This is a genomic window from Pseudoalteromonas sp. DL2-H2.2, from assembly GCF_021532535.1.
Lineage (GTDB): Bacteria > Pseudomonadota > Gammaproteobacteria > Enterobacterales > Alteromonadaceae > Pseudoalteromonas > Pseudoalteromonas rubra_A.
In genome coordinates this window covers 1-230,686 of the sequence record NZ_JAKGBD010000003.1, presented here as the reverse complement: position 1 = coordinate 230,686, position 230,686 = coordinate 1, and the positions used below count along the sequence as shown (strand labels likewise).

Genomic DNA, 230,686 nt, shown 5'->3' with positions numbered 1-230,686 from the left:
TACCAGAGCGGCATATTTCTGGTAGTCCTCATACTTGCCCGAGCGCACCGCAACTTGCAGGGACTGCACCACATCCGGGTTATAAGCATGATACTCTCCGCCATGGACAAACTTCAGTAAACCGCCGTGAGACAGCAATTTACGCTTGCTGTACGCCAGCTTATGTAACTGCGCACCATCAGCCTCGAATTCAGCAAATCCAGCTCCCTGAATACGGCTGCTAACGCCTTTAAAACACAGTTCAACAATTTCGTCTGACAGACCCACGGCCTCAAACAACATAGAGCAACGATAAGAGGCAATCGTACTGATCCCCATCTTAGACATGATTTTGTAAAGACCTTTGTTGATGGCATTGCGATAGGCCAGCGTCACCTCTCGATAAGTTTTGTCGATGACTTTGCTGTCGCACAACGCAACCAGAGTCTCATAGGCCAGATAGGGGTAAATCGCGGTAGCGCCAAAGCCAAGTAGCACGGCGAACTGATGCGGATCCCGCGCACTGCCGGTTTCGACTATGATATTAGAATCGCAGCGTAAATTGGTATTAACCAGCCGTTGCTGCACGGCACCAACCGCCATTGCAGCTGGCACTGGCATGGTGTCCTGGCTGATATATCGGTCACTTAACAGTAGCATGACACAACCAGACGCTGCTTTTTCCTGTGCTTCGTCACAGATCCGCTCAATCGCCGCTTTGAGGCTTTCCGTATTCGGATCGTAGTTCAATGAAATACGACATACGCTGTAGTGGTCATCGTCTGCCGCTAACAGCTGCTGAATATCGGAATAAGTCAGGACTGGCGAATCAAACTGCAAGCGCTTAGCATGACCGGTCGTTTCGTTAAACACGTTTTGCTCGCGACCAATACAGGTGGCAAGTGACATCACGTGATTCTCACGCAGTGGGTCGATGGGCGGGTTGGTTACCTGAGCAAATTTTTGTCTAAAGTAATCGTAGAGTGAGCGGGCCCCCTCTGATAACACAGCAAACGGAGTGTCATCACCCATAGAACCTGTGGCCTCCTGGCCATTCTGGCCCATCACCCGGATCACTTGCTCAATTTCTTCGTTGCTGTACGCAAATAACTTTTGATAAGTCAGCAAAGTGTCGCTGTCAAAATCACGCTGCCCGGCATCGGCTTCATCCAACGCTTCGAAGGGTGTTAAGCGCTTAACATTTTGTTCCAGCCAGGTTTTGTATGGATGACGAGCTTTTAAGTCCTCGTCAATCTCATCGGATTGCCAGATTTTGCCATGCAATGTATCCACCACCAGCAATTCACCAGGTCCGACACGTCCCTTTTCAATAACTTCATCAGGCTCATAGTCCCAGATCCCCACCTCGGAAGCCAGGGTAATAAAACCATCCTGCGTGATCACGTAACGTGCCGGGCGCAGGCCATTTCGATCTAGATTACAAGCCGCAAACCGGCCATCAGACATTACTATGCCCGCCGGACCATCCCAGGGCTCCATATGCATAGAGTTAAAATCGTAAAACGCTCTGAGTTCATCATCCATAGCGCGGTTTTTCTGCCACGCAGGCGGCACCAGCATACGCATCGCCCGGAAGATATCCATGCCACCTGCCAGAAATAACTCCAGCATGTTGTCGAGGCTGGATGAATCCGACCCACTTTCATTTACAAACGGGGCTGCACTTTGTAAGTCAGGCAGCAAAGGCGAGGCAAACTTATAAGCCCGTGCCTTAGCCCACTGCCGGTTGCCGGTGATGGTGTTTATCTCGCCGTTGTGCGCCAGATAACGAAACGGCTGCGCTAATGGCCAGCGAGGTTGCGTATTGGTAGAAAAGCGCTGGTGAAAAACGCAAATCGCACTGGTCATGCGGATATCCGCCAGATCCAGATAAAAATTTGGCAGATCGGCCGGCATCATCAGGCCTTTGTAAATAGTAACCAGACCCGACAAACTGGCAATGTAAAAGTCAGGGTCTGTGCTCAGACGTTTTTCGATACGACGGCGCGCAATGTACAACCGACGTTCAAGATCTTTTGGTCGCCATCCTTCCGGTGCAGATACAAAGACCTGTTCAAACTGGGGTAATTGCTCTGTTGCTATAGGACCAAGCATGCTCGGATCGGTAGGTACACTGCGCCAGCCCACTAAGCTTAGTGTTTCTTTTTCTAATTCTTCGTTGATGATGTCACGGGCTTGCGTGGCAAGTGCCGAGTCCTGGTTAAGAAAAACCATACCAACTGCATAGTTTTTACCAAGATGCCAATCGTTTTCGGCCGCCACCGCCCTGAAAAAGCTGTCTGGCTTTTGCAGCAATAAGCCACAGCCATCTCCGGTTTTTCCATCCGCAGCAATGCCCCCGCGGTGCTGCATTCTGTCCAGGCCAGTAATTGCCGTGCGGATCAGCTTGTGACTTGCTTGACCTTGCGTATGTGCTATCAAGCCAAAGCCACAGTTTTCTTTTTCTAATGCCGAGTCATATAACATGGACTCCTCCCCTTGCTACAACTGCCAGCAGGTAATGTCAGACGAATTACTGGCAGATAATCAAAGCTAGCCTTGATTAGTATTCGAGTCAATACAATAAAGAATAGTTATTCATACACATGAATATTTCTCATAAAAAAGGTACTTAGAACACGTCTTCTCATTTCTAAGAATATCAATTAAAGGTAGAAAACCACAAAATGACACCGGTATCAAATCAAAATATCACGAGTAAAAAACATAAAAAGAGGAAGCTTACGTAAACGTAACGATCGGGAAAACAATGAATAAATATTCATTATTCACCTCATGAATTTGGCAATTCCTTATTTTCTGCCGCACACGCGCTTGACGTACGCGTAAACTCGGTGTTGCAAAACTAAAAATATGGCGTGAAACGATAGAGAGATATCAATGGTAAAAAACGTCTGAAGGCTATAAAGGCAGGCTGTCTGGTAAATTCTATAGATACAAAAAAAGGCATGTGATGCAATGATCACATGCCTCGAATATGTGCGATATCAGGTTTACTCCGCTTTTTCAGCGTCGTCTTCTTTATATTTCGCGGCAGTTTCAGCAATTAGTGGCTGCAACTCACCCTTTTGGAACATCTCGATGATAATGTCACATCCACCGATCAGCTCACCCTCAACCCACAACTGCGGAAAAGTCGGCCAGTTAGCATAATGAGGCAGCTCAGCACGAATGTCCGGGTTAAGCAAAATATCGACGTAAGCAAACTGCTCGCCACACGCCATGAGCGCTTGAGATGCCTGCGAAGAAAAACCGCAGTTAGGTAGCTTGGGCGATCCCTTCATGTATAGGATGATCGGATTCTCTGCGATTTGCTGTTTAATCTTTTCAATGGTTTCCATTATTTACCTCAAAATGACGATAGCATAACTCATCATATCACTCACTTTGCTACGCAGCCGTTGTCAATAGATCAGCCTGGCGGTACAAAATGAATGCAATCTGAGCCATTCATTCTACAAGTCTTGGCTATTGCCATTGCTGTTTGCCAAAACTTGAGTAAAATACTCAGGAATTATAGTATCACTATATGCCGTCAAATCGTATAGAAATGTAAGCTAAGATAGAGATTGCTTCTATTGTTTTGGCAATTTAACAACGAAATGGAGATTAACATGGCTTTTGAACTACCGTCACTTCCTTATGCTATCAACGCGCTTGAGCCGCATATTTCTCAGGAAACACTTGAGTTCCACCACGGTAAACACCACAACACATACGTTGTAAAACTGAACGGCCTTATCCAGGGCACAGACCTTGAGAACAAATCTTTAGAAGAAATCGTATGTAACTCTGAAGGCGGCGTATTCAACAACGCAGCCCAGATCTGGAACCACACTTTCTACTGGCACAGCCTGGCACCAAATGGTGGTGGCGAGCCTACTGGCAAAGTAGCAGAGCTGATCAACGCAAAATGGGGCTCATTTGCTGCATTCCAGGAAGCGTTCAACGATAAAGCAGTAAACAACTTCGGTTCTAGCTGGACTTGGTTGGTACAGCTTGCAGACGGCTCTTTAGACATCGTAAACACGTCTAACGCAGCGACTCCGCTTACTGAAGAAGGCGTAACGCCAATCATCACTGTAGACCTGTGGGAACACGCTTACTACATCGATTACCGCAATGTTCGTCCAGATTACCTGAAAGGTTTCTGGGCACTGGTTAACTGGGATTTTGCAAACGAAAACCTTGCTTAATATCAGATAATCCAAAAAGGCGCTCTTTTGTAGCGCCTTTTTTGTTGCCTTTTTACCCTAGCTGACTTCCTTCCGCTGACATGCCTGATATCAACTCAGCTTTTCCTGTGTTTCTAGAAGGTGAACTGCGAACACCACAGTAAAACATACATATGTGACCATCATTTTTTTGGCAATTTTTATCAATCTGCAAACGCCAAAATCTCCCCTGTAAAGCACCTATTTGGCACTAAGTTCACCGCTTTAGTAGCCTAGTTTAGCCATTTCTACCCAAGTATTAGAATAAAGTGCCGTAACTCTCATTCGGTATCTAATTCTTACACCATTGCACTGTGTTCAACAGACATTAAATTACTGGAATTTTTAGGCAATTTTTGAATATCCCGACTAAGCTTTAAGTAGCCTTGCATTAAGAGACCGCATCATCAACAGGTTATTGGAGTTCATTATGAGTATATTTGAGCATTACCAGTCCAGGTACGAAGCGTCCCAAGAAGAAGAGTTCACCATCGCGGAATATTTGGATATATGTAAAGAAGACAAAGCTGCCTATGCGAGCGCGCCGGAGCGCCTGCTAATGGCAATTGGTGAACCCGAAATGGTCGATACTTCCACAGATGCACGACTCAGCCGTCTTTTTTCGAACCGGGTGATCGCACGTTATCCGGCATTTCATGAGTTTTACGGCATGGAAGACGCCATAGAGCAAATCGTGTCCTATCTGAAACATGCAGCACAAGGCCTCGAAGAGTACAAACAAGTGCTCTATTTGTTGGGTCCTGTAGGTGGTGGTAAGTCATCGATTGCAGAAAAACTCAAATACCTGATGCAACAGGTCCCTATATATGCCATCAAAGACTCGCCAGTGAACGACCACCCGCTCAGCCTGTTTAATCCGCTCGAAGATGGAGAGTTGCTGGATAAAGAATACGGCATTAATAGCCGTTACCTGAAAACGGTGATGTCGCCTTGGGCAACCAAGCGCCTGCACGAATATAATGGCGACATTTCTAAATTCAGAGTGGTCAAACGCTACCCGTCTATCCTGGATCAAACGGCCATAGCCAAGACAGAGCCAGGCGACGAAAACAACCAGGATATCTCGGCGCTGGTTGGTAAAGTTGACATTCGCAAGCTTGAGCATTACGCCCAGAACGATCCGGATGCCTACTCTTATTCGGGTGCGCTGTGCCTGGCTAACCAGGGGTTAATGGAGTTCGTTGAAATGTTCAAGGCACCCATCAAGGTGCTGCACCCACTGTTAACTGCCACACAGGAAGGGAATTACAACGGTACCGAGGGTATCTCGGCATTGCCCTTCAATGGCATTATTCTGGCCCACTCTAACGAGTCGGAATGGCAGTCGTTTAAAAACAACAAAAACAATGAAGCATTTTTGGATCGGGTCTTTATCGTCAAGGTACCCTACTGTTTGCGCGTGTCTGAAGAAGTGAAAATCTACAAAAAACTTATTGAAAACAGCGAGCTTAGATCGGCACCCTGTGCGCCGGGTACGCTCGAGACACTAGCGAAATTCTCAACCCTCTCACGTATTAAGGAGCCGGAAAACTCCAGCATTTATTCGAAAATGCGTGTCTATGATGGTGAAAGTCTCAAAGACACAGATCCAAAAGCTAAGTCGTATCAGGAGTATCGAGATTACGCAGGTGTCGATGAGGGCATGACAGGTCTGTCGACCCGGTTTGCCTTTAAGATCCTCTCACGCGTGTTCAACTTTGACCATGCCGAAGTTGCAGCAAACCCGGTTCATTTATTCTACGTACTGGAGCAGCAAATTGAACGCGAGCAATTCAGTGCCGAGGTTCAGGAGCGCTACCTGAGCCACCTCAAGGGCTACTTGATCCCGCAGTATGTTGAGTTTATCGGTAAAGAACTGCAAACCGCATACCTGGAGTCCTATTCAGAGTATGGCCAAAACATCTTCGACCGCTATGTCACTTATGCCGATTTTTGGATCCAGGATCAGGAATACCGAGATCCGGATACAGGTCAGCTATTCGACAGAGCAGCGCTCAATGCGGAACTCGAAAAGATAGAAAAGCCTGCGGGCATTTCGAACCCCAAAGATTTTCGTAATGAAATCGTCAACTTTGTATTGAGAGCCCGTGCTCATCATAATGGTGCAAACCCAGTCTGGACCAGCTATGAAAAGCTCAGAACCGTGATCGAGAAAAAAATGTTCTCTAACACTGAGGAGCTACTGCCCGTTATTTCTTTCAATGCGAAGACTTCGGCTGAAGATCAGAAAAAACACGAAGACTTTGTTAATCGAATGATGGAAAAAGGCTACACCCAAAAACAAGTCCGCTTACTGTCTGAATGGTATCTGCGGGTGAGAAAATCTCAATAACATTAGCGGTTGGAGGGTGTTTCTATGGCACATTTCATCGATCGTCGACTGAATGGCAAGAATAAAAGTACGCTGAATCGTCAGCGCTTTATCAGACGCTACAAGAAACAGATCAAGGAAGCCGTTTCTGACGCCATTAACAAAAGAAGCGTCACTGATATATCCAGCGGTGAGAGTATATCGATACCGCAACGGGATATCAGTGAGCCGATTTTTCATCAAGGCAAAGGCGGAAATCGCGAACATATTCACCCGGGTAACGATCAGTTCACGACGGGTGATAAAATACAACGCCCGCCTTCTGGCCAGGGCGGTGGTGCCGGAGAAGGCAACGCAAGTGACCAAGGTGAAGGTCAGGATGATTTTGTCTTCTCTATTTCAAAAGATGAATACCTTGATCTCTTATTTGAGGATCTTGAGCTACCAAACCTGCAAAAGAGCCAACTCGATAAGCTGGTACAAATGAAAACGCATCGCGCCGGCTTTTGTAATGACGGTATGCCCAGTAACCTGGACATAGTGCGCTCTTTAAAAGGCTCAGTTGCGCGGCGAATTGCCATGACAGCCAGTAAACGAAAGCAACTTAAAGAGTTGGAAGAAAGCCTGGCACTCCTGTTACAAGAACCAGTCCCCAAGCAAACGCAAATACAGCAACTTGAACAGGAAATAGCTGATCTCAAGCGTAAGATAGATGCAGTGCCCTTTATAGATAATTACGACTTGCGCTTCAGAAATTACGAAAAACGTCCGCATCCCACCAGCAAGGCAGTCATGTTCTGCCTGATGGATGTGTCTGGCTCTATGGATCAGGCAACTAAAGATATGGCAAAGCGCTTCTATATTTTGCTGTATCAGTTCTTAACACGCACCTACAAAGACATTGAGGTTGTTTATATACGACACCACACCCAGGCCAAAGAGGTCGACGAGCAGGAGTTTTTCTACTCTCAGGAAACGGGTGGCACCATAGTGTCGAGTGCATTGAAATTAATGGATGAGATCATTGCTGACCGTTATGCTCAGGGAGACTGGAATATCTATGCTGCGCAAGCGTCAGATGGTGATAACTGGGCGGATGATTCACCACACTGCACAGACATATTAACGAACAAACTATTGAAAGTGGTGCGTTACTACGCCTATATCGAGATCACCACTCGTGCGCATCAGAGCTTGTGGCGCGAATACCAAGGTATTGCAGACACCTTTGATAACTTCGCCATGCAGCATATTCGGTCGGTCGAAGATATCTATCCGATATTCAGAGAGTTGTTTAAGAAAAACCGACAACAAAACGCAGCTTAACAGGGGGAGTGCCTATGACATATAACCCGCTTAATGATGGCCCGGATTGGACATTCGACCTGCTTGAAGAGTATCAGGCTGAAATTGCCCGCGTTGCGGCCCATTACAGACTGGATACCTATCCGAATCAGATTGAAGTGATCACCGCCGAGCAAATGATGGATGCATACTCCAGCGTAGGTATGCCCATTGGCTATGCGCACTGGTCTTATGGCAAAAAGTTCATTCAGACTGAGCAAACCTACAAACGTGGTCAAATGGGGCTGGCGTATGAAATTGTGATTAACTCAGATCCCTGTATTGCCTATTTAATGGAAGAAAATACCATGCCTATGCAGGCGTTGGTGATGGCGCACGCATGTTATGGCCATAATTCGTTTTTTAAAGGCAATTACCTGTTCAAAGCCTGGACCGATGCCTCTTCGATTATCGATTACCTGGTCTTTGCTAAGAACTATGTCGCTAAATGTGAGCAAAAGTATGGCATAGACGAGGTTGAGAACCTGCTGGATTCTTGCCATGCGCTGATGAACTATGGTGTTGATCGTTACAAACGTCCGCAGCAGATCTCCATGTATGAAGAACAAAAGCGCCAGAAAGAACGCGAGGACTACTTGCAATCTCAGGTTAACGAACTTTGGCGGACCATTCCAAAGGGCAAACAACAGGACGAACGTGAAGACATTAAGTTCCCGTCTGAACCTCAGGAAAATATTCTCTATTTTATAGAGAAAAACGCCCCCCTTCTGGAGTCCTGGCAACGTGAAATCATCCGTATTGTGCGCAAAGTATCTCAATATTTTTACCCCCAGCGACAAACCCAGGTGATGAACGAGGGATGGGCAACATTTTGGCACTATACAATTCTGAATCACCTCTATGACGAAGGTAAGGTAAGCGATGCGTTTATGCTGGAGTTTTTACAAAGCCATACTAATGTCGTTTACCAACCCCCTTACAACAGCAAGTTCTATTCAGGCATCAATCCCTATGCGCTAGGCTTTAATATGATGGTGGATATTCGCCGCATCTGTGAAAACCCCACCGAAGAAGACAAATACTGGTTTCCTGAATTTGCTGGTAAAGACTGGCTGGATACCCTGCACTTTGCCATGGAGAACTTTAAAGATGAGAGTTTTGTAAGCCAGTTTTTATCGCCGAAGATCATGCGTGATTTTAAGCTCTTTACAATCATTGATGAGGAAAAGTCTCCGCACCTGGAAGTCGGTGCGATCCACGACGAATCCGGCTATCAGAAAGTCAGGAATAGTTTGTCGGCACATTATAACCTGAGTAATCATGAGCCCAATATTCAGGTCTACAACGTAGATATCAGAGGTGATCGCTCACTTACCCTGAGATATGTACCGCACAACAAGGTCCCCCTTGCCGATTCAAAAAAAGAGGTGCTCAAACACTTGTATCGATTATGGGGTTTTCCGGTTAAGCTGGAGGAGCTGCAGGACGATGGAACAGTTGCAACGCTGGGACAGTGCCCTCAGGAGAATAAAGAAGACTCGCTATAGAAAAAAGCCCTTGTAACAAGGGCTTTTTAGCATCTGCAAGTGATGTATCAGTTAAGACTAATGCGCCATGGACGGGTCGTATACTGTGACGACATTACGGCCATTTTCCTTTGAATGATAAAGTGCAATATCCGCAGCCTCTATCCATTGCTCGTACTTTTCGAAATTGTCATCGCAACAAGCAATCCCCAGGCTCACGGTGAGCTTGATCTCTTTGTCATCATAATAAATAACTGAGTTTTCGATCAGGCTGCGCAGTCTTTCTGCAAACACTTTTGCGCCCTCAGCATCCGTGTCGACCAAGGTGACCGCAAATTCTTCACCACCATAGCGCCCTGCCACGTCTGTCTCACGGAGTGTCTTTTGTAGTAAATCTGAGATATGGCGAATGGCTTCATCGCCGCCACTATGGCCATAAGCATCATTGATGCGCTTGAAGAAGTCTATGTCAAACATCAGCAAACTACTGCTTCCATGACTGCGCTGTAAGCGTTTAAACTCCGTTCTTAAGCTTTGCTCCCAGTATCCCCGATTGGCCAGCTTAGTCAGGCTGTCTGTACGGCTCATTTTCTCAAGCGTTTTATTGACCTTTTCAAGCTCGAGCTTGTTCATGGCTTCGTCGGTAACGTCGTATATGATCACACAGATGTGCGCCACTTCACCGGTCACCGTTGTCAGTGGAATAAAAGTCGCGTTCTGATACATATAATCCGCTTTACCCGTTATCGGCCGATAATTCTTAAAGCGGAAAATGTAGGGCTGTTGCTCCCAGATAGTAAACGAGCGATTCTTCAGCACAAAAACAGGCTCAGATTTACTTTTAAACCAGGCTTCATCAATGCTGGGGAATAAATCAAAGACATCTTTGTCTTTTACGGCGCTTGGTAATAACCCTGAATGGTTCTCCATAAACCCATTCCAAACACACACTCGATAGTTCCTGTCCAGCACGACCAGGCCAACATCCACTGTGTTAAACATATCCATTAACCAATGGATCTCATTCATGTCAAAATCAGATGCAGGCATAATTCTAATCTTCTAACAGGTACTCAACTTTATATTTGAGTGTTTTAAGTGAGTCTTCGGTAAACAACAACATTAAATCGCAGTTGATGTCGTGATTTTCGATTCCGTAACTAATTTCAATGGCTAAGGTACGTTGCCAACGCGCTTTGTTTGCTTTTACCAGTTCAGAGACTTCGCAGTGCTGACCCAGTACCACCGGATGGCCCTGACTAAATGGCATATCCAGCTGTTTTGACAGACCTGTCAGTATGGCACCTATCAAAATGTTGCTAATGTCCATTAGCAGCTCAAGCTCAACTTTTTGGTTCAGCTCGCCCTGATAGCTCATCAAAGAGGCAATTTCTTTAAAACTCGAGTCGTTGAGCAACAGCAGCGCCTCGCCCGAAACTCCTCCACCAATAAAGCCCTGGCATACGCCCGATGTGGTTGCGCTGGCATCGATGGCTTGCAGTGCCATATGTAGTTCATTGACTTCCAGTACGTTTACATTGGGGATGGGTAATTCTACGAAAACATTCAGCAACCGGGCAAGCAAGTCGCCCGCCTGCCCCATAGCGACATTGGTGATTTCCTGATAAATATCACGGATCTCAGGCTCAAGCTGCTCGCCAAGTTTATGTACCAGGTTAGCCCGAATGGCTTTGTCTTTGATGCCATGATGCGTGATTATCTCTTCGAGTTTCGCCGCATCACATGGCTTTCGAATAAAATCAATTGCACCCAGCTCTATGACTCTTTGGTGCGCATTTGGCTGGATATCTCCAGAGACGACGACTGTCAAAACATTCAATCCTTGTTCGTTTATTGCTTGCAAAACCTCATATCCATCCATGTGAGGCATGTTTAGGTCTAAAAACAGAATCTCGGGAGAGACCGCTTTTATCTTTTCAATGCAATCCAGGCCATGCTCAGCAAATTCCACTTTAATATCCCAGTCGTCCGGCAATGACCGCGCCAGTTGCCGGCGAGCCAATTTAGAATCATCGCATATCAGGACAGGTGTTGACATAAAAGCTCTCTTCGCTTATCGACTAACTTGTTGTAAGGAGTCGAAAAATTTCTAATTATAGTTATGACATAGCAGCATTTACAGGAACTACATGTTAATCAAAGCGTGGCCGATTTACAATCCAATTTACTGCAAAGGTTGGTTATATAATTCCAGTATAATACACTGACGGGAATTGCAAAAAATTAAAAAGGGAATACGTTATGCGAATCATATCCTTGCTTGCAGCCTCGTTATTGACGCTGGCTAATCCAATGCAGGCCAGCGAACTGCCAGAAAACCAGGTTGACGCTGGCAAAGTCAGTGCTCAGGGTAAGCCTGTAACCCTGCTGGGTCAGGGCATTCGAGTAGGTGACACGGCCCCTGATTTCAAAGTGGTCGATGGCAATTTTGTACCTGTTACTTTAGCGAACTATCAGGGTAAGCCGGTCATGATCAGCGTGGTACCAAGCCTGGATACCGGGATCTGCAGCTTGCAAACTAAGTACTTTAACGAAAAAGTGGCCAAAGAGTTTGCCGGTGTTGCGATGCTGACAATCAGCGCCGACCTGCCATTTGCCCAAAAGCGCTTTTGTAAAACAGAAAACATTGACCAGATTGATACGCTATCAGATTCAGTATGGCGCGATTTCGGTGCTAAATATGGACTGTATATCAAAGATATGGGGCTGTTAAGCAGAGCGGTTCTGATCTTAGATAAAGATCACAAAGTGGTATACAAGCAACTTGTTAGCAACCTGGCCAGCGAGCCAGACTACCAGGGTGCCATCGACGCACTTAAACAGCTCTAATGAACATAAGAGGTGCAAAGCCACTGCGTGCGCCTTTGCACCAACTCACTAAGGCAAGATCATGTCTATGTGTTCTATGCCATCTTCCAGATAGGCCTCACCACATGGCTCGAAGCCAAAAGACTGATAAAACTGAGTAAGATAAGTTTGCGCGGCAATCCTGATTGGCAGCTGTCCGTAGTGGCTACGACAGGTTTCTATCGCACGGGCCATCAGGGTTTGCGCAACCCCTTTCCCCCGACTCTCAGCTGACACCAGTACCCGTCCAATAGCACAGTAAGCAGCATCAGGTTGGTAACAGCGGGCGTAGGCCTGAAGCGCACCTTCGTACATTGAAAAAACATGGAGGGTGTCTGGCGCTTTATCGACTTCATCCACTTCCTGGTAAGCACAGGCTTGTTCAACCACAAACACAGCAATCCGGGTCTGAAAAATAGCGAAGAGCTCGTCATGTGACAACTGATAAAAAGTTTTAACTTGCATGGGGTTTATCACTGTGGGTAAGGTACGCCTCTGACGAGGCGTAGTAATAAATCAGGCGAATAGCCTTTCAAGCTGGTCGCACAACTGAGACAGGTTGACGTGGTCATGCTCAATAGTCAGGTCGACATAACCATCGCCACGAAAAGCTCTGTCGAGCTCAATCAGCACATGGGTACGGTGTGCTTCCGGGACAAATGACAATTCAACTTCCTGTAGACCAAACAAAGATGTACTGGCAGGACGATACTCAATTTCCTGATAACAGCCAGAGACTGACTGAAAATTCGACGCTTTCAAATAACCACGCTCAACGTCTGCTTTAACCATCCTAAAGCCAAGTTTCTCCATGGCCAGTAAGCAATTCTTAACCGCTTCATTGGGATATATGTGGAGCAGATCCTTATCGCTTGGATCTAACGCCAGGTCAATATCTAAGCCGGTTTCCAGCCACACATAGCTGTGGTTATAAGGCGCATTAATTTCCGTGATCGGTGTTTCAGAATGCAACCGGGCTTCAAATGGGATCACTTTTTTCTCGCCGGGTGCTATGGTGAACTGACTGCCAACACGCCACTTTTCAATGACCTGACTTGCGTAGTATTCGCCATTTTCGCCCTCGACTTTCACTTTCGTCATCAGTGCTAACTCTAAGCCACTGATCTCTTGCTCTACATCGCCACCCAGAACCACTACTTGCGCCTGGAATTTCTGGCCAGGGTGCAGGTGTTCTGTTTCTAAAATTGTATCTACTTTCGCGGCACCAATACCTACGGATGCCAAGAGCTTTTTAAACATCTTATCTCCTCTCGAGGATGTCCCCTTATCCGCATCTTAACCACATTTTTTCAGCTTTGTCAGCGAAAATTTATGGTAATCAGTTAAATAGTTGACGATAAACTACAAAACATCCACTTTATGACACTTGTTAGTCACTCAGGTTGCTAATTTTTCATTTATAAATCAGTTTGTTTTGTTACACTGCTAACACCTTCGACTTGACTGAATCACTATGGAATTACTGTACTTTGCCGTTGCCTTCGCCTGTGGCTTTTCTGTTTATCAACTCAAACTCCCGCCACTGATTGGCTTTTTATTGGCGGGCTTTGTGCTCAACCTGTTGGGGCACAGCAGTACCGACTTGCTCACTCAGCTGGCTGACTTAGGTGTGACGCTGCTGTTATTCAGTATTGGTTTAAAACTAAAAGTATCCAACCTGATTAAACCCCAGGTGTGGGCTCCTGCAAGCCTGCATTTAGTCACCAGTATTGCCTTTTTTGCCTCTTTATTACTGATGTTAGGCGCATTTGGTTTGCCTTTGTTTGTCGACCTGTCGTGGCAAAGTGCCTGTCTGGTTGGCTTTGCATTTAGTTTTTCCAGCACCGTATTTGCGGTCAAAGTATTGGAAGAACGCGGTGAAATGGCCAGCCTGCATGGTAAAATTTCCATCGGGATCCTGGTTATGCAGGATATTTTTGCAGTCATTTTCCTGGCTATCAGTACAGGTAAGTCACCGAACGTGTGGGCACTTGCCTTGCTGGTCGGCTTGCCCTTATTGCGGCCACTTTTATTCTGGGTATTGAACCGCTCCAAGCACGGTGAACTGTTGCCGTTATTTGGCTTTTTCTTTGCACTGGTGCTCGGCTATCACGGGTTCGAATTCGCGGGCCTGAAAGGCGATCTGGGCGCGCTGATCATCGGAATGATATTTGCGCCGCATAAAAAAGCGGGCGAGCTGTCGAAGGCTTTACTCAACGTCAAAGATATTCTATTGGTTGGCTTTTTCCTGAATATCGGTCTTAATGCCAATATCTCTCTTGAAGCCGTGCTGATTGCGGTACTGCTGGCCGTCGTGTTGCCCGTCAAAGTGTTTATTTATTATCTATATACCAACATGTTCAGATTGCGTGCCCGGACCTCCCTGCTCAGTGCCTTTACACTGTCAAACTACAGTGAGTTTGGTCTGATTGTCTGTGCGGTTGCCGCCAGCAGTGGCATGATCACGGCCGACTGGCTGGCTGTGGTTGCACTGGCAGTCTCAGTCACATTTGTTTTGGCCACTCCGCTCAATAAAAGGGCGAATGAAATCTATGTCAAACTGGAACCATTACTGATCAAGTTCGAAAGCGATAAGCGACTCGAAGAAGAGCTGCCGGTTAACCTAACCGACACGCGGATAGTGATCTTTGGCATGGGTCGCATTGGTACCGGTGCTTACGAGACGATACACGCCACCCACCCAGGCTCCGTTGCAGGTGTCGACATCAAGCCTGAGGTCGTTGAAAAGCATATCAGCCTGGAGCGCCGAGTGCTGCTCGCTGATGCGACTGACCCCGACTTCTGGCAACGGGTTAACCACTCCAATGTTGATATGGTCATGCTGGCTATGCCCAAGCATATGCAGAATATTTACGCGCTTGAGCAGTTAAAGGCATCCGGATTCTCCGGCCAGGTCACCGCCATTGCAAACTATCCGGACCAACAAAAAGAACTTGAAGATTTGGGTGTACATTCAACCTATAACTTCTATCTTGAAGCTGGTAGCGGCTTCGCAGAACACGTAAAAGAAAAATTATTTTCATAGTCGAAAAAATAATTCTCAGTATCAATAGCGGTACTGAGAATTATTTCTAATTCCGCATCATATAGTTACATCTAGACGTCTAAAAATCAGGCACATAACTTTGACTGTTTTGTAACTACACGATTTACAAAGCTTTACATCATCGTTGGTAATTACCCCTCAATTCGAAGTACACTGGCCCCAGTAGGTTAGTTGCACTAATCTATTTTCTCAATTTAAATCTGATACTTATACCCCTCAATCAGGAACATTGAGTGGGGACGATATTATTCGGGAGGGCACGCATGTTAAAAAATAAATCGGCTTCTTACTTTCCAGCAGCGGTGGATGATGTAAACGCAGGCCCGCTCGCAAAATTGCAAGCGCAGCTGGACGCTATTCAAGATTCAGGAATGACAGCGTTGACAATTAGGGACATACTTTTTCATAAGATGCTGGACATGCATGCAGTACCTAAAGAACACTTTTTACGCGATCAGGCAACGCCTGAGAGATTAGACGACCCAACCATTATTGAGCAATTAAACAAGCTGGGTTTCTACCGCACCTCACCCAATCAGGTGCACTAAGTTTCAATTTACGGGAGCCTACTCTCCCTTATAGGCTGGCAATGCCCGTCGCCAGCCTATTTCTCTCTCTTCACTTCTCCGCTTGCGTTTTTTGGCAATAAAGTTAACCACGCTTCTCGCAGCGGCTTCAGATAGATTGCGCTCAGGCTATCATGACCCGCATCGTAACGCCCGACACCAATTTCAATGTCTTTGACTTGCGAGGCACGGATCAGTGAACGCCCCAGCCGGTCCCAGATAGCCAGTGCTGATCCTAAGTTGGTATCAAAATGCGCCGGATCGGCACTGTGGTGGATCTGATGTTGTGCCGGGCTGATAAACCAGTTTTCTACCTTGTCTCCCCAGCTTAGCCAAATATGTGAATGCCGCAGATTCGAGCCACAGATGTTAAACAAAAAGACAAATGCATTCGCCCCCAAAATATCAAACATACTCAGTGCGGTGCCAAAGACAAAATAGCCCAGCCCAACCACAATCCCCTGGGTCAGCGCCATCCGGCATGCATACAGGTAACTTTCAACCGGGTGAGAGCGGTAGATGGTAAACGGCGTCAGTACTTTTGCTGAATGGTGTACTTTATGAAACTCCCATAAAAACGGGATTTTATGTAGCGCCAGATGCAACAGATAGCGGGTAAAATCATCGACCAGAAACAGCATCAGTGTAAACAAAAAAATGACCACAGACTCATCCCAGGCCAAATGTAACGGGGCGCCAAATAACCATTCCAGCGCGTCTGAAACAGCAATCGCCACTGGTACCATAGTCAGGACGATAGGCGCAAAGGTCAGTGCTTTAATCAGCTTGTTAACCACAAACAAACCGTAATCCAGTTTGGCACTGTCTGAAAGCCAGACATCGCGAGGAAACAAAAAGCCCATAAACCCTTTCAATGAACGAGGGCCGTGCAACTTGCTGTACACCAGGCCTGCCATTACCACGGCACTGAGTAAATACAGCCAGTAAATGCGTTTATTTGCATCCAGTAAGTAACCGGGCAAAGAAGATATGCTTTGCCAGAGCGTTTCTACCATAAAGTGGACTGACTCCTGTAAAAAGGGCCACTGATTAGCGGCCCTGTAAGTATACTCAATTATGCCAGATACACAGCTGAATGTGCATCCGGCATGGATTCATTCAAGTTAGAATGAATACTTATAACCCAGCGTAAACTGGCGAGGTTTGCCAGGCCTTGCTCCGTAAGGACGACGACTGACGATCTTAGTCTCGTCCAGCAGGTTATCAACCTTGGCGTATACCTGGCCGTATTTACCCAGCTCATAAACCGCAGACAGATCGACGGTTGTAATCGCCGACACTTCTTTGCCCTCAAGTACCAGGTTGTAGCTACCATTTGGCGCATTGGCGTCTGTGCTGCTATCCCAGCTGCGCCCCGCCGCTTCCGACATAGAGCCCACATACTTTACCGCCAGCGATACACGCCAGTCAGGTGCCGACACACCAATGTTAAAGCTGGCCTGGTGCTCTGGCAGGTAAGGCAGCTCATCGCCGCTTTTCACATGGCCCCATTGTGCAAAGTTCGTATACCGGTCGTTTTTGAATTCACCTTTGGTATAGGTGTAAACAAAACCGTAAGGGATATCGATCTGCAGGTTCAGTGGGTAACGCTGACTGAACTGAGCCTCCAGTCCGTACACATGTGCTTCACCGCCGTTAAACTCTCTGCCCACTTCCAGGGCACCACAGTTAGACTGACCGCAGCTCTCTTTCAGGTTGCTGTAATCATTAAAGAAGCTAACAACTTCAAGCTGGGTCACCCCATCATTAAAGCGCCCACCGAATTCATAGTTGGTGCTTTTCTCGATTTCAATATCCACGGACTGCTGCGGCGATGCCGGAGAGAATCCCTGATGAACACCGAATAAAATGCCTGAATCTTCCGATAACTGATAAAAACCACTCATGCCAGGCAACCAGATACGCGTGGTTTTATTCTGCCAGTCATCCGCATTCGCATTGTTCTGATAGGCCATGTCCATCAGCTCGCCACGCACCCCCAGGCCCAGCGTCAGGGCATCGATTGTCACCTTGTCTTCAAGATAGACAGACCAGGCTTGGGTGTTTTCGGTATTCTGAGAGGTATAGACCTTATCTAATCCAAGGTTAAAGGCACCGCCGTCTCTCATCCCGTAGGTTTCTTTAAAGTGCTTGCGCTCAATCTCATCTTCATGGAAGCGTACACCGAAGGATAACGTATTGTCGAAGCCTGCCAGCTTAAACTTAGCAGAGCCATCTACCTGGATCCCTTGCGAGAAGTATTCACGGTCATTCGTGCCCATCGACAGATAGTTAGGACGGCCACTATCAGCAATGGAGTCTGCCGTGCCACTGATCACCTGATACAGACGTTGATATTGCTCATCTTCAGGATTGGCCAGGATCTCAGATAAAGTCGCATCTGTGTTGGTTAAGCCATCAAGCTTGAGCCAGGCACGTTCATAATCATTGCGGTACACTCGGGAAGTCAGGCTTACATCCTGAAACTTGAGATGATGAGAAAACATCACCTGGGTGTGCTTGGTGTCCATGTTGTCGGGCTGAGACGCGGCATAACGACGATAAGGTGTGGCATCGAAGTCCGCATCAGTCAGGCCCAGATAAGTTTCGTTGGACAGTTCATCCGCATAACTGAGCTTAAGTCCAAAGGTGTGCTCAAACTCACCTTGCTGTAGTTTATAGTTAAACTTAGCCAGTAAGTCATTTTTCTCAAACCCGGTATCTGCACCGCCATCCAAGTCTTTAAACCCGTCCGCTTGCAGATTCACCCCTTCAAGCAGGAAGCCCACGTTATTAACTACTGAACCGAAGTAAGCATGTGCTTTGCTGTAGCCATCACTGCCCGTTGCCAGATCAATGGCACCTTCAGAAAACTCAGGTACAGCACGCGTAACCAGGTTCAGCGCCCCGGCAACAGACTGAGGGCCATGTTTAATAGCCGCCGGACCCTTGAAAACTTCAACGGCCGTCATACGGGTTGTTACCGGAAAATAATAGGCTGCGGGTGCTGAATAAGGCGCCGGGCCAATCAGTACCCCATCTTCCATAATGGTGATTTTCTTACTCCGCTCTGGAGTGACACCACGAAAGCCAATATTAGGACGCAAGCCATAGCCATCTTCCTCACGGATATTGACGCCCGGCACAGAAGATAAAATACGGTGAATATCGTCGTACTCAAATTCAGCCAGCTGCTCTTCGCTAAGCAGTGTTGCAGAACCTGCCTCGGTACGTAGTTTGTCGTAATGACTCAGGATCTGAATGTGCTCCATGTCGTCATTTTTTGCATCATCATTTGCCAGTACCTGAGGCGCTGCAAGCGCCACAGCGATGGCCAACACAGATCGTTTCATCATGAACCCTTTAGTCATTGTCACCTGCCGATGTTGTTGGAAGTTCCAGAGCCAGTTTTTGGATAAAGTCATTCTTAAGCTGATCGGTCACATCTTTGACCTTAGCATGGGTGTTTGTCACCCCGGCAGTGTCTTCTTCCAAGGCTTGCTGCAAGCTGCCATTGAGTGCCGCTGTCGCAGCTTTGGCATCAGCAATCCCCTGCAACATGATTTCTTTGGTCTGGCTGGCATCCTGTTCATCAAGGAAATCATCAAAGCCGGTGGTGTCTTCACTGTCTGTGCCCTGGCCCAGGAAAATTTGCTCAAAGGCAGCAATGTTAGCCTGAATATTCTCTAACGAATGTTTGGCAAAGCGTGATTCGACCGCCTGCGGACACACGTCAGTGCCGCACTGGTTAGGAAACTCACCACCTAAAGGAGTAGCCAGTTTGTAATCTTTCAGCTCTTCCGTCATATAAAATAAGGCATCGGAGATCAGGTTAATGGCCTCGGTGACCGTGCTAAATTCACTGCCTGCCTCACCGGCATTTTTAAGCTTAGCCGCATAGCCTTGGTCACCTGCCCACTCGAACATCAAACGCTCTGAGGTCTCTTTCAGATCAGTCGACACCGCAACCGCATACTGACAACGCATTGTGCGTCGTTGCTGCTCATCAAGCGTATTCCACTGTGCCAGGAGGTCGCCACTGGCCGCAGCTGAGCAGCTATGGTTTAACTCATTGTTGAACAACAGGTACTCAAGGGCATCCAAACCACGGCGTTTATCGCTGCGTTTGCTGATGTCGTAAGGCACGCCATTGATGTCACCCTGTGCAAAATACGCCACATCCTGATCGACATTGCAGTAGTTGGTATCCGGCCAGGAATAAATGTCTTTGCGCAGTGCTTTGTCATCGGCCAGCAATGGACCGACAATCATCAGCTCAGCATGTTGCCAGCTCACCATCGCCTCTTTCCAACCATTTTGCGCAGCAAGCTTGGCTTCATCTCGTGCCGCTTTGGCCGCTTCGTCCTGCAAGGTTGGATCAAATGCACTTTCCAGGTCGCAATAGGCTTTCACTATCGCCGGCTGTGCGCTGGCTTTGTCTGCAAACTGCTGGAATGTGGGGGTAAATACATTGTCGGTCAGGTTAGCGACCAGCTTTTTCTGATCGAACGTCGTGGGCTCCACCACCGGGGTCCCCTGATTATATCCCGGGCCCGCTGAGCTGGAGGTACTTTCGCCACATCCGCTTAATGCCAAACCAATGGCCGTTGCCAGTAAAATAGGTCTGGGGTGTATTCTCATTATTTGCCTCAAATGAATAGTCTAGATACGCAAAAGGCTAGCAAAACTTGCTAACCTTTTGACAGTTTAGTGAATCGTTATAACTTACCAGCCAGCAACATTCTTTTCATCAAACTTGTAGACAGCCTTTAGGATGTTACGTGCTTCTAGCAGATCCTTATTGTAATCCTCAATACCTTTAACATCATCAATGACAGGTTTATTGCCCATTAGCGTATGAAGTCTTGCAAACTCTCCTTCATGCTCTGGCGCGTAGAAAGGTGAGTTCGGATTAAACTGGAAGTTCAATGCAAAGCCTTTCATTTCAGACCAGTGTTTGGCTAAATCGGTAAAATGAGAAGCACCATATTCTTCTCCTTCATACTTTTCTTCGTGTTTTCCTTCCAATTCAAAGGCCAGACGTTCGAGGTCTTTGTGTGTGTCGTTGATATAGTGAACAACGGTAGCAGCAATGGCTTTTTCCCACGCAAGCAGCGCTTTGTTGGCATGTACCTCAAGCTCTTCTACCTTTACTGCACCTTCGGTTGTACTAATGAGCTTACGCCCCGCGTAAAATGCTTCAAATGCTTCTTTGGTTAAGTCGGTCGGATTGGTTTTGTCTGCAGTACCCAAATCACGCTTAGCAGCATTGGTCGAGTTACCAAAGTTGTATTCTGAATTGAAGTTAATCTTTCCATCGGCATTGGCATCGTTATAGCCCTTGCTGAAACCATCACGACCACCTTTACCGGCAATTTCGATATCTTCGTAATTCATATAGTTACGTGCCGCACCAAAGTAACCGAAACCCTCGTCCCACTGGTGTTCAAGGTTCGTGTAAGGTTTTACGCTGCCATCTTTCTCAACTGGTTTTGTATTGTCAGCTAAAAGTCCTTTGTCTGCGTCCAGATAGTCATCTGCTGCCTGAGAAAACGCAACCGCGCCATACAAGAACTTTTGGATCAACTGATTCAGATCTACACCATCAGCAGTCACATAAATATTTTCAATTTCAATATTCTTTGGACCGATCGCCTGCTCAAATGCACGCTCAGCAAGTTGCTCGAATAACTGCTGAACAACCAAGTCAGGAATCGGTGTTTTTTCTTCATCATCCAAGCCTGCATTTTGAGTCGTATCGACTGGCCAGCCAACAAAATCACCTTCGTCTGTCCATCCTTCTTTATCCTGACCACCGCGGTCATTCCCTGCAATTTTATCTTGCAGGTTTTTGTGAGACGAAATATCCGTTAATCTAGTTTGTGCCGCGGGCTCAGTTACCACGGTAAGTTCACGGTCTTCCCAAAAACTGTTGTAGTCTTGTTCAGACACAGCATAAAATTTGTTTAGCTCGGTTATAAGAGCTTCTTTTGTGGCATTGGTGTTTTCTGCATCAGCTTCAAACTGGCCACCGCCGATATAGTTAAACAACTCTTTGATCAATACGTGGCGGGCAATCTGGCCTGAGTAGGCAACGCTTGATTTACCTTCCTCAAAACGGCTGATGAAGTCGTAGTCCATTTCATCTTCAACATTGAGAGTGAATGAGAGCGTTACAGGATCATTCTGGCCGTCTTCTACTGAAACAGTCATCGTCACTTGTGGCTCAAGCTCGTAGTTAAGGTACTGCCCAGCTTTAAGCGCCAGAATGTCACCGTCTTTGATTTCAAATCGATCATCCGATGGTGCCGAAAACTTGTGAGTTGTATCGTCACTGTCTGTGGCGACTAGCTTACCAATCTCCACCGCAACCATGTTTTCTTTAACCGTTGTTACCTTTTCACCATTCGAATTTTGCGGTTCAACACTTGTTGGTTTTGCATTTGTTGTTTGGTCAGGGGTTTGACCGTTGTTGTTATTGTTATTGTTATTGTTGTCATTTGAGCTTGAACCGCCACAGGCAGTCAGACCTAAAGTGGCAACTAAAATAGAAGTAGCTAGCAGAGATTTTTTGAAAATCATTGAGCATTCCTTAATAAAGCAATGTTAAAAATTATTCTTAGTCGCGTTAAGTATACACCGCTTTAAATAGCAATCAATTCTATTTACGTTGTCAAATGCACGATTTAGATCAAGGAATACGCAGAAATATCCGCTTCGTGATACGCCAGGATATAGCTTACAGGAGGAAATGATTCACATAACACAATGATATACATGAATTATATTGTATTTCAAAGGGTGAGTATAAGCGGCTAGGAATAGACTATGTACAATCGAGAGCGAATGGATAGTTCGAATAATTGGAACTATCCATTGTGGAAATTTCGCCAATTTTTGGCTTTACTGAGGAGTTAACCAGGCATCTTTTACAAACAGATAACCTTTGCGCCAAACCGTTTTAATTTTTTCTGCGCCCACTGCCGTATCTCCCAGCTTTCTGCGCAGGCACGAAACACGCACATCCACGGTACGACTATTAGCCTGATAATGCTGTCCGACGACCTTTTTGTAGATTTCTTCACGACTGACGACCTCAGGCGCACGTGAAGCCAGCAACCACAACAACTCAAATTCGTGGCTGGTTAAACTAACCGGTTGCTGTGCCAGTGATACGCTGCGCTCGTTCAGATTCAAATATAGCTGGCCAAAATGCAGTTCGGTTGGGCTGTCAGACCTGACCGTCAAAAGCGATGGACGCTTGCGCACTAAAGCGTCAAGCCGGGCTCGCCATAACCGGGGTTTGGCCATACTCGGAATAACATCATCGGCGCCCAGCTCCAGCATGAGACTTTGCAGGTCTTCATTGTCCTCGTCCAGAGAAACCATCAAAGGCGCGTCGAAGCAGCTTTTGAGTGTGTTGATGGTGTCGTACTGAGCACTGGTTGCCAGCGCCTGACCAATGATTATACTATCTACCTGCTGAGCCGGATACCCTTTGCTGGTTGCCTCATGAATATTGATAAAGCGCATGGTAAAGCCATGCTGTTGCAGTGCCTCAAAAGGTGCGATGCTGTGTCCTTTTTCATCTTGTGCGATTAATACCGTTGACACGAAAAAGCCTCGTTCGAACTATTTATGCGGCTAGTCTAGTGGACTTAGCTGAACAAACGCTTTACGCAGCAAACAAACGCGCGGCAACCCGAAATAAAGCACTGACCACCGGGTCTTGCAGGCGCTTTTTCTTACATACCAGACCAATTTCTATTTCTTCGCTTTGTAATCCCAGTGTTTGTACCTGGTTTCTAAAAGGGCTTTGCTCTAACACCACTTCAGGAACATAGGCAACACCAAAACCCAAACTGGTCAGCGCCACCATGGCTTCATGACCCGACACATGCGCATAGATTTTAGGTTGCAGCGCTTTTTTCTTGAAAAATACATCCAGACGCTCTTTCAGAACACCATGTTCTGGCACAATAAAAGGCACCTGGTGCCAGGGCAGCTCACCACGATGCTGCGCCAGTAAGTCACTCAACGGGCATTTCATCGTCGGGGCAATAAACAGCAGCCTTGAGCGGCCAATGCTGAGATACTCCAGACCCTGTGGCAGGTTGCGAGGTCGAACGGCCACCGCCACATCAACCACTTCTCCTTGCACCTGGGCAATAGAGTTGGCCGGATCGCCGGTCAATAGATTCAATTCAACCTGCGGAAAGTCCTGCCGGTAACGTGCAAACAGGTCGTAAATAAAGCTATAGGAAGCCGTGACAGAGCAAAACAGGCTCAGCTCGCCGCTCAGTGGCTTGTCTTCATCCAGGCACTCGCTTTTAAATTGACGCCAGCTTGCCAGTGTCGCCTGCGCATACTGAATAAACGCCTGGCCTTGTGGTGTCAGAGCAACACTGCGATTATCACGGATAAATAGCGGCGCCCCGACCTCTTCTTCCAGCTGCTTGATCTGGCGGCTTAGCGTCGGCGGGCTGATGTAGCAGCGCTCACTGGCTCGAGAAAAATGCAGCGTGTCTGCCAGCGCCAGAAAGTACTTCAGTTGTTTGTGGTCCATCGTGTTAGTTACTCAGCGTATTTCATAATGTGAAATACAATAGTTTAAATATATCATTTTACGCAACTTAAACTTACTACTAGTCTAGAACCTATCTTTTATTCAGACCAATCAGACAGGATAAATCATGGCGAACTATTTCAACTCACTGCCGCTGCGCGAGCAACTGGCCCAGCTGGCTCAGTGCCACTTCATGGACCCTAAAGAATTTGCGGACGGTGTTAACGTCCTGCTTGGCAAAAAGCTGGTGATCATCGGTTGTGGCGCTCAGGGTCTGAACCAGGGTCTGAACTTACGTGATTCTGGCCTGGATGTGAGCTATGCGCTACGTCAGTCTGCCATTGATGAGAAGCGTCAATCATTTGTGAATGCCAGCGACAATGGCTTTGCCGTGGGCACCTACGAAACCCTGATCCCACAGGCTGATCTGGTGCTAAACCTGACCCCGGATAAACAGCACTCGGCGGTGGTTGAAGCGGTGATGCCGCTAATGAAACAAGGCGCGACACTGGCTTATTCACACGGTTTCAATATTGTTGAAGAAGGCATGCAGGTACGTGAGGACATCACCGTCATCATGGTTGCTCCTAAGTGCCCGGGCACTGAGGTGCGTGAAGAGTACAAACGCGGTTTTGGCGTGCCAACCCTGATTGCAGTGCACCCCGAAAATGATCCGCAAGGTCATGGTCTGGCACAGGCAAAAGCCTATGCCGCAGGCACGGGTGGGCACCGAGCCGGAGTACTTCATTCATCGTTCATCGCCGAAGTTAAATCCGACCTTATGGGTGAGCAGACCATACTGTGTGGCATGTTACAAACTGGCTCATTACTGTGCTTCGATAAAATGGTCGAGCAAGGCGTAGAGCCGGGTTATGCCTCAAAGCTTATCCAATATGGCTGGGAAGTGATCACCGAAGCGCTCAAACACGGTGGTATCACCAATATGATGGACCGCCTGTCTAACCCGGCAAAAATCAAAGCATTTGAATTGAGCGAAGAGCTCAAGACCATTATGCGTCCGCTCTACAACAAGCATATGGACGACATCATCAGTGGCGAGTTTTCACAGGGCATGATGGCCGACTGGCATGAAGACGATGCTAAGCTGCTAAGCTGGCGCGGCGAAACCGCTGAAACCGCATTTGAAAAACAGCCCAACTGTGAGCAAGAGATTGCCGAGCAGGAATTTTTTGACAACGGCATTTTGATGGTTGCCATGGTCAAAGCGGGTGTAGAGTTGGCGTTTGAAACCATGACCGCTGCGGGCATCATCGAGGAATCCGCCTACTATGAGTCTTTGCATGAAACCCCTTTGATTGCCAATACCATAGCACGTAAAAAGCTGTTTGAAATGAACCGCACCATTTCAGACACGGCGGAATACGGTTGCTACTTGTACAACCATGCCTGTTTGCCGTTACTGAAGCCCTTTATGGAAAAAATCGGTACAGATGTCATTGGTAAAGGGTTGCCAGACAGCTCTAACGAAGTAGATAATCAGGCACTGATCAACGTCAATGCCGCTATCCGTAATCATCCGGTTGAAGTGGTTGGCAATACCCTGCGCGGCTATATGTCTGCCATGAAGAAAATCATCTAAGCAATTGAAAATTAGCAGGATAGCCTAAGTTCTTACTCGCTATCCTCGATCCTTTGCCATTTTAGTTCGCTTGTTAGAAACCAAGGCCCACCTGCTATGCAGTGGGCTTTTTTACTATTAAAAACATGACACTATTATGACAGTGACTTTATACCTATAGGTGTTAATTATTGACCATGCTAAAATTATGACACACGGGATTTAGAAGTAGTAAGTTTAATGCATAACACTGGTTTAACAATTACACAACGAATTACTCTACTGGGCAGCCTAATCGCTGTAGTTGTCGCTTGTCTGATCGGCTTTATTTCAACCTATCAGGCTAAGTCCATGATCGAAACCCGCATGCTGGGCTCTGAATTGCCCAGCAAGGTTGAGAGCATCAACAAATCGATTAGTCAGCAAATTGGCCAGTTAAAGAGTGCTGCAAAACAGCTTTCGAGCAACCAATTTCTGCTTGATGCGGTCAACAAAGGTCAGCTGGATGAGCAGGTATTGCTTAGCGAGCTGGCACGCGTGCAAAATCAGTACGCCCTGGTTACCGCCTCCTGGGCAAACAGAGAGACACGACAATACTGGAACCAAAACGGGTTCCTGCGCGTGCTCAATCAACAACAGGATGGCTGGTTTTTCCAGTTCACGCAAAGCCCTGAGGAATACTCAATCAGCATCTACCAGGAAGCACCTGGCGATGTGAAAATGTTCGTCAACCATCAACAAACGAACGGCATTGGCTTAGCGGGTCTGGCGAAAAGTATTGATGCCATGCAAACCATGCTGGCCAATATGACCATTGAGCAAAGCGGCTTTGTATTTGTCGTTGAGAAGGCACAAGGGGTTGTTCAGCTTCACCCTGATGCAAATAAAGTGGCGAAAACAAAACTGCTTGATTTATATGGCACACAAGCGGCCGGCCAGCTGCGCAATAGCCGCGATTTCGTTGTGCTGGACCTTGAAGCCGACGGCACCCCTTCTTTGGTGGCCGCCAGCCCAATTGCAGGCACCGATCTGCTGGTCATTGCACAGGTTCCTAAGGCGGAAGTATTCGCCCAGGTTTCTGCTTTGCAATGGCAAATCGTGATCTGGTCATTGGCTGTCGTTGCGGTTGTGTGTATTGCCAGTATGATTATGGCACGCAGCCTCAGTGCACCTTTGCTAAAAATGGCTGATGTGTTCCGCCAGCTGGGCAGTGGCGACGCAAAACTGAATTACCGGGTGCCCGATGCGGAGCAACCTGAGTTGCAGGCGCTGGGTCAGGGCTTTAATCAGTTCATCGAAAAGATTGAAGCCGCTATTTGTAATGTTGCCAAAGAAAGTAGCGACATACGTGTTGCCAGCGAGCATGTCTTTGCACAGGCGAAAAAGAACTCATCGTCACTGGATGAGCAGAAGTCTCAGACGCTCTCTGTGGCCGCAGCGATAAACCAAATGGCTGCGACGGTACAGGAAATTGCCGGCAGTGCTAATAATACCGCCAAGCTCACCGACGAGAGCCGCGAGCACACCAAACACAGCCACAGCTGCGTGCAGCAAAGCCAGTCAACGCTACATCAACTGGCATTAGATATTCAGCAAATGGCAGATCAGGTTGCCACTTTAGCCAGTAAAACTCAGTCCATCGCCAGTATTTTAGATGTGATCCGAGGGATTTCTGAACAAACCAATCTGCTGGCACTCAACGCTGCCATTGAATCAGCTCGCGCAGGTGAACATGGTCGCGGCTTTGCTGTGGTTGCCGATGAGGTCAGAGCACTGGCAAGCAGGACTTCTCAGTCTACGGATGAAATTCAGGCGACCATTCAGGAGCTTACCGCAGCATCGGATTCCATTGTGACGCAGATTGCACAGTCATCCGATCAAGCGCAACAGAGTGTCACTAATATGCAAACGTCTGTGGAGCTGATGAACACCATCACAGAAACCGCCGATCAAATCAATGATATGACGACCTTGATTGCCACAGCCACAGAACAGCAAAGTAACGTGGTGGCCGATGTAGGACGTAGCATTGAACAGATCAGTGTGATCAGTGACGCCGTTATGAGTGAACAACTTGACACTGAGCAGGCAATTCAGCAGCTGGCTAATTCAGCCAAAGCGCTCGACAAACTGGTTGCCAGCTTCTAGATTACACGGGCGGCCACCTGTATGTGGCCGCTTACTTTTATAAGTAAATCATACTTATACCTTGCTACTTCCACCTTGTTCACAAAGCCCTCAGCCATCCCCAGGCCCCCATTTACTGCAACGGATTGTAACAATTTTTGCTTCCTTAACTGGCCAAAATAGCTACACTGAAAGAAAGCTGTAAGATTTAGGAACGCCCTATGTTGCCCTATGCTCGTTTTGCCCGCCGCTACCTCTGCCCTTTACTGGCTATCTCAACCTTGTTACTCAGTGGCTGTGAATCAACCAAAACAGAACCACAAGTCGACATGTTGCTGCTGGACAATGCGCCATTCAGGCAACACAGCGTCGAGACACAAAAAGACATTTTTGCGCTGGACGCCAATATTCGAGCCACACTTGACCACTATCTGGACCGCCACAATGGCTCCAACATTAAAGTGGCGGAACAGTTACTCCTGTTTCTCGTCAAAAATGGTGACTCAAGCCTGTCCTATATGCGCGGTGCCAATCTCAGCGCCGCTGAGGCATTTTATGATCTCAATGCCAATTGTCTGTCACTGTCGATCCTTGCGTATAGCTTATCGGACTACCTCGGCCTTAAAGGTCAGTTTCAGCGCGTACATATCCCGGAATACTGGGCACAAACTAAGGGCTATAGCCTGCTGACCGGGCATGTGAATTTGGTGGTCACTCAGACCAATTCCGGGGCCCGCAGGAGCAGCGATAGTCGCGAGGTGTTATATACACGCCCGATCAGTGTTGTAATTGACTTTGACCCTAACAGTCGACAACAAAAATTTGCCACATCAAAGATCAGTAAAGAACGCATCACCGCGATGTTTTACAGTAACAAAGGTGCGATGCATATGATCAATCAGGAAATGGATATGGCCTACAGCTACTTCCGGGCAGCCATAGACATTGACCCGCTCTACTCCGCAGCCTGGGGCAACCTTGCAGTTCTCTACCGGATTAACGATCACACCAGGCAGGCCGAGTCTCTGTATCAGCAAGCACTATTGATAAACGATGAAAACAAAACCGCGCTCGGTAATCTGGCGCTGCTTTATGAATTAACGGACCGACCTGATAAAGCTGAGGAAATAAGAACGCAACTTCATGCCCTGCGCAAAGACAATCCGTATTATCAGATTGCACTGGGGGATGAAGCCTTTGCCAATGAAAACTATGACAAGGCACTGAAACATTATCGCACTGCGAACAAGTTATCAGCGAAGATCCACGAAGGCTATTTTGGCCTCGCTAAAGTCTACTATGTGCAGGGTGACCTGGAGTTGAGCAGAACATTTCTTAACCGGGCGCTAAACCTCGCCAGCTTTGGCCATGATAAACAACGTTACCGCAGCAAACTGGAGTGGCTCAGTGCTGTGGCTAAAAATTAGTCTGCTGTGGCTGTGTTTTATAATAACCGCCACACAAGCCAGCACACAACTGGCAACCGATCTTAAAATTCTGACTAGCCCCGAACATGCAGGCAGAGGCTCCGGTGATAGCGAAGTCAACGCGAGTGCACGTTATATTTACACGCGCTTCGCTGAGGCTGGCCTCGAGACTTATTATCAGTCTTTTCGCTTTCGTCAGGGCCTGGGCAAGCTGGGATATGGCCATAATGTTGTTGCCACTTTGCCCTGTAACGTGCAAGTCTGTGAAAAATCGCTGGTGATCAGTGCCCATTACGACCACCTCGGCAGCAGAGGCTCTCGTTACTACCCCGGCGCCAATGACAATGCCTCAGGCGTGGTGGTCATGCTGGATATTGCAAAGCGTTTGGTATCACATCAGCGACATCGTAAAATCATTTTTGTCGCCACCGATGCAGAAGAAAAAGGCCTGTATGGCGCTCACTTTTTCGCAGCCACACTAAACCCGCAGCAGGTTGCGCTGAACATCAATCTGGATATGCTCGCGGTGAACAGAAAAAACCGTCTCTATGTACTTGCCTCTAAGCAGGCAAGTGCCTTTACTCAGGCCATCGAACCGGCATTTGACAACCAGATCCGTGCACTCGTCTATACATCTGCGGCTCATATGGCCCGCCGTTTAGACACACCCAGAGTAGACTGGCTCAGGGCAAGCGACCATTATGCTTTTCACAAAGTCGGGATCCCGTTTGCCTATTTTGGCATTGGTACTGATCCCTACCATCACACCCATAAAGATAAGTTTGATAAAATCGACCTGCCTAAGCTCGCTCAGGTTTCAGAGCATATTAATGCCTTTATATCCGCATTATCAGTATCCGCAGCGCCCTGAACCAGGGCGACTTTACGAGACTTAGATAAGCGCTTGAAACGCCACTCTAACCGGGCGGCCGTGCGCTTATCTCCCACAGCAAAACTATAAACGAGCTTGAGCGGACCTTTGCCGCGCAAGTTTTTGGCCCCTTTGCCAGCGGTGTGGTCCGCGAAACGACGCGTGACATCATTGGTGATCCCGGTATACCAATGACCAAACCGGTTTTCTATTATGTACAGGTGCCAGGGTTGCTCAGTTTTACTCATCGCTTTGACTACTCACTACAATGGATGGAACTATTTTAACGGCTAACTGTCGAAACTTACCAATAATTCTACTTTACCTTCTTTATCCATTCTGTATCATTCATACAACCAAAAATAAGGATACACATACATGCAGTTAAAAAAGCGCCTTTTTGTTTGGCTTAGTATTATTCTTGCAACGACATTACTGTCTGCCTGTTCCAGCTGGGTATACCGGATAAATGTGCCTCAGGGTAATTTCCTGGAGCAGTCCGATGTCGATAAGCTCAGAATTGCTATGACAAAAGAGCAAGTTTTATATGTATTGGGCACGCCTGTAGCTAAAGACGCGTTTAACAGCGAAATCTGGCATTACTCTTATGTGTTCAATCTGGGCCGAGACTCAGAGCAACGCCGGGAGTTGGTGGTTTATTTCAAAGAAGATACACTGAATGATATTTCAGGGGACTTTGATAAGCCGGCAGAATTCAACACCCCGCTTAGTGAATAAAGAAGCCACACCCGGCTCATAAAAGCAGAGCCTAAGCTCTGCTTTTTTAGCTTCCCACCACCGCAATCAAGACAACAATACTAAACAAAAATTGCAGTGACATACTTAGCCATGCAAGTACATTGACACCGATCAGACTCCAGGGAGATGCGTCCTGAGGGTAAAGCGGACTGCGCTTTTGCCAGCGTGCCAGGGCAAAAAATAACAGCGTCAGGCTTGATATCATAATAGTCGCAGACAACTTATTACTGTGTGCTTCATTAAAAAAGAAGCTCAGTTGTACGGGCATCAAAAGCGCCACTAAGGCGTACAAACTATATACCCGCGCTACTTTTTCGTACTTGGCAGCAAACGATAGTTCAATGATCCCTCGCGCTTCCAGAAACTTCTTTGCCGCAACCGCCTGTGCCTGATTTGCCAGCCGATAGGGCGTCATTCCATTCACATCCGCAAGCCTTGGATCAACTTCCATCGATTCGACCAACTCAAGCATCGCAGTAGAATTGGAGCGCACGGCATAATGCATCAGGTTACGCCCTAAATCATCCAGAGACTGTTGTTGCGCATGGTGTTTTTTTATTGCCTGGACTGCACTGACAAAACCTTGTTCGACCAGCCACATCATAGCCGACTTTCCGTCAATGTCTTTGCTTTGCCCACTCGCACCTTGCTCAATAAGCTTCAGGGCCACAGATTGCTTGGCTGTCTTGGACATCACATGGGCCAACAAGGCCTGATCCAGCAAACGCTCAACTTCATCACCATCGCACAAAAGCTGCAATAGCCCAACATAAGCTTCGTCACTTTGCAGGCGTTCTACCGCCAGATGTAAGGTTGCTACGCTATCTTGCAAAGCCGTTTTAAGTACACCACTGATGTGTTGCTGGGTGTCTTCATCCGCCGCACACCACAAATCACAGGCTTCTTGTGCTGTGAGTGTTAAACCATGCTGCAAAAGTACCTGTAAGGCACATGTGTAGGATTTATTGAGTAGTAGTGTCGCGGGGGATACCTCACTGTGATAAGCCAGCTGCGCCTTTATATCCGCGTACTGGGCAAACACCCCAAGTAACTTTGCGATCAGCTCATCCTGGCTCACACCTGCAGCGGCAATATGTGCCAGCAATTCGTCACAGTAACTCTGATGTGCCTCATCGTAGTCGTCAATATGCTGATAACAGCAAGACTCAAATGGCTCAAGTGGTTTAAGCCACAAAATATACATCAGGGGCGGAAGTACCGACGAGCGCACACCCTGTTGATCTGTGACCGTTTCGCACTCTGGCCAGGCCTCGAGTGCATCCAGGATAAACGCCCCATTATGTTCAACCAACCCTTTGAGTAACAGAGGATATTGGGCCGGCCAAATTAAAACATGCTCCATTAAAGAATTAACCACCTTTTTGTCGTATCACGTGCTGAGTGCCATTGATAGTGTCGCAGCGCTATTAGCGGAATGATACCAATTGCATCTTAAAAAAGCTGCTGCTGATCTCAAGAATTCAACCCATTTACCCAATACAGTTACACACAACGGTGATAGACAACCGTTATACACAAGCGTGCCAGGGTATAACTATGGCTTGGTTTACTCATCTAGAGTCCTATAATTTCCTGTTCTTAACCAGAAACTGAGTACTCTGTGTATTGACTGACTTGTCTGTACTACAACTCGCTGAGCGCTATACTTGAGATAATTAAGGCTTAAGATATACAATAGAGGTGAACGTCCAATGAAGGCCCTGTGATAGGGAGCAAGTCAAAATGGAAAATACCTTACCAACCTGGCACGTGATACTGATTATTGTGATGGTGCTTGGTTTCATCATCAGTAATATTATGCTGTTAAAGTATATGACGCGCTTTGATGTGAAGGGCAAACTCGATAAACAAACCAAGCCTGAGTCAAAGACCGAACAAGAAGAAAAAGAAGACAAGTAGGGCTGGCTGCAAACCTGCCCTACTCCATTTGGTTAGCCCACCAACCAGTGTGCCATCAGCGCAATCACTGGCAGTGTCACCAGCGTACGTAAGATAAAGATACAGAACAGCTCAAACAAGTTAACTGGGATCTTACTCCCCAAAAGCAATGCTCCCACTTCTGACATATAGATCAGCTGCGTCACACTCAGCGCTGCAACAATAAAGCGCGTAACATCACTTTCAATGTTTGAGGCCGCCAGAATAGACGGGATAAACATATCCGCGAACCCGACCATAATGGTTTCGGCCGCTTTGGCCGCTTCTGGCACCTGCAGCAACTCAAGGTAAGGGACAAACGGCTTACCCAGGAACTGGAACACCGGCGTATGTTCAGCGATGATCAGTGCAAACGTACCGACCGCCATAACCACAGGCAAAACCGCAAACACCATATCCAGCGCATTGTGCACACCTTCTTTCAGTGTCCCTTTAACGCCTGGCGCTTTATCTGCTTTTGCCAGTGCAACGTCCAGTGCATGACCAAACAGTGTTTTTCCCTCAGGCACCAGCTCAGCACCAGGGTTGGCATCACTGCCATCAACATAGCAGTCTTTTTTCCAGCGAAGCGGAGGCAAGCGTGGCACGATAATGGCGGCGGCAATCCCCGCGGCGCACACAGTCAAATAAAATGGGGCAAACAAGTGCTCGAGTTTCACCTGGCCAATCACCACCAGACAGAAAGTGATCGACACAGCCGAGAAGGTCGTGCCAATGATGGCCGCTTCTCTTTGTGTGTAGTGTTTGTCTTCGTACTGGCGAGAGGTCATCAGAATCCCCACGCTTCCGTCTCCAAGCCATGACGCAACGCAATTCACGGCACTTCGACCAGGTACACCAAACAAAGGCCGCATCACTTTGGTCAGCAAAGTGCCAACCAGCTCCAGCAAACCGAAGTTAAGCAGCAAAGGCAGTAACAGACCTGCCAGGACGAACACAGAAAACAACACAGGTAGCAGATCATGCAGCACCAGCGTGCCCGTATTCGCAGAATGGATCATTTCGGGCCCGACTTTAAAGTAAGTCATCAGAATAAACAGCATACCTGCCAGGCGAGTCACCAGCCAGATGGGACTCACGGCAAATAAGTGCCGGAACAGGTGATTCTTCAGTAATTGTCTGGGTTTAGTCAGCGCGACAAACGCACTCATCACCCCGGTGATGCACACAATGCTTACTATCATGCCGTGTGCATAGGGGGCTATCCAGCTCTGTAGTGTTTTGGCCATTACTGCAATAGGAATGGTCATTGCTTCACCGATTGCCACAGGCGTCATAAATAAAAACACCCCGATCAGGGAAGGCACGAGAAACGCAAATAGCGTGCGCCAGTTTGGCGACGCTGAACCCGTAGATTCTGACATCATATGATTACCCACTAAAAAGAAAAAGAGCGTAAGGCTCTTTTTCATGTTACTTCAACTCATTGTTTTTATTTTAATATTTTGATTTATTTAAAATATTATATTTGCAGACCTCGACTGCGAAGCACCTCTAACAGAGATTGCAACAACAGCTCCATAGTCTGTGCATCCAGCACCTGTTCCTCACTGTCCAACCAGGTCAATGCCGTTTGACCATCGTCCGTTGTAGATACTTTGACGATATAATCACCGTCTGCTACTGGCAACACTGTGGCTTCCTCGCCCCAGATAGAATCCCAGACACTTTGATCCGGTGCTTCATAACGTATTTTCACTTGGTCGAGCTCTCTGTCCAGGCGAATAACGGTAAAGTTGACCCGCTCCAAAAAGTTCGACAGACGATCCATCACTGCGCTCTTTTCGACCAGCGTCAGCATGGCAGCATTACCATCCTGATCAAAGCCACCTTGCAAAGACAATAGTCCCTGCTGCTTACGCAGCTCAACGGCCAGCAATCTGTAGCGATAGTCAAATTCTGCGATCACTTCATTCAGCGCACGTACTTCTAACTGCTGTTTCAGTGTGTCGGTCAGTGGTTGTTCGTCGCTTTGATAGTCTAGCAGCTTGGCACTCAAAGACGCGGTACGTTGGTGTTCTTTTTGCTCCACCGTAAAGGCGAAACGTTGACGTGAAACCTCAACGATATCTTCCCATAGCCAGCCCTCATCTTTTCTGATCAATGAGTACCAGTCGGTTTCTATGGTCCCTTGCTGACGGGCATCCTTAACAACCCCCGTGTTGTGATTAACCAGCACGCCATCCAGAGAGTCCCAGATAAAGGCTGATAAATCTTCGATGCCATCGTTTTTATCAAAATAAACTTTGGCGATTTTGTCTTTGCTTTCAGCCCAGCTGCCCTGTGCCAGGGTCAGTACTTGCTGAGGTGGTCGGTACAGCTTAGCATCACTATCCGAGTTGTTGTCATAAACAGCAACCGTCATCTTATACTGCGGATCCTGATATGGCTGCTCAAGTCCGTCAGGCACGTTAATACCTTCATTAACGCGGTAGTTTTTGCTGTTATGTGCATCATTTGGAAATACACTACATCCCGTTAAACCAAGTAAAACACCTAAAGTCAGTGCTTTTGGAACCCAATACTGCACGAATAAAACTCCTTAGCAAACCCTGTTATATTTATTTACGGTAAACGAATATCGTCATTATATGAGTGGGGATTGCCGATTTGGTTCACTGCCGGAACAACTTTTTATCTTCGTCCGGCGAGCCTAAACAACTTGCAAAATTTGCCCTATGTTACTTGCCTCGCCCTGTAAACACAAGATGTGAGCCTGCGCGACGCAATATCTGAGCCAGCAAAACCCTCTGCCAGTATCCCAAGTTACTAAGTTATGTTAGTATTTACGGCTATACATCTAAAATTTGCCGTCAGGCATTACCCTATTCTCAGCGTATAAGGTGTTCTTAAATGACCACATTTGCCAACCAACAATTGGTTTTGACCGCAATCGGAGAAGATCGCTCGGGGATCGTCAGTGAACTGACTAAGCTGGTCAGTGAATGTAATTGCAACATTATTGATAGCCGTATTGCGATACTCGGTAACGAATTCACTTTCATTATGTTGTTGTCGGGCGACATGGCGGCAATCAGCCGTGTTGAGCATACCTTGCCGACCAAAGGCATGGAGCTGGGCTTACTGACCATGATGAAACGTACCGCCAGCCATCAACAAAATGAGTTTAGTGCCGGTTATACCCTGGAGTACAATGGACTCGATGCGCCTGGTACTTTGAGTAAAGTGACACGCTTTTTTGCAGAGCAAAATATCAGTATTAGTTCTTTGAAATCTGACACCTATGAAGAAAATGACGCATTACATATGCGCTGTGAAATCGAAGTTAACATTCCCATTGAAGTAGATGCCGACGCATTTAAAATACAGTTCGAGCATCTCTCAAACTCACTAAATCTGGATTATATTTTTCGACGCATTCGTTAAGGAGCATCCTATGAATACGCTACAAGCAGGCGCTCAGGCCCCGCAATTTACTTTACAAAATCAAGATGGTGAAAGCATTTCACTCAGCACACTGCTGGAATCAAACCAGGTGCTGGTGTATTTCTACCCAAAAGCGCTGACACCAGGTTGTACGGTTCAGGCTGAACAACTCAGAGACCACAAAGAACAATTGGCCCAGTTTAATACTGTGGCGGTTGGGATAAGCCCGGATCCGGTGAAAAAGTTGAAAAACTTCGAAACCAAAAAGGAGCTGAACTTTGACTTGTTGTCGGATGAAGATCACGCCATTGCCGATGCTTTTGGTGTCTGGGGACTGAAAAAATTCATGGGTAAAGAATATGACGGGATCCACCGCATCAGCTTTCTGATTGGTCAGGATGGGACGGTTAAACACGTATTCAATAAGTTTAAAACCAAAGAGCATCACCAGGTCGTGATTGACTATCTGGCAACCCAGTAACAAAAAAGGGGCTGTATTGAGCCCCTTTTTTACATTCTTCGCGCCTAAAGGTTAGCTGCGAGCATCCAGCATTAAGCGTTTCATGTCTCTTACTGCTTTCTCAAGCCCATCAATGGCCGCTCTAGCAATGATCGCATGGCCAATGTTCAGTTCATAAATTTCCGGCATTTCAGCAATGGGTTTGACGTTGTGATAATGCAAACCATGGCCTGCGTTAACAACAATACCCAGACTATGCGCATATTTAACACCGCTACGGATCCGCTCCAGCTCAGCATGCATGTCTGCGTCTGACTCGGCATCAGCATAGGCACCGGTATGGATCTCGATATACGGCGCGCCCGTGTCTTTCGCAGCGTCAATTTGCTTGGGATCCGCGTCGATGAACAAAGATACCTTGATACCCGCATCAGCCAAACGCGTCACTGCTTGTGTGATCTTATCTTTATTCGCAATCACGTCCAGACCACCTTCTGTGGTCAGCTCTTCACGCTTCTCCGGTACCAGGCAAACATATTCAGGCTTAACCTCACAGGCGATATCCAGCATTTCATCTGTGACAGCAATTTCCAGGTTCATGCGTGTCTGGATGGTCTTGGCCATCACATACACATCCCGGTCCTGGATATGACGACGATCTTCACGCAAATGGATAGTGATGCCATCGGCTCCGGCATGTTCAGCCACTGCCGCAGCATGGGCCGGATCTGGATAGCTGGTGCCTCTTGCCTGGCGCAATGTAGCAATATGGTCGACGTTTACGCCCAATAATATCTCTTTCATTGTTATTACCTTGGTTGAAATAGCTCTCTGCTTTTCAGCGGTTTATGGCCAAGTAATGGCCTGAGTAAATATCTGCTTAAGCCTTTCGCCTGACGCCTGACCTGATCGTCAGAAAAATCGTGCTGAGCAATCTGGTGCAGTACCCGTCCCGAAAAACCTATATGCCTGTCATCCGTGCGGACAAACCCCAGCTCTCGGGTATATTGATAATACGCATTTTCTACAATCATCTCACCATCGGCGTCACAGTCAAATTCGACCCCAAACCCCAGCTGCTCTAACAGCTGAAACTCAAAGCTGCGCAAGGTCAGCTCAAACTGCTGCTTACTGGTACTGTCGCTAAGGGCATGGAGCTGAGACAAATGTTGGTGGTAAAGCGAGAACATTGATTCGAGTGGCTCGTTAACGGGAATAACCCGCGCACTCAGTTCATTGAGGTAAAAGCCACAATACAGCACTTGCCCTTTTAGCGCCAAAGGCTGGGTATGTAATTCGATGTCGTTCAGGTATTTTAAATCGTGACGGCCACTGTAGCGTACTAACAGCAGGCTGAAGGGTTGCAGGTGTGCGTTATGCCTGAGCGCCTGGCGCCCTTTGATGCGGGCCAGCATCATCAACTGGCCCACTCCTTCGACCAGCATATTGAGCATCACCTGTGAGTCGCTGTATGCGCGGCGATGCAACAAATACGCTTGTCGAAAGTCATTGTTCAATTAGTCTTCCCCGTAGCCAAGACTACGCAGTGCCCTCTCATCGTCTGCCCAGCCGGACTTCACTTTTACCCAGCATTCGAGGAACACTTTGTTATCCAGCATCTCTTCGAGATCGCGGCGTGCTTCACGGCCAATGACTTTGAGTTTTTCACCCTTATTGCCGATCACCATGCGTTTTTGTGACTCGCGTTCTACCAGGATCAATGCATTGATCTGCCACACCCCGTTGTCGAGCCACTTAAATTGCTCAATTTCAACGGTCACGGAATAGGGCAACTCGTCGCCCATAAAACGCATCAGTTTCTCGCGCACGATCTCAGCAGCCAAAAAGCGCATTGAGCGGTCTGTGACATAGTCATCCGGGAAGAAGAATTCACACGCAGGCAGATGCTTGTGCACTTCGGCTTTAACCATGTCCACATTGCGGTTTTGTTTGGCCGAAATAGGAATGATCCCGACAAAGTCGCCCTGCTCCGACAACCATTGCAGGTGCGGCATCAGCGCTTCGCTCTTGTCTTTTACCTGATCGCTTTTATTGATCACCACTAAAACCGGACGACCGCTGTCTTTGACCTTGTTCAGTACCATTTCATCGTCTTTGGTCCACAAGGTGCCCTCAACAACGAAAATCACCAACTCAACATCACCGATAGAGCTGGAGGCAGCCCGGTTCATCAAACGGTTAATCGCGCGTTTTTCTTCGCTATGCAACCCGGGTGTATCCACGTACACCGCCTGATAGTTATCCTCGGTATGGATCCCCATGATACGGTGTCGGGTTGTTTGCGGTTTGCGAGACGTAATGCTGACCTTTTGTTCAACCAGCTTGTTCAGTAACGTTGATTTACCAACGTTGGGTCGCCCGACAATCGCGACCATGCCACAATGGGTATTAGGAGTCATTCTTTAAAATCTTTAGTGCTTTTTCAGCGGCCTTTTGCTCCGCCTTACGACGTGAGCTGCCTACTGAGATAATACTTTCCATCCCTTCCACAATACATTCAACCGTGAAGGTCTGATTGTGCGCCTGTCCCTTAGTATCAATTACAGTATAACCGGGTAGAGGTAACTTGCGTGCCTGCAAGTACTCTTGTAGCAAGGTTTTCGGGTCTTTTTGGTTGTGGCCCGGAGAAATTGCCGCCAAACGCGTGTCATACCATTTTAAAACCAACGTCTTACAGGTCTCGATGTCTGAATCTAAAAACACCGCGCCAATAATCGCTTCAACCGCGTCTGCCAAAGTTGATTCGCGACGATAACCGCCACTTTTCAACTCACCAGGACCTAATCTCAGGTAATCACCCAAACCAAACTCAACGCCAAACTCGGCCAGTGTCTGACCACGTACCAGGGTTGAGCGCATGCGGCTAAGATCGCCTTCACGCGCTTTAGGAAACTGTTTGTACAGGGCATTTGCAATAACAAAGCTCAGGATCGAATCGCCCAAAAACTCCAGGCGTTCGTTGTGCTGCCCCTTATGGCTACGATGCGTCATTGCCTGCTCAAGCAGGCTTTGATCTGAGAACTCGTAACCGATTTTTTTATATAATTCTGTGACGTTTTTTTTCATGCTACTGAATATTACCTAGGCGTTCAAAACGAACTCCTGTTGGAACCCAGGAAGGCAAAATGCTGTCCGGGCCATTTTCAAAATCAAAACTCATCCAAATAAATACGGCTTTACCAACCAGGTTTTCTTTCGGTACGAAGCCCCACATACGGCTGTCCTGGCTGTTATTACGGTTGTCACCCATGGCAAAATAACTGCCCTCAGGCACCACCCACTCATCACGACGAGTGCCAGGTTGCTGGTAATAACGCTCGGTCAGTTCGGGCAACTGAGGTGTCACCAGTACATCATGCGTCACACCCGGCAGGCTTTCGGTCAGCCGAACCATTTGCATCGCACCTTGTTTAAATTCATCGCGGTTGACGATATCGAGGTTAATCTTATTAAACTCACCACATGCCAACCCATCGCGTTGCTGTTCACCTTCATTGCAATACGGCTTTATATATAGCTGACGATCACGATACACGATACGATCGCCAGGCAAACCGATAATGCGCTTGATGAAGTCAATGCGCTCATCCAGCGGGAACTTAAATACCGCGATGTCGCCTCGCTGTGGATCGTCCACTTCAACCAGCTGACTGCGCCAGACTGGGTCCTTGATGCCATACGCGTACTTTTGTACCAGGATAAAATCGCCGTCCAGCAGCGTTGGCATCATTGAACCAGATGGTATCTGGAAGGGTTCAAAAATAAATGAGCGGAACACTGTGATCGCAGCAATCATCGGAAAGATGGATTTTGCGCTTTCAGTGATGGCAGGCACAGGTGCTATCTGCTCAATGGTTTCCTCATCAAGCGGCTGCTCAGACGCGCCTTGTGCTAATGCGATACGCTCCTTACGCTTAGGCGCGTAAAGCAAATGATCGATTAGCCATATCAAGCCCGAGCCGAGCGTCAATAACACCAAAAATACTGAAAAATAACCTGCCATAATAATTCCTGTTACTTACCTACTTTAAGAATCGCAAGGAAAGCATCCTGTGGCACTTCAACGTTGCCCAGCTGCTTCATACGCTTCTTACCTTCTTTTTGCTTTTGCAGTAGTTTCTTCTTACGACTGACGTCACCACCATAACACTTCGCGATGACGTTTTTACGTAACTGTTTCACAGTGCTTCGCGCAATCACGTGGTTACCGATCGCCGCCTGAATCGCGATATCAAACATCTGGCGCGGGATCAGTTCACGCAATGCTTCAGCCAGCTGACGTCCGCGGCTTTGCGAGTTGTCACGGTGGGCAATAATGGCCAACGCATCGACACGATCGCCATTGATCAGGATATCGACACGAACCATATCAGACACCTGGAAACGCTTGAAGTTGTAATCCAGTGACGCAAATCCACGGCTGGTCGACTTCAATTTATCAAAGAAGTCCATCACTACTTCGGCCATAGGCAACTCATAAGTCACCGCAACCTGTTTACCGTGATAGCTCATTTTGGTCTGCACGCCGCGTTTTTCAACACACAATGTGATGACATTGCCCAGGTATTCCTGAGGCACCAGAATATTGGCTTCTACAATCGGCTCACGAATTTCAATGATGTCATTAACCGGAGGCAGATCAGACGGGTTATCAATCTGGATAACGCCATCTTTGGTTTCCACTTCGTACACTACCGTCGGTGCCGTCGTGATCAGATCCATATCGTATTCACGCTCAAGACGCTCCTGAATGATCTCCATGTGGAGCATACCCAGGAAGCCACAACGGAAACCAAAGCCCAGTGCTGTCGAGTTCTCCGGCTCGAAGAATAAAGACGCATCATTGAGGCTCAGCTTGTTCAGTGCATCACGGAAGTTCTCGTAATCATCTGATGAAATCGGGAACATACCTGCATAAACCTGAGGTTTAACACGCTTAAAGCCTGGCAGACGCTCTTTCGCCGGCTCTTTGGTCAGGGTGATCGTATCACCCACCGGCGCGCCATGAATGTCTTTGATACCGGCAATCACGAAGCCAACTTCACCGGTTTTCAATACCCCGGTTTCTGTTTGCTTCGGGGTGAAAATACCGACTTTATCAGCGATGTGCGTCTGATCTGTCGACATAATCTTAATTTTGTCACCACGACGCAGCTCACCGTGCTTGATACGCACCAAAGACACAACGCCCTGGTACGGGTCAAACCAAGAATCGATGATCAGGGCCTGCAGTGGCTGCTCCGGCTCACCTACTGGTGGCGGCACGTCGCGCACGATCATTTCCAGTACGTCGTCAATACCGATACCTGTTTTGGCACTACACTGCACCGCTTCAAGTGCTTCGATGCCGACGATTTCTTCAATCTCTTCTGCAACGCGCAAAGGATCGGCCTGCGGCAAATCGATTTTGTTCAACACCGGCAAAACTTCAAGGTCCATTTCAATCGCGGTGTAGCAGTTTGCCAGGGTCTGGGCTTCTACGCCCTGACCGGCATCAACAACCAGCAAAGCACCTTCACAGGCAGCCAGTGAACGTGATACTTCGTAGCTGAAGTCAACGTGTCCCGGTGTGTCGATAAAGTTAAGCTGATACGTTTCGCCATCATTGGCTTTATAGTTCAGTGTCACGCTCTGCGCTTTGATGGTGATCCCACGCTCTCGCTCAAGGTCCATCGAATCCAGCACCTGCTGCTGCATCTCGCGATCTGTTAAGCCGCCGCATACCTGGATTAAGCGGTCCGAAAGGGTCGATTTCCCGTGGTCTATATGGGCAATAATTGAAAAGTTACGGATGTGCTTCATATACTGGATTCTAAACTTCTGTTTTTCACAAATAGAGATTAAACGCCGATTTTACAATTTATTTGGCGCAATCACCATCTATTTGCGTTAGGGGAAGGCTAATTGGATAAATTTTTATCACTTTGATGTCATGACGCAGCGCTTTTGTGCGTTGTTTTGCGATTTGAAAGCCTGTCAGGCCACCCAATGCAGCGGCCAGGATCTGCCAGGGTTCAGACACCCCCAGCATCAGGTGAGCAACAAACATGGCTAAAAACGCCATTACCAGCGGTAACAAATAGACCCAAAGCGCATTTTCGACGACTTTACTGTCATCCAGTGCCAGAGTCATTTTTTGTCCAACCTGTACGGATTCCTCACACACTATGGGCAAGGCCTTTTTGTTGCTGCCAAACAGCTTGCTGAAGATCTGTGACCCGCACTTGCCGTTGCAGCCGGCACAAGCCGGCTTGTCTTCGGCAACGAGCCAGACAGTATCGCGTTCAACCCGCGAGACGGTAAGCGTTTGTTCTATCATAGTAGCCGTGTCACCGACTCAGCGATTGCCTTGGCCGTCATTGTTGGGATCTTGCCAACCACAGAAACGTCAAATGCACCGGAGTTGTGGACATACACTGTGGTTGCGCCAGAACTGAGCGCGCCGCTGGCTCTTTGCCCCGACAAGGGTCTTTGTACAAATACGGAGAACTCCACCAGGCCATCGGAAAACAAAAAGTAATCCGCCAGTTCATTGTTCAAGTCAAGCTTGTGACGGTCCGACTTGAGTAGTTTAAAACCTTCTGGCAACCAGCCAATACGCCAGTTGTTTTGCAATTTTTGCGTGCTTTCTGCCGGCGCAAGAGACGCTAAAGGCATAGGAAAGTCTTTACTGCTCAACTCTATCAGCGGTGGCGCCGGTTGCTCGGTCACACTGATGTGGGTGAGCTGCAGCTGCTCTAACACTTCACCTTGCTGGGTGACATAGGCGGCTTTAAGCAGCAGCGCAGATTGAATATCAATCCACAGCCAGTAATTGTATTTATGTTCATCTTTAGATACTAAGCGAACAAGCTGCGCGGCTCTGTCAGCAATGCGCTCTTTGCCACCGAGCACAAAATCGTAACTGTCCGACAGGCTGCCCACTTCGCCAAACAAAATTTCCGGAATGGGGCCGGCTATGGCATCGGTTTCGATAGAGTAAGGTTGGGTTTGTGGCTCGAAGTAGGTGACTTTATTATCGACGCGCACCACTTCCAGGCCAGCACCGTTTTGTCGGCTGAGAATTTCCAGTTCACTGTTATCCACTTTGCCGTGGATCCAGCGGTACGGTTCCATCCCCTTGCCTTTCACCACCACAAATGATGCATCAAAGTTACGCTCCTGAATGGCAGAAGACATATCAGTGAGCAGCTGTTTTGCATTAATGATTTCGCTGGCAACAACCTGGGCACTCAGGCCCACTCCCAGTAGTAACGCAAGCCACTTCATCTACTTTGCTTGTTCCTCTTTTTCTTGCTGTGCCTGTTGAGCCAGGGCATGTGCCATTCTGGACTGGCGCTGATGCTCAAGTACCAGTGCACCAATACGTTGCTGTTGCAACTCTCTTAAACCTTTTTCAGCACTTTCCAGCGCAGGCTCTGATGACAGGCTCACTGGCGACACCGAACCGGTTACCGGGGTCGATTGTAACACAGGAAAGTCGCCATTGGCTTGTTCCTGCGGGCTATAATTGCTCACTCCCAGCACCGCCACCAAAGACACACTGGCTGCAATAGCAACCTGAGCCAAAGGCTTGCGCCAGTTCGACAAGGTAACAACGTTGTCTTCCTGAGGGGCTTTTTGTGGTTGCTGTTGTGGTACCTGTTCGCCATAAGTAGCTTCATCGGCGAGTGCATCCGCTATACTGGCGGTAATATCTATGCAAGGAGCCTGATTTTGCTGGCTACGCATTGCATCACCTATCAGCGCATAGCGAGCAAACTTATCTGCATCGAACTGTGCCTGACTGGCGTTATCCAGAGCCTGCTCGGCATCGAGAATACTGGATGTAACTTGCCCGTCTTTGACATTAAAGTTTGATTGCGTCATCTACTATTACCTATGAGTGGGTTAATATTATTGTCAATGGCTTCACGCGCTCTGAAGATCCGCGATCTGACGGTGCCCACCGGACAATCCATCACAACAGCGATTTCTTCATAGCTCATGCCTTCAATCTCACGCAGCGTAATTGCCGTTTTAAGATCATCTGGTAGCGATTCAATGGTCCTGAAAATCACTGCCTTGATCTCATCGCTAAGCAACAAGCTTTCCGGAGACGCGTTTGACCTGAGCTGCTCTGCGCCATCATAAAATTCGGCTTCCTCTGCATCTACGTCGTTTGCCGGCGGTTTACGCCCTTGTGCCACCAGATAATTCTTCGAGCAATTAACGGCAATCCGGTACAGCCAGGTATAAAATGCACTGTCACCCCGAAAATTGGGTAAAGCCCGGTACGCCTTAATAAACGCTTCTTGTGCCACATCGGCCACGTCGCCCGAATTGGACACGTAACGCGAGATCAATGCTGCAACTTTGTTCTGATATTTGGCAACCAACAAATTGAACGCATTTTTATCTCCTTGCTGAACACGCCGAACTATCTCTAAATCTAAATCCTGCTCGCTCATTCGAGCCGGTACTCCTCTTTGTTATTACTTGTTTTTCACACACATTGTCGCGCATTGTTGCCATCTTTTACAGCTACTCTGACTTAGTGCTGAATAAAAAGTTCTGTTTTTTTGATATTTTTTTTAAAATACCCCGTATTGTCACGTCATAAACGTATTCGGTGTCGGATAAAACAACGCGCGGCAACATTGCGCTAAGCATAGCAGATTTATCACAACACACAGAATATCAGGTTTAATTAGCTAAGACCCACTAACATGAAAGAACAAGTTCAGCACCAAACAGATGTCATTATCGTCGGCAGCGGCGCAGCCGGGCTAAGCCTGGCCCTGTCGCTGGCCAACACCTGTCGCGTCACGGTACTCAGTAAGGGCGACCTGCGTGAAGGCTCAACCTTGTACGCACAAGGCGGCATTGCTGCGGTGTTTGATAAGAAAAATGACAGCATAGAATCCCATGTGGAAGATACTCTGGCAGCAGGTGCAGGACTGTGCGACAGAGAAGCCGTACATTATACCGCGTCTAACGCTAAGCAGTGCCTGAAATGGTTAATTGAGCAGGGCGTGCCATTCGATATGGAATTCGACAGCAAAGGAAAGGAGCGTTTTCACCTGACGCGTGAAGGCGGCCACAGCCATCGCCGTATTCTGCATGCGGCCGATGCCACAGGTAAAGCGGTCCAGTCGACTTTGATTGAACGCGTTCAGGAACACCCCAACATTTTGCTACTGGAACAATATAACGCCATTGATCTCATTACTCATGGCGCTTCAGGGCAAAAGGTGGTGCATGGCCTGTACGTTTACAACCGTCGTGCTAATCAGGTTGAAACTGTCACCGCTAAGTTTGTTGCGCTGGCAACCGGTGGCGCCAGTAAAGTGTACCTTTACACGTCTAACCCGGACGTATCCAGTGGCGACGGGATTGCAATGGCGTGGCGCGCAGGCTGTCGCGTTGCCAATATGGAATTTAATCAATTTCACCCTACCAGCCTGTACCACCCTGAGCTGCAAAACTTTTTGATCACCGAAGCCATGCGTGGCGAAGGCGCTTTATTAAGACGCCCCGACGGCACCCGGTTTATGCCGGATTTTGATGATCGGGAAGAATTAGCGCCCCGTGATGTGGTGGCCCGCGCCATCGACTACGAGATGAAACGCCTGGGCGCCAACTGTGTGTATCTGGACATTTCTCATAAAGACAAAGACTTCATTATTGAGCACTTCCCGACCATTTACGCCAAGTGTTTGAGTGTGGGCCTGGATATCACCAAAGAGCCTATCCCGGTGGTGCCTGCCGCACATTATACCTGCGGCGGTGTGATGACGGACTTCAATGGCCTGACCGATATCAGCAATCTGTACGCCATCGGCGAAGTCGCCTATACCGGGCTTCATGGCGCCAATCGTATGGCCAGTAACTCTTTACTTGAATGTATTGTGTTTGCTCACGCCGCTGCCAAGGACATTCTCGCCAAACTGGATACCCAGCCGTTGCCGCCGCAGCTGCCGGAATGGGACGAAAGCCAGGTCAGTGACTCAGATGAGGAGGTGGTGATCACCCACAACTGGCATGAACTCAGGCTGTTTATGTGGGACTATGTTGGCATTGTACGCTCGACCAAACGCCTGGAGCGGGCACTGCGTCGGGTTGAGTTATTACAACAGGAAATCCAGGAGTACTACTCACACTTCAGAGTCAGCAATAACCTGCTGGAGCTGCGTAACCTGGTGCAAGTCGCAGAGCTGATCATTCGCAGCGCGCTGGCCAGAAAAGAAAGTCGTGGACTGCATTATACGCTCGACTACCCAGACAGTGCCCAGACCACCGCACCAACGGTGCTCACGCCCAGCAAAATCAAACGTTAATGCCATTTGGGCTCATATCATCTGCAATACCTGGCGGCATAATTGTCGCCAGTATTGTTCATCCATTGCGTGGCGCATCACGCCAATATGCCGGGTGCCCTGTTCGGTCTTAACGCTCAGCAGTAAAGCGCTGTGAAAATACAGGTGCGCTGCCTTTAACTGCCCCTGCCAGTGCTGCTGCGAAGCCGATACAAGCACCAAGCCTTGCTCCGGCAAGACGCCGAGCTGCCCTGAAGGTATAAAGTATTGGCGCGCCTTGTATCTGGCAAAGTAATAACCCAACAAGCAGGTGCCACTATGCCACCACCAAAGAGTTGGCGCTGCGATAATCAGGGCCAAAGCCAGGCAGCAAAAAAAGACCACAATGAATTTGTGGTCTGGTGTGTTCTGTGTGAAGTAAAAGCTAAGCGCGGACCCGGTCAAGAACGAACTTTACCATCGCATCCAGCTCGGGATAAGGACACGCCTCATGACCCATAAACCAGGCAAACAAATCGGGATCTTCAACTTCCAGTAAACGTTGAAACACTAGTTTATCCTGCTCAGATAACTGGTCATACGCTTCGTCAACGAAAGGCTCCAGTAAAATATCCAGCTCCAGCATGCCACGGCGACATGCCCACTTTGTGCGGGCTTTTGAATACAACTCAGCCATAATTTCCACATACCCCTAAAATTTGTCGTGTCGAAGCGATTATAACGTATCCTGCGGTGCACGTTAACTGGGTGAATAAACAATAATCCTGCCTTTGGCGCCTATCTCAGCTGCGAGAATTACGGTAATATTAGGTAAATTCTTCAACAAGGATCAATAAGATGGCACAAGCAAATGCATATCCTCTTAGTTTACAATTGATCTCTGTAAGCGGCGCCGATAAGTTGAGTTACCTGCATGGCCAGGTCACCCAGGATCTCAATCTGCTGACGGATGATAACTACCTGTGGGCCGGGCATTGCAGCCCCAAAGGCAAATTATGGGCAACGCTCAGGCTGAGTAAGTTAAACGACTCCTATCTGCTAATTGGCTCCCAGGCCGAAACCGACGCATCCTGCCGTGAGTTAAAAAAATATGGCGTGTTCGCCAAAGTTGATATTGAGATCACCCACCATCAGGTTATTGGTATTCTGACCGATGACATGACACACACTTGCGAGCAGCTCGGACTCACCTTCGCTCAGGAGGCCAATGCCTGTACATTTGCTGGCAATAATAAGGCACTGCAACTGGACAGCCAACGACTTCTGCTGATTGTAGAGCACGGCTACACCTTGCCACAAGGCATAGCGTTACACACAGATCCGACCCCGTTTGAGACCGCTTCGATTCTGGCCGGCGAGCCACAGCTGGGCGAGTCCAGCATTGACGAATATGTTCCTCAAATGGTGAACCTGCAGGCACTCGGCGCGATCAGCTTTAAAAAAGGCTGCTATACTGGTCAGGAAACGGTGGCCCGAATGCGTTACCTGGGTAAGAACAAACGTGCCTTGTATATCGTCAAAGGTCAGGCTGCAGCGCATCCGCGGGAATCCGAACTTGAAATACAACTGGATGGTGATAACTGGCGCCGGGCCGGTAAAGTGATCCACCAGGCCTACGACAGCACAAGTCAGGACTATTATGCGCTGGCTGTAATGGCCAACGATTTAACCGACGCATCCGTTTTGCGCGGCAAAACACACCCGGACGTAGCGCTGGCTATCCAGCCACTACCCTACTCTTTAGAAGACAATTAAGCGGAAATATTATGAAGATTGCCCCGAATACCGTTGTAAAAATGCACTACGCTGTACTGGACAACGATGACAACAGCATAGACAACACCTTTGATGATGAACCTCTGGAGTTTATCGTTGGTACGGGTTATTTGATTTCGGGCCTGGAAGATGCCTTGATGAGCAAACAAGCGGGTGACAAGTTCAGCGTCAGTGTCGAGCCGCAAAATGGCTATGGTGAGCGTCATGATAACCTGATGCAGGCTGTACCAAAAAGCATGTTCGAGGAAATGGAAGTTGAAGTCGGTATGCAATTTCGTGCAACCACAGACGAAGGTGAGCAAACCGTGATTGTGATCGGCATCGAAGGTGACGATGTTATCGTTGATGGCAACCACCCGCTGGCGGGCATCACGTTAAACTTTGATGTTGAAATTCTCGAAGTGCGCGAAGCCACATCCGAAGAGCTGGAGCATGGCCATGTACACAGTGAAGGCGGCTGTGGCCACCATCACTAATCCACAAATAAACACTAGAAAGCGCCTATTGGGCGCTTTTTTTTATTTCCTCAAGGGCGGCAAGTACACCCGCCTGATCGTTCGTACCAATGCGATATTGTGTGCCATCTTCAAGCACAAACTCAATGGCTTTAAAACCATGTGCCGCGTACACCCAGCCATCATGTGTGATCTTCACCCCTATACCATGACGAAATGAGTTAGTCACTGCTGTGAACGATTGCAACTCATTTACATTGACCGTTTTCTTCAGGACACCCGGGCCAAACCACCAGCTCACGGTCTGCTGTTTCTGGTCAACTTCCAGTGTCAGCCCATAGAACAAATAACCTATCAACGCCAGAATACCAATAAATCCGTATAACAGCGCATTGTGGCCTAACAAATAGATTGCCATAGCAACAAAAGTGGCAAACCAACCCAGAAACGCCCAAATTATCCAGGACCATTGCGTGTTTTTATACATGCACTTCACTACCTAATTAAAACTATAAACAAGTGTGACACCCACTTCGCTGTCCACCTTCTCTTTTCCTTCTTCTGGCTGAGAATGATAGCGATAGGTGTAAGCGACTTTCATTGAAACCCCGCCCATTACCTGACTGATCAATGCCGTTTCAGAAAACATCCGAGCGCCGAGACCCGACATTGATTTTTCATAACTGATGTCCTGATTAAAACGGGTTCGCTTTGATACGGTGCGCTCCCACTGTAATGCCGCACGTAACAAGTGACCTCGTTCAACCCTTTGCTCCCCGGGCGCCAGTTCTACCTCATCCTCGCGCCGATACATAGACAAGCCCGGACCGAGATCAACGTCGACGGTATTCTTGCGTCCTTCGAAAATCCGCTTGCCATAGCCCACAACAAACGTGGTGGTGTACTCGCGACCATTGAACTCATCCCGCTCATAGTCGCCATATAAAAACAACGAGGTATTCTTCTCGCCTATTTTATAGTTGCCCTGCGCGGAGATGAAGTAGCGAGACGCGGTTTCATCTTCAATCTTAGTATCCGGGTCGACTTCCCGCCGGTATGCCCCGTCGAGCTTGAACTGATTACGCCAGTACTTAAAATCTTGATACAAGTTACTTTTAAGTTTAAATGCTGTATTGCTGGTATTGCCCCGATTAAGCAATACCCCCAGCTCAACGTCACCATACAAAAACTCTCCCTCATGCAACGCGTGGATCTCTTCGTCTGACAACTCCCCATACTCATGAAAATCTTCGAATGGATCGACGGCAAAAGCCCGGGCGCTGAGCAAGAGCCCAGCGGAATAAAGGAAAAAAATGGCGTACTTCACTACAGTGATTTCTCTTACTGCTTCCAGACAATGTGGCAAAAAGGCGCATCCAGGTCGCGGCTTATCAGGATCTTGGCAAAAACGGTATCGCCCTGATCGAGCTCCAGACCCACGATCACCTGAACAAAGTGCTCCGCCTCTGCTTCTTGTTCATAAGCGACCAGTGACTGCCAGCTGTCATCGGGGACACTGTCTTCGATAAATCCAAATTCCTCGCTGTGGCTGTCGAACAGCTCAACGTCTTCGGCCGTCAGGTTGTCAGCGGCGAGCTCAAGGAAAATATCATAGGCTTGTTGCGATACTTCTTCGATGGAACTTAAACGTGCAGACATTACATTACCTCGTCTGTCAAAATTGAGTTGTATAGTAGCAAATTGCAAATTTACAAGGCTATGGCTTTTAGTTAGTTTGAGCAAAAATATCGTCCAAATACATGAAAAACGGTATTTGACCTGCCCGGTGTGCCATCAGCAGTACTGGCACCGTTAAAGTAAATACTCTATGCTAGCCCTGCAAACCGACAAGAATAATAATGATGCGCGAAAGAAGGAAACAGATATGGTCCAGTTAGAGACAACTGACGGCATCGCCTGGGTCACCCTGGCCCGGCCCGAAAAGCAAAATGCACTGTCTTACGAGATGTTCAGACAGTTAGATAAGATCATCCGTACACTCAGGCGCGATCGCCAGTTACGCGCTGTGGTGATCCAGGGCCAGGGAGCGCATTTTTGCGCTGGCCTGGATGTCGGCGCCGTCATGAAAAACCCCCGCAATATCTTCTCGCTAATTAGCAAATGGCTACCCGGTAATGCCAATCTGGTACAGCGGGTTGCGTTGGGTTGGCGCGCTCTGCCCGTGCCTGTGTTTGCCCTGGTACGGGGTAACTGTCTGGGTGGCGGTTTACACATCGCTTTGGGCGCTGACTATCGTATTGTTTCACCTGACGCTCAGTTCGCCATTATGGAAGCCCGCTGGGGGCTGTGTCCGGATATGAGTACCAGTTTGATGCTGCCTGGCATTGTAAATCATGATCAGGCGCTCTGGCTGGCTTCTAATCCGACTCGTATTGATGCCGGGCAGGCCAAAGCGCTTGGGCTGGTGACAGAGGTCTGCATTGATCCGCTGGCCAATGTCCAGCAACGATTAAGCCAGCTTGCGCGGGTGTCACCGGATGCGCTGGCTGCCATAAAGAGCCTGTACAATACGGCTTACCACCCGCCACAGCGTAAGTTGTTATGGCAGGAAACCTGGTTGCAGATAAAGCTGCTGCTGTCTAAAAATACCCGTACGGCTATGCACAATGGCCGTCAGCCTGACACGCCCAAACCATATCGTCCGCGCGGAAAATGGTAATAAGGTCGCATTGTGAGGCGCACGGATTGCGCTCAGAATACCCACAGTCTTAATCGAAAACGTGTCTACTATGATGATTGCTCTGCGATTTATTGCATCCCTTGCGATTTTGATTGGCTGCCTGTGGACGGCCAGACTGGCCACGGCCGCCTTTGCCCTGAGTTTGCCAGCCCCGTTACTGGGGCTCGTGCTGCTGTTTATCTTACTCCAGACCGGCACCTTAAAAAGCGAGTACTTACTTCCATCTTGCGCACCAATTTTAAAGTATATGGCCGTGTTTTTTATTCCTGCCGGCGTCGGGTTGATTAGCTATCTGGACACACTTGGTGAAAATGCCTGGCTGCTGGTGAGTGTGCTCATCCTAGTACCGGCACTCGGTCTGCTCCTGACAGGAAAACTGGCGAGCAAAGGCAGATACTATGATTAATATGTTGCTGGGCTGCTCAGTCACTCTGGTGTTATTTTTTGTCATGCGACGCCTAAATCAGCGCTGGCGCTCACCTTTACTGAACCCCGTATTGCTATGCATTGTGATCATCAGCGCCTGTTTACTCATAAGCGACGTTGATTATCTTGACTATCGCAATGCCACAACTCCAATCAGCTTTTTCCTTGAGATTGCTGTCGTGGCCCTTGCCCTGCCGCTGTACCAGCAGCTCCATGCAATCAGACCTTATCTTGTCTTGATCTGTGCCTGCAGCTTTGTCGGGATCTCCAGTGCAACCCTGCTGGCCTTTTTGCTCTGTCAGTTGTTTAGCGCATCCACAGCACTGAGCGCTTCACTTATGGCTTTGTCTGTCACCACCCCCATTGCATTGATTGTCACGGATTCGCTAAATGGCTTGCCCGGGGTTGCCGCCATTATGGTGATTCTCATTGGCGTACTGGGCGGCGTCTTTGGCTTGTCACTGCTGAGTTTAGCTGGCGTAACTCAGCCTCAGGCCAAAGGGATTGCGCTGGGCGTGGCCTGTCACGCAATTGGCACAGCGGCCGCGATGGAACACCACCCAGCCGCCGGCGCTTTTGCCTCCGCAGCGATGATAATCAGTGCCGTGATCACCGCAAGCTGGGTGCCGGTGCTTTTTACTCTGTTACAGGGCATAATCAGCTAAACTGATAGAAATCACTTTATCATCAACCAATAAGCTGTCACGAATTGCCGTGACAGCCACGCAGGAGCACACTGTGATAGAACAAGAAATCGCACAAATTGAACATTACTACGTGCTGATCCGAGATTACCTGGTCACTTACAGCATGCAATTATTGGGTGCGCTGGTGATCCTGATCCTCGGCTTATGGCTGGCGAAAAAGCTCGCCAAAGCCACCGAAACCCTCATGCTCAAGCATAATATTGACGTCACCCTGACAAACTTCATCAGTAATGTGGTCAAAGTCCTGATCATCATTATGTTTACCATCATAGCGCTCGGCAAAATAGGGATCAGTGTCACTCCCTTTGTGGCGGCAATTGGTGCGGCCTCACTGGGTGCAGGTTTAGCGGTGCAGGGCATGTTATCTAACTACGGCTCTGGGTTGGCCATCATTGCCACCCGGCCATTTGTGGTGGGCGACACCATAGCCGTTAAAGGGGTGTGCGGTCAGGTAAAGAGTATTGAACTGGGTCATACCATCCTGATCAATGAGGAAAAGGTCGAGATAACCATTCCCAACAAGCATATCATTGGTGAAATTATGCAAAATTCCTTCGCCCACTCATTGGTGAAAGGAGAAATTGGTATTGCTTACAGTGCCAGCGCCGAGCAGGCTATTGCGATTATTAGTCGAATTCTGGCCGATTATGACGCCGTCGCAGACACGCCACAAGCCCAGGTTGGGATAGAAGCATTTGGCGACAGTGCCGTACTGATCAGCTATCGTTACTGGGTACCGACCACACAGATCATCGAGCATAAATTGACTATCAATGGTGCCATTTATGCCGCAATTCAGGCTGCCAATATAGAAATCCCATTCCCGCAGCGGGTTGTCACTATCAAAGAGAAGCATACGTCCGCAGATTGATCCAGGCTATTTTTCACTCTATGCTGTCAATGTTTTGTCTACAAAACATACAACATGTAAAACGGAGTGATCTATGAACACAAGAAAGTTAATGAAGATATGCTGTGCTGCGGGCCTGCAAATGATTGCAGTGCACAGCTGGGCTCAGGCCGATACCGCCAACTATGACTGTAGCGCTCTCGCCGAGTGGTCCAGCTCAACGGTGTACCGCAGAGGGGACCAAGTACGTGCTCAGACGCAAGCCTATGAAGCCAAATGGTTCAATCAAAATGAACTGCCGGCAAATAATTCAGGTACCTTTGACGTATGGCGACAACTTGGCCAGTGTATCAGCGGCAGCGCCCCTTTGGTTACTTTGCTAAGCCCGTCAGACGGTGCTGTGCTGAACAAAAATGACAACGCTGTTTTTTCTGCAAATGCTAGCGATCAGGATGGCGACCTTGCTCAGGTTGAGTTTTTTGTCGATGACATTAGCGTCGGTATACTCAGCCTGCCTCCTTACCAACTTACCTGGTCAGCACAGCTGGGCCTGCACACCGTGAGCGCAGTGGCAGTAGACGCCAAAGGGAATCTGAGTAAACCCGCAACGGCTGGCATCACAGTGCGCGATGACAGCGGCAATGTCCCCCCGGCTCTCACCATTGAAACACCGACAAACAACCAGGCATTTAAAGTTGGCGATTCCGTTAGCCTTGCTGTGCAAGCCACTGACACCGATGGCCAGGTTGTACAGGTCGAAATGTGGCGAGATGCTCAGCGGCTGAAAACACTCAACACCCCGCCTTTTCGTCATGATTTTGTGACCGTGAGCCCGGGCAGCAAACAGCTCAGAGTCATTGCACAAGACGACAAAGGCGCAACCGCTGAAGCCAGTGTGACCATTCAGGTAAGCGCTGCAAGTTCCGGCGGCTGTGCAGGTCTGAGCACTTATCACGCGGGGCAAAGCTATCAAAATGGTGAACTGGTCGCCCATAATAATCGCAAATACCGCTGCGACATTGCGGGCTGGTGCAGCTCCAGTGCTGCGTGGGCCTATGAGCCCGGTGTGGGCCAGCACTGGCAGGACGCCTGGAGCGATTTAGGGATCTGTGCAATCGCGCCCGAAATTAGTTTTAGTCAGCCTAACGACAATGCCACTTTGCTGCTTAACCAGCCGACACAAATCGCGGTCAGTGCCTCCGATGCTGACGGGACTATTTCGCAGCTAGAGTTGTTTGCTGATCAAACCTTACTTGGCAGCACCGCGCAAAATGCACTGACTGTTGAGTGGACGCCAGGCAACACCGGACCAGTTACACTCAGTGCCGTTGCAACCGACAACGAGAGCAATCAGAGCCAGCAAACCATCCAGGTTACAGTGACAGATCAGCCTTTGGTGGTTGATTTAACCGCTCCGACTTCAGGCACACGCTATGTACTGGGTAATTCAGTCACTATCAAAGCTAATGCTCAGGCGCTCAGCGGTCAGATCTCTATGGTCGATTTTTATGCCAATGGGGTAAAAGTTGCTAGCGATACTCAGGCACCTTATGAGTTTAATTACACTCCCGCAACACTTGGACAGCTCAGCATCTATGCAACTGCGACCAGCACATCGGGAGATACCACAAACAGCCCGGCCGCCACTGTCACTGTGATTGCCCCACCGGTTGGCAAAACCCATAAACTCATAGGCTACTGGCATAACTTTGTTAATCCGGCTGGCTGTCCTATTCCATTGGATCAGATCTCCGATGCCTGGGACATCATTGACATTGCCTTTGCTGAGAACGACCGCTCGTCTAATGGCACGGTTCACTTCAAACCGTTTGAGAAGGACATTCGTTCTAACTGCCCACCCATTGACCCCGCTAAATTCAAAACCGATATGCAGGCACTGCAGGCCCAGGGCAAAGTTTTTGTACTCAGCCTGGGTGGCGCCGAAGGCACCATCACCTTAAATACCGATGCCGATGAAGCGAATTTTGTCAGCAGTCTCACGGCCATTATTCAGGAGTGGGGATTTGACGGCCTGGATATCGACCTTGAAAGTGGCTCAAACCTGTTACACGGTTCTCAGATACAAGCCCGCCTGCCCAGAGCAATTAAGCAGATAGAGCAGAATATCGGTGGTGATATGGTGCTCACCATGGCGCCGGAACATCCTTACGTTCATGGCGGTATGATAGCCTACTCCGGCATTTGGGGCGCATACATACCACTTATCAACGAGCTCAGAGACACGCTGGACTTACTGCATGTGCAGCTCTATAACAATGGTGGACTGCCCAATCCTTACGAGCCGGGCAGCGCACCGGAAGGCTCAGTCAATATGATGGTCGCACACGCCAAAATGCTGATTGAAGGATTTGATCTTGCCGATGGCAGTCGCTTTATGCCGCTCAGAGACTCCCAGGTCGCCATTGGCCTGCCATCCGGCCCGCAATCCGCCAATTCAGGTCAGGCACCCATTGCCAATATCATTGCAGCGCTGGACTGCCTGACTAAAGGCACACAGTGCGGCACCATTGCGCCCAGCCAGCCTTACCCGGCTTTTGCCGGTGTGATGACCTGGTCCATCAACTGGGATAAATTCGATGGCTACAACTTTTCAGTACCCGTTGGTAATAAGCTCACTGAAATGAATCAGGGGCAATAAACACCCAGCTACGGGGTAACGGCACTCTGCTGACCGTTACCCTATTTAGGGCTTGTTCTTACCATTTGCCTCTGGCAGATCGGCATAATTAACGCTAAGGTGAGGTTTATCCGGTCAGTGCCAATGATATTCAAGGAGATCTCATGAGTAATACCCCCTATACGCCGCCCAAAGTGTGGACACATCAGTCCAGTAGCGATAATAAATGGGCCAATATTAATAGCCCGAAATCCGGTGCCAGATATGAACAGGCACTCCCTGTCGGTGCCCACCCTTTGCAACTGTACTCGCTTGGAACACCAAACGGCCAAAAGGTCACCATTATGCTGGAAGAGCTGCTGGCACTTGGAGTAAGCGAGGCTGAATACGATGCATACTTAATCAATATTGGTGAGGGTGAGCAATTTTCTTCTGGCTTTGTTGACGTTAACCCAAACTCAAAGATTCCCGCTCTGGTTGATAAATCAGGCGAAACAGAGGTCAAAGTCTTCGAATCCGCTTCTATCCTGGTTTATTTAGCGGAAAAGTTTGGCCACTTATTACCCTCATCTGGCTCACCAAGAACAAACACTTTTAACTGGTTATTCTGGGCACAAGGTTCAGCGCCGTTTGTCGGTGGCGGATTTGGTCACTTCTATGCTTATGCGGATGAAAAACAGGAGTACCCTATCAATCGCTTTGCCATGGAGGCCAAGCGGCAGCTGGATGTGCTGAATAAGCACCTGGCAGACAACACCTATGTTGCAGGCGAACAGTACACCATTGCCGATATCGCCATCTGGCCCTGGTATGGCAACCTGGCACTGGGCAAGCTATACGATGCCGGCGAGTTTTTGCAGGTGCACGAGTATGAGCACCTGGTGCGCTGGGCTAAGCAAGTTGGCGCACGTCCTGCGGTACAACGTGGCCGGGTAGTTAACCGCACCTTTGGTGAGTCCTGGGAGCAGCTGCCCGAGCGCCACAGCGCAGCCGATATTGACGCCGTGCTGGCACTAAAAGCCTAACTATCCAGCGCGTGTCCCGCACGCGCTGATTTACCTACCCTTACAGAGGGTAAGCCATTGTGCTCCCCTCTCCCTTTAGTCCATCAGGTGGCCAGCGATTAACTGCAAGATAGAAAAATCATAAATATAAATGACAATTATTTGCATTTGTGTTTTTATATTTATAATAAGCCGATTATATGGTGTTGAACCACTGCCCATCAACAGGAGGAGCTATCTATGCTGCAATCCGAAACTGCGCCAAATTGCACTGCCGATCAATACGAACATGCACTCGCCCCCTGGCAAAAAGCAATCACCGCGGGTAACTGTGCGTTTGAAAATCAGTCATTCTATCGTGCCAGAGATCACTATCAAAGTGCCCTGTATCTGGTGAGCAATTTAATCGCGCACTTTACGCATCAGTATGATCGGCAACTTCAGGAAGAGGCGCTGATGCATTGCTGCCCGGCCCTCGTCGTTGCCGCTCATAACCTGGCCGACTGCTACCTGGCCATGGCATTGCCACACAAAGCCTGTGAGCAGCTCATTGCAGTACACCAGCAGCTGGCCCAGCTCGGCGATCATGCCAACCCTCAGGTTGGACTCATTGCAATGCGCCACGGTATGAGAACGCGTACAGAGTTAATGCACTTTATTGCCAACCACCAGGCACACAAAAATCTGGTCAGCTGGGCGACTCAAACACTCAACACCCCACATTCAGCACACCCTTATCATTAATCCAAAGGAGAGAAGTATGGCATTTACACTGCCCGAATTACCCTACGCCTATGACGCGTTAGAGCCGCATATTGACAGTAAAACCATGGAGATCCACCACACCCTGCACCACCAGACCTATGTGAATAAAGCCAATGCCGCGCTTGAGGGCAGTGAATTTGCAGACCAATCCAGTATCGAATTGCTGACCAATATTCAGGATCTACCCGACGCCTTACGCGGTGCGGTGCGCGACCACGTCGGCGGTCACAACAACCACTCCCTATTTTGGCAGATCATGTCGCCACAAGGCGGGCAATTGCATCCCGGTGTACTCAGTGACGCCATTGACAAACACTTTGGCGATTTTAACTCCTTTAAAGGCCAGTTTACCCTGGCAGCTGTCAGTCGCTTTGGCAGTGGCTGGGCATGGTTAGTCATTGATGCTCAAAAGCGTCTGCAGGTTACCAGCTCGCTGAATCAGGACAGCCCATTGATGGACGGCCTGACACCCATTTTGGGCCTTGATGTATGGGAGCACGCCTATTATCTGAAATACCAAAATCGCCGGCCTGAGTACATTGAAGCCTTTTACAAAGTGATTAACTGGCAGGAAGTGGAACGCCGTTTTATCGCCGCCGTTGATTAATACCAATTTCACTTAATACTTGTTCCATTTGACGGATCAAATATGGCGCTAACTGTGTTAAAAATTTCTTATTTAGAACGACTAAACATCAAAATTTTTGCCTGGTTATCGACCCTATTTTCTCGCCTCAAAATAGAACACTTAATTAAGCAAATTGGGATAAACCATACAGACAAAAAAGCCAGCGTAAAAACGCTGGCTTTTTTCCCGGCGGCGCTGTTAAGGTCTTTGCGCCGCAATTGGGCCATGTTGCAAGTCAACATGCGGGTTTTGCCCACGTTGTCTGAGCAAATGATCCATCAGGGTAATGGCCATCATGGCTTCGGCAATCGGGATAGCCCGGATCCCCACACACGGGTCGTGACGGCCTTTGGTGATCATCTCTACCGATTCATTCTGGGTGTTAATGCTCTGACCTGGGATAGTAATGCTCGACGTCGGTTTAAGCGCTATCGAGGCAATGATATCCTGACCAGTCGAAATCCCGGCCAGCACGCCACCGGCATGATTGCTGGTAAAGCCTTCGGGTGTCAGTTCATCCCGGTGTTCTGAGCCTTTTTGCTCTACCACCTCAAAACCGTCGCCAATCTCAACGCCTTTTACGGCATTAATGCTCATCAGAGAGTGCGCCAGTTCGGCATCCAGTCTGTCAAACACCGGCTCGCCCAGACCAACAGGTACGCCTTTGGCCACCACTTTTACCTTTGCACCGACCGAGTCACCTTGTTTTTTCAGGTCGCGCATATATTCATCCAGCGCATCCAGTTTAGTGGCATCGGGAAAGAAAAAGGGGTTCTGCTCGACCTGTTGCCAGTCGAACTGCTCGGCTTTAATTGGCCCAAGCTGCGACAGACAGGCATGGATCTCAATGCCATGCACTTGCTTGAGATATTTTTTCGCTATGCCACCGGCTGCAACACGAATGGCGGTTTCCCGGGCTGACGAGCGTCCGCCGCCGCGATAGTCGCGGTGTCCGTATTTGTGCCAGTAGCTGTAATCACCGTGGCCGGGACGGAATACGTCCTGGATTTTACTGTAATCTTTAGAGCGCTGATCGGTATTCTCGATTAATAAGCCAATACTGGTGCCAGTGGTTTTGCCCTCGAACACGCCAGAGAGTATTTTAATTTCATCCCCCTCGCGACGCTGCGTCGTGTACCGGCTTTGTCCGGGTTTACGTCTGTCCAGGTCGACCTGGAGATCCGCTTCGTCCAGTTCCAGTCCCGCCGGGACACCATCCACCACACCACCCAGTGCAACGCCATGACTTTCGCCAAAGGTCGATACCCTGAATAACTGGCCTATGCTATTGCCTGCCATTGATTTTCCTCATTCCAAAAAAACACTTTTGCGCTTCCCTGACCACAGGAAAACGCTTAGTCGTTAAAGTAATCCAGTAATTGTTTTTTACTGATCACAAAGACACCCAGCCCGCCGCGTGCAAATTCCAGCCAGGTAAATGGCGCACCGGGATAAAGCGCTTCCATATGTACCATAGAATTACCCACCTCGACAAATAGCAGCCCCTCTTCGGTGAGGTGTGCTGCGGCTTCTTGTAGCAAAGTGCGTGTTACATCCAGCCCATCTTCTCCCGACGCCAGACCCAGTTCAGGTTCATGATGGAACTCCTCTGGCAAGTCCGCCATATCTTCCGCATCCACATAGGGAGGATTGGCCACGATCAGATCATATTGCTGTCCGGGCACCCCGCTGAACACGTCCGACTGGATAGCAAAAACCTGCTCCTGGACCTGATGGTCATGGATGTTCATCTCGGCCACTGCCAGCGCATCAAACGAAATATCAACCGCATCAACCTGAGCCTGCTCAAACGCTTTGGCCAGCGCAATGGCAATACAACCAGAGCCCGTACACATATCCAGGATCCGGGTCACTTTTTCCGGCGACTTTAACCAGGGCTTGAACTGGGTTTCGATCAGCTCAGCAAAGGGCGAGCGTGGTACCAGTACGCGCTCATCCACATAAAAGGGCAGCCCTGCGAACCAAGCCTGGTTGGTCAGATAGGCTACCGGAATGCGCTCATCGATACGCAATCGCAGGTATTCTACCAGCCTGACTTTTTCGCTGTGTGTCAGGCGTGCGCTAATCAGTTCTTTTGGCGCATCAACAGGCAGATTAAGCAATGGCAAAACCAGACTGACCGCCTCGTCCCACGGGTTATCTGTGCCGTGTCCAAAGAACACGCCATTGCCTGCAAACTGGCTGGCAGTCCAGCGTAACCAGTCCTGAATGGTGATTAAATCCTGATAGGCTTCTTCAGCCATCGCCTGAGAAATAACAGAGTCGCTCATGAGTTGCTCTCACTACTATAAGTATGGCGGCATTGTAACGGTTTTTACGCTAGGTTTTTACGCTTTTTTTCTTTAAAATGACGCTATGAACACAGATAAATCAAACTCACAATTGCCAGCCGACGATTTCGCCCTGTTCCGCGAGGCCGTCTCGGGCACCAGTCAGTTCAAGCAAGATACCGTGCAGCAGCCGAGGCGCCAGACGCGCTTTAAGGGTGAAGTGATCGCCGAGCAAAAGAAACAGCATCAGGCTGAATTTTACTTCTCGGACGAGTATGTACCAGATATAGATACGCATGGCACCGTCAATTATGTCCGCCCGGGTGCCGACAAGTACCTGGCCAAACAGTTGCGCCGTGGTGATTATGCGCCTGAGCTGATTCTGGATATGCACGGCATGAACAAAGAAACCGCGAAAGACGAGCTGGCAGCTTTGATCCACGCCTGTAAAAAACAGCACGTGGCCTGTGCCTGCGTGGTCCATGGCATTGGCGAGCGCGTGTTAAAGCACAAAGTACCGCAATATCTGGTGCAGCATCCTGATATCCTGGCTATCCACCAGGCACCGCTGGAATATGGCGGCAAAGGCGCCGTGCTGATCCTGGTAGACTTACCTCAAAGCATGGAGTTTCGTCGCTAAGTTTAATGTTGGGCCATCGTCGATATGCGTATTGCCCTTCACCCCAGCCCTATCAAATCCCTCTCAAAACACCCGCTGACTGAGTTTTTGCTTTTACCTTGTGCGCCTTCTCACGCCACATGTAAATTAGCGCCGAGATCCCGTTTTAACACCCTGCTCACTAAGCTAGCGACACGGTAACAAATACGTTATATTGCCAGTTAATCTGACTATTTTTTATTGTAACCTGACTCTCAAACCATGAATGAACTTTTAAGCTCAGACTTGAGCATCTTACTCCTGGAGCCGTCCCAGACCCAAAGACGGATCATCAGTAACGAACTTCAGGAAGAAGGGATCCAGAATATCGAGTGTGTGGACACACTTGCGGCCGCCATAGAGAGCCTAAATAGCAGCAAACCCGACTTAGTGATCAGTGCACTCTACCTGCCAGATGGTGACGCACTCACGTTATTGCAGCATATCCATACGGCTTTAGCAGACCATCAGCTGCCCTTTATGCTGATCTCTAGTGAAACCCGCAGGCCGCAACTGGAAGCCTTTAAACAGTCCGGCGTCGTAGCCATTCTGCCTAAACCCTTTAACAAAACCCACCTGGGCAAAGCCCTCAATGCGACCCTGGATATTTTGTCCCCGGAAGAGTTAGAGCTGGACTTGTATGATATTCAGGAACTCAGGATCCTGGTCGTGGACGACTCCCGCCTGGCACGTAATCATATCCGCCGGGTACTCAACAACCTGGGCGCATCCCGAGTCAGCGAAGCCGAACATGGCGCACAAGCGCTGACTATTTTGCAAGACACCATGTTTGATTTGATCATCACCGACTACAACATGCCAGAAGTGAACGGTCAGGAGCTGGCTGAGGCCATTCGTAACTCCAATGAGCATAATCATGTCCCTATCATGATGGTGTCTTCTGAGGCCAATGAAACACATCTGGCCAACATCGCACAATCTGGCGTCAATGCCTTATGTGACAAACCATTTGAGCCTCAGGTTGTAAAACAGTTGATCTACCAACTGCTTGAACAAAACTAACCAATAGTTGGTGAAAACCGCTAATTAGGCTGGTCAAAATCCTCACCATGGGTTTTAACCAGTCTAAAACAAAAAGTAAAACCCCATATATTTCAACACATTAAAAATTTTCTTTAAGCTGGCACAACCTTTGTAATAGTTAGAACGACTAACACATTAACGTCATCGTGACTAACCCAAAAGGAACCAGACAATGAAAACTGCAACCCAACTTAGCATTCTTATCCTGACTCTTGGCCTTAGCACCAGCGCTGTCGCCGCAGGCAATACCAGCGTCGCAGCCAGTGTCAATGCCAGCACCATTACCAGCAATGCGACCGCAGCCGTAACGCAAGAAGTGCTCAGCGAGATTAAGTCTCATGTCAGTCAGACCATCAAAGCGAACCTGATTGAGCTGAAAAGAAGCACCAAAGCGGCGCTTATCCAATCTTTAACACCGCAACAAAAAACAGCCCAGCAAGCGCAAGATAAAGGACAATAACATGCTGAATGAAATAACACTGTTGAGCTTATTGGCCACACCCGTTATCAGTCTGATACTGGCATATGGCTCAATTGAATTGATTAAGCTTCTCAATCAGAAATGGTCAATGGGACGTACATCATGACAGGGCAAAACCGGGGTATAAAAAAACCCGCACAAGGCGGGTTTTTTTCAGAACAACTCAGTCGAACTTACAGGTCGCCTTCGTTTTCTGACAGGAACTTAGCAACGCCTTCAGGGCTTGCGTCCATACCTTTTTTGCCTTCAGTCCAACCAGCTGGACATACTTCACCGTGCTCTTCGTGGAAAGCCAGTGCGTCAACCATGCGCAGCATTTCGTCGATGTTACGGCCAAGAGGTAGATCGTTTACTACCTGGTGACGTACGTTGCCTTCAGAATCGATTAGGAAAGAACCACGGAAAGCAACACCTGCTTCTGGGTGCTCAACGTCATACGCCTGACAGATTTCGTGCTTCACGTCAGCAACCAGGTCATATTTAACCGGACCGATACCGCCTTCGTTTACAGGCGTGTTACGCCATGCGTTGTGAGAGAACTGAGAATCGATAGATACACCGATCACTTCAACACCACGCTTTTGGAATTCTTCGTAACGCTTGTCAAATGCGATTAGCTCAGAAGGACAAACGAAAGTGAAGTCTAGTGGGTAGAAGAAAATAACCGCTTTCTTACCTTTGATACGCTCATGTAGATTGTAACCATCTACGATTTCACCGTTACCTAAAACTGCAGCTGCTGTAAAGTCAGGTGCCTTGCGGCCTACTAATACACCCATTGTTATCTCCAAATAGTTAGTTTGAGTTCCAAAGTCTCACAATCACACAGAGCAACATGCCATGTCAGGCAACGCTTTTCTGTATCACTGCGAATTGTCACTTATTATTGAGGCGTTTTATAAAAAAACAACCCCTATACCAGATGGTATTATTTGGCGCTCAGTGTATGCTGTTCCTTCAAAAGGATACAATCGAATTATCCGATAGCAGCCATCTAATAAATTGATGGCGCAGTGAATAACCAATATCACCGGTGTTTGCAGGCACAAAAAAAGCACCCTGAGGTGCTTTTTATCATAAAACCATCAAACTTAGTCCATGATGTCGTCAGGCATGTCGCCACGCAACTGCTGCCAAATCTCACCAGAACGATGACCGTAACGACGCATCAGTGTAATGGCTCCGTCATGATCACCTTTTTCTGCCAGCGCTGTCAGATCGGCGTAAAATTCGCGAGCCAGCTCACGAGTGCGCGGATCTGAGAAATAATGACAACCGATTTTTGAGTACAGGCCTTTAAAACCGTTGAGGATCAGTACATAGATTTTGTTGTTACCGGCACTGGCCAGCTGATGGTGCACCCGGTAGTCGTACTCAGCAAAGGCTTCTGCTGTGTCGGCTACTTCTGCATGCTTAGACAGAATATCAATTACAGATTGTGGATTAAACTTAATCGCAGCACGGGTATAAATGGCGCTGATATTAGTGCGTGCAGACAATAGCTGATCGGTCAGCTCAGGCACTTTATCTTCATCCAAACGAGCCAGCGTCTCAAGAATATTCAGACCAGAGGTTTCCCAGAAATTGTTTACCCGCGTTGGTTTGCCATGCTGGATAGTCAACCACCCGTCACGTGCCAGACGCTGTAGTACTTCACGCAGCGTGGTGCGAGTCACACCAATAAGCTCGGACAGCTCGCGCTCGGCTGGTAAAATCGAGCCTGGAGGGAATTCGCCATTCCAAATTGACTCAACTATATACTCCTCAGCAAAACCTGCTGGGCTCTTGGCTTTAAAGATTCTCATTTAGCACCACTTTTGACAACATAAGGTACGTCGACAAGCCTGTGCTTCAGTGTGTAGCACACCAACAGGCTTCTGCAACTCAATAATCCACTGATTGTACCAGATGATTTGCAACTAACAAGGCATATCTGTTCCACCTTATAACAGCATTCAACAAAGGCCGAGAAAAGCCCCATTAAAGGGACGTTCCCTCCAACTAAATCGTCCTTTTTTACGGCTTTATGAGCGGTTTTATGGCAACGCCCTGGACCACGGCGGCGAGGCCTGTGTGATACTGGCCTTCGACCACCTGACGCTCCAGCTGTTGCAGATGTTTCCATTCCAGCGGGCTTAATTCTTCAGCGAGTTGAGTCGCACTCAGCATGGTACTCACATCGCTGCCGCCGCCGGTGCCAAAATGTATTTGTTCTGGTGCGTAGGCCTCCGTTAAAAAAACGCCGCCTGGCTTGAGTGCCCGCACCACGCCTTGATGCAATTTTTCACGTAACGGACGGGGAAATGGCGCAAAAATAGCGATAATGTTATCCCAACACTGACTGCTGAGCTCAAACTCGCTCAGATCGGCATGAATAAATTGCACTTCTACACCCACTGCCTGAGCTAACTGTTGCGCTTTTTCTATGCCTTTAATTGAAGCATCTACCGCTGTCACCTCAAAGCCCAACTTTGCCAGGTAAACGGCATTGCGCCCTTCACCTTCTGCCAGGCTCAGCACACGTTTACCTTTCAGCTGTTTAACCTGAGCCTTTAAAAAATCATTTGGTTCAGTGCCATACGCGTAATCAGGCCCAGCAAAGCGTACATCCCACATTGGATCAAAATTCATCACGGTCTCCTCTCGTCAAGTGATATAAAGCATGCTACAACTTAAAGTCGACTTTAGGTCAAGCCCTGACAGGCACACTTAGTCTTCACTTTCACATAAAAGAGAAACACATGGATATTGCAGATGTCGCCAAAGCCTCCGGGCTCAAGCCTTCCACCCTCAGGTATTATGAACAAAAAGGGCTGATCCGCAGTGCAGGACGCCATGGTCTGCGCCGCTATTATGAGCCCTCAGTGCTGGAGAAACTGGCATTGATTAACCTGGGCCGTTACGTTGGCCTGTCTCTGGATGAAATTGGCCGGATGCTGCTACCTCAGGGCGTTGATATTGATCGCGCCCTGCTCAAAGCAAAAACCGCCGAACTGGACAAGCAGATTGCCTCCATGCAGGCGATCCGAGATGGTCTGCATCATGCAGCCCACTGCCCGGCCCCCAATCACCTCGCCTGCCCGACTTTTCAGCGCCTGATGAAACTGGCCGGGAAACGCCTCAAACCACTTACGCATAAAATCTAGCCTGATAATATTTATAACCATTATTATCAATTAGTTAGTTGATATAGCTGCGTGTTGTAAGCGTGTTGCCATGTCAATTCCGGTCAGATTAGCCAATGACGCAGGCTCAGTATGTTAGCGTCTGGCTTCTCTTACCTTTAACCGAGACCTGACGTGAACCAACCCCGACATATTTTACTGGACGTCATCAGAGGCACCGCCGTACTGGGCATTTTGCTGATGAACATTCGCCTTTTCTCAGAGCCTTATGCCGCTTATTTTTCACCGCTGATGCTATCGGCTCAGTCGTCGCTGGGATATCTCTGGTGGCAGCTCCAGCACCTGCTTGCCGATCAGAAGTTTATGGCGATTTTTTCTATGCTGTTTGGTGCCAGTACCGCGCTTACCTGCGATAAACGATTACAGGCAGGCCAATCTCCCTATGGTTATTACATCAAGCGATTACTCATTCTGCTCGCCTTTGGCCTCGTTCATGCGTACCTGATCTGGCATGGGGATATTCTGGTGTATTACGCCATGTGTGGTGTCATCCCTTTATTGTTTGTCCGCGCCCCGGCTGGGCTGACGCTATTTTGTGGCCTGGCGATATTGGCTGTGGGCTCCATCAACAGCCTGACGACTTTTGCCGCCCTGAAACAGCTTCCCGAGCACATACTCTTTGACGTGATTACACAGCACTTTGCCCACAGCGCCCTTATCAGCCAGGCGGAGCTGGACGCTTTCTCCGGCAGCTGGTTTGAACAATTGGCGATGCGCGCCCAGCTGGCCAGAGAGTTTCACCTGTCAACCTTTCCCGCCTGGGGCGTATTCAGGGTATCCGGTCTGATGCTGATTGGTCTGGCGTTATACCGGTTTGGTTTTATCAGTGGTCATCTTTCACGGCGCTTTTATGGCTATTTTGCGCTCTGCGTAATCCCCGCTGGGATCACTATGTCGCTGGCCGGGTTATGGTTTAATCATCAGCAACAGTGGCTGTTCCCGGACTACTTTTTTAGGCATGCACTGTGGAATTACTGGGGATCTGTACTTACCGCCTGTGGTTACATGGCTTTGCTGGCATACATCAGTCTGCGAGGCTGGTTGAGTCGCTTGCGGGGTTACCTGAGCCTGGTTGGACGCATGGCGCTGAGCAACTATTTGCTGCAAAGCCTGGTATGCTCTGTGTGGTTTTACGGGCTGGGGTTTTACGCCAATACCGGGGCGGCAGGGGCCATTTTAACTATCGCCACGGTCTGGATGATACAACTGGGCCTCTCAAAATGGTGGCTGATGCACTATTCATCGGGCCCGGCTGAGTTACTCTGGCGCACGCTGTCAGGCCGTTGAAACTGAATACGCCATTTAGCGGGCGTGAGCTGGTGGTGTTTTTTAAATGCCGTGTAGAAAGCGGCCCGGGTACCAAACCCGCAGTCATAGGCAATCTCTTCGACCGAGCGGCTGGTATTCTTCAGCAGCTCAGTCGCATGTTTGACCCGCCAGTGGTTTATATAATCATGATAATTGGTTTGCAGATGTTCATTGAGTAACTGCGACAGATTATGCGGGTTCAGCCCGACTTGCCCCGCCAATGTCGACAAGGTCAGCTCACTGTCCAGATAAGGCTGCTTGTCGCGGATCAGGGTATCCAGTTTGCGCCCATAATAGTCTGACAGCGCGGGGGTCAGCCCAGACTTTTGATATTTCTGACGCGCAGCCTGGCGCTGCTGCTCAGTAAAAATAACCTGGGGTGCGTGAGCCGCACGCCAGGCAATCAGGAGTAAAAACAGCTGCAATACCGTATTGAGCAATGCCCTGCTATTCATTGCTGGCAACACATCGAATTGACGCACAATATAGTAGCTACTCTCCAGCAACAGTATGATCAGGTTGAGATAGCATAAGTAATTCAGCCAGCTCAGCTTTACAGGCACCGACCCATCCGCAGTCTGACTGAGCACATGCGAGGTATGCCGTAATTGCGATATAGTAGCCAGCACATATATCAGCTCCATGGGGGCAATTGAGTGCAAGACCGTATTGTGACTGAACACAGGCGTGGCAATCACCTGCCCCTTAAACAGCAGCCAATGCAACGTCACCAGGGCGGCCGGAGAAAAAAGCAACACTCGCAGCCACGGGCTGGCTTTTGAACAAGGGGTCTGTGACGTCACATACAGATAAAAGAGCGGACCCAGCATCAGCGCCAGTGGCCCGATCAACAGGTGTAAGGTGTCACCCGGCTTGCTGGCAATGTCCACCAGCTGCACCGTGCCGATTAATAACAAGTAGCCCAGCAAGTAGCGGCTGTTAGTGCGCTGCTGGTGCGACAAAGACAGCAGTAAAAACACAAACAGCAGACACGTTGTGGCACTGCTTACCAGGATAAGATCTTGAAATGACACTGGAGGACTCAGTTTTTCAGTCAAGTCCGCTTGGGTCTTGCGCCAATAAATTGTGCAACGACAAAAACAATGGTGCTGGCAGGGCATTGGGTGAAAACCAGCGCCACTGCACGCATTTATTGGGTTCCAGCAGCTGTGGCTCTCCTTGTTCGCACTCCCCCTGCATAAACAAGGTGATGTAGTGCTTGCCTTCGGACTCAAAAACATCATTGGTATAGCCCATTGGAGTGACCCGCGTTAGTTCCAGACCAGTTTCTTCCAACACTTCGCGACGTGCGCACTGCTCAATGCTCTCGCCCACCTCAAGATGCCCTCCAGGCGTTGCCCAGGTATGCGCCCCGTGAGCACCAATGCGCTCGCCCAGTAACAGTTTACCCTGACGTTTTATGACTACGGCCACGCCAACACGCACAACTGATTGCATTGCTTATTTTCCCTTTACTGTTAAGTTGCCCAGAAGATAGCACATTTAACCTCTGAAATAAGTCTGTCCCGGAAACTAATATTGCATTCAGCAGTCAAACCGCACGACTAGTCTGAAACCAGTTGCCCGGATGCAATGACAGCGCCATAATAACGGGCAAAAAAAGGAACACTTATGTTGAATAAACTCGCTGAATTTTCTCGTACCCGACTTGCCTGGGGCGTTTTGTTTTTGTCTGCTTTCACGCTGGAAGCCATCGCCTTGTATTTTCAGTATGCCATGGGCCTTGAGCCCTGCATTATGTGTATTTATCAGCGTACTGCGGTGCTTGGCATTGTGGCCGCAGGCTTGATTGGCCTGGCCTCACCGACCAGTTTGCCTGTCAGGTTCATCGCCATGAGTTGCTGGGGTATTTCAGCAATTTGGGGCTGGTTGCTGGCAAAAGAGCATATTGCGATGCAAACCACCACAGATCCGTTCGCCTTTACCTGTGACTTTGTGCCTAACTTCCCAAGCTTTATGCCTTTACATGAATGGCTGCCGGCTTTCTTCGCGGCGACCGGAGATTGTGGTAATATTGACTGGTATTTTGCGGGTCTGTCGATGCCAGGCTGGATGGAAGTGATTTTCGCACTTTACAGCGTCTGCTTTATCGCCTTTGCCGCCGTATTTATTGTTAAAAGATGAGACGTAAATGGTTTTCAGACTGAGTAAACTCGCCGAACTGGATGACTTTGCACTGCGTGATAAACAACGTATTAAAGCGCAGGCTTTGGCGCAGCTACCTGCATCACAAAAAATTATGCTTAATATCGCCAAGCTAATGCTGTTAACTCCGCTATTCATGGCGCTGGCATTTATCGAAGGCTGGATATTGCTGCCCGTGTTACTCGTATGCGGGCTGGCTTACCCCTTGCTCACTGTGCCGCTTGAGATCCAGTTTGCCCGGCCTTATTTGCAGCAGGCCATCACTGAGTTTCGCAAAACCAATCAATAAAAAAGTGGTGCACTGCACCACTTATCTACTCGCCAGCTTTAAGCTCGGCAATCCGGGCCTTTACTGAGCTCCTCACACCAAACAGTCCAGGGCTTAGTGGTATAGCCGCCGCCTACCTGAGGGGTATTGGCCCGCGCCAATTGTTGGTGTTGTTCATTAAGACGCTTTAGTTTGCTGGTTTTTAATTGTAGTTTCATTACTTCGCTTCCTTCTTGGTTATTGTTTCAACACCATAAAGTCACAAAGGCTCTGCCATTCTCAAGTTCAAAAAACAAACAAATATTACAAGGTGATGCTATCGACATACCCTTTCACATTGTTGTTATTAACTGAATGCACCTTTGGCGATTGAAATCAGGTAAGCTGTCCGACGAGTCGTATTATAACTGCTATAATCAAGCTCAATGACCCACAAGTTTGCGGTCATCCGCGTTGCTTGTTCCTCCAGGGAGTTGGAATAATCATTATCATTGAGGTACTCAATGAAAAATAGACTCCCTCGTATCGCAAGCTTCTGTGCAAGCTGTATGGTGTTTAGCGCAGGTTCGGTTGCCCACAAGACCCCCGGCAATGACACCGATGTGTTCGCCTTATCTATTGATGAGCTGCTGGAAGTAACGGTTGAGGCCCGCAAAGTCAAAGAAAACGCGCTTGCCATACCCGTTTCTATTTCGGTCATGTCAGATCAGTTTCTGCACGAGCGTAATGTCAATACCTTGCTGGAGGCCGCCTATTTTATTCCCAATATTGATGTAACCACAGTCGGTGAAAATTCTGGCTGTACACACTGTGCAAACATCACCATTCGTGGCATAGGCCAGGTTGACCCGCTGCCCACGGTCGACCCCAGCGTAGGGCTCTACCTGGACGGTGTTTACTACGCCCGCTCCCCCGGTGGTATTTTTGACTTATATGATGTGCGCCAGGTTGAAGTATTACGAGGCCCGCAAGGGGCTATATTTGGTAAAAATACCATAGGGGGTGCTGTCACAATCTACACGCACGACCCCATCTCAGAAACGTTTGCCGATGGTGAAATCACACTGGGTGCGTTCGAGCGCAGAGATGTCCGGATGCGCGCAAACCTTGCACTCAGCGACGCCCTCAGCAGCCGCTTTACCTTTACTCACCTCTACCGCGATGGCTTTGTTATACGTGACAACGGCGAATTTGAAGGTGGCCAGGATGAATGGGCAGCAAGCGCCAAGTTCCGCTATCAGGCCAGTCCGCAACTCACCGCTCAGCTGTCTTTGGACCAGCGTCGCATTAACTCGGGATCGGCACCGTCTATTCTCGCAGCAAAAAACGATCAGGCTGATCTGCTGGTGCTATATAACGACCTGGTTGCACAAAGTGGTGTTGCCGAGCCCTACCCGCCGCTGCAGATCTTTGCCAATGCGCATCGCAGTGCCTCGCTGGGCACTAACTTTAACACGCTGGATCAATCCGGCGTTTTGCTCTCGCTCGAATGGCAAACGCCCCAGCAATGGCAGTTAAAATCACTTACCGCCTATCGGGAGTTTTATGCCACTTATGGCCGCGACTTTGATAATAACCCGGCCATCATTGGCGATACCCAGGACTTTCAGCGCCAGTTTCAGTTCAGCCAGGAGCTGCACATCAGCGGCAGTGCGCTGGACGAGCAGCTCGATTGGCTGGTGGGTTTATTCCATTTTGATGAGCACATCAATCACCTCACCGACTTGGTTTTTATTGGCGGACTGTATCAGGCACTGGAAAGTGTTCCGGGTCCGCTCGACGGCTCTCCTCTGGATAATCCAACCAGCATCGGCGGGCCAGGCAACCCGCTGAACATTGGACTGGATATCGACAGTGGCTTTGACAATCAAGTTGATATTAAGAGTACCGCTGTGTTTACCCACATGAAATATGCACTAACACAACACTGGGCTGTGCACCTGGGCGGACGACTGACCTTCGAGGATAAAATGCAGCAGGTACAAAGTGATGCCGATAATGCCGGGGTCATTTTGATCGACAGAACACGCCACACGCAGGGGCAAAAAAATGGCGGCCCTATCGAGCGCAGCTGGCGGGTGTTTTCTCCTCAGGGAGGCATTGAATACCACTTCAGTGATAAACAATTCGTCTACTTAAGTGCATCCCGGGGCTTTAAATCCGGTGGATTTAACGGCATACCTAATTCACCGACATCCGCTCAGCCCTTTGACCCTGAATACCTCACTGCATATGAGCTGGGCTATAAGACCAAATTACTGGAAGATACTTTGCAACTCAGCTTAGCCGCCTTTGATATGCAGCATAAGGACATGCAATTACGAGGCGGTCAGTCTACCGAAGCTGGCCTTGAGATTTTTATCGACAATGTCGGAGAAACCCGTATTCGAGGTATTGAAGCCAGCTTTGAGGCACTGCCAGCACCAGACTGGCGCTTGTCTGGCAACCTGTCATACACAGATGCCCGGTTTGATTCTGTGGGTACTGCCACTCAGGTTACCACGGACAGCAAACTGATGCGCTCGCCGCGCTGGACGGCCGCCCTGGGGCTCAGGTATCACTGGCATACCGCCATGCAACACCCAATCAAGATTGGGCTCGACTGGGGGTTTCGCAGCAAAACGTATAACGATGTGTTTAATACTGAGCTGGGTGCACAAGGGAGTTTTGCCTTGGTGAATGCGCGTATCAGTCATGCCATCACAGATAAGCTGGAGCTTGCCTTGTTTGTTCGCAACCTCACTGATAAGCGCTTGCTTATCGGTGGCAATGACTTTACCGAAGTATTTGGTGTGGCCGAGCATTACCTGGCACCACCCAGAGAGTGGGGGTTATCCCTGTCGTACCAGTTTTAAAGAAGTACTAATATGACCTTAGTAAGCACTTTTTTACTTTTTAGCACAGTCGTCTTGTCTGCCTGTGTGCCGTTTATCGCAAGCGCTCAGCTGTTGCTACTCAGTGATGATCCACTGGACATTAAGATGGTATTTTCAGATCAGACACTGGATATATCGACCGACTCCAATAATCTGGTATTTGAGTATATAGCGCAAACCACACCGGCATTGACCCGCCCACAGCTACTGCTGGCACCCGGAAACCGTATTGACCAGTTGCTGAGAAGCAACCAGCCCTACTGCGCCCTGAATCGGATCAAAACACAAAAACGCGCTAAACAGTACTTATTCAGCTTACCAGTACACCTGTACCCCAGCCACAGGTTATACTTTTTACCGCTAAATATTGAATTATCCTCCTTTGCGAATGCACAAGGCCAGCTGACGGACCTCAATGCACTGCTGCGGGCCCACCCTAAAACCACTTTACTTACCGAAGCGCAACGCTCTTATGGCGATTACCTGGATGCTCAGCTCGCCACTGTCAATAAAGACCAGCTTATCAGGCGCCCCGGTGGTGACAGCTACAAGTCGACAATCGCTATGTTCGAGCGCGGCCGGGCCAGTTTTATTCTCACTTATCCGACGACAATACAGCGTTATGCAAGCGCACTGACGCTGCAGCAAGTTCAGAGCCTTGAAATCGCGCACAATCCACCTTTTGTTCTTGGTCACATTGCCTGCTCTGATACCCCAGAGTCGCGGCAATTTTTGCAAACCGTCAACGACGCTTTGCGCCAGCTATATCAAACCGAGGGATTTTATGACTTGCACCTGCGCTACCTGCCTGAGTCTGAACGGGCTTATTTCAAAAAGCAGCTGGAACAACAGACCGCCAGGGCACTCGAAACAACACAATGAAATGAAGTAAAAAGAGCAGCCTGAGCTGCTCCTGGAGATGACCAGACGACTCTGGAACAACGCTAAAAAGTGACTCTGCCTTTGAGTTTGGCAAGAATGTTGACGCCTATCCCTTTCACCCGCAATAAGGCATCCATATCCTGAAACTCGCCAGTTTCCTGCCGATAGTGAACAATGGCCTGTGCTTTTTTCATGCCGATGCCAGGTAAACGGGTTAGCTCTTCGGCACTGGCACGGTTAACATTAATGACCGCATCCGCGACTTGCGCAGCAGCTACGGGCGTTTGTTCTGGCTGAGCAATAACCGGAAGTGCGGCGGACAACGCCAATGTCGCTAACAGTGTTTTGATATTCATAGTAAGATCCCTCATATAATAAAGTGTCCATGTATAAGTGCATGCGTTGCGATGTATATGCACAGTTAAAATAAAGTAAACATCGGTGAATATGTCAAAATGATGTCAGCGTTTTTTAGTTGCTTATTTTTCATCTTGCCCTGTTATGCTAATTTCTGTGTCTTATGCTAAGGCCAAACCAGCGGTCTCATTGCAGTGTCGAGAAACCAAACTAGCTGTTTGTTTTTATTTGAAATTAAGACCTAGTCGAGTGTGACCTGGCGGGTGCGAGCTGAGCTGCATGGATTAAATTTGGCGGTATAAACGCATAACAACACTTTATCGGTTGTAATTATTGACAAGACAAGTTACTGTATATAAAAACAGTGTTCGTGGAGAGTGATCATGGCAGTTATCGTAAAGTATGTGGTAGAAAGAAATGGAGTAGAGCGTATGACGTTTACCAGCAAAAAAGAGGCGGATGCTTATGATAAAATGCTGGATGTTGCAGAAGCGCTTGAAGGCATGTTAGAGAAAGTAGACGTCCCACTCAGTGAGCAACAGGTTGAGTCGCTTGCACTGGAAATTGCCAAACAAAAAGATGACTTTATGGCCATCCTGAAAGGCGGCAAAGTGTCAACAAAGAAAGACACAGAAGAAAAGCCTGCCAGTAAGAAAGGGAATGACGATAAGGTCACAGCCATCAAACAGGCCTAATCTTGCAGACCAGAAACAAAAAAGCCAGCTCCCGACGGAAGCTGGCTTTTTTCATATTAATGCACTTATTTCAAAACAGTCGCAACGGCATCTGCAAAGTAAGCAATATTGTCTTTGCTTACTCCCGCTACGTTTACGCGGCTGGAGCCTACAATATAAATTGAGTACTCTTCACGCAGTCTGTCAATTTGCACTTTGTCTATGCCAAGGAAAGAGAACATCCCGTTCTGACGCTCAATGAAAGAGAAGTCCTGAGATGTGCCTTTCGCATTCAGGCTGTCTTTTAGCAAGCTACGCAGACCATTGATACGGTCACGCATCTCTGCCAGCTCCTGATGCCACTCTTGAGTAAGTTCTTCACTACCCAAAATCGTGTTCACAATGTCCGCACCGTGTGCAGGAGGCATTGAGTAGATGCTGCGTACAACGCTAAGCAGTACTGAATTAGCAACATCCGCCACGGCTGCATCTTTAGCAATGAATGAACATGCACCAATGCGCTCACGGTACAGGCCGAAGTTTTTCGAGCACGAAGAACAGATCAGCATTTCGTCCACGGTTGCAGCCAGCAGACGCAGACCTTGTGCATCTTCTTCAAGGCCACTACCAAAACCCTGATAGGCAATGTCAACAAGCGGTGTAAAGCCCACATCTTTCGCTAACTCTGCCACGACTTGCCATTGCTCTGCGTTTAAATCCATACCGCTTGGGTTATGACAACAAGCGTGCAGTAACACGATATCGCCTTTTGGTACCTGCTTAAGTGCTTCGATCATTTCATCGAATAGCAGGCCTTTGTTCTCATAGTCATAATAAGGGTATTCTTTAACTGTCAGACCAGCCGCTTCGAACAAGCTGATATGGTTTGCCCAGGTCGGGGTCGTTACCCAAACAGTCGCATCGGTATTGCAACGCTTAATAAATTCAGCCGCAACGCGCAGAGCCCCTGTGCCACCTGGTGCCTGAGCCGTTCTGGTGCGATTGGCCAGCAACGCCGGATGGTCATTACCTAGTAACAGTTTTTCCATCTTATCGCAGTAATCCAGATTACCCGCCAGACCAATGTAAGATTTGGTTGTTTCATTTTCCAGGCGAAACGCTTCTGCCTTTTTTACCGCCTTCAGAACCGGGGTATGACCCTGCTCGTCTTTATACACCCCAACCCCCAGGTCAATCTTATTCGGGTTAGTATCTTTTTTATAGGCAGCCATCAGGCCAAGAATTGGATCCGTCGGAAGTGGTTTTAGTTCTGAAAACATGGTTCTCTCTTTCCTAATTAACGTTAACGAGGTTTTCTGACTCGTTTGTCGAGGGGTTAACTTTCAGCTCATATTAACATAAGTTGTCGCGAAGACGAGTCCGCTTAACCGGGAAGATTTTCAATTGCGCGGATGCAAGCGGCAACTAAAACTGCCAGCTTGTATTCATCAAAGCACTCTTGCTCAAACGCTTCTGCATCTATGATCCCCAGGCACTTGCCTTGTGGATCTAAAAGCGGCAGGCAAACCTCTGACTGCACCTTAGGATCGCAGGTATAATACTCGCCACCTTTGGCTACATAATCCGGAATGTTATTGATAACCCGGGCCTGCTCAGACAAAAAAGTCTGGATATTGTTTGACGTCGCAGCAAATGCGTCGGTAATTGGGAACAAGGGTCGACTTGGCGCGCCGTAATAGGCCAGCTTCAACAACTGCCGTATGCCATCGGCCTCACGCGCCTGATAAATACCAAACCAGTCTACGCCAGTGGCGGATTTAACGTATTGCGCAATGGTCTGTAAACGCGACAGCTGTTGCTCAGTATCATTAGTTTTGGAAACATACTCAGCCAGTAAAAAAGGGGCTTCCTGTAAGTGACCAAACAGGCTGCAACTGCCCCCTTCTCCAAGCTCCGGAATTTGGTATGACCATATGGCATCCAGGTGATGTGTTTCAAGATACGCATCCAGCTCACTAAGCTGGCCAGCCACCGCGGTTTCGCTGATAGATAAATTACAATGAGAAAGATAGGTAGAAATCATTTGGCCATCCAAACATCTAAATATCCATCAAATCTATCACGGACGCACGGGGGATGCCAGAGTGTCATTAGAATATTTTATTTTTTACAAGAAAAATTGCCTGCGGCCCTGGCTCATCTGAGCGAGTACACCAGTTCAACCTCATTGCCCACCTGGTTATAGGTCACACTTCGTGCAATTTCAGAGAGTAGCTCAACCCCTCTGCCATGCTCTTGTTGCGACTGATACTGTGCTGTTGAGCTTTGGTCAAATCCATTACCTGAATCACAAATATTGAACACGAGACAATATTCTTCCGGGCAAAAACGGACATTAATAATGATCAACGCATCCTTAAGGCTTTCCAGTGCACGAGCCCGCTGATGGTAATACTCAATAAACCCATCATCCTGATTTTTTAAATCTGACTTTAACCCCAAAACGCCGTGGTCCAACGAGTTGTTATATGCCTCTGACAGTAACAAAAAGACATTAGATCTGTGGGCGTGCAGGCCCTCTACTTTAGACAAAATGTCCACCAGCTCGAGTACTGGATCGGTAAAGCGCATCTGCTGAGCATTCAGCGAAATACTAATATTAAAAGGTAAAGTAGAGTATTCGGGCGGCAGGGCTTCACTTGAGTTATCAGGTAAGCAGTTAATGATCGCGATGCTTAAATCGTCCTGTTGCTCTTTGTGACCACTGTATTCTCGTACCTGCTGAATAATATCTCTGGTCGAAATATCAGCCTTGCAGCGTAGCACATCGATCAACCTTCGCTCACCGAACAGCTCACCATCGGGCGCTTCGCTTTCAATAATGCCATCCGTTGCCATCACGAGGCGTGTGCCTACCTCAACTTCAAAGTGCAAGGTATTACGCTCGAATTCATCTTCATCGAGGATCCCAAGCGACATATGCTGAGATTCTATGGTTTTAAGTACCTGCCCCTGGCTGTCTATCAGATAGATGTCGGGAAAGCCCCCCAGCCAGGCTGACAGATTTCGCCCGGAGCCACTGATCTCGATAATCGCTGCGGCACAAAACATGTGCCCGGGCAATAAGGTATTCAATGAACTGTTCAGCTCGGCAGCAATGTCATTCACCGCCATGCCTTTTTGCACCATGGTATAAAAAATCTTCGATGCCGGGAGCGCGCCGACCGCAGCAGCCAGGCCGTGACCTGTGAAATCCCCCAACAGGCAATAAAACCCACCAATCGGACTTTTTGCCATCAGAAACATATCACCGTTGAACATCGAGGCCGGAGACAGGTGGTAGTCACACAAGTCGGCAAAGTCCTGCTGACCGGACAAGGCATTACGAAAGATATGCTCTACAATTTCGTGTTCGCGCTCAATCTGGTTGTAGTGATATTCAAGCTGCTTTTTTTGTTCGTGGGCTTCTTTACTGAGTTTTCGCGTGCGGGCATGGGCACGGATCTTTGCAGAAAGTACGATCCGATCAAAGGGTTTGTGGATAAAGTCATCGCCACCAACATGCAGGCACTTTTCAAAACTAGCGTGGTCTTCCAGGGCCGTGATAAATATCACGGGTAAATACACATCACCGGCATGCTCTTTGATTTTGGGGGCGGTCTCAAAGCCATCCATCACTGGCATCATGACATCCAGCAAGACAATGTCTATATCGTGCTCATAAAGCACCTCCAGGGCTTCCTGGCCATTGTTTGCCACCAGCACATCATAGTGTTGGTGCTCAAGCATGGTTTGTAGCAATCGACAGTTGAGCGGCTGATCATCCACAACCAAAATTAACATGCACGAGTCCCTCGTGGATTAGTCGATATCAAATTTCTTATCGAAGCGTGAAATCTGTAAAATCTTCTTCAGTTGAGGTCTGCAATTACTGATCTGGATGCTAGATACCGAGTCGCCTAAGGTTTTTTTCATATTAAGCAACATACCTAATGCGGAACTATCCATATAATCAGTGTCACGCAGATCAACAACCACTTTCTCCGTTTGGCTGCCTACTTCGGCATAGGCCTGACGAAAAGACTGGACCAGGTTAAAATCAAACTTTCCTTTGATTTGAATCGTTAAAGTTTTTCCGTCCGCTGAAGCATTTTTGCTCAGGCTCATTGCAAGCTCCTACTTTGGTTGAATTTTGGTATCCATGATGTTGTTTTAAATATAAACCGATAAGTGGAATTAGCCAAAAAATTATCTCGCTTCAAAACGCTTTTTGTTACCATGACGAACATTAGTTATAAACAGGAGAGTCAAAATGTCAGAGAGTCGTTTGGTGTATTCCACCGAGTCTGGCCGGATCAAACACACCGAAACCCCGGCTGAGCCAGAAGTAAAATTATTTAAAGACGGCGCAGTGCGTATTGAGCGACAAACGAAAGGTCGTAAGGGCAAAGGTGTTATGTTGGTTGTTGGCATAGACCCGGCTGAACACGATTTGAAGAAACTGGCAAAAACGCTGAAAAGCAAGATGGGTCAGGGTGGCGCGCTCAAAGACGGCGTGATTGAGATCCAGGGCGACGACCGTAATAAACTTAAAGCGCTGCTCGAAGCACAGGGTTTTAAAGTTAAAATCGCCGGTGGCTGATCCCGGTATCGTGCAAAGTCAGCTATCAGTGCACCACAGCAGGCCTACTTGGCCTGGCCAATGTCCGGATGCTGGCTTTGCAGCAAAATCTCATGTTCTGTCAGGGGCGCACTGTAATAGTAGCCCTGTACAATAAAGCAGTTATTTCTTTGTAAGAATGCTACCTGCTCCTCAGTCTCCACCCCTTCTGCAATGACCTTCATACTCAGTTTTTGTGCCATCGCGATGATTGCCGCAGTGATCTCCATATCATTGGAATCCTCGGGGATATCTTTGACAAAGGAGCGATCGACTTTCAGCACATCGACCGGGAAACGCTTGAGGTAACTCAATGACGAGTAGCCCGTACCAAAGTCGTCGATCGACAAGGACACGCCAAGCTTCTTCATTTCCAGTAGTTGCTCTATGGCGGCTTCAACATCGCCCATTAACATGCTCTCTGTCAGCTCTAAATGCAGCATCTGGGGAGACAGGCCGGTTTCTTTTAGCGTCGTGGCAATGTGTTCGATTAATTCGACGTCTTTAAACTGGCGTGCCGACAAGTTGACAGAAATATCCGCAGCCCGTCCACTGCGGCGCAAGCGGGCTGAGAACTGGCAGGCTTCACGCAGTACCCACGCACCCAGCTCAACTATCATGCCGGTCGCCTCAGCGATAGGAATAAACTTCGTTGGCGCAATAAAGCCTTTTTCAGGGTGATACCAGCGCACCAGCGCCTCATAGCCGACAACCTGCTCTGTGGTGCTGTCTATCTGAGGCTGATAGCGCAGGCTAAACTGCCCTTCTTTGATGGCCTGACGCAGCTCGTTTTCAATATATAAACGCTCGTTAGCTGCCGCATCCAACTCCTGCGAGTAGAAGTGGAAGGTATTTCGCCCTTTTGCTTTGGCTTCGTACATGGCCAGGTCGGCATGCTTCAGGAGTTGCTCTTCTTCTTTGCTATCAAACGGGGCCAGGGTAATACCAATACTGGCGCTGACAATCACTTCGTTATTACCAAGACGAATGGGCTTTGCCAGTGTGCGCTGGATTGTGTAGGCCACATCCATGGCGTTTTCCCGACTCTCGATACCACTAAGCAGCACAGCAAATTCATCGCCGCCCAGGCGCGCTATGGTGTCTTCTGCACGCAGTCGCTGTTTGAGTCTGTCTGCCACTTCAACCAGTAAACGGTCACCTGCATCATGGCCCAAGGTGTCATTGATCCGCTTGAATTCATCGAGATCAAAATAAAACAGGGCAAAAGCGTAGTGCCCGCGCTCGGCCAGCGCCATCGACTTGCGTAGCTGCATGCGGAAAAAGGTGCGATTAGCCAGTCCAGTCAGGGTGTCAAAATAGGCCAGTTCTTCCATTTTGCGCTGGCTTTCTTTCACAAAGGAAATATCCTGAGCCGACGCAACATAACTGGATATCCGCCCGCCATCTTCGCGAATGGGAGAAATACTAAGACTGACCCAGATCTGTTCATTCGACACGCCCTGCAGCAGCGTATCACCCCGCCAGTAATTGCGACTGCGCAGATCAAAATCAATGTCGTCTATGATGATGGCCATTTCTTTTGACACGATAGCCAGCAAAGGTGAGCCAATAAAATGTGCTTCGTTGTAGCCAGTCATCTCCAACATTTTGGGGTTTACATACTCTATCTTAAACCTGTCGTTGGTAATTATGACTCCAGTACCAGAGAACTCTACCGCCTTGCCAAGTCGGTTGGCCTGCTTTTGCGCCGATTCTTTTTCAGATACCCGGGTATTCAAACCCTGGATCAGTTTGCGAGTTTCACCACTCATATCATTGATTGACGCGTTCAGTACACCTAACTCATCATGTGCATCAGGCAGTGCGGGATGATCAAGCTGACCTTTGCCAAAAGAATTCAAAGCATCGGCGGCGTAATTAAGGCGCTTAAGGATCAGGTGATAAATTATCTGATGCAGCAGCAAAGACACAAACAAGCCATAAAGGATAAATAGACCCGAGAACTTCCATTTTAAATCGTTGAGTGCAAACAGCGCGGTATCTCGTTGTTTGTAATATCCTATGTACCAATCCAGCTCCGTCAGATGAACAACATTCGCCAAATAGGCCGCCTCGTTATAACCGAATTCACTTTGTAAACTGGGCAGATTGACCTGCAAGGTACGCTCAATCATTTGTTTAAAAGCCTGAGGCAACGATGATTTATCTGCCAGCTCGTTGTTATGCGCCAGGATCCCCATGTTAGGTGCAGATAGCACGCGCCCCTGCTTATCAAAGACGATATACGCCAGATCCTCACTGGCTTCAGGCAAGTGTCTCAGCAGCACATCTAACTCCAGATCACTGCCAGTAAACCCTTGATAGGTGTCGTCTACGTATACGGGAACCAGCACACTGACGACCCATTTGCTCCAGACTTCATCGAAGTGGATCCCGGACCATAGCGCCTGACGCGTCGGGTTAAGTTCTTCACGCAGTAAAGGCAGTGCATGGGTGCTGAAATGATTGCCTCCTTTGCCCTCTACCAGCAAAGAGTTTGGCGGCGATATACGTACAAAATCGTCTGTGGTATACAGGTAAAAATTGAAAAAATCCTGCAATAACAAAGGAGACAGAGAGTTCCACACATATTCAGATTCAGTGAGCAGAGTTTGAGTTTGCTCATTCAGGTTCTTGGCGGGCAGGTAAGCGGCTGAAATGCCATTCGCTGCAATGCTATTAATACGCTCGTCGGTATGGTTAAGCTGTACCTGATGCTGTGTCGCCGCGTCTCCAGATTGCTCTGTAAACAAAGCGCGACTCACCACCATATTGGCCTGCTGAGCCAACTTTTTCTTTGAGGTCAGAAATTCAGAGAAATGCATCAAGGTTTGTTCACTTTGCACTCTCAGCTTATGAAACTCTTCATAAACTAGCTGCCTTTCTTCGGTTTTCAGCAGCAAAGCGGCTGCGATGGCGCCGGCCATCAAACACACAACGGCAGTGAGCAGCGGGAGCTTGACACTGAGCGAGTTAAAACCAAAGCGAGACACAGGTCGTCGATAGCCCACGATAAACCTTTTAGCTAGTTACAGTTTTTTTATATTGAGTGCGCAGAATATACCAGATCATGGGGAACCTCGCCAAACACTTTGCCAGATATGTCAACATTCGGGCTTGTATAGTTAAAATGATCTGTGCTAATAATAGCGTTAATTAGATTAAGCACCACAAATTAGACAGATTTATGACTTTAAACACACGCAACTATTTTTTCTTTTTTAGCTTCTTTAGGTGAAGAGGCTTAACTGTTTGCGTGTAAAAGTTCAGATAGCTAAGCCTCCCACACTGGGAGGTTTTTTTTTGGCAAAATGGGAGTGAGGACCTATGACACAAGATACTTTGGATGCCCTGCGCAAGGACATCAATGAAATTGATTCAGAACTGCTGATCCTGCTGGCAAAGCGCCGCAGACTGAGCCACAGCGTTTTAGAGTATAAGATCACCAATAACAAACCGATCCGAGATGAAGCGCGCGAACTGGCGCTGCTGGAAAAACTGATCAGCTACGGGAAATCTCTGGGTCTGGACCCTTTCTATATCAATAACGTTTTTCAGGTGATCCTCGAAGACTCGGTATTAAATCAACAAGCAATGCTACAAAAGAGCCTGAACCAGGAGTCGTTGAGTGATACCCATAAAGTCGCGTATCTCGGCGGGCAAGGCTCTTATAGCCAGCTTGCGTGTCATAAGTATTTTAGCCGCCGTCCGGGCACCTTAGTTGAGCTTGGCTGTCAGACGTTTTCCGACATTACTCAGTCGGTTGAAAAAGGCCAGGCAGACTATGGTATTTTGCCAATTGAGAATACCAGCTCGGGCAGTATTAACGAAGTGTTTGACTTACTACAGCACGCTCAGGTCTCCATTATTGGTGAGGTGACACACAGTGTTGAGCACTGTTTGCTGGCACAAGAAGGCACAACACTTAAAGACATCAATAAGATTTTTGCTCACCACCAGCCTTTTGCACAGTGCAGCCGCTTCTTAGAAGGGCTTGGTGATCTAACACAGGAAACCTGTGACTCTACGTCCAGCGCACTGAAACTGGCAGCTGATACGCCAAACAGTGCCGCCATCGGCTCTGCACAAGCCGGCAAAGGGTTTGGACTGGAAGTCCTCAAAAGTGGCCTGGCTAACCAGGCAGAAAACCACAGCCGCTTTATTGTGGTTGCGCGTCAGCCGCTTCAGGTATCGACGCAAATTCCAACCAAGACCAGCCTTATCATGGCCACCAAACAAAAAGTCGGTTCACTGGCCGACGCACTGATGGTGTTTAAAGAGCACAATATCAATATGACCAAGCTGGAGTCACGCCCGGTACCAGGTAACCCGTGGGAAGAAGTGTTTTATGTTGACCTGCAAGCCAATGTTGCAGACAGGCTGGTGCAAAGTGCCCTGGAATCTCTGAAAGAGCATACTCAGTATGTGCGCATTCTGGGTTGCTATCAGAGTGAATCGCTGCAGGCAGTGGAAGTGGTGTAATACCAATTACACTTAATACCTGGTCAATTTGAAGGAGCAAATATGCCGCTAACGGTGTTAAAAATTTCTCATTTAGAACAACTAAATAGCAAAATTTTTGCCCCGCCTACATGGATGTAGGTGCCTCAGCGATAGCAGGACACGAGAGCGGTGTTATCGACGATATTTTCTCGCCTCAAAATAGCACACTTAATTAAGCAACTTGGTATAAAAAAACGAGAGCGAGGCTTCCCTCGCTCTGCCATCAGTCCATTAAGAAATGACCTTTGCGTCATTGGCCTTATTAAGCAGACCGCGACTTTGTCGTAAGAAGGTTTGTGCACTGTCCGAGAAATAGCTTTTCGCCTCTTCAAACGCCGCCATCAGCGCCGCTTTATCACCTGTCTGCAAGCGACTCAGGGTTTGAGCAAAGGTATCCTGATAACTGGCAAGCAAGCCTTCTACTTCGTCAAATTGTGCCAGCATAATGTCGGTGTAGAGCTCTCCCGATTGCGCAAACAAGCGCCCAACCATCATCAGCTCAAGCTGGTAAATAGGTGATGAGCAGCTTCTCAGCTCTTCCAGTGTATGGCACTGGCGGGCCAAAAACTGACCGTATACAAACGTCGTGAGGTGGCGCATGACCTGGATGATCTGCATAGCCTGATCGTGCTTTTTCGCTGCCATATTTGCCAGGTGACAGCCCCAGATCTGCAATTGTTCAAGCAGCCCCTGATACGCCTGCTCACCTCGGCCGTCACACACTACGACGGTTTGTTTCACCCAATGTGAAATATCCGGGCCAAACATGGGGTGCAGGCCAACCACAGGACCTGTATGTTTGTTCATCATGGCCTGCAAAGGCGCTTGCTTAACCGAGGTAATATCGGCCAGTACGCAATCCTCGGGCAGCTCAGGCAACTCATTGATCACCTGCTCCAGAGCATTAATAGGCACACTCAGCAACACCAGTTTGGCATCGGCCAGGATCGTCTCTTGCTCAGCCTGTTGTGCTTTGTCGAGTATGCGTACTTGGTACCCGGAGCGCTCAAGCTGGCGGGCGAACAGCTGGCCCATTGCTCCTGCACCACCCACGATCACCACAGGCGATAGCTGAGGGGCTGCACACGCCAGTTCACTTTGCTGATTCTCATAGGCCTCACGCATCATGCGGCGCAAAATGTCTTCGACCAGATCCGGATTGACCCCTTTTTGCTCTGCTTGTGCTCGCCGGGCCTCAATCAGGCTGGCTTCGCGCTGCGGCACATGTAAAGGCGCCCCGGTGGCTTGCTTAATTTTACCAACCTGCTCGGTAAGCTCGCGGCGCTGTGCCAGCAGATCAACCAACGCGCTGTCACAGGCGTCAATTTTCTCCCGCAGCAAAGCGAGTTCAGATGTTTGACTCATTCCCATAGTGTAAACTATTATTTACTTCAGTAAACCAAAAGATACACCCAGTCTATCAGGAAGAAATAGGATAAGAAAGCGGATTGAAATTATAGAGTATAAAAACCAAAACGGGCCACTCAAAGAGTGGCCCGTTTTTAAGCATTGGTAAATGCGACGTATTAGTTAAGTTTTTCTTTAATACGTGCAGACTTACCAGAACGCTCACGCAGATAGTAAAGTTTCGCGCGGCGAACTGCACCACGGCGCTTCACTGCAATGCTGCTGATAAGAGGGCTGTGCGTTTGGAATACACGCTCTACACCTTCACCGTTCGAGATTTTACGAACTGTGAATGCAGAGTGAAGACCACGATTACGCTTAGCGATTACAACACCTTCAAAGGCCTGTAGACGCTCTTTGTCACCTTCTTTAACACGAACCTGAACAACAACTGTGTCACCAGCGCCGAACGCAGGTACGTCTGTTTTAAGCTGCTCTTCTTCAAGCGCTTTAATAATATTTTGGTTTACTTTTGCCATTTTATTTCTCACATTCCTAGGAGTAACTGTCTTCTAGCCACAAGCTTCATGTTCTTGCTGAAATTCAGCAAGCAAACGTGCTTGCTCCTCAGTCAGAGCTAGGTTACGCAACAAGTCTGGACGGCGTAACCAAGTTCTTCCCAGTGACTGCTTTAAGCGCCACTCGGCTATCGCTTGGTGGTTTCCACTGAGTAATACAGCAGGCACCTGTTTTCCATCCAACGTTTCTGGCCGAGTATAGTGTGGACAATCTAATAAGCCGTCTGAAAACGAATCTTGTTCTGCAGACTGGTTGTGGCCTAACACACCTGGCACCAATCGCGCGACAGCGTCAATCAATGTCATGGCGGGCAGTTCACCCCCACTTAAAATAAAATCCCCGATGGACCATTCTTCGTCGACATACGACTCGATGATCCGCTCGTCTATACCTTCGTAGCGACCAGCGACTAAAATCAACTTTTCGGATTGAGCCAGTTCGACCGCACCTTGTTGATCTAACTTCCGCCCTTGTGGAGACATATAAATTACTTTAGCGCCTTCCCCTGCTGCCTGTTTGGCATCGAGAATGGCTTGTTTGAGAGGCTCGACCATCATCAGCATGCCCGGACCCCCACCATAAGGTCGGTCGTCAACGGTTCTGTGCTTATCCAGTGCATAGTCTCTCGGATTCCAGCAGTGAAAGTCGATCAGTCCGTTTTTTACGGCCCGACCGGTGACACCTTGCTGAGTTACCGCGTCAAACATTTCAGGAAAGAGTGAGATCACCCCAACCCATAGTTTTTGCTGTTCACTCATTAAAACGCCGGATCCCAGTCTACAGTAATTTCTCGTTCTTCGTGCTTAACCTCAATCACAACAGAATCTGTCAGGAATGGAATTAAGCGCTCAGACTGACCAAATGCATCTTTTTTGTTTGCTTTCACAACCAAAACGTCATTTGATCCTGTCTCCATCAAGTCATCAACATGACCCAGGTTATACCCTTTTGTCGTAACGACTGTCATACCGATGAGATCTCGCCAATAAAACTCCCCTTCTGGTAATTCAGGGAGCTGCTCTACATCCACTGAGATTTCTGCATTGGTCAGTGCCATTGCTTCGTCTCTGTCGTTGATGTTCGCAAACTTGGCGATAAAGCCCTTGCTGTGACGACGCCAGTCACTCACTTCAAGGGTTTGCCATTTACCTTGTTGACCTATCAACCATGGGCTGAAATCGAAGATCCCTTGGGGATCATCAGTAAATGAATGCACCTTAAGCCAACCTTTGATGCCATAAGGAGCACCAAGTTTACCAACAACGATTGTCGAGGTTTTTTCTTGACTCATGGTTACACTTACGCCTATTAAGCCGCTTTACGAGCGTCTTTAACCAGTTTCGCTACGCGATCTGAAAGACCAGCGCCTTGACCTACCCAGTGATCAACACGGGCAAGGTCTAGACGAAGTTTTTCTTCTTGACCAGCAGCGATTGGGTTAAAGAAACCTACTTTCTCGATGAAACGACCGTCACGCGAGAAACGGCTATCCGCAACCACGATTTGATAGAATGGACGCTTTTTAGCGCCGCCACGTTGCAAACGAATAGTTACCATACCGTCCTCTACATAGATTGACTGTTTTCATTAATAAGATTTGCTTCCCACTTTGGGAAGCTGGGGAATTGTACGTCTTTTTTCACGCATTGCAAGTGTGAAATCCATTTTATTACCAAATGATGAAGATGCTCGGTAATTGACAGAAGATGACGCCTAAATTGTGTGAGTGCGATGACCAGCCTGGGCCATATCGCAACTGAGGGCATAAGTATAAAAGAAGGGCTGCAAAACAGACACCCTTCTTTATATACAGTGGTACTTTAACTGTGCTGACTAGAAGGTGATTTTAACTTTGGCCGCCAGATAACGTCCCGGCATTGTATACTGAGACAAGCTGGTGTCGGCAGCACTACCAGCAACCCGCTCGTAATTAACGTATTCCTTATCCAGCAAATTAAAGACCCCCACATTGAGTTGCCAGCTGTGCCACTGATAATCTGCAAACACATCGACCGTGGCCCAGCCAGCGGTTTTGATTGCAGCGTCAGAGGGGACTTTGTCCATATGACTGGCAGCACGCAACGCCGTTGTCAGCGACCACTGCTCAGATTCATAACGCGCTTTAACAAAGCCATTAAGCGGGCTCAGCGATTCTATGTAGTCATCGGTCTGTGAATTTTTACCATGCAGGTAGGTCAGGCCACTGTCGATGGCAAGCTGGTCATTCAGCCACAGGGTCATATTGGCTTCAACCCCTTTGATTTTTACTTCTTCAATATTCTGGTACTGAAACACCTGTTTGCTGACATTGGGGATAAAGGTCGGCTCAGTGCGTACCAGTTGGTTGGCAATAAAATCATCAAAAGTCGAATGGAATACGGCTACGGAAAACTGACTGCTATCGAAATTGCCTTTTAAGCCCAGCTCTATGCTGTCACTGTATTCCGGATCCAGGTCTGAATTGGGGATGATCTGGTAGAAAGGCTCAACACCGTGGCTCTGATAAGCCTGATCGTGTGGCGGGATCTTAAAACCACGCGCATACTGGCCCACCAGGCTGAGATTCTGGGACAAGCTGTATACCATGCCCAGTTTGGGTGACAACGCCGTTGCATCAATTTTTTCAAAGACCCCGTCGGTGTACAACGCACTTTGCTTAGGGTCCATCTGATAACTGTCCAGTCGCAAGCCCGCATTTACGCTCAGGGTATCGGGCAGCAGCGTTACGTTATCCTGGACAAATAGTCCAATCAGCCTTGTATCCGCGCCGGGGAACGCTTTTTGTGGCTCATGATCTTTAACCAATGTGCCTTGCAGGTTGCGCCGTGACTTATAACGCGGGCGCTCGGTGTCATACTGGTCGAAATCAGCCCCATATACGAGTTGGTGCGCAACATCGCCAACGTTTAACTGTTTGTCCAGTACCAATCGGGTGCCAACAATCTGCTGCTCAAAGCGATAGTCATTGATATCAACGTAAGGACCTGAGCGGTCAGCACCAGCACGAGTTTGGTCGCTGCGCTGCTCATAATCGCTGAAGTATACCTGGGCCTCCAGATTATCGTACAAGGTGGTTGCCGCGCTGCTATTATAGAGTACAGACACCGACAGGCTGTCGTTCTCTTCCTTTGTTTCGTGGCTCTGAGCTGCCAGTACCTGCTCGGTTTCTTGTGTGTAATAATCCAAAGTGGTTAACAGGCTGGACTGCGCCCCCAGGGTCAGCTCACCTTTGAGTACCGCAGCCGTAGAGGTGTAGTCCGCCTCAGGTAAGGTTTCATCATAATTCTGTGTCTGGCCGCCATCTCGGCGCGTTAACTGGAGCGATGCAGCATGCTCGCCAAGGCGCTTTGCAAACACGCCGCTGAGGCTTTGCTCATCACTGGCACCGTGATAACCGGCGCTGAGATGGGCATAGCTGGCGGCATCCGCCAGATAATCAGATGGCGATTTGGTGGCTATCACGACGATGCCGCCAAGTGCGTCAGAGCCATAAAGTGAAGATGCAGCCCCCTTCGCAACTTCGATTTGCCTGACACCTTCTAAGTCCAGATAACCACGGCCGATTAACAAGCCCTGACCTCCTTCGTAGGCATCATTGAGTCGACGACCATCTTTAATATACACAACCCGGTTACCGCCAATGCCGCGCACGGTGATCGCCTGGGCGTTACCCGCACTGCCCTGTGTGGTAATACCGGTTTGATAACGAAATGCCGAGGCCAGGTCGATACTAACTTCCTGCTCCAGAGCCTGCTCGGTCACCACACTGACGCTGCCTGCGACATCCGACAGCTTCTGTTCGACCCGTGAACCGCTGACCACAATCACGTCTGCCGACTTTTCAAATTCATCGGCCTTAACATCGGTCGTACCAAAAAGTGCCGCCACTACACCAAGCGCAATACTGCTGTGCTTTAAAGTCATTAGAAACCTCATTCAGGGAATTAAACAGAACTATTTTGCTGAGCACTATAATGTTCCTAAAACCCATTTGCAAATGATAATGGTTTGCGTTTTTATATTTATGTAGATTTATGCATTTTCATTACGTAGAATCACCTTCAGACCGGGGACGTGCAATCAGGCTGTCTGTTTTGACGGATTAATAAACTGTAAGCAAATACCCAGACCCATTTAATACAATTGAATTTAACGGGATAAAAAATGCAAAAACTTGTGTTTCTGATTGTGCTAGCAGTGCTCAGCAACCCAATACTCGCAGCTCAGCGGGTCGTTATCGCCGGCGGCTCCTTAACGGACATCGTCTTCGCTTTGGGTGGCGGTAAAGATGTTGTGGCGGTTGATACCTCAAGTACCTCGCCGCTGCAAGCAACTCAATTACCCAAAGTTGGCTACTATCGGGATCTGGCAGCTGAAGGGGTGCTCTCTCAGCATCCCGAGCTGATCCTGGCATTACAAGGCAGTGGCAGGCCCGAGGTCTTAACCCAGCTGCGCAGCACGGGCGTTAAACTAAACCTGTACGATAAGCCGACCAATATTAATGAACTCTTTAACCTGATAGGTCAGCTGGGCCGGGATCTAAACCGCCAAAGCCAGGCACAGGGTCTTATCGCTCGCCTGAAACAAACCTTGCCTGCCAAAGCGCCGCCGTCGTCGCTCAGTGCCCTGTTTATTCTCTCTGCGGGCGATCGCGGTGTTACCGTGGCGGGCCCAGAAACTGTGCCAGATCTCTTATTTGGCTACACAGGGATCCGTAATCTGGCAACGGCACCCGGCTACAAACCCTTCAATCGCGAGGCCATGCTGGTCAGTGCACCCGATTTTCTGGTGGCGCCCAGCCATGTTGTGTATAGCCTGGGCGGCCCTGAGCAGTTTTGTCAGCAAAGTGCCCTGGCATTACTGCCGGCCGCGCAGCAGTGCCGACTGCTGGTCATGGACTCTCTGCTGTCGATGGGCATGACCACCCGATTGCCCGAGGCCATTGCTCAGCTTGCTGCCTATCGGGAACAATCTGCGCTATGACACCTACACTTGCTATTCTGACAGCCCGTCATCACCAGATCTGGTTATGGCTTAGCGCTGCCATGGTGATTGTGCTCGCCTGGTTATCTCTGAGTAGTGGCCCGGTTGGCTGGGACTGGCGCATGCCTCTGGTTGCCATATTGCCTGACGCATTTGTTCAGGACATCAGCCAGCTGCATGTGACTGTGGTAACTCAGATCCGCTTACCCAGGCTGCTGCTGGCACTGTTGGTGGGCTGTGTACTGGCCTGCAGTGGTGCTGCCAGTCAGGCATTGTGTCGCAACCCATTGGCGGACCCAAGCCTGATGGGCGTAACCGGTGGCGCGGCCGTTGCAGCCATAGCCGTAATTGCACTGTCGCCCAAGGTTGCCTTTATCAATGAGTCCATGGTCGCACCAGCTGCGTTTCTGGGCGCTCTGGCGATCACCTCTTTATTGTACCGGATTGCCAGTCACCAGGGTCAGGTCCAGATCACGGTATTGCTGCTTGCCGGTGTGGCCATCAATGCCGTTGCCATGGCCCTGATAGGGTTATTTAGCTTTTTTGCCGACGATACCTCGCTGCGCCTGATGACCTACTGGCAGATGGGCGCACTGGCCGGCGCCAGCTGGCCTGCCATGCAATATGGTGCGCCGCTGATCCTCGTCTGTATCGCCATGCTGTTTATTCGTCGTAAACAGATCAACGCTTTGATGCTCGGAGAGCGCGATGCCAGACATTTGGGCGTTAACGTCAGACGACTGAAAAATGAGGTGATATTTTTGATAGCGCTGGGCGTAGGTGGCGCTGTTGCCATGTCGGGCATGATAGGCTTTGTCGGTCTGCTGGTCCCGCACTTGGCACGCCTGCTGGTCGGCCCCGATCTACGCCGCATGCTGCCTTTGAGTATGCTGCTTGGCTGTGTGGTACTGCTCACGGCTGACTGGCTGGCACGTCTGGTTGTCGCTCCATCAGAGCTGCCCATTGGTGTGATCACCGCCCTGTTCGGCAGTCCGTTTTTTGTCTATTTGCTGATCCAACAAAAACGAGGTGCACATGCTTGAATGTCGTAACCTGACAGTGACCCGCGGCGCCAAGCCGGTACTGACTGAGGTGTCATTGACGCTTAAAGCCGGTCAGTTTATTGTCTTGCTGGGTGAAAATGGCGCCGGTAAGTCGACCCTGCTGAGCGCGATTTGCGATGACATTCCTTATCATGGCGAGATCTTATGGCGCGGCGCACCACTCAATACGCTGGACCCGCTAACGCTGGCCACACAGCGGGCCGTGTTGTTGCAGCACAATCGGGTTAACTTTGCCTTTAATACCACCGAGCTTATCGCCATGGGCCGCTACCCTTATCAGGAAAGCCCCGACGAACAAGCCGCCGTGGTGGATCAACTCATCACCCAGCTGGCACTGGAGCAGCTCGCCAGCCGTGAGGTTACGCAACTGTCTGGCGGAGAATTTCAGCGCGCCCAGTTTGCTCGTTGCCTGGCCCAGCTAAATGCACACGACCCGGGCACCCGAAACAAGCTGATGTTGCTGGATGAGCCGACTTCGGCACTGGATCTGCACCACCAGCATCGGGTACTCAGTGCCGCGAAACGCTTTGCCCGTCAGGGCAATACGGTTATTGCCGTGTTACATGATTTAAATCTCGCGTCGCTTTATGCTGACCGGATCCTCTTGCTGGATAATGGCCAGATCCGCAGCGATGGCCCGCCGCAAGACGTCCTCAGGCGCGATGTATTGCAACCCATTTACCAAACAGGCATGCAGATTAACCTGCATCCCGGATATAATATACCTATGATATTCTCAGAACCGCTAACAGGAGCTCCCAATGCGTGAACAAGCTGTTTTTGAAGCGCGCCAGCTACTCAGACATTCGACTGTCTGTGTGATGTCTACACTCTCTAAAAACCTGGCCGGCTACCCGTTTGGCTCAGTCACGCCATTTATGAGTGACGATCAGGGTCGGCTGATTTTTTACATTGCAGGCATTGCACAACATTCACGCAACCTGACAGCCGACAGCAGAGTGTGCGCGACCATATTTGATGCGGCGCAAAGCGGCGATCAGAACGAGCATGCCCGCGTCACCATAGTCGGCGACGCCACCCCGGTGCCAGATGAAGAAGCAGCCGAGTTACTGCTGCGCTATGAGCGTCACTTTCCTGAGGCCATCAGCTACCGCCAGGCACATGATTTCAAATTGTGGCGTATGGACATAAAACGCGTGCGTTATATCGCCGGCTTTGGCCAGATATTCTGGCTGGAGGCAGATGAATGGGCACAGCCTGCTGCCAATTGGGATTTGGCCAGCGAAGCGCATATGGTGGCACATATGAATGACGATCATCAGGATGCCAATCAGTTGATCCTCAGGCTGGTGCATAATGTTGATGCCGCAGAGGTGACGATGACGACGATCCTCACTGAAGGCTGCTATTTAAGAGCCAATGACAAGTCTTATTACGTGTCCTTCGACACGCGCTGTGAAGACGCGACGGCAGTGCGTAAAGCGCTGGTGCGCCTGACCAAAGCCGCCCGCGCACAGTTCGATGAAGCCGTAGAAAGCTAACCATTAAAAAAGGACAGAGTGATTTACATCAGTCTGTCCTTTTCTTAATTTTGAGTCTGAATTAGAACTTCGGACCGCCGCCACCGAACATGCCCGGTGGCATCATGCCTTTCATATTCTTCATCATTTTCATCATGCCGCCCTTACCCTTCATCTTTTTCATCATTTTTTGCATCTGGGTAAACTGCTTGAGCAGCTTATTGATATCCTGAACCTGAGTACCTGAACCGGCTGCGATCCGCTTCTTACGTGATCCTTTGATCACTTCCGGACGCGCGCGCTCGTGCGGTGTCATGGAGTTAATGATGGCTTCCATCTGATTAAAAGTCTTGTCATTCACCTGACCTTTAACGGCATCCGGCAGGTTTGACATACCAGGCAATTTATCCAGCATCGACATCATGCCGCCCATGTTCTTCATCTGGCGCAGCTGCTCAGCAAAGTCTTCGAGCGTGAAGCCATCACCTTTAAAGACTTTCTCGGCCACTTTAGCCGCTTTGTCTTTATCAACCTTAGACTCGACCTCTTCAATTAATGACAGCACGTCGCCCATGCCAAGAATACGTGACGCAACACGATCCGGGTGGAATGGCTCCAGTGCATCGGTACGCTCGCCCACACCGATGAACTTAATGGGTTTACCTGTGATATGACGGATAGACAAGGCCGCACCACCACGCGCATCACCGTCTGTTTTGGTCAGGATCACACCGGTCAGCGGCAGCGCTTCGTCGAATGCCTTCGCGGTATTTGCAGCATCCTGACCTGTCATGGAGTCGACCACAAACAGGGTTTCAATCGGTGAAATGGCCGCATGGAGATCTTTGATCTCGCCCATCATCTCGTTATCGACGTGCAAACGACCGGCAGTATCCACCAGCACTACATCAATGAACTTTTTCTTCGCGTGTGAGATAGCATTGGTAGCAATGTCCACCGGCTTTTGCGAAATATCACTGGGGAAGAACTCAACGTCTACTTCTGTGGCCAAGGTTTCCAGCTGCTTGATAGCCGCCGGACGGTAAACGTCGGCACTGACCACCAGCACAGATTTCTTCTTACGCTCTTTTAAGAACTTAGCTAGCTTGCCCACACTGGTGGTTTTACCCGCACCTTGCAGACCGGCCATCATGACAACCGCTGGCGGTTGCGCTGCCAGGTTCAGCTCTTCATTGGCCTCCCCCATGGCTTTTTCGAGTTCTTCACGTACGATCTTGATGAAAACCTGGCCCGGACTCAGGCTCTTAGTCACTTCAACACCCACTGCACGCTCTTTAACCTGCTTAACAAAGTCTCTGACGACGGGCAAAGCCACGTCCGCTTCGAGCAGTGCCATACGCACTTCACGGAGCGTTTCTTTAATATTGTCTTCGGTTAGTCGGCCGCGGCCGCTGATGTTTTTAAGCGTTTTTCCTAAGCGTTCTTGGAGGTTCTCAAACATTTATCGCTTCCAGTATGTCGTAATTGCCCAGCATTATACTGATATGCGCGTCACTAATACAGTATTCAAGTCAGTTAAGAAACTTTTTCCCTGCCCCTATGCAAGAACCCGTGCTTAAAATACAATAGCCTACAAAAGGAGCATGTAAGTAGAAAGCCACTCATGTTGATCATCAGTTTATCTTTGTTTGCCAGTCTGTTTTATGTACTTGCCACCGGGCATGTGTTGTCGCGCCTATTCCATAAGGAAGGCCCCAGCCAAAAGCTGACCATTATTTTCAGTACGGTGGCGATACTCAGCCACATGCTGGTGCTGGTAAATTCCGTGTTTACACAGGATGGACAGGACCTCAGTACCATTAATGTGGCACTGCTTACCTGCTGGGTCATTGTGGTGTCCGTGACTACGGTTTCCCTGAAGTTTCCGGCCACTTTATTATTACCCGTTGTCTATGGGTTCGCTGCGCTGCTATTGGTTGCCAGCTTGTTTGTGCCACATCATATCGTGATGAAATCACTGGATGTGGACATTGGTCTGGTCGTGCACATTTCCTTATCTTTGCTGGCTTACTGCGTGCTTATCATCGCCACGCTTTATGCGGTGCAATTTTACTTCATTGACCGCCGTCTGAAAGAAAAAGACCTGGCCATCATGCACAGTCATTTGCCGCCATTGATGCAGGTTGAATCACAGCTCTATCAACTACTGACTGTCGGTACGGGCCTGTTAACTCTGGCGCTGCTCTCTGGCTTTGTGTTCCTTGAAGGCATGTTTGCCAAAGAGTTTTTACACAAAACCGTGTTGTCACTGGTTGCCTGGTGTATGTTCAGTGCTGTTACTATTGGCCACCACCAGTTTGGCTGGCGGGGCAAGTCTGTGGTATTTGCAGTGTTAGGTGCGTCAGGTATCGTTACCTTGGCCTATTTTGGCAGTCGCTTTGTTCAAGAAGTGATCTTAGGTAAGTTTTAATCTAAGTTTTAGCTTAAGTTCACGGTTTTTGACTTGACTCTGAATTCTGGCTAACGCTTAATACTCCTTCGTAAGCAAAAAAGGGATCCTCTGTTGGACGACATATCAACCAGCGCCTTGTTTATTATTCTTGGCGTGCTTGTTCTGCTCTCGGGTTATTTTTCCAGTTCGGAAACCGGGATCATGTCTATCAATCGCTACCGATTGCGTCACTTGGTCAAAGAAAAACACAAGTCGGCACAACGCGTAGACGAACTTCTGAAGCGCCCAGACCGCTTAATAGGTCTGATCCTTATCGGTAATAACCTGGTTAACATTGCGGCCTCTGCGGTTGCCACTGTCTTAGGTATGCGCCTGCTGGGCGATGCCGGTATCGTGGTTGCCACCTTTGCACTGACGCTGGTCATTCTGATCTTCGCTGAAGTGACCCCCAAAACACTGGCGGCACTGTATCCTGAAAAAATCGCGTTTCCCAGCTCTGTGATTCTAAAGCTGCTGTTAAAAATACTCTTCCCTGTGGTTGTCACGGTTAACTGGATCACCAACGGCATGCTTAAGCTGATTGGGGTTTCTCCAGAGCAAATCGAAGAACACAGTCTGAGTAAAGAAGAACTTAAAACAGTCCTGAATGAATCCGGTGCCATGTTGCCAACCAATCACCAGGATATGATGACCTCCATCCTGGATTTAGATCATGTGACGGTTGAAGACATTATGATCCCGCGCAATGAGATCAATGCCATCGACATTAATGATGACTGGAAAGACATTTCCAAGAAGCTGACCAATGCACAGCACACTCGAGTGCTACTGTATCGCGATCAGATTGATGATGCCGTCGGTTTTATTCACTCGCGCGATGCCTTACGCCTGCTGACCAAAGAGCAATTTGATAAGCCCTCATTGCTGCGTGCAGTACGCGAGATTTACTATATTCCGGAAAGCACCTCGCTCAATACTCAGCTGCTGAAATTTCAGCAGAACAAAGAGCGTATCGGCCTGGTGGTAGATGAATACGGTGACATTCAGGGTCTGGTGACGCTGGAAGACATTCTGGAAGAAGTAGTGGGTGACTTTACCACGACAAAAACGCCTGCCCCAAGCGACGAAGTGGACGTACAAAACGACGGCTCCGTGATGGTTGATGGTGGTGCTAACGTGCGCGACCTTAATAAAGAAATGCGCTGGCATCTGCCAACAGAAGGGCCTAAGACTTTAAGTGGCCTAATTGTTGAGCACCTTGAGGATATTCCGCAGACCCAGCTGGGCCTGAAAATAGCGGGCTACCCGATGGAAGTGGTCGAAATCAAGGAAAATATGATCAAGGTGGTGAAGGTTTACCCGCACAAGAAAAAGAAGTCGGTCAAACCTCACTAATAAAAAAGCCGCGATTGCGGCTTTTTTTATTTCTGTATGCGTATGCACTTCAGGAAAACAAACGCTCGAACCAGTTCTTGTCCAGATCCGCTTCACAGCGTCTGAGCTGTGCGCCATAACGAGACGCCCTGTGCTTCACCTTGTTGGCAACTTTCATCAGCCACTTTTTCTTTTTGTATGTACCCCGACGATAGCCACCCCAGCCTTCGTGATAATTCAGGTATTGTGCGTAGGCATCCCACTTCGAAACACCATTGATTTTATGCGTTTTATACACAAACCACCCCATGAAATCGATGGCGTCTTCAAAGTCGTCTCTGTCGGCGCCTGAGTTGCCCGTCTCACGAATATAATCGCTCCAGGTCGGGGTTTTGGCCTGCGAGTAACCATACGCACTGCTGGCACGGCCAATAGGAATGACCCATAAAAAGTATTCCATCGGTGGTGCGGCATCGTGCCTGAATGAGCTTTCCTGATACATCATGCTCATCAGCACATGTTTGGGCGATCCCCACTTTTCTTGTGCATCTTTTGCATCAAAGTACCAGTCGTCCTTTTCTTCAAAAATCTTACAAATATCATTGGGTTGCTTAGGAGGTGCCGTGGCACAACCGGTGAGCGCAGCCAACAAAGGTAATAAAATTATTTTTTTTCTCATTTTTTTATGAACTCGTTGAACTTTTTTAAATTGTGCCGGTCTTACTTTCTGAATGCAGCAGTTTAGCATTGTTTCATCCCTGAAATTTATTTGCGCAGCCTCTCGGCTGCGTTTTTTTATGCCCGTGAAAAATAGTCTCGCAAGAACTCATTAAAAGGTGCGCTATCCGCCGCAACCACACCTTGCTCATCCGTAAATGACTGCGCACGCATTGTATCCAGCGTTTCAGCTTCATAAGCCTGATACTGGGCTGAGGCATGGTGCTGCTTGTAACGCGCGGCCAGTGATAAAGCCAGCTCGCCACTGTCCCTATCCTCGCTGGTAAGCTGTGCAACAATACGCCCGGAAATGGTCAGCTCTGGCTGAGTCACCCAGGCTTTGAGCTTTTCAATCACCTCAGCGTAACACTGTGTCCCCTGTGCCTCGTCCATTAACGCAGCCACGCTCTCAAGCTGAGCAAAGATGTCCTGGCCCCATTGCTGCAAAGAGCAAGCCTCAGCGCCGCGCTGCAACATGACCTGCGGGTTACGCCCTTCATTAATTACCTGCTGCAAGTTGGCATCACAGGTTTTTTGCTCCTCCCAGCTCAGCTCAGGAGAATCTTTCAATAAACAGTAACTGAGGAAAACGTCCAAAAATAGGATCTGCTCCAGATCGATACCGGTTTCACTGAAGGGGTTAACGTCCAGTGCCCGGATCTCTACATATTCAATGCCGCCCCGACTCAATGCCTGAGTGGGCGTCTCACCTGAACGTCCATTACGCTTTGGTCGGATAGGTGAATAGAATTCGTTTTCGATCTGCAGGATATTCTTGTTGAGCTGCTTAGGTGTCTCATGCTGATAGTCCGGGATATGGTGATACAGATCCGAGCGACAGCGGATGGCGTTTTGCAATCCGGTAATGTATTCATCCAGGCTGTTATATGTCACCTTCAGCGATGACTGAGCACTGTTGGTGTAACCCAAATCTCCCAGCCGCAGCGCGGTACCGTACTCCAGATACAGGGTGCCTTTACCCAGCTTTTTAAAAGGTAACTGGCTATTTTTGCCCTGCAAAAAGGAGCTACACAAAGCCGGCGATGCGCCAAACAGGTAGCTTATTAACCACAGTTCACGCTTGAAGTTACGGATAAGCCCAAGATACTGTGCGGAGATAAAGTCCTGCAGAGGACGCGTATCCTGCTCAAGCTGTTGCAAGCTTTGCCACAAGGTATCCGGGAAAGAGATATTGAAGTGCACGCCGGCAATGGCCTGCATCATACTGCCGTAACGGTTTTTCAGGCCTTCCCGATACAGGGTTTTCATCCGACCTATATTAGAGTCACCAAACTGGGCCAGCACGATATCGTCTTCGTGTTGAATGAAGCATGGCATACTCATTGGCCACAAAAGTTCATCGCCCATATGGCTCAGGGTGTACTTCTGTAAATCGCTCAGCTGCGCAAGCGTCTCCTGTGGAGACTCACTCACCGGGGTAATAAATTCCAGTAACGATTCAGAAAAATCAGTGGTGATCGCACCATGGGTCAATGCATGACCCGCGCCCTGTGGATGGGGCGTTTTGGCTATCTCTCCGGATGGCTTAATCCTCAGCGCTTCGCGTTCTATCCCGCGTTTAATGCCACGTAAAGCACTCAGATGTGCTGGTGTTGCAAGCGCTTTTAACTTGCCTTGTAAATTTAATTGTTTCAAAAACTAATACCTCGAGGCCCGGTGCTCAGTAGTACACAATGCTACTGTCAATTGGGGCAAATTACGAATACTCAAGCGGTAATGATCACTTTGCCACAATGAGTGCCCTGTTCAAGATACTCATGTGCCCGCTGAATATCGCTTAATTCATATTGCTGACTGACGACCACCTTTAATTGCCCGCTCTGGAAGGCTTGATACAAGTGGGTCAGTTGCGTCTGGTTTGCTTCAACCAACAGACCGCGTCCGCGAACCTGTTGCTCACGAGCAACCGCTAATATCTGCTCTTTGGTCACCGTTGGAATTGTCACTAAGTCTGAACCTGGCAGCAGGTTTCTTGTCATCTGCTCGCCAAGTGCTCCACCTACCAGATCGATCAGGATCCCGTCACGCGGCTGTGCCAAATAGTCCGTTGGCGTCATCGCCTGGATCTTCAGAGTCTCGAACAGCTCATGCTCAGTCCGACGGCTTACCGGGATCACCTCAAAACCACGGAGTCTGGCTATTTGCAGCAATAAATGGCCAACGCCACCGGTTGCGGCATTAACATACACAGGCCGGTTGTCAGGCTCAAAATCAGCCAGCGCCTGCCAGGCAGTTAACCCTGCCAGACACAGACCGGATAAACTGGTATCCGCTTTCTCATCCACCTTGATTAACTCTTCGGCGTCGGCATAAACATGGGTTGCATAACAACCTGGGTGCGCAGCAAAGCCAACCATGCCAATCACTGTATCGCCCGCTTGTAAGCGCGTTACCCCATTACCGGTTTGCACCACTTTGCCAAGCACATCGTACCCCAGGGGCAAAAAAGCATCCGCTAATTTAGCTGCGGCGACATAGCCAAGACCACAGCGTGTTTTAATATCTATGGGATTAACGGATGTTGAAATAACTTGAATCAACACCTGTTGACTTTGAGGTGGTGTCAGCGGTTGCGCCTGCTCACACAGTTCAGTGCTGCCACCAAATTGAAAGATGCCATACTGGCGAAAGTACTTTTCCATGGAAGATGCGGGTTTGAATGTTGATAAGGAACTCTAACATATCAAGCGAAAACCCCCAACCTCAGCACGTTGAATTTAGATATGAAATGGGACAGCGTTGTGCTGCCCCGTTGTTGCTGTGTTTAGCGGGTAAATACGATGTCATCGCCGCTGACATCGACCTTAATCACATCACCGGCGTCAAAGTCTCCCTGCAAAAGCTGCTGAGCCAGCGGGTTCTCAATATAATGTTGCACCGCGCGTTTAAGTGGCCGCGCACCATATACCGGATCGAAACCACTGGCGGCAATTTTATCCAATGCCGCATCGCTCAGCTCAAACCCGAAGCCTTTGTCGTGTAAACGCTGACGTAATTTCGCCAACTGAATGTCGGCGATTTGCTTAATGTGCTCGTTGATAAGCGGATGGAACACCACAGTTTCATCAATCCGGTTAATGAATTCCGGTCTGAACTGAGTGACCAGTACGTCCATCACCCGCTGTTTCAGTGTCGCATAATCATTGCTGCCCGCCTGCTCCTGGATCACATCAGAACCCAGGTTAGAGGTCATGATGATCACCGCATTTTTAAAATCAACGGTGCGACCCTGACCATCCGTCAGACGCCCGTCGTCAAGCACCTGAAGCAAAATATTAAACACATCCGGATGGGCTTTTTCTACCTCATCGAGCAAAATCACGGAGTAAGGGCGACGGCGAACCGCCTCGGTCAGGTAACCCCCCTCTTCATATCCTACATATCCCGGCGGTGCACCCACCAGCCGTGCTACGGAGTGTTTCTCCATAAACTCAGACATATCAATGCGCACCATGGCATCTTCGGTGTCAAACATAAAGCCAGCCAGCGCTTTGGTCAGCTCGGTTTTACCGACCCCGGTTGGACCCAGGAATAAGAATGAGCCAATCGGGCGGTTAGGATCGGCAAGGCCCGCGCGAGAACGACGAATGGCATTGGCCACTGCGCTGACGGCTTCATCCTGACCAATCACTTTTTTATGCAGCTCGTCTTCCATCTGCAATAATTTATCACGCTCACCTTGCAGCATTTTCGCAACCGGTATCCCGGTCCAGCGCGACAAAATCTCTGCAATTTCATCTTCACCAACCTGGTTTTTCAGCAAGCTCATTTCCTGCATTTCGGCCTGAGAGGCCAGATCCAGTTTGCGCTCCAATTCAGGAATACGGCCATATTGCAGCTCCGACATACGCTGCAAGTCGCTTGCCCGGCGCGCCACTTCGAGATCAAGTCGGGCCTGCTCCAGCTCAGCTTTGATCACCTGAGTCCCCTGCAATGAGGCTTTCTCGGCATTCCAGACTTCATCGAGCTCACGGTATTCCGTTTCGAGCTGCTGGATCAGCGCCTGCATTTCGCTGCGGCGCTTCTGGCTGGCCTCATCTTTTTCTTTGGCCAGTGCATTATCCTCAAGCTTGAGCTGGATAATACGTCGTTCCAGCTTATCCAGTTGCTCCGGCTTGGAGTCTATTTGTAAGCGGATTGAAGAGCCCGCTTCGTCGATCAGGTCAATGGCTTTATCAGGTAGTTGTCTGTCACTAATATAGCGGTGCGACAGCTGAGCCGCGGTAACAATGGCGGGATCGGTGATGTCCACGGAATGGTGCAGCTCATAGCGCTCTTTTAAGCCACGCAAAATCGCAATGGTGTCTTCGACACTGGGCTCAGCGACAAAAACTTTTTGGAAGCGTCGCTCCAGTGCCGCGTCCTTTTCAATATACTGACGATACTCATCCAGCGTTGTGGCACCTACACAGTGTAATTCACCGCGCGCCAGCGCAGGCTTGAGCATATTGCCAGCATCCATCGCGCCGTCGGTTTTACCAGCCCCGACCATGGTATGGATCTCATCGATAAACAGGATCACCCGGCCTTCTTCTTTACCCAGCTCATTCAGGACCGACTTCAGGCGCTCTTCAAACTCACCGCGATATTTAGCACCAGCGACCAGGGCTCCCAGGTCCAGCGACAATACTCGCTTATCTTTGAGCCCCTCAGGCACCTCACCATTAATGATGCGTTGCGCAAGGCCTTCAACTATCGCGGTTTTACCTACCCCCGGCTCACCAATTAAAACCGGGTTGTTCTTGGTGCGACGTTGCAACACCTGCACCGTGCGACGAATTTCATCGTCACGCCCGATAACCGGATCCAGCTTGCCCTGCTCTGCTCGCTCGGTCAGATCTATGGTGTATTTCTCCAGTGCCTGACGGGTATCTTCGGCATTTGGGTCATCCACTTTCTGACCACCACGGATAGCCTTAATGGCTTTTTCAATTTTATCCTGAGTGATATTTAACGAGCGGAAAATGTCGCCCAGCGGGCCTTTGTCTTCGCAGGCAGCAAATACAAACAGCTCACTGGAGATATATTTGTCTTTGCGCTTTTGCGCATATTTATCACATAAATTGATCAGTGAAATGAGGTTATTCGACAGCTGAACATCACCGCCCACCCCTTCCACCTTGAAAAGCTTTTCAATGGCCTGAGAAAGTTTAGTGTTGAGCTCATCGGCACTCACACCGGCCTGCGCAAACAGTGCACGGACACTTGAACCATTTTGTTGTAACAGTGCGTACATAAGGTGCACAGGTTCAATGAACTGATGGTCACGCCCCAATGCGAGAGATTGCGCATCAGACAGCGCTGCTTGAAATTTACTGGTAAATCTATCTATTCGCATACCCGAAATAACCTTATAAATAACTTAGTTACCTATAAAATGGGTATCAGAGGGAGTTTGATCAAGGTGCAGGCGACAAAAGAGCGAGATTTATACCAATTTGCTTAATTAAGTGTTCTATTTTGAGGCGAGAAAATATGTTCGATAACTAGGCAAAAATTTTGATATTTAGTTGTTCTAAATGAGAAATTTTTAACACAGTTAGCGTCATATTTGCTCCGTCAAATTGAACAGGTATTAAGTGAAATTGGTATTACTTGCGCCAAATCAAAGAGGCCATGCGGCCACAACGACCATCGCGACGATAAGAAAAGAAATGCTCAGGGTTGGACACTGTACACTGCGCCTGTGCCGAGACAGATTGCACGCCAAGTTGCGTCAATTGCTGTGTTGCCAGGGCGTAAATATCAGCCAGATAGCGACCATTTCTTTGTGCTTTAAAGGCACTCTGATGCGCCTGATGCCGGGCGACAAACTGTTCGCGTACTTCTTCGCCCACTTCAAAAGCCTGAGGGCCGATAGCCGGACCCAGCCAGGCATGAATTCGGGAGCTCGGCGCGCTGAAATGTGCAATCGTTCTGGCAAGAATATCCGCCGCCAAAGGACGCCAGCCACAGTGCACTGCGGCTATCTCCTCGCCATCGTCACTGGCCAGCAACACAGGCAAACAGTCGGCTGTCATAATTGCCAGCGCAAACTGGCGGGAGCGCGTAAAGAGTGCATCGGCCTGCGGCGTCTGAGTTATATCGTACTTTTCTTCTGCCAGGATCACCGTATTGCCGTGTACCTGCTCAAGCCAAACGATAGGAGCCGGGACCTGAGCCTGCAACTGTGCCCTGTTGCGTGCAACGGCTTGTGGATTGTCTCCAACATGACAGGCCAGATTGAAACCATCAAAAGGGGCCGTCGAAACGCCCCCCTGACGCGTTGTCGACAAGGTGCCGACAACCTCCTTTAATGGCCAATCCGGATGCAGCATATTAGTAGTCTATCTGTGGATTAAGCTTAAAGTCTTCACGCAATGCGGCTGTAAGTTTTTGCATATCTTCCGGGATAGGCGCTTCCCAGGTCATGATTTCACCGCTCACCGGGTGCGCTATACGCAGCTTAACGGCATGCAGCGCCTGGCGTTTAAAGCCACGCAAGGTGTCAAGGAACTCTGGCGATGCATTGCGCGGTGGGCAAGGACGGCCCCCGTAGAGCTGATCACCAATTAGTGGGTGCTTAAGGTACGCCATGTGGACACGGATCTGGTGCGTACGGCCCGTTTCAAGGCGCAAACGCAGGCGTGTATGTGCGCGAAACTTCTCCGCAACCCGGTAATGCGTAATTGCCGGTTTACCCATTTCATGAATGGCCATGTGGGTACGTTTAGTGGCATGGCGGCCAATGGGCTTTTCAACCACGCCACCCGCAGTCATGGTGCCATTACAGATGGCTTCGTATTCACGGGTAAAGTTTTCACGTGCCTGGAGGTTTTTCACCAAATGGGTTTGTGCGACTATGGTTTTGGCTACCACCATTAGCCCGGTGGTGTCTTTATCAAGACGGTGTACGATACCCGCACGCGGAACATTGATGATCTCCGGATGATGATGCAACAGGGCATTGAGCACAGTCCCATTTGGGTTGCCTGCACCAGGGTGCACCACCAGACCCATAGGCTTATTGATCACCAGAATGTCATCGTCCTCATAAACGATGTCTAACGCGATGTCTTGCGCTTCGTATTCCCGCTCTGCCTCAATTTGCGTTTCCACCGCAACGACTTCACCGCCCAGCAGTTTTTCCTTAGGGATCGCCAGAATATCGCCATTGACGGTGACTTTTTCATCGAGGATCCAGGTTTTTATTCTAGAACGTGAAAAATCGGGGAACAATTGCGCCAAAATCTGGTCTAGACGTTTACCGCCCAGTTCCACTGGCACATCGGCTTGTAGAGAAATTTGCTCAGACATGTGTAACTTTACCTAAAATACCAGTGCAAGCCATGCTCGACTGGGTTAGAATCGCATAAATGCATAGTTTACTCGGTTTTGCCGACTTGGCCTAGCCTGATAACGAAGGTAGTAAAATAAAATGATAAAGACGTTGGGAAAACGCGCTTTTGCAATCGTACTGAGCGCATCTGTATTGGGATTAGCAGCTTGCTCATCCGCCCCAGAACAAGAAGAAATCGAACGCGTACCAAATAAATCTGTGCAAGCATTGTACGAAGACGCCAAGCAAACACTCGACTCAGGCCTGTATGCACGTGCCATCGAGCTACTCAGTGCCATCAACTCACGTTACCCGTTTGGTCCTTATTCTCATCAGGTACAGATGGACCTGGTTTACGCTTTTTATCAGACTGGGAACACCGAACAAGCGCTGGCCACAGTGGATCGCTTTTTGCGCCTGAACCCCAACCATAAAAACCTCGACTATATGTATTACATGCGAGGCCTAATCAATATCAAAGCAGACGAGAACGGTTTTCAGGAATACTTTGGTATCGATCGCGCAGACCGCGACCCGAGCCGCACAAGGGTTGCTTTTCAGGATTTAACAACGCTTGTGAAGAACTATCCGGACAGTACGTATGTCCCGGAGGCCAAAAAGCGCCTGGCATGGCTGCTTAACAAGATGGCGCGTTATGAGCTGAAAGTCGCCAACTACTACTTTGAACGTGAGGCATACCTGGCCGCCGCAAACCGCGGTAAGTATGTGGTTGAGCATTTTTCTCAGAGCAGCTACCTGGTACCTGCACTTGAAATGATGGAAAAAAGTTATGCTATGTTAGGGCTCGATGAGTTAAGCGAGAATGCCCGCAAAGCAAAAGAGCTGAATCAGCAGCGCTAAGCCCCCATTATTGATACTGAATACAACAACGCCGGATTGCGCACAGCATCCGGCGTTTTTATTTGAGTGAAACAGGGCTTAGATGGCTTCTTCGTCTTCCTCGCCGGTACGAATACGGACGACACGCTCGACTTCAGTGACAAAGATTTTACCATCACCAATTTTGCCGGTTTGCGCCGTTTTCAAAATCACGTCGATAGCCCGGTCTACGTCTTCTTCTGCCAACACAATATCTAATTTCACTTTTGGCAGAAAGTCGACCATATACTCCGCACCACGATATAGCTCGGTGTGCCCTTTTTGCCGGCCAAACCCTTTGACTTCGCACACGGTCATACCGGTAATACCTATATCGGATAACGCCTCTCGCACGTCATCCAGCTTAAATGGTTTAATGATGGCTTCTATCTTTTTCATGGTTGATTCTTATCCCTTTGGTAATGCGTCGATTTTAGACAATCCCATAAAACAAGGCAAACAAAGCAATTGAATAAATACACAAAAAGACGCACTATAATAAGTAGTCTTTATTCCTGTTTTTGGCTGTAATCATGAAAAAAAATACAGGCTTCACGCTTTTTGAGTTAGTTATCACTATTGCTATTTTGGGTGTACTGGCCACACTGGCGTTCTCATTCAGCGGCGGCTTGACCACCTCAACCCGCGCCGAAGCTTACCTGAGAGAACTTAAGCGCACCATAACTTTTGCCAGGGCACAAGCGACTGCAACCGATGAGATCATCGTTATATGCCCGGCAGCCGCAGTACTGGTTGAAACCAACAGCAGCTTTGTCTGTCAGAACGATTGGCAGACCAATCGGATCGCTGTCTTTCTCGACAGAAACAATAACGGCGCATACAACACAGGAGCCGACGACCTGTTGCGTGTGATGGAACGAGTCCCTAATAATGATGGCCTGACCTTTCCAGCAGCCAGCTTGCGCTTTGACTCTAGCGGTCGCACCGCAATGCAGCAGACCAGCAGCTTTATTTATTGCCCTGCTGCGACAGATTTTCCAAATCAACAACTGGAGGTCAGTGTCGTGGGCTCTGCACTCTACCGTGGTGACACAACACTCACCTGTGACTAAGGCACCAGCTTGCACGGTTATGCTTTAACCTGTAATTGGGTCGCCACTTACGCAGGTATTCACTTTTTTACATCAGTAAAAGAGGCTGAAAAAAGCGCGCCCACCTCACCAACCGCGCACGACAATGATATTTACTCATATGCCTTGCGGTTGGGGCTCAAACAACTAGGCTGACACTATGACTGATGCACGGATGCATACTCATGGCCTTAAGGACTGTTTGCGGGTTTACCCTGCTTGAATTGATTATCAGCATGGCGCTGTTTGGCGTCTTTTTATTACTTGCAGCACCGGCGGTACACTCGATAACTGAACTGGACAGAGCTAAACAGGCTTTGGTGTTACTTGACCGCCACCTGACTTTGGCACGACTGCATGCGATAACGCATCAGACACCTGTCACGATTTGCCCCCTGGTTAAAAACCGTTGCACAAACTTGTGGCATCAGGACCTCACCATTTTTACCGATCGGGGTGAGCGAGCATCCTTTGACAAAAACGATGTAAAACTGATGGTGCTCTCTGAAGTACATTCTTCAGATACGCTGGATTACCCACGAGCGGCAATCACTTTTAAACACACCGGCATGTTAAAGGGGTTTGGCAATGGTACCTTTGTGTATTGTACACAACGCCTCACAGGCGATCCTCTTGGCCTGGCATTGTCAATCAGTGTGGTTGGACGCAGTCGGCTCAGAGAGACCAACAAATGCATGTGACAAGCAGAGCCTTAACGCCCTACTCTGCTTGAACTTTGCTATATAACGCGCACCTATGTTCGCTATCGACCCCAACAGCGGTCAGCGGTGAATGTGCCTGTACTACCCCGGACATTTAGGTTGTTAATAGTCAAGGTGGTGCACTCAGTGTCACCTGCCAGCGGACCACCGCTTGCCGACGCTCTGATCAAAAACTCGTTTAAATCATTATTCAACACAATCTCTAGCGAGAAGTAATCATTTTCTGTGGTCGTCGGCAACCCCAGGTCCGCCAGTGAATTGGCATATTGGCGGTTATCAACAAAATACTGCTCTTGTTTATTCGCCGCATCCAGCAAGGTTGCCGCCGCCTCGGCTCTGGCTGCGCGTCTGACATATTCCGAATAGCTGGGATAAGCAATACTCGCTAATATCCCCAGAATAGCAATGGTGATCATCATCTCAATCAGGGTAAAGCCCTGCTCTGTGCGCTTAGTTCTTTTCATCATGCTCTTCTTTTTTGTAAATGTACAACAGCCGTGTTTGCATCTTAATTTCGACCGCGTTATTTCCGGTCGGACCACCCACACTGTTGTCCGGCTTGCGGTATGGCTCAGCGGCGTCTGGCTCAACCGGTTCTATCCTGTCTCCACCAGAGTCGTCGCCATCAACCACCACGATTGGACTGATCAATTGGGCTTTAATCGTGGTACTGCCATCTTCGTTAGTATGCTCACTGAAGTGGACTCTGGGCGTGTCCGGCACTTCGGCGGTGGTCTGGTAACTGCGCTGATCTAACATCTGCATGCCATAATTGAGGTGTAAAACATACAACCGACCTTTACCTGCGGTGATCGAACATTCGTTTACTTCGACACTGGCCGGGGTAAAGGTAGTGTAATAGGCCACCCCTGCGAGAACAGTCGCGGCAGACATAGACTTCTCGCCATTGCCCAATTTTAATTTCCAGCCCTTGGCTGCCCCCAGCTCGACTTCTTTTTCCACAAACCTGTCGAAGTCATCAAGGCGGGAATAAAACGGATCATTCGTCACATTCAGTAAATCCGAGGGCCGAATGACATCCGGTGTCGTCTCACGGTCAAATGATTGGGTTTTAGTGTTTTCATCCCTGATCATGTAGAGAAAGTCTTGTACAGAGGTCGATGTAGGCTTAGCCCGGTTACCACTGCCAATCAGCAAACCATCATAGGGGATGTCCCGGCGGATTGTGACTGTCTGACCGTTCACCGTTTTGGTTGAGACCTTAGAGAAGTAGGTGCGAGCAACCACCGGACGATAGAAAAAGCGCCGTTTATTGTTATCGGTTCCACCACTGAGGTTTGCCAGCTGAAAGTGCGTCCAGGGGGTCTCACTGTCATTGGGTTTGGTGCCGGGTAAGTCAAATCGCCATACTCCGCCTCCGGTATCCGTGGCGTAAATCCGGTCCGTGTAACCGTCGTAATCAGAGTCAATCGTGCTGACGTCAGCAGCGATACTGTGTTTACCCTTAAAGCCGTTGTCAGCGGTCAAACTCCAAAATGGTTTACCAGTTTCTATGTCAACAATATAAATCCCGCGACCTTTGTTATCCTCGCTAAACAAGGCATTGTCTTTATTGGTGTCATATCCACCCCCAAAGATAACCATCGGCGTGTCTGGCTTTGCCTTAATAAAGGTGATAAGTGGTTTTGACCAGGTTTGCGCTAACTGCTCATAAGGTGCCACGCCGCCTTTTATCGGCCCGCCCCAGAGTAATCTGGGGTTATCTGGTGAGGTTATATCAAAACCGTAATACTCATTACCGCCACGGCGCAAGCCCACAATGAGCCACACTCGCTCGCCACTATCAACTATGCCATTATCATCTTTGTCCCAGAAGTAAACGGTTATCGGCCCATCAACTCCATAGAGTTTAGTGTCGTCCTGACGATCCATTTGCGGCTTAAGGATATCTAACAATGAACCTGGTACGAACGCCCAGCTTTCGGTGACCGTATCACCATTATCTTTGAACATATGTAAAAAGCCGGCGTTAGTACCGACAACGACTCGCTGATCACCATTACCATAGTCAATGGTCACAGGCCTCGAGTGCAGCGGATCGCCAAAAATGGTGCTGCGTCTATCCTGAGTTGAGTTGTTATTGTTCTCATCATTGACATCAATACCCCGTGACCAGTTAATCACGTTCGGCAGTACGCCAGCATTGTCTACGGAAAACAAGGAGCTAAGTTTGCTCAGATCACCGCCCGCCGCGATTAGCGCAGTAGCATAGTCAAACGACATTAAGGTGCCCTTACCATAATCTGAGTAGATCTTACGCGTGGTTTGCCTGGATAGTTGATAATTTACGCCGCCGACACCCACTTTAGAGCCATCTTTGGAGCCTGGCTGAGACCAGTAAGTTGTGACATTATCAGCTATGGTCCCTTCTTCGTTAATGGCATGACTTTCGTTCCCCATACCGTGGATCACCGACCCTTTTACCTTAAGCTTCTTAAGGTTGCCGCGCCAACGGGTATGGGTTTCAGGGTAAAACATGGTGTAGTAGATTGAATCCCCACTACGGCTCAGGTCTGAGCTACTGGTTGATACCGACGGCGACGAAAAGCTGTCGCTTTTTTCACGAATATTGGTAATGGTGGCTTTCAAAGCCTCCGACAGCTCTGAAGCGGTATTGGCGTGTTTGTATTCCCCACCGCCATCCAGCGCGGTTTGTTCCAGCAAAGCTTTACCTGCATTCGACATTCCGGTACCAAACCCAATGGTGTAGGTGCGGGCGAAGTCATGTTCCTGCGGCGTTGCTGGGTAAAGGTCCACCTGAGTTTCCGGTGTGCCTCTCATCACTTTGGCCAGTGAATTCAGGTAATTATTCGACACTCTGCTTGGCGTTGTGCCAAAGGTAGACACATATTTATTGTAGATATCCGTATTGCGCGCCGAGTCACTGGTCGGGTCGCCGTCGGTCATCAGGATAATATTAGTAGAGGTATCACAACGCTTAGGTGCCAGTGGGTCCGGCTTAAACGGTGAAATATAAACCCCATTGCTTTCAATACTGCGGTCACGATCACTCTTATCTCGACCATACAAGACGTTCTTTCCGGTCAGATAAAGGTAGGCCTCCCAGAGCGTTTCAGACAGAGGCGTACTACCACTGGCTGGCAGGTTGGCAATTTTGCTTTTTAACGTCGTTTGGTCGGCTCCCAAACCATTTAGTACATAACCACCTGAACTGGAATAGAGTCGCATCAGACCAATATCAAAGTCGGGATTATCATCTACCAGCGTAGTAATGGCATCCTGGGCTACTTTTAACCGGCTGTCACCACAATTTGACTCCCGATACCAGCCATTGCGCACTTTGTAACAACGCTTACTAGTCTGTGATGAATCAAAGCAGTCTATCTCGCGAAACCGCCCTCTGCGATATTCGTAACAGCGCTGACCATCTTTAACATCCCACGCCATACTGCCTGAGGTATCAAATACGACCAATACCCGCGACTTTTCTGAATTCGAAATATCGTGCTTTACAAACAGCTCAATGTCTTCGGCCTGGGTGCTGAATACCAGTAAAGCGCTCAGGGTCAGTACAATTTTATGCCACATTATTGATTCTCCCGGTTACTGAGCACCTCTTGCGCAATACCTATTACCACAGTCACCTGATGTCGCGACTGATCACCATATTGCACACTGCTTTGCACTTCAGTGATGACACAGCTCAGCCCCTCGGTAAAATTAAAAACACGAGGACACTCAAGCAACAATTCACCACTATTGAGATTTGACTGCGCGCTCGCCAGGTTAAGCTCGTTATCAACGTGTATGGTGCGGCTGACCATTTCATCGCTTGCGTTCAAAAACTGACCATTGAGCGAGTTAAATACACTGTTACCTTGTAGTCCTTTTTCCCGCGCGATGATCCGTTGAACTTCGCCCATTAATAAGGCTTCGGCCGCTTCACGCTCCTGCGCCGCATTCGTCACTTTGATATCTATGGTACTGCTGCTCATTAGGGTCACGGCAACACTCATTACAGCCACAATAAGCACCATAGAAACAATCAACACCATACCTTGCTGTTTATGTGCCATTACCATGTTGTGATCCCCATGTTATAAAGCTGAATGGTTGTCGAAAATACCGTACGCCGATAATTGTCGTTGAAGGTTAAGGTACGCTTGTCCGGGTCATTACCAAGCGTGTATGTCTGGCTTTTTAGCTCCAGGCCCGCATCGGGCTCCAATACCCGAACCAGTGCAATGACCTGGACTGTTAGAATACCACCTGAGCGTTCCCAGTCTCCCGCTGTCATATTCTGTGTACTGCGGTAAGTATCCACCCGGCTGTCACCATTGGTATCCAGACCAAACAAGTAGCGAATGTCCTCAACCCCCTCTATGACGGCTTCTGCGTTCATACCACCGCCCACCGTCAACCTTCTGCGCATTAAAATAGGTGTTGTGACAGTCTGACTGTTAATGCGAATAGGCTGCTCTTCGATGTAATACACATGATGGCTATATGGCCAGGTTGTCGCATTATTGGTCGGTGGTGCAACGTAATTACTCCCCGCTACAAATGTGCCCTGTTCTTGCTGCGCAATAAAATAGTAACGGTTCTCTTGTGGGTTGTTGCCCTGTATGAGCTGCTGACCTTCAAGAAACTTGAGCTGTAAGACCTCAGTATTATTTTTAGCTCCTGCAATGCAGCCCAGTGCTTCTCCATTTGTTTGCCTTGCAAAAATAGAGCGGAAATTAGTCTGATCCGTATTTGGAAAACTGCCATTATTAAGGCCATCAGAGCAATCATTGACTGGATTAGCCGGGCTGGTTGAGTTGTTCGTAGTCAACCCTTGATCATAAAACGTCCCCCAAAAGCCAACCTGCTCAAGATCGCGTCGCAGCAAAGTTAGCGTCAAACGACCAACCTCCTGTAATTCACCAATGGCCATCGTATCGCGGGTCGTCACTTTCATACTGACATACGCCGTCACAACCCCTCCGAGCAGGAGTGCCCCGATAAACATCGAGATCAGTAGCTCAACCAGCGTGAAACCTGAGCGTCTCATCTTAATCCCTCACCAGAATATAGCTGTTGATGCTAACCACGCGCCGAAAGTCATTGTTATCACCACAATTGATGGCTTGATTGGCCGCATTCATTGCAAATGCCTGTCGGCCAGCCCAGGCCACACTCACGGTGACGTCAAACCCCCGCCCATCGGAGCCCGCCACTGGAGCTGTGGTGATACACACTGTGGTATCATCAAGTGAACCGGTATTTTCACGGGCCTGAATGGCCATGATCCATTGCTCCAGATCCATCGCAGCAATTTGGTTATTGGTACAAACGTTATTGAAGCAGCTATTGTTGCCATTCACCGTTGCGGTGCTGCTAAATACCTGTTGGTACTGGTTTTCCAAATTTATCGTGTCGTTACTGCGGATCCGCTGCATAATGTCGCCAGCCAGTGCAACAGCAGCAGCGCGTTGCATCGAATCGAAACTGGCTTGCTTGGCTTTCGCCTGCAGTGCCACCGCACCCAGCAGGCCAAAGCTCAGCACCATAAACGCGATGAGCGATTCTAAAAGGGTAAATCCGCGATTTGCGTTAATGCACACAGTGTTTGCCATCATTTTTCAAAGTCTATTTGCTCGACTACATAATATAATGAATCACTTCTGCACGAACCTAGTCGTGGTCTCAACGGTCAATCAGCTGGGTTTAATGGTCAGAACAGCGATTTAAAGCTGGCTGCAGCACGGCGACTCACGGTAATGGGCTCAGCAAACCCCTCCAGTCGTACGCGGTGACTGCCCTCGACAGATTCCAGGCTCAGAACAGCCTGTTTTTTTACTAAGGTGTTTCTGTGCACCTGCACAAAGTGCCGGGGATATGCGGCCACGAGCTTTTTTAAGGGGATATCGATGAGCGCTTCACCACCAGTAAAATAGATGTGGGTATAACGCTCGTCGCTTCTGGCAACCAGGATATCAGACACGGCCACCCAGCGCGTATCATGGCCAACTTGGTATTGCAGGCGCTGCATTTGTTCACCATAGATATGTTCCAGTAGCGCAACCAGACGTTCTTTATCTATCGGTTTAACTAGGTAGCCTTCCGCCAGCAAATCAAACGCCCGTAAAGCATGCTCGGCAAACGCGGTCACAAAGACGATTTTACACTCTGGCGATTGCTCTCTGAGCTGACCGGCGACCTCGAGTCCATTGATGCCCGGCATGGCAATATCCAGAAATACCAGATCCGGTGAGTTAAGCTCGCATAATTGCAACGCCTCAGCACCATCAGCGGCTTCTGCCACACACGTGAAATGATCAAACTCCGACATCAAGCGCCGTAACCGCCTTCTGGCAATTGGCTCATCATCCAAAATCAGATAATTCATAAGCTCCGGTGTCAGGTAAAAGGATGGTAGCTACGAATTTATCACTATCTCGCTCAATCCTCAAACTAGCCCGGCGCTGATAGTACAGAGAAAGTCGTTTATCGATATTTTTAGTGGCAATACCATTGCCACTGGAATGATGTACTGAATGAGGCAATGGGTTAGTCACACGCAGTATAATCACATCATCCACTTGCTCAATCTGGATGTGAATGGTGCCGCCTTGAACGCGCTTTTCTATGCCGTGTAATACCGCATTCTCGACCAAAGGCTGGAGGGTTAATGTCGGAATGGGCACGCTCAGTAAAGCGTCTTCAATCTGCCATTGAACCTGCAGTCTTTGCTCAAAGCGAAAGCGCTCCAGACTCAGGTAATCTTTTGTTAAGGCCACTTCATCGGCAATAGTGTGCCATTTCTTTTCGGCCAGTGACACTCGCATCAGACGAGCTAATAGTAACGCAGCCTGCTCAGCGTCTGCGGCATTTTCATGGGTCAGTTCAGCCAGCGTATTAAGGGTATTATGCAAAAAATGCGGTCGGATCCGTGCCTGGAGGGCGTCAATTTCTGCGCGTGACGCCAGTGCCAGTGCATTGACATTGTCGATATAGATAGACATAAAATACAGTAAGATCACCACCACAAAGCAGCAAATAGCACTGTGGCTAAACACTGGCCCCCAGTCAATTGGCACATGCGAAGACAAAGGCGTGAACTGGATCCCTATGCTCAAGCCAATACACACACTGATGAACACCACAAATACGATGCTCAGCTCAAGCACACCATTTTGCTGCGGTTTAGATACTTTGAAAACACTGATCAATGCAATGAGTGCCAAAGACAATAAGGCGTTGCTGTGGGTAAATAAACTGACCAGGCCCAGCGTCAGCCAGAAGTCATCATAGTCGGCGAGCGTGTAAATAAAAGAAAGGGATTGCGAGGCGATCAGCATGGCCAATACGCCTCGTTCAGACACCATGGCTTTTAACAGTCCCAGGCCAATTGCCTCTGACTTATCCATGGTCAGAGAAGCTTACCTGAGCTCGACAGGCACGGCGAAGACCACGTTCTCTTCCTGTCCAGGGTTTTCGACCACGGTTTCACCGCCCAACGCTTTCAATCGGGCAATCACTTGCTGAACCAGCACCTCGGGAGCTGACGCACCGGCTGTCACACCGACTTTGCCAACGCCCTCAAACCAGCTTGCTTCGAGGCACTTATCATCATCAATCAAAAATGCTCGCGTGCCCATTTTATCGGCAAGTTCGCGCAGTCGATTTGAGTTTGAGCTGTTCTTTGCCCCAACCACAAGCAACAAGTCAACCTTGTTAGCCAAATCTCTGACCGCATCCTGACGATTTTGCGTGGCGTAGCAGATGTCGTCTTTACGCGGACCATGGATCTGGGGAAACTTAGCCCGTAGTGCCTCAATGACATCTGAGGTGTCGTCCACAGATAGCGTGGTCTGGCTGCAATAGAACAAATTGCTGGGATCTTTTACTTCAAGCGCTGTAACATCTTCGGGTGTCTCGACCAGATAAATCCCACCAGCAGGGTTATCATACTGGCCCATTGTGCCCTCCACTTCCGGGTGTCCGTGGTGGCCGATCAGCACACACTCTGTCCCTTTACGGCTGGCGCGGGTGACTTCCATATGTACTTTGGTAACCAAAGGACAGGTCGCATCAAACACTTTCAGTTCACGGCGCTTAGCCTCCTGACGTACTTGCTGAGATACGCCGTGCGCACTGAAGATCACGATACTTTCGTCAGGCACCTGGTCCAGCTCTTCAACAAACACCGCACCGCGTGCGCGTAGGCCGTCAACCACATATTTGTTGTGCACCACTTCGTGACGCACATAAATGGGTTTTTCGAAGATATCCAGCGCACGCTCAACAATGCTGATAGCGCGATCAACGCCGGCGCAAAATCCACGCGGGTTGGCGAGTAAGATCTCCATTAGTTTTTCACCTCTAAAATATCGACTTCAAAGGTCACTTTCTGCCCCGCCAGCGGATGGTTAAAGTCAACGGTGACGGAATCGCCGGCCACTTCACGCACCAGACCTGGCAGCTCGGTACCATCAGGCTGAGTAAAAGCAATAATACTGCCTACCTCGGCCGGGGTATCGGCGCCAAACTTACTGCGATCAACATAATAAATGTTGTCCGGATTTGGCATGCCAAAGGCATCTTGTGGTTCAAGTTCAAATGATTTGCTGTCACCGGCTTGAAGCCCAAGCAGGCATTTTTCGAAGTTCTCAGTCAGGCTGCCATCACCCATAAAAAGCTTGGCTGGCTTGTCATGTACTTTCGTTGAGTCTGCTGCAGAGCCATCAGCCAGTTTTATCGAAAAGTGAAATAAAACTTCGGATTGTGGGCCTATTACCTGCTCACTCATGCCTTTTTCTCCTGCGTATCCGCATTGTCACCAAAAATGGCGTCAAATAACAATAAACCTGCACCACCAACAATGGCCATATCGGCAACATTAAATGCCGGGTAATGCCAGTCCTGATAGTAAAAATGCAAAAAGTCTACAACATAACCCAGCGTCAGACGGTCATACAGATTACCTAAAGCACCAGACAGGACCAGCGCATAAGCACTACACAACAGCCAGTTTTTGGCTGGCAACTTTTTTAGCCAGTAAACCAGCAGACCACTGATGGCCACCGCAATCGTACTTAAAAACCAGCGTTGCCAGCCACCCGCTTCACTTAAAAAGCTAAACGCAGCACCATAGTTATGCATATAAGTAAAATTAAAAAATGGCAGTAACTCGATAGACTCATAGAGCCGCATATTTGCGACTACCAGTGCTTTGGTGCCGAAGTCTACTGCAAACAGCAGCAGACTCAGCCACAACCACACCAGACCACTACGCTCGGTCGATTTGGTCATGCAATACTCCTAGATTAAGCGAACTGACGCTGTTCACCAGCGCCGTCAACATTGGTCACACAGCGTCCACATAGCTCAGGGTGCGCTTCATGCTGACCAACATCTTCACAGTGGTGCCAACAACGATCACACTTAGCCGCCTGGGTTGCCTTCACAGAGATAAACAAGCCATCAATCTCAGTCGCAACCGCGTCTTCGGGGGTTGTGTTAACCACTTCAACCTGAGCTTTAGAAGTCAGCAGAACAAACCTGAGTTCGTCCTTCAGCGTCTGCAGTTTCTCTGCCAGATCACCGCCTGTGTACAGCGTTACTTCAGCCTGCAGGGTTGCACCAATGATCTCTTCTTTACGGGCATTTTCCAGTACTTTGTTGACTTCGTCACGCACTGCCAGCAGCTCTTGCCAGAAGTCGTTGCTCAGCTGGCCTTCGCTCACCTGGTTCAAACCATCATACCAGACATCGGTGAACACGAATTCACCGCGCTCACCTGGCAGTACCTCCCAGATCTCTTGCGCTGTAAAACTCATGATAGGTGCCATCCAGCGCGTCATTGCTTCTGCAATATGGTACAACGCACTTTGACAAGAACGACGCGCATGGCTGTCACTCTTAGCCGTGTACTGACGGTCCTTGATAACATCAAGGTAGAAGGAACCAAGCTCACCGGTACAGAAGTTCATCAGCTTTTGTGTCACAACCAACATTTGGTAGTTATCGTAAGCTTCCACGATCTCCTGCTGCAATTGTGCTGCACGGCTGACAATCCAGCGATCCAGTTCAATCATGTCCTCTACCGCAACCAGGTCAGTCGTCGGATTAAAACCACTCAGGTTAGACAACAAGTAACGACTGGTGTTACGGATCCGGCGGTAGCGATCTGCTGCACGCTTAAAGATCTGATCTGAAACCGTCATTTCTGCCGTGTAGTCGGTTGACGCAACCCACAAGCGAAGAATATCAGCACCCAGCTTATTCATGATGTCCTGAGGCGAAATGACATTGCCCAGCGACTTAGACATTTTGTGGCCTTTCTCATCCACAGTGAAACCATGGGTCAGAACCTGGCGATAAGGTGCATGGCCGTTGATGGCCACCGATGTCATCATCGACGACATAAACCAGCCGCGGTGCTGATCTGAACCTTCCAGATACAAGTCTGCCGGGCCCGTCAGCTCTTCACGTGCATCAACCACACATGCGTGTGTTACGCCCGAATCGAACCATACATCCAGCGTATCCTGTACTTTCACGTACTGTTGTGCATCCGCTTCGTTAAGCAAAGTGGCAGGCTCCAGATCGTACCAGGCCTGAATGCCTTGTTGCTCAACCAGCTTAGCGACTTCTTCAATCAGGGTCTCAGTTTGCGGGTGCAATGCACCGGTATCTTTGTCAACAAACAACGCAATAGGCACACCCCAGGTACGCTGACGAGAGATACACCAGTCCGGACGTCCCTCAACCATGTTGGCAATACGGTTCTCGCCCCACTCAGGGATCCACTGAGTTTTGCCAATTTCTGCCATAGAATCCTGGCGCAAGTTCGCCTGATCCATGCTAACAAACCACTGTGGTGTCGCGCGGAAGATAATCGGAGTTTTGTGACGCCAGCAGTGTGGGTAGCTGTGTGTCATGGCATGGTGATGGACCAGCGCGCCCTTTTCTTTTAGGTGCTCAATGATAGCTTCATTAGCTTTAAACACATGCTGACCGGCAAACACTGGCGTGTCTGGCAGGAATACACCGTTTGCGCCAACCGGGTTGGCCACTTCCAGATCATAAGCCTGACCTGCTGCGAAATCTTCCGGGCCGTGACCAGGTGCAGTGTGAACAATACCAGTACCTGAATCCGTTGTTACGTGCTCACCCAGGATGACTGGCACATCAAAGTCATAGAAAGGATGCGCAACACGCAGGTTTTCAAGCACCGCGCCTTTGGCATAGCCCAGCACGTGATAACGCTTAAACCCAAACCGGTCCATCGCATCTTTAACCAGCTCTGAGCCCAGCACCATACGTTGCTCTTGGCCTTCATCTTCAATTTGTACCAACGCGTACTCTAGTCCGCCATGAACAGCCACTGCGCGGTTGGCAGGCAAGGTCCAGGGTGTCGTTGTCCAGATCACAGTGCTGACAGCACCGCTACCCTGATGCTCGTCATCCAATGCAAACGCGCTTACTAACGCCTGTTCGTCGACAAAATCGAACTTCACATCAATCGCAGGAGATTGTTTGTCCTGATACTCTACTTCCGCTTCCGCCAATGCCGAACCACAGTCTGTACACCAATGGACAGGCTTAGCACCTTTGTGCAGGTGGCCGTTCTTGATAATGCGACCCAGCACACGCAGCGCGTTGGCTTCGAAATCAAAGTTCATGGTCAGGTAAGGGCGATCCCAATCCCCCAGTACACCGAGGCGTTTAAAATCTGTCTTTTGCCCGTCGACTTGCTTGCGTGCGTAGTCACGGCACTTTTCACGAAACTCAGCAACAGAGACTTTTTTGCCCGGCTTGCCAACTTTCTTTTCGACCTGTAGCTCAATCGGTAAACCATGACAGTCCCAGCCCGGCACATAAGGTGCGTCGAAGTCGGAAAGTGTCTTTGACTTAATAATAATATCTTTAAGGATCTTGTTTACAGAGTGACCTAAGTGGATATTACCATTGGCGTAAGGAGGACCGTCGTGCAAAATAAATGGCTTCTTACCTTTTTTGGCAATTCGGATCTGACCATACAGATCTTGCTCGTACCATTTTTTAAGCATTTTGGGCTCGCGTTGTGCCAAATTGCCACGCATTGGAAACTCAGTTTCCGGTAGATTTAACGTATGCTTGTAGTCGCTCATTTACTTTACTTTCCGTATCGGCTACTTAAAATTATTGAAAAAAGTGTTTTGCAGCAATGACATCCTGGGCAATTTGCTCAGTTAACTGCTGCAATGACTCAAATTTTTGTTCATCACGAAGCTTATGTAAAAGCTCCACTTTTATAAATTGACCATAAATTTCCTGGTCAAAATCAAAGATATGTACCTCTAGTAATGCCTGCTTGCCATTCAAGGTGGGTTTAGTGCCAACATTAGCAACACCGTGATACACGGTATCATGTACTCTGACACGAACCGCAAATACGCCCTGGACGGGACTTACCTGACGTTTAAGTGCCACATTGGCCGTTTTAAAACCCAGCTCACGGCCTTTCTTCCAACCATGGATAACCCGGCCCGATATCGCATAAGTGTGGCCCAACATTTCATGAGCCAGTACCACATCGCCAGCTGCCAGCGCGGCGCGGATCAAGGTGCTACTGACTCGGCTATTATGTTGTCGAAAACTCTGCGTATCTTTTACGTCCATGTCCAGCTCACGGCCCAACCGCTGCAACATAGCGAAATCTCCGACCCGGCCTTTGCCAAAACGAAAATCGTCGCCAACGGTCAGCGCTTTGACGCCCAACTTGGCACTGAGTACCTGGCGGACAAAGTCTTCAGCCTGAAAGTTGGCAAATCGCGCATTAAAGCTCACGCAAATCACGCGCTCTATGCCCACACCCGCCAATAGCGCGAGCTTATCCCGCAACCGGGTTAAGCGCGCCGGCGCCTGCGCTTTGGCAAAAAATTCCTGTGGCTGCGGTTCAAACAACATCACGGTACTGGGCAGATTGTGTACCCGTGCATCTTCAACCAGGCCTTTAAGTACCTCGGTGTGCCCCAGGTGTACGCCATCAAAGTTTCCTATCGTCAACACACAGCCATAGTGGTGAGGTCGGATATTGTGGATCCCTCTGATCAATTGCATACAACAAACACCTGTGATTACTAAAGCAGTTTAAAAGCCCGATTATACCCAAGTTGCCAGCAAATGCGAATAAAGCCTATGCAGCGCGTACCCCTGCCGCTGAACTGTCCCGGATCGTACTGAGCCGAACCCCAGTAAGGAACATGACAACGAAGTAAGTCAGTATCGCAGCGACCAATTGCAGGCCCAATATACCAATTTGCCCTGTGAGGTCACTGCCCGGCCAGGGAAGAAGCTGATTCAGCCATATCAGGACACCCGACATCACCACAGTTGCCACGACGCATTTAGCGAAGAACATTAGGGTAAATGGCGATACCCGATACACCCCAGCCTGATTGAGATAACGATATAACAAGGCCGCATTGCACGTTGCTGACAAAGCGGTTGCCAACGCCAACCCAAGGTATCCAATAAACGGCGCCAGCATCAGGTTAAACAGCATATTTAAAGACATGGCAATGATGCCGATTTTAACGGGAGTTTTTGTATCCTGGCGGGCAAAAAAACCGGGGGCCAGAACTTTAATAAGCATAAAGCTAACCAGGCCAACTGAATAAGCGGTCACAGCACCACTTACCGCGCCGATATTATCTTGCTCACTCTGCGCAAATTCGCCATGACCAAACAGTACCGAAATAATCAAGGGGCTGATGAGTATCAAGCCCGCCATCGCCGGGATCCCCAGAAACAACACAAAGCGGACGCCCCAATCCAGAGTTTGCTGAAATTCCTGAATACTATCTTTTGCGTGCAGTTTAGACAGCGCTGGCAAAATTACCGTGGCAATACCAATGCCAAACAGCCCCAGTGGAAATTCAATTAACCTGTCGGCGTAATACAACCAGGCGATTGAGCCGGTTGCCAGTGCTGCAGCAATAATGGTGTCGAGTAACAGATTAATCTGACTAACTGACACACCAAACATGGCCGGCAGCATTAGTTTACGTACCTTGACGACCTCAGGGGACTGCCAGGCAAATTTCGGCTTAGACAACATGCCAAGCCGCGCCAAAAAGGGCAGCTGAAATAGAAACTGCACCAGACCGCCCACAAACACGCCTATGGCCAAGGCATAAGCGCCTTGCTCAAACCGCTCATGTAGTAATAGTGCGCAACTGATAATAGAGATGTTGAGCAACACAGGAGTAAATGCCGCCACCGAAAACCGGTTATAGACATTCAATACAGCCCCGCTGAGCGCAACCAAAGAAATAAAAAATAAGTAAGGAAAGGTTAGCTTCAGTAGGGTGCTGGCCAATACAAACTTTTCGGCATTTTCTCCCCCCTGCCACCAGTCAATAAACCAGCTAGTACCAAATAGCCCGGCGATCACTGGCGAGCCAATCACACCTATCAGGGTCACCAACATTAAAATCGTTCCCAAAGTGCCCGCAGCCTGTGCAACAAACAGCCTGACCTTATCGTCGCCATGTTGCTCTTTAATTTCAGCGAGTACCGGCACAAATGCCTGAGCAAAGGCGCCTTCTGCAAAAAGACGACGCATAAAATTCGGGATACGGTTTGCAAACAAGAAGACATCCGCGGCCAGCCCGGCCCCCAATAGATTCGCCACCACAGCATCTCTGACCAGCCCCATCACCCTGGATATCATGGTCATGGCACTCACTATCATGCCCGATTTAAACAGCCCCTTCGCCACGCAGTTTCCTCACTTTTTTATTTGCGCGCAATTATGCCACAAGCCTGTACAGATAAATACTGATGTGGCAGCCTGACACAGCAGCGATTCATAGCCGCATAGACGGTGAATAATAACGCAAATGGGCCTCAATGCCTGTTGATGCAAAGGATTGCCACAAACACTCTAGTAGACCGGTAGGGTATTTGTTACAATAGCGCCACAGTGCCAGGGGCTGTGCCACAGATAGGCGCTAACTTGGTATGAGATCTGAGAATATGATTACATCCAATCATTTCAGACTCGCTGTCGTGCAACCCAACTAGCCGCTTATGGCTGCGAGGGGCTAGGGACAAGTGCGATATGCAAACAAATTGACCAGCCGAGGGGAATTTTTATTGACTTTAAAGAATAAAAAGGGCATATTCCTCGGCCTTTAAACTAAGCTTATTTTAAGATTGTTAGGAGCATACCTTGGCTAACATCAAGTCTGCAAAAAAACGCGCTATCACTAGCGAAAAACGTCGTCAGCACAACGCAAGCCGTCGTTCAATGATGCGTACTTACTTCAAAAAAGTAATCGCTGCAATTGAAGCTGGTGACAAAGAAGCTGCACAGCAAGCTTTCGCTGTTGCTACACCTATCCTGGACCGTTACGCAACTAAAGGTCTTATCCACAAAAACAAAGCTGCTCGTCATAAGAGCCGCCTGGCTGCTAAAATCAAAGCACTATAATTGTGGATTTGGATATGAAAAAGCCGACGTAAGTCGGTTTTTTTATGCCTGATTGTTTTTACCAGGCCAAGCGGCCCTGGCACCAATCCATACTTGGCCCAGCAATATCAAGTTGCGCCCGCAAATTGACCAGGTATGAAGTGAAAGTGGTATAAACTTGATGTGATGTTACAGGGCGTAATGTGGGCACCACCCTGCTATCAAACCGGCCTAAGCGAGCTCCAGTTTTGGGTAAAACTTTTTCAACATTGCGGCAATTTTCTTTGGTGAAAATGGCTTAACAACGAACCCTTTGGCTCCCCGCTCAATGGCATCTTTCACATTATCCACCGTTGAATGCGCAGATACCATAACCACATTAATATCCGGGTTGATTTCAGCCAGCTCTGCTATCAGTTCTTTGCCGTCTCCATCAGGAAGCTCGATATCTAAGAACACAATATCAAAGTGCCGCTCCTCACATGCTGTAATACACTGTTTTGCCGTTGACGCTTCTTTTACGTTATCGATCCCCAAGTGCATCAAGGTCTGATGCAAGAAACTGCGAACAGTGCCTACGTCATCAACAATTAATATAGAGATTTGTTGTTCCATATCCTTTCCCGTGGGCTAGTCAATTGAAATGCGCTATTATTAGCATAGAACTATTATAGAGTCCTGCAAACAAAAGGCTATAGCAAAGCATGGCACAAAAACCAAAAAAACAGGCATTACTCGGTCAGGTCGATGCCAGGTCAAAGAAAAAACAACCCAGACAAAAAAAACGTTTATCACCCCAGCAACAAAAGGCACTACAACAACAGCAACTCCAACAACAAGCACAGCTAGCAGCTGCGCAACAAGCACAAGCTAAGTCTGGTAAAACTCGCTGGATTGTCGCCGCAGTCATTTTGCTTCTTGTTATCCTGTTTCCCAAACCTAAGCTCATTACCTATGAAAAGATAGGCCTGGTTGCACAAAGTGTATACTGGCCTGGTTTACCCGGTGTAGACCCCGTTTTATTTGACTCAAACCTGTATATTCGTCCAGCTTTAGAGCGAAATATGCTATATCTTTGCCAGGATGAGCGCGACCCAGACTCCTGCCAGAAGTATCAAATCATCAAGCAGCAAGGGTTTATCTCTGCGTTGATGGCACTAATTTTGGATTAAAAAAACTAATCTGAAAAATACAAAAATACTCGTTTGAAGAGACCCGGGTTGGGGCGCATAATGGCGCCCCTTTATTGAACAACCTGGAGTACTTTGACGATCATGCCGAACGAATTTGACTGGCTACTTAATTTATTACTGCTAGTGCTAGGATTTGGTGCCTTTTTTATTAACCATAAAACCTTGCTGCGTGGCGCGGCATTGGCGACCTGCAGCATCCTGTTTATTTTGTTCAGCCTCGATCTGATGAACACCTCAGTGATCTCAAACCTGGGTTTGATTCTGATTAATTCATTTTATCTGTTTAAGCTCTTTACTCACGAACAGTATAATACGCCTTAGGTACGCCTTAGGTACGCCTTAGGCACGCCTGCCAATGCTTTCGCACCGGCAGGCAGTAAAAAGCAAACTGCCAGGCTTAAAGATATTTTCTAATTTCTGAGCCTGCGCTACAATCTGGCCACACCCATTGGTTTTGGAGACGTAGTATGGCCATGACAGATGAAGAACTTTTTCTCGCCTCAATGGGGGACGTTGTTCCCTTAGCACAAGACAAAAAAGCAGAGCTCAGACGTCAACAAAACGAACCTACCCTGGCGCAACTTGCACGCAGAGAAGCGGCAGAGCAGGAGCAGGACTTCGATCCTAATTTTCTCTCCACTGAATATGTTGATCTGCTCGATCCACACGATTTGCTTAGCTACAAAAAAGATGGTGTTCAGCAAGGGGTATTTAAGAATCTCAGGCTGGGCAAGTATCAGATTGACGCCACGCTGGATTTGCATGGCAAGCCTTTTCGTGAAGCCAGAAAGTCACTGTTTGATTTCATCACCGACTGCCATCAACGCAGTATTCGGGTACTTCTGATCCGTCATGGTATTGGCTTAAAAAGCAAACCCTTTCCGGCTATTCTGAAAAGCTACTGCAACAAGTGGTTGCAGGAGATGCCACAAATACTGGCATTTCACACGGCGTTAAGCTGCCATGGCGGTAACGGCGCGACATACGTGCTGTTAAAGAAAAGCGAAGAGAAGAAAGTGGAAAACCGCGAACGACACGCCAAACGATGATAGCAGCACCTGCTGCTATCTTTTTAACTCTGTGAGGAGGACGTTACGACCACTTCCTCGTCCGCTTCTTGTATCGTATGTTGAGACTCAGCATTAGCCTGATTGAACCACGCCATTACCCCCAACACAATAACGCTAAAAAGCACAACGGAGAGCTTAACGCCACCTTGGTTACTATTCATAAAAAGCGACTCTTTATTATTATTTTCTCATAACTTACTGAATGTAATTAGATGTCACAAGATGTTTTTTTATACAGTATTTTGTACCAAAGCAAATTGTCGCCCAGCGCCGCCTACCAGAGCGCCTAACCACTCATCACCGACAAGGATTGCCGAACCCGTATTGAGTCTTAAGCCGCGCACAGCCAGATGAAAAAGGCTAAGCAATTACGATTAATACCCCAGTTTCAAATCCACGCAATGTGACAAAGGCTGCCCCTTTTGCATTGCCTGCATATTTGCAACAATTTGTGCAATGGCTGTTTTCAGGCTCGTCAGCGCCGCAACATGGGGAGTCATAGTGATTTTTGGATGATCCCAGAATGCATGATCTGTGGCAAGTGGCTCTGCTGCGAATACATCCAGCGTGGCTGCTGCAATTTGCTCATTATCAAGTGCATCAAGCAAGTCAGCTTCATTGAGATGTGCGCCACGAGCAACATTGATCAGTACCCCGTGCGAAGGCATCGCCTCAAACAGCGTTTTATTCAAAATGCCGTGCGTCTGGGTCGTCAGAGGTAACAGACAGACGACATAATCACACTGTGATGCAAATTCGCTTAACTGTGCCAGTCCCCAGAATTGCCTAATGCCCTCTAGCGCTTTTTCGCTTCTTGACCAGCCCAATACCTCAAAACCATTACGTTGCAGCTTTGTAGCGGCCACCTGCCCCAGCTGACCCAGCCCGAGTATCCCAACCCGGTTTCCAGCACAGGCTCTTTTAGGACGCCACAGCCGCTGTTGTTGCTGACGATAATACAAGCCCAGGCGCAGCTTATGAGCCAGCACATGTCCCAGTACATATTCAGCCATGTCGTCGGCCAACGCGGGATCAACAATGCGACACACCTGCACATCAGCCGGCAAAGCAGATAACGCGATGCCATCGACCCCGGCACCAAACGACTGGACGACTTTGAGATTTGGTAATTGTTGCCACAACGACTCAGGCGCATTCCAGGCCAATACAAACTCAATCTCGGCCAAGACACCCGCATCGGGCCACTCTCTTACGTCCACATCCGGCAGGCTCGCGCGTAACTCTGCCATCAGTTTGCTGTTGTCTCTGCCCGTTACACAGACTAATAATGCCATGCTCTTTCCTTTGTTCTGTTTTAACCGTCACTACTTTAGCAAAAAATCTAACCTTCAGGTGTACTTACGCGACGGCCATCAAACTGACATACAGTTGCAACTTGTTTGTCATGGAGAGTTTTTAATCTTGACGAAAAGCGGTTATAAAACTTGAGAATCGATATATGATCAGTGTTGATAAGGTCATTGAAGCAAACCTGCCTCAATTAGAAAATTCACCAAAAGTAAAAGGCTTAGTTAAAAAAGGCCTGGGTTACTTATTGCACGAGCAAGAGTTTGTCGCCTTTGCAGATACCTACCCTCACCTCCAGGGGCTCGAATTTGTTGAGCAGGTACTGGAAGAGCTGGACTTTGATGCACGCTTCAAACCTAAACAAATAGAGCACATACCCAGCGAGGGCAGTGTCGTGATTGTGGCCAACCACCCAATCGGCTCATTAGATGCACTGGCGTTGATCAAAGTACTGGCGCAGGTACGCCCGGACCTGAAAGTCGTTGCCAACAGAATGCTGATGTCCATAACCCCCATGCACTCGCTGCTGTTGCCAGTAGACAATCTATCCGGGGCGAGTCGCAAGCAGGAGCTGGCCAATATCCAGCACCACCTTAAACAGGAAGGTGCTTTACTTATTTTCCCTGCCGGTGAAGTGTCCCGACTTGGACCTACGGGCATCAAAGATTGTAAGTGGAACTCAGGTTTTTTACGTATGGCCAAAAAAGCCAACTGCCCTATTCTGCCTATCTATATCAAGGCAAAAAACAGCCCGCTGTTTTACGGCACATCTATGATCTACAAACCTTTAGCCAGCCTGCTGCTGGTTAAAGAAATGTTTAAGCAGCGACAAAAATCTCTGGAATTTGAAATTGGTGCCAGCATTCCACCGGCTTCTTACTTACTGGAAAACCTTAAAGACAAAGAGATAGTGGCCCTGATCCGCAAGCAGCTGTACCGGCTGACATCAAAGAAATCTTTGCCGCTGAAAACTCAGACGCCCATTGCGGTGCCGGAATGTAAAAAAGACCTTAAGCAAGCAATTGAAAGCTGTGAGCGGCTCGGTGAAACCCAGGATGGTATGCAAATCTACCTTTATCAGTATCAGGGCAGCTCCCCAATCTTCCGCGAGCTGGGTCGGCTAAGAGAAATTGCCTTTCGTGCGGTCGGCGAAGGCAGCGGCAAACGCCGCGATATCGACAAATACGACATGTATTATCAGCATCTGGTATTGTGGGATGCCAAACAACTGGAGCTGGTCGGCGCGTATCGACTCGCAAGCGCTCAAACCGTGCTCGATAACCAGGGCGCGGAAGGATTATATACGACCAGTTTATTTAATTATTCTGAGCACATGCAGCCCTACTTCGAGCATGGCCTGGAGCTGGGCAGAAGCTTCGTGCAGCCCAGATACTGGGGACGCAAAAGCCTGGATTATTTATGGTACGGAATTGGCGCATTTGTAAAGCGCTACCCACAACATCGTTATCTGTTTGGCGCGGTCAGTTTGTCCAATGCACTGCCGGATAAAGCCAAGGCCATGCTGATTTACCACTACCAGCATTACTTTGCCAATCTGTCATCTCTTGCCACACCCAAAAACGAGTTCAAATTTACGCCATCACAGCAGCAGGCCTTTGCGCAGTTATTTTGTGGTCATGATGTTAAAGAGGATTTTGCCGAGCTCAAGCACATCATGGCGAACATGGGCGCGCAGGTGCCAACGCTGTTTAAACAGTATACCGAGCTGTGTGAGCCAGACGGGGTAAACTTTCTGAGTTTCAGCATTGACCCTGACTTTAACAATTGTATTGACGGCCTGGTATTGGTAGACCTTACCCGAATTAAGGCGCAAAAAGCCAAGCGATACCTGGGAGAAAATATCTACGGCTGATTTGTGCTGTGGCCTTAGTTTTATTTATACTCGCGCTCGGAAATTAAAATTTGTGAGCGCACATGTTAAAAACGCTTCTTCAACTCATTATTTTTGCCATTGTTTTTCTGGCAGTCACCGCGTATCAGGAACTCGGTATGCTGGCGGACGATGGCAAGGCCCCGGCGCCGTATTTTTCGCTGCCTTTACTTGAACAACCTGCACAGCGAGTGTCCATTAAGTCGCTGCAAGGGCAGCAATCGGTCGTCTATTTCTTCGCCCCCTGGTGCAGTATTTGTCGTTACAGCATGCCTAACCTCAACAAACTACATGAGCAAGGTAAAGTGAATGCGGTGGCAATAGCGCTGGATTTTGAGAGCACGGACGCAGTCCACGCCTTTGTCGATGACCTGGCGCTAAGCATGCCAGTATTGCTTGGCACTCACCACACAGGCTCAGATTACAAGGTTAAGGCCTACCCCACCTATTACGTGTTGTCTGCTGACCTTAAGGTAGTCGAGCGCTCTGTGGGTTATTCCAGCGAGCTGGGGATACGCGCCAGGCTATAGACTAACAAGTGTAAGAAAGTGTTTGAGTTGTCGACAATTTCTTACCCTTAGGTAAAACAAAGGTACGATTTATTCTCATACACTAGTCCCAACTCTTATTCAGCTTAGATTCAACAAGGGACTAACATGACGCGCTCGTCACTCAAAAAACCGTTTGCACTGTCACCCATTATGCTATGCATGGCATTTCAGATACAGGCAAACACCAACGCAGACATAGAACACATTGAGGTGCATTACAAGCGCAGCTCAATCACCTCTGAGATCACAGAAGACACAGAAAAACTGATTGAGATGCCCGGTGCGATGGGCGATCCGTTGCGGGCTGTGTATGCATTACCCGGTGTGGTTGCCGCCGGTGGCTCCATGAGTGAACCCGCCGTACGTGGATCAAGCCCAAGCGACAACATGTTCGAAGTGGACTTTATGCCTGCGGGTTACATTTTCCACGACTTTGGCAGCTCAATCTTCAATCGCTATATCATTCAGGATTTTCAGCTTTACTCAGCAGGCTACGGCAGCAGCTACAGTAACGCAACGGGCGCAGTGTTTGACGTCACGCTGCGCAACCCCAAATATCAGCCAATCACCACCACACTCGATCTCACCATGTTCAATGCCGGTGTCTTTGTGGAAGGTCAGCTTAGCGACAGCACGGCTTTCTATGTCTCGGGCCGAAAAAGTACCCTCCCCTTGTTCTTTGAAGAAGGTGAAGAGCTCGAAGATGACGACGGAGAGCCAACCGGTGTGATCATCAATGATGCGCCGGACGATCACGACTATCAGGGCAAGTTTTTGTGGGATATTAACGCCAACAACACCCTGACCTTCAACTTTACCGGCGCAGAAGACTCCGCTGCAGCCGGGTTTAACGAACGCTCCGAGCTGGCGCAAAAGACCCCTGAGTTTCAGGGGGACGCGCGCTTTATCAGGGAGTTCAACAGCCAAAACGTGTTGTGGGACCATTATAATGACAAGCTGCATTTGCGTGTGGGGATAGGTGCACTGGATCATTCAGGTCGACTGGAATATGGCCGCCGCGCCACGGTTTCTGCCGGCTATTTTGAAGAAGAGTCGGAAAAACAATATACCTACAAGGCACGCCTGAACTACCGTATCAACCCAGCTCATCAGCTGGTTCTGGATGCTGCTTACTTTGATAACGAAACAGAATATAGTTACGACACCTTTCAGTACTTGTGTACTGAACTGGATCCCGACTGCGACCTGAAAAAAGGTGAGCGGATCAGCGGCAAGCGCAGCATAGACATTGACAGTGGCTTTGTTGGCCTGGCGCATATCTGGCAACTGAGCGATGACTGGCAGAGCGAGCTGGGAGTACAAAGTCAGCACAACAAATACACCGATGAAACCTTCACCTCACCTCGTCTGGCGATCAGTTACTATGTGACGGAAGAAAGCACCATCAGTGCCAAGGCGGGTCGCTACAATCGCATGCAGAATGTGGAATACATTTTGCCAGACATTGGTAACCCCAAGCTGAAATCTCAGGTGTCGGATCACTATACGCTGGGCTTCAGCCAGCAACTGGAGAATGAGTGGAGCTGGTCAATTGAGGGATATTATAAGACCATGGATGATCTGCCGCTTGCCATCGACGACGGCCCCAATGCCGCTGATTTGTATAGCAACGACGTTGAAGGACGCGCCTATGGTGTAGACCTGCTGATCAACAAAAACAAGACCGATAACTGGTATGGCTGGGTGGCATTGAGCTATGCCAAAAGTGAGCGCACCGATCTCAGCCAGAATATCACCCGCGACTATTTCGCCGATACGCCGCTGGTGTTTAATGCCGTATTCCATTACGAGATCAATGAAAAGTGGCAAGGTGGTTTTAACTTTACTGCACGCAGTGGCCAGGCCTATACCCCCATTGTTGGCGTCAGAGAAAACCCCGACCACGATGGCCGCTTTTTACCTGTCTATGGCGAGCCCTTTTCAGAGCGGTTCAAAGTGTATCACCGCCTGGATATTCGCTTTGAGCGTAAGACCGAGCTATTCGGCAACGATGGCAAGCTGATCTTTGAACTCATGAATGCCTATGGCCAGGAAAACATTGCCTATATAGACCTGGACTACGACAGAGTTAAGTCCGTTAACGACCTGTATATAGAAGAAGAGGAAGATGATTTCTCTATCCGCCCGTCGATTGGGTTTAGCGTGACCTTCTAATACTTCCTTGAAAAGGCCGATAGCTGGCAATTGATACTTGCGTTTTCGGCCTTCTCCTTGCATGATCGGCGCCTTTGATAGTCCGGAGACCTCAACCATGCCAAAAGCCTGTGCTTACCACATTTTAGTTAAAACCGAAAAAGAGTGTCTTGCTATAAAGGCTAAACTTGCCAAAGGCGGCGACTTCAACAAACTGGCCAAACAGCATTCTTTGTGCCCATCGAAAAAGCGCGGTGGCGATCTTGGTGAGTTTAATAAAGGCGATATGGTTAAAGCATTCGATGATGTGGTGTTCAAAAAGCCACTTTATGAAGTCCACGGTCCGGTCAAGACTAAGTTTGGTTACCACCTTATCAAAACGGTCTATCGCTCCTGAGGCATCATCGGTTTTCTCAATCATGGCCATCGATTTTTGGCGGTTTCATTTTGCACACAGGCCGATATACTGAGTAGCAATGAAAATGATTTGGAGACCCCTATGTTTACTGTGATTTTTGGCCGTGAAGGCTGCCCTTATTGTGTCCGTGCAAAAGACCTGGCAGAGCGCCTGACCAATGAACGCGACGATTTTAAGTTTCGTTACATTGATATCATCAAAGAAGGCGTCAGCAAGGCAGATTTGGAAAAATCCGCAGGCAAGCCTTGTCCAACTGTACCGCAAATTTTCGTTGACCAGGACCACATTGGCGGCTTTACCGAGTTTGAAGCCTATGCCAAAGAGAATCTGGGCCTGTATCAGTAACACAGTGCCGTATTATCCTTGCCTGAGTCGCCATTAAGCTGCAATTCAGGCATGATTTTCCCTTAAAAATAGCCACTTACCTGCCAATCTAACAGCTCAAAAAAATAAATAAGTTTATTTTTTGACCAATATCAAATACCTACAAAATTAGTGCCAATTTATGCAAGCAATTGTTTTTTCTTTGCTGTACAATGCCGCCTCTTTTAACTTGTTGAGGCGCATTAATGTCAGAACCAGTCACGTTTGAATCTTTAGATCTTTCTCCTGCAATTTTAAAGGCAGTCGAAGAGCTGGGATATCAATCACCTTCTGAGATCCAGGCTCAATGTATACCGTTATTGCTAGAAAGAAAGGACGTGCTGGGACTAGCGCAGACGGGTACGGGCAAAACGGCGGCGTTCGCGTTGCCGCTATTAAACAATGTTGACGCATCCGTTAAGCAACCACAGATATTAGTATTGACTCCAACACGCGAATTGGCTTTACAGGTCGCGGAAGCCTTCAACCAATACGCAAAATACACCAAAGGTGTTGAAGTATTGGCTCTGTATGGCGGACAAAGCTATGGCGTGCAGCTAAGTGCACTGCGCCGTGGCGCACAGATCATTGTGGCAACACCGGGTCGTTTGATTGACCATATTAACCGTAAGACCATTGATTTGTCGGATCTGAAAGCCTTAGTGCTGGACGAAGCCGATGAGATGCTACGCATGGGCTTTATCGATGATGTTGAAAGCATCATGGAAAAAACACCAGTAGAGAAGCAAACCTGTTTGTTCTCTGCAACCATGCCAAAGCAGATCCAATCTATTTGTTCTAAGTATTTAGATAACGCAGAGCAAGTAAAAATCACGCCACGTAACTCGACTGTTGACACAATTGAGCAAGTTTACTGGCGTGCAACGACGCATAAAAACAAAGCCATCGTACGCTTCTTAGAAGCGGAAGATTACGATGCGTCTATCGTGTTTGTGCGTACTCGTAACGACACCGTTCAGCTGGCTGAACTACTTGAACGCGAAGGTTTCTCTGCGGCACCACTGAATGGTGATATGAACCAACAAGCCCGTGAACGCACAGTAGAGCGTCTGAAGAGCGGCCTGTTGGACATCGTTATCGCAACTGACGTTGCAGCACGTGGTCTGGACGTAGATCGTCTGAGCCTGGTTATCAACTATGATATCCCGCAAGACAGCGAAGCCTATGTACACCGTATCGGCCGTACAGGTCGTGCTGGTCGTAAAGGTAAAGCTATCCTGTTCGTGAAAGGTAATGAACGTTACCTGCTACGTAACATCATGCGTCATACCCGCTCTGACATCGAGCAGGTTGAGCTGCCTAACGCGAAAGTCGTTGAGCAAAAGCGTATTGAAGCACTACAAGGCAAGCTAAGCCTGGCGCTGGATCACAAAGACATTGCGTTCTTCAGTGAAGTAGCACAGGGCATGGCTGAAAAGCTGGAACTGAGCCAAACTGAGTTGTCTGCTGCACTTCTGTGCCTGGCACAACAGCAGTCGCCGCTGAAAGTTCAGGAAATTCAGGTGCAACGTGAGCGTCGCGAGCGCGATGGTAACCGTGACGGTAACCGCGAGCGTCGTGGTGAACGTGGTGAGCGCAAAGGCAATGCACGTCGCAACACTGGCCCAATGGATACCTATCGTATCGAAGTCGGTCGTGAGCACGGCGTACAGGTCAAGAACATCGTTGGTGCAATTGCCAACGAAGCTGATATTTCAAGCAAGTTTATCGGTGAAATCCGTTTGTTTGATGAGCACAGCACCGTTCAGCTGCCTCAGGATATGCCAGCAGATACGCTGTCACACTTCCAGAGCGTTTACATTTGTCAGCGCCCAATGAAGATGACCAAAAGCACGCACCCTGCCGATCAAGGCAATGGTGGCGAGCGTCGCGGTGGTGAACGTCGTTCAGGCGGTCGTGATGAGCGTCGCTTTGAAGGCCGTAACGAAGGCCGTGGTGACCGCAAGCGCAGCTTTAAAGATCCACGTGGTGACAAGCGTGACAACAAGCGCAAAGAGCGCGGCGAGATCAGCTTTTCATAATCTGATTTAGACGAAAAAACCGCTTCACTTGAAGCGGTTTTTTTATGCCTGCAATTTAACAACAAGCTAAGCCCTAAAAGGGACGCCAAGCGCTCATCGCAATGGCTACTTGATCCAGTCTCGCGGATCGAATCGATAGTATTCACTCAACAGATTAAATAATTCGGGATTTTCCTGTTTCAGTTGCAGTGGCTTTTCAATAAAGGTTTCGGTGATCACAGCAAAAAACTCCGCTTCGTTGGTCGCGCCATATTCATGCACCACGTGCGGCATATGATACGCCAGCTGAGTTTTTAACTGCTGATAGGCGCGAGACAACACCTCCCCCCAATTTTTGTAACTCATGCCTTTTGGTAAATGAGGCGTGCCATTGGTTTGACCGGTTTGCTGGTCCAGTTGATGCGCAAATTCATGAAATACTAAATTATGCCCGTCTTCAGGTAGCCTGTTACCTTCCAGCACGTCATGCCAGCTCAGCACCAGCGTGCCGCCGGGCCAGGACTCGCCCTGACGCACCACAGTATGAAAGCTCACCAGCCCTGCACTGTCACGGCTATTTTGCCCGGCATAGTAGCTGCTGGGGTAAAGTAAGATCTCTTTGACATTGGGATACAGTGGCCACTGTTGATTGAGTACCAGCAGACAAGCATCTGCCGCGATGATCAGTGCCATAGCCCGATTGGTTTTCAGGCCGTCACGGCCAAGTAACCGCTTCTCACCCAAAAACCACAGGATATGGCGCTCAAGGCGCGCTCTGTCTGCGTCCGTCATGTTACGATAGATGGGCATATAACGCAGCAAAACCTGCCTGTCTAACTCACTGAGTGACCGCGTTTTATATTTATGTTGCCAGTAAGCGCGCTTGATATCATCGAGCCGCCAGTAGATGGCACAGAACACCACCAGGGCAAGGAGTAAACTGATTTCTGTCATTGGTTTTTACGCGTTGATATTTTACTTTGAGATGCGCCTTGCAGGCAGCCTTTTCAAGCAGGATTTGTTAAAATCCTCAGCACTTTAAAAAATATCTAACAGTATCAAGTCCGTATGTCTCTGCCCATCGAACAGATCAAAGCCGATTTTTGTCACCTGCTATCCTCTGGTAACGTCATTGTGGCCGCCGCCACCGGCTCAGGAAAATCCACACAACTGCCTGTCTGGGCTGCTCAACAAGGTCGGGTATTGGTGATCCAGCCCCGGCGGATCGCCTGTACTTCGTTGGCTGAGTATGTTGCTGAGCAACAAGGCAGTGGGCTTGGTGAGCAGATAGGCTATGCTATCCGCTTTGAGGGCCAGTTTAGTCCAAACACCCAGGTCGTTTTTGTAACGCCGGGAGTGGCACTGCGCTGGTACTTTGAAAACCGCCTGAGTGATTTTGCCATCGTGATGCTGGATGAGTTCCATGAGCGACGCTGGGATATGGACCTGTTACTGGCGATGTTAAAACAGCAGGGAAAGCATCGCCTGGTCGTAACATCTGCCACCTTGTCGGCAGAGCGGCTGGTCAGTTACCTCGAGGCGCCGCTGCTGACGTCCAAAGGCAAGATGTTCGATGTGGAAGAGCGATTTCTTGCCAAGGATATGCGTACTATGCCAAGTCGCGATAACCTCAGTGACAGAGTCAAAGCGGCCTGCGAGTATGCGCTGCACCATACCCGTGGCGACATTCTGGTTTTCCTTCCCGGCAAAGGCGAAATCGTGCAATGCGCCGCTCAGCTCAAAGCACTCGATGCTTTGGTTGTCCCCCTGTTCAGTGGCTGTGCGCCAGATGATCAACGCCTTGCCCTGCATCAGCAGCCCAGACAAAGGATCATTTTGGCAACCAATGTGGCAGAGACCTCGCTGACTATTCCCAATATTACCTGTGTTATCGACTCTGGCCTGGAACGGCGCACACACCTGAGAAATGGCAAAACGGTACTGGGCCTGGATGCCATCGGCAGAGATTCTGCAAAACAGCGCCTGGGGCGCGCCGGACGGACTCAGGAAGGGCTCTGTCTGCGCCTGTATGGACAATATGCGCCTTTGATAGAGAGAACCCCACCCGAAGTACAAAGAGAAGCGCTCACCGAGCTGGTATTGGCTGCTGGCTGTGCCACTGATGGTATCGACTCGCTGAGCTTCATCGACCCGCTGCCTGCCAGTTCAGGACAAAAAGCACTCGACCTGCTCAGAAAAATCGGCGCGCTTGACGCACAAAGCCGTGCCACCGAGCTTGGCAAGCGGCTCTACCCTTTGCCTGTCGATGTCGAACTGGGTCACCTGATAGCTAAAATGCCGGATAACCGCCTGCGCCAGGCAATGATAGATGCCGTGGCTGTGATGTCGGTGCCGGCACGGGTATACCAGCTACCAAACTCAGCAGAGCAGCTTGACGCCCTCAGCAAGGCGCTGCCCCACAGCTGCGACCTGGAGCTGGTGATCGCACTGCTCAGAGGCAAAGCGCCTGGCATACGCGCAGAGGACGACGCCCTGCGTGAGGCCAGACAATTCAGCACGCAACTGAGAGAGGCCTTCTCTTTGCCACCACTGGACAAAGCCGCCAGCTATGACCGAGATGCGCTGCTCAGCGCAATTGCCTCAGTGCGCCCGGATTGGCTATATATCAAAAAGGACAACCGTCGCGGTGGCTTTAGCAATGGTCAGGGTGAAGTGGTGCCGGCAAAAGAATCCCGAGTACCAGACACATGTGCAGCTATGCTGGTTTTGGATACCTATGCACTGGCCGGCAAAGGCGTTAAACAGGCAACCACCCTGGCCACGCTGGCGGCACCTGTCTCGCTTTCTCTGCTCACTCAGCATGCGCCCGTCGACAGCAGTCTGATAAAGGCTTATCAGCAGGAAGACGAAGTTTGGGTCGAACTGGCCAGTACCTATGCGGGTGTCGATTTGGCCCGGCAACATCTGCGCGCAACGGGCAAACACCTTATTCCGGCCTGCGTCAAACTGATTGAACAAGACCAGTTATTTGCTGGCGTATTTCAACAGGTCAGTGACATGCTGGCCTACCAACAACTCTACCTGCAACATCAACAGCAACCATTGCCTCCGTTGCCAGACGCAGTAAAGTGGCTGTCTCAGACCTTAACGGACCTGGGTCTCGAAACTCAGCAAGACCTTGCACTAATTGATGCCGAGGATTTGTACTACCAACCCATTGAAGACTGGCTCATCACGCCCTTTATCGACCAGTTTCCACTTGAGGTTGTGCTACCTGAACTCACCATGTCAGTAACTTATAGCTTTACCGCCAAACGTATTATCCTTGAATACCGCAAAGGAAGTCGCAAAGACGCCCCCAAACGCTGGGAACTCCCCGCCTGGCCAGGGTTTAAAATACGCTATAAAAAGGCCAGTAAAGTGGTAGATGTGAAGTGATAAGACAAAAATAGAAACACATAAAAAGAGGTTTAAAATAAAAAAGGCGCATTTCATCTTAATATTGAATACGCTATATAATAAATTTAAAACCTGCAGCCTATGGTATAGTGCATATGAAAGTGCACCAGCTCATACCTGATGCAGCACCGCCGATTTTCTTGGTTTGGTCTTTATCTAATGACTGTTCTGGGTATGACAAAGACTTAATCGTCTTTTTCTTAAGATTGATTTTCATAGTTAATTCCTTTAGTTAAAACTTCTCTAAACAGAGCCCACCATCTCCACTACTCAAGTGTTAATTTAATAACAAACAAGGCGTAAGGACCCTCAAAATATAAACCTTTTTGCAAATAAGGCAGGTTAAATTTAACAAAAAAAATACTAGGGCGTCAATCTGATAGAACAAATTTATGATTTTTTTCATATAAAAACGATTTTTTCGGCTCTAAGGGGCCCTTAATAATTGAGGTCTTCAAAGCCCATGTATTCACGTATCGCCCATCGTAATTACTCTCCGCCACAACATCATCGATTCGTTGTCTACTCTTTACCAAGTCTGTGGGAAGATTAGTCGGCAATATCCAGTGTGCTTTATTAGATCTTTTTTGGCCAAGATAATGGTAAGATTAAAAGGAACAATTGGAGGGACGTATTGAGCAAAAGCAAAGGAGCGTTCATACACGATCATTGACCGACAATGAATATTGACGAGAGTCCATAAAGCCATCAATCGAATTTGCCCTGCGTACTTTAGAACGTCTCATTCTTGGTATTTATATTATATATGAATTGCACTTGAGCGAGAGCGGATACAGCTATAGTCTGCTATAAAAATTAACTGCATTAAAACGACTAAAGTAAAAAAGGACCTGATCCGGCCCTTTAAAAAAGTAAGCTCTTTTATAATTTCTGCAATGCCTAAATAAAAAATACTACCTTTATCATATATGACTTTGGCTCAGAAATATAAAGTGGTACCTACGCTAAATAAGTATTATCCACCGTTCTTATTCCAGCTCCGGTTGAGCTCGGACATAGCGTTATGTGCGCTTTCTTTTTCTCTTTGATGTGCTTCTTTGGTAATACAACGACGAGTATACATATTCGAGCCTGTTTTCTTCACGGTTCGGCAGATATAATTTTCATCTTTTTCTACCTTAGCGAGTTCCGCCCGCTCGTCTTGTTTTGACTGCTTTGCCCCTTCTGACATCTGGCAGGCAGTTAAACCAAATAGTATAGGTAATCCCAATATAATTTTAGTTATTTTCATTATTAAGTCCTTTCTCTAATTAAGCAATTGATTGCTATCATTATCCTGGGCTTATTTCCAAAATATGTCAAGACTTCATGTTGTAAGTAACCCGGAAAAACAACGAACTTGCCAGAATAAGGTGCGACTGAAAAACCACCATAGTCGAAGGTGGGTTTAAAGTTCGAAAACCCCTTATCATAGGGGTTCATTTGGATCCGCCTTGGATCGTATATTTGTAAAAAGCCACTTCTTGGAAATTCTGGCGGTGGTGGATCACCAGCATCCACATAATAGATCATTGACCAGGAGCATTGACCATGATCATGCAATGTTTTGGTGCCTCCGTAGCGGGTAATATGAAACCAGGATTCAATTTCAAAATGAAGCTGACTTAATTCAGCACGAGTCATCTTGCCAGTCTCAAGTATCCAGGAAGTCAGCACACCGTTCATGTGCTGCTTAATTTCAGCTATTTCTGGGTAGTGCGTAAGAGAGAATAAATCGCCTGGGCTATCGTAAATATCCCCTTGCGTGGTATTGATCCGAGTCAGGTTTCTATAGCCTTCTTTCTCCAATGAGAAAAATAACTGTGTCAGCCCCTTATTTAACTCTTCTACGCCCGTTAACTCTCCCTCTAAAACGGGGGTTGCAAAGCAAATTCTGGGTTTTGCATTTATCTTCATAATAAATAAAAAGAGCGCATATAATGCGCTCTTTCCTCAGTTTAACTAATTTTAAAATTAGAACTTGATGTCATACTGAACGTATAAGAAACGACCAATATTGTTGTATACATCCTGGTCATAGAAAGGCCAGTCATCAACTTGGCTGAACGGAGGTTGTTCGTCAAACAAGTTACGAATACCCACAGTTACCTTGTTCTTATCGTTGATATGATAAGCCGTTGTTACGTCAAACTCGATGTAATCATCAATCTTCTGCGGTCGGCCATAATCCAGGTATGTTGTTGCACTCGTTTCTGGGTCAATTTCTGTCTCAACATCGTAGTGACCGATTGCATTACACGTTTTGTTTTCTGTATCGAAACGGTCGTACTGGTCGTAACCAGGCAAGTAGCGAACATTCACTGATGTTGTGAAATCACCCGTTTCAAGCGTTGCGCCAAGGTTCAGGCGGAACTCGTACTCAGCATCCACTGTGCGCTTACCCGTTTGGTCACACAGCGGTTGAACCGCGTTTGACTGACGGTTTTGCTCTAAGTATTGCTCAAAACGCAGGTTAGTAGACAGCGCACCAAAACTAAGTTCAGTTGCATAAGTCAGGTTATAGTTAATACCCTTAGCATCTGCACTTGATAAGTTTTGATAGTTTGACTGTACATAACCTTGGCGTAAACCATCATCCAAACGGCCTGAAGAGTTACGAACAACCAGACCAGCAACCGCAGGATCACCTACCGCTTCGGCAGCAAGGATGTCCTGAACAGACAGTTCATCAATGATGTTCTCGATTTCCAGTGACCAGTAGTCAACTGTTAGTGCCAACTCGTCAGTTACATCCCAAACTACACCAATGTTGTATGAATCTGATGTTTCTGGCTGTAGGTTAATGTTACCACCCGACTTAGAGTTAATTTCTGTGCCGTTACAGTCAGAGCTATCTGGATTACCTGCAGCTCTTGCAGCATTACACAGCTTAGTATCAACTACACCATTTCGTACACCTTCTGAGGTAGCAGTGTATAGGTCATCAAGACCTGGGGCTTTAAATCCAGTACCCCAAGAAGCACGTAACATCAGAGAGTCAAGTACACGGTAGGACGCTTTCACTGAGTAAGTAGACTCTGAAGCATCGTCAACACCCCAGTCAGCTTTATCTTGACGTGCCGCCAGGCTCAGCTCTAGGTCCTCAATAACCGGAAGAGAAAGTTCCATGAATACAGCTTCATTTTTCATGAAACCGCCACCGTTAGAACTGGCACTACCGATTACCTGATTAGCAACAGAAGCCGGATCAGAGCGGTCAAGATAGCTTTCACGACGATAATCGACACCAGCAGCTATGCCAACCACACCACCTGGTAATTCCCAGTTTGTCAGGCCAGATAAAGTCGCACTGCTGAACGAAACTTCATATTCTGATGTTCTGTGGATAGCCGTTTGAAGACCATCACAGAAGTCTTTTAGCTCTGCAGAGTTACAATCGTTGATCTTGAATGGGTTCAACGTACCGTCGTTGAATGCAGCAGCTAACTCGTTACGTAGCAATTGACCTCGTTTACCAATCTGACGGTTTGTCAGGCGAGCAAAACCAAGATCATAGTCTACAACCCAGTCATCGTTGATCAGATATTCAAAACCAACGACCGCTTCAAATGTTTCGTTTGTATTGTCTTTTTCACGATTTGGGAAGTCCAGGTAACGACGACCAACATAGGCACTTGCAGTTTGCTCATTACCATCTTCGTCGATATATTTCGTACCATTTGCAATCTCATCAGCAATCTTAGCGCCCAATTCAGGATTGTCTTTGTAACGATCATTCATTAGGAAGTCTTTAAGATACGGGCTCTGAGATACATCAGCCTGGCCTGGCGCAGGGGCGTTTGAACTCAGCGTATAAGCACGAGAATAACGGAACTGTGAGTCCAGAGTCAGATTATCGCTCCACTGATGTGTAATCGTAGTCATAATTGACTGACGGTCACTTTGCGGCTGGAAAGTATATAAAGGCGCAAAGTCGTAAGCACATCTACCGTTCGCTCTGCTGTTGCTTTCTGGACAGTCAGCCCATACTTTATCATCACCTGAATCCGGAGCAGAACCAGCATTTAGACCTAGGAAACCAGGCACACCGTAGTTAGAGCGGCCTTCACCACCTTCTTGTCCTTCAATAAAGGCTGTACCACCCATCTCACGGTCTTTTGCCATGATAGGACGACGTTCGAAATAATCTAGTGCAAACAAAATGTTAGTTTTGTCGCTAGAAGCACCAGCAGTCAGTGAGAACTGAAGCTCATCACCATCTCTGTGCTCAGTTGCCAGACCGTATTTCGCTTTTGCTTCTACGCCCTGATAATCTTTTTTGGTAATAACGTTAACAACACCCGCTACCGCATCTGAACCGTATACGGCAGATGCACCGTCAGGTAGTACGTCGATACGCTCAACCGCCGACATTGGAATTTGGTTAACATCGGTGAATACACCGCCAGCTGAGTTTTTAGCAATACGACGGCCGTTTAATAGTACCAGAGTATAGCTAGAATCAAAACCGCGTAGACCAATTGAAGACGCACCAGCAGACTGGTTTAGTGTTTGAGATTCGTTAAAGCCACCTGATGCTGCGCTGTTACGCAGGAATTCAGCAACAGTTGACACACCCGTTTTTTCGATTTCAACGGCTGTGAATACGGTTACCGGTGTAGCTGTTTCCATATCAGTACGGCTGATACGAGAACCTGTAACCTGAATACGTTCAACTTCTTTTGCGCCTTCTTCTTCAGCTTGTACTTGCGTAGCAAATGCAACTGTAGAAGCAGAACCAAATGCAAGTGCTAAACGCACTGCCTTCGAGATCTTGCTATTTAACATTTGTTTTCTCCCTGGCTTTAAATTTTTCTTTTAAAGCATTGTTTTTATGTATTTTCTTAACTTCATATGGGTAACAAGTGCGTACACTTTTAGCCATATTGGTGAAACATACTAATCGCATGAAAAACAAAAGGTCAACAAGCTTTTTTAAAATAGAAACAAAAAACCCAAAAAGGAAACAAAAAACCACTTTAAAAACAATGATTTATACACATTAAATTATCTCACTCATAAACAGGTTGATTTTTAAGCGATTGAGAGGAGAGAACACTCATTTTTCGGCTCCAGAACAGCCACACCCAATATCTGCTGTTCAAGTTTTTGTTGTTCAAATTTTTGAAGGCGTTTGGACAAATCGACGTTGAATTTATGAATTGAAGAACAAGGGGTCACCAATTATTGCTTTAAACAAAACAATTAAAATACCTTTTTATGCAACAAAAAAGCCCCTGCATAATGCAGGGGCTCGTTAGAAATCTACTTTATCAGGCAGAATTAGAAAGTGTAATCTGCTTGTAGGTAGAAGGTACGGCCATAAGGGTCTGCATAACGCGGGTCGTAACCTACCTGGTGACCAGCCGCTGCGTTCAGAGTGAACGGAGGCTCTTTGTCAAACAGGTTCTTAATACCGAATGCAACATTTGCGTTGTCACCGAAAGCATATGCCAGGCGGTAGTCAAACGTCATGTAAACTGGAATGTGTTTTTGGATAACACTACCGTCTACCGCAGAATCCCAGTCGTCTGCTTTAGCAACGTAGAAGCTCACTGATGCAGCTGCATCAGTGTAACCGCTGCGCGCCTTAAGGTTCAGGCTGTGCGTGAAGTCACCGTGAGTTAAGGTATTGTTGAAGTTGATGATGTTACGGAATGCAACTTCTTCATCAGTACCTACTTTACCCAGGCTGGTATCCCACACGTCAGTTGTACCTACACGCAGACTTTCGTCTTCAATCATGTATGTACCCATCAGGCTAGACTTCAGCTCACCAAACGAGAAGTTAGTAGTGAAATCTACGTGCCAGTCGATACCCGAAGTACGAGATTGACCAACGTTACGTGCAGGCTGAATGATAGCAAGTACTGTGTTACCTGTACCACGGTCAACTTTAGTTGTGAACAGCTCATCATAAGTGACCGGGTCACCGAAGATTTGGTTCTGAGTCAGACGGCGAACTTCGTTCTCCATCTCGATGTTCCAGTAGTCAAGACCGAAGCTTGTGCCTGTGTCACCGGCCCAAACAAAGCCAAATGTGTACTGCTTAGACGTCTCTGGCTGAAGATCTTTCTCACCTTCACGGTAAACATCATACTGCAATTTGTCCTGGTGACAGTACTGCGCCTTTTCAGGAGCAAGACCAGCTGGACAATCGTATGGAGAGGCTGTTACACCGAACTCAAGACGAGGAGCTGCGATCTGACGCATGGTTGCAGCTTTAAAGCCTGTACCATAGCTTGCACGTAGCAATAGCTCGTCAGTTGGACGGTAAGATATACTGACTTTGTAAGTTGTATCATCAGCACTGTCGTTTACAGTCTGGTTACCAGTACGTTTTGAGTCAGTGATTTCGCCGATTTCATCGTAACGCAGTGAACCAGTCACTTCCAGGTTTTCCATTACTGGCACAATCACTTCAGCAAATGCACCATAGCTGTCACGCTCCAGGTCGAACTCGGTGCCCGCAGATTCGAACAGCACGATTTCAGCGTTCTGGCCTGCGCCGTTGGTCAGTGAGTAGCTTGACTGACGGTAGTCAAAACCAACACCCAGGTACACAGTACCGGCGTCTAGCTCAGCGATAGCGCCTGACGTTTTACCTTCAATCGCTAATAAATCAGTGTCTGTTGTTGCCCACAGACCACTAAACATAGTGTCTGCAACCATTTTGTTTTGGTCATCTGAAAGGTTCTCAGGCGCTTCGAAGATGTTAACTGCACCTGACGTTACCAGCTCCATAAATTCTTTTTCCAGCGGATAACCGGTAATACGATATTCCTCACGCTCAGCACCTGAACTTGTGATAGCAAAGTCGTAAGACCACTCGTTAATTTCACCGCGCAGACCTGCTACGATGTGTGCCGTCGTTGTGGTCCACTCGTCAGTCCGGTTGCCGCCTGGCAGCACACGCCAGCGAGCTGTAACTTCACCTGTTCTCTCTTCAAGAACATTTTGTGTAACGCCATCAGCATCTTTAAATTCTGTTGGTAAGTATTTAATAACGTTATCGTTAACAAAAGCAGATTCTTGGCCTAGTTCTTTGTTAAGCGTGAAACCACCGGTTGGGTAGGGTGCAATACGCGTCGTCATTTTGAATTCAGAAGCAGAAGCAGTTACGTACGCTTCAGTATCGTCAGTCACTGCGAAAGTACCTTGTAAGAATAAGTTGTTACGCTCACTCTCAGGCTGGATTTCTAGTGTACTTGTGTAGTCGAACTGACAAGCATTACCAGAAGGTGCACTGGTTGTGTGACAAGAACCGTTGGCTTCTTTGTAAGGGTTAAGTGAGTAAGTCTTAATTACTTGCTCACCGTCTTTAGTGACGTAGTTACCGTCTTTGTCTTTTTGCTTGTATGGAACATATGCGTTACCAGGAATTGCATTTGAAGAACCAGCGATTGCAACAAGGTCTTGACCTGCGTGTTCAAATTCAACAAAACCAGTTTTTGCAAAGTCGCGATCTATCGATCTTAAGTTGTCTTGCTCATCGCGGCTAAAGCTAACCATTACGTTGAAGCCATCACTGCTTAGGTCACCGAAACCTGTCGTGATTGAGAAGTTTGAGCTAGATGTATCAGAAGGCTTGTCGTAACGCGCACTGATAGTCGTCTCTTGTACATCATCTTTAAGAATGAAGTTAACTACACCTGCGATAGCATCTGAACCGTACAGTGCTGATGCACCGTCTTTCAGGATTTCGACGCGCTTAATCGCAGATAAAGGAATTGAGTTGATATCGATGCTTGAACCAGAGTCTGATGAGGCCATACGACGACCGTTAACAAGAACCAGCGTGTATTCAGCACCTAAGTTACGAAGTGAAGCAGTTTGAACACCACCACCACCGCCACCTACTGACTCACCAGCAGCTGTAAAGCCCTGCATCGCAGGCAGGTTTGCAACTAAATCTGGTACGCTTGTTACGCCAGATTTTGCGATGTCAGACGCGTCGATTACATCGATAGGCAGAGCACCTTCCAGATCTGTACGCTTGATAGCAGAACCGGTGACTTCAATCTTTTCGATTTTCTCTTCGCCTTGCTCAGCATTAGCTGCAAACGCAGTTGCTGATACAGCACCAAACGCGATCGCTAAGCGAACCGCTTTTGTTACTTTATTATTTAACATTGGATTCTCCCTGGACCATACAAGATGGTTATATTTATTTTTGCGTTAACAAACGCTTTGTATTTTTACCAAAACGGTAACTTAGTGACGCATCTTAAACAACAAACAGACGCCAGGTCAACATCACTTGATGTGTTTTTTGCAATTACCGATAGAAGGAACCTACCCATTTTACATTCAGGAAACACTTTGGCGATCAAAAAAGTACAAATAACCTTAGGCTAAACATATGGTTGTGAACAAAATGTTTTCAAGCAAACCATTTTCCAATCCTAAAGGAGTAGATGGGCTTGCGATTGAAAAGAACCGACAGAGGTTGCTTATCTATCGGCTTACGATGGTTTACATACCATTGATGGCATGAGGAAGCACAAGGGGGAGGTGTTATGACTTGCCAGAAATTTTTGCCATAAAAAAAGCCCCTGTCGGGGCTTTTAATATTCGTGATTAGTTCATCTGCGTATTAGAAGCTGATGTTATAACCTGCGAAGATTTCGCGACCAATGTGGCCTGCGTTATAGATTGAATAGTCTTTGTAGAAACCTTGGCTGTTATAGACCACACCTTTATCAAACAGGTTACGCGCACCCAGAGTGAATGTACCATAGCCATCGCTGTAGTACTTCATGTTCAGGTTATGAGTCACGTAGGTCGGCAATGAACCATCGTATACGTTGTAAGGTTCTTGACCATCTACTTTAACCACAGATTGAGACTCATAGGTATCAGCAATGATGTCGGTGGTCCAGTTTACTGTGTAGTTATCCACTGCGTAGTTGATAGTGAACTGAGAACGCCATTCAGGTGTCTCCGGTGCGCCCTTCTCATCTTCACGAGGACCGGTGAAGTAGACATCTTCGCCCACTTCTGTCAGCAATGTGGTTACATTTCTGAACTTGAAGTCACCAAGTGAAGTTTCTAACTTGTAAGACAGGTCAATATCGAAGCCTTTACGAGACATAGAAGCACCGTTGGCATACTGAGTATACGCTTTCGAAATAGCGCCATTCGCGTCACGCTCAAGGTCAACATAGGGGTATCTTGCCTGAACCTCTTCCAGCTTACCGGCATTTTCGATATGAACCAGATCCTGAGCAGTAATGATTGAAATCACATTGTCGATTTCAAGTTCAAAGTAGTCGACTTTAATTGAAACGTCTTCGAAGCCAGAATACACGACACCCAGGTTCATGTAAGTTGACTCTTCCGGACCAAGCTGATCATTACCCTTACGCATTTCAGGTGCCTGTCCTCTAGAACAATCCACAGCTGAAATACCTTGGGCAGCACAGTTAACATAGTCAGTTACGTAAGGGCTGCCCTCAGAGTCCTTCGCATTCAACTCTTTAAGAGAGGGTGCACGGAAACCTTCTGAATATGACGCACGAAGTAACAAGTCGTCCATAGGACGGTAGTCAAGCTTCACGCTTGGATTGCCTTCACCACCAAAGTCACTGTAGTCGTCGTAACGGTATGCCGCGCTCAGGGTCAGGTTATCCAGCAGCGGGAATGCCACTTCATAGAATACCGCCGTTACATCGCGCTCACCGGCGCCTGAGCCACCGGCATCACCACCGATCAGGCCAGCTTCGTTTTGTGCGTCGTAACGTTGATCCAGAGTCATATCGAAGTATTCAGCACCTACATAGTGTGAAATCGCACCAGCTTCTAGTTCACCCAGCTCAAAGCCAAGACCTGCAAACAGGTGATCCAGCTCACTTTGGCTTTCAGTGTAGGTGGTGGCACGCATATTCGCTTTACCCTGTTCAGAGTCAAGTGAAATGTCATTCAGAATATTGTGCGACAAACCAGCTACGCTCAGGTAGTAACGACCCGCTGTACGATAGTCTAGCTTAGCTTTGTGGTAAGACACTTCCCACTCAGCGGTGTCGCCAAACATGCCCTTCAGGCCCAGGGTATAATCCTGCTGATAGTCTGTGACTTCACCATCACGATTACCCGTTTGGTGCCAGCGGAAATAACCAGTTGCCTCTTCACCCGTCGGGTTTAACGGGTAATCGGCTGCCATGTCTTCTAATTCGTCAGCAGGCGGTGCATAGCGGCCAAACGAATCGTTACGGCTGAACATAGCACGTGCATACAGCTCTAGATCATCGGTTAGTTCATAGTTGACGCTCGCCATCGCAGAGTCGCGCTTAGTTGATGCCATGTTTGCAGACACATCGGCAAAAGCAAAACCACACACTTCGCCGCCGCCAACGCCACCCAGGATGCTGCCCTGGTCAAGCACACCAACAAAGCCAGGTACGGTTTTTGTTAGTTCATCACATTTAGGTGAAGCGATATAGCCACCACCTGATGTCTTTTTAAATGTTTCACCAAAATAGCTAACACCGACAGTCTCGTCGTAAATAGAGATCAGCCCATCACCATTTTTATCTTCCATAGACGCCGCTGTATAGCTGCGGTCACGAGAGAAGATCGGGTTACGCTGCTGATGATCGTATACAAAGGTAATATTGCCCTTGTCAGAGCTTACGCCAAATGCCATTGACATTTGCTTAGTATCTGCGCCTTCTGCTTCAGGACGACCAACCTGGATATCGAAAGATACGCCTTCGAAGTCTTTTTTCAGGATAACGTTGATAACACCGGCAATGGCATCAGAACCATAGATAGCTGAAGCGCCATCTTTAAGAATTTCGATACGCTCTACCGCCGCCATTGGGATTGAGCTCAGGTTAGCACCACCACCATTCAGTGAAGGTGAGCTACCCATACGCTTACCGTCGATCAGTACCAAAGTACGGCCCGCGCCGGCACCCAGTAAGCTTACAGTCGACTGTGACTGACCACTGTTACCAGAGCTTGGGATAACTGAACCAAAGCTGTTAGAAGTCACGCTTTGTAGTGCTTCGGCAACAGAGACACGGCCCTGGCCTTCAAATTCCGCAGTCGAGATCACCTCAACCGGGCTTGCACCTTCCATGTCGACACGCTTGATACGCGAGCCTGTGATTTCGATGCGTTCTACTTTTTCAGCACCTTCCTGAGCAGTTGCAGACTGTGCTATCACAGCCGTAGACGCAGCACCAAACGCCAGTGCTAAACGCACGGCCTTAGTTACTTTAGTGTTCAACATGTGTTTTCTCCCTGGGCTTACACTTGGCGGTAAGCATGAGTATTGTTGGTATTTATAATGAGCTTGCCGAGCTAATTTCAGCACGCTCTGAATTTTCGCGACGGATACTAATCGCGACTTGTGTTAAGCGTCAAACCACCCACACTTAACAGCTAGGTACAGCAAAAACACAACACAAACCCAAGGATTTAACAGGCCCTTAAAGTTAATTACCACTCACTTCAAAATAAAGGTAATTTTTAATTCAATTCACAAGCAAGCTGTATACAAAAAACACAAGGGCCAATGTGAGGTAAAAAATGCAAGTCGCATTTTAGTTAAAAAAAATATTTTTAAATTAAGTCTGTTTGCTGTTTTTTTATGCGAAAAAAGAAGGGAAAACAAATCATTTCCAAATTTGTTAGTGTGTATTTACATTCAAATAAGGCGCTGTTTCACGTCACTTTGTTTTAATGGGTGGGAAATAAGCGGAAAATAAAATTTGCTTACAAGCAGCTAAAAAACCGCTTGCACGCAATTACAAATCACCAGACAGATCTAACGTGCGCTGACCATGTAAAGTGATGGCGTCAAGATCAACCTCCGGCAGCATCTGGTAAATGGGTAAGATCTGTTTTTCTATATAGTGGCTGTAATCCGGATTAGACAACGCCCCCTGTACCAGCTTAGGGCCTGTTTGACTGATATAATAAGCGACTTGGCTTCCCTTACCGAGCGCTCTATTGCCCCCTGTGCTGTGGGCTTCTTTCGCCGCCCTGACATGAGGCGGTATGTTTTTAACGTAGGCATTCAAGGGTTTTCCCAAGCGCTTTTTGTAGATCAGCTTATCATCGACTTCACCACTGTTGATTAAGGCAATGTATTGTTCGGTCACCGCTATGACATCTTCCTTATCAAATAGGGCTCGGATCACCGCCTGCTGATACGCTTTGGCAATCTCAGTCCAGTCACTTCGCACCGTTTCAAGTCCTTTGAATACCAGCTCAGTGCCCTGCTCTGTCTGTATTTGACCAACATAACGCTTTTTAGATCCCGTTTCCTGTCCACGAATAGTCGGCATAAAGAATGGGCTGTAGTGGGTTTCAAACTCAATCTCCAGATAACTGGGCAGATTGAACTGGCTGTTAATATGTTGCGCCCAGCGCTGGTTAATCTCCTTCATCAGGCGCTCACCGAGTTGCTGGCACTGATCGCTACTGAGAGACTCAGGCACACACACAAAGGTCGAGTCGGTATCACCATAGATAACCTCAAAGCCCATGTCTTCAATCCAGCGGCGTGTGGTTTGCATAATTTCATGGCCGCGCAGGGTGATTGAGCTGGACAAACGCGGGTCATAAAACCGACACCCCCGAGACCCCAGCACCCCGTAAAGGCTATTCATGATGATTTTAATCGCCTGCTGCAACATCTTATCACCCCGGTCTTTGGCTTCCTGCCGAGCCTGTGCTAATTGTGCGACCAGGTTAGGCAGGTGGTGATGCACTCTGGAAAAGGCGCCTTTGTTGAAACCGGGGATGGCTTCCTCGGGTGCACTGAGCCCTGCGATGAGGCCCATAGGGTCAATATGGAAAGTACGGATAATTGAGGGGTACAGACTCTTAAAGTCGAGCACCAGCACATTTTGATACAACCCGGGCCGTGAATCCATCACATAACCTCCGGGACTGTCGAATGTCAGACCGTGCTCCCCCAGGTTAGGCGCAATGTAACCACTGCGATGTAATAAAGGCAGGTATAAGTTCGTGAATGCTGCCACCGATCCACCCATGCGCTCCAGCTCCAGACCCGTGAGCTGAGTTCGGGCAATGGCAAATTCGAGCAAAGACAGCTTAACAAAGATATCCCAGACCAGCACACAGTCTTGCAGGTTATAACTGGCCAGTGCCGGCTTATCGTGATGAAACAGGCGGATGATCTCCTCCAGCCGGTCATCCTGGGTGAGCAATTTACTTTCCCCAAGCACCTGCTGGGCAACGTAACTGAGCTTGAAGGTTTCAAAATGATACGTGGCATTTTTCATGGTATCTATGCCATCGAGTACCACACGCCCCGGGATCAGGACCCGCGTAAAGTTGCCCTTTGATACCTGCATTGGGCTTCCATCGCGGCCCACACTCAGTGTCACCCCCAAGGCTTCAGCACGTTCATTAAGCACGGCACAGTCAAACTCAATCACATTCCAGCCAATGATCACATCCGGGTCCAGGCGATTAAGCTCCTCTACCAGCGCCTGCAATAACGACAACTCATCATTGACCCAGCGCACATCGACATCACTTTCCTGTGGCTCACCTATCATAATAACGCGCCGCTGAGCCTGGCAGACCAATCCGACGGAAAACAACACCCCTTCCCCGCTGCACTCAATATCCAGCGACAGCATGGACAATTCGGGCACAAACTGCGGTGCAGGTTTCAGCCGCGCGTGTTGGATCTCAGTGAAACCTGCTTTTTTTACCACCTGGCCCGTGACCCAGGCACCACCACGTATAAAACGCTCCATCAGGTAACGGTCCGCATGACGAATATCCGCCTCATATAAGGTGATATAGTCAGACAACTGCTCTTTACATTGATAATAGTCACTCAATGTACGGCAATAAAGCCCGGTGACCGGCGACTGATCAAAGTGTTTGAGCGTAAGCGGCCTGAACTCCACACCCTTAAGATGCGCAGAGAGTCGCTGTTGCGCCCTGGCAGTGTCTTCCGTGCGGATAAATAAAACCGCCTGTTGCGGCTGCGTGATCACCTTTAGCAAGCCTTCACTCGATTTCAGCCAGTAGCACAGGTGCAGCCTGTTGTTGAGATGGGTTTGCTGTCGTGACAGGATAAAGCCCTGATATACCGCTTGTGCCAAAGGGGATCCCCGCCTAAAATAGAATACCTGTAATTATATCCATACTTTTTTGCTTAAGCGATCCTACATGCTGTCAGATTCTCTAAAAAAAACCATCCGTCAGGCGCACACCAACATAGCTGAACAACTCGAAGGCTTTCGCCCACGCGCCGGACAAAACTATCTGGTGGCAGAAATCGCTAAAACCCTGGGGGGCGACTACCATAAATCACAGCGAATTTGCGTGATTGAAGCCGGTACAGGTACGGGTAAGTCGCTGGCTTACTGCCTGGGTGCCTTGCCCATGGCACTGGCAAAAAAGAAAAAGCTGATCATCTCAACCGCCACCGTTGCGCTGCAGGAGCAGTTACTCAACAAAGAGCTGCCCTTTTTTAAAGAACATTCCGGGCTCGACTTTAAATTTGATCTGGTAAAAGGGCGCCAGCGCTATATCTGCGTGCAAAAGCTGCTGGCAGCCATTAGCGGCGAAGAAACCCAACTGTCTCTGATGCCAACAACCAGCTCGCCTCTATCGGCAATGGAACAGCGCTGCTTACAAGCGCTGGCAAAAGCCTATCAGGAAAAGCGCTGGCAGGGTGACAGAGACAGCTGGGCAGATACCATTCCCGATAAGGTGTGGAACCTCATCGCCTGCGATAAGCATGCCTGTCAGCGGCAAATGAAGTCTCATAACTTGTGTCCTTTTCATCTGGCCAGACAAAAAATTGCGCAAATGGATGTGCTGGTGATAAACCATGCCTTGTTACTGGCCGATCTGGAGCTCGGTGGTGGTACAATTTTGAGTGACCCCGAAGACACCTTTTATGTTATCGACGAAGCGCATCATTTACCGCATATTACCCGCGACTTTTCGTCCGCTGCGGCAACCATCAAAGGCACCATAGAATGGCTCGACAAACTGCTGAAATTCAGCGGTAAAATGGCCAACGTTGTGGTTTCACAAAAGGCCATAGGGCAGAACTTTAAGCTCAACGACGCCGCCAATGATGCGGGCAAAGTATTACGTCAGGTCAGAGACATGCTCGACCAATCAGATTACAGTTATAATGACGATGACACTCACCGCTTTTTACACGGTGAAGTACCGGAGCAACTCAAAGCGCGTGCCAAAGACATCGCGGATGCCACGCAGGATGCACTGCGTGCCCTAAGCAAAATGCATGATGCGCTGACTCTGGATGTCAACGATGGCGATGTACAGGGCTTTCTGGCTGACCCCATTTTGGCAGAAAGCGGTCAGTACATTAACCGCCTGGAGCAGCTAAATAAGTTGTGGTTCAGCTATGCCACAAAAGGCGAAGGCACGCCACATGCTCGCTGGATAAAACGCCTGGATTACAAGCATCACCACGATTATCTGTTATGTGACTGCCCTATTGAAGTGGGCTTTTATCTCAAAGATAACCTCTGGCGCGAATGTGCCGGCGCCGTTTTGTGCTCAGCCACCCTGAGCGCCATGGGCAACTTTGACCACTTCGCCAGAGAGAGCGGACTGAGTAATGAGCCGGGTGTAAAATACATCAAGGCCGACTCGCCGTTTGATTATGCCAAGCAGGCGCAGTTACATATCCCGCAAACCAAAACGGAGCCCACTGATAAGGCATTCAGCGACTATCTGGCTGAGGCATTGCCCGATTATCTGGATAAGAAAAAGGCCAACCTGGTGTTGTTTGCCTCTTATTGGCAAATGGATCATGTGGTTGCCAAACTACGCAAACAAAACTGGCAGATCCTGGTACAGGGCGAGCTGTCACGTGACGAGCTGCTAAAACGTCATCGCGCCGCCATCGACCTGGGTGCGGGCAGCATTTTGTTTGGCACGCAAAGTTTGTCTGAGGGGCTCGACCTGCCGGGCAAATATCTTGAAAACCTGGTGATCACCAAAATCCCCTTTGCGGTACCAACGTCACCGGTAGAAGAAGCACAGGCCGAATTTATCCAATCAAAAGGCGGTAATCCGTTTTTATCTATTACAGTGCCGGACGCCGCCAAGAAATTAGTACAAAGCTGTGGTAGACTGCTGCGCAAAGAAACGGATTCTGGTCGCATCACGATTCTCGACAGACGCCTGGTTACCAAACGATACGGCAAGGCGATGCTGGACACGCTGCCACCCTTTGCCAAACAAATAGACTGATCCATGCTCGAATTTGCTTTAGACCCAGCTACCTGGGCGTTACTATGTACGGTTGCACTGGCCGCAGGTTTTATTGATGCAATCGCCGGCGGCGGCGGTATGCTTACGGTACCCGCACTGCTCACCGCAGGCTTGCCGCCTCATATGGCACTGGGCACCAACAAGCTGGCAGCCAGCTTTGGCTCGTTAACCGCCAGCTTCACCTATTACAAACAAAACCTGTTCAATCCCAGGTTTTGGGCGGCCTCTGTACTGGCCACCGCCATAGGTGCCGTGCTGGGCACACTGCTGGTTGATTCGCTGAGTATTGAGTTTCTCAATAAGCTCATCCCGGTCATCATTTTACTGGTTGCACTGTATAGCTTGTTTGGCAAAATGAGCCACAGCGACTCCATTGACTTGCCCAAAAAAACTGGCTTACTTAGAGTAAAGCAGTGGCTGCAGGGTCTGTCTCTGGGCTTTTTCGACGGGCTGGCAGGCCCCGGCACCGGTACTTTCTGGACGGCGTCCAATGACATGCTGTATAAAATGAGCCTGCTACTAAACTGTGGTCTGGCCCGTTCGATGAATTTTGTCTCGAATTTTATCTCGCTGATCACTTTCGTTGCACTGGGGCATGTTAATTTCATGCTGGGCCTAACGATGGGCGCATTCTTAATGCTGGGCGCCTGGCTTGGGGCACATTCAGCGATCAAGTTTGGCAGTCGGCTGATCAAGCCCCTGTTTAATGCCGTAGTCATCATGTTAACTGCAAAACTGATTTTTGAGGCGTATATGGTATGAGTCTGCCACTGGATAAACTCAGACAACGGGTAGCTGAGCTGCAGCATCATGCCGAGCAGTTTGATAAGGCGAAGTGGTTTGATAAAAACCGCTATATTCAGTCGCAGCCGAGCCTGTTTGACAGCCATGTGTTTCGCAGCAAAAGTCTGAAACTCAGCGACTATGTCGACGAAGTGCAAGAAGCACTGGCACACTTACCGCCGCCGTCGCAGCGGCATGCGCTACAATATGCGGTAGAACACATTGGTGAGCAGATAGAAGCCATCATTAAAGTGCTTAAATCCACGCCTGTTTGGGCCAAAGAAAACCGATTTCAGCCCCACAAAAAGGCCAAAGTGTATCGTCAGGCCGTTAAAAAAATCATGCAGCCGTCTCATGAGCTCTACCAGGAACTGTCGCAAAACCATGAGTTCGAGCGCCGCTTACAGGAAATGATCTCACTACGCCAGGATCAGCTGATCAAAGCGTCCCCCGAGCAAGCCGCTCAGCTGAACAAAGAAATACTCGCCCTGCATGGTCGACTGGGACGCTGTCGTAAAGCCATCAGCGCAACCGAAGATAAGATTCAGCAACAAGAAAAGCAATCCCGCTCCTGAACAGGATAAGCACCAGATTATGTTGTTTTACCACCCCAGTTATAGCGACCTGTGCTTGCCCCCAAAACACAGATTCCCTATTGAAAAATATCGTCTGCTTTATCAAAGGCTCGCCCAGATGCCCTGTGCAAACAGGCTCACTCAGCCCAGTGTGGTCGCCTCAACGGAAGACCTAACCCTGTGCCATGACCCTGACTACGTGGCCGCATTTGTTGATGGCACACTCTCGAGCAGCGCTATTAAACGTATGGGGTTTCCCTGGTCGGAGCAACTGGTTGAGCGTACTTTGCGCTCAGTCGGGGCCGCACTGGAAGCCTGCCAACTGGCGCTGGAGCATGGCTTTGCCGCTAACCTGAGCGGTGGCTATCACCATGCTTTTAGCGATAGGGCCGCGGGTTTTTGTATTTTTAACGATTTAGCCATTGCCGCCAGACACCTCATTCGCACCGGACAGGCCGATACGGTCTTGCTATTAGACTGCGATGTACATCAGGGTGATGGCAGTGCTGAAATTCTTGCCCAGGACCCTCAGGTAGTAACCTGCTCGCTGCATTGTGAGCAAAACTTTCCTAAGCTAAAACGTCAGTCCGATTATGACTTTGCTTTACCTGTTGGCTGCTCAGACGAAACCTACCTCGCAACGCTGAATGAGGCTTTGAGCTTGTGTACCCGGCTCCACCAGCCTGACATCATACTCTATAACGCAGGCGCCGACATCTACCACCACGATGAACTGGGACACCTGGCTATCAGCTTAGAAGGGGTTCAGGCCAGAGACCGTCAGGTATTACATCATGCCAGACAACACCATATTCCATTGATGGCTGCACTCGGAGGCGGCTATCAGCGCAATGTCAACCGTTTGGTCGATGTGCACCTGCAACTGTTTGTCGCCTTGCAGCAGGTCTGGCCGGAACATTTCAATCTGCCGCGTCCCGGAAAATAACCGCTCCACATAGACACAACAGCCATTTTAAAATTGCCAGTAGCATTAACCACAGAGGTGGTTTATGTTGTACAATTACAATAACTTCAAAATGGAGCACGACAATGAAACTTCATGATGATCTGCACAATTATTACGAAAAGATTGTGCTCGAAAATATTGAGGAACGCGGCCTGGACCACAAGTATGATGAAGATGTCATGGCTGATCTGTGCTGTACCGCATTAAACCGTTTGCCTGCGCGCTACATCCGCTACGACGTAGACATGGAGTTTTATCTGCCAACCGATGAAAGAACCGACATGGAAGCGCGGGTAAAAGAAGCCGTTGACTATGCGCTGGCACAAATTGCTAAAAAGAAACAGTTTCAACCATGACGAAAAATACCTTAGATCAGGCACCCGAACACATTAAGTTGGCTGTCGACTTAATCATGTTACTTGAGCAAAATGAGGTACCAGCAGAGCAAGTACTGGCTGCACTGGAAATTGTCCATGCCGATTTTGCTAAAAAGTTAGACACAGAAGTAAGTTAACTTTAAAAGAACAAAATACTTCACATTGCATTTACCCTTATGTCATATTGTCGCCTCACAATGACAACGACTTATGATGTAAGGAATAATTATGACAACAATCAGTCCTCGTGCACTCACCCTTTGCCTGACGGCTGTCGGTCTGTTTCATGGCAGCACTCTGGCAAATGATTTTGCCGCACTCGATGAAGCAGTACCTGCAGGGTATGTGATCAACGCCACCGAGCCGGTGTTCGATTTTGACGGTGACGGCTGTCTGCCCAGCGCAGGGATAAGCCGCACCGGCCAGCAAAATGCAGGTCTTAAAACCTCGGGCAGTCTTGGCGATAGTTGCCGTGACAGCCAGTTTTTGAATACCTCTAATACCGTTCACCGCTATGCCTGTGCAGAAACGGATCAGGGTCGTTTTTGTGGCCATTTTTATGCAATGTACTTTAAAAAAGATCAGGTTTTCCCCTACTTTGGTGGCGGTCACCGCCATGACTGGGAATATGCTGCGGTTTGGACCAAAGATGGCGTAGTGACCCATGGCAGTTACAGCGCTCATGGTGACCTGTACACCAAAGCGGCAAATGAGTTGCCGTTTGAAAATGGTCATCTGAAAATTGTCTATCACAAAGACGGGATCCTCACCCATGCGTTTCGCTTCGCCAAGTCGAATGAAGTGGCAGAAAACGGATACAACCGCTTTGTAACCCCAAAGATCATCAGCTGGTACGAAATGTCCGGAGATGGCATAGACAATCAGGGATTGCGCGATAAGTTAAACCAGTATGATTACGGCTCTGCAACCTTACCGGTTAAAGACAGTCGCTTTTTGACTAACCTGAATCGTTTCAAACCTTCTGGCTACCCCACTTTTACCAACGCTGACGTCCTCGCGGCTCAGTAGCAGAGTATGCAGCCCGCTTTAACAGCGGGCAATATCATTATGCAGAACGTGCCAGTGTTTGCGTCGAGGTATGCAATTTATATTGGGCAAAAAAACGACTATCTTCTTCTGAATCTCTGGGACAGGCGAAATAGGCCACATCGTCACGAACCGGTTCCGGGCGGCGGTGTTTACCATCTTCCCAGTACAGCACGGCATGTTTTACCAGCTCTTCCAGATAAGTGTGATCCCAGCTGTAGTGGCAGTAACCATGATGGTCAGACAAATAAGGGGCATAGTCACCACAGGAGTCAATGCTGCTCACGCCGTTTTTGTAGTCTGCAAACGCTTTTGCGTCTTCCTCAGCGGTGGCGGGGTCGACAAAATAGGCAACGTCACGACGCGGTGGTAAGGCCTGAGGTAAGCCAAACTTTTCTCTTACGGCCGAACACTCAACCACAATCCAGGAAACAAAATGGGCACCTATCTGATGATCCCACTTTAACGCAACAAACATCTCAACTCTCCTTCTAAGCTCAATTCATTTTTGCTCGTCCGGCACACCCCTTACTCACTAAAAACTAGGCGCCCAGGCGAATGCGCGCGAAGCTTACCCGAAATTATTGTCAAAAAGTAGTCAATTTATGGATTTTTTCATGACATTTCCTGATCTGGATTAGCAAATAAATGATCCACAGACTTAGCAGGCGTTATCAGTATACAACGCGAGCAGGGCCAAATACGTTGAAAAAACACGCAACTTTTAGCTGGTTTTAGCGATGATAAGTATGTCTAAATCCTCAAAATCGTTACAAGGTATTACGATATGGTCAATCACCGCTAATATGTTGCGATTTGTCGTGAATTTCAAAAACACTAACTTACCTGCCGCTAGCAGTTTTTTGTCATTTCATTAAACTGCACAGTGAAGCTCAACACTTGGACGTTGTTATGAACCTGACACGCAATTCACTGAAAAACCCCGCCGCTGTCGTGGTGATCCTGGTGCTGCTAATACTGTTTGGCATACTCAGTATTTTTAAGTTACCGATCCAACTGACGCCGGATATAGAACAACCACAAATAACGATATTTTCTGGCTGGCGGGAGGCGGCGCCCGAAGAGATAGAATCAGTGATCATAGAACCGCTGGAAAGCGCCGTTAAAAATACCCCCGGCGCACTGGAGGTTAATACCACCATCAACCGCGGCAATGGCTTTATCTCCCTGACCTTTGCCGTTGGTACCGACATGCAGCAGGCCATGCTGGATGTACTGACCAATTTAAACCAGGCACCGCCACTGCCCCTTGATGCCATAGATCCGGTGGTCAGCGCAGGCGGCAATGGTGGCCCGGCGGGCCCCAATGCGGCTTCCCTGCTGGTGACCCCACTTAATTACCAAGGCGATGGCCTGGATCTGGATATGGCACAGTTCCAAAAAACCATTGAAGAACTCATTGAACCGCGTCTGGCCAGTATTCCCGGCGTTGCCCGCGTCAACTTGGCCAGTGAACGGCCAAAAGAGCTACGTATCACCTTTGACCCTCACAAAGCTGCGGCGCTTGGGATCTCCTTAGGTCAGATCAGACAGACCCTGGCCAGTTCCCGAGATACCTCAGGTGGCATGGCCGATGTTGGCCGACGTCAATACACGGTGCGCTTTACCGGTCAATACGATCTGCAGGATATGCTGCAAATGCGCATTGGCTACTCGGGGGAGCGCCCCATCTATCTGGGTGATGTTGCAAGCGTTGCCGAAACTTACTCCGACCGCCGGGCGATGAGTGGCCGTAATGGCAAACCTGCCTATTACATTACCGTGTCCAGGGCTAATGGGGCCAATACGGTTGCTCTGCTTGATGGCATCAACCAGGCAATAGCCGAGCTCAATGCCGGTCCACTACCCGAAGCGGGCATTGCTATCGAGCTCAGCTACGATGCGTCTATCCATATACGTAATGCATTACTACTGGTGAAGAGTAATCTGGGGTTAGGCGTATTATTGTCTCTGGCCATTCTTTGGCTGTTCTTCCGGGGACTGAAAACCACGCTTATCATTGCCGCCACTATCCCGGTGTCTTTGATGGTCGCGTTTTTGGCGCTTAACGTGTTCGACCGCAGCCTGAATGTGATTTCTCTGGCGGGGCTGGCGTTTGCCGTGGGACTCGTACTGGATGCCGCCATCATAGTGCAGGAAAATATCACTCGCCTGAAATCCAATGGGTTTGATGACTATAAAGCGGCGCTGCGCGGTGCAGGTCAAGTTGCCGGCGCACTCTTTGCCTCTACGGCTACCAGCGTCGCCATTTTTTTGCCTATTTTGTTTATGGCTGGTATTGAGGGCCAATTGTTTTCAGACTTGGCGTTGACCCTCTCCATCGCCGTCGTTGCTTCTATGTTATGTGCCCTGACGATTATTCCGGTTGCTAACCGTTACTTGCCTGACAGCAAAACACAAACCGACCCCTACCAGCATTACTGGAAAAAGCTGACTGCCCTGATCATGCGCCTGACCAATAGTCGGGTCAAACAGCTCAGCTGGGTATGTGCATTACTTGGCGGCTCTGCGCTGGTCACATTGACTATGTTGCCAAAAACCGATTTTATGCCTCGCGCCCCAACCGACGGCTTTTTCTTTAACCTGGTGACGCCACCTGGCGGCAATATGGCATACATGGAGGAAGAGCTGTTAAAACGCGTCAGAGCGCGGCTGATGCCATACTATCGCGGTGACAAGCAACCGGGGATCAAAGACTTTAACTTTTATATATTTGGTGCCAATGCGGGTGGTTTTATTTATTCTGCCGACCCGCAGCGAGTTGAGGAGCTGATGCAGGTAGCCCGGGAAGAAATCTTTGTCGACCTGCCCGACACCCAGGTGTTCTTTTTCCGGGGCTCAATGATCAACATTGCCAACGGCGGTGACGGCCGCAATATCAATATTGAGCTGACCGGGCCCAATATGGACGACCTGATAGCCGGCGCCGAAGTAGCACTGCAAGCCGTAAAAACGGCGATGCCTGATGCAACCGCCCGGCCGCAACCACGTCTCGATATGTCAGAGCCAGAGCTCAGGCTGTATCCCAATGACCGACGCATAACTCAGGCCGGGCTGAGCCGTCAGGATGTTTCGCAGGCAGTACAGGCTTTCACCGGCGGTCTGTTTATCAACGAATACTTTAACGGCAATGAGCGAATGAACGTGATTTTGCGGGCACAGCCCTGGCACTCACCGGAAGAACTCAAAGCACTGCCGCTGTATACACCGGATGCCGGGATCCAGACGCTCGGAGAGCTGGCGCAAGTAACGCGTACAGTCGGACCCAGCCAGCTGCAAAGAATTAATGGTCGGCGCACGGTCAGCATCATAGTCACCCCACCCGCAGCAATGAGCTTGCAACAGGCGCAGGCGATACTGGCAGAGCAAGTGATGCCCAAGATCAAAGCGCAATTACCCGAAACGGCCGGTGTGATCCTTGGTGGCAATGCTCAGAAAATGAATAGCGCCATAGAAGAAATGACACTCAATTTTTTCCTTGCGCTATTTATTTTGTTCTTATTAATGACGGCATTGTTTAAGTCAGTCCGCGACAGTGCACTGGTGCTGCTGGTTATGCCGCTGGCCATTGCCGGGGGCGTTGTGGCGCTTTATGTGTTAAACCTGTTTACCTTCCAGTCGCTGGATTTGCTGACCATGATCGGCTTTATTATCCTGCTTGGCCTGGTGGTCAACAACGCCATTTTGCTGGTCGATCAAACCCGTCATGCGCAGGCGCAGGGCATGAACCGTCGCGACGCCGTTGAGCAGGCCGTGCTGATGCGCGCCCGCCCTGTGTATCTCAGTACCCTGACCAGCCTGTTCGGTATGTTGCCACTGATGCTGATGCCGGGCGTTGGAGCAGAAATCTATCGTGGCCTGGCCACAGTGATCGTCGGCGGCATGGCCATCAGCGCCCTGTTTACCCTGGTCCTGATGCCCAGTCTGTTGCAACTTGGCTCGGATAAACAGCCAACCCCTAAGGCCAACAACAATAACGACAAACCTCAGTTAAACCTGGTCGCGAATCAGTAGGAGCGCACAATGTTAGTCAGTCAATATAAACGTGCTTTGGTCACCGTGCTGGTGACCTGCGCCGTCACCTTAAGCCAACAGGTAAACGCAGCACAACCCGTAGCCGTTGAACCCGTTTCGCAGGGCCAGCTCACCAGTCAGCTGGCCGTCAATGGTACCCTCCATGGCAAGCGTGACATGGTTATCACAGCCGGCGTGTCGGGTCGCTTGCAGTATGTCGCAGAGCCAGGTTTAGAAGTGGCCAAAGGCGATGTGCTGGTGCGCATGGATACCTTGCCGCTGGAGCTGGAAAAAGCTCGTCAGCAAGAAATGCTCAAACGCGCCCGCGTCAATTTACGGTTTCAAAAACAAGAGCTCACGCGCCTGATGGCGCTGGCCAAAACCAGCAGCGCGGCAGCCAGCCAGGTCGATAAGGTGCAGAACGCCCACGACCTGGTGCTGTCCGATATAGCGCTGGCTGAAGTCGAACTCAGAGTGATTGAAGATAAGCTCGACCGGGCAACCGTAACGGCGCCGTTCTCAGGCATCGTCAGCAAGCGCTACCACCGCAGCGGACGGGACGTCAGTCGGGCCGATGAGTTATTGAACCTGGTGGATATCCACCAGCTTGAAGCGCGCCTTTATGTGCCGGTTAAATACCTCAGCTATGTGCGCGCAGGCCAGCTGCTGCCGATCAGTGCCGGTAACCTGGACGCGCCACAAACAACCATGGCACGTGTCAGCGCCGTGATCCCGGCCACCGATCCGCGCTCCCAAACCTTTGAAGTGCGCGCGATGCTCGAGCAAGCGGATGACTCCGCACACAAGCAACACTGGGCTGTAGGACAACTGGTGGATGTCTCCGTGCCACTGGCGGCCAGTGAACAAGCTTTACTGGTCAACCGCGATGCCTTGATCCTGCGCAAACAAGGGATCCATGTGGTTAAAATCGATGCCAGTAATACCGCCACACAGATCCCGGTGACTGTCGGTAAAGGTCAGGGCCAGCTGGTTGCCATCACACCCAAGCCCAGCCACCAGCTGATTGCCGGGGACAGAGTCGCGGTGCGAGGTGCAGAGCGGCTGACCGATGGCCAGGAGGTCGAGGTTCAGAATTAACACAGCTTACTAGCCCAATGAGCCTGCTTAAGGAAGAGCTAAGGCTCATTTTTAATTTCAATCTAATCAAATCAAAGATTTAATATTTTTTAATAAACGAATACCTGCGATTTAAGCGTTTTTAACTGGCTTATCCGGGTGTTTCAGTCAACGCTGTTCCCGTCCAATAACAACAAGGAATACGCGATGAAAAACCCTCTCTTTTATTCTTCTACCGTTTTAGGCACCACCCTGTTGATTGCCTGTACCAGCCAACCTCTTGGCGCACAGCCGGTGCAAATGATGTTTGACGACTTTAGTTATACCCGATTCGAACAGGCACAAAAAAATGGCTGGCAACTGCGCTCTGATGTCGGCCACCCGGGAATTAAAAATGCCATCTGGTGGCATGAAGGGGTAAGCTTTCATACAGATCCCCACAACCCGCAAAACCGGGTTATGCGGTTAACCTCAAAAACCGATGGCAGCGCAGAGAATACCCGTCATGTACAGGTGTGCCATCATCGAAAATACCTCGAAGGAACGTATGCCGCTCGGGTCTATTTTACTGATAAGCCCCAGTACGGACCGGATGGTGACGCCGTGATCCAGACGTTTTATGCTATCAGCCCACTGGCTGCCCCGATGGACAAAAATTACAGCGAAATGGACTTTGAATACCTGCCTAATGGTGGCTGGGGCACCGACCGCCATGCCTTATTCGCCACCTCATGGGAAACCTTTCAGCTCTCCCCCTGGACTAAGGTCAATGCCTATGATTACGACATAAACCCGCTGGAAGGCTGGAACACGCTAGTGTTGCAGGTGGGTAATAACACCCTGAAATACTACATCAACGGCAAACTATACGCGCAACATGGCAGCGATGTTTATCCGGAAGTGGCAATGTCGATTAACTTTAACCAGTGGTTTGACCCAAACAAAATCGTCAACTCCAGCGAGATGCGACAATACTATCAGGATGTCGACTGGGTCTACTTTGTCAAAGACCAGATTGTTGCCGTGAATGAGGTCTCCAGGCAGGTTGAGCAACTGCGCAACCAACAAATTAGCCAAAAAGATACCGTGGCATCGTCACGCTATGAAGACTACTGTAGCTTGTAGCGGGATCAGTTGACGGTATAAATGGGCGCGCTGGCAAACCAGGCTTCAACCCGCTCAATCAGAACCGGATCATCTGCGTCTTTGGCAAGTTCTCTGGCACGGGATGCCATTTGGTTTGCCCGCTCAACCTGGCGCGACTGACGCAGCAAGTCAGCCTGTGCCAGCCATATCCAAATCTGATTGGGAATGGCGTTACTGGCCTTTGCCACACTATGTGCCTGATCAAACAGGCGTGTCGCTTCCTGGTCTTCTCCCTGTTCGGTTGCAATTCGGGCCAGCTCAATCAAGGCATTGGTCTGGCCATAAATGGCATCAAAACGCTGATGATAGCGCAGTGCCGAGTGCAACAGCCGCGAAGCCTCGCTGTAGCGGCCCTGAATGCGTTTTATTTTACCCAGCTCTTCCAGTGCGTAAGCAATAAACAACTGATCTGAGCCGCTACTGGCCTGCTCATGAGCGGTCATGATGTAAGTTTCTGCCTCCGCCAGTTGTTGCTCACGCTCTGCCTGCTGTGGCCAGTTGATAAGCAAATAACCCATCATCAGGTTGGCGCGCATGCGCTCACGCTGGGTCACGGCATCATGCCCCGTCGCCTCAATATTTTGCCGCAACAACAGCAGTGCTGCGTCAACCTCCCCCTGATTTGCCAGGCTCGCCGCAAGATAGCGTCTGACCGTTAAGGGATCGTCGGAATGGCTCAGTGCCAGGCGCAAAAACGCTATCGCCTGCTGATAATCACGCGACAGGTAAAACTGCACTCCGCGGGCAAATGCGTCATTGCTGAAGTCCAGATTGCGCTGCACATCGAGCGTCTGATCATGCTCACCAAATCGCTCTGTCAGTTTCGCTATCAGTGCCTGATAAGCCTGCTCAGGGCCAGAGCCGAAAACAACACCTTGCTCGGCACCAAAACTAAAGTGCAGCGTATACTGCAACTGCATATCCTGTGGAAAGCCACTGAGGCGAGTTTCTATGAGTAGTTCGGCGCCGAGTCGTTCCTGTAATTGCCGCACATCCTGACGCCGGGATAGCCTGACCTGAGCGGTCTCATTCGAGTACCAGGGACTGTGAGATAAGGTAGTTAACACATGTTCTGCGCCGACAACGCGCAGCGCCGCCTCCGTCTGGGTATGCTCACTTAAATAAGCAAGTCCGTGTAACGGCACTGTCGCATGCACATCATCCAGTATGGCGTTCTCAACCGGTAAAAATGCCACTGTGGGTGGCTGCACTGCATGACTTTTTGTAGCTCCCTGCCCACTCATCCATAGCCAGACAATGGCAACCAACAGCGCACCAAACACAGCGGCTGCACGCCAGTAACGCGCTACTTTGACACTCTGAACGGGAGTAACTTCAACCGTCAGCTGATAGCCAATACGCGGGTGAGTTTTAATACTGTCTGCACCCAGCAGCTCGCGCAGTTCACGAATAGACTGCACCAGCACCTGCTCCTGCACAACGACTCCCTGCCAGACAGTATCCAGCAACTGGGCTTTGGTCACCACCTGTTCGGCGTGTTGGAGCAATACCTGCAACACCGCCAGTGTCTTGCCCCGAATGGCCTTTGCGCCCTCGTCCGTCACTGCGGTGCCTTTAAGCAAGTCTACTTCGACTTGGTTGAGCAAATAACGCATCGTTCCATCTCTCGCATAAAAAGCGGGCACCTAACCAACAGGTGTCCCCGGTTAAGAGTGTGCAATATTTCTGCAAGCGGCTCAAGTCTCCAAAACTAAGACAGCTGCGATAAAAAGAGATAAGTAAAACAGCTAAACTGCCTAATAATCAGGTTACTGGTCTACTTGCTGACTTTTTTTGCCCACACACCGCATAAAAATTAACCCTTGTGCTACATTTTATGTGGATTATGTCTTTTTGGTGTCAACACTGTAATCAAGCTAGTGTCTTTTTGCGACATTCATGCTTGCCAGCCCTCACCTCAAGACAACGCACACAGGCCCACACAACTGAACAGAAGTCGTCGTAAAGATTGTTGCCGTCGTTTGTGACAAAAACGGTAAATAACGAATTAAGGAACTACTATGACGCATTATTCTTTTGGCAATGAGATCAGCGACAAAAGCCTCCCTAAGCATCTCAAGGTTGCCATTGTCGGGGCTGGTATGGCCGGATTATACAGCGCATGGCGCCTGCAAAACGAATCTGGCTGCGACAGTCTGGCCATTTTTGAGCGCTCTAACCGCACAGGCGGCCGCCTTGACTCAGATCTGATTCAGTTCAAGAACCAACGCAGCGATACACCGCCCACCATTACGGTAAAAGAAGAACAAGGCGGCATGCGCTTTCTATTTGATGGCATGGACGATTTGATGGCGCTGTTTCTTAACCTGGATCTGCAAGACCAGATTGTGCCCTTCCCAATGAACAGCGGCGGCGATAACCGGCTGTTTTTCCGTGGTAAGAGCTTTAGTGTCAACACCGCAGCGCAAGACAACTACAAAATTTGGTCTGAACTGTACAACCTGGCTCCCTCAGAGCAGGGCGTGAATCCAAAAGACATAGTGAATGTGGTGTTCAACCGCATCTTGCAAGCCAACCCCCAGTTTAAGGCCCGCCCCGAGGTGAGGGGTCCTGAATTCTGGCAGGCTTTCCGACTGGAGTGTCAATGGCAGGGCAAAACGCTCAATGAGTGGACTTTGTGGGATCTGTACACGTCGATGGGGTATTCTCAGGAATGTATCAACATGCTGTATCGTGTGCTGGGCTTCAATGGCACCTTTTTATCTCAGATGAACGCCGGGGTTGCTTATCAGCTGCTGGAAGACTTCCCGGCGGGTGTGCAATTTAAAACCTTCAAAGACGGATTTAGTACGCTGCCTAATGCGCTGGTTGATAAAATAGGCACGGATAATATTCACCTGCAAACCAGCATTGAAGAAATCTCTTATATTGAAGAGCACAAGCATTATGAACTGCACTATTTGCACACTGATGACAACGGTCGCAACCATAAAGGTAAGGTAACCGCTGACAAAGTTATCCTCGCCCTGCCTCGCCTGGCGCTGGAGAAACTGTTTGTCCGTTCAAATGCATTTAATACCCTAGACAAAGAACGCTCCGAGCACTTATGGAATACGCTGCAGTCGACCTCTAATCAGCCATTGTTGAAAATAAACCTGTATTACGACAATGCCTGGTGGGGACGTGGCACAACTGGACGTCCGGCCGTTGAATTTGGGCCCAACTTTGCCGATTTGCCCACCGGCTCTGTCTATCCGTTTTATGCAGTTAATGAGGAGCTGGTTGCCGCTTTGATGTATCAGGAACGTAAAACCGACCCATCTGAAAGCACGCAGGCCAAGCTGGAGCATATCGGCAACGAAAAATACGAACGCCCCGCCGCACTGACCATCTATTGTGACTACCTGAACATCAATTTCTGGAGTGCTTTGCAAAATATTGGCGAAACCTATCATCACCCGCATCAGGATGAGTATGTCACAGACATTCCGGGTGATATCTATCCGGCTTCAACTGCTGTAGTGGAGCAGGCGACGCGCTTCTTTAAGGATATTTTCAATACACACTATGTGCCGGAGCCCATTCTGACCAGCGCCCGGATCTGGCAAGGCAGTGTCCATTTTGATGTACCACCCAGCCAGCAGTTTGGTTTTGGCGTACACCAGTGGGCCGTTGGAGCAGATGACAAAAAAGTCATGGCCGAGCTGACTGAGCCCCTGCCAAACCTGTTTACCTGCGGGGAAGCTTTCTCTGATTACCAGGGCTGGGTGGAAGGCGCACTGCGCTCTACCGACCTGGCGCTCAAACAAGGGTTTGGACTGCAGCCACTGAGCGAAGTCTACGAGCAAACGACACACATCAGTTCTTCTGAAGCCATCAAGGTGGCCTATGAGGAAAATGCCAGCAAGCTTATCAATCAATACATTGAGCCGAATTTCTCGGCTGGCAGTGCCCCGGTTGAGAAGCCCTCAGAAGTTGAAAATGTACTGGGTGTTAACCTCAGTTACTTCGATATTAAGTGATCCGGCATCGGGCACCTGCCAGGGTGCCCTTATCCAACTATACCGAACTCACCGCCCAGCTTGCTCAGGAGAGAATAAATGACTCAACCAACCCCCAATTTTACTGTCGCTGACTATTTTAAAGCACGACTGGAAGAAATAGGCGTCGACCAAATGTTTGGCGTCGCAGGTAATTATACAGCGGCTTTGCTCGATACCATATTGGCCGACTCCCACTCGCCTATCAAGATTAACGGTAACGCCAATGAGATTTGTGCCGGTTTTGCCGCAGATGCCTATGCCCGACTGAAAGGTCCCAGCGCTTTGTACGTTACCTACAGTGTCGGCGCATTCAGCCTGCTCAATACCATTGCCGGGTCCTTTGTTGAACAAGTGCCGGTGATCCTGATCAATGGCGCGCCTACCAACAAAGAAGATCAGATTTCAAAAAATGCCGGTTTACTTTACTCGCATACTACGGGCTATGAATTTGTTGATATTCACATGTTTCGTCCTGTTACCGTCGCAGCAGAACGGATAGTCAATGCCAACCAGGCGCCTTTCCAGATAGATTCCGCTCTGGCCGCGTTGCTGACCGAACGCCGCCCGGTGTATTTTGAAGTCAGTGAGGATGTCTGGCGGGCAGACTGTATTGCACCTGCGCAACCGCTGGCACTAAATAACCCTGCCAGTGTCACGGTAAGCGAAGCACAGCAGGCAGCTAAGGCCACGGTTGAACTCATGCTTAGTCAGCCAAAAAGTATTTTCTGGGCGGGCATAGAGCTGCAACGCTTCGGCCTGCAGGATACTTTTTTAGAGTTGCTGGAAGTGATCAATCGCAACCATACTGTGCCTGAAGGACATATTCATTTTGTCACCTCCGCATTGAGCAAGTCAGTGATCGCAGAAACACATCCCTGGTTTGAAGGCTGTGTCACCATGAGCCCCTCAGAAGTGGAGTCTTTGGTTGGAGACGACGGGATATTAGTGGGTGTGGGTGCCTGGACAACCGGTAAAGATACCGGCAACCAGGACATTCGCAGTAGCCGTACCGTACTGGCTGCCCAGGGCGGCGTTTACGTGGGTGCAAGCTACTATGCTTCGGCAACGCTCAAAGACTATCTGCAATGCCTGATCGACGAATTCAGTGCGCTGGCGCAGCAACAGCCCGCCAGTCTGAAAGGGTTGCGCATGCAGCAACCAGTGTTAAAGGGCCAGTCAGCGGATTCGCAGCTTGGCTATGACAGCTTCTTTGCCACCCTCAGCCAATGGCTTGGCGAGGATGATATTCTGGCGGTGGATGCCGGTTTCCCCTTGATTGGCGCGCAGAGTGTAAAAATACCTTCGCAGGATGGCTTTGTCGCTCAGGCCGCCTGGCTGTCGATTGGCTACTCGGTCCCCGCAGGCACCGGCATCAAATGTGCGTTTCCTGACAAACGTGCCGTGGTGGTAGTGGGTGACGGCGCCTTCCACGAAACATGTCAGGCGGTTGCCGATCAACATGCCTACGGGCAGAATACGGTGGTGTTTGTTCTGGCCAATGGCATCTACGGGATTGAACAGTACCTGGTCAACCCCAACCCATTCAGAACGCCGCCAGTTGATTATCAGGACAAACTGCTCGACAAAGTCTACAGCTACAACGATTTGCCCAGCTGGAAAATTGCTAACATTACCCAGGCCTTCGGCGGTGAAGGCCGCCGGGTCACCGACTTGAGTGAGTTAATGGCGGTGATGGAGGAGATCAGAACCGATCCGCACAACAACTATGTTGTCGAAGTCTCTATCCCCAAAGAAGACACGCCACATGCGATTACACTGGAAGCCAATAGCGCTGTGGGCGAGGATGAAATCGCCAACCCAGACTGGCCACCGGCCAATAAATTTTAGCAACAGGTAATAATACCAATTTCACTTAATACCTGTTCAATTTGACGGAGCAAATATGACGCTAACGGCGTTAAAAATTTCTTATTTAGAGTAACTAAATAGCAAAATTTTTGCCTGGTTATCGACCCTATTTTCTCGCCTCAAAATAGAACACTTAATTAAGCAAATTGGTACAAAAAAACCACCCATAAAGGGTGGTTTTTTACTCAATCTAAGTGCTACTTCACACGTTTTTGCATCCGTCGTGCACCCAGTAACAGCAACCCTGCCAGCATATACAACAAGGTTCCGCCGGAGCCCTGCTCTTCGACTTTATTTACTATAACAGTTACCACTTGCTCTGTGTTGGTTTCACCATCCGACACATTCAGCTTAAATACCAGCTCAGTAGTACTATCAACTTGTGGTGCAGTAAAAGACAAGGTCGGGCTTTGCGCATCTGCCAGCGTCACTTTTGTGCCGCTGATCTGCTGCCATGCATAACTCAGCGACGTGCCATCTGGGTCACTGGCGCTCGCCGTCAATGTAACCTTTGATCCCGAATTCGCAGTTGCGCGCTCGTTAACCGTCACAGTAGGCGCCTTGTTGACATGCACGAATGTCACTTCAAAACTATGGGCAAAGCGCTCATAGCCATCGTCAATCACAACCTCAATGTAACCTTTCATAGAGCCCGCAAGCTCAGGAATAGTCAGAGTGGCCTCTGCCGCTCCCTGCTCATGAGCAAGCTCGATCACCGGCTCTGAAACTCGCCACTCAAACCTAAGCTCATCACCGTCCAGATCACTTGATGCAGATGCATCGAGTGTCACGGAGGTCAACTCTTCCATCATTTGAGGCACGTTTAGCACCAAGGTGGGTTCTCTGTTCGGATTTTCAGTAGCCAAAACAGATACAGACTCAATCACACCATTGACACTCCCATCCAGGTCAAATGGTCCACCATCGACCAGAGTGTAAGCCGTGCATTGTGCGCAGGTATCACTGGTTGCACTTTCACTTGCGATGGTCTCCCAGCCTTGTAAAGTCAGCTGGCGAATTTGCGTGCTTTGCTCGGATTTGAACGCTTGCGGATGAGACCAAACCACCGTCGCAGAAGACGTTCCCTGAGCCAGGTAGACCTGAGTGTTAAACAGCTCACTGTAAGGCTTAAAATGCGGATCGTCTGCACTGAAGGTAAGCGACTGAGCCGCCAGGTAACCACCAAGCTCACTAAATGACAAGCTCATATCAGATCTTGGCTGACTGGTCCGTGACTGGGCAATATGACCGACCGTGAACTTGGCACCTTGAGTGTCAAACTGCAACGTCTGTCCTGAATTAAGGTGCGCCAAATCAGCCTGATTGTGATTATCCAAGTAGTCGACAATGCCGTCGCCGTCACTGTCAGTCAGTCCTTCTACAGCATCATTAACCCCATCACCGTCACTGTCGCTGTCTTTGCTGAGCACCGTGGCAACGACCGGATAGGTCTGCTGATAGTCGTATTGTGATTGATCACGTCTGTTGGTCACCGTCACACTGAGCTGGATCTGTTCAAGCTCACTGAGCGATGGCGCACCAAATACCCACTGAGCGGTATCTTTGTCAGACAGCGGCCAGAATCTGCCATCTTGATCTCTGACTTCCACATTATAGTTCTGGGTACTCACAGGCTCAGCAATGTTGACGTAAAAGGCCGGACGTTCGGCCTCTGGCTGAAGTGCCGCAACCGTTTTACCCGCTTGAGTAGCAAATAATCTTACCGTCGGTGCGTTGGACTCGGTCTGTACTGCCAGCGTGCTCACAACTTCACCATCGAGCCAGGCCCCATCCACGTCTGTGACTTGGAGTTGCGCGCCCGCTGTTGCTGCTAAACTTCGCAGTGGCATAACAAAGCTAGGATATGACTTTGAGGTAAACGAAAATGGTGTGTCGTCGACCATACCTGACAGCGTTATAGTCTGCTGTGGTGATTTACCATCAAGTTGCACTAAGACTGCAGCATCACCATGTGAATCCTGAGTAAAGCTGGATTGCACTGTCAGGCGAGGTAGTACAGACACCGGAACACTTTGCGTAATACTATTCCCGTTACTGTCAGTGGCCACAAACTCAATGTTTTGTTGTCCGGTAACAAAGGTATAGTCGTGTGCATATTCAATATTGACTCCGCTGACCAAATCTACAAACAGCTCAGCATCAGATACCGCTGCTAAGATACCCGTCGCAGTGGCTGACTTCACTAATAGTTGCTGTTCCTGATAGGCAGGTGCCGTGGTGTCGACTACAGTGACTTGCTGTAAAGACTCGGCAACCATACCCATAGTATCGATAGCCCGCCAGGTCACAACATGTTCACCCAGTGGCAAAGGAGTCGAATCAGCAAGATAAACAAGCGGTGCTGCGGGCCCGTTATCTGTGGCACTAACCTCAACGAGCTCTGCAATATCCGTTAATGACCCCGTTGCTTCCACAACGACAGCTGCGCTGTGCTCAATGGCAGGCGCAGTGAAATCACCTGTCGCAGGATCAAATGGCGCTGCATCTTCAGAGTCAGGTACACCATCGCCGTCCGTATCTCGGGACAAAGGATTAGTACCCAGTTCTAATTCCTGTAAGTTGGATAACCCATCGCCGTCCTCGTCCCGCTGCGCATCACTTGCATCATAGATATCAAAACCATGGTAGGTTTCCCAAACATCTGTCATGCCATCCTGATCTGAATCAGCATCTCTGTTAGACAGCCAAACGAAATTGTCCAGCCATACGGCATCCTGGCCATCTGAGACCGAACCATCTTTACGATATCTGAAAGTAATGGTGTGATTGCCAGCATTAACCCGCACCGAATGAGTTTGCCACTGCGACACATCTGAGGCTTGCAAGACCGCTGCGCCATCAATATCAACGATAAAGCGGTCACAGCAACTTTCAGTATCCATCTTGAGGTCAAAATTCAATATCCCAGACTCGAACTCGCCGGTGACAGTAAATGAACTCTCCTGGTTGTCATCAATGTCGCCCGATTGCAGCGCATATTCACCGTCCGACGCTTCAGTCGACACGCGCGTCCACGCTATTGCGCTATGTTCTGCATTATTAAACCAGAATGGTAACTCAGCGCCTTCAAAGGAGCTGGTTAACAGCGGATCTTGGCTCTTGGGCACAGATGCCGCATCATTAGGATCTGCGCCGTGTTGCACCTCATCAGCATCCGTGTAACCGTCTCCATCACTGTCACGGTAACGCTCAAGTGAGTTCATAGGATCCCAGCCAAGCGCCAATTCTGTACCATCCTGAACACCATCACCGTCGGAGTCCGCAATCCAAGTATAAGTGCCGGCATCAAATTCCGCGTGACCTGTCAATCCGTCACCGTCCAGGTCTAAATGAGCGTCCGCCACGAAAGGGTCGTGTCGATTATCTATTTCCCACAGATCATATAATCCGTCCTGATCGGTATCTTTAAAGCCCGTGTTTAGGAGAATATTCGTAATGAAGACAGCGTCGTCGCCAATACTGACACTACCATCTTTTTGGTACTCAAAGATAAAGGTGTGTTGACCCGACGAAGGCAGCACAACCTCATGCGTCTGCCAGCCTAGATTGCCCGACTTACTTAAAATTTGTTGATCGTTGAGATAAACGTTAAAGAAATCAAAGCTAGCTTCCGACGAGACTTTATAATCGAACGACAGGATGCCCTGGTGCTGTGCACTGTCGAGCTCAAGTGAAAAGCGTGTAATTTGGCTATCTGTAATATCCGGATTGGTCAGGGCTGTAAAACCAACGCTATCTGTCACTAACCATGCTGCTTGCCCATCTGGAAAGCTAATTTCAGGTGGCGTTTGACCAAGCTCCAGCGTCACCAGTGTGACTTCGGCTTCGCCTGCAGAGCTGGCGTCTGTCGGGTCTGTGCCATTTTGAAACTCTGCGAGATTAGGTTGCCCATCACCATCGGCATCATAAAACGCATCACGTTTACTGGTAGGATCAAGCCCATATTGATTCTCCCAGGAATCAGGCATTGCATCCTTATCGGTGTCTGCTGAAAGCGGATCAAGGCGCAACTCAAAGACTTCGGCATAGTCAGACAGAGTGTCTTCATCCGTATCGATAAGATCAGGTCGGGTTAACAGCTTATATTCCTGCAAATTGTTTAACCCATCGCCGTCCAGGTCGGTCAAGGCATCTTCACGATCATCCGGGTTGAGGCCAAATGCCACCTCCCAGTTGTCGTCCATCCCGTCGCCATCAATATCGCTAAATAGGATGTTATCGCAGCTCAGGCCAACCTGAGCAAACGCCTCTATGACTGGATAAGAGGGATAGTTAAGCTCGATTGCAGCATTTATTACACCGCAAGCTCCATCGATGAAATCACTGGAATTAACCCAGTAGTGCCGATTTGCATGGACCATTACAGAGAATGCCTGTCTTACATCCCACCCTTCGCTGGTTGCAAGCAGGTAAAATGCCCGGTTGAACACACCGCTGCTATAGTGCACATCCATCCAAGTCGTGAAATCATCCGCATGATCGATAGAAACTCCGTCTCGTGAAGGGGTTTCGAAGTACCTGAGCGCCGTTGTTTGCTTAGTGATATCCGCACCAACCAGCCAGTCATTCGTTCCCCTTAAAAAGTACTCAGCAGCTTCACCTGCAATATCGGAAAAAGCCTCATTGATGCCCCCGGATTGGCCTTCATAAATCAGGTCTGAGTTTTGCTGAGTAAAGCCATGGCTCACCTCATGAGAAACAATATCCAGCGATACCAAAGGGTGAAACCTGTCTATACCATCACCAAAGGTCATAGCTGAACCATTCCAGGTTGCATTGTCTCCGACATAATCCGCATGTACACGCATCAATAGCTTGAATGTCAGTGGTGGCATATCAAACCACTGCTCATACATATCAAATACGGCGGTACCAAACGCATGCGCATCGTTCAGCGGTGAGTAGGCGCCGTTAACCTCTTTATGCGTATTACGGCTACACGCAAAAGAGAAAGCGGTTTGCGGCTCATAACCTGATTCCAATGAAACCGTTTTGACTTTGTCATTTTCCAGATAGCAGGTATCACCGGACTGTGTAATGTCCAGCGCCGGATAATCTACACCATATTCATACTGACCGACTTTAACATTACCACCCGGCCCGGTAGCGGTTGCGTGTTTAACGTTATCCCACTGTTTCACTATTTGATAATCAGACTCTCTGAACAACGCAACCGGCATTGCGTGTGAGTGGGGCTCTGCAGACAGTAAAATCTGTCGCACATAAAATGCCTGGTCATTATCGATATACACATAGCGTGTATTTTCCTGTACAGCATACTCGCTATCCGCAAGCTTATTTGCTGCCATCAACTGCTTTGCAGCTTTAGCAACATCAAACTGTGTATTGGCACTCGCAGCGACTTGTTTCGGATCCAAATCACTGGCAAAAAAGCCGCTTACATGGCGATATTGTTCGCGGTAACTGAGCTGATGGCCCCAAACAGGCACTTCGCCAAAATATTGCTGATAACGCTTCGATTTATTGTTGTTAATATTGCGTTGATGTGACAGAGTCAGTGGTGCAAAATGCAAAGCATCCGAGGATTGAATTCCCCTTTTTTGCTCCAAAAACTTTAACACTTCGTCTTGGTTTTGCTGTGTTGCTCGCAACGATGTCGCCGCAATGCTCTGCGTACTTAGACATCCAGCTACGCACACCAAGCTATATAAAGTACTGAGTTTCATCCAATCTTCCAAACTAAAAAACACAGAGTATCAGTACATCAATGTGCCGATACCCGGTAAAATGGCGGCTATTCTAACAAACCCGGTTAGCTCAGCCTAGTCAGATTAAAAAATAAACGCCCCTAAAACACCAACATTTGCACTCAGGTCAGATTTCAAACAACTATCTGAGTGGATTTCTCCCCAACAACCACAATTTGAACAATAATAAAGCTAGACACCGTCAGGCAGGGAAAAGAAATGGATACCCATAGTTTGGATCTCGCACTACTCAGTGTTAATCAGCAATGGCAAATACTGACATTCAATCAGGCTGCGGCTGCACTGTTGGGCCTGGAGGCTGAGCAAAACTCCCCCCAGTGCTTTTTTGACTTGTGCCAGCTTGCTGACTCTGGCGAGCAAAAAGACAGTCCATTTTTTAGCCAGATATCGGGAAGTTCCGCGCTGGCTATCTTGCCTTCAGGGACGCGGCTAAACATCATAATCAGTCGCCGATTAACCTCCGACACCAGCCTGATCCTCAATCCGCTCAACCATCAACACCTGCCGCACCTCGGTGAGCTGGCCGAGCTGGCGCTGCAATGCGGTGACATTGGAGTTTGGCAGGTTGATACTACCTTTGAAAATCCTTACTTTTCTCATACTTTTTGTGCGCTGCTACATTGTCAGGCATTAACTAACTGGGAGGATTTTACGAACCTGATCTATGAAGACGATCGTCCCCTGGCACTGAGCTTCATTGAGGAACACATTCAGTCTAACGTGCGGCTCAAGTTTGAATTTAGGGTACTCATCGACTCTGTGCCGCACTGGTTTGAACTCAGTGGCGATCAGCGCCGTGACAGCGAGACCCACTTGAGCCTGTTTGGCACCCTGCGTGAATGCACCCAGGAAAAGCAGATGCTTATTCATCTTAACAGCGCCCATGAGAGCCGTCGTATTGCCCTGGAAGCCGGTAAAGTGGGCACCTGGTGCGTCAGCCGGCACAACGGCCAGTGGTACTGGGACTGGGATCCGCAAACCAGCGCCATATTTGACCTGGCAGCGCAGGACACAGGACGCTATGAGAAATGGCTTGAACGCATCCACCCTGAAGACCGTTCGCGAGTCTCTAAGGGGCTCAAAGAAGCACTGGAGAGCGGTGAAGACTTTGAGCATGTATTTCGCGCCGTGCTGCCTAACAGCAGTGAGTTGCACATATTTGCCAAAGGTGTGGTGGCGCAGGACGGCTATGGTAACAACTATCGCCTCGACGGTGTTTGTGTCGACCAATCCGAGGTTTATCGTGCCAACATGGAGTTATCCAAACTCAATGCCGAACTTGAATCCCGTGTTAAAGCGCGCACGTCGGATCTTAAGTGCGCAGTCACTAAAGCAGAGCGAGCCAGCCGGGCCAAGTCTGACTTTCTGGCAATGATCAGCCATGAACTGAGAACCCCGATGAATGCCATCATCGGCTCACTGGAGCTGCTGTCGCTGCAAAAACATGATCCCGAAGAAATGGAATTGCTCGAAACCGCGTCTGTTTCAGCCAAAAACCTGGTCGACATACTGAACGACATTCTGGACATCAATAAGATTGAAGCCGGTAAACTGGAACTGGAGTTCAGAGAGTTTGATATTTCTAAAACGCTGCACAACGTGCTATTGACCTTTGCCTCAAACGCAGAGAAACGCCGCGTCAGTCTCAAGGCCATTGAGTCTCAGCAGCTCCCGACTATGCTCTACAGTGACGAGAATCGGATCCGCCAGGTATTGTTTAATTTACTCAGTAATGCCATCAAATTCAGTGGCCCCCCAGCCAAAGACAGTGGCAATGTAATCATTGAGGTAGACTGGCAATTGCAAAGTCACAGCCAGGGGGAACTGAGCATCTTAGTGAAAGATAATGGTATCGGCATCGACGAAAAAACCCAGAAAAAGCTCTTTCACCCTTTTACCCAGGCCGACAAATCAACCACCCGAGTCTATGGCGGTACTGGCCTGGGCTTGGCTATTTCAAGGAAAATAATCGACCTGATGGGAGGGCGTATAGGGCTAAAGAGTAAACTGGATCGCGGCAGCATTTTCAGAGTGTGTATTCCGATACACAGATTCTCCCACCACAATGCCACCACCTTATTCGAAAATATATACGTCGCATCCGCGCAACAACAGCAGCCAGACTCATACCCACTGTCGGTCCTCAAAGACCTTGCCGATCAACTACATCAGGTGACGCTGGATGCACTCCCTTGTGCCAGTCAGGCAAACTCCTTAGTCTGTTGCTTTGTTCAGTCAGAGCAGGATCTGGTACAATTAAGTAAACATCAAAGTATATTAAAAGAGCACCGGGTGTTAGCCTGTCATAAGACCGGGCACACCGAGCAACTGAGGCAATTGTTGCCGGATGCAGCACCACTACATATCGACCTGGCGACACGCTATGGCATCACCCGTCAGGTAATGCACTTACTGACTCATACCGCCAGCCATGCTGCGCCGAGCGCTTCTACAGTCGAGCCCGATAGCAAGACTCCCCCTGCTAGCACGCAAAATCTCCGTCCGGGGATTTTACTGGTAGAAGACAACACCTTTAACCAAAACCTGATGGTCAAACAACTGGCAAAGCTTGGCTACACCTGTACGCTCGCCGAAAATGGCGAGCAGGGTTTTGAAAGCTGGCGCAAGGACAAATACAAACTGATCCTGACTGATTGCCATATGCCAGTGGTGGATGGCTATGAAATGGCCAAGCGCATCCGCCAGGCCGAAAAGCAAATGGCGCTCAAGGCTATACCAATTGTCGCGGTAACGGGGGCGGCAGTGAAAAATGAGCTGGAGAACTGTCACCTGTACGGTATTAACGATTGTATTGGCAAACCCGTTCAGCTCGAACGGTTTAAATCTGTGATAGAGAAATGGTATGGAAAGTAATAACGTACACTTAGCCAGACTCAATCAGCAAACCCTGGTTGACCTGATTGGGGAAGATATGCCAACCATAGCGCGCTTTCAGCGCGATTTTGTTACCCAGGCAGAGTCCAGTTGCAAGCTGTTTTTAAGTGCCTACAGCAGCGCAGCTTATCCTGAACTCAAAGAACATGCCCACTTTCTAAAGACATCCGCTCGAGCCATAGGCGCGGAGCGTTGCAGTGAATACCTGGCGCAACTGGAAGAGGCCGCGCTGTCGGCAGACCGCCCGCATTGCCGTAGGCTGCTTATCAGTATTGCTCAGGAGGTCAAAGCCCTTAACGCATTAATAAATCACGCCTGAAACCATGCTCCTAAGTTAGCCAACCCTGCTTTTACTTAGGCACACTCTGTGCCCAACAGCTTATTGACCGCATCCAGAATACTACGCTTTGTCGATGGCTTCACGATATAACCGCCAAGACCCAGTGAGGCCCATTTTCGGATCAAATCTTTATTACGATTACTGGTCAGCGCAACAATCGGTATTGACCGGCAATGTTCAATGGCCCGGACATTTTTTGTGGTGTTATAGCCATCCAGACCAGGCATAAATAAATCCATAAAAATCATATCATAACGATGTTTTCTGAGCTCTTTTATCGCCGCCAGGCCGTTTTCCATGCCATCGACCGAAAAGCCCTGCTCTCGTAATATTCCGGAGATCATTTCGCGATAAATTTCATTGTCTTCGACTATCATGATCCGCTTGTCTCTGGGCGTCGCAGGCTCTGATATATGCGTGTCATCAAAGGCATGTCCGGCTTCCTCATCATGCACAGGTTCCTGATGTGCGTCATCATGGTGAGCATATGCATGAGACCCATCTTCATGCTCGTGCGTGGCATGCTCTTGCTCTGCGTGCTCTAATGCGTCTTTATGGGCGCTTTCACTCTCCAGTGCAGAGTTAAACACAGCGGTATGCGAGCTACTGAACATGTCGACCAGCTCATTCAGGGTAAAGTGGCTGTCATTTAGCTGTTGCGTAATTTGTTGAATATCTTTGACCAGCTGGTGCTGTAGCTTGTCCAGTAAAGGCAACACATGTTTTTCTTTCAGCTGCTGCAACATTTGCGCCTTAACTTCGTCTTCTTCTTGCGCTTCGTCCAGCGATTCCCTGACCTGCGCGAAGGACTGCTCGGTGTTTATCCGGTAGCTGGCAGCCTGATCGATCAATTGCTTCAGGCCGCTGTCAATTCGGCCAAAATGCTCCTCTTTGAGTTCCGTGATCTGCTGGGTGTCTTCGGCCTGTTGCAGAATATTGTGTAATATCATTCTTAGCCGGTAATTTTCATACATAGGTTTGAAAACAAAGTAATCGCTAAAGATGCCTTTGATACAGCAGCGAAAGGCAACCCCGGATTCTTTGTTTTCGCACAACAAGATGCTTTTGTGCGGATAACCCAGCACCTCCCGCCGCGCGAGCGAGCTATAGGTTTCTATGCTTGCTTTAACATGCAACATGGCAAAGATGAGTACTGGCGGCTTGCCCTCTCGGATGACTTTATGCGCCTCTCGTGTACCCTCCAGCGCTCTGAATGCAGTAACCTGAGAGCTGATAACCTTGCACACGCCCACCATTTCGTGGGCATCGTCGCAAATCATCAACACCTTTGGATGTCGCTCTCCGTAATCCACTTCACCTTTATGCATACCTGTCTCCTGAGCCCCGGTGACCATCAATTCATTGACTGCACCTTAAGGATAGCTCAAGCGTGGATTTTTGTGCCAATGCCACATTATTAGATTCACAGCAATGCTGCCAGCTCACTTAACTGCGCACGGGGGGTGCCATCATGGCTTCATCGCTGTATACCAATTTTTTATTCATTTCACGACGCAACAGCAAATAGCTGATCGCCGCCTGACAATACACAGTGGCAACAGAAAACACCCAGATCTGCTCAATTTCAAAATCCGCCTGCCCCGCCAGCCAAACCACCGGCACAGCGAACAACACAAACCGGCTGGCCGTGCTGTAAAGTGCCGGCCAGGTATTTCCCAGCGCCTGAAACATACCCGAAGCAGCAAAGGTGTAACCGGCCGGGACAAAATTCAGGCTAACATATCCCAAAAATGTCGCTGCAACGAGTATGACCTGAGGTTCGTCACTGAAAGGGGCAAAAAACCAGCTGGCATTAACCAAACACGCCAACGTTAACATCGCCATCAGCACGCAGGTAAGTATATTGGTGTAGCGATAGGTTTGCTGTACCCGCTCATACTTACCCGCCGCATAGTTTTGAGCCGCTATTGCGGGGGCCGCAAAGGCGACCGCCATAACAGGTAAAAAGAGCACCTGCATGATCCTGACGCCCAGCCCAAAGCCAGCCTGAGCGCTCGCAGTAAACTGGCTGAGCGCCCAATAAATGACTGACATATACATAAATGTGAGTAAAAATTCTCCCCCTGATGGGAGCCCCAGATTAATCACCTGTAGCATACGTTTGCGATCAGGCGCGAGTCCCTTGCACGGCATGGTCAGATAATGCACTTTGCGGGCAAAGTACCATAGCGTCATCACCATAGCGCAAAGCGCAGAGATAGAGCTGGCCAAGCCGGCACCTGCAACACCCAAAGCGTAACCTATGCCCCAGCCAGAAATTAACACGGGTGACAACACGATGTTGAGGATAATAGCCAGCATTGAAACTAACATCACGGGCTTAACCACACCGGCGCCACGCAACGCGGCAGCCATCACAGTGAGCCCAAACTGTAATAACAGAGCCGGTAAAAACCAGTAAAAGTAACTAACAGCTGCCTGGCGGGTCGCCGCATCCGAGGTCATGAAATCAAAGAACAAATGCGCAAATCCGTAACCGAGCAGCGCAAATACCACAGAACAGCCCCCGGCTATCAGCATACTCTGATGAAATAACGCGTTAGCTTCAGCTTTATCTTTTCTGCCAACCGCATGCGCCACCAAAGTGCCGCAGCCAATATTAAGCACCTGGGTCAGCGCCATAATAAAGAAGAACACACTACCCGCACTGCTTACTCCTGCCAGCGCGGCGGCGCCGAGGGCACCAACAAAGTATAGGTCGACCAGAAAGTATAAGGTCTGGATGAACATACCAGCCGCCATAGGCACGGCCATCGCGATAAGATGGGTAACAATTTTTCCCTGAGTCAGGTCCTTCATTCACATCACTCCTGATTATCTGATGGCACCATTGTACCGGTTATCTTTAATCCTTGTTCGACTATTTTTTACGCCGCTGTGGCTGGGAAAACAGCACAATCATCAACATTGTTACTGTCATATCTATACAGACGATGCGGATATGGCATACTGAATATTCTGATGGTAAAGGTAATATCTATGGCAACCCACAATCACACAGCACACACATCAGCGGACTCCACAGCGGCGGTGACCAGCATGATACAAGCAATACACAGCCACGACCTGGCGCGCATAAAACACTGCTATGAACAAGCGACAGGCAGCGAAAGGACAGCGCAGCTCAGACATTGCTTTGAAGCCGCCGACAATCACCTAGTAAACTACGAGCATTACCAGAATATTGTGGCCCACTGTGTCAGCCAGCATGGCCTGCCAGCGGGCGTCATTGCCGGGATCAATACCACTGAGCGATTAGATTTTTTTATGCCCGCACTACAGGCGGCGAATGCCTTTAATGTAACCAACCATCAGGGCAATACGTTTTTGCATTGTCTGTTTGTGAATCCTGCCAACCCACTGCCTCCTTTCAATTATATCCGTTCACTGTTGTTGTTTGAACGCAATGAATCGCTGGGCGAGGCCCTGATAGTTCGTAATCATCAGAAGTTAAATGCGCTGGAAACCTATTTGGGTTTTAATCCGCACCACCATGAGCTGCCTCAGCATGAGCTGGCAGCCTGGCTGGCCTTGTGTGAGGCGCAGCGAAAACTCAGCGGTGTAGACAGTAACAACCTGGCCAAGGTGATGGCCCATGTGCGTGGGCGCGCAGAATCGGCACATCGACTCACACTCATCGCCAGTTATTATCAGGTTTCGGTCAGTTCACTCTCACCGATGAGTTAGCCTTAATCGGCGTGCGTAACCAGAGCGCTCTTTCATTGTGTCGATAAGTCATCACCGTGCCGCCGCTGGACTTATCCCGTAAACAGGCGTATTCAACGGCTTCAAATGCAGATCGCCCAAAGTCCATGGCGGCAATGGCCCAGTTGGCACCACTGCCAATGGCCCAGTTTAACGACAAAGGCTCCAAAAAGCGGCGACCATGGCGAATTTCACCAAAAAAAACAGCGCCACTATCGGCAACAAAAAAGAAAGTACAGGCAATATCATCAAACTGATTATCGTGCCAGTGTGTGATCAAATGCTCTATTTCAGCGCAGTTGCCTGAGGCAAATACGTAGCCATCTTCCACCCGCTGGCACTTGCGTGTTGACCAGGACACAATAGTCTGGCTGGTCGAGGTCAGGCTGTCTGTACAAATGGTTTTCGAGTCGTGGTGGTAGGCAATGGTTGTCAAAAGCGCTCCTTGGTGATGATCTTTGCAATCCAAAATAACTCAAACTTATCGATCGTACCGGCTCATTTTGACCTGATATTCACAATAAATCGCTAAACATGGGGTTTGAACATCAATATAAGGAGTAAAAAATTAATACAAAGTTAACAACCCTGTCAACCGCTCACTTTGGCGTAATACCAATTTGCTTAATTAAGTGTTCTATTTTGAGGCGATAAAATATGATCGATAACAAGGCAAAAATTTGGCTGTTTAGTTGTTCTAAATAAGAAATTTTTAACACAGTTAGCGTCATATTTGATCCGTCAAATTGAACAGGTATTAAGTGAAATTGGTATAACATCAATCCATAGCAGTCACTACCCGCGCTGAAACAGCGCAGATCACAGGTAAGTTTAGATAACTGGACTGACTCAGCAGCGACTGCCTGGCGCTGCACCCGACGCTCTCATTTATGGGCTGGGCGCGACGCTCGAGGACTTTAAACCATGAATGCGACGACAGCAGCCCCGATAATCAAAGCGGCCAAAGGTGCTAACCACTTCCAGGGCAGACCTTGCACTTCTTCCCCAGCATGCTCAGAACCTGCTGTAACAGGTGCTGAAGCGGGTAAAGGATCCGGCTGGCTGGCCTCTGGCTCTGCCACAACAGGCTCAGATGATTGCACTGGCAGCTGCCATTGATAGCCCTTTTTAGAAAAGGTTTTAATTGCATCATCGCCGAATAGCGCGCGCAGGTGGCCAATATTCTGAAATACCACTTGCTCAGTCACGGTTCTGCCAGGCCAAACATGTTCGAGGATCTCAGCCTTGCTGTAGATCTTCTGTGGATCAGACAAGAACAAGCCCAGCAACATAGCTGGCTTTTCTTTTATGCTTATTTTTCGACCTTGTTTTGACAAGGCCAAATTTTGGCAGTCAAACTCGAAATCTTGAAATGTTAACTTCATCGTCCTTCAGCTTTATAATTATAATAATTGTCACATCACAGGGCGCATGTGACCAAGCGGTCAACGACATGTCCCTTTTGTTAGTTCAACAAGCTTAACATGTTCCCAACCTCGGATCAGTACTCCAATGTAACGATTTATAACAATCGCCTTCGTAGCCTGTTGGCCACGCCAGTCCAGCCACTGTCACCGAACTGGAATACCGCCAGACTCACCATAATCACAGCCGCGCCAGTCAGCAAGGTCGGTGTGATTTGCTCGTTGTTTAACCATGCCCCCAGCAGCATCGCAAACCCTGGCGTGATCAAGGTTGTCAGTGCAACCGTACTGGCTTTAAGCTTCTGTAGCACATGAAAATAAGCAATAAACCCGACTAAAGATCCAAAGACACTCAGATAAACTGTGGCCAATACAGCGCTCATCTGCCAGTTGTCTATGCTCAGCTGCCCATCAGTCAACCACCACACTAAACCAAACATAGGCGTCACCAGCAGCAGGGCGCCAAAGGTTGAAGCCAGCGGATGGATTGCCAGTTGCACACGTTTTATCATCACCCCACTGAGACTAAAGCAACTCACCGCCCCGAATACATATAACAAGCCCAGCGGTGCCAGCGCCAGCTCACTCAGTTGTGACATGCAAACCAGGTACAAACCCACCATAGACAAAGCCAGCCCCAGCCATTTAATAAGACTAAACCGGGCTTCGTTTAATAGCCGCTGAGCAAGCAGGCCCGACATCACAGGAGCAAGACCAAATATCAAAGAAATCACACCCGAGGGCACAGTTTGTGCCGCCAGATAACTGAGCAACATGCCACCAAATATACCCAAACTGGAATAGCCATATAAGGTCCAGGCTCTGGGGGACATTGGCACCCGATAGCGGCCAATTAATACCATGACAAAGCACAGCACCAACGCCAGCGCCATACGCAAAAAGACGCTCAAGGTCGGTGACATACCTGTGCTGCTGATCACAATCCCAAGCGGGGTCGTCGACCAGATGATTATAACCATAATGTAAGATGCCTGAACTGGCATAATGAACTCCCCTAAATCGGGGCAGTATAAGAGGTTGGAGATACACAATGATAACTAACCGCTGATACTGCCGCGGTTAGTAATAGTCGCCTACAAACCGCGGACACTCACCCCTACCCAGACTGAATTATTCAGCCAGGTATTAAGCAGTGTATGTGCAGTCATCAGCGCCATGAATTTATTCTTCTTAGTAACGTGAACATTCTTTGTACCATGCCTTAGTGCAATGTCAATAACGGATAGCCAAAAGTGTCTATCTGACATGCTATTTAGCACCGAGGTTAGAAAAATCAGGCATGTCTGCCTGTTGGCAAACGTAATACCTAAAACTCTGTTTTGAGTAAATTTTAGACAAACAGCTTAATTTGGCGTGATTAAAAAATACAAAGTTAATAACAACTTAACAATAAAAAGTCACAATTACACCCTGTACCAATTATAAACACCCCCCAAATAAAGAAACAAAAACTCTTTAAAAACATATTGTTGAATCAATTACCATAAAACTATGCAGAAAATGTGAATCACAAATTTAAAACCTCAATAAAACATTTAAAAAACACAAGTTAACAATATTGACAGGTACATTAACATATCTCCATAATAGCATTTAATGCAAAAGCCGTATTTCAACCAACTCAAAGTGCAATATTATGGATTTTAAGCTTTCCGACTATCAGACCGAGTTATACGACTCTACGCTTCGCTTTGCTGGCGAAGTGTTAGACAAGGATGCACATCAGCGTCAGCGCTGCCACCACTTCGCACCGGAACTTTGGCAACAGGCTGCCCAGTTTGGCTTCACCGGGCTGGCAGTGGAAGAAACCTACGGTGGTGCCAACCTGGGTGCCCTGAACACCATGTTAATGGTGGAAGCGCTGGGTAAAGGCAGCCGGGACCTGGGCTTATCGTTTTCTCTGTGCGCCCATTTGTTTGCCTGTGTGATGCCCATCGCGCGCTTCGCCAGTGATGAGTTAAAACGCGACTTTCTCGAGCCCCTGGTCGCGGGTAAATTGATGGCAGCCAATGCCGCCACAGAACCTGGTGCAGGCTCAGATATTTACAGTATGAAAACCACCGCCATCAAAGAACCGGGTGGTTACCGACTCAACGGTCAAAAAACCTATATTACCAATGCCCCGGTGGCCGATGTCTTTGTCGCCTATGCGCAAACCAACCCTGATCACGGCTTTATGGGGGTATCAGCTTTCATTATTGCCAGAGACACACCCGGATTATCAACCGGTGCCGGTCAATCCAAAGACTGCCTGGCCAGCTGTCCGATGGGGGATGTATTTTTTGACAATGTCTTTGTCCCGGAATCTCAGCGCATCGGCTTTGAAGGCGCCGGAGGCGCGATTTTCCACGACTCAATGATCTGGGAAAAAGGCTGCCTGTTCGCGCTGTTTGTCGGCGCGCTGGACAGGTTACTCGACACCACTCTCAGCTACGCCCGGGAACGTAAACAGTTTGGTAAGAAAATCGGTCACTTTCAGTCAGTTTCAAATCGCATCATTGATATCAAGCTGCGTCTTGAGCAGTGCCGCCTGATGCTGTATCGCGCGGGCTGGAAGTACGATCAGGGACAGGATGCCGAAATAGACATTGCCATGAGCAAACTCTTGATTTCGGATTACGCCGTACAGTCCGCACTGGATGCCATTGCCACCTTCGGTGGTGCTGCAATCGATGCCGACATGGGCATTGTACAGGTACTGCTGGACACCCTGCCGAGTCGTATTTTTTCCGGTACTAACGATATTCAACGCGAGATCATCGCCCGAAAACTTGGCTTAAGAGGAGCCTGAACATGCTAGTTCAACGGATCTTTGCTGTACTCTACATGCTGGCCGGATTGGCCAAAGCATTTCCACAGTTAGAAAATGTCCCCGACATTCTGCGCCAGGCCGCCATCGCCAATCAGGGCACCTGGTATCAAGGGCTGAGCAATCTGCTCGCGCAACATGGCGATCTTGCCAATGTCGTCGTGGCCGTCGCGTTATTTGGCTCAGGCCTGGTGTTGTGGCTCAACCCTCGCTGGACCCGTTTTGTCATCTATGCCCAGCTGGCCATGATGGCGGTGTTTATAACCATTTTGCACCGCGCTCAGCCACAAGTGATCCCGCTGGATGCCATCTTTATCATCGCAGCACTTTATATTTTGCGTCAGCAATTTCGCCGTACTGACACTAAACGTGTGTTTACCAGTCAGGATTTTGCCAAACCCAAAGCCCAGGCTAAGTCTCCTGACAAACCTAAACTGGCCGAAGATTATGATGTGATCATTGTTGGCGGCGGAGTGTCGGGCTTGACCGCAGCCAGTGAATTCTCTACAGAGCGGGTCCTGATACTGGAAAAAAGCCCGACCTTTGGCGGCAATGCCCGCTGCAATACCCACCGCGCCCTGTCTCACCCTATTGCTGGTGTGTGTTTTCAACAACCTGTTGCTGGCTCCGATATGGACCAGTTACTGACCAAACTGGGGCTGGAGAAAAAATTTAAAAGTAACGCCGAAGATACGTTAGTTTTTTTCGATACTATTCTACTGCTCAAGTGTATCAGTGAGATCACTTTAGGCTTTATAAAATTTCCCCGCTATCTGCTAAAGCCAGCTGTCTGGGGGTTAACGGGGCAATTGCTGCTCAATGCCGTGATAGGCAAACCGTACGTTGTTGCCGCAAAGCAACTGGGCGACCCTATCTTTGCCGACCTGTATGCGTTTTTGGATGGCTTTGCCCCGGGCACTGAGCGCTACCCTCAGGTACCCTGGCAGGAGAACGCAGGCCTCGGCAAAGAAGCCATGGTACAACTGGACAACCTGTCTTTGTACAGTTACCTGTTTGAACCGGAAAAAACCGCCGCATTCCCGGATGAGCTAAAACCACCTCGCAAGCTCGGCAAGTTGGTTGAAAATGCAGTCACAACCACGCTCAGAGTCGAGTGTCTGGATATTCATGAAGTATCGGCCTACGTGGGCTTACATTTTCTGGTTGGCTATCTGCGCGGTAACTTGGTGACTTTACCGGGTGGTAACGGCCATATCAGTGAAGCCTTGGTTAGCCACCTGCGTCAGCAATCTAATGTCACTTTGCTAAGGGATGTCGCACTGGTAAACCTCAACAATACTGAGGCAGGCGTGCAGCTGACCGCGAAGGTGCAGCATCACAATATATCGGTAAAGGCGAAGAAACTTATTTGGGCCGCCCCCAAGCATAACGTTAGCGACTGGCTCCCGACACTGCCCGAAGATCAGGTCAATGCCATCAAAGCTATCCGCCATGAAGACTATTATCTGGCCAACGCGCTGTTATCACGCCCGGTACTCAGCCACTCCTTTGGCGGTTACCTGATTGAACCGGACCGCCCCGAGCAGCCTTATGCCTGGTGCAAGGCGGGCACCTGCCTGGTTGCGAACTGGATGGACAACGATAGCCGCAGTGAAGGTGGCGTGCTGACCTTACTCAAGCCCACTACCCGCCCGGAGCGACAGGGCCGCACGGCAGAAAACAACTTTGCCGGATTACAGCAGCAAACCTATCGGGAAATATCACTGATGCTGAACAACATCGGCGTCGACCCACGCATTGTCGAAGACATTCAGATCTGGCACTGGCCCAACGCGCTTATCACCTCAGTCATAGGCCAACAGGCTAGTGGGGTATTTCAGCGTGCTTCACAGCCACACGGAAGTGTGCATTTTGCCAATCAGGACAGCGTGGGAATAGGTAATCTGGAGAGTGCCATTTTCGCCGGTAAGCAGGCTGCTACACAAGTCAAACAGACATTACAACACACGGGTACAAGCGCCATACCGCGCAATAAGGAGACGATATAATGAGTCAATCACTCGTCGTCGCCCTCAGTGGCAACGAACAACTGGAATTAGGACACCTGGGCGGCAAAGGTCACTCACTGAATCATCTGATCCGTGCGGGCTTGCCTGTACCACCCGCCTTTTGTATCACCGCCGAGGCATATCAGACGTTCGTCAATACAGCACTGCCAGATGAATTGCTCAGTACCCCTGAGCTGGACAAGGTCCGGAATACCATTCTAAGTGCCGATATTCCTGAACCTTTGCGCGCTGCTATTGCGTCTGCCTATCAGGGCTTAGGCGACAACGCACACATCGCCGTTCGCTCCTCCGCCTTGGACGAAGACGGTCAAAGCCAGAGTTTTGCCGGTCAGTACGAAACCTATCTGCATGTTCAGGGCAGCGACAGCGTAATGGAAAAAGTGCGCGCATGCTGGGCCTCATTGTGGGCTGAGCGTGCCGCCGGCTATCGCAACAGCAGCGCCGCCGATACCGCCATTGCCGTGGTGCTGCAAACTATGGTCGATGCTGATGCAGCCGGAGTGATGTTCACGCAGGACCCACTCAGTGGCGATACCAACAAGGTGGTTATTGACAGTTGCTGGGGGTTGGGCGAAGGCGTCGTATCGGGTCAGGTGAGTACCGACAGCTTTATTCTGGACAAAGAAAACGGTGCGTTGTTGCAACAGGAGATCCGCACTAAGCCCCAATATTGCCAGCGCAATGCTCAGGGCCAGGTCACTTTACTGAATACCCCATCCGAAAAGCAACAGGCCGCCAGCCTGAATGAAGCACAACTGGCGCAATTGTTATCGCTGGCGAAACAGGCACAGGCCTTGTATCAGACCGAGCTGGATATCGAGTGGGCCCTGAAAGATGGCAAGATCTGGTTGCTCCAGGCACGCCCGGTTACCACTCAGGCCAGTAAAGCAGAACCCATTTACGCTAACTCCTGGGAGCAAGATCAAAGCATCAAGGACGGTGCCTTCTTCTCACGCATGGACACCGGCGAGATTGTCACCGGACTGATGACGCCGCTTGGTCTGTCATTTTGTGAATTCTATCAAAAGCATATTCATGGCCCGGCTATCAAGACCATGGGCTTAGCTGACATCAGTGACTGGCAAGTTTATATGGGCTATATCCAGGGTCAGGTGTATTTGAATATCTCCGGCTCGGCACACATGTTGCGCCAGTGTCCGCCCACCCGGGACGAGATGAAGTTCACCACCCGCTACGCGACTTCAGACATAGATTTCAGCAACTACCGCAACCCCTATGGTCGTGGTGTCGAAGGCTGGGACTACGCCAAAAGTGCCTGGCACTGGCTAAAACAGCAAGTGCACAATATGCGCTATGCAGGCAAAATTGTTGAGGATATGATTGCCCTGCGAGAAAACGAAACCAGACGTTTTCTGGCACTGGACTTGCCCAGTATGTCACTCAGTGAGCTGGATAAAGAGCTGACTCGTATCGACCAGTACTTCCTTGAATCCTGTGCGGCCTATATGCCGTTTTTCCTGCAGTCATTTGCTTTGTACGATGCCCTTGCGGAAACTTGCGAGGAACATTTTAAAGAGCGCGGCGAAGGACTGCAAAATCGCATCAAAGCCTCAATGAACAATCTGCGTACCATTGAGGTGACACGCGGGATCCTGGATCTGGTAGAACATGTACAGAAAAACAATGAACTAAAAGCTGTGTTTGAGCGCTTTGAAGCCGAAGAGCTGGTTAAAATACTGCCCGCTCACCCGCTTGGACAGCCGTTCTGGCAGGGTCCGTTTGAAGCCTTTTTACTGGAGTTTGGCGCCCGTGGCCGTCAGGAGTTTGAGCTGAGTATCCCGCGCTGGCGTGATGACCCAAGTTACCTGCTGCAGGTCATGAAAATGTACCTTAAACACCCGGTTGATCTGGAGAAAAAGCTCAAAGAAACCGAGAGTCTGCGCGAAGCCGACAGCGAGCAGCTGTTTAAAGCCTTGCCAGCCGGGGCACGATTTAAACTCAAAACCATCATTAAATTGTATGGTGTGATGGCGGAGCGCCGTGAAGCAACACGTCCGACGTTTATCACCGAAACCTGGTTCTACCGCTGCATTATTCTGGAAGTGCTGTCACGTCTGGAGCGAGATAACCTGGCCAAGGTTGAAGACTTGCCCTACATCGACTTCAATCGACTGCGCGACTATGTCGCCGGGCGCATGGGGGCCGCTGAGGCATTCAGCGAGTCGCTGCTCAATGCCAATCGTCATAGTCACCTGTTTAACCTCCATGCCGAAGAGCCTCCAATGGCCATTATTGGGCCTTATACGCCCAAAATGAAAACCACCTCGCAGGAGCACAGCGATTCGATGAGTGGCCTGGCTGCCAGCCCCGGCAAAGTCGTTGCCAAAGCTCGCGTCATCACCGACTTGCAGACCCAGGCCGGTGAGCTGGAGCCGGGAGAGATCCTGGTTGCACGCTTTACCGATGCCAGCTGGACTCCCTTGTTTGCACTTGCCAGTGGCGTTGTCACGGACATCGGCTCAACTTTGTCACACAGCTGTATCGTGGCGCGCGAGTTTGGCATTCCAGCGGTGGTGAATTTACACAGCGCCACTGCGGCAATTAAAAGTGGCGACACACTGATCCTTGATGGGGACCAGGGCACAGTGATCATCCAAAGAGAATAGCGAAATCCTATGCGGGTCAGTGACCCGCAGCACACCCAACAATCAACTTAAAAGTACAACGGCAAGTGGCATGCTGCCGCCGTTGCGGGTCGTTGCGTGCAATTTTCCCAGCGAACCGAGTTTTTAGCAGGCAGCAGAAGGAATAAATTATGACAAGCATTACAGGATTAGGCACTCAGTCGAGCGCATCCGGCTTTGAGCATATATGGCAAGCCGAAACGCAGCGCAGTGGTGCAAAGCAAGACACCATCACCGTTGGGGTAATCGTAGTCACCCGGGATGAGCAGTTTTTCCACACCGGATTGAGCGTGCTAAGCGACATTCGCGAGTACGTCTTTAACCGGGTGCATATTCAGTCAGAGCTGGCATTGAAAAACCCCTCTTTGGTGCCCTGCCCGCTTTACGACGAAGTGAGAGACAAAGCGATCCACTTTTTAAAAGGGCAAAAGAAGGCCATTAATATCCAGGTCATTCAGTGCGCCAGTCTGGCCGAGGCGACCGGTAAAATCATCCACAGCAATGCGCTCAATGAGCAACCTGATTTTCAGGTCGGCATGCTGTTTTACGACCAAACCTCGATGGGTTTTCAGGACGACAGCATAGATCAGATTGACCGCGATCTGGATGCCTTTTACCGTGCCATGCAGAAAATCGGCATTCCGGCCTTCTACACCAGCTTCTCGACCGTAACCTTTATCCGCGCACTGCGCACGCCCTACAGCTACCTGCCACAGCAATATCGTGAAATCGTGCGCAGCACCGATCCGGCCACTTTCCAGAGTGAGCTGTTGCGGCTGTGGATGGACTTTTTCGAAATGAATTATGCCAACCGCCGGGTCAAACCTGTTGGCTCTTTAGAGCTGCACAATACTCTGGGCGACCAGCTAATCAACTTCTTTGCCCGAACAGCGCCCGAACACTGGCTGGTGTCTTATTATACCGGCTCTGTGGTTTCCAACCTCATCGGCCATCTCGACCGTCACGCTGAAAAGCAAGGCGCCCTGGTGCTAAGAGGCCCGAATGAGCATGCCATTGCCTGCGGTGCGATTGCCAACTGGCAGCTCTACCACATGCCATTTTTGGCCGTGGTTACCTCCGGCATGATGGATGAATTCAAAGGCACTTTAGCTAACCTGAAAGAAACGGCAGCTCAGGGGATCATCGTAGTCGCCGAAAACCGCCTGAGTCAGTGGTACAGCTTCCAGGGCACCATTACGGCCAGTGAAGACATGCGTGATGTACTGGCCGCAAGACGCATCCCCTATGTATATATGGATGAAATTGAACAGATAGGTGAAAACCTGGCAGAAGTTTACCGCCTCTATCATCAGGGTCAGGGACCAGTTGTGGTATTGGCCACTCAGAATGTGCTCGAGTCTTCTTTGGAATTGGATTTACCGGCACTCGAAGCCCTGCCTGCGAGCCCAAGCGATGAGCCCGTTGAAGTCATGACTGACGAACTCCGTCAGGCCATCGAGCTTATCAATAACGGACCTGAAAAACTTATCTGGCAGCTCGGTCCGGTCAGTGAGGACGAATATGCCCTGATCCATGATATCGCCCAGCAAGCAGGCATTGCGCTGGTAGACAGCCTGGCGCACCCAGGCACGGCGCCTAAATATTACCAGGGTAAACGCAACGACAACTATCTGGGTACGCTGGCCATTTACGGTTATACGCCGCGGGTTTACAACTACTTTCATACTAAAGACAAGCTCAACAGCACCGATGAGCAGTGCCTGTTTATGATTAAAAGCCGGGTTGCTCAGATTGCCACGCCATTTTCCGATGGCCGCCTGGAGCGCAAGGTCCACCTGGTGCAACTGACCAAAGAAGCAACCCACCTCTCGCCATTTGCCGATCTGCAATTACATATGCGCTGTCGTGATTTCCTGCAGGCGGTGAAAAAGCACCTCAATGTCAGCGAATCGCTGCGTGCCAAGCGTATGGCGCGGATCATGGCTTACCCGGATACCCAATCTGATGTGCTCAGCAAACTGCCCAGTCTGCCAATGTCACCGAACTACTTTTTCTGTCAGCTTAATCGCGTGATAGAAGACTTAATCGAGCACGAAAACTTTGACTACACAGGTGTCTATGATGTGGGTCGCTGTGGTATTTCCGCCGTGCGCAACGTGGCCAAAACACGCCGCGGTTTTTCTGGCTGGTATGGTCGCGCGCTGATGGGCGACGCCCTGCTGGCCAGTGGCTATCTGGCCTATACCAGCCCCACCAATGTTATCGCCTTTATTGGTGACGGGGCCAAAGGCATAGTGCCCGATATTTTACCGGCGTTTATCGACAATATTCTGACTCACCCTCAGCTGCTCGATAAGAGCATCAGCGTGTTCTATTTCTGCAATGGCGGTTTGTCGGTGATCAACACCTATCAGGAACGGATTTTATTCAACCGCACCTCACGTCAGATGCGTCTGGTCAACATAGATCAGCCTCAGTTTGAGCAGCAGATCGGGGACTTTGACATTTCCGCCCAAACTCTGACCCAGTTCGATGAAACAGCGGTACGCTCGGCACTGACGGCACAAAAACGCCTGACGCTGTTCTCCGTGGTACTGGGCCACAACAACGAAGGGGATGGCATTTCACTGGCCACCGCCAAAGGCTGGCAACGCGACAGCGCCGAGCCTGTTACCCCCGAAACCGATTTAGATACGCCACCAGCACAGGAAGTTAACTCATGAAGTTTGGATTTATCGCCCACCCGACCTCAGTCGGCCTGAAACGCTACGTTAAAATGCTCGATCTGCTGCAACGCAACACCCAGGATCAGCATACCGGCTACAACCGTGAACTGTGGGGCAAAGCCAACCTGGTTCCGTTTATGAACTTTGCCAAGATCACCTCAGCCAGCGGCGCGACCTGTGAAGGCATGATCAAATATATGCCACTAATAGCCGAAGAGATGATTGCCGACCCCAGAGGCATTGCCGAGCGCGTGGTCGCCGGTGTGGAAGAGTTTGTGGCTGACGGCGCAGAGCTGGTTGGCCTGGGTGGCTTTACCTCAATTGTTGGTCGGCGCGGCGAAGCCACCGCCGCCAAATCTCCAATCCCCATTACCTCGGGTAACTCGCTGACCACTTATGCCGGCTACAAAGCCCTGATGCAAATCAAAGAGTGGCTGGACATCAACCCGGAAAAGGAAACCGTGGCCATCGTAGGGTACCCGGGTTCCATTTGCCTAGCACTGAGCCGCTTATTGCTCGCCGAAGGGTTTAATCTGAAACTGCTGCACCGCGCCGGTCATAAAGACAAAGCAGACATGCTCAGCCACCTGCCGGAGCAATACCACAATCGGGTGAGCCTGACTGGCAACCCGGACGACTTGTATGACGAATGCAAGCTGTTTGCCGGGGCCACCTCAGCCGGTGACGTGATTGATGTAGCGAAACTCCAGCCCGGTTCCATCTTCATTGATGTGGCGCTGCCGCGGGACGTCAATGTCGATGCCCGCCCAGCCCGCGATGATATTTTAATCATCGATGGCGGCTGTGTGACCGCCACAGACGCGGTGAAACTGGGTGGTGAGTCACTGAATGTCACCATCAAACAACAGCTCAATGGCTGTATGGCCGAAACCATAGTGCTGGCGCTGGAGCAGCGCCGCGAGAACTACTCTCTGGGTCGTTACCTGGAGCCGGTCAAGGTACTGGAAATCGGTGAACTGGCCGAAAAACATGGCTTTTATGCCTATCCGCTCGCCTCCTTTGGTGAGCGTATTGACCGCCAGCATGTCACCAACCTGAAGCGCTATTACCATCAGGACATTTATGCCATCGACAAAGGCGACACCAGCCAGCGGCTGACCTTTATCGATAACATCCTGGCCCAGGATCCAGCCAAAGAAGACACCCTGGACCGCCACCATCAGTTTATTAACCCCATGATGGTGGAGTTTTTAAAACAACAGCGCTGCGACAATGTATTCCGTAAAGCCGAAGGCACTATCTTGTATGACAATGAAGGTACCGGCTATCTCGATATGGTGGCAGGCTATGGCTGTCTTAACCTAGGCCATAACCCAACCGCCGTCAGCGAAGCTGTCAAAAGCTTTCTGGATGAGCAAGGCCCTAACTTTATCCAGTATATTTCTGTCCCAGAGCACACCGCCAAGCTGGCTGAGGTGCTGTGTCATTTAGCCCCGGGCGATATGGGCCGAGTATTTTTCAGTAACTCAGGCACCGAAGCCGTTGAGGCGGCCATTAAACTGGCCAAGGCTGCGACCGGTAAGCCGGGCATTGCCTATCTGAAAAACAGCTATCACGGAAAAACCCTGGGGGCGCTGTCTATTACCGGGCGGGAAAAACACCGTAAGTACTTCCAGCCGCTGATCCAGGCCATGGTTGAAGTGCCTTTTGCCGACTTAGATGCACTGCGTGAAGCCCTGCAACGCGACGATGTGGGCGCACTGATGATAGAGCCCATCCAGGGTGAAGGCGGCGTGCATGTGCCACCAGCCGGATATCTGAGTGCCGTTCAGCAGATCTGTCGCGACACTGGCACCTTACTGATGGTCGATGAGATCCAGACCGGCCTGGCCCGCACCGGTAAGCTGTTTGCCTGTGAATGGGAAGACATTGAACCCGATGTGCTGATGCTCTCAAAGTCCCTGTCCGGCGGACTCATGCCCATCGGCGCGACCTTGTGTCGCAGCGATGTTTGGCAGCGTGCCTATGGCACCTCAGATCGCTTCTTAGTACACACCTCCACCTTTGGTGGCGGCAACCTCGCCTCAGTGGCCGCACTGACCGCCCTGCGAGAGATCGTTGCGCAGGATCTGGCCTCTCGCTCTGACGAACTGGGCAGCTACTTCAAAGCTGAGCTCCAGGCCATTGCCGATAAATATCCCTTTGTGGCCGAAATTCGCGGTAAAGGTCTGATGCTGGGGATCCAGTTTGAGCAGACCTTTGACGGGGCCGTGGCCGCCTCAGCCAGAGAGTTTGCTACCCGCCTGCCAGGGGATTGGCACAGTACCTGGAAGTTCCTGCCCGATCCGGTCCGTGAGCATCTTCAGGCGGCCATGGAGCGCATGGAACAAACCCTGGGCGAAATGTTCTGCCTCAAGTTTGTCACCAAGTTCTGTCTGGACCATCAGATCCTCACGTTTGTCACCGCCAACAGTTCAACGGTGATCCGGATCCAGCCACCTTTGGTGATCACAAAACCTGAGATTGACCGCTTTGTCAGCGCTTTCTCTACGGTCTGTGAAGAACTTTCGACCTTTTTAAATTAAGGAACTCGGGTCGCGCAGCCAACCAGGCCCGACCCACAACGTAATACATGATTGATAAGGATTACTTATGACTCTCAACAAACAAGACGTCGTCAACCACATGATGGGCTTTTTCCAGGCCAAAGCCGTGACCGCTGCATTATCGTTAAAACTGTTTGATCATTTTCGCGACACGGACCTGAGCGCCCAGCAACTGGCCGACAAAATCGACGCCCCACTGCGCTCTACTGAGCAAATGCTGATCGCGCTAAATGCCATGGGCTATCTCACTAAACAGCACGACCTGTACCACCTGCCTGCCCAGCATCACGCCTTTTTGGTGAGCGATGAGCCTATGTGGCTGGGCTGGCTGGGCCGCCACATTGATACTTTCTTATACCCTTTGTGGGGAGAGCTGAGCAGCGCAGTAAAAAGCGATACCAATCAACGTGAAGCGGTATTTGGTGACAATCGCAGCTGGTTCGACATTCTCTATCAAAACCCGGATGACGTAGCAGACTTCCAGGAGTTCCTGGGCAAATTTGCCGCTCCCTTCATCGAAGGCTTCGTCAAAGATTACGATTTCTCCCAGCACCATTCCTTTTTGGATATCGGCAGTGGCATTGGCACCTTGCCAATTGCGGTGGCGAATGCCCATCCGGGCGTGTCGCTGGCTATCTGTGAATTACCTCAGGCGTCGGCATTTTTGCGCGACAAGCTGGGTGAGCAAGGCTATGGCGATCGCATCGAAGTCGTGGAAGGCGATGTCATCGCAGGCAACTTGCCGATTGGCAATTACGACCTCATTCACCTGGGCTGGATGCTGCACGACTATGCGCCAGAAACTCAGGTCACCATCTTAAAAAATATCTACAACGCCATGCCCGCCGGTGGCCGCTTTATTGCCTCAGAAACGCCGCTGAATGATGACAAATCGGGTCCTGAGTTTACCGCCCTGCTGTCACTGAATATGTTGGTATCCACAGACGGGGGGATTGAAAGCAGTAGTGAAGAATATTTGGCACGTTTTCATGAAGCTGGATTCAGCAACGCCCGTATCCTTGAGATCCCTGGGCCACGGACCCTGATCGTCGGTGAAAAAGCCTGATCAGGCAATAACAGAAGGAGTAGCAGGATGTTAGCCACTAAATTACTAGACCATATCGCCGCGCAATTTCTCGACGGCGAAACAGACGGCCTTGAGTCGCAAACCCCCTTGTTTGAGTTAAATATCGTTGATTCGGCGGCCATTTTTGACCTGGTCGATTACCTCAAACAAGAAACCCAGTTAAACATAGGTATGCAGGAGATCCACCCGGGCAACTTTGCATCAGTCGATGCCATGGTCAGCCTGGTTGAACGCCTTCAGACAGAGCAAGCATAAGGAGGCTTGAAATGAGTGCCACGAATCCAAAAGTAAATCCGGATATTATGGAAACCCTGCAACAGGAAGTCCTGAAGACATTTGCTGAACTGACAGAATATCCTGCCAATACCCTAGACCTGACCAGTCATTTAGAAAATGACTTTGGTATCGACTCCATTGCCCTGGCCGAAGTGACCGCAGCACTGACTAAGCAACTACAGCTTAAAAACCCGCTGTCGATTCAGACTATTCACTGTATTGGCGATGCAGTTGAGCAAATCGCTGCACAGGAATTTCACCTCAGTGAGGTCAAGGCGACGGTCAGTGCCGATAGCCCACAAGATGCGTACAGCTGGCTGCGTGAGCAGGTACGTTCGGTGTTTGCCAGCTTCAGCGGCTATAACACCAGTGAACTGAGCATGGATGCCGAGATTGAGAGCGACTTAGGTATAGATTCTGTCACTGTGGTCTCAGCTCAGGGCGAGCTGCTCAAAGCCCTGGGACTGAGAGACAGTTTAAAAATTCCAGGCTGTAAAACCCTGGCTGAGCTGGAGCAGGCGTTTGCCAGCTTACTGGTAGAAGAAAAAGGCGCACAATGGGCCGCTGAGCTGGTGAGCAAAAACCCGCTGATTGATGAGCTGCTCAATCCAACCGCAAAAAATGACGAAATAGTGCACCAGATAGACAGTGATGATGGCGACACCCGCACCATGCGCGATTTTGTCGGGATCCAGCACCCGGATTTATTCCACAAAGCCAGTGAATTCAAAGCTTTCTATGACAAGAAAAAGGCGCAGCAACTTTACTGGTACGGTATGCCACTGGAAACGCCGTGTAAAAATCGTGCAGTCATGTTTGATGAAGTCACCGGCACCAGTCGTGAGTTTCTGATGTTTGGTTCAAACAGCTATCTCGGCCTGTCGAACCACCCCGAAGTGATCCAGGCCATTCAGGATGCCGCTGGCCAGTATGGTGCCACCAACACAGGGTGTCGGATTATTGCGGGCAGTAACGTCTTGCACCTGGAGCTGGAGCGCAAACTGGCCAAACTAAAAGGCCGCGAAGCCTGTATTGTTTACCCGTCTGGCTACTCGGCAAATTTAGGCTGTATTTCCGCGTTGACCTCGAAACACGACCTGATCTTTACCGATGCCATTAACCACATGAGCATTACAGATGGCTGTAAGCTGGCCGGTGCACAGCGTAAGATCTACAACCACTCACTGAACAGCCTGGAAAAATCGCTGGCCAAATACGCCGACCACCCGGGTGGCAAACTGATTGTGACCGACGGCGTGTTCAGCATGCACGGCGATATCGTGGACCTGCCGCGCCTGATGAAGCTGGCCAAGCGCTATGGCGCTCGCGTGCTGGTTGATGATGCACACTCTACCGGCGTATTGGGTAAAACCGGTTCAGGGACTACCGAACACTTCAATATGAAAGGCGAAGTCGACCTGGAGCTGGGCACCATGAGTAAAGCCCTGTCTGGCCTGGGCGGGTTTGTCTGTGGTGATGGCGATGTGGTGGAGTTCCTGCGTTTCTACTCCAACTCTTACGTGTTTGCCGCAACCATTCCGGCCCACGTTGCAGCCGGTGTGATTGCATCGATTGATGTGATGCTGCGCGAGCCAGAGCGCCTGACCAAGCTCTGGGACAATATCTACTACTTCCGTAACCTGATGCTACAGGCGGGCTTTGATCTGGAAAACTCCGACTCGGCCATCGTTCCTGTGGTGGTCGGTGATGATGCCACAACCCTGGCTCTGGGACGCGCCGTACGTAAGCGTGGCTTGTATTGTCAGACCGTGGTCTTCCCGGGCGTGGCCGTTGGCGATGCGCGCCTGCGCCTGAGCATCACCAGTGAGCACACCAAAGCGGATTTGGATGAGGCCTATCGTATTTTGGTTGAAGGCGCACTGGAAGTCGGCGTGCCACTCAGTCAGGACGTGAAAGCGGGACTTGCGGAGGCCTGAGTATGACGACAATTCCGTCATCGGCCCGTTTTGCGCTGAATCTGCTGAGCCATGCTCAGCAGACACCGCATAAAACGGCGCTGATCTGTGCCGAACAGTTGTGGGATTATGCGCAACTGGCTGAGCGTGCATGCCAAATCGCCAATGCACTGTGCGCGCTGGGTCTGGATCAGGCGCCGGTGCTGTTAAATTTACCCAAACAGCCGGATACCGTCGCCGCCATTTATGCCTGCTGGCTCAGTGGCAATCATTATATCCCCATCGACTACAGCCAGCCCGAAGCCCGGGTTGAACGTATTATAGCCGCAGCCAAGCCGGCCTTAGTGTTGGATCAGGACTGGCTGAATACACTCGACAGCCTGGGCCACAGCAACGACTACGAACACGACCTGGCAGCCTATATGTCGCGCTTACGCCAGCACCGGGAAACCGACATTGCCGCAATACTTTATACCTCTGGCTCAACCGGCACACCCAAAGGCGTGCAGATAAGTCACGATATGCTGGACTTTTTCATCGACTGGGCAGTCGACACCATCCGGGTAGACAGCGAGGATACCCTGGCTAATCATGCCAGTTTTGCGTTCGACTTAAGCACCTTTGACTTGTTTGCAGCAGTGCGCACAGGCGCCTGTGTTTGGCTGATCACTGAGCAGGAGCAAAAGGACACGCTGGCCCTGATCCGGGGGATCAAAAAGCACCAGGTGAGTATCTGGTACAGCGTACCCTCCATTTTGTCCATGATGGCCCGCAGTGGCGAGCTGACCAAGAGCCATACTGCCACCCTGAAACAGGTCATTTTTGCCGGAGAGCCGTTTGTGGTGGCGGCGCTGCAACGCTTGCTCACTTGCTTGCCCGCAAGCACCCGATTACACAATTGGTACGGGCCAACCGAAACCAATGTTTGTGTTGCCTGGGAGGTTGACAGAGCGCAACTGAGCGAGCTGCGTCATTTGCCCATAGGTGCTTTGCTGCCCGCTCTGGAAGGCTGGCTGATAGACGAGTCTGGCGCACAAACGCCCTTATCAGAAAGCCTTGGCAAAAGTGGCGAGCTGCTGATCGGCGGACCCTGCGTGACCCCAGGCTATGCCAATGTGGCATTACCGCGCGCTACGGCGTTTCACCAACAGCAATGCCATGCAACCGGCGATCTGGTCGAGCTGAGCGAGAATGGACTGGTGTATCGCGGTCGTATCGACGATATGGTCAAGCTCAACGGCTACCGGGTTGAGCTCGGCGAAATTGAGTCTTTGCTGCATCAGCACCCGGCCATTGAACAGGCCGCATTGCATCTGGCACAGGACGAACTACAACATAAGCTGATTGCGCTGATCACACTTAAAGCCGGCGCCGAGAAACCCTCGTTGCTAGCGTTAAAGCAACATTTAAAACAACAGCTGCCCGCCTATATGCTGCCACACAAAGTGGTGGTCACTGAGCAGCTGCCGCTCAACGCCAATGGCAAAGTGGATCGCAAACGCCTGGCGGAGTTGGTATGAGTATGAGAGGCAAACTATGAGCAGACACGCACCTTCTCCTTTGGCCATTGTCGGAATTGGCTGCGCCCTGCCCGGCGGCACTGACTTTGCGACCATAATGCAACAGCATGCCTGGCGGGCGAGCCAGTTTGTCAGCCCCTTTGGCTGGACAGTTGCCGGAGAGCCACTGCAAGGGGGTCAGGTAGACACAGACAACTTTGACTACAAGAAGTTTTCTATTCCACCTTTATTTCGCAAAGCCGTCAGTCGTGAAACCCGGATGGCGTTGCTCAGTGCCGAAGAAGCACTGAGCAAGCTGACCCTGAGCGATGCCCTGCGCGATCATTGCGATCAGCTGTGTGCCACCCATATGGGCAGCGATGCCGCCTATCGTAACGCCACCAAAGTGACTGCGCTGCGCACGCTCGCTGAACAACTGGGGAGCGATGAAAGCGCACGGTCTCAGATTGATGCCTACAAACAAGCGCTTGCTAGCACCTTAGGTGCCACATCGCACGACAGGGTTGGCGAAATGGCCTCGACCATTCCCGCCCGCATTGCCCATTTTGCTCACACCCGGGGCAAATGTCAGACCCTGGATGGCGGCGACCTTGGCGGCCTACGCCTGCTACAGGCGGCGCAGGACAACTTTCGCTATCAGGACAGTCAGCTTGCGGTACTGACCAGTATTCAGTGTTTTCATCACCCGCATCAAAGCGAAATGCTGCACCAGCAAGGGGTCTCAATTCAGCAACCCTGGCTGGAAGGTGCCATCAGCCTGGTGGTCTGCCCCGTTGCCGTTGCACAGCAGCAGGACTGGCCAATTCTGATGCAGCTTGGCACCATCACGACCTCAGACACAGAGCAGGCACCAGCGGGCTACTTCGCCGGTGCCAGTCAGGTGTTTTATCAGTTACTTGGCATGTACCTCAGTGGTGCATCAAGCTGCGCAGGTGCTGCCTGCCTGGGGCCAGGCTGGCAGATCCTCGCCGACCTGCACAGCGACAATTCTGCTGGCCACGACACGCAAGTCGCCATCACACAATACCGGCCCATTACCGCGCTGGGCCATGACACAAATCGTTTCTGGCAAACCCTGGCTGATGGCGCTGACCTGTTGCGCACTCAGTCAGCGCAGCAGCTCAATACACAGGCCTTCGTCAGGGATACCCCGCAAAAGCTCAGCACCTATATCAATACTGCGATGAGCTTTAACAGCCATAATCCGCTTGATGTGACGCTGAACAAAGCTATGATGCCGGCTAAAAAAGCACGTCTGGATGTGTCGCAGCTGCAACTGTTACAAGCGGCACAGTCAATAGAGTTAGACGCATTTGAGCGCCCTGCCGTGATTTTGGCCTGTAATTTGTCGCTGGATGCCGATCGTCAGGCGGGGGCAAGCGCACTGTGGGATCAACTGCCTGCTGGCCCAACTCCGTTGCCACAGTCTACCCCGCCCACCATCAACCGCTGGAGCTGGTACGGGGCAACCGGCCTGGGTGGCGCGAGATTGCTGGCGGAGCACTTAGGGATGCCCGGTGCCGACTGTATCGCCATTGAAGCCGCCTGTGCCAGCTCGATGGCGGCACTGCACAACGCGGTCAGAGGGCTGCAATCGGGACGCTATGACGGCATTGTAGTCGCGGGCATTGAAACCGCCACACTGGAACGTGACTTGGTATTATGCGGCGCACAAATGATGCTCTCAGCGCAGCGCATCCGGCCTTTTGCCAAAGGTGCCGATGGCTTTACCCCAGGTGATGGTGGCGGCCTGTTTGTGCTTCAGACAAACTCCGATGCATCACACGCCATTGCCCACATAGATGCCATTTCCGGCTCCTGCGACAGTCGCTCTATGACAGCGCCGGATCCCCAGGGCCAGGCACTGGCCATGTATAAGACCCTGCAGCTAGCGTCGGTTAATCCCGAGCAGGTGCAGTATCTGGAAACCCATGGCACAGGCACCACGTTGGGCGATCAGGCCGAGCTGGAATCGCTGTGCGCCGCCTATCGCCGGGAACACCAGCAGCCACTCTATCTGGGCTCAGGCAAATACAACTTTGGTCACTGCTTTGCCGGTGCCGGTGCCATCAGTCTGGCAAAAGTGCTGGCTGCACTGGAGCACGGCAGCATTCCACCCACCCCGGTTGTGGGCGAACTGAATGATGCTCTGCCTTTTGACAGCATTCCGGCAGTCGTGCCACAACAGACCAAACCCTGGCCGTGGCTGGCTGATAAGCACCGCATTGGTGCCATCAATGCCTTTGGTACCGGGGGCATTAATTATCACCTGACCTTAATTCAAACTCATTCAAAGGGATCACTATGAAACTCATCGTTCACAAAATTCGTTTAAAAAACATTGCCCACCTGGGCGCGTTTCGCGACTGGGTAGAAACCACCGACTATAAAGCCTGCGAACAACTGGACTCAGTCAAAGCCTTTGCCGTATTTGAAGCGTCCAGCGAAGCCGATGCCCCCTTTCACTTTGTTGAAACCATCTACCTGGAATCCGAGCAGGCGTTTGAGCAGGATATGACCACGCCCTTGTTCCAGAGTCTGGTCAGCCGCTTTGATGAAATGGCCGAGGTGGTCGAGGAGTTCAAAGGTGAGCGGATAGCGCAGGGTTATCAGCAGTGATAGCACCGCAGCTGGTTGCGCCTGCGGGTGAGACTCCCGTTTCGCCCAGGCTCTACATCAGACAATATATCGACCCCTCTGCGCGCGCACCCCGCTTAAACCAGGGGAGTCGCGTAAAACAGCAGTGCCGGATACTGGCCTCCGAGGCTTTACAACAAGCCAGCAGCACCGGCCATGTCCGCCTTTGCCATACGCCCAGCGGACAACCTTTTGGCTTTGCGGGCAAAAACCGGCCCCTGCTGAGCGTGTCTGCCAGCCATAGTCAAAACTGGTACGCGGTTGCTACCGCCCCGGTGTCTCTGGGTATCGATATTCAGGTTTATCGCGGCTTTTCAGAAACCTGCCAGCAGCGTCTGTTTAATCATGGAGAGTTATCAGCCGACATGCTCACTCAAAGCGCGCTGTGGTCAGTTCGCGAGGCATATCTTAAGTTACATGGCCGGGGCCTGCCCTTTGATTTTCGCGACATCCAAGTCCAACCCGATACCAGGTGTGGCGCCATCAGCTGTGGCCGTGTCACCAGCCAAAGTGGTGTGCTCACGATGGCCTGCTACTGGCTGTGGCAGACGCTCTACTTTTGCTGTGCAGTGTGTATCGCAGGCAACGCAAAAGTCACCCCGACACTTTTTTTAACCGACATGGAAGCGCAACATGACCCATTGTACATTTGAACACGCGCTGGCTGAGGCCATTCAACTGGCACGTCTGGCGCCTTCTTCGCATAACTGTCAACCCTGGATGGTGCACTTTGATCCCGTGATCCACTGTGGCTATCTGGCCATTGACCAGCGTCGTAAACTGACCGGACTGCCCTCTTTGGAGCGTGAAATGCTGCTCAGCTGTGGGATTTTTTTCCATTTTCTTGAGCAACTGGTGCGTCTGCGTGGCTACCCGCTCCACTGGCGCTGGTGCGATGCACAAGAACAACAGGCTTTAGCTGGCGAAGACAGGGCCCTTATTCGCTTTATGCCCGGCCCAGAGCAACCCCAACAGCAAAGCGCCTTTGCCAATCTCTCTGAGCAGCTACAACAACGCCACACCGTGCGCTCTGCCTATCGCAATACAGCACTCAGTGCGCAGCAACACAGCGAGCTGAACACATTACTGAAACCCTACCCCATTACGCTGGGTATTTATTATCAGCACACCCATGGCAAGGCACTGGCAAAGCTGACGCAGACCTATGCCGGACTGGATTTTGCCAACCGGGCCGCCTGGCGTGAAACCTACAGCTATATTCGCTTTGATGAACGTCGCCAGTATGAAGACGGGTTCTATCTGCACAACCTATTTGGACCTGTCTCTGGCGGTTTTAAAACCTTTTTTAAAGTGGCATTTCATCCGCGACTGAGTGGCTTAAACAAGTTACTGGGGTTACCAGGCAAGATGGCGCAGGGCCTGGCGGAGCTGGTTGAAGCGGGGCCACAGTATCTAGCACTGAGCACCACGAAGGAAGGCGATGAGGCCTTGTTTCGCGCCGGGTTAGGGTTGGGCACTATGTGGCTCAGGCTACAACAATGGGGCTGGGCCATGCACCCGGTAAGCGTGCTGGTGCAACACGACAACGCCAGGCAAGCTTTGGCCGAGAGCCTGAGCCAGGCAGCGCTGCCGGTTTTCTTTGCCCGATTTGGCGAGCCAAATGAGTCTGGCAGCCCGGCTCCGAGGCGGCACTGGCAAAGCATTCTGGTCTCAGATACCCGTGGCCAGGTCCAGCCCAGGACCACTGGACGGTGAGCACAACACAACCAGAATAAAAAACAAACATTTGCCTAATTTAAAATTTTGAGATAAAACAAACAGGCACAAAAAGAAAAACAGCTAAATAAGGAAAATAGAATGAAGCTCACTAAAAAACACATCAAAATGCTGTCTAAAGACACCACGCGCTTACCGGTACTGATGACCGCTAATATCGCAGGCGGAAGGCGTACCCGAGGTAAAGAAATTGACAATACAGAAGAGAGTATCTGTACTGCTAATGCCATCGCTGGCGCGGGCGCAATCAAAAACTCTGCTGAAAGTATTTGTACTGCCTGATAGCCTGTGGTCAAGTCATCCGTGTGGCCGGGCAGTACTATAAATGCGCTACCAACCGCGACTGGGTAGGATGGTTGACAAACAAATATTCGCAAACGTAGGTTAACTACGGACGCATTAAAAAAACAAAAACCATTCAATAGGAAATGAAAATGAAACTAGCACTTAAGAAAAAACAACTAAAACAACTAGACAATACTATGCAGCTAGACAAACAAGCGACCCCTCAAATTGGCGGTGCTGGCGAGAGTTCACCACCACGAGCTTGCCTGCCAACCGGCCACATTTGTGATCGTCTGAGCGGCAAAAGTGACCACACCTGCTGGTGTTAATTAACTCGCGGCAGCCTGGCTGCCGCACATCAAATGGCTTAGGCTAAACTCACTGCGCAGATCACAGCCCTCACTCATACTGAAACTCACGATTCTTATTTTCCACCTCAGTTGTCCATGCAATAAAAAATTTCGCTTTCCGGCGCTTTGTCCTGTCTTTTTTTCTTAGCTTCCTTACAATACCCGCCACTAAGGAGACAGCATGCAGCAAAAAACCAGCAAACTATTGATTTTTATACTCGCTCTACTGGTGGTGTTTTGTCCACTGGGGATCGATTTGTATTTACCCGCCTTCGTTAACATGCAACAAGACCTGGCTGTGAGTGAAGCACAGATCCAGCAAACCGTCGGTATCTATATGCTGGCTGTGGGCCTGGGCCAGTTACTTGCAGGGCCACTGGCCGATAAGTATGGCCGACGCCCGGTTGCTCTGTTTGGGATCTTACTCTTTGGCAGTGGCGCGCTGCTGGCCACTTTGCTGGATGAGTGGCACTGGATCATGGTCGCGCGCGTTTTGCAGGGCTTAGGTGCTTGCGCCACCTTTGTCAGTGCATTTGCTATCGTCCGGGACAGCTTTGGCCATAAAGGCAGTGGCCAGATGATCACGTATCTTAACGGCATCGTGTGCTTTATTCCGGCGCTGGCACCGATCCTGGGCGCCTGGCTGACCCTGGAATTTGGCTGGCGCAGTAACTTTACCTTTTTGAGTGGCTTTGCTGCCATCGGCCTCATTCTGGTGCTGGCACTGTATCGGGAAACCAAACCCGAAAGCACAGTATACTCAGGCCACCTGCTTGATTTACGTCGCTTCAGGCCTATGCTGAGCAGCCCTCAGTTTATGTTCAACGCCTGTATTACTATGGTTGGTATGGCCGCTATGCTGGTGTTCGTGGTTGGTGCCCCCGGCTGGCTCATGACACAACTGGGGCGCCCGGTTGAGGAATTTACCATGTGGTTTACCATCAATGCCGCCATCAGCATTGCTGCCAGCTTTATCGCGCCGCATTTCATTAAACGTAATTCACAACAGGCGCTGCGGTTTGGCCTGAGCTTGTTTACCCTTGGCGGCGTGTTACTGCTGCTCGCACCACACAGCCACCCTTTGGCATATCTGCTGCCCATGTATCTGGCATCAGTCGGGTTTGCTTTTACACTGGGTGCCGCAGCAGGCAATGCCCTGGCGCCCTTTGCCAACCAGGCTGGCACGGCATCGGCGCTGATTGGGGTGATGCAAATGAGTGGCGCCGGATTGCTGGCTATGCTCAGCCAACCACTGGCGTTGCCAGCTCCGCAACAGTTGGCTGTGCACCTGCTGCTCGGATTGCCTTTTTTATGCCTGCTTTTTAGTCGCTGCAAAGATAACTTGCATAGTCCAGCTTAGTAGCGTCCTTAATTTTATGAGGGAGATGGCACATCGAGGAAATACACTGGACCTGAATTTTTATGACAGTAGTACAATTGTCATAAATTGCGACGATACTGGCTGCAGATAACATCAGTGCCGGTGGCCTACTCAGGGATTACGCGCCAACTTTGCTCGTAACACCTGCAGTTACTTTGCTAAATGCATCTATGCTGTTGGTATCTCCCAACCAAGATTTACTTTTTTATGCGGGCATATGTCCGCATTTTTTATGGGCTTTTTCCTTTAAGCTGGTTACACTAAGCGCAACAATACCAAACAGAGCACGTCATGCTGAACCCCGAATTACTCGCCTCCTTTCTATTTGCCAGCTTTATTATTGCCGTTGCTCCAGGTCCTTCAAATGCGTTTTTAATGGCTCAGACCTTTACCAATGGTCGCGCAGCCGGTATGCAGAGCGCATTTGGCTTTGCCCTGGGAGGCGTTATACACACGCTATTTGCCGTGATTGGCTTGTCGGCCATTCTCAAAGCATCTGAGACGGCGTATACCACAGTGCAATACTTAGGTGCCGCTTATCTTGCCTATTTGGGTATACGTACTTTTAAAGATACCCTGTCCAAGTCGAATGAGTGCGATGATGAAAAACCCCATGTCAGTAATAAAAAGCAGCAAAATGTGATGTTTCAGGCGATGATGACCGAAGTACTAAACCCTAAGGTTGCCCTGTTCTTTATTGCGTTTATTCCCCAATTTGTCGATCAGAGCCTGAGCACATCAACCACAGTACAACTTGCCATGTTCGGTTTACTCTACCCAATTCTGGCCTTTCCCATTGATTGTGTGTATGTTTACAGCGGCGATAAAATCGCCGGTTATTTTCGCACTCACCCCAGTGCACCCATTTGGATAGACAGGATCTCTGCCTTTATCTTTATCGCACTGGCTATTAATTTATTATTATGAGGTAAGTATGGATACCAAGTCGCAGGTCATTCCGGCTAAAAAACGCATCGCGCTGGTTGCGCACGATGGCAAAAAGCAGGCCATGGTAAGCTGGTGTCAGTCACACCTGGACAAGCTTGCTGTGCATCAACTGTACGCCACGGGGACAACCGGTAACCTCATAGAAAAAACCTCGGGGTTAGCCGTCACTAAGCTGCTCAGTGGTCCGATGGGCGGCGATCAGCAGCTCGGTGCCAAAATCGCTGAAAATGAAATTCACATGCTGATTTTCTTCTGGGATCCGCTCGCTTCACAGCCACACGACCCGGACGTTAAGGCACTACTGAGGCTGGCCGCGGTGTGGAACATCCCCGTTGCCTGTAATGAAACGACCGCAGATATGTTGTTGTCTTCTATGATGATGACCACCCCCATTGAGCGCCAGCTGCCCGATTACGAGCAATATCTGACAGATCGTCTGGCGCTATAAGAACGGTTTTTTATTGATATAAACGGCTGGCCCATTTAGTCAGGCCAGCGGTCACACTACCGAAGTTATCGCCATTGACCATAGGAATGTCGCCCAGACGTTGCTGCAGCGCGAGTTTTAACAACGGAGACTGAGCGCTACCGCCCGTCAGATAAATCACATCAGGACGCCTGCCTGCATCCGCAATGGCCTGCTCAGCCAGCACGGCTGCCTGCTCAAGACAGCTGGCCACCGACTCAGCCATTTCCCGCGCACTGATGTCGACACTCAGGGCCATATCCAGAAAATCCAGTTGCGCGCTGTGTGAATCCTGATCGGATAACGCGATTTTGGCCAGCTCGCCCTGACGGACAAATTGATGGGTCATCTTACTGCGCTGAATTTTCAGTAATCGTTCGAGCTTTTCAGGCTCGCAGACATCTCGGAGCATACCGCTCAACTCTCGCTGCATTTGTGCGCTGTAAAAATCACTTTGCATCTGAATGTCGTTGATTTTGCATGCCTGCCAGAACAGCGGGTTTGGCAACGGCAGGCCGGATGTAAACTGGCTGCCAAGACCGCAAACCGGCATCAGGGTATGAAAAGCCAACGCGATATCCAGGTCGTTCCCGCCTATGCGCTTGCCGGTGTGAGCCAGAAAATCGGCGCTACGATCAGCTTTATCGCGAAAACCCGGTCCCATCTGCACAAACGAGCAATCACTGGTACCACCGCCAATGTCCACTACCAGTACCTGCTGATCCTGGTCCAGCCGCGACTCGTAATCGATCCCCGCAGCCAGCGGCTCATACAAAAACGCCACCTCTTTAAATCCGGCGCGCTTTGCGGCCGTCGTGAGGATATCTATCGCCTGGCGGTTGCTTTGCTCTCCGCCAATGGCCTGAAAGTTGACCGGACGACCAATCACTGTGTGGCTAAGCGGTTGCTGCAAGTGGTGCTCAGCACGACGCTTCAACTCCATGATCATGGCCGTGGCAATGTCTTCAAAAAATGCCAGCTGCGCCGGCTTGAGACCCACGGCACCAAAAAAAGACTTGGGCGATTTGACGAAATACCCTTCTTCCGGAAAGGCAATATATTCTTCTATGGCCTGCTGCCCGACAAACACGCCTTGCTCACCGGGTGCTAAATCCAGCTCTCGTCGTGCCATCGCAGCACTGTTTAATAAGGGTTTACGTGCGCTCTGATAATCCGCAGCCAGGGCAGAGCCCGCCAGATTATGCGCCACATACTCGCTCACCAGGCTGTTGTGAAGTGCGTACAGCGTAGACGGCAGATAAGGCTTGCCCTGATCCAGCGGTACCAGCGTCACGTTATCGTTATCCATCACACCGATTGCGCAATTAGAGCTACCGTAATCAAATCCAGCTATCATTTGTCACCTCACGACCATAAAAAAGGTCGCGCACTGTATCACAGCGCGGTGGTAAGTAAAAGCTTGGGGCAACTGAATTGCCACCCACCTTTTACAAAGGCTGCCTGACACGCAAAAAGCGCGCAAACCTGGGCTTGCCAAATTTCGTGACTCCCTGATAGCGGTAAGTCACCAGACTGCCAATCTCAGGCGGCTCGCGGCGCTGCGCGTCACTAAAGCCGGTGCCAATCTTAAATTCAATCCCCTCAGGAGTTTTAACCCGGATGGCTCCCATCATGCCCTGGTATTTACCTTTTCCCGGCAGATGCGCAATCACTTGCGCCTCGGCGTCAAAGTAGGGTTTATATTTCAGGATTGCCGAGCTTCGGCCGCTTTGGTGGATCGCCTGGCGCTCATGCAGCATCACCCCTTCGCCACCGCGTGCCAAAACCTGCGCAAAAAAGTCATCCAGCTCAGCCTTGGTGGCAAAATGATGTTGTTTGACCGCACGAATATGTGGCTGCCCAAGCGTCTTGATCAGCCGGCTATAAGCCTGATATCGCTGTTCAAAGGCGCCGTCAATATACGGTGCATCAAAGATCAGATACTGCACCTGACGCCAGTCCTGCTCCGATGCCCGATGACGACGCACCACCGCACTGACAAACTCAAAGCGCGCATACCCGGCCCACAGCTCTCCATCGAGCGCGATATCCGGTAAAGCTGAGGTAAACCACTGTGGGGCATTAATAGGCTGGCCACTACGGGTTAGCAGCTGCCTGCCATTCCAGATAGCTCTGACGCCATCGAATTTTTCGCTACTGAGGTAATGCGTGACCGGCCGTTGTGCCTGGTACACTTTGGCCAGTTGCACGGCAGGGGTGGGGTTTGCATAGGTGTATTGCAACTGGCACAGGCACGCCAGCAGCAGCCAACTAATCAGTTTGGTGTTCATCGCTACACTCCTTGTAGGCAGGGGTTAGTTTATTCCATCCCTATGAGCATAGCGCGGACTGATAAAATCGCCAGCAGCAAATTAGCGCACCATGCATGTGCGGATCAATCTTGACTGAATAAGGATGCCAGCACCCCTTGTGCCGCGTGTAGTGATGACACTTGCCAGGTCGCCCGGGAAAAGTCCTGCTTTGCTGAATGCAGATTGGGAATAGCCATAACCCGTAATCCGGCTTCACACCCTGAAGTCAGCCCGGTTGTGGTGTCTTCAATGGCAATGGCCTGCTCTGGCTCTAATTGCAATAAACACAAAGCCTGCTGATAAGGTTCAGGATGGGGTTTTGGTTGAGTCACATCATCTTTAGTAACAATACAGTCAAAGAAGTGCGCCAGCTTGTAGTGCTCTAATACGGGAATGGCTTCTGCACGGGTGCTGCCAGTCACCAGTGCCAGCTTGCCCTGCTGGGCAGCAAATTCAAGGATCTCACGTGCATAAGGCATCAGCCTGGGTTGCATGGTGGCCGCAGTATCAACAAACAGGCGGTTTTTTTCTTCACACAATGTCGATGCATCTGAGGACAATTGGTGGCGCTCACGCAGCACCTGGGCAGTTTTCAGCGTGGGCACGCCAGAAAACTCATCACAAAATGCCTGCTCGCTGTACTCTATGCCAAAAGGCGCCAGCACGCGCAGCCAGCTGTGATAATGGAGCGCTTCCGAATCCGCCAGCGTTCCATCAAAGTCGAATAAGATTGCCTTTAAACTCATCAGTGCTCCATTTTATATTATACCAATTTGCTTAATTAAGTGTTCTATTTTGAGGCGAGAAAATATGTTCGATAACCAGGCAAAAATTTGCGAACTCATACCTTAGGTAAAGGTTCTAAATAAGAAATTTTTAACACAGTTAGCGTCATATTTGCTCCGTCAAGTTGAACAGGTATTAAGTAAAATTGGTATTATTCTGGCTTCGCAGGTGGCGTTTCGTGTGCAACTTCACCACTGTCTTTTTCTACCAGCTCATAACCGCGTGGCTTGCGTATTACTTTAAGTACCGGTTTATCGAATGCCGTTTGTAATCGGGTGAAGTCGGCTTTCAGGTCATCAATACTCTGACCATAGGGTGATTCACCGGTCTCTGACCAGTTGACCGCCTTACCATTTTCATTGTATTCAACCGCATGTACCTGATACTGCTCTGGCGCATCTTTGTTGGCTTCACAATAGATAACGCGGTAATTCCAAAATGCGGACATATTTTCTTCCTCTTAACTCTGTGTTTCCCCGTACTTTACCAGCCCCGGGGATTAGTTGCATGACAGTATTAATAAAAAAACCCGTGAATGGCGACCATTCACGGGTTTTCAGTTTAATTTAGGGTGAAATTAAAAGAATTTCACTTTGAACTCAGCACCAACAAAGCGCTCTTCGTTCAGCATACCTGTGTTGTTGTTAAAGTCTACACCACCGATAACCACCTGCTCATCGAACAGGTTACGAACGAATGCCGATACTTCGTAGTCGTTGTCGCCCGAGTTCCACGCGTAGCCCGCACGTACACCGGCTTCAAATAGTGCTTCGCCTTTAAATTCAATCGACTCGTACAAGAAGAAGTCGATTTCACTGCGATAAGACAGGTCGGTGTATACAAAGAATTCACCGCCTTCCAGCTCTTTGGTGTAACGCAAAGTAGCGTTTGAGATCCACTCTGGCGCATGTGGTAGGCTGTTGCCGTCTAACAAGTAACGACCTTGCTCGTTTTGTGGATCAAGTACCGTACATTGTGCACACCCTTCTACAGCCAAGGTTGGATCGTCAATCTCGGTTTTGTTGTAGCTCACATTGAAGGTTGCATTCAACTCGTCCGTTAGTACCCATTCACTGTCTACTTCGAAACCATAACCTGTGGTTGTATCAGCATTGATCAAACGGTTAAAGTTAGCGCCACCACCTACTGCAGTCAGTTGCTGGTCGTCCATCTGGAAGTAGAATACGGTCGCATTCACGCGGCCCTGGCCATCCAGAACGTCTGACTTAACACCAAACTCAATTGAGTTAACTGTTTCAGATTCTGCGACTGTTACTTCATTACCAAACAAGATACGGCCTTGTACACTCGGTGCACGGAAACCGTTAGCAAGACGACCAAACAGGTTAACGTCATCAGTCAGCTTATAAGTAGCGCTCAAGTCCCAGCTCACATGGCTGTCGCTCGGGTTGGCTCCTAGTTGCAGATTGTCTGAAGTACGCTTCGCCATGAAGTCTTTTTCATCATCTGAATAACGTAAGCCAAGCGTAACATCCAGTTGGTCCGAAACAGTATAATCAAACGAGCCAAATAGCGCCCATGCTGATGTTTCCTGATCTTGCACGACATAACCAGTTTGCAAGCCGTAGTTGCCGGTTGACTCGTCGAATTTAGACGTATCAAAGTTAAAGCTTTCTATCGTCAGGTCTTCTTCGAAAAGGAATAGACCAACCTGGTAGTTAAAGTCTCCAGAGAAATTACTGGATAAGCGTAGTTCCTGAGTATACTGGTCATGTTCAGGAATGGCATCCGCAGTTTCTGCCTGGAAGAAGATAACACCTGGGCCCTGAGCAACAGGTACTTTGTCTGCGTCAGCCCAGCCACCGTAACCACCATCAACGTCTGCACGTGAGTAAATTTCAGCACTTTCCCAGCCACTAATAGAAGTAATGGTGTGCTCTTTCAGATCCCATTCAAGCTTCAGGCTCAGACCCTGAGTGTCAACTTGTTGAGTGGCACGAGATGCTGCGTCCTGATAAACCACATCGTTATCGTACAATGGGTTAATGTTGTTCGAGCCTTTCTCAATCAGGTTAGCACGGAACGCGATTGGACGACCGTCAAGGTCACGTACGTGATAATTCAACAGGCCAGTGAAGTCGTCGCCTTCATACAAAAATTGTACACGTGCAGCCATTTCGTTGTAGCCACCCAGTGAATCTTCTTTTTCAAAGCCAGGCGCTTTTACATCGATATAGTCAGGCTTGTCCTGAACCAATACAGACACACGGGTAGAGATTTTATCTGTCAAGCCGGTACCAGCCGCACCCTCAAAGTCAATTGAGCTGTTGCTGCCGTAAGAAACCGCGGCATAGCCATCGAATTCCTGACTTGGTTTAACGCTGTCGAACTTAACCAGGCCTGCTGGCGTGTTACGACCAAACAGCGTTCCCTGTGGACCACGCAATACTTCTATGCGGGCAATATCAAATACCGGGAAGCCTTTTAGAATGGGGTTTTCCTGAACCACTTCGTCAACCACCAAGGAAACTGGCTGAGAGGCGTTCAGATCGAAGTCGGTGTTACCCAGACCACGAACATAAAAGCGTGGGAATGTACGTCCGAATGAAGATTCAACCGACAGACTCGGGATCTTCGCATTCATAAAGCGGATATCCATACCAGCTGAGCTGTATGCATCCAGGTTGTCGCCTTGTAAAGCAGACACAGAAACTGGCACTTCTTGTGCGTTCTCAACACGCTTACGCGCGGTGATTTGGATCACTTCCAGTTGATTGCTTTTAGCTTGCGCTTCTTCTGCAAGCGTAGAGAATGAAGTACCTGCTACAGCAGAGAACAACGTCGCATTGATTAAAGTTGCTAACGTAGATCTTTTCATTGCTTTCATGTTGGGATTTAACCTTTTATATGCACTCTTGAGTTCAACGGTTTTGATTTGGGCGCCGTATCACAATGGCTGGTTCGCTCAATTTTACGCGCAAATGACGAGCAGCGCGGACCTCACTAGCGAGAGTGCAAAGCGACTATGTGAGGCTGAACGAGACGGCCATAATTATAGCAGCAAATTTTCAAATTGCTGCAATTATGCATATAAATTTTCCACATTTTTGTAAATATCGTGAAAGTTAGCTAAGAGTTAACAACTTTTCGCAACAAAAAGCCTAAAAACAAGGACATTTGTCCTTACCAAACTCTTGCCTATATGATGGCAGGAAAAGGATTTACCGAATTGAAATACAGGTGTCATTGTCTCGTTCTCATCAACAACCCGTTAGTGACGTCCCTAGAAAACAAACACCCGCTACAATATTGTCTGATAAAGCACAGCTTACCCGTTTGCAGAGCAAAGCGAGCCAGACAGACTCATAGCAAGATACTTTGTTTAGTCACTATAGATAATGCAACCGGATACCATCCGCCCAATGGTGGTAACCGGTGTCATGAAAGCGACGCCATTGTATAAAAGCGCCGTTACGAAAAGGAGGACATTAGACCGCACCGGGTCAAATTATTAGCTTGTTGGATTTACTAGCTTTACTAAGTCACTTTTAAGTGTTGCTGGGTCATACTGGAACACTGCAACAGAGGCCGTTGCAAAGATAGGCATTTCTCCCGGTACCAGCTGGTCAACCAAATAACTGACTATGGGCATATGCGCCACAACCAACCAGGTATCCAGGGTGTCGTGCATGCTTATCAAAGTTTCCAGGTAGTCGACAGCCACAGCAGCATTGCCACTGGGCACAATATCCTGGCAGGTCTGCTCAAACGATACCGGGTTATTTTGCAGTACTGCCTGTGCCGTCTGCTGCGCCCTGATATAGGGGCTCACAAGAACAGCCTGTGGTGGATAATGTTGAGCTAGCCACTGACCCATCTCAACAGCCTGAGTATGACCGCGTGATGTCAGTGTTCTGGCCGCATCGTTGGCCTGCATAGGACCCGCTTCGCCATGGCGCATGATCAGAATTGTTTTCATAGCACTCCGAAAGTTGGCAAGAAAATTAAAAGCAAGCTGTAGCTATTGCCCCAAATTGTCCGCTATATTAAAACAAAAGCACCTAAACCTTAAGTTTAAATACAGGCTAATTCAGAGGTGACCGGCTATCGCAACGACCCAGAGTGTCGGTTGCCAGTAGTAGCACGGAAACAGCAGCCACGTCTCTAACTATTATATCGGCGGCACACAATTGAAACTGAGTAATAATGATAAAAGAAATTATCGTCACCTGACACTGGACAATGGTCTTAAAATTCTCCTTGTAGAAGATACATCAAGCAATAAGTCCGCCGCCTCACTGGCCATCAATGTTGGCCATTTCGACGATCCGCTGAGCCGTCAGGGCATGGCGCACTTTGTTGAGCACATGTTGTTTCTTGGTACCCAAAGTTTTCCTATTCGGGGAGAGTTTTCGCAATTTGTCAGCCAGGCCGGTGGGCAAAGTAATGCCTGGACGGGCACCGAACACAGCTGCTATTTTTTTGATTGCCGCGCCCCGCTGTTTGAGCAGGCCCTGGAGCGGTTCAGTGAATTTTTCTACGCCCCCCTGTTTACTGAGGACGCGCTGCAGGATGAGCGCAATGCCATTGACTCTGAGTTTAACCTCAAGGTTAAAGATGATAACCGTCGGATCATTCAGGTCCACAAAGAGACCGTCAACCCCGCCCACCCGTTTGCCAAGTTCTCTGTGGGTAACCATAACACGCTGGCCGACCACAGCGGCGACTTTAAACAAGAGATAGAAGCCTTCTTTGGCGCCCATTATCAGGCACAGTGGATGACGCTCGTGTTAGCCGGGCCTCATAGTCTGGATGAGCTGGCCAGGCTGGCAAATCGTTACTTTAGTGCCATTAACGGGAATAACACACCAAAGCCACCCATTCAGGTCCCCTTATATCGCCAGCAGGACCTGGGACTGCTGCTACATATAGAGCCGCGCAAACACATGCAAAAGCTGATTGTCAGCTTTGCCATGCCCGATGTTGAGCGCCTTTATAAGTTTAAAAGCCTGAGCTTTTTGGCTCACTTGCTGGGTTATGAAGGCGATGGCTCGCTGTACGCTATTTTAAAGAAAAATGGCTGGATCAATGCCCTCTCCGCAGGCGGCGGTGTTGATGGCAGTAACTTTAAAGACTTTAATATCAGTTTCGCACTGACCGACGATGGCATTGAATACTATGAAGACATCGTCGAGATGCTATTTGAGTACATCAGTCTGATAACCGAGCAACTCGCGTCTTTACCGGCGCTGTATGAAGATAAAAAGCGACTGCTGGAACTGGCGTTTGAAAACCAGGAGCAAAGTAAACTGCTCGACTGGGTCAGCGCCCTGAGCATCAATATGCACCATTATGATGACGACGACATCCTGTACGGTGATTACTGTATGACCGCCTTCAATCATGCCCTGCATGAGGAGCTTATGGGCCTGTTGTCACCGCACAATATGCGCCTGATCCTGATCCACCCAGACATCACGTGTGAGAACGATGCCACCCGTAAGGTCGCACAATGGTATAACACGCCGTACCAGGTCGAGCGGATCAGTGCCGAATGGCTGCAAACCCTCGCAAGCATTACCACACCGCTGCCCGAGATGCGCTTGCCCGCAGCGAACCCTTACCTGGCGTTCGAGAACCGCCTGTACGACATAGAGCCGGGCCGCAAAACACCGACTCTGCTCACCGACAGACCCGGGTTTGCCTTCTGGTTTAAACAGGACACCCGCTTTCGTGTCACTAAAGGCCACTTCTACTTAGAGATAGATTCTCAACGTTCAGTCGAAAGCCACAAGAGTATGGCGATGACCCGGCTGTTTGCCGACTTGTTTATGGACAGTGTTGCCGAGCAATTTTATGCCGCTGAACTGGCTGGTTTAAGCTACCACCTCAGCTCTCATCAGGGCGGCTTAACATTGCAAACCGCCGGTTTGTCTGCCAGTCAGCTCAAACTGGTGCTACAGCTGGTCGAAGCCTTGCTAAAACAACCTATTAGCGCAACCCGCTTTGCTGAATACAAGAAGCAACTGATCCGGCACTGGAAAAACCACAATAAGAGTAAACCCGTCAGTGAGCTGTTCAGCTTATTAGGCGCACACCTGATGCCGTGGAACCCAACCCCAGAACAGCTGGCCAAGGCGCTAAAAAATATCAGCTTCAATGAGTTTTGCCTGTTTCGCGAAGACTTTTTTAAGGCCATCCATATTAAGGCCTTTATGCACGGCAACTGGCAGCTGGATCATGCCCTCGACATGCAAAAACAGCTTCATGCTCTGTTTGCCTACAGTGAAATTCTCGACGACCTGAAAAAACCGCTCAACCCAATCACTTCGCACCAGCAAGTACACATTGAAAAACCTGGTGCGGAGCACGCATTCGTTGAGTATATTCAGGCCCCCACTGCCAGTGTCGAAGATAAAGTCAAAGTGATGGCGTTTAATCAGCTGGTCAGTCAGGATTATTTTGAGTCTCTGCGTACACAGCAGCAGCTGGGGTATCTGGTTGGTGCGGGCTACGCCCCCTTTAATACCCGAGCCGGCATTGCCTTTTATGTACAGTCATCCAGTTATGACAGTGAGACTTTATTGCAACGTCACCATCAATACATGGCGGATTTAATTGCCCAGCTGGATAGCTATGAAGCCACTCAATGGACGCAAGTGAAAGCGGCATTGCACGCGCAAATTGCAGAAAAGGACAAAAACCTGCGGCTGCGCTCACAGCGTTTGTGGATAGCCATTGGCACCGATGATCACACCTTTGCGATGCAAGAGAAGCTGATAGCAGCGCTCGATGCGCTCACCTTTGACACCCTAAAACAGGATATAATCAAACTGCTCTCAATCGAGCGTGCCAGGATCACGCTCAAATGTAATTAACCCCTGCCCGCAACAGTTCAGCGCCTTTGTCAACAGGCGCCGCTGTGTCGGGCTCTGCTGTCGGACCTGTCTCACACGCCGTCAACAGCCAGCTATCACGCGCTCTTAGTGCGTAAAATTCACTCAGACATGCCAGCTGGGCCCGAAAATAGGGATTTTTTCTGAGTTTCTTTTTGACTCTGCCTGGGGCTTAGATTAGATTAGCAATTGTAATTGACTCTTTAAGCCTTATGACGAAAACAACAACTATAAAAACAATTACATCTATTTTGTTGCTTCTGGCCTGGCCGACCATGAGTGCGCCCTTGCCCACAGGTATTATGCAAAATCAACATTTGACACTGATTATTTTGGTGGGCGTCGTCACAGCTGCAACTTTGCTCTATCTGGCAGTCTCGAATCACAATACAAAACGCGCACTGAGGGCACTTCGCCATTCAGAGCAACGTCTTAAAAGCACGGTCGAAGGCAGCGGCGATACACTCTGGGACTGGAACATTCGCAGTGGCGAAATCAATCGTATAAACGACAAGTTTATGATGGACACCACCCCAGGCACTCACCTCATCCCCAACGCCAGCTTGATCCACCCTCAGGACCTGCCACTGGTAGAAAAACAGTTAAAGTTACATTTCGCAGAAAAAACCGCCTTCTTCGAGGCCACCTACCGGGTTAGGAACAGCCTGAACCAATATCACTGGGTGCTGGATAAGGGCAAAATCATCGCAAAAGATGAAAACCTTAACCCACTGCGCATGACGGGCACTATTCGTGATATTAACCACCTTAAAAGCACAGAAGAACGCCTGAACCTGTTCGCTAAGTGCGTAGAATCTCTGACCGACGCCATTGCCATCTACGACCACACTTTCAGGCTGGTTGATTTGAATCCAAGTTATATTCGTATTTTCGGCGGCGTGCGAGAGCAGTATATTAATACCGAGTTTAAGCTTCCCGGATATGATGCTCAGTTTATCCGCCAAATTAAGGCGGCATTAAAAAAGAGCGAACACTGGCAAGAAGAGCTGAAGCTATACGATCAGACAGGCACTATGCTGCCAATCGAGATCTCCATTGATGAGATTAAGAACAATCACGGCCACATCACCAATTATGTTGTGGTCTTTTCCGATCTGACCGAACGCAAAAAAGCCGAATCGCAACTCCATAACTTGTCGAACCGCGACCGCACCACGGGCCTGCCAAACCGCAACCTGTTCTTCACAAACTTGAAAAAGCTGGTTGACCAGAAGCGCGATCACGCGTTGCTGGTTTTTGACTTAGATAACTTTAAAAAAATTAACGACTCCCTTGGCCACCAGCTGGGTGACAGCTTGCTGGCAAAACTGGCCATGCGACTTAATAAATTGTGTCGCCAGCAGGATACCTTTTACCGCCTGGGGGGCGACGAGTTCGCCCTGGTGATGTCGGGCACCAATGACATTCATACCATTACCAAGGCCGCTAAGCAGTTTCTGGCCGTTATCGCGACCCCGTTTAAAATGGCCAATCATGAGCTGGTGATCACCTCCTCGGTAGGCATAGTGTTATTCCCGGAAGACGGCAGTACACCAGAGATCTTGCTCAAAAATGCCGATACCGCCATGTATCATGCCAAACAAAAAGGTAACCACTACCTGTTTTTCAATGACTCTATGAATGAGCAAGCAGTTAAACGCCTGCAAATTGAAAACCTCATGCGCTTTGGATTAAAAGAAGACCACTTTGTGGTGTATTACCAACCCAAAATGGACATTGCCACAGGTGCTCTGGTTGGCATGGAAGCGCTGGTGCGTTTCATTACCCCCAAAAAAGGCGTGATCAGTCCGGGGCTGTTTATTCCCATTGCAGAGGAAACCGGTCAGATTGTCGAAATAGGTGAAGTAGTACTAGATAAAGCGTGTAAAGATGTCAAACGCTGGATAGATCAGGGCCTGTTCAACGGCCGGGTTGCGGTAAACCTGTCAGCCAGACAGTTTAGTTTGCCCGACCTCACCGCGCGGATAGACCTCATCTTGCAAAAGAATCAACTTCCTTCTTATTTTCTCGAGCTGGAAATTACGGAAGGGACGGTTATGGATGATCCACAAGAAGCAATTTCAATTATGCGCTCTTTAAGCTCACGCGGGATCCACCTGGCCATGGATGATTTTGGCACCGGTTACTCCTCGCTCGCCTATCTCAAGCAGTTTCCGCTGAATACCCTCAAAGTAGACAAAGCATTTGTGGATGATATGAACACAGAGCGCGGCTGTAACATGGTAGACTCGATAGTCACGATTGCACATAACCTGGGCCTTCACGTGGTGGCGGAGGGGGTTGAGCATGAAGAGCAGCTGCATCAATTACAGCGCCTGAACTGTCAGACGATCCAGGGTTACTACTACGCCAAACCACTTTCAGCCCAGGAGTTTGAACAGTTTCTCCGCTCTCAGCACAGCGAAAAGCCCGCTTTGCAGTTGGTTAATTAACAAGCACCAAACGATTATCCTTCCTCATTCAGGCGCGCAGCACTGAATAACTTTGCCCGACTCGCCTGAGCCAGGCCAGCCGATAGTGCGCCCGAAACAAGATCCATACCATAGGCCCAGCTAACGCAGCTAAAAGCACCCAGGAACGCCTTGTAACCCCGGTACAGCGCAATTCATTGAGCATCAGCAGCCCACCCAGGCACATTAATACAACGTACAATACCAGCACTCAGCCTCCGTAATCTCGTTCTAGATGTACCCGTTAAGCCATGCACTGAGACACGTTAAGTAAATGGGTAATTTTTTTCTCGCATAGTGTACAATAAGTCTAAAAAGCACGCAAAAACACTTAAATTGTTGCAAAATATTGCATTATTTAATTTAATACGTCCCCAGAAACGCTTGGTTTCTCATTCAGGCAGCTGTAAGAGCGCTCTCCTGAGTGAACAAATAATCGCTAACTTATTATTTTAAATAAGCATTATTTGTTTTGACGCTGATATAAGCGAAGCAAAATAGTGCATTGGATCTTGGGCAGATCTGAACACCCGCTACTTTTGCTGGCGATCCGGTTTGATTTTCCTACACTTAGGGTAAGCCGAACGGGATTGTAAGCTTATGCGTGCCAATTTGATTGCACTTTCACCGTATGTGGAACATACCCACAGTCGGATGAATGTTTAATGAAGTGGGCATTTGTCATTTGGTCATGGTGTGGTTAGCAGTCAAAGAGTGGGAGTAAACTCCTCCTTGAGCAGATTTGAAATTGGAACTGTAAAGATAAATGGACTGGTTAACCTCTGTGCGGTTTAAGACGTATTTTTCTCGTTCGAGTGAAATATACTGATATTGTTGCGCAGCTTAGATAAGGTTATTCAGGTATATTCCTATTTGGTCTTAACTGACTGATAGTTTTTACTTATTCCCAATTACAGAAATCTCACAAAAGCTGCTAAAATCAGCCCCATGTTTTGTTAATTTAATTTGTTATTTCAAGGACACGGGCTATGGATCAGAAATTCGTACATGAGTATTTACAGGCTAAGCCTGGGACCTTTATCACAAAACCGTTTGCACAGGACGTGGACGTTTACAAGGTACAGCACAAGATGTTTGCTACCTTATATGAAGGGAAAGAGGGTCAAATGGGTGAGAATGGTGAGCCAGTGTGGTGGCTTAACCTAAAATGTGATCCGGATGAAGCGCTATTGTTACGTGACAAGTACGCTGCAATTGTGCCGGGTTATCACATGAATAAACGACTTTGGAACACCATCATATTAGATGGCAGCATCCCGGAAGAAGAGATCAAACGCATGATAGATGACTCCTATCAGATAGTGGTTGATAACTTACCCAGCGCGCAACGCGCAGAGCTTGACCGTATCACTCAATCTTAGAGTGGCCGTCATTATTGGTTTCCCTCGCACCCGGTGCGAGGGCCATTTTCTCTCTCCTTTTCTTTAAACCGCCTTTGTCATTCTGATGTCAATTATCCCTGTTTTAATCACTGTGATTTCCACAACGCAGAATAAAGACAATGAAAAAAACACTGATCTCACTAACGCTATTGGGCTTGCTCAGTGGCTGTGCCCTGGATGGCGACGACGGACAAACAGGTAAACAAGGCGAACAAGGCCTGCAAGGTGAAACCGGCCAGGCAGGACAACCCGGCGATAAAGGCGATAAAGGCGATAAAGGAGACGCCGGCGCACAGGGTGAACCGGGTATACAAGGCCCACAGGGAGAAAATGGTGCACGCATGAGTGGCGACTTGTCGGCACAACTCGTTGGCCGGGCCGTGTTGAACGTGGCAAGTCCGGAAGGGGCTGCCGAAATCGTCGCTTACCATGGAGCAAGCCAACGTATCTTTGCACTTGATAGCTCAGGCGACACACCGCAAATTGCCATCATTGCAGCAGCGCAGATCGATGCGGATAAACTCAGCAAAGACAACCAGGGAGTGGTCACAAACACCAATTTAACAGTCACCCAAACCATTGCAGTCAGTGAAGTGGTGGCAGCCGATGCAAACAGCCTGGCCATTCATGGCGATATGCTTGCCGTTGCGATGGCACGTGCGACCGGCGAAACCGGGTTTGTATTGGTCTACAATATTGCCGAACAAACGCCTCAGCTACTGAAGTCTGTCGAAGTCGGATACCTGCCTGATATGGTCACTTTTAACCAGGACGGCAGCAAAATCCTGGTCGCCAATGAAGGTGAACCGGCAGGTGATTACAGTGTTGACCCACAAGGCAGTATCGCGATTATCGACATCAACGACGGGCAGGTTGCCAGTCAGGCCACATTGTTAGGCTTCGAAGCCTTTAATGATCAGCAAGCCCAGTTACAGGCGCAAGGTGTGGTCTTCGCTAACCCAACCGGGCGCACCATCAAAGGACAGGCAATCAATACCAGCGTTGCGATGGACCTTGAGCCTGAATACGTCACGGTCAGTAAAGACAACCGCTATGCCTATGTGTCACTGCAAGAAAACAATGCACTGGCCGTTGTTGACTTAAGTGATAACTCACTAACAATAAAAGGCTTAGGTTATAAAGACTGGGGTAAATGGACGCTGGATGCGTCCGACAAAGATGACGGCATTAACCTGCGTCGCTACCCGGGGTTATACGGCATGTACCAGCCGGATTCCATTGCCACCTACCAGTGGCAGGGTGCCAACTTTATTGTCACGGCTAACGAGGGCGACGGGCGCGAGTATTTCTTCCCCGCAGCCGATGAAGCCGAGTGTACGGCCAATGGCGGGCTGGATTACGACGAGGATGATGGCTGTCTGGCCTATACCGACGAGATCCGAGCCAAAGACCTTACCCTGGCGGATAACTTTTCATATATCAACAATGACAACGACGACCTGGGTCGCCTAAAAGTCACTACAGTGATGGGCGATCAGGACAATGACGGTCAATACGAAAAACTCTACACCTATGGCGCACGCTCGTTCTCTATCTGGGATCAAAATGGTGCCCGGGTATTCGACTCCGGCGATGAAGTGGTGCGGATCACCTCGGCGCTGCATGGCGCACAGTTCAATAACGATGAAGATACCAACGAAGGAGACACCCGCTCAGACGCCAAAGGTGCAGAGCCAGAAGCGCTGACACTGGGACAGATTGGTGAGCGCACTTATGCCTTTGTCGGGCTTGAGCGCATGGGCAGCATCCTGGTCTATGATGTCACCAATCCGTTTAATGTCACCTTCACGACTTATCTCATCAACCGGGGACTTGAGGAAGGCGCGGATATTTCAGGTGATCTGGCACCAGAAGGCATGACCTTTGTCAGTGCCGAGCAAAGCCCCACCGACACACCTTTGTTGATTGTTGGCAATGAAATTTCGGGCAGTATTGCTATCTGGTCGCTGACTCAGAAGTAAAACCGCTCGTCTTGTGCTGTGGCTGTTCCCTGCTGTACATTACCCAGTGTATAGCTCAGCCACAGTACAGGGTTCTGAATGACCAAAATTGCACTACTCACCAGCGGGGGCGATGCCCCCGGCATGAACGCCGCCATCCGCGCGATAGTTCACAGCTGCCAGCACCATCAGTATGAGTGTATGGGCTTTTTCCATGGCTACAACGGCCTGCTCAACGATGAATGGCAAGCGCTGACACATGCTGATGTCGGTAACATCCTGCAATTTGGCGGTACGATTTTAAAAAGTGCCCGCTGTCCGGCAATGTGCGATCCAAAGGGCCCAAAGCAAGCTGCTAACACGCTCAGAAAACACCAGATTGATGCCCTTATAGTGATTGGCGGGGACGGCTCATTCAGAGGCCTGGAGGCGCTCAAGGCGCACTGGGAGGGTCAGGTCATCGGTCTGCCCGGCACCATTGATAATGACCTGGCGGGTAGCGACAACACCATAGGCTTTGCCACCGCGGTGACGACCGCCACCCATGCGATAGATAAAATACGTGATACCGCCAACGCCTTCGAGCGGGTGTTTATTGTTGAGGTCATGGGGCGGCACAGTGGTCATATTGCCTTTAACGTTGGGCTGGCAACGGGCGCAGAAGCCATCCTGTCATTCGAAAACTGTGATCCCGCCGATACCGCGCCTCAGCTGGCACGACTGATCTCACAGATCCAGGTGCAGCAGCAACATAACCACGACAGCTTTGTGATTGTGCTTGCCGAAAACCTCTGGCCGGGTGGACCTCAGGCACTTAAAGCACAACTGGCCGAACAAGCTGGTATTGACAGTGCCGTGTGTGTATTGGGGCATATTCAGCGTGGTGGCAGCCCCGCGCCGGAAGATCGCCTGCTGGCCACAGAGTTAGGACTGGAGGCGGTAAATGCCGTCAGCCGCAACCAGGATAAAATCATGATAGGTAAACAGGGCAGCACCTTACAAGCTGTGCCGCTCAGCGGGGCTATCCATGATGCCAAGCCGGTCAATGGCCGCTGGGTGGCGGCACACGAAGACGTACTCACCGAGTATCTAATCAAACACAGTGAATAGCTCGGCGTTTAACCACAAGTGAACCAGGATGCTGGCGGCATAGCCCAATGCAATGACTGGCGTCCATTTGAGGTGGCCAAAGAATGTATAATAGCCTCTGGCCTGACCCATTAACGCCACCCCCGCTGCTGAGCCGATGGACAGTAAGCTGCCGCCCACGCCAGCGGTCAAAGTGATCAGTAACCACTGACCATGTGACATCTCGGGTTGCATTGAGAGCACCGCAAACATCACCGGAATATTATCCACCACGGCGGATACCACCCCCAGGAACACGTTAGCGGCGGTTGCAGACCAGCCGCCATAAAGCACTTCAGACATCAGGCTCAGATAACCCAGAAACCCTAACCCGCCCACACACATAACAATGCCGTAGAAAAATAACAAGGTATCCCACTCGGCCCGCGACACTTTGGCAAAAACATCAAAGGGCACCACGTTACCAAGCGCCTGTAAACGCTCCTGATCGCCTGCCTGCTGCGCCGCAGCACGCTTTTTATCCAGAGAATTGGGCAAGGTGGTACGCAAGAAGTAGCCAAAGAATTGCAGGTAGCCCAGGCCCATCATCATCCCCAGCACAGGAGGCAGATGTAGCAGGCTATGGCAGGAAACCGCCGTGGCAATGGTGACCAAAAAGAGCACCATAATGCGCCTTGCGCCGCGTTTTAGCTCAATTTGTTCATCACTTGCCGCTGGCTTCTTATTCTTGACAAACAAACTCATGATCAAAGCTGGCACCAGGTAATTCGCCAGTGCCGGGAAAAACAACGAAAAGAATTCAGCAAAATGGACGATACCGGCCTGCCACACCATCAGCGTGGTGATATCGCCAAAGGGGCTAAACGCGCCACCGGCATTGGCTGCCACAACGATATTAATGCAGCTGAGGTTAATAAACTGCTTATCACCCTGCCCCACCTTCATCGCAACCGCACACATCAGCAAAGCGGTGGTCAGGTTATCGGCAATCGGTGATATCACAAAGGCCAGTAGCCCGCTGAGCCAAAACAAGGCACGAAAGCTAAAGCCACGACGCACCATCCACACCCGCAGCGCATCGAACAAACGGCGCTCCTCCATGGCATTGATATAGGTCATCGCGACCAGCAAAAACAGCATCAACTCCGAAAACTCAAGCAGATTATGGCGAAAAGCATGCTCGGTCAGCTCAGGAGTCTCATTCATGACGTAATAGCCACCGATCAACATCCAGATCAACCCTGCCGCCACCAGCACAGGCTTAGATTTACGCATATGCAGCTTCTCTTCCAGCATGACCAGAATATAGGCCAATACAAAGATGGCGATACAGATCCAGCCAAGGGTGGCCGAGGTGAGATCTATGGGGGTTGCAACATGATTTGCAGCAGCCGATAAGGCCACCGGGTGCCAAAGCACACAGAGTAAGGCGAGCAGAGCGTAAAGCGAGTTTTTCATGAGTTATCAGATCCGAAACAGAGTTAAAACTTGGTTAATTTGAGCGCGGCTATTTGATAGCATATTTTTTGTCTTATCTGCATTCGACACAAGTCTAAACCCCTCTCACACCCAGTCATGCACGCCTCTGATATCCAACAAAAACGGGCGTGTGAACAGTGTCACACGCCCGTATGAAAAGAGCATGAAATTTTATCAGTTGACCACTAGGTTGACGAAATTACGCGTCTTTACCACTTATCCATTCGATCAGCAGGATCAGTGCCAGCCCCGCTACCGCCAGAGACACACAAGCCAAAACCTGAGGGTCCTGAGAGGTTAACCGGGCAAACTCTGCTGGCAGTACGTTCGCCTGCATCAGGGGCTTTTCAACCCCTTTAGAATTGGTATAGCTGGTCAATACCTGCTTCCAGGGCCACAGCAAGTTCAACGAGCCGAGCAAAAAGCCACACAGCAATGCAAACGTGACCTGCTCAAAGCGACTCAGCAGCCATGACAACAACCGCGAAAACGCCATCAGGCCGACAACACACCCGCCCAGAAACAGCGCAATTAGCATGACTTGCATCTCATTAACCGCACTCAATACATGTCCGTACATCCCCAGCAGTAACAGGATAAAACTGCCAGAAATGCCGGGCAGGATCATGGCACAAATTGCGATTGCGCCGGCGGCAAAATAGTACCAGGTTTGCGGTACAGCTTCGGCAGGCGCCAAAGAAGTAATGGTATAGGCGATAGCCGCCCCTGCCAGGCACGCAGCGACAGTCGGCATATGCCAGCGAGTCACCTGCTTACCAACATGAACAAACGAGGCGATGATCAGACCAAAAAAGAAAGACCAGACATACAACTGGTGATGCTCAAGCAAATAGGTGATGAGCTTAGCCAGAGATGCAGCACTGGTGAGCAAGCCACTAAACAAAACCAACAAGAAGGTGCCGTCTATATGTCGCCACGCCGCCTTAAACCCGTCCGTTTTAAGGGTTTTGATGGCATCCAGGTTGACACTTTTGATTGCCCCGAGCAGGCGGGCATAAATGCCGGTAATAAAGGCAATCGTACCACCGGAAACACCCGGAACAACATCGGCGGCGCCCATACCAGCCCCTTTAAAAAACAACCAGATAAAATCACGTTTGCTGTCAGTTTTATTGCTCAAAGCACTCTCCATCGATTTTTTTCGGCACGAGTTTACCGAAATTTTGTGACGCTGCACATAGCAGCGCTCACAATGGGCTCAAGCTTTGCGGGAAATTGCCGATAACAGGGCAAAGAAAGGTAAGGTGCGCGCAATATGTTTACAAACTCCCGGTTACTTGTGATCTTCAGCTTGTTGTTTAGTCTGACAATGGCTGGCGAGGCCCATACCGCAGAGCATCAGCCGCCACCGAGTAAATCCTCACAATTTGACAGCGACTTGCGCTACTGGCTAAGCAGCGAAAAGCTGCTGACCATCAAAGATGAAGAGCAAGAGATAGCCGTGTTATTCTCTGAGTATATGGCGGCCCCCAAGCGCGGTATCATAGTATTACTCCCCGGACTTGAACAAAGTCAGCTCTACAACAATGGCCTGAGTTACTTACACCAAACGCTGACAGATGATGGTTACGACACCTATACCCTGCCGATGCCCGACCTGATTGACAGCGGCGATATTGCAACGGGCATAATCGAAGAGGCACCAAACGAGGTAAAAAGTGCCGCCATCCCGGTGCTGAGTGAACTGGCGCTGGACAATTACAAAGCCGCGCTGGTCGCGCGCTTTGAGGCTCTGTATAAAACACTGGCCTTACGTCAAAACGAGCACATTGCCATTGTGGCATTTGGTAACAGTGCCGGCCTGTTTGCCGAGTACCTGGCCACTTTACCCAACGTGCGTGTCGATGCACTGGTTACTGTCAGTGCTCAGCTGGCTAATGCACAGCGTAACAGCCATCTGCCCGCCAGCTTATCGCTGGTGACCCCGGCGCTGCTGGATGTCTTCTACACCTTCGACAGCCCTCTGGTACTGGATACCATAGACGAGCGCCGACGCTGGGCCAGGCGCAACAGTAAACTCGATTATCGCCAAAGAGAACTCTTCGGTCAGCAACACCAACCGATGCAGCATCAGCGGCTGCGTAAAGAGTTAACGGGGTTTTTGAGACGCCTTTGATATCGTTTTTGCTTTAGAAGCTCATAGGCGGTAGTGTTCAATTTTCTGTGTCATTTCGATAAGTTAAGATGCAAAAAGAGAAATGACTCATGACTACACAAAAATTTGATTTAGATTCTGTATTGAAAGCGCTCCAGGACGGCAAAAACCTCACTG

The 230,686-nt window shown here is 49.4% G+C and carries 196 protein-coding genes (1 of these 196 cut by a window edge); 97 read left to right on the top strand and 99 right to left on the bottom strand.

Annotated elements, in window-relative coordinates; genetic code table 11:
- A protein-coding gene (gene gltB / locus L1285_RS06700) for a glutamate synthase large subunit (protein WP_235411456.1) crosses the window boundary here: on the bottom strand, positions 1 to 2,466 show its 5' portion. It extends 1,995 nt beyond the left edge of the window; only the first 2,466 of its 4,461 coding nucleotides appear in the window; the start codon lies at positions 2,464 to 2,466; the stop codon falls past the left edge of the window.
- A gap of 527 nt (positions 2,467 to 2,993) precedes the next feature.
- Entirely contained in the window at positions 2,994 to 3,341 is a 348-nt protein-coding gene (locus L1285_RS06695) for a Grx4 family monothiol glutaredoxin (protein WP_046006741.1), read from the bottom strand.
- Positions 3,342 to 3,614: 273 nt separating this feature from the next.
- Between L1285_RS06695 and L1285_RS06690 the strand changes: the two genes are divergently transcribed.
- The 4 genes from L1285_RS06690 to L1285_RS06675 all read left to right on the top strand — a co-directional run bounded on the left by L1285_RS06690 (position 3,615) and on the right by L1285_RS06675 (position 9,398).
- Positions 3,615 to 4,196 (top strand): Fe-Mn family superoxide dismutase, encoded by a 582-nt coding sequence (locus L1285_RS06690; RefSeq protein ID WP_046006742.1) that lies wholly within the window; start codon positions 3,615 to 3,617, stop codon positions 4,194 to 4,196.
- Between the two features lie 448 nt (positions 4,197 to 4,644).
- A complete protein-coding gene (locus tag L1285_RS06685; protein WP_046006743.1) occupies positions 4,645 to 6,567 on the top strand; it encodes a PrkA family serine protein kinase in 1,923 nt (640 codons plus the stop codon).
- A 24-nt stretch (positions 6,568 to 6,591) separates the two neighbouring features.
- Entirely contained in the window at positions 6,592 to 7,872 is a 1,281-nt protein-coding gene (locus L1285_RS06680) for a YeaH/YhbH family protein (RefSeq protein ID WP_125716382.1), read from the top strand.
- Between the two features lie 14 nt (positions 7,873 to 7,886).
- The gene (locus L1285_RS06675) at positions 7,887 to 9,398 is read left to right on the top strand and encodes a SpoVR family protein (protein WP_235411455.1); all 1,512 of its coding nucleotides are present in this window, start codon (positions 7,887 to 7,889) and stop codon (positions 9,396 to 9,398) included.
- 57 nt (positions 9,399 to 9,455) lie between these two features.
- On the opposite strand, the gene L1285_RS06670 is transcribed toward L1285_RS06675, so the two are convergent.
- A complete protein-coding gene (locus L1285_RS06670) occupies positions 9,456 to 10,427 on the bottom strand; it encodes a sensor domain-containing diguanylate cyclase (RefSeq protein ID WP_046006746.1) in 972 nt (323 codons plus the stop codon).
- Between the two features lie 4 nt (positions 10,428 to 10,431).
- Positions 10,432 to 11,436, bottom strand: coding sequence for a response regulator (locus L1285_RS06665; RefSeq protein WP_046006747.1), 1,005 nt, complete (start codon positions 11,434 to 11,436; stop codon positions 10,432 to 10,434).
- A 203-nt stretch (positions 11,437 to 11,639) separates the two neighbouring features.
- Between L1285_RS06665 and tpx the strand changes: the two genes are divergently transcribed.
- Positions 11,640 to 12,227, top strand: coding sequence for a thiol peroxidase (gene tpx, locus L1285_RS06660; protein WP_235411454.1), 588 nt, complete (start codon positions 11,640 to 11,642; stop codon positions 12,225 to 12,227).
- Positions 12,228 to 12,275: 48 nt separating this feature from the next.
- On the opposite strand, the gene L1285_RS06655 is transcribed toward tpx, so the two are convergent.
- Both L1285_RS06655 and L1285_RS06650 read right to left on the bottom strand, forming a co-directional pair.
- Positions 12,276 to 12,710 carry a GNAT family N-acetyltransferase gene (locus tag L1285_RS06655; RefSeq protein ID WP_235411453.1) on the bottom strand — a complete coding sequence of 145 codons (435 nt, stop codon included), beginning with the start codon at positions 12,708 to 12,710 and terminating at the stop codon, positions 12,276 to 12,278.
- A 51-nt stretch (positions 12,711 to 12,761) separates the two neighbouring features.
- Entirely contained in the window at positions 12,762 to 13,505 is a 744-nt protein-coding gene (locus L1285_RS06650) for a sporulation protein (RefSeq protein ID WP_235411452.1), read from the bottom strand.
- 214 nt (positions 13,506 to 13,719) lie between these two features.
- On the opposite strand from L1285_RS06650, the gene L1285_RS06645 reads away from it, so the two are divergent.
- Positions 13,720 to 15,291: a cation:proton antiporter family protein gene (locus L1285_RS06645; protein ID WP_235411451.1), complete on the top strand. Its 1,572-nt coding sequence runs from the start codon at positions 13,720 to 13,722 to the stop codon at positions 15,289 to 15,291.
- A gap of 284 nt (positions 15,292 to 15,575) precedes the next feature.
- Entirely contained in the window at positions 15,576 to 15,860 is a 285-nt protein-coding gene (locus tag L1285_RS06640) for a hypothetical protein (RefSeq protein ID WP_235411450.1), read from the top strand.
- A gap of 56 nt (positions 15,861 to 15,916) precedes the next feature.
- Here L1285_RS06640 and L1285_RS06635 read toward each other — a convergent pair whose 3' ends face one another.
- The 6 genes from L1285_RS06635 to ilvY all read right to left on the bottom strand — a co-directional run bounded on the left by L1285_RS06635 (position 15,917) and on the right by ilvY (position 24,444).
- Positions 15,917 to 16,894, bottom strand: a complete 978-nt coding sequence (locus tag L1285_RS06635) for a sterol desaturase family protein (RefSeq protein WP_235411449.1) — start codon at positions 16,892 to 16,894, stop codon at positions 15,917 to 15,919.
- 108 nt (positions 16,895 to 17,002) lie between these two features.
- A complete protein-coding gene (locus tag L1285_RS06630) occupies positions 17,003 to 19,231 on the bottom strand; it encodes a TonB-dependent receptor family protein (RefSeq protein ID WP_235411843.1) in 2,229 nt (742 codons plus the stop codon).
- A gap of 10 nt (positions 19,232 to 19,241) precedes the next feature.
- Positions 19,242 to 20,519, bottom strand: a complete 1,278-nt coding sequence (locus L1285_RS06625; protein WP_235411448.1) for an imelysin family protein — start codon at positions 20,517 to 20,519, stop codon at positions 19,242 to 19,244.
- A gap of 84 nt (positions 20,520 to 20,603) precedes the next feature.
- Positions 20,604 to 22,460, bottom strand: coding sequence for a DUF4856 domain-containing protein (locus L1285_RS06620; RefSeq protein WP_235411447.1), 1,857 nt, complete (start codon positions 22,458 to 22,460; stop codon positions 20,604 to 20,606).
- Between the two features lie 321 nt (positions 22,461 to 22,781).
- Entirely contained in the window at positions 22,782 to 23,492 is a 711-nt protein-coding gene (locus L1285_RS23845) for a winged helix-turn-helix domain-containing protein (RefSeq protein WP_235411446.1), read from the bottom strand.
- Positions 23,493 to 23,553: 61 nt separating this feature from the next.
- Positions 23,554 to 24,444 (bottom strand): HTH-type transcriptional activator IlvY, encoded by an 891-nt coding sequence (gene ilvY / locus L1285_RS06610; RefSeq protein ID WP_046006758.1) that lies wholly within the window; start codon positions 24,442 to 24,444, stop codon positions 23,554 to 23,556.
- A 127-nt stretch (positions 24,445 to 24,571) separates the two neighbouring features.
- On the opposite strand from ilvY, the gene ilvC reads away from it, so the two are divergent.
- The 4 genes from ilvC (at position 24,572) to L1285_RS06590 (ending at position 30,448) form a co-directional block, all read left to right on the top strand.
- The gene (ilvC, locus tag L1285_RS06605; protein ID WP_235411445.1) at positions 24,572 to 26,044 is read left to right on the top strand and encodes a ketol-acid reductoisomerase; all 1,473 of its coding nucleotides are present in this window, start codon (positions 24,572 to 24,574) and stop codon (positions 26,042 to 26,044) included.
- A 219-nt stretch (positions 26,045 to 26,263) separates the two neighbouring features.
- On the top strand, positions 26,264 to 28,171 hold the full coding sequence (locus L1285_RS06600; protein WP_235411444.1) for a methyl-accepting chemotaxis protein: 1,908 nt from the start codon (positions 26,264 to 26,266) through the stop codon (positions 28,169 to 28,171).
- A gap of 200 nt (positions 28,172 to 28,371) precedes the next feature.
- A complete protein-coding gene (locus L1285_RS06595; protein WP_235411443.1) occupies positions 28,372 to 29,577 on the top strand; it encodes a tetratricopeptide repeat protein in 1,206 nt (401 codons plus the stop codon).
- Positions 29,519 to 30,448, top strand: coding sequence for a M20/M25/M40 family metallo-hydrolase (locus L1285_RS06590; RefSeq protein ID WP_235411442.1), 930 nt, complete (start codon positions 29,519 to 29,521; stop codon positions 30,446 to 30,448). The genes L1285_RS06595 and L1285_RS06590 overlap by 59 nt, the downstream gene beginning before the upstream one ends.
- On the opposite strand, the gene L1285_RS06585 is transcribed toward L1285_RS06590, so the two are convergent.
- A complete protein-coding gene (locus tag L1285_RS06585) occupies positions 30,388 to 30,696 on the bottom strand; it encodes a GIY-YIG nuclease family protein (RefSeq protein ID WP_082078990.1) in 309 nt (102 codons plus the stop codon). The two genes, L1285_RS06590 and L1285_RS06585, sit on opposite strands and share 61 nt — an antisense overlap.
- 130 nt (positions 30,697 to 30,826) lie before the next feature.
- On the opposite strand from L1285_RS06585, the gene L1285_RS06580 reads away from it, so the two are divergent.
- Positions 30,827 to 31,186: an outer membrane protein assembly factor BamE gene (locus L1285_RS06580; RefSeq protein ID WP_046006761.1), complete on the top strand. Its 360-nt coding sequence runs from the start codon at positions 30,827 to 30,829 to the stop codon at positions 31,184 to 31,186.
- Positions 31,187 to 31,232: 46 nt separating this feature from the next.
- On the opposite strand, the gene L1285_RS06575 is transcribed toward L1285_RS06580, so the two are convergent.
- On the bottom strand, positions 31,233 to 32,570 hold the full coding sequence (locus tag L1285_RS06575) for an ankyrin repeat domain-containing protein (RefSeq protein WP_235411441.1): 1,338 nt from the start codon (positions 32,568 to 32,570) through the stop codon (positions 31,233 to 31,235).
- A gap of 380 nt (positions 32,571 to 32,950) precedes the next feature.
- On the opposite strand from L1285_RS06575, the gene L1285_RS06570 reads away from it, so the two are divergent.
- Positions 32,951 to 33,127 (top strand): DUF2897 family protein, encoded by a 177-nt coding sequence (locus L1285_RS06570; RefSeq protein ID WP_082078991.1) that lies wholly within the window; start codon positions 32,951 to 32,953, stop codon positions 33,125 to 33,127.
- Positions 33,128 to 33,159: 32 nt separating this feature from the next.
- Here L1285_RS06570 and L1285_RS06565 read toward each other — a convergent pair whose 3' ends face one another.
- Both L1285_RS06565 and bamC read right to left on the bottom strand, forming a co-directional pair.
- Complete coding sequence (locus tag L1285_RS06565; protein ID WP_235411841.1) at positions 33,160 to 34,530, bottom strand: YjiH family protein; 1,371 nt, start codon at positions 34,528 to 34,530, stop codon at positions 33,160 to 33,162.
- A 98-nt stretch (positions 34,531 to 34,628) separates the two neighbouring features.
- Positions 34,629 to 35,696, bottom strand: a complete 1,068-nt coding sequence (gene bamC / locus L1285_RS06560) for an outer membrane protein assembly factor BamC (protein WP_046006763.1) — start codon at positions 35,694 to 35,696, stop codon at positions 34,629 to 34,631.
- A 323-nt stretch (positions 35,697 to 36,019) separates the two neighbouring features.
- Here bamC and L1285_RS06555 point away from each other — a divergent pair, with 323 nt between their 5' ends.
- Both L1285_RS06555 and bcp read left to right on the top strand, forming a co-directional pair.
- The gene (locus L1285_RS06555) at positions 36,020 to 36,553 is read left to right on the top strand and encodes a glycine cleavage system protein R (RefSeq protein ID WP_046006764.1); all 534 of its coding nucleotides are present in this window, start codon (positions 36,020 to 36,022) and stop codon (positions 36,551 to 36,553) included.
- A gap of 10 nt (positions 36,554 to 36,563) precedes the next feature.
- Positions 36,564 to 37,034 carry a thioredoxin-dependent thiol peroxidase gene (gene bcp / locus L1285_RS06550; RefSeq protein WP_235411440.1) on the top strand — a complete coding sequence of 157 codons (471 nt, stop codon included), beginning with the start codon at positions 36,564 to 36,566 and terminating at the stop codon, positions 37,032 to 37,034.
- A gap of 51 nt (positions 37,035 to 37,085) precedes the next feature.
- Here bcp and pdxJ read toward each other — a convergent pair whose 3' ends face one another.
- From pdxJ to rpoE, 10 genes are read right to left on the bottom strand one after another with little or no spacing between them, the layout of a single operon-like run.
- On the bottom strand, positions 37,086 to 37,817 hold the full coding sequence (pdxJ, locus tag L1285_RS06545) for a pyridoxine 5'-phosphate synthase (RefSeq protein ID WP_046006766.1): 732 nt from the start codon (positions 37,815 to 37,817) through the stop codon (positions 37,086 to 37,088).
- Between the two features lie 5 nt (positions 37,818 to 37,822).
- Complete coding sequence (gene recO, locus L1285_RS06540) at positions 37,823 to 38,530, bottom strand: DNA repair protein RecO (protein WP_235411439.1); 708 nt, start codon at positions 38,528 to 38,530, stop codon at positions 37,823 to 37,825.
- Positions 38,531 to 39,433 carry a GTPase Era gene (gene era / locus L1285_RS06535; RefSeq protein ID WP_046006768.1) on the bottom strand — a complete coding sequence of 301 codons (903 nt, stop codon included), beginning with the start codon at positions 39,431 to 39,433 and terminating at the stop codon, positions 38,531 to 38,533.
- Positions 39,423 to 40,100 carry a ribonuclease III gene (gene rnc, locus L1285_RS06530; RefSeq protein WP_046006769.1) on the bottom strand — a complete coding sequence of 226 codons (678 nt, stop codon included), beginning with the start codon at positions 40,098 to 40,100 and terminating at the stop codon, positions 39,423 to 39,425. Before rnc ends, era begins: the two co-directional genes overlap by 11 nt.
- A gap of 1 nt (position 40,101) precedes the next feature.
- On the bottom strand, positions 40,102 to 41,037 hold the full coding sequence (gene lepB / locus L1285_RS06525) for a signal peptidase I (protein WP_235411438.1): 936 nt from the start codon (positions 41,035 to 41,037) through the stop codon (positions 40,102 to 40,104).
- Positions 41,038 to 41,048: 11 nt separating this feature from the next.
- Positions 41,049 to 42,836, bottom strand: a complete 1,788-nt coding sequence (gene lepA / locus L1285_RS06520) for a translation elongation factor 4 (protein ID WP_235411437.1) — start codon at positions 42,834 to 42,836, stop codon at positions 41,049 to 41,051.
- A gap of 58 nt (positions 42,837 to 42,894) precedes the next feature.
- The gene (locus L1285_RS06515) at positions 42,895 to 43,353 is read right to left on the bottom strand and encodes a SoxR reducing system RseC family protein (RefSeq protein ID WP_235411436.1); all 459 of its coding nucleotides are present in this window, start codon (positions 43,351 to 43,353) and stop codon (positions 42,895 to 42,897) included.
- On the bottom strand, positions 43,350 to 44,303 hold the full coding sequence (locus L1285_RS06510; RefSeq protein WP_235411435.1) for a MucB/RseB C-terminal domain-containing protein: 954 nt from the start codon (positions 44,301 to 44,303) through the stop codon (positions 43,350 to 43,352). Before L1285_RS06510 ends, L1285_RS06515 begins: the two co-directional genes overlap by 4 nt.
- Positions 44,304 to 44,903: a sigma-E factor negative regulatory protein gene (locus L1285_RS06505; protein WP_235411434.1), complete on the bottom strand. Its 600-nt coding sequence runs from the start codon at positions 44,901 to 44,903 to the stop codon at positions 44,304 to 44,306.
- The gene (rpoE, locus tag L1285_RS06500) at positions 44,900 to 45,484 is read right to left on the bottom strand and encodes an RNA polymerase sigma factor RpoE (RefSeq protein ID WP_046006775.1); all 585 of its coding nucleotides are present in this window, start codon (positions 45,482 to 45,484) and stop codon (positions 44,900 to 44,902) included. The genes L1285_RS06505 and rpoE overlap by 4 nt, the downstream gene beginning before the upstream one ends.
- A 258-nt stretch (positions 45,485 to 45,742) precedes the next feature.
- On the opposite strand from rpoE, the gene nadB reads away from it, so the two are divergent.
- Positions 45,743 to 47,353 (top strand): L-aspartate oxidase, encoded by a 1,611-nt coding sequence (gene nadB / locus L1285_RS06495; protein ID WP_046006776.1) that lies wholly within the window; start codon positions 45,743 to 45,745, stop codon positions 47,351 to 47,353.
- Positions 47,354 to 47,365: 12 nt separating this feature from the next.
- Here the strand turns inward: nadB and L1285_RS06490 are convergent, their stop codons facing one another.
- Both L1285_RS06490 and L1285_RS06485 read right to left on the bottom strand, forming a co-directional pair.
- Positions 47,366 to 47,716, bottom strand: coding sequence for a protein YgfX (locus tag L1285_RS06490; RefSeq protein WP_328285026.1), 351 nt, complete (start codon positions 47,714 to 47,716; stop codon positions 47,366 to 47,368).
- Between the two features lie 40 nt (positions 47,717 to 47,756).
- Positions 47,757 to 48,008, bottom strand: coding sequence for an FAD assembly factor SdhE (locus L1285_RS06485; RefSeq protein ID WP_046006778.1), 252 nt, complete (start codon positions 48,006 to 48,008; stop codon positions 47,757 to 47,759).
- A 161-nt stretch (positions 48,009 to 48,169) separates the two neighbouring features.
- On the opposite strand from L1285_RS06485, the gene ygfZ reads away from it, so the two are divergent.
- Both ygfZ and L1285_RS06475 read left to right on the top strand, forming a co-directional pair.
- Positions 48,170 to 49,087 carry a CAF17-like 4Fe-4S cluster assembly/insertion protein YgfZ gene (ygfZ, locus tag L1285_RS06480; RefSeq protein ID WP_235411432.1) on the top strand — a complete coding sequence of 306 codons (918 nt, stop codon included), beginning with the start codon at positions 48,170 to 48,172 and terminating at the stop codon, positions 49,085 to 49,087.
- Positions 49,088 to 49,098: 11 nt separating this feature from the next.
- Complete coding sequence (locus L1285_RS06475) at positions 49,099 to 49,584, top strand: FKBP-type peptidyl-prolyl cis-trans isomerase (RefSeq protein ID WP_046006780.1); 486 nt, start codon at positions 49,099 to 49,101, stop codon at positions 49,582 to 49,584.
- Positions 49,585 to 49,609: 25 nt separating this feature from the next.
- On the opposite strand, the gene L1285_RS06470 is transcribed toward L1285_RS06475, so the two are convergent.
- From L1285_RS06470 to L1285_RS06460, 3 genes are read right to left on the bottom strand one after another with little or no spacing between them, the layout of a single operon-like run.
- Complete coding sequence (locus tag L1285_RS06470; RefSeq protein ID WP_235411431.1) at positions 49,610 to 50,050, bottom strand: hypothetical protein; 441 nt, start codon at positions 50,048 to 50,050, stop codon at positions 49,610 to 49,612.
- 12 nt (positions 50,051 to 50,062) lie between these two features.
- Positions 50,063 to 50,890, bottom strand: a complete 828-nt coding sequence (locus L1285_RS06465) for a DUF481 domain-containing protein (protein ID WP_235411430.1) — start codon at positions 50,888 to 50,890, stop codon at positions 50,063 to 50,065.
- Positions 50,891 to 50,904: 14 nt separating this feature from the next.
- Positions 50,905 to 51,222 (bottom strand): DUF440 family protein, encoded by a 318-nt coding sequence (locus L1285_RS06460; protein ID WP_046006783.1) that lies wholly within the window; start codon positions 51,220 to 51,222, stop codon positions 50,905 to 50,907.
- Between the two features lie 226 nt (positions 51,223 to 51,448).
- Here L1285_RS06460 and L1285_RS06455 point away from each other — a divergent pair, with 226 nt between their 5' ends.
- The 8 genes from L1285_RS06455 to L1285_RS06420 all read left to right on the top strand — a co-directional run bounded on the left by L1285_RS06455 (position 51,449) and on the right by L1285_RS06420 (position 59,261).
- The gene (locus L1285_RS06455) at positions 51,449 to 52,243 is read left to right on the top strand and encodes a crotonase/enoyl-CoA hydratase family protein (RefSeq protein ID WP_235411429.1); all 795 of its coding nucleotides are present in this window, start codon (positions 51,449 to 51,451) and stop codon (positions 52,241 to 52,243) included.
- A gap of 70 nt (positions 52,244 to 52,313) precedes the next feature.
- Positions 52,314 to 52,670 (top strand): CidA/LrgA family protein, encoded by a 357-nt coding sequence (locus L1285_RS06450; RefSeq protein ID WP_235411428.1) that lies wholly within the window; start codon positions 52,314 to 52,316, stop codon positions 52,668 to 52,670.
- Positions 52,663 to 53,355 (top strand): LrgB family protein, encoded by a 693-nt coding sequence (locus L1285_RS06445; protein ID WP_235411427.1) that lies wholly within the window; start codon positions 52,663 to 52,665, stop codon positions 53,353 to 53,355. The genes L1285_RS06450 and L1285_RS06445 overlap by 8 nt, the downstream gene beginning before the upstream one ends.
- A gap of 73 nt (positions 53,356 to 53,428) precedes the next feature.
- Positions 53,429 to 54,268, top strand: a complete 840-nt coding sequence (locus L1285_RS06440) for a mechanosensitive ion channel family protein (protein ID WP_235411426.1) — start codon at positions 53,429 to 53,431, stop codon at positions 54,266 to 54,268.
- Positions 54,269 to 54,341: 73 nt separating this feature from the next.
- Positions 54,342 to 56,906, top strand: a complete 2,565-nt coding sequence (locus L1285_RS06435) for an Ig-like domain-containing protein (protein WP_235411425.1) — start codon at positions 54,342 to 54,344, stop codon at positions 56,904 to 56,906.
- A 143-nt stretch (positions 56,907 to 57,049) separates the two neighbouring features.
- Positions 57,050 to 57,910 carry a glutathione-dependent disulfide-bond oxidoreductase gene (yghU, locus tag L1285_RS06430; protein ID WP_235411424.1) on the top strand — a complete coding sequence of 287 codons (861 nt, stop codon included), beginning with the start codon at positions 57,050 to 57,052 and terminating at the stop codon, positions 57,908 to 57,910.
- A gap of 219 nt (positions 57,911 to 58,129) precedes the next feature.
- Positions 58,130 to 58,633 (top strand): hypothetical protein, encoded by a 504-nt coding sequence (locus tag L1285_RS06425; protein WP_235411423.1) that lies wholly within the window; start codon positions 58,130 to 58,132, stop codon positions 58,631 to 58,633.
- A gap of 16 nt (positions 58,634 to 58,649) precedes the next feature.
- Positions 58,650 to 59,261 (top strand): superoxide dismutase, encoded by a 612-nt coding sequence (locus L1285_RS06420; RefSeq protein ID WP_235411422.1) that lies wholly within the window; start codon positions 58,650 to 58,652, stop codon positions 59,259 to 59,261.
- Between the two features lie 219 nt (positions 59,262 to 59,480).
- On the opposite strand, the gene aroC is transcribed toward L1285_RS06420, so the two are convergent.
- Both aroC and prmB read right to left on the bottom strand, forming a co-directional pair.
- Entirely contained in the window at positions 59,481 to 60,581 is a 1,101-nt protein-coding gene (gene aroC, locus L1285_RS06415) for a chorismate synthase (RefSeq protein ID WP_125779039.1), read from the bottom strand.
- A gap of 56 nt (positions 60,582 to 60,637) precedes the next feature.
- Positions 60,638 to 61,573, bottom strand: coding sequence for a 50S ribosomal protein L3 N(5)-glutamine methyltransferase (gene prmB / locus L1285_RS06410; RefSeq protein WP_046006633.1), 936 nt, complete (start codon positions 61,571 to 61,573; stop codon positions 60,638 to 60,640).
- Positions 61,574 to 61,658: 85 nt separating this feature from the next.
- Here prmB and smrB point away from each other — a divergent pair, with 85 nt between their 5' ends.
- From smrB to L1285_RS06395, 3 genes are all read left to right on the top strand, one after another.
- Positions 61,659 to 62,213 carry an endonuclease SmrB gene (gene smrB / locus L1285_RS06405; protein ID WP_046006634.1) on the top strand — a complete coding sequence of 185 codons (555 nt, stop codon included), beginning with the start codon at positions 61,659 to 61,661 and terminating at the stop codon, positions 62,211 to 62,213.
- Positions 62,214 to 62,453: 240 nt separating this feature from the next.
- Positions 62,454 to 63,254: a response regulator gene (locus tag L1285_RS06400; RefSeq protein WP_235411421.1), complete on the top strand. Its 801-nt coding sequence runs from the start codon at positions 62,454 to 62,456 to the stop codon at positions 63,252 to 63,254.
- 193 nt (positions 63,255 to 63,447) lie between these two features.
- Positions 63,448 to 63,735: a hypothetical protein gene (locus L1285_RS06395; protein ID WP_235411420.1), complete on the top strand. Its 288-nt coding sequence runs from the start codon at positions 63,448 to 63,450 to the stop codon at positions 63,733 to 63,735.
- Positions 63,736 to 63,929: 194 nt separating this feature from the next.
- Here L1285_RS06395 and L1285_RS06390 read toward each other — a convergent pair whose 3' ends face one another.
- From L1285_RS06390 to L1285_RS06380, 3 genes are all read right to left on the bottom strand, one after another.
- A complete protein-coding gene (locus L1285_RS06390) occupies positions 63,930 to 64,535 on the bottom strand; it encodes a peroxiredoxin C (RefSeq protein WP_010382361.1) in 606 nt (201 codons plus the stop codon).
- Between the two features lie 312 nt (positions 64,536 to 64,847).
- Positions 64,848 to 65,561, bottom strand: a complete 714-nt coding sequence (gene fadR / locus L1285_RS06385; RefSeq protein ID WP_125779042.1) for a fatty acid metabolism transcriptional regulator FadR — start codon at positions 65,559 to 65,561, stop codon at positions 64,848 to 64,850.
- A gap of 211 nt (positions 65,562 to 65,772) precedes the next feature.
- Positions 65,773 to 66,387: a class I SAM-dependent methyltransferase gene (locus L1285_RS06380; RefSeq protein ID WP_235411419.1), complete on the bottom strand. Its 615-nt coding sequence runs from the start codon at positions 66,385 to 66,387 to the stop codon at positions 65,773 to 65,775.
- Between the two features lie 110 nt (positions 66,388 to 66,497).
- Between L1285_RS06380 and L1285_RS06375 the strand changes: the two genes are divergently transcribed.
- Both L1285_RS06375 and L1285_RS23840 read left to right on the top strand, forming a co-directional pair.
- Complete coding sequence (locus L1285_RS06375) at positions 66,498 to 66,902, top strand: helix-turn-helix domain-containing protein (protein WP_235411418.1); 405 nt, start codon at positions 66,498 to 66,500, stop codon at positions 66,900 to 66,902.
- A 153-nt stretch (positions 66,903 to 67,055) separates the two neighbouring features.
- Positions 67,056 to 68,228: a DUF418 domain-containing protein gene (locus tag L1285_RS23840; RefSeq protein ID WP_235411417.1), complete on the top strand. Its 1,173-nt coding sequence runs from the start codon at positions 67,056 to 67,058 to the stop codon at positions 68,226 to 68,228.
- Here L1285_RS23840 and L1285_RS23835 read toward each other — a convergent pair.
- Together L1285_RS23835 and L1285_RS06360 are read right to left on the bottom strand one after the other, a co-directional pair.
- Positions 68,177 to 69,283 carry a helix-turn-helix domain-containing protein gene (locus L1285_RS23835; protein WP_235411416.1) on the bottom strand — a complete coding sequence of 369 codons (1,107 nt, stop codon included), beginning with the start codon at positions 69,281 to 69,283 and terminating at the stop codon, positions 68,177 to 68,179. The two genes, L1285_RS23840 and L1285_RS23835, sit on opposite strands and share 52 nt — an antisense overlap.
- A 16-nt stretch (positions 69,284 to 69,299) precedes the next feature.
- The gene (locus L1285_RS06360; RefSeq protein WP_235411415.1) at positions 69,300 to 69,707 is read right to left on the bottom strand and encodes a nucleotide triphosphate diphosphatase NUDT15; all 408 of its coding nucleotides are present in this window, start codon (positions 69,705 to 69,707) and stop codon (positions 69,300 to 69,302) included.
- 177 nt (positions 69,708 to 69,884) lie between these two features.
- On the opposite strand from L1285_RS06360, the gene dsbB reads away from it, so the two are divergent.
- Entirely contained in the window at positions 69,885 to 70,394 is a 510-nt protein-coding gene (dsbB, locus tag L1285_RS06355; RefSeq protein WP_425331669.1) for a disulfide bond formation protein DsbB, read from the top strand.
- 7 nt (positions 70,395 to 70,401) lie between these two features.
- Positions 70,402 to 70,704, top strand: coding sequence for a hypothetical protein (locus L1285_RS06350; protein ID WP_235411414.1), 303 nt, complete (start codon positions 70,402 to 70,404; stop codon positions 70,702 to 70,704).
- Positions 70,705 to 70,742: 38 nt separating this feature from the next.
- Here L1285_RS06350 and L1285_RS06345 read toward each other — a convergent pair whose 3' ends face one another.
- A complete protein-coding gene (locus L1285_RS06345) occupies positions 70,743 to 70,901 on the bottom strand; it encodes a hypothetical protein (protein ID WP_209052249.1) in 159 nt (52 codons plus the stop codon).
- A gap of 285 nt (positions 70,902 to 71,186) precedes the next feature.
- On the opposite strand from L1285_RS06345, the gene L1285_RS06340 reads away from it, so the two are divergent.
- Both L1285_RS06340 and L1285_RS06335 read left to right on the top strand, forming a co-directional pair.
- Positions 71,187 to 73,538, top strand: coding sequence for a TonB-dependent receptor (locus tag L1285_RS06340; RefSeq protein WP_235411413.1), 2,352 nt, complete (start codon positions 71,187 to 71,189; stop codon positions 73,536 to 73,538).
- 12 nt (positions 73,539 to 73,550) lie between these two features.
- Complete coding sequence (locus L1285_RS06335; protein WP_235411412.1) at positions 73,551 to 74,441, top strand: hypothetical protein; 891 nt, start codon at positions 73,551 to 73,553, stop codon at positions 74,439 to 74,441.
- Between the two features lie 62 nt (positions 74,442 to 74,503).
- On the opposite strand, the gene L1285_RS06330 is transcribed toward L1285_RS06335, so the two are convergent.
- Positions 74,504 to 74,797 (bottom strand): ComEA family DNA-binding protein, encoded by a 294-nt coding sequence (locus L1285_RS06330; RefSeq protein WP_235411411.1) that lies wholly within the window; start codon positions 74,795 to 74,797, stop codon positions 74,504 to 74,506.
- A 384-nt stretch (positions 74,798 to 75,181) separates the two neighbouring features.
- Between L1285_RS06330 and L1285_RS06325 the strand changes: the two genes are divergently transcribed.
- Positions 75,182 to 75,493, top strand: coding sequence for a YebG family protein (locus tag L1285_RS06325; protein ID WP_046006647.1), 312 nt, complete (start codon positions 75,182 to 75,184; stop codon positions 75,491 to 75,493).
- Positions 75,494 to 75,558: 65 nt separating this feature from the next.
- On the opposite strand, the gene L1285_RS06320 is transcribed toward L1285_RS06325, so the two are convergent.
- The 4 genes from L1285_RS06320 to L1285_RS06305 all read right to left on the bottom strand — a co-directional run bounded on the left by L1285_RS06320 (position 75,559) and on the right by L1285_RS06305 (position 79,600).
- Complete coding sequence (locus tag L1285_RS06320; RefSeq protein WP_235411410.1) at positions 75,559 to 76,752, bottom strand: amino acid aminotransferase; 1,194 nt, start codon at positions 76,750 to 76,752, stop codon at positions 75,559 to 75,561.
- A gap of 104 nt (positions 76,753 to 76,856) precedes the next feature.
- Positions 76,857 to 77,516 (bottom strand): GAF domain-containing protein, encoded by a 660-nt coding sequence (locus L1285_RS06315; protein WP_235411409.1) that lies wholly within the window; start codon positions 77,514 to 77,516, stop codon positions 76,857 to 76,859.
- Positions 77,517 to 77,629: 113 nt separating this feature from the next.
- The gene (locus L1285_RS06310; protein ID WP_235411408.1) at positions 77,630 to 79,276 is read right to left on the bottom strand and encodes a fused response regulator/phosphatase; all 1,647 of its coding nucleotides are present in this window, start codon (positions 79,274 to 79,276) and stop codon (positions 77,630 to 77,632) included.
- Positions 79,277 to 79,294: 18 nt separating this feature from the next.
- A complete protein-coding gene (locus L1285_RS06305) occupies positions 79,295 to 79,600 on the bottom strand; it encodes an STAS domain-containing protein (RefSeq protein WP_046006651.1) in 306 nt (101 codons plus the stop codon).
- A 145-nt stretch (positions 79,601 to 79,745) separates the two neighbouring features.
- Here L1285_RS06305 and L1285_RS06300 point away from each other — a divergent pair, with 145 nt between their 5' ends.
- Positions 79,746 to 80,075 (top strand): translation initiation factor, encoded by a 330-nt coding sequence (locus L1285_RS06300; RefSeq protein ID WP_046006652.1) that lies wholly within the window; start codon positions 79,746 to 79,748, stop codon positions 80,073 to 80,075.
- Between the two features lie 44 nt (positions 80,076 to 80,119).
- Here L1285_RS06300 and L1285_RS06295 read toward each other — a convergent pair whose 3' ends face one another.
- Positions 80,120 to 83,104: a putative bifunctional diguanylate cyclase/phosphodiesterase gene (locus tag L1285_RS06295; protein ID WP_235411407.1), complete on the bottom strand. Its 2,985-nt coding sequence runs from the start codon at positions 83,102 to 83,104 to the stop codon at positions 80,120 to 80,122.
- A 316-nt stretch (positions 83,105 to 83,420) separates the two neighbouring features.
- On the opposite strand from L1285_RS06295, the gene L1285_RS06290 reads away from it, so the two are divergent.
- Positions 83,421 to 84,575: a chorismate mutase gene (locus L1285_RS06290; protein WP_046006654.1), complete on the top strand. Its 1,155-nt coding sequence runs from the start codon at positions 83,421 to 83,423 to the stop codon at positions 84,573 to 84,575.
- 252 nt (positions 84,576 to 84,827) lie between these two features.
- On the opposite strand, the gene tyrA is transcribed toward L1285_RS06290, so the two are convergent.
- The 6 genes from tyrA to L1285_RS06260 all read right to left on the bottom strand — a co-directional run bounded on the left by tyrA (position 84,828) and on the right by L1285_RS06260 (position 90,446).
- A complete protein-coding gene (gene tyrA / locus L1285_RS06285; protein WP_235411406.1) occupies positions 84,828 to 85,961 on the bottom strand; it encodes a bifunctional chorismate mutase/prephenate dehydrogenase in 1,134 nt (377 codons plus the stop codon).
- Positions 85,962 to 86,122: 161 nt separating this feature from the next.
- On the bottom strand, positions 86,123 to 86,482 hold the full coding sequence (rplS, locus tag L1285_RS06280; protein ID WP_046006656.1) for a 50S ribosomal protein L19: 360 nt from the start codon (positions 86,480 to 86,482) through the stop codon (positions 86,123 to 86,125).
- 33 nt (positions 86,483 to 86,515) lie between these two features.
- Positions 86,516 to 87,280: a tRNA (guanosine(37)-N1)-methyltransferase TrmD gene (trmD, locus tag L1285_RS06275; RefSeq protein ID WP_235411405.1), complete on the bottom strand. Its 765-nt coding sequence runs from the start codon at positions 87,278 to 87,280 to the stop codon at positions 86,516 to 86,518.
- Positions 87,280 to 87,813, bottom strand: a complete 534-nt coding sequence (gene rimM / locus L1285_RS06270) for a ribosome maturation factor RimM (protein ID WP_046006658.1) — start codon at positions 87,811 to 87,813, stop codon at positions 87,280 to 87,282. Before rimM ends, trmD begins: the two co-directional genes overlap by 1 nt.
- Before the next feature lie 17 nt (positions 87,814 to 87,830).
- On the bottom strand, positions 87,831 to 88,079 hold the full coding sequence (gene rpsP / locus L1285_RS06265; protein WP_010382415.1) for a 30S ribosomal protein S16: 249 nt from the start codon (positions 88,077 to 88,079) through the stop codon (positions 87,831 to 87,833).
- Between the two features lie 276 nt (positions 88,080 to 88,355).
- A complete protein-coding gene (locus L1285_RS06260) occupies positions 88,356 to 90,446 on the bottom strand; it encodes a TonB-dependent hemoglobin/transferrin/lactoferrin family receptor (RefSeq protein ID WP_235411404.1) in 2,091 nt (696 codons plus the stop codon).
- A 240-nt stretch (positions 90,447 to 90,686) separates the two neighbouring features.
- Between L1285_RS06260 and L1285_RS06255 the strand changes: the two genes are divergently transcribed.
- Genes L1285_RS06255 through L1285_RS06240 form a run of 4 tightly spaced genes read left to right on the top strand, consistent with a single transcriptional unit; the run spans position 90,687 to position 94,071 of the window.
- Positions 90,687 to 91,505 carry a heme/hemin ABC transporter substrate-binding protein gene (locus L1285_RS06255; RefSeq protein ID WP_209052258.1) on the top strand — a complete coding sequence of 273 codons (819 nt, stop codon included), beginning with the start codon at positions 90,687 to 90,689 and terminating at the stop codon, positions 91,503 to 91,505.
- Entirely contained in the window at positions 91,502 to 92,548 is a 1,047-nt protein-coding gene (locus L1285_RS06250; protein ID WP_235411403.1) for a FecCD family ABC transporter permease, read from the top strand. Before L1285_RS06255 ends, L1285_RS06250 begins: the two co-directional genes overlap by 4 nt.
- A complete protein-coding gene (locus tag L1285_RS06245) occupies positions 92,541 to 93,338 on the top strand; it encodes a heme ABC transporter ATP-binding protein (protein WP_235411402.1) in 798 nt (265 codons plus the stop codon). Before L1285_RS06250 ends, L1285_RS06245 begins: the two co-directional genes overlap by 8 nt.
- Complete coding sequence (locus L1285_RS06240; RefSeq protein WP_235411401.1) at positions 93,331 to 94,071, top strand: HugZ family pyridoxamine 5'-phosphate oxidase; 741 nt, start codon at positions 93,331 to 93,333, stop codon at positions 94,069 to 94,071. Before L1285_RS06245 ends, L1285_RS06240 begins: the two co-directional genes overlap by 8 nt.
- 61 nt (positions 94,072 to 94,132) lie before the next feature.
- Here the strand turns inward: L1285_RS06240 and ffh are convergent, their stop codons facing one another.
- The gene (gene ffh / locus L1285_RS06235; RefSeq protein ID WP_046006663.1) at positions 94,133 to 95,512 is read right to left on the bottom strand and encodes a signal recognition particle protein; all 1,380 of its coding nucleotides are present in this window, start codon (positions 95,510 to 95,512) and stop codon (positions 94,133 to 94,135) included.
- Positions 95,513 to 95,674: 162 nt separating this feature from the next.
- On the opposite strand from ffh, the gene L1285_RS06230 reads away from it, so the two are divergent.
- Positions 95,675 to 96,481, top strand: a complete 807-nt coding sequence (locus L1285_RS06230; protein WP_125716299.1) for a cytochrome C assembly family protein — start codon at positions 95,675 to 95,677, stop codon at positions 96,479 to 96,481.
- Between the two features lie 93 nt (positions 96,482 to 96,574).
- The gene (locus L1285_RS06225; RefSeq protein WP_046006665.1) at positions 96,575 to 97,858 is read left to right on the top strand and encodes an HlyC/CorC family transporter; all 1,284 of its coding nucleotides are present in this window, start codon (positions 96,575 to 96,577) and stop codon (positions 97,856 to 97,858) included.
- A gap of 49 nt (positions 97,859 to 97,907) precedes the next feature.
- On the opposite strand, the gene L1285_RS06220 is transcribed toward L1285_RS06225, so the two are convergent.
- The 6 genes from L1285_RS06220 to rluD all read right to left on the bottom strand — a co-directional run bounded on the left by L1285_RS06220 (position 97,908) and on the right by rluD (position 105,871).
- Entirely contained in the window at positions 97,908 to 98,516 is a 609-nt protein-coding gene (locus tag L1285_RS06220; RefSeq protein WP_235411400.1) for a transglycosylase SLT domain-containing protein, read from the bottom strand.
- Positions 98,517 to 98,632: 116 nt separating this feature from the next.
- Positions 98,633 to 100,210 (bottom strand): glutamate--cysteine ligase, encoded by a 1,578-nt coding sequence (gshA, locus tag L1285_RS06215; RefSeq protein WP_235411399.1) that lies wholly within the window; start codon positions 100,208 to 100,210, stop codon positions 98,633 to 98,635.
- A 71-nt stretch (positions 100,211 to 100,281) separates the two neighbouring features.
- Positions 100,282 to 101,217 (bottom strand): NADP-dependent oxidoreductase, encoded by a 936-nt coding sequence (locus tag L1285_RS06210; protein WP_235411398.1) that lies wholly within the window; start codon positions 101,215 to 101,217, stop codon positions 100,282 to 100,284.
- A 122-nt stretch (positions 101,218 to 101,339) separates the two neighbouring features.
- Positions 101,340 to 103,913: an ATP-dependent chaperone ClpB gene (gene clpB / locus L1285_RS06205; protein ID WP_235411397.1), complete on the bottom strand. Its 2,574-nt coding sequence runs from the start codon at positions 103,911 to 103,913 to the stop codon at positions 101,340 to 101,342.
- A gap of 253 nt (positions 103,914 to 104,166) precedes the next feature.
- Positions 104,167 to 104,892 carry a peptidoglycan editing factor PgeF gene (pgeF, locus tag L1285_RS06200; protein ID WP_235411396.1) on the bottom strand — a complete coding sequence of 242 codons (726 nt, stop codon included), beginning with the start codon at positions 104,890 to 104,892 and terminating at the stop codon, positions 104,167 to 104,169.
- A 1-nt stretch (position 104,893) separates the two neighbouring features.
- Positions 104,894 to 105,871, bottom strand: coding sequence for a 23S rRNA pseudouridine(1911/1915/1917) synthase RluD (gene rluD / locus L1285_RS06195; RefSeq protein ID WP_046006670.1), 978 nt, complete (start codon positions 105,869 to 105,871; stop codon positions 104,894 to 104,896).
- Between the two features lie 121 nt (positions 105,872 to 105,992).
- Between rluD and L1285_RS06190 the strand changes: the two genes are divergently transcribed.
- The gene (locus L1285_RS06190; RefSeq protein ID WP_046006671.1) at positions 105,993 to 106,754 is read left to right on the top strand and encodes an outer membrane protein assembly factor BamD; all 762 of its coding nucleotides are present in this window, start codon (positions 105,993 to 105,995) and stop codon (positions 106,752 to 106,754) included.
- A 78-nt stretch (positions 106,755 to 106,832) separates the two neighbouring features.
- Here L1285_RS06190 and glnB read toward each other — a convergent pair whose 3' ends face one another.
- A complete protein-coding gene (gene glnB, locus L1285_RS06185) occupies positions 106,833 to 107,171 on the bottom strand; it encodes a nitrogen regulatory protein P-II (protein WP_010382451.1) in 339 nt (112 codons plus the stop codon).
- 134 nt (positions 107,172 to 107,305) lie between these two features.
- Here glnB and L1285_RS06180 point away from each other — a divergent pair, with 134 nt between their 5' ends.
- Both L1285_RS06180 and L1285_RS06175 read left to right on the top strand, forming a co-directional pair.
- Positions 107,306 to 107,845, top strand: a complete 540-nt coding sequence (locus L1285_RS06180) for a GspH/FimT family pseudopilin (protein ID WP_235411395.1) — start codon at positions 107,306 to 107,308, stop codon at positions 107,843 to 107,845.
- 203 nt (positions 107,846 to 108,048) lie between these two features.
- A complete protein-coding gene (locus tag L1285_RS06175) occupies positions 108,049 to 108,564 on the top strand; it encodes a GspH/FimT family pseudopilin (RefSeq protein ID WP_235411394.1) in 516 nt (171 codons plus the stop codon).
- A 62-nt stretch (positions 108,565 to 108,626) separates the two neighbouring features.
- Here the strand turns inward: L1285_RS06175 and L1285_RS06170 are convergent, their stop codons facing one another.
- The 13 genes from L1285_RS06170 to murJ all read right to left on the bottom strand — a co-directional run bounded on the left by L1285_RS06170 (position 108,627) and on the right by murJ (position 123,322).
- Entirely contained in the window at positions 108,627 to 109,049 is a 423-nt protein-coding gene (locus L1285_RS06170; protein WP_235411839.1) for a type IV pilin protein, read from the bottom strand.
- Positions 109,036 to 112,155 (bottom strand): pilus assembly protein, encoded by a 3,120-nt coding sequence (locus tag L1285_RS06165; protein ID WP_235411393.1) that lies wholly within the window; start codon positions 112,153 to 112,155, stop codon positions 109,036 to 109,038. The genes L1285_RS06170 and L1285_RS06165 overlap by 14 nt, the downstream gene beginning before the upstream one ends.
- On the bottom strand, positions 112,155 to 112,649 hold the full coding sequence (locus tag L1285_RS06160; RefSeq protein WP_235411392.1) for a pilus assembly protein PilX: 495 nt from the start codon (positions 112,647 to 112,649) through the stop codon (positions 112,155 to 112,157). The genes L1285_RS06165 and L1285_RS06160 overlap by 1 nt, the downstream gene beginning before the upstream one ends.
- Positions 112,643 to 113,620: a PilW family protein gene (locus L1285_RS06155; RefSeq protein ID WP_235411391.1), complete on the bottom strand. Its 978-nt coding sequence runs from the start codon at positions 113,618 to 113,620 to the stop codon at positions 112,643 to 112,645. The genes L1285_RS06160 and L1285_RS06155 overlap by 7 nt, the downstream gene beginning before the upstream one ends.
- Before the next feature lies 1 nt (position 113,621).
- Positions 113,622 to 114,188, bottom strand: coding sequence for a type IV pilus modification protein PilV (gene pilV / locus L1285_RS06150; protein WP_235411390.1), 567 nt, complete (start codon positions 114,186 to 114,188; stop codon positions 113,622 to 113,624).
- Positions 114,189 to 114,283: 95 nt separating this feature from the next.
- On the bottom strand, positions 114,284 to 114,958 hold the full coding sequence (locus tag L1285_RS06145; RefSeq protein WP_235411389.1) for a LytR/AlgR family response regulator transcription factor: 675 nt from the start codon (positions 114,956 to 114,958) through the stop codon (positions 114,284 to 114,286).
- Complete coding sequence (locus tag L1285_RS06140) at positions 114,936 to 115,979, bottom strand: sensor histidine kinase (RefSeq protein ID WP_235411388.1); 1,044 nt, start codon at positions 115,977 to 115,979, stop codon at positions 114,936 to 114,938. The genes L1285_RS06145 and L1285_RS06140 overlap by 23 nt, the downstream gene beginning before the upstream one ends.
- A gap of 12 nt (positions 115,980 to 115,991) precedes the next feature.
- The gene (gene ispH / locus L1285_RS06135) at positions 115,992 to 116,921 is read right to left on the bottom strand and encodes a 4-hydroxy-3-methylbut-2-enyl diphosphate reductase (RefSeq protein ID WP_046006680.1); all 930 of its coding nucleotides are present in this window, start codon (positions 116,919 to 116,921) and stop codon (positions 115,992 to 115,994) included.
- Positions 116,921 to 117,361: an FKBP-type peptidyl-prolyl cis-trans isomerase gene (gene fkpB / locus L1285_RS06130; RefSeq protein WP_046006681.1), complete on the bottom strand. Its 441-nt coding sequence runs from the start codon at positions 117,359 to 117,361 to the stop codon at positions 116,921 to 116,923. Before fkpB ends, ispH begins: the two co-directional genes overlap by 1 nt.
- Entirely contained in the window at positions 117,358 to 117,864 is a 507-nt protein-coding gene (gene lspA / locus L1285_RS06125) for a signal peptidase II (protein WP_235411387.1), read from the bottom strand. The genes fkpB and lspA overlap by 4 nt, the downstream gene beginning before the upstream one ends.
- Positions 117,865 to 117,878: 14 nt before the next feature.
- Positions 117,879 to 120,707, bottom strand: a complete 2,829-nt coding sequence (ileS, locus tag L1285_RS06120; RefSeq protein ID WP_235411386.1) for an isoleucine--tRNA ligase — start codon at positions 120,705 to 120,707, stop codon at positions 117,879 to 117,881.
- Positions 120,708 to 120,738: 31 nt separating this feature from the next.
- On the bottom strand, positions 120,739 to 121,659 hold the full coding sequence (gene ribF / locus L1285_RS06115; protein ID WP_235411385.1) for a bifunctional riboflavin kinase/FAD synthetase: 921 nt from the start codon (positions 121,657 to 121,659) through the stop codon (positions 120,739 to 120,741).
- Between the two features lie 76 nt (positions 121,660 to 121,735).
- On the bottom strand, positions 121,736 to 123,322 hold the full coding sequence (gene murJ, locus L1285_RS06110) for a murein biosynthesis integral membrane protein MurJ (protein WP_328285024.1): 1,587 nt from the start codon (positions 123,320 to 123,322) through the stop codon (positions 121,736 to 121,738).
- Between the two features lie 453 nt (positions 123,323 to 123,775).
- Here murJ and rpsT point away from each other — a divergent pair, with 453 nt between their 5' ends.
- On the top strand, positions 123,776 to 124,036 hold the full coding sequence (gene rpsT, locus L1285_RS06105) for a 30S ribosomal protein S20 (protein WP_010382487.1): 261 nt from the start codon (positions 123,776 to 123,778) through the stop codon (positions 124,034 to 124,036).
- A 210-nt stretch (positions 124,037 to 124,246) separates the two neighbouring features.
- Here the strand turns inward: rpsT and L1285_RS06100 are convergent, their stop codons facing one another.
- Positions 124,247 to 124,630, bottom strand: a complete 384-nt coding sequence (locus L1285_RS06100) for a response regulator (protein ID WP_046006685.1) — start codon at positions 124,628 to 124,630, stop codon at positions 124,247 to 124,249.
- Positions 124,631 to 124,719: 89 nt separating this feature from the next.
- Here L1285_RS06100 and L1285_RS06095 point away from each other — a divergent pair, with 89 nt between their 5' ends.
- From L1285_RS06095 to smrA, 3 genes are all read left to right on the top strand, one after another.
- Complete coding sequence (locus L1285_RS06095) at positions 124,720 to 125,187, top strand: hypothetical protein (protein ID WP_235411384.1); 468 nt, start codon at positions 124,720 to 124,722, stop codon at positions 125,185 to 125,187.
- A 102-nt stretch (positions 125,188 to 125,289) separates the two neighbouring features.
- A complete protein-coding gene (locus L1285_RS06090) occupies positions 125,290 to 125,529 on the top strand; it encodes a hypothetical protein (RefSeq protein WP_010382493.1) in 240 nt (79 codons plus the stop codon).
- 146 nt (positions 125,530 to 125,675) lie between these two features.
- Positions 125,676 to 126,257, top strand: a complete 582-nt coding sequence (smrA, locus tag L1285_RS06085; protein ID WP_138544465.1) for a DNA endonuclease SmrA — start codon at positions 125,676 to 125,678, stop codon at positions 126,255 to 126,257.
- 23 nt (positions 126,258 to 126,280) lie between these two features.
- Here the strand turns inward: smrA and L1285_RS06080 are convergent, their stop codons facing one another.
- Both L1285_RS06080 and L1285_RS06075 read right to left on the bottom strand, forming a co-directional pair.
- Complete coding sequence (locus tag L1285_RS06080) at positions 126,281 to 126,439, bottom strand: hypothetical protein (RefSeq protein WP_164488165.1); 159 nt, start codon at positions 126,437 to 126,439, stop codon at positions 126,281 to 126,283.
- A 213-nt stretch (positions 126,440 to 126,652) separates the two neighbouring features.
- Positions 126,653 to 127,573 carry a 2-hydroxyacid dehydrogenase gene (locus L1285_RS06075; protein WP_235411383.1) on the bottom strand — a complete coding sequence of 307 codons (921 nt, stop codon included), beginning with the start codon at positions 127,571 to 127,573 and terminating at the stop codon, positions 126,653 to 126,655.
- Positions 127,574 to 127,737: 164 nt separating this feature from the next.
- On the opposite strand from L1285_RS06075, the gene L1285_RS06070 reads away from it, so the two are divergent.
- The 6 genes from L1285_RS06070 (at position 127,738) to L1285_RS06045 (ending at position 135,005) form a co-directional block, all read left to right on the top strand.
- Positions 127,738 to 129,459 (top strand): GNAT family N-acyltransferase, encoded by a 1,722-nt coding sequence (locus L1285_RS06070; protein WP_125779083.1) that lies wholly within the window; start codon positions 127,738 to 127,740, stop codon positions 129,457 to 129,459.
- 62 nt (positions 129,460 to 129,521) lie between these two features.
- Positions 129,522 to 130,007 carry a TlpA family protein disulfide reductase gene (locus tag L1285_RS06065; RefSeq protein ID WP_235411382.1) on the top strand — a complete coding sequence of 162 codons (486 nt, stop codon included), beginning with the start codon at positions 129,522 to 129,524 and terminating at the stop codon, positions 130,005 to 130,007.
- Positions 130,008 to 130,133: 126 nt separating this feature from the next.
- Positions 130,134 to 132,203 (top strand): TonB-dependent receptor plug domain-containing protein, encoded by a 2,070-nt coding sequence (locus tag L1285_RS06060; protein WP_235411381.1) that lies wholly within the window; start codon positions 130,134 to 130,136, stop codon positions 132,201 to 132,203.
- Between the two features lie 97 nt (positions 132,204 to 132,300).
- Positions 132,301 to 132,579, top strand: a complete 279-nt coding sequence (locus L1285_RS06055; RefSeq protein ID WP_010382504.1) for a peptidylprolyl isomerase — start codon at positions 132,301 to 132,303, stop codon at positions 132,577 to 132,579.
- A 102-nt stretch (positions 132,580 to 132,681) separates the two neighbouring features.
- Positions 132,682 to 132,945, top strand: a complete 264-nt coding sequence (locus L1285_RS06050) for a GrxA family glutaredoxin (RefSeq protein ID WP_046005743.1) — start codon at positions 132,682 to 132,684, stop codon at positions 132,943 to 132,945.
- A gap of 224 nt (positions 132,946 to 133,169) precedes the next feature.
- Entirely contained in the window at positions 133,170 to 135,005 is a 1,836-nt protein-coding gene (locus L1285_RS06045; protein ID WP_235411380.1) for a DEAD/DEAH box helicase, read from the top strand.
- A gap of 105 nt (positions 135,006 to 135,110) precedes the next feature.
- Here L1285_RS06045 and L1285_RS06040 read toward each other — a convergent pair whose 3' ends face one another.
- Positions 135,111 to 135,938 (bottom strand): M90 family metallopeptidase, encoded by an 828-nt coding sequence (locus tag L1285_RS06040; protein WP_235411379.1) that lies wholly within the window; start codon positions 135,936 to 135,938, stop codon positions 135,111 to 135,113.
- Positions 135,939 to 136,052: 114 nt separating this feature from the next.
- Here L1285_RS06040 and L1285_RS06035 point away from each other — a divergent pair, with 114 nt between their 5' ends.
- Positions 136,053 to 138,383 (top strand): helicase-related protein, encoded by a 2,331-nt coding sequence (locus L1285_RS06035; protein ID WP_235411378.1) that lies wholly within the window; start codon positions 136,053 to 136,055, stop codon positions 138,381 to 138,383.
- A gap of 100 nt (positions 138,384 to 138,483) precedes the next feature.
- On the opposite strand, the gene L1285_RS06030 is transcribed toward L1285_RS06035, so the two are convergent.
- The 7 genes from L1285_RS06030 to L1285_RS06000 all read right to left on the bottom strand — a co-directional run bounded on the left by L1285_RS06030 (position 138,484) and on the right by L1285_RS06000 (position 152,500).
- A complete protein-coding gene (locus L1285_RS06030) occupies positions 138,484 to 138,621 on the bottom strand; it encodes a hypothetical protein (RefSeq protein WP_235411377.1) in 138 nt (45 codons plus the stop codon).
- 759 nt (positions 138,622 to 139,380) lie between these two features.
- Positions 139,381 to 139,656, bottom strand: a complete 276-nt coding sequence (locus tag L1285_RS06025) for a hypothetical protein (RefSeq protein ID WP_235411376.1) — start codon at positions 139,654 to 139,656, stop codon at positions 139,381 to 139,383.
- A gap of 2 nt (positions 139,657 to 139,658) precedes the next feature.
- A complete protein-coding gene (locus L1285_RS06020) occupies positions 139,659 to 140,321 on the bottom strand; it encodes a putative 2OG-Fe(II) oxygenase (RefSeq protein WP_052713209.1) in 663 nt (220 codons plus the stop codon).
- 57 nt (positions 140,322 to 140,378) lie between these two features.
- On the bottom strand, positions 140,379 to 143,192 hold the full coding sequence (locus L1285_RS06015; RefSeq protein ID WP_235411375.1) for a TonB-dependent receptor plug domain-containing protein: 2,814 nt from the start codon (positions 143,190 to 143,192) through the stop codon (positions 140,379 to 140,381).
- A 495-nt stretch (positions 143,193 to 143,687) separates the two neighbouring features.
- Positions 143,688 to 146,537, bottom strand: a complete 2,850-nt coding sequence (locus L1285_RS06010; RefSeq protein ID WP_235411374.1) for a TonB-dependent receptor — start codon at positions 146,535 to 146,537, stop codon at positions 143,688 to 143,690.
- 463 nt (positions 146,538 to 147,000) lie between these two features.
- Positions 147,001 to 149,640, bottom strand: a complete 2,640-nt coding sequence (locus L1285_RS06005) for a TonB-dependent receptor plug domain-containing protein (RefSeq protein WP_235411373.1) — start codon at positions 149,638 to 149,640, stop codon at positions 147,001 to 147,003.
- Positions 149,641 to 150,157: 517 nt separating this feature from the next.
- Positions 150,158 to 152,500: a DNA polymerase II gene (locus tag L1285_RS06000; protein WP_235411372.1), complete on the bottom strand. Its 2,343-nt coding sequence runs from the start codon at positions 152,498 to 152,500 to the stop codon at positions 150,158 to 150,160.
- Between the two features lie 67 nt (positions 152,501 to 152,567).
- On the opposite strand from L1285_RS06000, the gene dinG reads away from it, so the two are divergent.
- From dinG to L1285_RS05965, 7 genes are all read left to right on the top strand, one after another.
- Entirely contained in the window at positions 152,568 to 154,637 is a 2,070-nt protein-coding gene (gene dinG, locus L1285_RS05995; RefSeq protein ID WP_235411371.1) for an ATP-dependent DNA helicase DinG, read from the top strand.
- A gap of 3 nt (positions 154,638 to 154,640) precedes the next feature.
- Entirely contained in the window at positions 154,641 to 155,420 is a 780-nt protein-coding gene (locus L1285_RS05990; protein ID WP_235411370.1) for a TSUP family transporter, read from the top strand.
- Complete coding sequence (locus L1285_RS05985) at positions 155,417 to 156,016, top strand: primosomal replication protein (protein ID WP_046005732.1); 600 nt, start codon at positions 155,417 to 155,419, stop codon at positions 156,014 to 156,016. Before L1285_RS05990 ends, L1285_RS05985 begins: the two co-directional genes overlap by 4 nt.
- Before the next feature lie 19 nt (positions 156,017 to 156,035).
- Positions 156,036 to 156,962, top strand: coding sequence for a histone deacetylase family protein (locus L1285_RS05980; RefSeq protein ID WP_235411369.1), 927 nt, complete (start codon positions 156,036 to 156,038; stop codon positions 156,960 to 156,962).
- A gap of 104 nt (positions 156,963 to 157,066) precedes the next feature.
- The gene (locus tag L1285_RS05975) at positions 157,067 to 157,339 is read left to right on the top strand and encodes a late competence development ComFB family protein (RefSeq protein WP_046005730.1); all 273 of its coding nucleotides are present in this window, start codon (positions 157,067 to 157,069) and stop codon (positions 157,337 to 157,339) included.
- Positions 157,336 to 157,497 carry a YbaM family protein gene (locus L1285_RS05970; protein ID WP_071211950.1) on the top strand — a complete coding sequence of 54 codons (162 nt, stop codon included), beginning with the start codon at positions 157,336 to 157,338 and terminating at the stop codon, positions 157,495 to 157,497. Before L1285_RS05975 ends, L1285_RS05970 begins: the two co-directional genes overlap by 4 nt.
- A gap of 91 nt (positions 157,498 to 157,588) precedes the next feature.
- Positions 157,589 to 158,389, top strand: coding sequence for an NPP1 family protein (locus L1285_RS05965; RefSeq protein ID WP_235411368.1), 801 nt, complete (start codon positions 157,589 to 157,591; stop codon positions 158,387 to 158,389).
- Positions 158,390 to 158,426: 37 nt separating this feature from the next.
- Here L1285_RS05965 and L1285_RS05960 read toward each other — a convergent pair whose 3' ends face one another.
- Entirely contained in the window at positions 158,427 to 158,885 is a 459-nt protein-coding gene (locus L1285_RS05960) for a hypothetical protein (protein ID WP_046005728.1), read from the bottom strand.
- Between the two features lie 434 nt (positions 158,886 to 159,319).
- Between L1285_RS05960 and L1285_RS05955 the strand changes: the two genes are divergently transcribed.
- The 3 genes from L1285_RS05955 (at position 159,320) to L1285_RS05945 (ending at position 164,644) form a co-directional block, all read left to right on the top strand.
- Positions 159,320 to 162,442, top strand: coding sequence for an efflux RND transporter permease subunit (locus tag L1285_RS05955; RefSeq protein ID WP_235411367.1), 3,123 nt, complete (start codon positions 159,320 to 159,322; stop codon positions 162,440 to 162,442).
- A 9-nt stretch (positions 162,443 to 162,451) separates the two neighbouring features.
- Positions 162,452 to 163,540, top strand: coding sequence for an efflux RND transporter periplasmic adaptor subunit (locus L1285_RS05950; protein WP_235411366.1), 1,089 nt, complete (start codon positions 162,452 to 162,454; stop codon positions 163,538 to 163,540).
- Positions 163,541 to 163,726: 186 nt separating this feature from the next.
- A complete protein-coding gene (locus L1285_RS05945; RefSeq protein ID WP_235411365.1) occupies positions 163,727 to 164,644 on the top strand; it encodes a glycoside hydrolase family 16 protein in 918 nt (305 codons plus the stop codon).
- 5 nt (positions 164,645 to 164,649) lie between these two features.
- On the opposite strand, the gene L1285_RS05940 is transcribed toward L1285_RS05945, so the two are convergent.
- Positions 164,650 to 166,281 carry a winged helix-turn-helix domain-containing protein gene (locus L1285_RS05940; protein WP_235411364.1) on the bottom strand — a complete coding sequence of 544 codons (1,632 nt, stop codon included), beginning with the start codon at positions 166,279 to 166,281 and terminating at the stop codon, positions 164,650 to 164,652.
- A 405-nt stretch (positions 166,282 to 166,686) separates the two neighbouring features.
- Between L1285_RS05940 and L1285_RS05935 the strand changes: the two genes are divergently transcribed.
- Positions 166,687 to 168,648 carry an FAD-dependent L-amino acid oxidase gene (locus L1285_RS05935; protein ID WP_046005723.1) on the top strand — a complete coding sequence of 654 codons (1,962 nt, stop codon included), beginning with the start codon at positions 166,687 to 166,689 and terminating at the stop codon, positions 168,646 to 168,648.
- A 78-nt stretch (positions 168,649 to 168,726) separates the two neighbouring features.
- On the top strand, positions 168,727 to 170,517 hold the full coding sequence (locus L1285_RS05930) for an alpha-keto acid decarboxylase family protein (RefSeq protein WP_235411363.1): 1,791 nt from the start codon (positions 168,727 to 168,729) through the stop codon (positions 170,515 to 170,517).
- A 218-nt stretch (positions 170,518 to 170,735) separates the two neighbouring features.
- On the opposite strand, the gene L1285_RS05925 is transcribed toward L1285_RS05930, so the two are convergent.
- Positions 170,736 to 176,246 carry a M4 family metallopeptidase gene (locus tag L1285_RS05925; RefSeq protein ID WP_235411362.1) on the bottom strand — a complete coding sequence of 1,837 codons (5,511 nt, stop codon included), beginning with the start codon at positions 176,244 to 176,246 and terminating at the stop codon, positions 170,736 to 170,738.
- A gap of 240 nt (positions 176,247 to 176,486) precedes the next feature.
- Here L1285_RS05925 and L1285_RS05920 point away from each other — a divergent pair, with 240 nt between their 5' ends.
- Entirely contained in the window at positions 176,487 to 179,162 is a 2,676-nt protein-coding gene (locus L1285_RS05920; RefSeq protein ID WP_235411361.1) for a PAS domain-containing hybrid sensor histidine kinase/response regulator, read from the top strand.
- Positions 179,152 to 179,502, top strand: a complete 351-nt coding sequence (locus L1285_RS05915; RefSeq protein WP_235411360.1) for an Hpt domain-containing protein — start codon at positions 179,152 to 179,154, stop codon at positions 179,500 to 179,502. The genes L1285_RS05920 and L1285_RS05915 overlap by 11 nt, the downstream gene beginning before the upstream one ends.
- 35 nt (positions 179,503 to 179,537) lie before the next feature.
- Here the strand turns inward: L1285_RS05915 and L1285_RS05910 are convergent, their stop codons facing one another.
- Both L1285_RS05910 and L1285_RS05905 read right to left on the bottom strand, forming a co-directional pair.
- Positions 179,538 to 180,851, bottom strand: a complete 1,314-nt coding sequence (locus L1285_RS05910; protein WP_235411359.1) for a response regulator — start codon at positions 180,849 to 180,851, stop codon at positions 179,538 to 179,540.
- 118 nt (positions 180,852 to 180,969) lie between these two features.
- Complete coding sequence (locus tag L1285_RS05905; protein WP_235411358.1) at positions 180,970 to 182,343, bottom strand: MATE family efflux transporter; 1,374 nt, start codon at positions 182,341 to 182,343, stop codon at positions 180,970 to 180,972.
- Positions 182,344 to 182,523: 180 nt separating this feature from the next.
- Here L1285_RS05905 and L1285_RS05900 point away from each other — a divergent pair, with 180 nt between their 5' ends.
- The gene (locus tag L1285_RS05900; protein ID WP_235411357.1) at positions 182,524 to 183,231 is read left to right on the top strand and encodes a hypothetical protein; all 708 of its coding nucleotides are present in this window, start codon (positions 182,524 to 182,526) and stop codon (positions 183,229 to 183,231) included.
- Here L1285_RS05900 and L1285_RS05895 read toward each other — a convergent pair.
- The 3 genes from L1285_RS05895 to L1285_RS05885 all read right to left on the bottom strand — a co-directional run bounded on the left by L1285_RS05895 (position 183,206) and on the right by L1285_RS05885 (position 185,677).
- Positions 183,206 to 183,685, bottom strand: coding sequence for a proteasome subunit alpha (locus L1285_RS05895; protein WP_235411356.1), 480 nt, complete (start codon positions 183,683 to 183,685; stop codon positions 183,206 to 183,208). The two genes, L1285_RS05900 and L1285_RS05895, sit on opposite strands and share 26 nt — an antisense overlap.
- A gap of 481 nt (positions 183,686 to 184,166) precedes the next feature.
- A complete protein-coding gene (locus tag L1285_RS05890) occupies positions 184,167 to 184,634 on the bottom strand; it encodes a winged helix-turn-helix domain-containing protein (RefSeq protein WP_235411355.1) in 468 nt (155 codons plus the stop codon).
- A gap of 137 nt (positions 184,635 to 184,771) precedes the next feature.
- A complete protein-coding gene (locus L1285_RS05885) occupies positions 184,772 to 185,677 on the bottom strand; it encodes a DMT family transporter (RefSeq protein ID WP_235411354.1) in 906 nt (301 codons plus the stop codon).
- 653 nt (positions 185,678 to 186,330) lie between these two features.
- Between L1285_RS05885 and L1285_RS05880 the strand changes: the two genes are divergently transcribed.
- The 18 genes from L1285_RS05880 (at position 186,331) to L1285_RS05795 (ending at position 210,017) form a co-directional block, all read left to right on the top strand.
- Positions 186,331 to 187,485 carry an acyl-CoA dehydrogenase family protein gene (locus L1285_RS05880; RefSeq protein ID WP_235411353.1) on the top strand — a complete coding sequence of 385 codons (1,155 nt, stop codon included), beginning with the start codon at positions 186,331 to 186,333 and terminating at the stop codon, positions 187,483 to 187,485.
- 2 nt (positions 187,486 to 187,487) lie between these two features.
- The gene (locus L1285_RS05875) at positions 187,488 to 189,512 is read left to right on the top strand and encodes a DUF6041 domain-containing protein (RefSeq protein ID WP_235411352.1); all 2,025 of its coding nucleotides are present in this window, start codon (positions 187,488 to 187,490) and stop codon (positions 189,510 to 189,512) included.
- Positions 189,512 to 192,160: a PEP/pyruvate-binding domain-containing protein gene (locus L1285_RS05870; RefSeq protein ID WP_235411351.1), complete on the top strand. Its 2,649-nt coding sequence runs from the start codon at positions 189,512 to 189,514 to the stop codon at positions 192,158 to 192,160. Before L1285_RS05875 ends, L1285_RS05870 begins: the two co-directional genes overlap by 1 nt.
- A gap of 149 nt (positions 192,161 to 192,309) precedes the next feature.
- Positions 192,310 to 194,862: a biosynthesis protein PigD gene (locus L1285_RS05865; RefSeq protein ID WP_235411350.1), complete on the top strand. Its 2,553-nt coding sequence runs from the start codon at positions 192,310 to 192,312 to the stop codon at positions 194,860 to 194,862.
- On the top strand, positions 194,859 to 197,411 hold the full coding sequence (locus L1285_RS05860) for an aminotransferase class III-fold pyridoxal phosphate-dependent enzyme (protein WP_235411349.1): 2,553 nt from the start codon (positions 194,859 to 194,861) through the stop codon (positions 197,409 to 197,411). The genes L1285_RS05865 and L1285_RS05860 overlap by 4 nt, the downstream gene beginning before the upstream one ends.
- A 67-nt stretch (positions 197,412 to 197,478) precedes the next feature.
- The gene (locus L1285_RS05855; protein WP_235411348.1) at positions 197,479 to 198,498 is read left to right on the top strand and encodes an acetylserotonin O-methyltransferase; all 1,020 of its coding nucleotides are present in this window, start codon (positions 197,479 to 197,481) and stop codon (positions 198,496 to 198,498) included.
- Between the two features lie 27 nt (positions 198,499 to 198,525).
- Positions 198,526 to 198,774 (top strand): acyl carrier protein, encoded by a 249-nt coding sequence (locus L1285_RS05850; RefSeq protein WP_235411347.1) that lies wholly within the window; start codon positions 198,526 to 198,528, stop codon positions 198,772 to 198,774.
- An 11-nt stretch (positions 198,775 to 198,785) separates the two neighbouring features.
- Positions 198,786 to 200,732, top strand: a complete 1,947-nt coding sequence (locus tag L1285_RS05845) for an aminotransferase class I/II-fold pyridoxal phosphate-dependent enzyme (protein ID WP_235411346.1) — start codon at positions 198,786 to 198,788, stop codon at positions 200,730 to 200,732.
- A gap of 2 nt (positions 200,733 to 200,734) precedes the next feature.
- Positions 200,735 to 202,231 (top strand): D-alanine--poly(phosphoribitol) ligase, encoded by a 1,497-nt coding sequence (locus L1285_RS05840; RefSeq protein ID WP_235411345.1) that lies wholly within the window; start codon positions 200,735 to 200,737, stop codon positions 202,229 to 202,231.
- Between the two features lie 16 nt (positions 202,232 to 202,247).
- Positions 202,248 to 204,539: a polyketide synthase gene (locus L1285_RS05835; protein ID WP_235411344.1), complete on the top strand. Its 2,292-nt coding sequence runs from the start codon at positions 202,248 to 202,250 to the stop codon at positions 204,537 to 204,539.
- Positions 204,536 to 204,850 carry a RedY gene (locus tag L1285_RS05830; RefSeq protein ID WP_125716234.1) on the top strand — a complete coding sequence of 105 codons (315 nt, stop codon included), beginning with the start codon at positions 204,536 to 204,538 and terminating at the stop codon, positions 204,848 to 204,850. Before L1285_RS05835 ends, L1285_RS05830 begins: the two co-directional genes overlap by 4 nt.
- Positions 204,847 to 205,521: a 4'-phosphopantetheinyl transferase family protein gene (locus tag L1285_RS23830; protein WP_235411343.1), complete on the top strand. Its 675-nt coding sequence runs from the start codon at positions 204,847 to 204,849 to the stop codon at positions 205,519 to 205,521. Before L1285_RS05830 ends, L1285_RS23830 begins: the two co-directional genes overlap by 4 nt.
- A complete protein-coding gene (locus L1285_RS05820; protein ID WP_235411342.1) occupies positions 205,502 to 206,584 on the top strand; it encodes a hypothetical protein in 1,083 nt (360 codons plus the stop codon). Before L1285_RS23830 ends, L1285_RS05820 begins: the two co-directional genes overlap by 20 nt.
- Positions 206,585 to 206,686: 102 nt before the next feature.
- Positions 206,687 to 206,887: a hypothetical protein gene (locus L1285_RS05815; RefSeq protein WP_046005703.1), complete on the top strand. Its 201-nt coding sequence runs from the start codon at positions 206,687 to 206,689 to the stop codon at positions 206,885 to 206,887.
- Between the two features lie 152 nt (positions 206,888 to 207,039).
- Positions 207,040 to 207,219 carry a hypothetical protein gene (locus tag L1285_RS05810; RefSeq protein ID WP_209052319.1) on the top strand — a complete coding sequence of 60 codons (180 nt, stop codon included), beginning with the start codon at positions 207,040 to 207,042 and terminating at the stop codon, positions 207,217 to 207,219.
- A gap of 202 nt (positions 207,220 to 207,421) precedes the next feature.
- The gene (locus tag L1285_RS05805) at positions 207,422 to 208,600 is read left to right on the top strand and encodes a multidrug effflux MFS transporter (protein ID WP_235411341.1); all 1,179 of its coding nucleotides are present in this window, start codon (positions 207,422 to 207,424) and stop codon (positions 208,598 to 208,600) included.
- Positions 208,601 to 208,912: 312 nt separating this feature from the next.
- Positions 208,913 to 209,548 (top strand): LysE family translocator, encoded by a 636-nt coding sequence (locus tag L1285_RS05800; RefSeq protein WP_235411340.1) that lies wholly within the window; start codon positions 208,913 to 208,915, stop codon positions 209,546 to 209,548.
- 7 nt (positions 209,549 to 209,555) lie between these two features.
- Entirely contained in the window at positions 209,556 to 210,017 is a 462-nt protein-coding gene (locus L1285_RS05795) for a methylglyoxal synthase (protein WP_235411339.1), read from the top strand.
- Between the two features lie 10 nt (positions 210,018 to 210,027).
- On the opposite strand, the gene yegD is transcribed toward L1285_RS05795, so the two are convergent.
- From yegD to sixA, 6 genes are all read right to left on the bottom strand, one after another.
- A complete protein-coding gene (yegD, locus tag L1285_RS05790) occupies positions 210,028 to 211,392 on the bottom strand; it encodes a molecular chaperone (RefSeq protein WP_235411338.1) in 1,365 nt (454 codons plus the stop codon).
- Between the two features lie 91 nt (positions 211,393 to 211,483).
- Complete coding sequence (locus L1285_RS05785; protein WP_235411337.1) at positions 211,484 to 212,326, bottom strand: DNA ligase; 843 nt, start codon at positions 212,324 to 212,326, stop codon at positions 211,484 to 211,486.
- 104 nt (positions 212,327 to 212,430) lie between these two features.
- Positions 212,431 to 213,093 (bottom strand): HAD family hydrolase, encoded by a 663-nt coding sequence (locus tag L1285_RS05780; RefSeq protein ID WP_235411336.1) that lies wholly within the window; start codon positions 213,091 to 213,093, stop codon positions 212,431 to 212,433.
- A gap of 191 nt (positions 213,094 to 213,284) precedes the next feature.
- On the bottom strand, positions 213,285 to 213,581 hold the full coding sequence (locus L1285_RS05775) for a hypothetical protein (RefSeq protein WP_125716223.1): 297 nt from the start codon (positions 213,579 to 213,581) through the stop codon (positions 213,285 to 213,287).
- Positions 213,582 to 213,710: 129 nt separating this feature from the next.
- The gene (locus L1285_RS05770; RefSeq protein ID WP_235411335.1) at positions 213,711 to 215,981 is read right to left on the bottom strand and encodes a TonB-dependent receptor; all 2,271 of its coding nucleotides are present in this window, start codon (positions 215,979 to 215,981) and stop codon (positions 213,711 to 213,713) included.
- 624 nt (positions 215,982 to 216,605) lie between these two features.
- The gene (gene sixA / locus L1285_RS05765) at positions 216,606 to 217,073 is read right to left on the bottom strand and encodes a phosphohistidine phosphatase SixA (RefSeq protein WP_235411334.1); all 468 of its coding nucleotides are present in this window, start codon (positions 217,071 to 217,073) and stop codon (positions 216,606 to 216,608) included.
- Positions 217,074 to 217,284: 211 nt separating this feature from the next.
- Between sixA and L1285_RS05760 the strand changes: the two genes are divergently transcribed.
- The 5 genes from L1285_RS05760 to L1285_RS05740 all read left to right on the top strand — a co-directional run bounded on the left by L1285_RS05760 (position 217,285) and on the right by L1285_RS05740 (position 226,935).
- Complete coding sequence (locus L1285_RS05760; protein ID WP_235411333.1) at positions 217,285 to 219,972, top strand: insulinase family protein; 2,688 nt, start codon at positions 217,285 to 217,287, stop codon at positions 219,970 to 219,972.
- 230 nt (positions 219,973 to 220,202) lie between these two features.
- Complete coding sequence (locus L1285_RS05755; protein WP_442960477.1) at positions 220,203 to 222,443, top strand: putative bifunctional diguanylate cyclase/phosphodiesterase; 2,241 nt, start codon at positions 220,203 to 220,205, stop codon at positions 222,441 to 222,443.
- Positions 222,444 to 223,450: 1,007 nt separating this feature from the next.
- On the top strand, positions 223,451 to 223,843 hold the full coding sequence (locus L1285_RS05750; RefSeq protein WP_235411331.1) for an MmcQ/YjbR family DNA-binding protein: 393 nt from the start codon (positions 223,451 to 223,453) through the stop codon (positions 223,841 to 223,843).
- 140 nt (positions 223,844 to 223,983) lie between these two features.
- Positions 223,984 to 225,846, top strand: a complete 1,863-nt coding sequence (locus L1285_RS05745; protein WP_235411330.1) for a choice-of-anchor I family protein — start codon at positions 223,984 to 223,986, stop codon at positions 225,844 to 225,846.
- Between the two features lie 78 nt (positions 225,847 to 225,924).
- A complete protein-coding gene (locus L1285_RS05740) occupies positions 225,925 to 226,935 on the top strand; it encodes an ATP-dependent 6-phosphofructokinase (protein WP_235411329.1) in 1,011 nt (336 codons plus the stop codon).
- Here the strand turns inward: L1285_RS05740 and nhaD are convergent.
- Positions 226,915 to 228,372 carry a sodium:proton antiporter NhaD gene (gene nhaD, locus L1285_RS05735; protein ID WP_235411328.1) on the bottom strand — a complete coding sequence of 486 codons (1,458 nt, stop codon included), beginning with the start codon at positions 228,370 to 228,372 and terminating at the stop codon, positions 226,915 to 226,917. The genes L1285_RS05740 and nhaD overlap by 21 nt on opposite strands.
- A 220-nt stretch (positions 228,373 to 228,592) precedes the next feature.
- Positions 228,593 to 229,534 (bottom strand): DUF368 domain-containing protein, encoded by a 942-nt coding sequence (locus L1285_RS05730; protein WP_442960476.1) that lies wholly within the window; start codon positions 229,532 to 229,534, stop codon positions 228,593 to 228,595.
- A 135-nt stretch (positions 229,535 to 229,669) separates the two neighbouring features.
- Here L1285_RS05730 and L1285_RS05725 point away from each other — a divergent pair, with 135 nt between their 5' ends.
- Positions 229,670 to 230,530: a DUF3530 family protein gene (locus L1285_RS05725; protein WP_235411327.1), complete on the top strand. Its 861-nt coding sequence runs from the start codon at positions 229,670 to 229,672 to the stop codon at positions 230,528 to 230,530.
- Positions 230,531 to 230,686: the final 156 nt, after the last annotated feature.

Bases quoted from the DNA above. Each gene is read 5' to 3' on its own strand.
- trmD (WP_235411405.1), bottom strand. From the start codon at position 87,280: ATGAGTGAACAGCAAAAACTATGGGTTGGGGTGATCTCACTCTTTCCT.
- rimM (WP_046006658.1), bottom strand. From the start codon at position 87,813: ATGAGTCAAGAAAAAACCTCGACAATCGTTGTTGGTAAACTTGGTGCT.
- ileS (WP_235411386.1), bottom strand. From the start codon at position 120,707: ATGAGCGACTACAAGCATACGTTAAATCTACCGGAAACTGAGTTTCCA.
- L1285_RS06425 (WP_235411423.1), top strand. From the start codon at position 58,130: ATGCTGCAATCCGAAACTGCGCCAAATTGCACTGCCGATCAATACGAA.
- L1285_RS06595 (WP_235411443.1), top strand. From the start codon at position 28,372: ATGTTGCCCTATGCTCGTTTTGCCCGCCGCTACCTCTGCCCTTTACTG.
- L1285_RS05745 (WP_235411330.1), top strand. From the start codon at position 223,984: ATGAAAAAAACACTGATCTCACTAACGCTATTGGGCTTGCTCAGTGGC.
- L1285_RS06230 (WP_125716299.1), top strand. From the start codon at position 95,675: ATGTTGATCATCAGTTTATCTTTGTTTGCCAGTCTGTTTTATGTACTT.
- L1285_RS05795 (WP_235411339.1), top strand. From the start codon at position 209,556: ATGGATACCAAGTCGCAGGTCATTCCGGCTAAAAAACGCATCGCGCTG.
- aroC (WP_125779039.1), bottom strand. From the start codon at position 60,581: ATGGCAGGCAATAGCATAGGCCAGTTATTCAGGGTATCGACCTTTGGC.
- L1285_RS05930 (WP_235411363.1), top strand. From the start codon at position 168,727: ATGACTCAACCAACCCCCAATTTTACTGTCGCTGACTATTTTAAAGCA.
- L1285_RS06100 (WP_046006685.1), bottom strand. From the start codon at position 124,630: ATGGAACAACAAATCTCTATATTAATTGTTGATGACGTAGGCACTGTT.
- L1285_RS06515 (WP_235411436.1), bottom strand. From the start codon at position 43,353: ATGATAGAACAAACGCTTACCGTCTCGCGGGTTGAACGCGATACTGTC.
- L1285_RS06455 (WP_235411429.1), top strand. From the start codon at position 51,449: ATGGTCCAGTTAGAGACAACTGACGGCATCGCCTGGGTCACCCTGGCC.
- L1285_RS05835 (WP_235411344.1), top strand. From the start codon at position 202,248: ATGAGCAGACACGCACCTTCTCCTTTGGCCATTGTCGGAATTGGCTGC.
- L1285_RS05990 (WP_235411370.1), top strand. From the start codon at position 154,641: ATGCTCGAATTTGCTTTAGACCCAGCTACCTGGGCGTTACTATGTACG.
- rluD (WP_046006670.1), bottom strand. From the start codon at position 105,871: ATGTCTGAGCAAATTTCTCTACAAGCCGATGTGCCAGTGGAACTGGGC.
- pilV (WP_235411390.1), bottom strand. From the start codon at position 114,188: ATGATGGCAAACACTGTGTGCATTAACGCAAATCGCGGATTTACCCTT.
- L1285_RS06475 (WP_046006780.1), top strand. From the start codon at position 49,099: ATGAAGATTGCCCCGAATACCGTTGTAAAAATGCACTACGCTGTACTG.
- L1285_RS06050 (WP_046005743.1), top strand. From the start codon at position 132,682: ATGTTTACTGTGATTTTTGGCCGTGAAGGCTGCCCTTATTGTGTCCGT.
- L1285_RS05830 (WP_125716234.1), top strand. From the start codon at position 204,536: ATGAAACTCATCGTTCACAAAATTCGTTTAAAAAACATTGCCCACCTG.
- L1285_RS05890 (WP_235411355.1), bottom strand. From the start codon at position 184,634: ATGAAGTTAACATTTCAAGATTTCGAGTTTGACTGCCAAAATTTGGCC.
- L1285_RS05950 (WP_235411366.1), top strand. From the start codon at position 162,452: ATGTTAGTCAGTCAATATAAACGTGCTTTGGTCACCGTGCTGGTGACC.
- yegD (WP_235411338.1), bottom strand. From the start codon at position 211,392: ATGATAGCTGGATTTGATTACGGTAGCTCTAATTGCGCAATCGGTGTG.
- L1285_RS06630 (WP_235411843.1), bottom strand. From the start codon at position 19,231: ATGAAACGATCTGTGTTGGCCATCGCTGTGGCGCTTGCAGCGCCTCAG.
- L1285_RS06025 (WP_235411376.1), bottom strand. From the start codon at position 139,656: ATGAAAATAACTAAAATTATATTGGGATTACCTATACTATTTGGTTTA.
- L1285_RS05785 (WP_235411337.1), bottom strand. From the start codon at position 212,326: ATGAACACCAAACTGATTAGTTGGCTGCTGCTGGCGTGCCTGTGCCAG.
- L1285_RS06300 (WP_046006652.1), top strand. From the start codon at position 79,746: ATGTCAGAGAGTCGTTTGGTGTATTCCACCGAGTCTGGCCGGATCAAA.
- L1285_RS06670 (WP_046006746.1), bottom strand. From the start codon at position 10,427: ATGCCTGCATCTGATTTTGACATGAATGAGATCCATTGGTTAATGGAT.
- rpsP (WP_010382415.1), bottom strand. From the start codon at position 88,079: ATGGTAACTATTCGTTTGCAACGTGGCGGCGCTAAAAAGCGTCCATTC.
- L1285_RS06695 (WP_046006741.1), bottom strand. From the start codon at position 3,341: ATGGAAACCATTGAAAAGATTAAACAGCAAATCGCAGAGAATCCGATC.
- ilvY (WP_046006758.1), bottom strand. From the start codon at position 24,444: ATGGACCACAAACAACTGAAGTACTTTCTGGCGCTGGCAGACACGCTG.
- pdxJ (WP_046006766.1), bottom strand. From the start codon at position 37,817: ATGAAAGAGATATTATTGGGCGTAAACGTCGACCATATTGCTACATTG.
- L1285_RS06675 (WP_235411455.1), top strand. From the start codon at position 7,887: ATGACATATAACCCGCTTAATGATGGCCCGGATTGGACATTCGACCTG.
- ispH (WP_046006680.1), bottom strand. From the start codon at position 116,921: ATGGAGATCTTACTCGCCAACCCGCGTGGATTTTGCGCCGGCGTTGAT.
- L1285_RS06685 (WP_046006743.1), top strand. From the start codon at position 4,645: ATGAGTATATTTGAGCATTACCAGTCCAGGTACGAAGCGTCCCAAGAA.
- L1285_RS06220 (WP_235411400.1), bottom strand. From the start codon at position 98,516: ATGAGAAAAAAAATAATTTTATTACCTTTGTTGGCTGCGCTCACCGGT.
- L1285_RS06140 (WP_235411388.1), bottom strand. From the start codon at position 115,979: ATGGATAAGTCAGAGGCAATTGGCCTGGGACTGTTAAAAGCCATGGTG.
- fadR (WP_125779042.1), bottom strand. From the start codon at position 65,561: ATGAGAATCTTTAAAGCCAAGAGCCCAGCAGGTTTTGCTGAGGAGTAT.
- L1285_RS05860 (WP_235411349.1), top strand. From the start codon at position 194,859: ATGAAGTTTGGATTTATCGCCCACCCGACCTCAGTCGGCCTGAAACGC.
- L1285_RS06635 (WP_235411449.1), bottom strand. From the start codon at position 16,894: ATGGTAGAAACGCTCTGGCAAAGCATATCTTCTTTGCCCGGTTACTTA.
- L1285_RS06655 (WP_235411453.1), bottom strand. From the start codon at position 12,710: ATGCAAGTTAAAACTTTTTATCAGTTGTCACATGACGAGCTCTTCGCT.
- L1285_RS06445 (WP_235411427.1), top strand. From the start codon at position 52,663: ATGATTAATATGTTGCTGGGCTGCTCAGTCACTCTGGTGTTATTTTTT.
- L1285_RS06350 (WP_235411414.1), top strand. From the start codon at position 70,402: ATGGTTTTCAGACTGAGTAAACTCGCCGAACTGGATGACTTTGCACTG.
- L1285_RS05805 (WP_235411341.1), top strand. From the start codon at position 207,422: ATGCAGCAAAAAACCAGCAAACTATTGATTTTTATACTCGCTCTACTG.
- L1285_RS05970 (WP_071211950.1), top strand. From the start codon at position 157,336: ATGACGAAAAATACCTTAGATCAGGCACCCGAACACATTAAGTTGGCT.
- L1285_RS06010 (WP_235411374.1), bottom strand. From the start codon at position 146,537: ATGTTAAATAATAAAGTAACAAAAGCGGTTCGCTTAGCGATCGCGTTT.
- L1285_RS06450 (WP_235411428.1), top strand. From the start codon at position 52,314: ATGATGATTGCTCTGCGATTTATTGCATCCCTTGCGATTTTGATTGGC.
- lepA (WP_235411437.1), bottom strand. From the start codon at position 42,836: ATGAAGCACATCCGTAACTTTTCAATTATTGCCCATATAGACCACGGG.
- L1285_RS06075 (WP_235411383.1), bottom strand. From the start codon at position 127,573: ATGGCATTATTAGTCTGTGTAACGGGCAGAGACAACAGCAAACTGATG.
- L1285_RS06505 (WP_235411434.1), bottom strand. From the start codon at position 44,903: ATGACGCAATCAAACTTTAATGTCAAAGACGGGCAAGTTACATCCAGT.
- ffh (WP_046006663.1), bottom strand. From the start codon at position 95,512: ATGTTTGAGAACCTCCAAGAACGCTTAGGAAAAACGCTTAAAAACATC.
- L1285_RS06680 (WP_125716382.1), top strand. From the start codon at position 6,592: ATGGCACATTTCATCGATCGTCGACTGAATGGCAAGAATAAAAGTACG.
- L1285_RS05965 (WP_235411368.1), top strand. From the start codon at position 157,589: ATGACAACAATCAGTCCTCGTGCACTCACCCTTTGCCTGACGGCTGTC.
- L1285_RS05900 (WP_235411357.1), top strand. From the start codon at position 182,524: ATGGCAACCCACAATCACACAGCACACACATCAGCGGACTCCACAGCG.
- L1285_RS05985 (WP_046005732.1), top strand. From the start codon at position 155,417: ATGAGTCTGCCACTGGATAAACTCAGACAACGGGTAGCTGAGCTGCAG.
- L1285_RS06320 (WP_235411410.1), bottom strand. From the start codon at position 76,752: ATGTTTTCAGAACTAAAACCACTTCCGACGGATCCAATTCTTGGCCTG.
- L1285_RS06510 (WP_235411435.1), bottom strand. From the start codon at position 44,303: ATGAAGTGGCTTGCGTTACTACTGGGAGTGGGCCTGAGTGCCCAGGTT.
- L1285_RS05915 (WP_235411360.1), top strand. From the start codon at position 179,152: ATGGAAAGTAATAACGTACACTTAGCCAGACTCAATCAGCAAACCCTG.
- L1285_RS05865 (WP_235411350.1), top strand. From the start codon at position 192,310: ATGACAAGCATTACAGGATTAGGCACTCAGTCGAGCGCATCCGGCTTT.
- L1285_RS06645 (WP_235411451.1), top strand. From the start codon at position 13,720: ATGGAATTACTGTACTTTGCCGTTGCCTTCGCCTGTGGCTTTTCTGTT.
- L1285_RS06055 (WP_010382504.1), top strand. From the start codon at position 132,301: ATGCCAAAAGCCTGTGCTTACCACATTTTAGTTAAAACCGAAAAAGAG.
- nhaD (WP_235411328.1), bottom strand. From the start codon at position 228,372: ATGAAAAACTCGCTTTACGCTCTGCTCGCCTTACTCTGTGTGCTTTGG.
- L1285_RS05775 (WP_125716223.1), bottom strand. From the start codon at position 213,581: ATGTCCGCATTTTGGAATTACCGCGTTATCTATTGTGAAGCCAACAAA.
- L1285_RS06380 (WP_235411419.1), bottom strand. From the start codon at position 66,387: ATGAATTTTGATCCAATGTGGGATGTACGCTTTGCTGGGCCTGATTAC.
- L1285_RS06590 (WP_235411442.1), top strand. From the start codon at position 29,519: ATGATAAACAACGTTACCGCAGCAAACTGGAGTGGCTCAGTGCTGTGG.
- L1285_RS05725 (WP_235411327.1), top strand. From the start codon at position 229,670: ATGTTTACAAACTCCCGGTTACTTGTGATCTTCAGCTTGTTGTTTAGT.
- L1285_RS06165 (WP_235411393.1), bottom strand. From the start codon at position 112,155: ATGTGGCATAAAATTGTACTGACCCTGAGCGCTTTACTGGTATTCAGC.
- L1285_RS05960 (WP_046005728.1), bottom strand. From the start codon at position 158,885: ATGTTTGTTGCGTTAAAGTGGGATCATCAGATAGGTGCCCATTTTGTT.
- yghU (WP_235411424.1), top strand. From the start codon at position 57,050: ATGAGTAATACCCCCTATACGCCGCCCAAAGTGTGGACACATCAGTCC.
- L1285_RS06155 (WP_235411391.1), bottom strand. From the start codon at position 113,620: ATGAGACGCTCAGGTTTCACGCTGGTTGAGCTACTGATCTCGATGTTT.
- L1285_RS06665 (WP_046006747.1), bottom strand. From the start codon at position 11,436: ATGTCAACACCTGTCCTGATATGCGATGATTCTAAATTGGCTCGCCGG.
- L1285_RS05980 (WP_235411369.1), top strand. From the start codon at position 156,036: ATGTTGTTTTACCACCCCAGTTATAGCGACCTGTGCTTGCCCCCAAAA.
- ilvC (WP_235411445.1), top strand. From the start codon at position 24,572: ATGGCGAACTATTTCAACTCACTGCCGCTGCGCGAGCAACTGGCCCAG.
- L1285_RS06435 (WP_235411425.1), top strand. From the start codon at position 54,342: ATGAACACAAGAAAGTTAATGAAGATATGCTGTGCTGCGGGCCTGCAA.
- bcp (WP_235411440.1), top strand. From the start codon at position 36,564: ATGAATACGCTACAAGCAGGCGCTCAGGCCCCGCAATTTACTTTACAA.
- L1285_RS06335 (WP_235411412.1), top strand. From the start codon at position 73,551: ATGACCTTAGTAAGCACTTTTTTACTTTTTAGCACAGTCGTCTTGTCT.
- L1285_RS06485 (WP_046006778.1), bottom strand. From the start codon at position 48,008: ATGGCTGAGTTGTATTCAAAAGCCCGCACAAAGTGGGCATGTCGCCGT.
- L1285_RS06565 (WP_235411841.1), bottom strand. From the start codon at position 34,530: ATGTCAGAATCTACGGGTTCAGCGTCGCCAAACTGGCGCACGCTATTT.
- L1285_RS06360 (WP_235411415.1), bottom strand. From the start codon at position 69,707: ATGCAATCAGTTGTGCGTGTTGGCGTGGCCGTAGTCATAAAACGTCAG.
- L1285_RS06290 (WP_046006654.1), top strand. From the start codon at position 83,421: ATGACACAAGATACTTTGGATGCCCTGCGCAAGGACATCAATGAAATT.
- L1285_RS06090 (WP_010382493.1), top strand. From the start codon at position 125,290: ATGCCGAACGAATTTGACTGGCTACTTAATTTATTACTGCTAGTGCTA.
- glnB (WP_010382451.1), bottom strand. From the start codon at position 107,171: ATGAAAAAGATAGAAGCCATCATTAAACCATTTAAGCTGGATGACGTG.
- L1285_RS05910 (WP_235411359.1), bottom strand. From the start codon at position 180,851: ATGCATAAAGGTGAAGTGGATTACGGAGAGCGACATCCAAAGGTGTTG.
- L1285_RS06030 (WP_235411377.1), bottom strand. From the start codon at position 138,621: ATGAAAATCAATCTTAAGAAAAAGACGATTAAGTCTTTGTCATACCCA.
- L1285_RS05855 (WP_235411348.1), top strand. From the start codon at position 197,479: ATGACTCTCAACAAACAAGACGTCGTCAACCACATGATGGGCTTTTTC.
- L1285_RS06095 (WP_235411384.1), top strand. From the start codon at position 124,720: ATGGCACAAAAACCAAAAAAACAGGCATTACTCGGTCAGGTCGATGCC.
- L1285_RS06315 (WP_235411409.1), bottom strand. From the start codon at position 77,516: ATGATTTCTACCTATCTTTCTCATTGTAATTTATCTATCAGCGAAACC.
- rplS (WP_046006656.1), bottom strand. From the start codon at position 86,482: ATGGCAAAAGTAAACCAAAATATTATTAAAGCGCTTGAAGAAGAGCAG.
- L1285_RS06260 (WP_235411404.1), bottom strand. From the start codon at position 90,446: ATGACTTTAAAGCACAGCAGTATTGCGCTTGGTGTAGTGGCGGCACTT.
- L1285_RS05840 (WP_235411345.1), top strand. From the start codon at position 200,735: ATGACGACAATTCCGTCATCGGCCCGTTTTGCGCTGAATCTGCTGAGC.
- tyrA (WP_235411406.1), bottom strand. From the start codon at position 85,961: ATGAGTCAAACATCTGAACTCGCTTTGCTGCGGGAGAAAATTGACGCC.
- L1285_RS06470 (WP_235411431.1), bottom strand. From the start codon at position 50,050: ATGTATAAAAACACGCAATGGTCCTGGATAATTTGGGCGTTTCTGGGT.
- L1285_RS06620 (WP_235411447.1), bottom strand. From the start codon at position 22,460: ATGATTTTCAAAAAATCTCTGCTAGCTACTTCTATTTTAGTTGCCACT.
- L1285_RS06420 (WP_235411422.1), top strand. From the start codon at position 58,650: ATGGCATTTACACTGCCCGAATTACCCTACGCCTATGACGCGTTAGAG.
- L1285_RS06250 (WP_235411403.1), top strand. From the start codon at position 91,502: ATGACACCTACACTTGCTATTCTGACAGCCCGTCATCACCAGATCTGG.
- L1285_RS06210 (WP_235411398.1), bottom strand. From the start codon at position 101,217: ATGGAAAAGTACTTTCGCCAGTATGGCATCTTTCAATTTGGTGGCAGC.
- L1285_RS05770 (WP_235411335.1), bottom strand. From the start codon at position 215,981: ATGAAAGCAATGAAAAGATCTACGTTAGCAACTTTAATCAATGCGACG.
- L1285_RS06585 (WP_082078990.1), bottom strand. From the start codon at position 30,696: ATGAGTAAAACTGAGCAACCCTGGCACCTGTACATAATAGAAAACCGG.
- L1285_RS05925 (WP_235411362.1), bottom strand. From the start codon at position 176,246: ATGAAACTCAGTACTTTATATAGCTTGGTGTGCGTAGCTGGATGTCTA.
- L1285_RS06375 (WP_235411418.1), top strand. From the start codon at position 66,498: ATGGATATTGCAGATGTCGCCAAAGCCTCCGGGCTCAAGCCTTCCACC.
- L1285_RS06255 (WP_209052258.1), top strand. From the start codon at position 90,687: ATGCAAAAACTTGTGTTTCTGATTGTGCTAGCAGTGCTCAGCAACCCA.
- smrB (WP_046006634.1), top strand. From the start codon at position 61,659: ATGAACACAGATAAATCAAACTCACAATTGCCAGCCGACGATTTCGCC.
- L1285_RS06065 (WP_235411382.1), top strand. From the start codon at position 129,522: ATGTTAAAAACGCTTCTTCAACTCATTATTTTTGCCATTGTTTTTCTG.
- L1285_RS06015 (WP_235411375.1), bottom strand. From the start codon at position 143,192: ATGTTAAATAGCAAGATCTCGAAGGCAGTGCGTTTAGCACTTGCATTT.
- L1285_RS05780 (WP_235411336.1), bottom strand. From the start codon at position 213,093: ATGAGTTTAAAGGCAATCTTATTCGACTTTGATGGAACGCTGGCGGAT.
- L1285_RS06555 (WP_046006764.1), top strand. From the start codon at position 36,020: ATGACCACATTTGCCAACCAACAATTGGTTTTGACCGCAATCGGAGAA.
- L1285_RS06180 (WP_235411395.1), top strand. From the start codon at position 107,306: ATGAAAAAAAATACAGGCTTCACGCTTTTTGAGTTAGTTATCACTATT.
- L1285_RS05850 (WP_235411347.1), top strand. From the start codon at position 198,526: ATGTTAGCCACTAAATTACTAGACCATATCGCCGCGCAATTTCTCGAC.
- L1285_RS06170 (WP_235411839.1), bottom strand. From the start codon at position 109,049: ATGAAAAGAACTAAGCGCACAGAGCAGGGCTTTACCCTGATTGAGATG.
- sixA (WP_235411334.1), bottom strand. From the start codon at position 217,073: ATGAAAACAATTCTGATCATGCGCCATGGCGAAGCGGGTCCTATGCAG.
- L1285_RS06640 (WP_235411450.1), top strand. From the start codon at position 15,576: ATGTTAAAAAATAAATCGGCTTCTTACTTTCCAGCAGCGGTGGATGAT.
- L1285_RS06035 (WP_235411378.1), top strand. From the start codon at position 136,053: ATGTCTCTGCCCATCGAACAGATCAAAGCCGATTTTTGTCACCTGCTA.
- L1285_RS06040 (WP_235411379.1), bottom strand. From the start codon at position 135,938: ATGACAGAAATCAGTTTACTCCTTGCCCTGGTGGTGTTCTGTGCCATC.
- L1285_RS06080 (WP_164488165.1), bottom strand. From the start codon at position 126,439: ATGAATAGTAACCAAGGTGGCGTTAAGCTCTCCGTTGTGCTTTTTAGC.
- L1285_RS05920 (WP_235411361.1), top strand. From the start codon at position 176,487: ATGGATACCCATAGTTTGGATCTCGCACTACTCAGTGTTAATCAGCAA.
- lepB (WP_235411438.1), bottom strand. From the start codon at position 41,037: ATGGCAGGTTATTTTTCAGTATTTTTGGTGTTATTGACGCTCGGCTCG.
- L1285_RS06345 (WP_209052249.1), bottom strand. From the start codon at position 70,901: ATGAAACTACAATTAAAAACCAGCAAACTAAAGCGTCTTAATGAACAA.
- L1285_RS05885 (WP_235411354.1), bottom strand. From the start codon at position 185,677: ATGCCAGTTCAGGCATCTTACATTATGGTTATAATCATCTGGTCGACG.
- L1285_RS06045 (WP_235411380.1), top strand. From the start codon at position 133,170: ATGTCAGAACCAGTCACGTTTGAATCTTTAGATCTTTCTCCTGCAATT.
- L1285_RS05935 (WP_046005723.1), top strand. From the start codon at position 166,687: ATGACGCATTATTCTTTTGGCAATGAGATCAGCGACAAAAGCCTCCCT.
- L1285_RS06575 (WP_235411441.1), bottom strand. From the start codon at position 32,570: ATGGAGCATGTTTTAATTTGGCCGGCCCAATATCCTCTGTTACTCAAA.
- L1285_RS06600 (WP_235411444.1), top strand. From the start codon at position 26,264: ATGCATAACACTGGTTTAACAATTACACAACGAATTACTCTACTGGGC.
- L1285_RS05755 (WP_442960477.1), top strand. From the start codon at position 220,203: ATGACGAAAACAACAACTATAAAAACAATTACATCTATTTTGTTGCTT.
- L1285_RS05945 (WP_235411365.1), top strand. From the start codon at position 163,727: ATGAAAAACCCTCTCTTTTATTCTTCTACCGTTTTAGGCACCACCCTG.
- L1285_RS06325 (WP_046006647.1), top strand. From the start codon at position 75,182: ATGGCAGTTATCGTAAAGTATGTGGTAGAAAGAAATGGAGTAGAGCGT.
- prmB (WP_046006633.1), bottom strand. From the start codon at position 61,573: ATGAGCGACTCTGTTATTTCTCAGGCGATGGCTGAAGAAGCCTATCAG.
- ribF (WP_235411385.1), bottom strand. From the start codon at position 121,659: ATGCAATTGATCAGAGGGATCCACAATATCCGACCTCACCACTATGGC.
- L1285_RS06395 (WP_235411420.1), top strand. From the start codon at position 63,448: ATGAAAACTGCAACCCAACTTAGCATTCTTATCCTGACTCTTGGCCTT.
- L1285_RS06625 (WP_235411448.1), bottom strand. From the start codon at position 20,519: ATGAGAATACACCCCAGACCTATTTTACTGGCAACGGCCATTGGTTTG.
- L1285_RS05750 (WP_235411331.1), top strand. From the start codon at position 223,451: ATGGATCAGAAATTCGTACATGAGTATTTACAGGCTAAGCCTGGGACC.
- L1285_RS06305 (WP_046006651.1), bottom strand. From the start codon at position 79,600: ATGAGCCTGAGCAAAAATGCTTCAGCGGACGGAAAAACTTTAACGATT.
- era (WP_046006768.1), bottom strand. From the start codon at position 39,433: ATGACTCCTAATACCCATTGTGGCATGGTCGCGATTGTCGGGCGACCC.
- L1285_RS06060 (WP_235411381.1), top strand. From the start codon at position 130,134: ATGACGCGCTCGTCACTCAAAAAACCGTTTGCACTGTCACCCATTATG.
- L1285_RS06460 (WP_046006783.1), bottom strand. From the start codon at position 51,222: ATGTCTGCACGTTTAAGTTCCATCGAAGAAGTATCGCAACAAGCCTAT.
- L1285_RS05905 (WP_235411358.1), bottom strand. From the start codon at position 182,343: ATGAAGGACCTGACTCAGGGAAAAATTGTTACCCATCTTATCGCGATG.
- L1285_RS06310 (WP_235411408.1), bottom strand. From the start codon at position 79,276: ATGTTAATTTTGGTTGTGGATGATCAGCCGCTCAACTGTCGATTGCTA.
- L1285_RS05955 (WP_235411367.1), top strand. From the start codon at position 159,320: ATGAACCTGACACGCAATTCACTGAAAAACCCCGCCGCTGTCGTGGTG.
- L1285_RS06070 (WP_125779083.1), top strand. From the start codon at position 127,738: ATGATCAGTGTTGATAAGGTCATTGAAGCAAACCTGCCTCAATTAGAA.
- fkpB (WP_046006681.1), bottom strand. From the start codon at position 117,361: ATGAGTGAGCAGGTAATAGGCCCACAATCCGAAGTTTTATTTCACTTT.
- L1285_RS05740 (WP_235411329.1), top strand. From the start codon at position 225,925: ATGACCAAAATTGCACTACTCACCAGCGGGGGCGATGCCCCCGGCATG.
- L1285_RS06240 (WP_235411401.1), top strand. From the start codon at position 93,331: ATGCGTGAACAAGCTGTTTTTGAAGCGCGCCAGCTACTCAGACATTCG.
- L1285_RS05810 (WP_209052319.1), top strand. From the start codon at position 207,040: ATGAAACTAGCACTTAAGAAAAAACAACTAAAACAACTAGACAATACT.
- L1285_RS06580 (WP_046006761.1), top strand. From the start codon at position 30,827: ATGCAGTTAAAAAAGCGCCTTTTTGTTTGGCTTAGTATTATTCTTGCA.
- pgeF (WP_235411396.1), bottom strand. From the start codon at position 104,892: ATGCTGCATCCGGATTGGCCATTAAAGGAGGTTGTCGGCACCTTGTCG.
- clpB (WP_235411397.1), bottom strand. From the start codon at position 103,913: ATGCGAATAGATAGATTTACCAGTAAATTTCAAGCAGCGCTGTCTGAT.
- L1285_RS06175 (WP_235411394.1), top strand. From the start codon at position 108,049: ATGGCCTTAAGGACTGTTTGCGGGTTTACCCTGCTTGAATTGATTATC.
- L1285_RS06390 (WP_010382361.1), bottom strand. From the start codon at position 64,535: ATGGGTGTATTAGTAGGCCGCAAGGCACCTGACTTTACAGCAGCTGCA.
- rnc (WP_046006769.1), bottom strand. From the start codon at position 40,100: ATGAAAAAAAACGTCACAGAATTATATAAAAAAATCGGTTACGAGTTC.
- L1285_RS06400 (WP_235411421.1), top strand. From the start codon at position 62,454: ATGAATGAACTTTTAAGCTCAGACTTGAGCATCTTACTCCTGGAGCCG.
- tpx (WP_235411454.1), top strand. From the start codon at position 11,640: ATGCGAATCATATCCTTGCTTGCAGCCTCGTTATTGACGCTGGCTAAT.
- dinG (WP_235411371.1), top strand. From the start codon at position 152,568: ATGCTGTCAGATTCTCTAAAAAAAACCATCCGTCAGGCGCACACCAAC.
- L1285_RS06690 (WP_046006742.1), top strand. From the start codon at position 3,615: ATGGCTTTTGAACTACCGTCACTTCCTTATGCTATCAACGCGCTTGAG.
- L1285_RS05880 (WP_235411353.1), top strand. From the start codon at position 186,331: ATGGATTTTAAGCTTTCCGACTATCAGACCGAGTTATACGACTCTACG.
- nadB (WP_046006776.1), top strand. From the start codon at position 45,743: ATGAAAGAACAAGTTCAGCACCAAACAGATGTCATTATCGTCGGCAGC.
- L1285_RS05975 (WP_046005730.1), top strand. From the start codon at position 157,067: ATGAAACTTCATGATGATCTGCACAATTATTACGAAAAGATTGTGCTC.
- L1285_RS06570 (WP_082078991.1), top strand. From the start codon at position 32,951: ATGGAAAATACCTTACCAACCTGGCACGTGATACTGATTATTGTGATG.
- rpoE (WP_046006775.1), bottom strand. From the start codon at position 45,484: ATGAGCGAGCAGGATTTAGATTTAGAGATAGTTCGGCGTGTTCAGCAA.
- L1285_RS05870 (WP_235411351.1), top strand. From the start codon at position 189,512: ATGAGTCAATCACTCGTCGTCGCCCTCAGTGGCAACGAACAACTGGAA.
- L1285_RS06330 (WP_235411411.1), bottom strand. From the start codon at position 74,797: ATGAATATCAAAACACTGTTAGCGACATTGGCGTTGTCCGCCGCACTT.
- L1285_RS05815 (WP_046005703.1), top strand. From the start codon at position 206,687: ATGAAGCTCACTAAAAAACACATCAAAATGCTGTCTAAAGACACCACG.
- L1285_RS05820 (WP_235411342.1), top strand. From the start codon at position 205,502: ATGACCCATTGTACATTTGAACACGCGCTGGCTGAGGCCATTCAACTG.
- lspA (WP_235411387.1), bottom strand. From the start codon at position 117,864: ATGACCAAATCGACCGAGCGTAGTGGTCTGGTGTGGTTGTGGCTGAGT.
- smrA (WP_138544465.1), top strand. From the start codon at position 125,676: ATGGCCATGACAGATGAAGAACTTTTTCTCGCCTCAATGGGGGACGTT.
- L1285_RS06245 (WP_235411402.1), top strand. From the start codon at position 92,541: ATGCTTGAATGTCGTAACCTGACAGTGACCCGCGGCGCCAAGCCGGTA.
- L1285_RS05875 (WP_235411352.1), top strand. From the start codon at position 187,488: ATGCTAGTTCAACGGATCTTTGCTGTACTCTACATGCTGGCCGGATTG.
- L1285_RS05800 (WP_235411340.1), top strand. From the start codon at position 208,913: ATGCTGAACCCCGAATTACTCGCCTCCTTTCTATTTGCCAGCTTTATT.
- L1285_RS06190 (WP_046006671.1), top strand. From the start codon at position 105,993: ATGATAAAGACGTTGGGAAAACGCGCTTTTGCAATCGTACTGAGCGCA.
- L1285_RS06650 (WP_235411452.1), bottom strand. From the start codon at position 13,505: ATGTTTAAAAAGCTCTTGGCATCCGTAGGTATTGGTGCCGCGAAAGTA.
- L1285_RS05940 (WP_235411364.1), bottom strand. From the start codon at position 166,281: ATGCGTTATTTGCTCAACCAAGTCGAAGTAGACTTGCTTAAAGGCACC.
- L1285_RS05845 (WP_235411346.1), top strand. From the start codon at position 198,786: ATGAGTGCCACGAATCCAAAAGTAAATCCGGATATTATGGAAACCCTG.
- L1285_RS06145 (WP_235411389.1), bottom strand. From the start codon at position 114,958: ATGAATTATCTGATTTTGGATGATGAGCCAATTGCCAGAAGGCGGTTA.
- L1285_RS06020 (WP_052713209.1), bottom strand. From the start codon at position 140,321: ATGAAGATAAATGCAAAACCCAGAATTTGCTTTGCAACCCCCGTTTTA.
- L1285_RS06005 (WP_235411373.1), bottom strand. From the start codon at position 149,640: ATGTTGAACACTAAAGTAACTAAGGCCGTGCGTTTAGCACTGGCGTTT.
- ygfZ (WP_235411432.1), top strand. From the start codon at position 48,170: ATGGCACAAGCAAATGCATATCCTCTTAGTTTACAATTGATCTCTGTA.
- L1285_RS06160 (WP_235411392.1), bottom strand. From the start codon at position 112,649: ATGGTAATGGCACATAAACAGCAAGGTATGGTGTTGATTGTTTCTATG.
- L1285_RS06340 (WP_235411413.1), top strand. From the start codon at position 71,187: ATGAAAAATAGACTCCCTCGTATCGCAAGCTTCTGTGCAAGCTGTATG.